This window comes from Carnobacterium sp. GW821-FHT04C06 (genome assembly GCF_059420345.1).
Window position 1 is genome coordinate 288,358 of sequence record NZ_JBWKTN010000001.1, and the last position, 230,686, is coordinate 519,043.

Consider the following 230,686-nt stretch of genomic DNA (forward strand, 5'->3'; position numbering starts at 1 on the left):
TTGGAATGGTGCCTGGGGTTGTTGCTTCTGTTATTTTTGCAATGCCTCCAACAGTTCGTATGACAAACCTAGGTATTCGTAGTGTCCCAACTGAATTAGATGAAGCTGCAGATTCATTTGGATCAACTGGTTGGCAAAAACTTTTTAAAGTCGAGTTGCCAATCGCAAAATCAACCATTATGGCTGGGATTAACCAAAGTATCATGCTTGCTCTTTCAATGGTTGTTATTGCTTCAATGATTGGAACAATGGGACTTGGAACAAAAGTTTACTTTGCTGTTGGTCGTAATGACGCTGGTAACGGATTTACTGCTGGTTTAGCAATCGTTATTTTAGCTATCATTTTAGACCGTTTGACTCAAGCATTTACAAAAGATAAACGAACTCGCTAAGGAGGAATCAATGATGAAAAAATTAATGACGCTGTTATTAGCTGCCTCCTTTTTGATTCTATTAAGTAGTTGTGCTACTGGTCTTGAACCTTATGATGCAAAAAAACCACTTGGTGAACAAATCAATTACACGATTACAGGAATCGATGCAGGTGGCGGTATTATGTCTGCAACGGATAAAGCGATTGAAGATTACAAATTAACAAATTGGCAATTGCAACCAAGCTCTTCTGCTGCCATGACAAGTACACTTGAAAAAGCAATCAAAGATAAGCGACCAATTGTTGTAACAGGTTGGACGCCTCACTGGATGTTTACTAAATATGATTTAAAATTCTTAAAAGATCCTAAAGAATCTTTCGGTACTGCTGAAAGCATCCATACGATCGTGCGCCAAGGTTTAAAAAAAGATGAACCTTCTGCTTACACGGTGCTAGATCGCTTCCACTGGACGCCAGAAGAGATGTCTGACGTGATGTTAGATGTCAACAATGGGATGGATCCTGAAAAAGCTGCTGAAAAATGGATTAAAGCAAATCCTGATGCAGTCGCTGAATGGACAAAAGGTGTTTCAAAAGTTGACAACCATAAGTTAAAATTAACCTATGTTGCTTGGGATTCTGAAATTGCTTCTACAAATGTGGTCGCTCTAGTCTTAAACCAATTAGGCTATGACACAACGATTCAGGCAATGGAAATTCAACCAATGTGGGCATCTGTTGCAACGGATGCTGCAGATGGTATGGTCGCTGCATGGTTGCCACGTACTTCTGGAGCCTTTTACAAAGATTATAAAGATAAAGTCGATGACTTAGGACCCAATCTTGAAGGGGCGCAACTTGGTTTAGTTGTTCCAACTTATATGGAAAATATCAATTCGATTGAAGATTTAAAAAAATAATAAAAAGCTTGCTGAATTTCAATTAGTTTGAAATTCAGCAAGCTTTTTTGCGTATAATTTAGTCAACTTTCATTTATTTCCTCATTAGTTAACATCTCTTCAAACCATTCTAAATTCACTATATGATGAGACCTAGAATTTTCTAGCATCTTTCTAAAATAGGTTGGCAACTCCTGCTCGGTTTTAAGTGACTGTTCTAATAAATTAATTCTGTTCTTTGTTTCAGTTAGTTGCTCTTTTACAATTTCTTCAAACTTTTCGCTAGGATATTCCTCAACAAATAGCATCGCACCAAAAAATGATAGTTTAACATAATCAGTTTTTGTTCCGTACTTATGCATCAACTTCTCAAACTCTTTCTCGCCTAATTCAGTCATCACATAGTGGTGAGCCTCATGGGTATTTTTCACGGCTATCGGTTCTATCTTATTAATAAGTCCCTTTTCTTCCATTTGTTGCAAATGATAATAAAAAGAGCCTTTAGTATAATTCACGATATATTTATAGTAGCGTAAGTCCATAAGGGCTAAGAGTTCGTAGCCATACGAGCCTGGATTTTGCTTTAATAGACCTAAGATAATTAATGGAATCAAAAAACAGACCCTCCTTTTATTTTCGAAAAAGATTTCCCAACTTCGCTTCAAATTCAGGATAACTAATAGTTCCTAATGCCATCTCCATACTTGCCAAATAAATTTTTTCCCCTTGGGTGTACACTCTTTTGCTTAAATTCCCCAGTCTTTTTTCTTCACCTTCTAGCGGTTCCATTACATGTCGGCTGTTATCAAAGGCCTCGAAGTAACGTAAACCAAAGCGACGTTGTGAAAGAGCGTTGATATGAATTCCATCAGGATTTGCTGTCAGTTCTGCTGCAGTCACAAAGTAACAATATTCCTGTTCAAAAGCAACTTTTTGCAAGGCTTGATCAACAGCATGATGTTTTGTACAACTAATTCCAAAACCACTTTTCCCTAAAAAATCAGGCATACCGCCTATCATTAATGGTAGATTAGCAGCATTAAGCTCTGTTCTAAATGCTTTGATAACATGTAATAACTTTTCATAGTAATCTAGAAAACGCTCTGGAGTGCTATCGCTTTCTCCTTGGTGCCAAAGGATTCCTGTTAGTTGACTATTTTCCATCGCAAATTTTGCTTGGCTAATGGCATGACGAAATAGAATTCCATCTGGATGCCATTCATCTATTATACTGCCGCCTTCAGCGCAAGGAATTAAACCTATTTGATCTTCTTTATTCTTCTCACACCAAGCTTCAGCGAATGAAGCTGCTAGTCCAACTCCAGCAACAGGACGATCATAGTTAATTGGCTCAGTCATCATTTGCCAACGTCCATTACGAAGCATTTGGATTCTTTCATTATAAATAGGTTGTACCTCTTTGATAAATCCTCGTCCAGCCATATTGGATTGTCCCAACATTAAAAATGAGTGTATCATTAGTTAATTCCTTCTTTCAATCATTATATATAGATAGTCTAATTAGACCGTTCCATCTATTATAGTCTAATTAGACTATATAGGTCAAGTTACAAAGAGCAAGGGCTTTAGAGTAGATAAGAGTCTATCCATTCCAAAGCCCTTCATTTTTAAATTGTTTCTGTTTGAGTTTGAGTTCATTTTTTACGCTGAAGCCTCAATTACCCAATCTACACTTCCACTACTATTTTCACATGTTTGAAGGGTAACTCGCTCTCCCCCACCAGTTCCAATCATTCGATCCCAATAATTGACACCATCGGCTATCCCAACTGCGTTTTGTGTGACTTGATAGATACGTTGAATATGGTAGACTGTCGGATGATTTGCAGCATCGGTGACCACAATTGTACTTCCAATTCCTAAATTCCAAATTCCTGAAAAAGCTCCCGGATTATGACCGATAATGTGGGTATTTAATCCATCTGTTCCTGACTGCACGGCAGCACCACCCCAAGTTGATGCATTTCCAGGATTTTCATCGATATAATTTTGCCCACCACTTTGTCCGGCATTCTCATAATGAATCGATTCCCCCATTAAATTCACTGTTTTTGGTTGATACTGTACTTCTTGAGGAACCGGTGATGGTGCTGCTTCGATGTTCTCCTTTTGGTTGACTAGATTTGCTTGATTTGAAGGACGGCTAATAGCTTGATTTTCTTTTGTTTGAGTAATCGTTGCTTGAGGTTCTTTAATTTGAGGAGCTTTATCTTTTACTGTTACTGTTTTAGTAAGAATTGTTTGATTGCCTGATTGATCTTTCACTTCATAATTCACAGGATATTTGCCTGCTTTATTCCAATCAACTTTTCCTGTCTCAGTGACCTTACTAGTTAAATCGCCATCGTAATTATCTTTTGCACTCACTAATGTCATTACGTCTATTGATTCACCTATATTCGTTATTTTATCTTCTGCACTCAAGACTGGAGGGATTTTATCAACTACTTTTATTTCTGTTATTTTATTAATTTTATTTCCGCTTTCGTCATTTGCTGAAATCGTTACATGATTGACACCTATTTTATCTATTTGATAATCAGATATTGTCGATACATTCGTAATATCTCCATCCAAGTTATCTGTAATAGTAATTTTTTTGCCTAGTTGAAAAGGCTGATGAACTTCTACTTCATAAGAATCTTTAGCACTAATTACTGGTGGTGTTTCATCTTTTACAAGAATAGTAACTACCTCTTCATCAATCGTTTTTCCGGATTCTTTCAAAGCAACAGTTACTTTGTAATCACCTATTTTATTCGTATTAACGGTTCCTTTTACAACACTTAATTTTAGATTTTTCTGTGAATGTTCAATTTTTATTTTGTTTAAGTTTAATTTTTGATGGTAAGTGGCTTGGATAGCATTTGAAAGTATTTCAGGATTGGTTAATTCTTTATTTACAATTAAACCTAGACCTCCAACTGAAATTGAACAACTTGTAAGTAAGAGTAAAGCAGTTTGATAAGGCATATCCAACACCTTCCATTCCCATTATTTTTTTATTTAAACAGACCATATTCCCTTTGTTATATAATACCTCTTTTCGTTATTTAATAATAATTTAATGCTCAAAAAAGACAAAAAAAAAACACTAATTCAATTAAATTAGTGTTTTTTTGTCTTATTTTCTTTTTTTATTACGGTAACTTGATTCCATAATAATTGGTAAAATAACTGGTCTACGACGAGTTTTTTCAAATAGATGTTTACTTAGAGCTTCTCTAATCTCTTGTTTCAGACGGCTCCACTCAAATTCTTTACGACTTAAGTTTTCTTCAACAACTGTTCGTACAATTTCATTGCTTTCTTTAATTAAGTCTTCATTAGCTCTTACATATACAAAACCTTTTGTTGTTACATCTGGGCCTGAAATAATCTTGCCTTGTTTACGGCTAATCGTTACAACTGCAACAAAAATACCATCTTCGGATAACAATTTACGATCGCGTAATACGATATTGCCAATGTCGCCAATTCCAATTCCGTCAATCATTGTATTGCCCGCTTCAACTTGTCCAGCCATTCTCATACGTCCATCTTTATATTCCATAACATCGCCTTTACCTGGAATAAAAATGTTTTTATGAGGAATCCCAACTTCATTTGCTAATTCAGCATGAGCTGATAATAAACGGAACTGTCCTTTAACTGGAATGAAATAAGTTGGCTTCATCAAGTTAATCATCAATTGTAAATCTTTTTGTGATCCATGACCTGAAGCTTTTAAATTATCTGAAATTTGTTTTACAGTACCACCCGCGCGGTAAATCATGTCTTCTGTTTTAGCAACAGTCGTTTCCATCGCAGTTGACGTAGTCGTTGTGATATAAATTAAATCGCCTTCTTTAATGTTCACTTGACGATGTCTGCCAAGTGCCATTTTTTGTAAGGATTGAATTGGTTCGCCTAAGTTCCCTGTTTCAAGTACGACAATTTCATTATCTGGATAATTATCGATGTCTTTGACAGGAACGATTAACTCATCACTTGGTAATTCAATTTTATTTAATTTCATTGCTGTTTTAACAATTTCTTCCAAGTCTTTACCGGTAATAAAGACTTTACGTTTTGATTTTTCAGCAGCATTTAAAACTTGCTGAACTCTTAGGATATTACTTGCAACACAGGCTGCAATAATACGACCTTCTGTATTTCTAAAGGTATCTAAAACTTCTCCTGCAATTTTCAAGTCACTTGCGTTTTCGACGGTACTTTCAGCACCTTCGGAATCACTTAGCAAGGCTAAAACATTGTTCTCGCCAATTGAACTGATTTTTGCAAAGTTGGTTTGATACATTGGAATTGCGCTTTGATCAAATTTAAAGTCTCCTGTATAAACGATACTGCCTTCATCTGTTTTAACAGCAATACCGACAGAGTCTGGAATCGTATGAGTTGTTTTAAAGAAACTCACAACTGAATTCCCAAATTCAATCTCTGTATTTTCGTCAATAATATGATAGTCGTCAAAGCCTTTTGAAATATGATCTTTTTCAACAAAGAGTTTTGCTAAGGCAATCGTTAATTCTGTTCCAAAAACAGGGACACTGAATTTTTGTAAGAAATAAGGAAGTGCTCCGATTGCATCGGCATGTCCATGTGTTAAAAAGACACCTACAATACGGTCACTATTTTCTTCCAAATAACTAAAATCAGGAATCACAACGTCAATTCCTAGCAATTCATTTTCAGGGTAGATGAGCCCACAGTCTAAGATGTATATTTCTTCTTCCACTTCAACGATGTATAAATTTTTACCGTTTTCACGAACACCGCCAAGTGCGATTATTTTAATGTCGCTCATTTTTTCACCTCTATTACTTTCTTTTAATTGTTCTTTTTAAATTTCTAATGCATTAAATATAGCTTGCTCTTCTTCCACAGTACAAGGAATTAACGGCAATCTCAGGGAACCTACAGAAATACCCAAATGATTTAAACTTGCTTTAACAGGTGCTGGGGACGAAACGGTAAATAGGCTATTCATTTTAGGAACAAGGTTACGATGAATTCTTGCTGCATCTGCTACTAAACCTTCTTCTAATAAACGATACATCTCTGCCATTTCATTTCCTAAGACATGACTTGCAACCGAAATAATGCCTGTTGCTCCGATACATTTAGCAGGAAACGTTAGATTGTCTTCTCCAGAATAAACTAAGAAATCAACTGGCGCCCCTTCAATAATTTCACTCATAGCATCAAGTCCGGCACATTCCTTTATCCCAATAATTGAATCAAATTGAGCTAATCGAATCGTTGTTTTTGCATCCATTGAAATTCCAGTTCGACCCGGAACGTTGTACATCATAATTGGCAAGTCACTTGCATTCGCAACGGCTTTGAAATGTTCATATAACCCTGCTTGACTTGGTTTGTTATAAAATGGAACCACTACTAAAGCAGCAGCAATGCCTTTTATTTTTGACACTTCTTTGGTAAATGCAACGGTTTCTGCTGTATTATTCGAGCCCGTTCCAGCAATGATTGGCACGCGTCCTGCCACAAATTCAACTGTTTTTTGATAAAGTGTCAATTTTTCATCATGAGTTAACGTAGGAGATTCTCCTGTAGTGCCACCAACGACTAAACCTTGGGTACCATTAGCTAAAAGATAGTCTATCAAAGCTTTTGTCTTTTCATAGTCAATGTCTCCTCTATCGTCAAATGGAGTTACCATTGCTGTCATTATGTTCGCCGTTTTGATTTCCAAAATCAATCATCCTTTCTTTCCGTTAACGAGTTCCCTTTTCTTACATCCTTAATTTAAATTTTAACTAAATCAAGTTTGTGTAAACTTTCAGCGATTTGAATTGAATTCCAAGCAGCACCTTTTAGTAAGTTATCTGATACAACCCACATATGGAAGCCTTTGTCTTCATCTAAATCTTTACGAATTCTGCCTACAAATGTCTCTTTTTTACCAACAGCTGTTAATGGCGTTGGATAAGTTTGCGTGTCTGGATCATCTTGTAAAACCACACCAGGAGCAATCATTAATTCTTGTTGAATCCCAAAGACTGTCGCTAATTCATCCTCTACTTCAAAATAAATCGATTCAGAATGTCCTGAAACAACAGGAATACGAACACAAGTGGCAGCAACTTTAATCGTTTCGTCTGCCATAATTTTTTTCGTTTCATTCATCATTTTCCACTCTTCATAGGTATAACCCGCATCACTAAACACATCAATTTGAGGCAATGCATTAAACGCGATTGGAAAATGTTTTTGATCGCCACTACAAGGTAAAATATTAGCTTCATAGCCTTCTTTATTTAACATGTGTTGCGCTTGGTCTTCCATTTCTTTGATAGCTGAAATTCCTGCTCCACTGACAGCTTGATAAGTAGAGACAATAATTCTTTTTAAACCGTATTTTTTGCGAATAGGTTCTAACGCTACCATCATTTGAATCGTTGAACAATTTGGATTTGCTATAATTCCTTGATGGGTTCTTAACGCTTCTTCATTCACTTCTGGCACAACTAGAGGCACATTTAAATCCATTCGATAAGCACTTGTATTATCAATCACTACTGCTCCACGCTTCACTGCTTCTGGGGCAAATTGTTTTGAGATGCCTCCACCTGCACTAAATAAAGCAATATCAATGCCTTCAAAAGAGTCCGGTGTTGTTTCTTCGATTACTAATTCCATTCCTTTAAAGTTCTTTACTTTTCCAGCAGATCTTTTTGATGCTAGTAATGTTACACTTTCAATTGGAAAAGTTGCTTCTTCTAACATTTCCATCATTTTTGAACCAACGGCTCCAGTTGCACCTACAATCGCAATATGATATCCACTCATACAGACAACTCCCTATTTTTTTGTTTATAGTTTATACATGACTTTTAAAACGTTCTTACTTTTGTCGTTTCTCATTCAAGGAATTAAAACTTGAATCAGACAAATGTAACCACCTCATATTTTACCATAAATGCGCCTTAAATCATACCTAACTTACCTTTTTGTGTTAAAATACAAACAGCTTAATTTAATTTTAAGAATTAATTTTAAAAAGGATGGGAATTTATCATGAAGCGTACAACAAAAATTGGACTAGTTAGCATACTTGTCTTGATTACTCTAACGTTAGGAGGTCTTTTAACACTAAATCTACTAACATACTCCCCTAGCCCACAAGCAGAATCTGCTCTAAAAAGTGATGCTACTGTGAATGTGAAAACAACTTCTAATGCGACTGTTTTTACACCCACTAAACACAAACAAAAAATCAGTGTTTTATTTTATCAAGGTGCTTTAGTAAAAGAAGACAGTTATAGTATTTGGGCTAAAAAACTTGCTGTTGAAGGAGGTTATACTGTTTATCTCATTCACCAACCGTTTCATTTAGCCGTTTTAAAAAGTGAAATTGCTACTGACATTATTCAAGAAAATAGTATTAAAGAGTACGTTATTGGCGGTCATTCACTAGGAGGCGTTATGGCGAGCCGTTTTGCAGAAAGCCACCCTTCAACCAACCTAAAAGGTGTTTTCTTTTTAGCCAGTTATCCTGATGAAAAAGGGTCGCTAGCAAAAACAACTTTACCCGTTCTTTCAATTACCGCAGATCATGACGGTGTCTTGAATTGGGATCGTTATAAAGAGGCAAAAAAAGACTTACCTCCCACAACGACATATCAGACAATCACAGGAGGAAATCACGCTGGCTTTGGCAGCTATGGACCACAAAAAGGAGATACTTCAGCTTTGATCTCCAACAATGAACAGCAAACGATGATCTCAGATTTACTACTTGACTGGCTAGATACAATTACTAAGTAATCCGAAAAACAGGTGACTCAGTCACCTGTTTTTTTTAGAATCAACTCATGGATAGCATAAGCAACTCCATCTTCATCATTTGATTTCGTAATAAAGGTCGCTAGTGCTTTCATTTCTTCTGTGCCATTTTCCATTACGACTGCATGTCCGGCATACTCTAGCATACTCCGATCATTTTCCGCATCTCCAATCGCCATCACTTCATCTACTTGCAATTGCAACGATTCCGCAAGGCTTTGTAGTGCCTTTCCCTTACTGGCTTGTTTATTTAAAAATTCAAAGTTATAAGGTACGCTTCTAACCATATAAAAGTCATCCTTAAACGAAGCTGGAAGTTCTTGAATCAATGTATCAATTTCTGTTGGATTTCCTAAAAACATTCCTTTTGTCACTAAGGTATCTGGCGTTAATTTATCCACATCAAGATACGTTAAATGCGTATGTAGCAATTTAGCATCATCTACTACAAGCTGAGATGGAGTAAGAACTGTGTGGTACATTTCCAACTCATCAAAAAAAGTTAATTGGGCTTTTTGATTGTTCGAAAATTGATAAATGCGCTTCACTTGATCAACTGTTAGAGTTAAGTGATTCAACACTTTTTTTGATTGGGTTTCTTGTACTAAAGCACCGTTTTGTGTAATGGCTATTGTTGTTGAATCGAGTAAATCTAATTTTTCTAAATACGGAGCAATCCCCACAAGCGGTCTGCCTGTACATAATACAATTGTAACTCCACTGTTTTTTGCTAATTGGATTGCCTCACAAACATTTTGAGTTAAGCGATGGTCACTCGTTAAAAGTGTTCCATCAATATCAATAGCTACTAATTTGATCATTTTAAATATCCACCTTTTGATTGTTTACTCTTAGCATACCATAAAATCAACTTATTTAATTCTTGAAATGATTGCATTTATGTAGTTAGAATGCTATTTTAAAAGTAATCAATTTTCAGTTATTAAGAAAGGATGTTTAAATGTCCACGACAAAAGAAAAAGTACTTAGTTTTATTCAAAAAGCGTATCCAAATCCAATTTCTGGTCAATTAATTAGTTCAGAATTAGCGATTTCTAGAACAGCTGTCTGGAAAGCAATTCAGCGATTAAAGGAAGAAGGGTATGAAATTGACTCGATTGGTAGAAGCGGGTATCAATTTAAAGAGCCTCCGATTAGTAAAGCATTACTTCAAGAGCAATTAACAACTTCCCTCATTGGAAAAGAACTTTTAGTTTTCCCTACCATTTCTTCTACAAATACTAAAGCTAAAGAATTGGCAGATCAAAATTTAATTGGGGATGGCGCTGTTTTGATTTCAGAAGAACAAACGGCTGCCAGAGGACGCATTGGTCGGACATGGAATTCACTTAAAGGAAAGACTATCTCTCTTTCCATCGTTTTAAAACCAGATCTTCAACCAGCAAAAGCTAGCTTACTCACTCAGTTAATGGCAGCAGCTTTTATCAATTCATTGCCTGAAAGCTACTCAGTAAAAGTGAAATGGCCAAATGATATTGTGGTGAACGGCAAAAAGCTCTGTGGCATTTTAACAGAAATGAGCTCTGAATTAACAAAAATTCATTATGTGGTTGTTGGCATTGGAATCAATACCAATTTATTAGTCGAAGATTTTCCAGAAGATATTTCAAGCAAAGCTACATCTTTAGCTATTTTACAAAATCAAAAAGTAGAACCGAATCATTTGATTTCTCAATTTTTAAAAGAATTTGAAACCTTATATTTAAATTTTATTGAATCAGAAGATCCAACGCCTTTTTTAGATAGTTGTCGTAAGGCTTCTGCTGTTATCGGGCAAGATATTTATCTTTTAAAAGGAAACGAGCGGCAATTAGCCCATGCTGTTGAAATTGATGATGAGGGACAGCTGTTGGTTCAATTAGCTGGGGAAACTGACTTAACTCCTGTTTTTGCTGGGGAAATTTCAATTAGAGGCTTAGATAGGTATATTTAAAAATAGTAAAAAGCACTGAATTAAAAATTCAGTGCTTTTTTATTAACTATTTTGTTTCTTTATCTGTTGTTTCTTCTTCGTCTTTTTTAAGCAAGGCTTTACGAGAAAGGTTGATACGTCCTTGGTTATCGATTTCAGTAACTTTAACCATTACTTCATCATTTAATGCAAGAATGTCTTCTACTTTTCCAACTCGCTCATTTGCAAGTTCAGAAATATGAACTAAGCCATCTTTTCCTTTAATAATTTCTACAAAAGCACCGAATTTTTCAATACGTTTTACTTTACCATTGAAAATTTCGCCAATTTTAATTTCTCTTGTTAAATCTTCAATAATTGTTTTCGCTTTTTGAATCATAGCGGCATCCGTTGAAGCGATGCTGACATTTCCTTCTTGATCAATATCGATTTTAACGCCAGTTTCTTCAATGATTGCATTGATTTGATCGCCACCACGACCAATAACCACTTTAATTTTTTCTGGTTTAATTTTAATCATTTCAATCTTAGGAGCATATTCGCTAAGCTCTAAGCGTGGTGCAGAAATTGTAGAAGTTAATTCATCTAAAATTTCTAAACGTGCTTTTTTAGCTTGTGTTAAAGCTTCTTCTAAAATTTGTTGAGTAATTCCGTCAATCTTAATATCCATTTGAAGAGCTGTAATTCCAGCAGTCGTTCCAGCAACTTTAAAGTCCATGTCGCCTAAATGATCTTCCAATCCTTGAATATCCGTTAACACTGTATAGTTTTCGCCATCTTTAACAAGTCCCATTGCAATCCCTGCAACTGGTGCCTTAATTGGAACACCTGCATCCATTAATGCTAACGTCCCAGCACAGATACTTGCTTGAGAAGAAGAACCATTTGATTCTAATACTTCAGCAACCAAACGAATAGTGTAAGGGAAGTCCTCTTCACTTGGAATTACTTGAGACAAAGCACGTTCGCCTAAAGCACCATGACCGATTTCACGACGACCAGGACCACGACTTGGCCCTGTACTCCCTACTGAATATTGAGGGAAGTTATAATGATGGATGAAACGTTTGCTCTCTTCAATTCCTAAGCCATCAATAATTTGATGTTCTCCAAGAGGTGCTAATGTTGCAATGGATAAAGCTTGTGTTTGTCCACGAGTAAACAATCCAGAACCATGAGTACGCGGCAACATGCCTACTTCAGAAGCTAAGTGACGAATCTCATCAATTTTACGGCCATCTGGACGAACTTTATCAACTGTGATTAAACGACGTACTTCATTTTTTTCTAAATCTTCCACAATTTGTTTCACTTCTTTAAAAATACGGGCCGCTTCTTCATCTGCAGCATATTTTTCTTCAAAGTGAGCAATCGCTTCTTCTTTTACAGCTTCAATATTTTCTTCACGAGCTAATTTTTCTTCTGTTTGAATAGCGTCAATCATTTTTTGTTTAAAGGCTGCATTTACTTCTGCATCTAGCGCTGCATCAATTTGTAACAATGCTATTTCCATTTTTTCTTTGCCCACTGCTTGAGCAATTTCTTCTTGGAAAGCAACTAATTCTTTAATGGCGTTATGACCAAAAAGTAAAGCGCCTAACATGTCTTCTTCTGAAACTTCTTTAGCGCCACTTTCAACCATGTTGATAGCGTCTTTTGTTCCTGCAACGGTTAAATGAATATCTGATAATTCATTTTGTTCAACTGTTGGGTTAATCACATACTCCCCATTAATACGACCAACATCAACACCTGCAATTGGGCCATTAAATGGGATATCTGATATACAAAGTGCTAATGAAGAACCAAACATTGCAGCGAATTCTGGTGAGCAGTCTTGTTCTACTGACATTACTGTATTCGTAATTTGAACTTCATTACGGAAGCCTTCTGCAAACATTGGACGAATTGGGCGGTCAATCAAACGAGCAGTCAAAGTTGCTCTTTCACTTGGACGTGCTTCACGTTTAATAAATCCTCCTGGAATTTTACCAACTGCATACATTTTTTCATCATAATTCACTGTTAATGGGAAAAAGTCAACATCTTTTGCTTTTTTACTAGCTACTGCGGCCGTTAATACGGCAGTATCTCCATAACGGATTAAAGCAGCTCCATTTGCTTGTTTTGCTAATTGGCCCACTTCTACCTTTAACGTGCGGCCTGCCCACTCTTTTGTAAAAATTTGTTTTTCTGTCATATTTTACAGTTCTCCTTTGTTGTTCAAAGTCGAAAATCTTATTATCAAATAGATACACACAAGCTACTAAACAAATGTGAACACCTAATTTAGTTTAGATACTCGCATTTGCATAGTAGGATACCTTTTTTTTAGACAATCGATTTCTTCTTTGACAAGTTGATTTGATTCCAAACAAAATGAAGCGAGATTCGTATGAACCTCGCTCCAAAAGATACACGAAAATTAACGACGTAAGCCTAGGCTTTGAATTAATTCACGGTAACGAGCTACATCTTTGTTACGTAGGTATGCAAGCAAGTTACGACGGTGACCAATTTTTTTCATTAATCCACGGTATGAATGATGATCTTTTTTGTGAACACGTGCATGCTCATTTAAGTGATTGATTTCTGCAGTTAATACAGCAATTTGTACTTCTGGAGAACCAGTATCTCCTTCGTGAGTTGCATATTGTTTCATGATTACGTTTTTGTCTTCTTTAGAAATTGCCATTTCTAAACACCTCTTCCTATTAGATTTGCCACTTACTGAGTAATCCGTTGGTGACTCGAGAAACCAAGTAAGGGTCATGTGTTATACACAATCTAAACTTTACACGATTTCACTAGAAATTGCAAGAGATTTCAAGTTACTTTTTGCTTCTTTTTAAAGGATTGAAATCCAATATCTTTGCACTATATTTCCGTCATTTTCAACAAATTCATTCTCCATCTGACCACCATTATGCTGAATCGTTTTTCTTGAGCCTTCATTTTCTTTATCACAAGTGATTAAAATTTTTTTAAGGCCTAGTTTCTGACATTCTTCTAGGCTCAGATTCAATAAACGAGTCGCATGCCCTTTTCTTCTCATGCTAGGTTTAATGCCATACCCAATATGTCCACCTGTTCGAAGCAACTCCTCAGTTAGACAATGGCGAATATTTACAACTCCAATAACTTCATTTTCAGGACTGCAATACCAAAAAGTTGACGCAGGCACCCAGTTTTCCGGAATATTTTCACCCCGTACTTCTTCTTCAAAAAGGCTGATCATTTCTTTGAAATGAGTCGGATCTCTTTCAATAACCCAAGGAACCCTTTTTTCTTTTGATTGTTTCCAATCGTTTAAAAAAAAACAATAACTCGATTCTAATTCTTCGATTGGTTTCGTTAAGTAATAGTTTTCTTTCATACCAGACAACTCCCTTAGTTTAGTACTAAATTATCCTAACGTTACAATAGAGAAAAATAAAAATCAAGTTTGAAATTTACAAGTTGTAGCTTAAAAAAACTAGTCTAGTAATAAAAAAGAGCAGAACTAGAAGTAAAATTCTAATTCCGCTCTGCTATTATTTTGCTTTTAATTCAAGAACAATATCTCTTAGATTTGCAGCTTTTTCAAAATCCAATTCTTTTGCTGCAGCTCGCATTTCCATCTCCATTTTAGTAATCAACTCTTTACGTTCAGCTTGAGTCAATTTATCTACCATTGAAGCGGCAATATCGTAATCTTCTGGATCATCAACCGCTTTCGTAATTGAAATCAAATCGCGAATCTCTTTAATAATCGTTTGAGGCTCAATACCATGCTCTTTATTGTAGGCTATTTGAGTAGCGCGACGTCTTTCCGTTTCACCAATCGCGCCTTTCATTGATTCCGTCATATTGTCTGCATACATAATAACTTTTCCGTTTGAATTCCGTGCTGCTCGGCCAATTGTTTGCACAAGTGAACGTTCGCTTCGTAAAAACCCTTCTTTATCAGCATCTAATATCGCTACTAATGAAACTTCAGGGACATCGATTCCTTCACGTAATAAGTTGATTCCAATCAATACATCAAATTCACCTAAGCGCAAATCACGAATAATTTCAGTTCGTTCAAGTGTTTTAATATCACTATGCAGATATTTTACTTTGATTCCTACTTCTTTTAAATAATTTGTTAAATCTTCTGACATTTTTTTAGTTAATGTCGTGATAAATACACGTTCGTTCCGTTCACTACGCTCATTGATTTCACCAATCAAATCATCAATTTGTCCAATAATTGGACGCACTTCAATCACTGGATCAAGGAGTCCAGTTGGGCGAATAATTTGCTGAACGACCTCTGGTGTGTGCTCAAGTTCGTAAGGCCCTGGTGTCGCTGAAATATACATAATTTGATTGACATGTTCTTCAAACTCTTCTAATCTCAATGGGCGGTTATCTAATGCACTTGGCAAGCGAAAACCATAATCAATCAAGCGCTGTTTTCTCGCTTGGTCACCATTAAACATTCCTCTAATTTGCGACATCGTGATATGAGATTCATCAATAACAATTAAAAAGTCATCTGGGAAGAAATCGATTAAAGTATAGGGTGGTTCTCCTTTTTCACGGCCGTCCATATGTCGAGAGTAGTTTTCAATTCCTGAACAATAGCCCATTTCCAACATCATTTCAATGTCATATTTTGTTCGTTGTTCTAAGCGCTGAGCCTCTACTAGCAAATCTTGACTTCTTAATTCGGCTAAGCGTTCTTCTAACTCTGCTTGTATTTTTGCAACAGCCTCTCGTGTTTGATCTTCATTTTTAATAAAATGAGTTGCTGGAAAAACAGGAACGTGTTCAATATCCGCTTTTACTTCTCCCGTTAACACATCTACTTCGCGAATCCGTTCAATTTCATCGCCAAAAAATTCAACCCGAATGGCTTCGCTGTCTCTTGAAGCCAAAAATATTTCGACAACATCGCCGCGCACTCTGAATCTCCCACGCTGAAAGTCTATATCATTTCGTTCAAACTGCATTTCTACTAAACGGCGTAACAATTCATTACGGTCCATTTCAGCACCTTGTCTTAGTGAAAGAACATGCTCTTTGTAATCAACAGGGTTTACTAGTCCGTAAATACAAGAAACCGAAGCCACCACAATAACGTCTCGTCGTTCTAATAAAGCGCTCGTTGCTGAGTGACGTAATTTATCGATTTCATCGTTTACACTTGATTCTTTTTCAATGTAAGTGTCGCTTGAAGGTACATACGCTTCTGGTTGATAATAATCATAATAACTGACAAAATATTCAACTGCATTATTTGGGAAAAATTCTTTAAATTCTCCATATAATTGACCCGCTAATGTTTTATTATGCGCAATTACCAACGTAGGCTTGTTTACTTCTTGAATCACATTGGATACAGTAAATGTTTTTCCTGTTCCTGTTGCCCCTAGTAAAGTCTGCTCTTTTTTTCCAGCGTTTATTCCTTCTGTCAACAATCGAATCGCTTCTGGCTGGTCCCCACTAGGTTTGTATTTTGAAACTAATTCAAATGTATCTTTTGGCATTAAAATGAACCTCCTTTTATCAATAAATGGTTCTATTTTGGTTTAATGTTTATGATTTGTTGAAGCATTGATTGCTTTAATAACAGCATTTCTAAAACCATATTCTTCTAAAGTCACGACTCCTTGAATCGTTGTTCCACCTGGCGAACAAACATCGTCTTTAATTGCTCCAGGATGTTTTCCAGATAGCAACGCCATTTTTGCGGTTCCAATTAATGATTGTTCCGCTAGCAAATAGGCTTCCTCTCTAGAAAGACCATTCAACACACCCGCATCAGCTAAAGCTTCAATAAAAATGGCAATAAAGGCTGGCGAACAACCAGACAATGTACTAGCACTATTAATTTTAGTTTCTGCTAACACGACCGTTTCTCCAACTGACTGAAATAAACCATTTACTAATTCACATTCCGTCTCTGTTAGATTTTCTCCAAATGTAATAGCTGTCATCCCTGCTTTGATAGACACTGGTGTATTAGGAATTGCTCGTACAATTTTCTTATCACTACCCAAAATATCTTGGTATTCTTTTAATTCCATTGAGGCCGCTAAGCTAATAATCAAGGTTTCTTTAGAAATGGCATCTTTGATTTCAGTTAAAACTGATGGCATTATTTTAGGGGTCACCGCTAAAATAACCATATCGGAATGAGCAACCTCTACATTAGTCTGTCCCAACACAAAATGCAGTTCTTCTTGTAACGCTTTTGCAGTTCCGCTTTTTCCTCCACTCACAATGATTTCTTCAGGTAAAATATAGTTCGTTGCTAATAATCCTTTTAATAGTGCTCCGCCCATTTGACCAGCACCAATCAGTCCAATTTTTTTCATAAACGTACCTTCTTTCATTATCGGTTATCTATTCCTATATTTTAACACAGAACGTTTGTTCCGTAAATAAAGACTGCCTATTCTTTTAAAATGAAAAAAACACCACTCATAAATGAATGGTGTTCTCAAAAAATAAAGCGCCCATCTTATAAAGAATGAGCGTTCCAAGTCTAATTATTTAGCTAATTTAGCAGTTAAACGAGATTTGTCACGGTTAGCTTTATTTTTATGAATCAATCCTTTTGTAGCAGCCATGTCTACAGATTTGATTGCTTCGTTGTATAATGTTGTTACGTTTTCAGAACCAGCTTCTACAGCTTGTTCGAATTTTTTAATAGCAGTACGCATAGCGCTTTTTTGAGCACTATTTTGTACAGCAGATTTTTCGCTTGTACGTACACGCTTGATTGCAGATTCGATATTTGGCATTTGATTCACCCCACTTTCAATTATTTATAACTAAAACAGATTCTATTTCAGTTATCTCCAACATGAACTATTATACATAATGCAGAGCGTCATTGCAATATAAAGTGTAAAGTTTTTTTACTTGATAGCTATAAAATTTTATCCTCTTTAAGTTCTTAAAAAAAATAAAGACTATCTGACTTATTTTAATGCTGAAAATTGTAAGACAAACAACTCAAATTGCATTTCTTTATCGCCTTTTCCTGTTTTTAAACGATACTCCGTTTCAATCAGTCCATGAAATGCATCCTTTAATACTTTTTCTTCAAATTTCCTGGCCTGTTGAATCGCCAATTTTACTCTATAAGGGTGCACTTTTAAAGCACTTGCAATATCCCCTTGCTGATAGCCTTTTTTTTCTAAAATTTTAACTTGAACTAATAAACGAAATTGGGTCATTAAAATTGCGTTAATTTTGATGGGATCTTCTTTTTGCAATAACAAATCTTGATACAAACTTAATGCATCCGAAACTCTCTTTTTTAACACATACTCAACTAATGCGAAAATATTTTGTTCCAATGATTTTGGCACTAAATCATTTACTGCTTGTTTCGTAATAGTTTGGCTGTCTCCTGCATATAAAAATAATTTAGGTAGTTCGCCCATTGCCAATGAGAGTTTAGCATCTGTCAGTTGAATAAATAATTCAAAGGCTTCTGGGCTAATTTGAAAACCTTCATTGTCAATCGTCTCTTTTAAAAAAGAACGGGTTTCTTTTTCGGAAAGTGCTTTAACATCAATTGTTGTTGCAACTTTTTTTACAAGTTTTGTTATTTTTTTTCGTTCATCTAACTTTTCATATGGAGCAAAAAAAGCAAGAACTGTAAATTCAGGTGGATTTTTCAAATAGTTTTCCAACCAGACCAAATCGTGTTCTAATTTTTGCTTAGTTTTTTCAGCTGTTAAAAAAGTGGGTCTGTCAATAATCACCAATCGTTTATCGCCAAAAAATGGCACTGATTCAGCATCATCTAATGCTACGCCGACTAAAACTTCTTCCATATCATAATTTCCAAAATTCAAATCCATCTCATCTGGTTTTAATACCGCATCAATAAGTGTTTGTTTAGCAGAATCTGTTAAATAAGATTCTGTTCCTAAAAACAGATACACTGAAGCTAATTTGCCTTGTTTTAGTTTTGCAATTTCACTTGCATAGTTCACACTTATTCACCACTTTCTTATCCTACACTTATGTTACAAATCCTCTTTGCCAATTGCAAGTTAAATTTTATTTATTTTAACATCGTTTCGAATAGATGCGTGCCAACTGTTTCACCTTTAGAGTCGAACTGATAATAAATGGCACCACTTTTATCTGTACGATAAATGTTGACTCCATATTTAGTTAGTCGCTGTAAGACTTCTGGTCTAGGATGCTTGAATCGATTTCTTTCTCCGCAAGAAATTAAACCATACTTGGGTTCTAACTGTTTCAAAAAGGGTTCGTGACTCGACGTATTACTCCCATGATGTCCCACTTTCAACACATCCACTTTTAATGTAGGATACATAGCAATTAATTGTTCTTCACCTTCTTTTTCCAAATCACCTGTAAATAACCAATGGAATTCTCCAATTTTTCCATATGCCACTATCGAATCATTATTTTCACCTTTTCCTTTTTCAAATGGATACAATACTTTTAAATAAGTATTATTTGTTTGAAATAAAACATCTCCTTTTAAAACTTCTGTCACTTTAATTTCTTTTTGTACAAATTGATTGACTATTTCTTTAAAAGACTTTTTAGCCGTTCCTCCTTTTGGAAAAACCAGTTCTTGTATTTTAATTTCTTTAGATAAATCAAGTAATGCTCCCATATGGTCTGTATCGCTGTGTGTAATAACTACTTTATCTAAGTTTGAAATACCTTCTGCTTTTAAAGTTGGAATCAGAATTTTTTCAGCTATTCTGTGATTTGGATCTATTTTTTGTTTCCATTTTTCTTGTTTAAAATGGAAGGCTCCACCTGTATCAATCAAATAGTTTCCTTTATTAAATGGTTGCTTAATTAATAAAGCATCTCCTTGCCCGACATCAATCATTACCACTTTTCCAGATGGCTGAAGAATGGGTTGAAAGCTTAGCAAAGTAAAACTACATAATAAAATAAAACTTGTAGTTCCCTTCCATTTTTGACTCTCCCAAGCTAAGAATGTGACTAATAAACTGATAAAAAGGACGAAAAGTAAATAAAAAGAAGGAACCCCGGTTACAATTGAATAAAAAGAACGAAAACTAATTGCATCAATAAGCCATTCAAATAACATTAAAATAAATTGGACAACTTTAATAAAATTCATATAGAGTAAAGTATTCCCTATCGTGAGTAATCCCATCAACAAAATAACTAAAAGAGGAATTAATCCATGGACAACAAGTGGAACAACTATTATATTTGCCACAATACTTATCCAAGAAAATTCGTGAAAATAACAAACTAAAATAGGAATAGAAACAAGCATTGCGACCAAAGAGATCCAGACTGACTCAATTATTGAATCCTGTTTCTTTTTAAACAAATTTTGGCTCAATAGAATCATTACAAAACTAAGCAAGTAACTTAATTGAAAGCCTAATGTCACTATTAGACTAGGATTAAGCCAAATTGCAATAATTAACACCACACTCCAAGAATCTAATGAAGACCATTTTAACATCAATTTTTCAGCAATCAATGAAATTAATAACATAAAAATAGCTCTAAAAACACTTACCGTCCAACCCGCAAAATAGCCATAAATTGGAAAGATAAAAATCAAAAAATAGCCTGTCGTCTCTACGGTAAAACCAATTCGCAACAAAAAATACTTCACACGATTCAACAGAAATTGCAAATGAACACCTGAAATGCTTAACAGATGAACTATACCTAGCGCCTTCAAATTTTTCACTAAATCATCGGACAAATCATTCCTTTCAGAAAATAGAAGTGCTTTTAAATAACTGGCTACCTTTATAGGAAGTTTCTGATCTATTATGTGAAATAACTTCTTTCGATAACTAAATGAGCCTAAGCTCTTTCGTTGTAACTGAGTCTCTTTTTGAGTGCTTATTTGTAAAATCCAATGACAGTTTTCTTGAGATAGATACTGACGATAGTTAAATTGTCCATAATTCCGATTGTTTTCAGGAAGAATCAGTTCACCAATAATCACTAGCTTTAATGGGTAATCAATACGCTGCCAATAAAGTTGTTCTGCTTCATTTTTCAAACGATAAAAAGCGATTACTTTTTCCGTTTGCTTAGTTTGATTACAAGTTGCTTTCCCGTAGAATTGGACTTGGTCTCCATTGATACGAATCGAATCGGGCAACACGGTTACTTGAAAATGCTGTTCTTTTCCTGAAAAATTTGTCTGATTTACTCCTTCATATAAATAAAAAAAAGCGATTGTTAACATACCTATCACGCAAGATGTTAAAAAAAGCCTATTTTTTTTTAAGCAGTACAGACGGATTAAGAAAAAAGAACAGATTACTAAACTGAGCCAATTAAACTTTGTCACTAAGACAACTTCAATTAACAACGAGAAAATAGCGATAAAACACAGATATCCTCTCATCAAGAACTAACTTAATGAGGCTGTTCTGTTGAAGAATCTAAATTCGTTTCACCAAAATGGAGTTGAGAAAAATAGGATTTGTCTAATGTCACTTTTTGACATTGAACCTGAGCTTGTTCGATTAATTTTAATGCGTAAGGATCATTATGATAATCTTCTAAATAGTGGATTTTTTTAATTCCTGCTTGTAAAATCATTTTAGTGCACGGTAGACAAGGAAAATGAGTCACATAGATCTCTGCATTTTCAGTTGCAACTCCAAACTTTGCACACTGTAAAATAGCATTCATCTCTGCATGAATGGTTCTGACACAATGTCCATCAATAATATAACACCCTTCATCGACACAATGAGCGTCTCCAGTCACCGAACCATTGTACCCGCCTGCAATAATTCGTTTATCACGTACAATCGTTGCACCTACCGTCAATCTGGTACACGTGCTTCTTAAAGATAATAATAAACTTTGTGCCATAAAATATTGATCCCATGGAATTCTTTCCACCATTTTCTTTCCCCCTAACGCTAATTTCTTTAAGTATACAAAAGCCTATATAAACTTTCAACGCTTTTATTCATCCACTGTCAGTTGCTCTTTTAATGCCTCGTAGGTTTTCTCTCCAATTCCTGAAACTTTTGTTAGTTCTTCAATTTGTTGAAACGAGCCATTTTCCTCGCGATAACGAATAATATCTTCTGCTTTTTTCAATCCGACTCCAGCGAGCGTTTGCAATTCTGCAACACTTGCCGTGTTTAAATTAACTTTTAACCCTTTGCTAGCTACTTCCTCGTTCACTTTCTCACCTGATTTTAAACTCTGTTCCATCGTTAGCTCTTCACCATTTTTAGGAACATAAATCATCAGTTGATCCGTTAAGCGTAAGGCTAAATTCATCTGTGATTGGTCTGCTTCTCCAGTAAAACCTCCTGCTAAATTAATAGCATCAATCAAGCGCATATCACTCGTTACTCCATAGACCCCAGGATTTTTAACGGCTCCTTTTATATCGACTACTAATTTTTCTGGTGAAGGTTCTTTCTTTTTTGATGATTCTTCTTTTTCAAGTTGTTGCTCTTCTTTACTCCTTGATTCCTCAAGCGGTTCTACCACTATATTTTCAGAACTTTGTTGAGTAAATAATAAAATAATCAATGTAGAAATCATAACTACTAGCACTAAACTGAGCGCAATAACTGATAAAAATAGCCGATTTTTTTGAATCCATTTCTTCATGTCATTCATCTCATTTCTCCCTTCTTAATTTCCCCCTTATCATTATTATTTGCCAAAAAGTTCTTTTTTCTTTTTTTCAAGGGTTATCTTTATTCATTTTTTTTAAAATAAAGTATAGTGATAGTATAAAATTTAAGTTGTGTGACTATAAAAAAATAGGAGGAATTAAGATGCGTTTAACAAGAATCACAAAAATGTATTTAGCATTTGGGGTTACGTTGCTACTCAATGCTTTAGCGACCATTATTCCAATCAATGGATTAACAACTGGTGAGATTTCAAATCAGTTTACAGTTTACTTCACACCAGCAGGGTATGTATTTAGCATTTGGGGTATTATTTATTTAGCCTTGTTTTTATGGCTCCTGAGTTTTTCGCTAAAACGACAAGTTCTCACAACAAATCTTTACTGGGGATTTTTAATTAGTTCTCTTGCCAATAGTTTATGGATTTTATTCTGGCAGTATCGTTTTCCCGGCGTGTCAATTTTAGTTATCATATTGTTGCTAGTTTCACTATTATGGTTGTACCGTAGTCAACTTGAAACGGGAAGCTCGTGGATTTATCTCCTTCCAATTTCAATTTATCTTGGTTGGGTGAGCGTTGCTACTTTAGCTAATATGAGTTATTGGTTAGTAGCCATTGTTGGCATTCATCCATTTTTCCAAGGGATTGTGACGTTAATTTTTTTATCTTTAACTGTTGTTATTGGTTTTGGTGCACTTCATTATTTACGAAATTGGGCAATCGTTGGTGTTTATTTATGGGCCTTGTACGGGATTTTTATTCATAACCTAGCGATCAATTGGTTTATTGCTATTGTTGCATTGGCTTTAACGATTCTCTTAGCGGTTGTAACTATCGGCTATATGATTGAAGCACTAAAAAAACGACCTAAAGAGTCTTCAAAAAAAGAAAAACGAGTACTTTAACATAAAAAACCTCGAAAAAATGATAGACTCATTTTTTCGAGGTTTTCTATTTTTCTAAATACGTAATGGCATCTTGGAATGTTTTAATTGGTACGATTTTCATTTTTGTATTAATTTTTTCAGCTGCTAGTTTAGCTTCTTCGTAGTTTGTTTTAATTGTCGGGTATTTCTTTTTAATTGCTGGATCAATCTCATCGTCTGGAGCAAAGAAGATTGTCGCCCCCTCTTTACTAGCTGCTACAACTTTTTTATCAATTCCTCCAATACGTCCCACTGTTCCATCGGGAGCAATGGTTCCAGTTCCTGCAATTTCTCTGCCTCTCCGCAAGTCTTGTTGTTTCAATTGACTATAAATTTCCAAAGTAAACATCATTCCTGCTGAAGGACCGCCAATTTTATCCGTGTTCACATCGACTGGAATATCTGTTTTAATGGTCGTGTCATCGACTAAACTAATTCCAAGTCCAGCCTTTTTATCAGCTTCCATTTCAATTAACGGAGCTTTTACCGTTTTTTCAATACCTTGACGCTTAAATTTAACTTGAATCGTTTCGCCAATTTTCTGTTTTTTTACATAATCAATGAATTCTTTGGAACTTTTAAATCTTTGATTATTTAATGAAATAATGGTATCTCCCGGTTGCAATAGATTTTTAAATTTAGAATTTTTAGTAATGGACATCACATAGACACCGTTGTATTCCGTTTGGTAGTTTTCACCAGCCGTTTTAAAAGCTAACTCTATCGCGGAATTAACGGAGCTTGTCATATAATACTGTTGCAAATTGTTAAATTCTTGGTTCGATTCGACCTCTCCATATAGTTCCGCCTTCGTCACGCCTTCATGAAAAGGCAAGAAGCGCATAAAGTATAAAAATGGCGTAGCCCGTCTAATAGCAACGGTTGTCAACATAAAACGACCTTTTTCTTTATCCTCTTGATGATCAACCGTCACCATTTTCGATAAACTGACCGCATCTCCTGGCGATTCAATATAATAAGGAATCGGCACTGCTACACCAAGAACAAGAACTACTAAAATTAATGGTAAAATCCAATTAAGTCGCTTCTTTTGTTTCATGTCATTTCCTCCATCAAGTCTTTTAGGGCATATATTTCAATTTAATAGCTTGATTAATAGCCGTTGGGACAAGCTTTGAAACGTCCCCACCAAATTTTGCAACTTCTTTGATTAAACTTGAACTCAAAAAACGGTAGCGCTCATCTGCCAGTAAAAAAACTGTTTCAATTTGACTATTTTGTAATTTATTCATTGAGGCAATGCTAAATTCATACTCAAAATCTGTCACATTGCGCATTCCCCTCACCATTGCGCTAACGCCTAGTTTCGTAGCCAAATCAATTGTTAAACCACCTACATGAGCAATCACTTCAACGTTAGGAATATGCTTTGTCGCTTCTGTAATCAACGAAATTTTTTCATCTGAATCAAAGAGAGACACTTTTGACGTGTTGGTCAGTACAGCTATAATCACTGTATCAAAAATTTTAGCAGCACGCTCAATCGTGTCGACATGTCCATTGGTCAATGGATCAAAACTCCCAGGAAATAAGGCCTTATTCGTCATTCTTTTCACCTGCTTCAATTTCATAAATCATAATCTTTGTAATTCCGTATCTTTCTTGTCGAATTAACGTAGCAGTTTGAATGTTATCTGGCAAATCGACTTTTTTTTCTACTTCACAGACAATTAATCCCTTATCTACAATCAAATTACCTGTAATTAATTTTTCGATTTGATTCACAATTTCTTGTTTTAGATAGGGTGGATCTAAAAAAACCAAATCAAACGTTTGTTGTTTAGAACGGAGTAAATCAATGGCCCGATTGGCATCGTTACGATAAACTGTGAATTTCTTACTTTCTTTCGTCATCTCAATATTTTCTTTAATTGTTTTTAATGCTAAAGGATCTTTGTCAATCAAAACTGCCGTATCCATGCCTCTTGAAACAGCTTCAATAGATAGTCCTCCGCTCCCTGCAAATAAATCTAAACAACTTCCACCGTCAAAGTAAGGACCAATAATATTAAATAGTGATTCTTTGATTTTATCGGTTGTCGGTCTGGTATTAGTACCAGGGACTGCTTTTAAACGTCTCCCGCCATATTCTCCTGAAATTACACGCATTGATTGTGACTTCCCTTCTTATTTAAACATTCATTTATCAACTTTTTTCTTTACTTGTTCAGTTTAGTTGACTGGAGTTGTTTTTGTCAATATTGTTTTCAGCTAAACTAAAAAGAGGACACCGAAATGTCCCCTACTTTTAGTTTAATTATAATATGACTTCCAATGGGTCTTTTAACAACAACTCATTTTTTCCTTCAATCATGTTGATTTCTTCAATTTCTTCTACTTCTTTACGTGTTTTTCGGTGACCAATTCGTTCACTGAAATTCATATTAATCAACGGGCGGTAAGACACTTCCACTTTGCGAACAAAGTGCAACCCATTTAACTTTTTCTCAGCAACTTCCACATCGTCACGATCAATGTAAATCACAACATACTTCATTTTTTTTGACACGTAGTGAATTAGACCGAAGCGTTTCAAGGTTTTGAGATGGCGGAGGCTATACACCCAAACAATCATTCCTTGTCGTTCATTTAGAGTCAATTCCATTCTTAATCCTCCTATCCGCAACCGCAACTTCCACCACTACCACAACCACTTTTGCCAGTTGTAAAAAATGGATTTCCGGCAGGAACTTTTATTGTATCAGAAACAGCTTTAGCAAGCGTCAGACTAATTTCATCTAATATTGTTTGTAAATCTGTTTCTAGTAAACGATAGCGATAAACGGATTCGTCTGTATCCATCTCTCGTTTTAATCGTCTTACTTCACGATTTAATTCTTTATAATCTGGAGCATACTTTCCATATGCTTCAATCGCTTCAAAAGCTGATTTTGCTTTATTAAATGCCTGTATTTTTTGTTGAGCTACCGTATCTTCTTTCAGAGTAACCTTTGCTAAACAATAATCGATTCCAATTTTACTTTCCATAATGTTTTTCACTAAAGTCAATGCCTCTGTTTCAACTTCTAAATATTCTTGAGTTACAATCATTAGACTCCTTCTTTCTACATTATTACTTATAGTATAATCGGAAATACAATTCGTTACAAGTCGCTAGTTAATAAAAGCAAAGCTTCGTGCTTTTGATAATTAATTCCTATTGATTTAAATTGTTTGTTCATTATCAATTCTCTTTGACTTTCTAAGCTAAACAATGAGCCTACAATCCAGGTAGCATCTGTTGTTTGATTGGAATAGAGTGAGTCAAGTTCTTTAAAGTTATCTTGTTTTGTTGATAAAAAAGCCTCAATTTTTTTATTAGATAACTCATTATTTATTTTTGATTCCTCCAACGGTTTTCTGTACTCTGCAAAAATCTGACTAGACAACGCATTTAAACTAGGATTCATTTCTAAACTAGGTACTTTATTACGCCGTCTCAATACATTGATTATTTCAAAAGTTTCTTGCTGGTTCCCTTGGTTTACCGCATTCCAATCTAAATTATCTTGACTAACTGAAGGGATTGGCGTTTTTGAAACGACTTCATAAAGATTCATATACATTAATGTTGAAACATCTAAATAACGAATACCCATGACTTTATTTGCAAATTGATCTAAAATTAAAATAGCAAAAGTACCATTGTCAAAAGCAATCAACGGATGGTTGTTCATATCATTTTCAGATAATTCCAATTCATAGGTGTCCTCGTTGTACTCAACTTCAAAATTAGGATAGAGAGTTGCCGTACTATAAATAGAGTCTATTGCCATTCCTATTTTAAAAGGCGCGACATCCAAATTATTCCCTAAAGCAAAAATAGTCACAATTTTTCCGTCTTTAACTCCTACTTGTAGGTAATCTTTATCTTTTTGATTGTAAATCCACCACTGAAAATCATAAGCCGTCTCGTCTTTTCGAACGGGTTCGCCAAATTGTTGCGTAAATAAGTCGACTGATATTCCAATATAATTTGCTAAACCATCAACAGGAACCGTTTTTTGGACCATTCCTGTTTTTGGTTTTTTTATAACTTGTTCATTTATTTTCGCTTGATCTTTATTTGATTCTGTTTGTGTAGCCGAGTTAAAAACAGGTAAAGCATAGACAATTACCATCGCAACAATAACTATTGGAATTGCTCTTAAAAGTGTCTTCATGTGTTTTTAACCCTCATTTCTTTAATCCGTTTCTTTTATTATCCACTTATCTGGCTTTTATTTCAATCAGTAAATCACCTGTTTCAATCAAATCACCATTTTGAACATATACTTGATCAATTACGCCTTCAAAATTTGCTTGAATCGTTGTCTCCATTTTCATCGCTTCAGTAATTAAAATAGGTTCTCCACTCTTAACTCGATCCCCTTTTTTAACTAATACATCTAAAACAGAACCAGGCATTGTTGCTCCCACGTGTTCCTTGTTAGTTGGCTCAGCTTTTTTACGAAGAATTGCCGTACCGGTTACACTCATATCTTTAACAACGACTTCTCGGCCTTGACCATTTAACTCAAAGTAGATAATACGCATTCCCTCAGAATCTGGTTCACCAATTTGAATCAGTTTTACAATCAGTGTTTTTCCTTTTTCAATTCGAACTTCAACAGATTCTCCTGTCCGCATTCCGTGGAAGAATGTTGGCGTATCTAATAACGTCACATCTCCAAACTGATCGTGCATTTTGCAATAATCTAAGAAAACTTGAGGGTACATAATATAACTTAAAACATCTTCTTGGGTAGGTTCACTGCTCATTTTTTCAGCTAATTCTTTTTTCACAGCTTCAAAATCAACTGGCGCTGCCAAAGTTCCTGGACGTACATTAATTGGTGTCCGATCTTTAACAATAATTTTTTGCAACTCTTTTGGAAAGCCTCCTGTTGGTTGACCTAAGTCTCCCATAAAGAAGCCAATTACAGAATCAGGGAAATCAATTGTTGAACCTTTTTCATAGACATCTGCTTCATTTAGTTCATTTTGAACCATAAACAAAGCCATATCTCCAACAACTTTTGAAGAAGGTGTTACTTTAACAATATCCCCAAACATTAAGTTAACGGTAGCATACATTGCTTTAACTTCTTCCCAACGCTCTCCTAAACCTACTGCTTTAGCTTGCTGTTGAAGGTTTGAATACTGACCACCTGGCATTTCATGCTGATAAACTTCTGTTTGCGGTGCGCTGATCCCATTTTCAAAATCACTATAGTAGGTTCGCACGTCTTCCCAATAATGATTTAGTTGTTGCACATTTTCAATAGCAATATCTGGTGTTCGATCGCCATTCACTAAAGCATAATACAAACTACTCATACTAGGTTGGCTAGTCGCACCACTCACAGCACTCATCGCAACGTCAACAATATCTACGCCTGCTTTAACTGCTGAAGCGTAGGTGAAAATACCGTTACCACTTGTATCATGAGTATGCAAATGAATCGGTAAATCAATGGCTGCTTTCAGCTGACTGATTAATCGGTAGGCAGCTTGCGGCATCAATAACCCTGCCATATCTTTCAACGCAATAATATGCGCTCCTTGTCGTTCTAATTCTTGTGCCATATCAATGTAATATTGCACGGTATATTTATCTCTCGTTGGGTCATTGATATCTCCCGTATAACAAATAGCCGCTTCTGCGATTTTACCCGTGTCACGTACAACTTGAATGCTTTTTTCCATTTGTGGAATCCAGTTTAAGCTATCAAAAATACGGAATACATCCACGCCATTTTGAGCAGCTTGTTGGATAAAGGCTTCAATAACATTATCTGGATAATTTTGATAACCGACTGCATTTGAACCTCTAAATAACATTTGGAATAACGTATCTGGCATTCTACGACGTAATTTTCTTAATCGCTCCCAAGGATCTTCTGTTAAGAAACGGTATGCAACGTCAAATGTAGCCCCACCCCACATTTCTTCTGAAAATAATTGTGGAATACCAGCTTGGGTTTCTTCCGCAATCGTTACAAAATCCTGTGTTCTCACTCTAGTTGCCAATAGACTTTGATGGGCATCTCTAAAGGTTGTATCTGTTAATAACACTTGATTTTGTTCTCTAACCCAATCAACAACAGCATCTGCCCCATCTTTATCTAGAATATTTTTAGCACTGATATAGGGTTCATTTGGTAAAATCAATTTTTGTGGTTTACGAGCTGCTGCTAAGAATTTCTTCTCATTTTTTTCAATTCCGGGAAAACCATTTACGGTAATATTGCTAATGTATTTCATCGTTTTATTTCCACGGTCACGAATTTTCGAAAATTTAAATAGTTCAGGAGTTGTATCAATAAAAGTTGTTTTCGCATTCCCAGATAAGAATATCGGATGAGAAATAACATTTTGCATAAATGGAATATTTGTTTTAACACCACGAATTCTAAATTCTTTTAGTGAACGCTCCATTTTTTGAACCGCTAATTCAAACGTCATCGCTTGCACACATACTTTTACTAATAACGAGTCAAAGAATGGCGAAACTACGCTACCTTGGAATCCATTCCCCGCATCTAAACGAATACCAAAACCACCTGGTGAACGATACGTATCAATTTTGCCAGTATCTGGTAAGAAATGGTTCATCGGATCTTCCGTCGTAACACGACATTGAATTGCTGCACCCATGATTTTAATGTCTGCTTGTTGAGGCAAATACATTTCTTTAAAAAGATCTTTGCCCATCGCTATTTGCAATTGGGATTGAACGATATCAATACCAGTAATCATCTCTGTAATCGTGTGTTCTACTTGAACACGAGGATTTACTTCAATAAAATAAAAGTTTTCACCTTCTAATAAAAATTCAACAGTTCCCGCATTGACATAATGAACATGTTCCATTAATTGAACTGCCGCTTGGCACATCGCTTCTCTCAAGGTATCTGGTATAGACACACAAGGAGCTACTTCTACTACCTTTTGATGACGTCTTTGAACCGAACAATCACGTTCATACAAATGAATGACGTTTCCATGTTGATCTCCAAGAATTTGAACTTCAATATGTTTTGGATTGGAAATGTAACGTTCTACATAAACTTCGTCACTTCCAAAAGCTGCTTTAGCTTCACTTTTAGCACGATCATAACTATCTTTTACTTCTCTTTGAGAATGAGCTACACGCATTCCTCGACCACCGCCACCTAAAGCAGCTTTAATCATAATTGGATAGCCATGTTCATTAGCAAATTCTTCTACTTCTGCAAGGCTTGAAACAGGACCGTCTGTTCCTGGAATCGATTGAATATTTGCAGCAATAGCTGCTTCTTTTGCTTTTATTTTATCACCAAAAATATCTAAATGATGTAAATCAGGTCCGATAAAAGTAATTCCTTCTTCTTTACAACGTTTTGCAAAAGAAAGGTTTTCCGATAAAAAGCCATATCCTGGATGAATCGCATCTGCTCCTGCATATTTTGCAATTCGGATCATATCTTCAATATCTAAGTATGCTTCAATAGGTTTTTTCCCTTTCCCTACTAAATATGCCTCATCTGCTTTAAAACGGTGAACAGAACTTGCATCTTCTTGTGCATAAACTGCTACTGTATCTAAATGTAACTCTGTACATGCTCTAAAAATTCGAATCGCGATTTCTCCACGGTTAGCCACTAATACTTTTTTCATGACCTCACTCCTTGTCCATTCATTATTAGTTTCCTTAAAAAAAAGACTTCAAAAACAGAAGTCTTTTCTAATCATATTTTCATTATACACAATCATGGAACAACTTAACATCAAAATTGTTCAAATTGGTGATATTTCTATCTCGCTAATTTTTCTAAACGTAGTTTTTCACGCTTCATTTTTTCAGTTGCACTTACATTCAATACTAAACCAATTGAAATCGTCAAAACAAGGGTACTAGAACCACCGTAACTAATAAAAGGGAATGTTACCCCCGTAATTGGTAAAAGTCCTACAACGCCTCCTAAATTAATAAATCCTTGCACTAATAACATCGTTGCGATTCCGATACAAAGTAACGAACCAAAGGCATCTTTTGCACGAATGCCAATTAAATAAATTCTTAAAATCAAAAAGACAAATAAGGTTACAACAACAAAAATCCCAAAGAGACCAAATTCTTCCCCTAAAATAGACATAATAAAATCCGTATATGGTTCAGGTAAATAACCGGTTTTTTGAACGCTTTGGCCAATTCCAACACCAAAAAGACCACCGCGACTTAACGCATAGTAAGAATTCACAAGTTGATTCCCTACTGTTTCAGAAACGGCAAAAGGATCCCAAAAAGCCACAAAACGCTGATACTGGTACTTATCTAAAAATGGAGTATTCTCACCAAGTTTTTGTACCATTTCCAAAACTCCAAAAATGACACCAATCCCCAGCAAACCAGAACCGACCCCTAAATAAACCGATACACCACTTGCAAAAATCATCACCACTCCAATAACTAAAATAATTCCTGCGCCTCCAATATCTGGCTGCATCGCAATCAATAACAAGAAAAACAAGAAAATCGTTAGCGGTGGGGTGACTGTATTTCTAAAATCATGTACAATACTTCGTTGTTTTTTAGAAAAAATAAATGCAAAATACCAAATAATAACAATTTTACAAAATTCAGCTGGTTGTAAATTAAATCCAAAAATACTTAACCAACCTGCTGCTCCATTTAAAGCCTCCCCGAAGAAAAACAAGTACAGTAAGGAAATCGCAATTACTAATAGAGCAAACATGACTAAACGTTTGTTTTTTAACATCTCATATTTAAAGGACATCACCACAAAAGAAACGACCAATCCCATTAAGACAAATATGCTTTGTAACTTAAAAAAATGATCGGGTGTGCTATTAATTGGTGGAATAGTTGCTACAAAACTACTGGCGCTATATACCATTAAAATGCCAAGCACGGATAGGATTAAATACGGTATAAAAATATAATAATCAAGATATTTTAATTTTTTCATATAGTTGGCTAAATCTCTAGTAGCCCATAACCTCCCTTATGAACTAAATTTGCTCTTTTTTTTCGTCATACATTTCAGTGTAAACGTCATTCAATGTTTTTTCTAAATCACTTAATATTCGATGACCTTCATCTTCTGAAACAATGCCAATTTTACTAGCATAGGCGATTTCTCTAGAAAATCCATACATTTGTGTGTCTACTACTTCTTCAAATGCAGGGCATTGCGCTAGGCATAAATGTTGTTTTTGACTACTTATTAATGTATATATTCGTTCTGCATCTTCCATCAATGCAGCTAAAGCCTTATCTTTTTGTACAACTTCTGACATGCCTTCATTCCTCCCATAAACTTACTCATTGTTTATTATAGCATAAATTAAACAAACACAAAGACTAAAGATGATTAAATTTACCTTTTAAACAAAAAAAAAGTTAGCTAAGTAAATTCACTTAGCTAACTTTTTTATTTTTTATTCTGTAGCAGTTAAACGGCTTTTCTTAGCAGCTTTTTCACGTTCGTTTTTGTTTAATACTTGTTTACGCAAACGAATGCTTTCTGGTGTGATTTCACAATACTCATCATCACCTAAGAATTCTAATGATTCTTCTAATGATAATTTACGAGGACGTTTGATCACATTTGTTTGGTCTTTATTAGCAGAACGAACGTTAGTCATTTGTTTTGCTTTTGTAATATTAACCGTAATATCATTTTCACGTGAGTTTTCACCGACGATCATACCTTCATAAATTTCAGTACCTGGTTCGATAAAGATGGTTCCACGATCTTCAACACCCATTGTTCCATAAGTCGTTGTTTTACCTGTTTCAGTTGAAACAAGTGCACCGTTACGACGTCCACCAATTTTACCACTTAATACAGGTAGGTATTGGTCAAATGTGTGGTTCATGATTCCGTATCCGCGAGTCATTGATAAGAATTCTGTTGAATATCCAATCAATCCACGAGCAGGAGCTAGGAATGTTAAACGAACTTGTCCGTTTCCGTTGTTTTGCATATCTTGCATTTCGCCTTTACGTTGGCTTAATGATTCGATAATTGAACCCATATACTCTTCAGGTGTGTCGATTTGAACTAATTCAAATGGTTCACATAATTTACCTTGGAATTCTTTAACGATTACAGATGGACGTGATACTTGCAATTCATAGCCTTCACGACGCATGTTTTCAATTAAGATTGATAAATGTAATTCGCCACGTCCAGAAACAACCCAAGCGTCAGGAGACGGAGTACTTTCAACACGTAAAGAAACATCTGTGTGTAATTGTGACATTAAACGTTCTTCGATTTTACGAGAAGTAACCCATTTACCTTCGCGTCCTGCGAATGGTGAGTTATTTACAAGGAAAGTCATTTGTAAGGTTGGTTCATCAATGTGTAACACTGGTAGTGGTTCTTGATGGTCAACAGGTGTTACTGTTTCTCCAACGAAGATATCTTCCATACCTGAAACAGCAATTAAATCTCCTGCTTGTGCTTCTTGGATTTCTAAACGTTGCAAACCAAAGAAACCAAACAATTTAGTGACGCGGAAGTTCTTAACAGAACCATCTAATTTAGTTAAGGCAACATTATCGCCAACTTTAATGGTTCCACGGAATACGCGTCCAATACCGATACGTCCAACATAGTCATTATAATCTAATAATGATACTTGGAATTGTAAAGGTTCATCGCTATTGTCAATTGGAGCAGGAATTGTTTTAACGATTGTATCGAAAACGTTATCCATTGTTGCTTCTTGATCATTTTTATCATCAGACATACTAGAAGTTCCGTTCATAGCTGAAGCATAAATTACTGGGAATTCTAATTGATCATCATCTGCACCTAATTCGATAAATAATTCTAAAACTTCATCAACAACCTCAGCAGGACGAGCTGCATCACGGTCAATTTTGTTTACAACTACGATTGGAATTAGTTTTTGTTCCAAAGCTTTTTTCAATACAAAACGTGTTTGAGGCATTGTTCCTTCGTATGCATCTACAACAAGGACTACTCCATCAACCATTTTCATGATACGTTCTACTTCACCACCGAAATCGGCATGTCCTGGTGTATCCATGATATTGATGCGTGTACCTTTATAGTCAACAGCAGTGTTTTTAGCTAAGATAGTGATTCCACGTTCTTTTTCAATATCGTTAGAATCCATCGCTCTTTCTGCTAGTTCATTATGAGAATCTAATGTACTTGATTGTTTTAATAATTCATCAACTAATGTTGTTTTACCATGGTCAACGTGGGCAATAATTGCGACGTTTCTGATATCATTTCTTCTTTTCATAAATATATTCCTCCGAGACTCTTTGAGAGTTATTTCAATGCTACTGATTCGCTATCCACTCTACGTGTAAAACAGTTCACTTATCAAGTTGAAATTCAACTTAAGGAACTTTTTTCATAAGTTTTTTGCAAAATCCGATTTGAAAACGCACTGAAAACTTATGAAGACAACTATCAACTTATCTAGTCTAACACTATTTTGCCTCTTTGAAAAGAAAAAAATCTTGGTTTTTGTAGTTTTTTTTAAGAAAACGGTTCAATTTGTTAATTAGGTCCAATAATTGCCGTTACCTGTTTTCTATAATTGCCTTTTTTTCAATAGAAAATAGCGAGTTATAACTTATTTACAATTTTTCACTTTTATTTTTTTAGTTATTTTATTTTTTAAATCACTCCATCAGAACTTTTTTCAAAACAACTCAGAATTTTTTTATGGTTTTAATAAATAATCCGTTAATATTTCTTGATATGCTTTTGGTGTAGCAACAATAATGCCGTTTTTACTTAACAAATCAACCTCTTTTCCATCTAACTTTTTGTAGACTAACCCTACTTCTTCTGCAATCACTTTACCTGCAGCAATATCCCATGGGCATAAAGAATATGAAAGATAGGCAGCTAAACGCCCGCTAACTACATGAGCTGTCTCAACACCTGCTGATCCAACCATCCTCACACCCGAACTAGCTAAGCCCATTTCAGCAGCGTGATAGCGATTTGTTGCAAACATGCCACTGTTAATAGCCACTAATCCTTCTTTTAGCGAGGTATCCTCAACCATTGGAAGTTTTTCATCATTACAATAGGCTCCCTGTCCTTTTACGGCCCAATACATTTCGTCTTCCATAACGTCATAAATATACCCCATTTGACCAATTCCATTATGATAAACACCTATCATAATTGCAAAATTTCTTTTTTGTTTGATAAAATTTAAAGTTCCATCAATCGGATCAATGATCCAAACGGTTCCTTCTAAATCTTGGAAACTATTTCCAAAACCTTCTTCCCCCATAATCCGTTCAGTGGGGAACCTTTCTTGAATTTTGCTGATTAAAAAAACTTCCACTGCTTTATCCATATTCGTAACTAAATCATTTCGATGAGATTTCACCTCAACAGTCAGTTCTTCTTGCAGTGATTTCAAAGTCATCGTAGCTGCTTCTAAAATCCAACCTTTAATTAATTCATGTCTCTTTTGAAAAACCATAAAAAATCCGCTCCTTAATCAACCCTTTAATTCTATTGTACCAAACTGAATGTAAATTAAGGAATAAAATCAACCAAAAAAAGAATGTCATCACTTATAAAAGCAACGAAATCCTTCTTGGCAACTTACTTACATATGAATATTTTTTTTAGTACTTGTTTTTGCTTCTTGAACAACTTTATACAACGAATAAGAAGATAATTGCTGAAATTCTCGACCCCATTTTTTTTCTTCACCAATGGCTGGAATCACTTGTTTAAATGCTTGATATTTTTTTAAAAAGAGTTCGCGATCAATCCCGGTTTCATATGCTAATTCCACTGCTCGCCAAAGATCAATTACACGAACCATATCTTCCCTTGACCATTCTAAATCGATAGGATAGCTGTAACTTTTTTCCATGTTGTTCACCTGTAACTTTCTATTATTTCCCTTGTTCAATAATATCTAATTGTTCTCTGATTTGTTTTGCGACACCTAAAATTTCTTGGCGTTCATCATCTGAAAATCCAAGTTCATAAGACGCACTAATGCCATTTTCACCTAGTAAAATCGGGAGAGATAACGGAATAGCCTTGTACTCATCAATATCCACTAAATGGACTAATGGAACAATTGCTTCTTCATTATTACTGATTAATTGAACTAATTTCGCTAATGTTGCAGCGTTTGTATAGCCTGTTCGGCAAACCGCATTATCGTCATAGCGTTTTAGAATCATCTCTTCCATTTTAAACATAGCTTCTTGATTAAAAGCATTATCAGAGTCGACAGTCAAGCCTAGCACCGGCGTCCCACCAACATAAGAACGACTCCAAATCGCTATTTTTTGATTTTTTTGACTCCCACCAACAATATAACCTTTCACATCATGAACCGAAATTTTAAAAAATTTACTTAACATATTTTGAAAATAAATTGTATCAAAATAGGTTCCTAATCCAAAAATACGTTCTTTTGGCAACCCTGAAAACTTCCAAATCAAATAAGTAAAAATATCCGTTGGTTCAGTTGCGATAATCACCATACCATCAAAACTATTCGCCATTGCTTGGTTAATTATTTTTCGAACTAATTTGATATTACGCCTAAGATACTCTTTGTCCGTTTCGTCTTCATTGCGTTCCTCGCATGCTGTAATAATTAATAAATCGGTATCTTGAAAGTCTTTTTCATTGCCAATCTTTAAAGTAGTATGTGGAAAAATAGCTTCTGTATAAGTTAAATCTTTAAAAATAGCCATATCTAACTCTGGCACATCTAATAAAACCAACTCCTTAATTTTCATCCGCAACATACTTAAAAAAGTAAAATCATAAGCAGTTCGATTATTCCCTGCTACCATTACTTTACTTAGATGACCTCTACCCATCCAACACCCTCCTGTATTTCAACCACTATTGCAAAGTTTTCTTTCTTCTTAAAAACTTTACTCTCCATCTCTTATTATACTAAAATTACTGACAGATACTTCTTTTTGTAACAAAGTCATCAATTTGTCATTATAATGTAAATATTCTGTTTTTAACAACTTAATAAAAAAAGAACTTCTACAAAACTAATGACGAATCATTAATTTGTAGAAGTTCTTTCAATAAAATCAAATTGATTTTCAGTATAAGCACGTCTTCTTTTACAAGTAGACGACTAATCGACTATGCGTTTAGTTTTTTATATGAACTTACTATTAAATGTGAATTGGCATACCTAATGCTAATTCAGCAGCATCCATAACTGTTTCAGCTAATGAAGGATGAGCATGAATTGTAAGAGCGATGTCTTCAGCATTCATACCTGACTCAATTGCTAAACCTAATTCAGCAATAATGTCACTTGCGCCAACACCGGCAACTTGTGCACCAACAAGAACGTTATCTTCTTTAGTCGTTACTAAACGTACAAAACCTTCAGTAGCATCAAGAGATAAAGCACGTCCATTTGCTTGTAGAGGGAATTTAGATGCTTTAACATCCATTCCTTCTGCTTTTGCTTCTGCTTGAGTAAGACCAACAGATGCTAATTCAGGATCCGTGAAACATACTGCAGGCATTGCTTTATAATCAACTGCTACTTTTTTACCAGAAATAGCTTCTGCAGCAATTTTAGCTTCATAGCTTGCTTTGTGTGCTAATGCAAGACCAGGAACGATATCGCCAATTGCATAAATATTTGGTTTATTTGTACGGCCTTGTGCGTCAACTGTGATTAATCCACGTTCGCCAACTTCAACACCCGCTTGTTCTAAACCTAATTCATCTGTATTTGGACGACGACCAACTGTTACCATCACATAATCGGCATCAATTGATTTTTCAGCACCATTTACTTCATATTTAACTGTTACGCCATCTGCAGTTTCAATTGCTTCTTTAGCCATTGCACCTGTTTCAATTGTAACGTTTTTCTTTTTGAAGTTATCTGTTACAAATTTAACCATGTCTTTTTCAAAGTTAGGCAAAATTGAAGGAGAACCTTCTAAAATTGTTACTTCAGCGCCTAAGTTTGCGTAAGCTCCAGCTAATTCGCTTCCGATATATCCGCCACCGATAACAACTAATTTTTTAGGCACTTCTTGAAGTGCTAAACCACCAGTTGAATCAATGATACGTTTGCCAAATTTAAATCCTTTGATTTCAATCGGACGGCTACCAGTTGCCACAATTGCGTTGTTGAATGTATAGCTTTGTGCACTTGTTTCAGTCATTACGCGTAGGTCATGCTCATCAACGAAGAAAGCTTCACCACGTAAAATTTCAACTTTGTGTTTTTTCAATAACATTTCAACACCACTAGTTAGTGATTTGACAACTTTATTGTTTTTCCATTCTTGAGTTTTAGCAAAATCTAAAACCACATTTTCAGCTGTTACACCAAATACTTCTGAGTGCATAGCGTCTTGGTAGTGATGTCCAGCACTGATTAGTGCTTTTGAAGGAATACATCCAACGTTTAAACAAACTCCACCGATATTTTCTTTTTCAACGATTGCTACTTTTTGGCCTAGTTGAGCTGCACGAATAGCGGCAACATATCCTCCAGGGCCTGAACCAATAACAACTGTGTCTAATTCGATTGCGAAATCTCCTACTACCATTTTATGATCATCCTTCCATTAATAATAATTCTGGATCTGCTAGTAATGCTTTCATATCGTTCATTGCTTTTTGAGCAGTCGCTCCATCAATGATACGGTGATCAAAGCTTAATGATAATTGCATAACTGGTGCTACAACAATTTCATCATCAGCATTTACAACTGCTTTTTTAGCGATTTTACCAACACCTAAAATAGCAACTTCTGGGTAGTTGATAACTGGAGTGAACCAGCCGCCACCGATTGAACCAATGTTGCTAATTGTACAGGATCCGCCACGCATATCTGCTGCTGCTAATTTACCTTCAGCTGCTGCTTTTGCATGGGTTGTAATTTCACCTGCAATTGAGAAAATACTTTTCGCATCTGCATTTTTAATGTTTGGAACAAATAGACCGTGGTCTGTATCTGTTGCGATTCCAACGTTTACATAGTGTTTGTAAACAATTTCTTGAGTCGCATCATCAATTGAAGCATTTAATGCTGGATATTTGCGTAAAACAGACACCAATGCTTTTACAACATATGGTAAGAATGTTAATTTAACGCCTTTATCTGCTGCGATATCTTTGAAACGTTTTCTGTGAGCCATTAATTTAGTAGCATCTACTTCATCGAATAGCGTAACGTGTGGTGCTGTTGCTTTACTGTTAACCATTGCTTTAGCAATTGCTTTACGAGTAGGAGACATTTTTTCTCTTGTTTCCATTTCGCCCATTGTTGAAGTAAATGGTTGTGCTGGTGCAGCTGGTTTAGAAGCTGGAGCTGATGCAGTTGTTGTTGAAGCTGATGCTTCTTCTTTAGTTGCAGGTGCTGCTGTTGCGCCACCAGTTGTAAAGTTCAAGATATCTTCTTTTGTGATACGTCCGCCTTTACCAGTTGCTGATACTAAACTGATATCAATTCCTTTTTCACGTGCTAATTGACGTACTGAAGGCATTGCTAAAATGCGTTTTGATGGATCACTTGTTGCAACGACTGAACCTGCGCCAGTAGCAGCAGGTGTTGCTGTAGTTTCACTTGTTGGAGTTACTGCTGGACTTGCTGGAGTTTGTTCAGTTGCAGGTGCACTGTGATCAACGAAGTCTGGTGCATCAATTTCAACTAAAACATCACCAACATTGGCAACTGTTCCTTCTGAAACAAGAATGTTTTTAACAGTACCTGTTACTGGAGATGGAATTTCTTCAACTGATTTGTCATTTTGTACTTCTAATAACGTATCGTCTTCATTGATTGTATCGCCTGGAGCTACAAACCATTTAACGATTTCGCCTTCTGCAATTCCTTCACCAATATCTGGTAATTTGAATTGGAATAAAGCTGAAGCACCACTTGCTGCAGGTGCAGCTGCTGGAGCTGATTCTTTAGCAGGAGCAGGAGCTGCTGCTTCATCTTCTTCATGTCCTGGAGCGTCGATTTCAACTAAAACATCGCCAACTACGGCAACTGTTCCTTCTTCAACTAAGATACTTTTAACAGTACCTGTTACTGGAGATGGAATTTCTTCAACTGATTTGTCATTTTGTACTTCTAGTAAAGTATCATCTTCATTGATTGTGTCGCCTGGTTTTACGAACCATTTAACGATTTCACCTTCATGGATTCCTTCACCGATATCTGGTAATTTAAATTTAAAAGCCATTTTCGATAACTTCCCTTCTATATTAACTAGTTTGTCTTTTACAAAATAGTTTGTTCAAGTGCTTTAGAAATGAAACAAATGCAACCAATCCATAACTCTCAGAGATGTGATTGCATTCGTTTTAATCTTGGAAATAAATTAGAAGTTGTATACTTCTTTAATTTTTTCTTCAATATCTGTTGCATTTGGTAACCAGATGTTTTCTGCTTGACCGAATGGGAAAATTGTATCAGGAGCAGCAACACGTCCAATTGGAGCTTCCAATGAAAGGATTGCGCGTTCTGAAATTTCAGACATAACCATTGCACCAACACCTGCTTGACGTTGTGCTTCTTGAACAACTACTACGCGACCAGTTTTTTCAACTGAAGCAATAATTGTTTCAATATCTAATGGTGAAACTGTTCTAAGATCCACGATTTCAACTGAAATGCCTTCTTTTTCAAGTTTTTCAGCTGCTTTTAACGCTTCACGAACCATTGCGCCATAAGTGATAACTGATACATCTGTACCTTCTTTAGTGATAGCTGCTTTGCCTAGTGGAACAGTGTATTCGCCATCAGGAACTTCATCACGGAAAGAACGGTATAATTTCATGTGCTCTAAGAAAACGACTGGATCGTTATCGCGAATAGAAGAAATCAATAAGCCTTTAGCGTCATATGGGTTACTTGGAATAACAATCTTGATACCAGGAGATTGAGCAATCAATCCTTCTAAGTTATCTGAGTGTAATTCTGGAGTATGAACTCCACCACCAAATGGTGCGCGGATTGTGATTGGCATGTTACGAGTGCTACTCATACGGTAACGTGTACGAGCTGCTTGTCCTACGATTGAATCCATTACTTCAAATACGAATCCGAAGAATTGAATTTCTGGAACTGGACGGAAGCCTTCTAATGCTAAACCTACTGCAAGTCCACCAATACCTGATTCTGCAAGTGGTGTATCGAATACGCGGTCTTCACCGAATTGTGCTTGTAAGCCTTCAGTAGCACGGAATACCCCACCATTGTTCCCAACGTCTTCACCGAAAATCAAAACGTTTTCGTCTTTGCCAAGTTCAACTGCAAGCGCATCAGTGATGGCTTGGATCATTGTTTTTTGTGCCATGATTATTTACTCTCCTTTGCTTCAAAGATTGCAATTTGTTCTTTAAGTGTTTGGTTTGGTTCTTCAAACATGTTTTTCAAGAAATCAGAAACTTTTTGTTTTGGTTCTTGATCTGCTTCTTTAATTGCGTCTTTAATTTCTTCTTTTGCTGCTTCAATTACTTCGTTTTCTTTTTCTTCAGTCCATAAGCCTTTTTCAGTTAAGAAAATACGCATACGTACTAATGGATCACGTTTTTCCCAGATATCGTCTGTTTCTTTTGTACGGTAACGAGTTGGGTCATCTCCTGAAAGTGTATGTGGACCATAACGGTAAGTTAAAGTTTCAATTAAAGTTGGACCGTCGCCTGCAATTGCACGCTCTCTTGCTTCTTTTGTTACAGCGTAAACTGCTAAAGCATCCATCCCATCAACTTGTACTCCTGGAATTCCAGCAGCTACTGCTTTTTGAGCCAATGTTACAGCTTTAGTTTGAACTGAACGTGGAGTTGAGATTGCATAGCCGTTGTTTTGAACGATAAAGATTGCAGGTGCATTGTATGCTCCAGCGAAGTTCATTCCTTCGTAGAAATCTCCTTGTGATGAACCACCATCACCTGTATAAGTTAAAACGACATTTTTCTTGCCGCGTTTTTTAAGACCTAAAGCAACACCAGCAGCTTGAACGATTTGTGCACCAATAATGATTTGTGGTGGCAATGCTTGTAAGCTAGCGTCATATTTGTTACCAGCAGCATGTCCTCTTGACCATAAGAAAGCTTCTTTTAAAGGTAAGCCGTGTTGAATCAATTGAGGGACATCACGATATCCAGGTAATAATACGTCTTCTTTTTCAATTGCATAATGACTTGCTAATTGACTTGCTTCTTGTCCAGCAGTTGGAGCAACGAATCCTAAACGTCCTTGACGGTTTAAGGCAGTTGAACGTTGGTCTAACACACGTGACCATACCATTTTAGACATTAAATCAACTAACTCTTCATCAGATAAATCTGGCATTAAATCAGGATTAACAATCTTCCCATCCTCATCTAAAATTTGTACTGTTGGAAATTCTGCATTCACGCCGTGTAGTAATGCATCAAAATCGACAGGTTTATTCTTTTTTGTAGCCATCTTTAACCATTCCTCTCTTCATCACAATCTATTTTTGTTTGTAAGATGCTGTTTTATACAGTTACTAAAACTGTATTAGTGTAATCTCTTTACTCATTTAATTTAACACGCTTTCATAGGATATGCAAGGGATACGGGTCATTTTTGATGTCTGTAAATCGTAAAAAGTCTAGGGTTAGCATAGAAAATCAACCTAACGCACCATCATAGTGAAAACATTCACTTTATACTTTTTTAAGAAGAATAATGAATAATTGTAGATTTAAAAATTACTCAAATTCAACAAATTGCGTTGAATCAAGTTCAATCTGTTACATTCTGATTGTAAAACTGTATTATTATTTCGATTATTTTATGAAACAGCTCTCGCATGATATTGTTTTCACAATCAAAAAAATATTGATTAGATTTTTCTCATAATACGTTTCTGACAAAAATATCAACGAATCCTTCTTTTTAGAAAACAACATTGTTTTTATATTTCTTTTAGTACCATAAATTTTCCCTATGATTTTCTAATTGAACTATTCATCTTTCTTCCTATAATATGGTGTAACTAAAAGAAGACTTTATCTTAGCTAAGATAAAGTCTTCTTTTTAAAGCCACTCTTTATTAATTTTAATATAGATTGTTTTAACTAATTGAACTGCAACTCCATATGCAAGTACAATTAGAACCATCCATTTCCAATAAGCCATTGGTAGTGGAACAAAATCAAAAAATCCACCTAGAGCTGTATCAGGAATTAGAATTGCAATCGCAATCACACAAATTGTCGAAATCGTTACAGGTATGCTAGCCATACTTTGAATAAACGGAATTTTTTTTGTTCTAATAATATGAACAACCACTGTTTGAGTAATCAATCCAATAACGAACCAACCAGAGTGGAATAACGCTTGATTGCCTACTGTATTTGCATGGAAGACAAAGTACATTAATAAGAAGGTCAGAATATCAAAAATGGAACTAATTGGTCCAATCGATAATGTAAATTTCATTAAGTTGCCTGTATTCCATTTAGCTGGCTTCATTAAGTCTTCTTCGTCCATTCGATCCCACGGAATCGTTAATTGAGCAACATCGTAAATCAAGTTTTGAACAAGAAGTTGGATAGAAAGCATTGGTAAAAACGGTAAGAAGGCACTTGCCACTAATACACTAAAAACATTCCCAAAGTTAGAACTAACTGTCATTTTAATGTATTTCATCATATTGCCAAAGACCGTCCGACCTTCTAATACACCATCTTCTAAAACTGTTAAGCTTTTTTCTAGTAAAATAATTGAACTTGCTTCTTTTGTAATGTCTGCTGCCGTATCAACAGAAATGCCAACATCTGCTTTTCGCAAAGCTGGTGCATCATTGATTCCATCTCCCATAAACCCAACAGTATGACCTTTTTTCTGAAGAAGAGCAATAATACGTGCTTTTTGCATCGGATTTAGCTTAGCAAAAAGATTGACTTTTTCTGAAGCTTCCATTAATGCTTCGTCACTCATCGTTTCGATTTCATTGCCTAATAAAACTTGTCCTACTTCAATCCCTACATCTTTACAGACTTTTTGTGAAACAATTTCATTATCTCCAGTTAAAACTTTTACCGTTACGCCATGTTCATGTAGAGATTTAATAGCTGTGATGGAAGATTTTTTTGCTGGGTCAAGAAATCCCATAAAACCAGCTAAAATCATTTCATTTTCATCTGCAATACTATAGATTGCTGTATCATGAACATCTTTTTTATAGGCAACACCTAGCACGCGCATACCGTCTTGATTCATATCAACACTAACTGTCAACATTTTTTCTCGCAACGAATCAGTTAGAGGAACAACTTCATCATTAATTTCCACATGAGAACAGATTTTCATCATTTCTTCTACGGCACCTTTTGTAATCATTAACTGATGGCCCTCATTATTGACCGCTACTGTTAAACGACGTCTAGAAAAATCAAATGGAATCTCATCAATTTTTTCAACATGCCCTATTTTTTGTGCCAATTTATTTTCTTCATAATAATTAATAACAGCATGATCCATTAAATTCTTCCAACCTGTTTGATAATTAGAATTTAAAAATGCTAAATCTAGAACTTTTTTACAGTTATCACCAATTGGACTAACGTGTTTAACAAGTACAACATGATCTTCTGTAATTGTTCCAGTTTTATCTGTACAAAGAATATCCATTGCCCCTAGATTTTGAATGGCATTGAGTTCTTTTACAATTACTTTTTTCTTAGACATTTTGATAGCACCTTTTGCTAAATTGCTTGTAATAATCATTGGCAACATTTCAGGCGTCAAACCAACTGCTACAGCAATCGCAAAGAAGAACGCTTGGCCCCAATCGCCTTTAGTCAAACCATTCAGTAGAAAAACAATTGGTACCATGACAACCATAAAACGAATCAACACTTTACTAACATTTTTTACTCCGCGATCAAAACTAGTTTCGCCTCTTTTTTCAGAAACATTAGACGCGATATCGCCAAAGAAAGTATCATTTCCTGTTTTTAAAATAATTGCTCGACCTTGTCCACTTAAAACATCGGTTCCCATAAATGCTAAATTCGCTAAATCTAAAGCAGTATCTTCTTCTGTTGGTTCTTCTACTTTAACTAATTTTTCAACTGGCATTGACTCACCAGTCAATGATGCTTGGTTCACAAATAAATCTTTTGTCCAAATGAAACGAGCATCTGCAGGAATCATATCCCCCGTTGATAAATTCACAATATCACCAGGAACAACTTCATCGATAGGGATTTCAGTCGTTACTCCGTCTCTTGTGATTCCACAAGTTGTTTCAATTAATTCTTTTAAAGCTAAACTTGCTTTTTGTGAGCGATATTCTTGAATAAAACGAATACCAACACTCAATAAAATCATCACACCCATTACAAGGCTTGCTTCAAAATCATTGGTTAGCGCTGATACAACCATTAAAAGAGCCAATACGTACACAAAAGGATCTTTAAATGCTTCTACTAATAGAACAAACCACGGGGTTGGTCTTTGTGTTGCTACTTCATTTGGACCGTATTCTGCTAAACGTTTGCTTGCCATTTGTTCACTTAATCCACTTGGGCTTGTTTGGTAGTTTATCATTACTTTTTTTTCAGATAGTCGAGCTAATTTTTTTAAATCGTTATCTTTTGATTTTTTTTCCATTTGAATTTGTTTTTTTCGATTCATCATCATTTTCTTTGCCTCCATTTCTTGTCAAAAGAAAAGAAGAACAGTTCCTAATCAATTCAACTTCGTTAAATGGTCAGTATCACTAGGAGGTTTATTCACCTTTTCCTTCGACTTCTGACTTCCAGGGTCACTATTTTCACTTGCTTTAGTCGTACTTTTCATGATACTCACCTCGCTTTGAATGTTTAGGAATCCAGAGAACAAGAGATCTACTTGAACTGATTTCCATTGAAAATTAAAACCGTTTTTGCTAGATGCATACAAAAAAGCACATACTCAAATAACAGAGTATGTGCTTGGAAAGTTTCATCTAAACCATCACATCACAAGATAAGCGCACCAAAATAAACCACTTATACTTTCTCCATCATCGAGCTTTAGCACTATATGGCGTAGATTATTCATCAGCTACGTTAAAAATGACCTTAATTCGATCAAACTTGTTGACCCATTGGCATCTCTCGATGTTTTTGGGCAGCAGCATATTTCCATATAGGAGCCTCACCTAACAGAAGCGTGTATTTAATTTTCTTTACGTGCTTAGTATAGTGTTCAAAAATTGATTCGTCAAGACCTTTATCCATATTTAAAAATTATTTCACTTTTTAATTAGCCATTTGATACTCGTAAAATAATGAATAAAACTCATCGTGACAACTTTTTTAAAGCTTTAGTTAGTTAATAACTATTTATTTTCTAAACTACGCCCTGAGAAATCATTGCATTTGATACTTTCAAGAAACCAGCGATATTAGCACCACTTACAAAGTCACCAGGAACGCCATATTCAGCGGCTGTATCACGACAATCTAAGTAAATTTTAGTCATAATTTCTTTTAATCTCATATCAACTTCTTCAAATGTCCAACTTAAACGTAAACTATTTTGACTCATTTCCAAAGCCGAAACGGCTACGCCACCTGCATTGGCTGCTTTAGCAGGTCCATATAAAATACCTGCATTTTGATAAATCTCTATTGCCTCTAAATCACTTGGCATATTTGCACCTTCCGCCACTGCATATACACCATTATCAATCATTTTAGTAGCAATTGTACCGTTGATTTCATTTTGAGTTGCAGAGGGCAATGCGATTTGATACTCTTCATCAATTTCCCAAACAGTTCCTTCGTTATATCGAGCCGTTGGATGTTTAACAATATACTCTGAAATTCTCTTGCGCTCAACTTCTTTTAATTGTTTAACTGTTTCAATTTTAATACCCTCTAAGTCAACAATATAACCATTTGAATCAGAACACGCAATAACGGTTCCACCTAATTGATGTACTTTTTCAATTGCGTAGATCGCCACATTTCCACTTCCAGAAACGACTACTTTTTGATTTTTAAAGCTTTTACCTGTATCTTTTAACATCTCTTCTGTAAAATAGACCAGCCCATAACCTGTCGCTTCTGTTCTTGCCAAACTCCCACCCATTGGAATTGGTTTTCCTGTTAAAACACCTGCATGGGAACCATTTAAACGTTTGTATTGACCAAATAAATAACCGATTTCTCTTCCTCCAACACCAATATCACCTGCTGGGACATCCGTATCTGGACCAATATATTTTTGAAGTTCGGTCATAAAACTTTGACAAAATCGCATGACTTCGTTATCTGTTTTTCCTTTTGGATCAAAATCACTGCCACCTTTTCCGCCGCCAATCGGCAAACCCGTTAAACTATTTTTAAAAATTTGTTCAAACCCTAGAAATTTGACAATACTTTGATTAACACTTGGATGCAACCTTAAGCCACCTTTATAAGGTCCAATTGCTGAACTAAATTGCACTCTAAAACCTCGGTTTACTTGAGTTTTCCCTTTTGCATCGGTCCAAGGAACTCTAAATTGAATAATACGTTCAGGTTCAACGATTCTCGACAAAATATTTTCTTCCATTAATCGTGGATGTCTTTCTAAAACAGGTTCAATTGAGTTGAAAAACTCTTTGACAGCTTGTAAAAATTCAGTTTGATATGGATCTCTTTCCATTACTTCTTGATAAACTGCTTTGATATATCGTTTTGCTTCTCCCATCAAATCACTCCTAAATAGAATTTGTCACGTTAAATTTTAATTATTATCTCACAAAAAACTCATTTTTAAAAGGAATATATTGTTTAAAAAAATGATTTCGCTTACATATAAATACTGCCTTATGCTCTTTAAATTTCATTAAAATTGTTCTTGAAGTTCGTGCAATTTAATGCCAATACTGTTAAAATGTATAAGACGAAAGAAAATAATTGATGCAATTTAATTAAACAAGATTAGTAGGAGTGACGATTTATGATAACAATGGATACTATTATTAGGGAGGGTAACCCTACTTTACGAGAAATCGCTGAAGAAGTAAGGTTCCCTCTTTCCAATGAGGAAAAAATTTTATGCAAAGAAATGATTGAATTTTTAAAAAATAGCCAAGATCCTGAATTAGCTGAAAAATACAATTTACGTGGTGGCGTTGGTTTAGCAGCACCACAATTAGATATCAAAAAAAGGATTATCGCTGTTCATATTCCTAGTGATGAACAAGATGCAGAACCAATTCTTAGCAGTATTATGATTAATCCTAAAATTATTAGCCATTCTGTTCAAAGTTCTTGCTTAGCAGAAGGTGAAGGCTGTCTTTCAGTTGATCGCGAAGTACCTGGATATGTCGTGCGTCACAGTCGAATTACGCTGACTTACTTCGATCCTGAAGGAACTTCTCACAAAATTCGTTTAAAAAACTATCCAGCAATTGTTGTGCAACATGAGATTGACCACATCAATGGCATTATGTTCTACGACCATATTAATTCACAAGAACCATTCAAAGTTGAAAATGACGTAACGGTAATTTCTTAATAAGTAAGACAAAGCGTTTTTATCGCTTTGTCTTTTTTTTATTTAAATAATTTTCTTTCGGTTAAGTTCTTCTATATAGTTTTATCTTTGCTCGAGTTTCGATTTTATTCTACTATAAAAAGAACTTTTAGAATAAAAACACCTGATTAAAAAGTTGTATAAGTTGACTTCACCATTAAAAGAGAATATGATTAAACAAATACTAACAATTTTAATCTAATTTTAATAAAAATAAATGGAGGTGAATTCTAATGACTAACACTACCGTTATTCCAATAGTTTCCGCGTCAGATGAAAAATACGCTCCTTACCTTGGTGTAATGATACAGTCATTACTCAACCATCTTCCTGATAAGTACTCTGTTATTTTTTATATCATTGACGATTATATTTCGGAACAAAGTAAAGAACACTTAAGTTCACTTGGTCAAATTCAGTATCTTTCAGTTAACAAAGCTCTTTATCAAAACTTTTTGGAAAGCGATCATATAACTCAAACTGCCTATTATCGAATCTCTATTCCTGATTTATTAGTTGATTTAGACTATGAAAAAGTGCTTTACTTGGATGCCGACATGCTGATTTTAGATGATATTTCAAAACTATTTCAGACTGATTTAGGAGACGCTATCGTCGGAGCTGTGATTGATCCGGGACAAGCTAAAGCTTCTGCTCGTCTAGGCATCACAACAAACGATTATTATTTTAATTCCGGTACACTCTTAATTCAGCTCCAACAATGGCGCAAAAATCATATCACAAAAAAGACGATTGACTATTTGACTAACTTCCCCGATAAAATCATCTATCATGACCAAGATGCTCTAAATGCCACTCTTTATGAAAATTGGTTTCCCCTTCATCCAAAATGGAACATGCAAACTTCTCTTATTTTCAGAAAACACAATGCCCCCGATGCGCATTACGCAAAAACTTATGAAGAAGCCATCACACTCCCTTCAATCATTCACTTCACTGGACACGACAAACCTTGGAACACCCTTCAAGGTCACCCATACACTCAAGCATATTTAGCACAACTTCAAGCAGGACCTTTCAAAAAAAATATGTACCAAACTAAAGAGACGGAGGAAATACTATGACAACATTAACGAATCATGATAAACCTATCTCAATTGTTTCTTCAACAAATGAAAATTTTGCTCCTCACTTAGCAACATTACTTTGTTCCTTATTAGATAAAAATAATGCTCCTTTTCATTTTTATATCATTGACGATGGACTTAGTTTGCGTTCGAAACTTCTTTTAAATCGAACCATTAGTTCATACAATAAAGCGGTTATTTCTTATATTTCAGTAGACGCCAGCCTTTTTGAAAATATGGTGGAGAGCAACCGAATCCCTCAAACAGCATACTATCGTATTGCGATACCCAATTTAATTACAGATCCAGACGTAGAACGTATTATCTACCTTGACTGTGATATGTTGGTAATGGATTCTATCGAAGAATTATGGGGAATGGATTTAGAAGAACATTTATTAGGGGCTGTTGAAGATGCTGGGTTTCATCATCGACTTGAAACTATGGGAATTCCATTTCAATCTAGTCGCTATTTCAACTCTGGTTTAATGGTCCTAGATTTAGAAAAATGGCGTCAAGAACAAATTTCAGAAAAAGTGTTACAATTTGCCCATGATTTTCCTAAAAAATTAAAATTTCACGATCAAGATGCTTTAAATGCCATTTTGCATGATCGTTGGACGCCACTTCATCCAAAATGGAATGCTCAAACCTATATGATGTTAAAGGAAAAAGTTCACCCGACATTACTAGGCCACTTACAGTATCGCGAAGCCAGAAAAAGTCCAAGCATTATTCATTTTTGCGGGCATGAAAAACCTTGGATGGGTATTTCTTGTCATCCATTCGCTTCTTATTACCATCACTATCGCAGTAAAACAGCTTTTGACTATGAACCCATAACGATCCAAGACTATGTGGAGGGCTAATAAACGTGGATATCAATCTAGTTCTTATCGCAACTAAAAAAGAATAAAAACGACGATTTCTACCGTGAAAGGGAAATCGTCGTTTTTTATTGTCACATTAAATTAAGTCTAACTTTCTCAACGCTTTTGCAATCCCATCTTCATTGCAATTATCGGTTACGTAAGTTGCTTGTGATTTTACTGGTTCTACAGCATTTCCCATCGCAACCCCTGTTCCGACCATCGTTAACAATTCCAAATCATTTAAACCATCACCAAAAGCAATCGTATCTTCTACTGAGAAGCCTTGCATTTCAGCAATTTTTAAAGCTGTATTCGCCTTAGAACCATCATAAGGCAAAATATCTACTCCCACATCGTGCCAACGCACAAAACGAAACTTAGGAAATTGCCCTTGTTCATAATGCTTTTTTTCTAATTCTGAATAAAAAATCAAACTTTGGTACAACTTATTTGACTGATAGAATTCACGGTCATAGTCTGGAACGCCAAAATCTATGCTATTCATCGCTTCTTCAATCGCTTTTTTACTGACTTCATCACGACTTCTTAAAAGGTCAGCTGATTGATAGACAATTTGATGTCCTTGCAAATCGGCTACTTGTAACAGTTCTTCATATGCCCCTGGATCTAACGAATTTTCAAAGACTAATTCATGATGATAATAACCAGCTGCTCCGTTACATACAATATAACTATTAAAATCCAACTCTTCAATTACTTTTTGTGCTAAGAATAAATTTCTACCTGTCGCAATTGCAAGCTCATGCCCATTCTTTTTAAGCGTTTTCAAAGCACCCCTCGTACTAGCTAAAACTTCTTTATTCTCATTCAACAACGTACCATCAATATCGAAAAAAATCATTTTTTTGTTCATTTGCTTCTCTCCTACTTTCAACTCTTCTTTACTCCTTTTAGTTTACCGATAATTGAAGCAAAGTGCAAAACAAAAAAAGAAATTCAACGAAATTGAATTTCTTTTTTTGTTTCTTAACGAGGCTGGCTCCATTTTTTAGGACTCCAAATCTCACCTTCTAAAGCAACTTGTAAGCTCTCATTATCTGAATTTAATTCATTTATATATTCAATTGTAGCATCTACAATAAACTGATCTTGGTCACCTTTTACTAATTTTTGTAACTCTTCCTTGACCCATTCTCTCGTTTCCATTTTCTATCCCTCGCTTTCCTTGCCAATTCAGTTTACTACATGAATAAAAAAAAGAATACTAAAGTGGTTTAAAACAAAAAAGACAACCTGTTAAGGTTGTCTTTTTACTATTCTGCTTCTTCACTGAATTGGCTATTGTATAATTTTTCATAAAAACCACCCTCAGCTAAGAGGCTTTCATGAGTTCCTTGTTCGATAATCTCTCCTTGATTCATTACAAGGATTAAATCAGCATCACGAATGGTTGATAAACGGTGGGCAATTACAAAACTTGTTCTGCCTTCCATTACGCGCTTCATCGCTTTTTGTATCAACGCTTCTAAACGAGTATCTACAGAACTCGTCGCTTCATCTAAAATGAGAATTTTAGGATCAGAAATGATAGCTCGTGCAATTGTTAGCAATTGCTTTTGTCCTAGTGAAATATTGGATGCTTCTTGGTTTAACACCATATCATATCCATCCGGTAACGTACGAATAAAATGATCCACATTGGCTGTTTTAGCTGCATCCACCACTTCATACTCAGTCGCATCAAGCTTACCAAACCGAATATTATCTGAAATACTCGCATTATACAACCAAGCATCTTGCAACACCATACCAAATTGAGATCGAACATCCGCTCGTGACATCTCTTTTGTGTCGATGCCATCAATTTTTATAGCGCCATGATCTACATCGTAAAAACGCATTAGTAAATTAATCAAGGTTGTTTTCCCTGCCCCAGTTGGACCAACAATTGCAACTGTTTGACCGCTTTTTACTTCCACATTTAAATCTGTAATCAATGGATTTTTTTTATCATAACCAAATCCAACATGTTCAAAAGTCACATCACCCCGAACTTTTTCAGGTAAAGGGTATTGAACTAAATCTGGTTTTTCTTCTGGCTCATCTAAAATTTCAAAAACTCGACCGGTTGCGGCGGCTGCACTTTGTAAGACACCAGACAACTGTGTGATTTGTGAAATGGGTTGATTGATTTGCCAAATATATTGAGTGAATGCTTGTAAATTCCCTAAAGTTAGCATTCCTTGAATAACAGAATAACCACCAAAAACGGCAATTCCAACATAAGCCAAATTTGAAGCTAAACCGACTAATGGCATCATTAAACCTGAAACAAAGGCTGCTTTAAAACCAAATCCCGCTAATTTATGGTTAATTTCTTTAAAATTGGATAACGTATCCGCTTCTTTACCATATAATTTAATGACCGAAAAACCGCTATAACTTTCTTGAACAAAGCCGTTTAGTTCACCTAACGCTTTTTGTTGGCCTTTAAAATAAGGTTGTGATTTTTTGACAACTGCTTTTGAAATAAAAATCGAAGTCGGAATAATCAACAAGATAATAATCGCTAATGGAATAGAAATATATAACATCATTCCTACTGCAAATACGATTCCCATCACTGAATTCACAATTTGAATCAAGCTTTGCTGCATTGCATTACTAATCGCATCCACATCATTCGTCACTCGACTTAAAATATTCCCTTGTTGATTTTTATCAAAATAAGAAACTGGCAAGCGATTGATTTTATTGTCAATATCACTTCTTAAATCACGCATCGTATGTTGAACAACATTCGTCATAATGAAACTCGCTGACAACATTGTAATTTGATAAATCGCTGCGGCCCCCAACATGTATAAAATCACTTTTTGAACATAGGGGAAGTTAACCGCTGCTGCTGGTACATGATTTGCGATATCTTTGATATTGTTTCCTACTTCCGTAATAATCAGCCCCATAATAAAAGGCTGTAAAGCATTGGCCATCATACAAATGATCGTAAGAAGGATAGCTGAAATAAAACCAATTTTATAGGGTTTTACATAAGCACTTAAGCGTTTAATTGATTGAATGGATTCTCTCATGCTAACTCCTCCTTCGATAATTGTGAAGCGGCGATATCATAATAAACGTCACATGTTTTTAATAACTCTTTGTGGGTACCCATGCCGATAACTTCCCCTTCATTTAAGACGAGAATTTTATCTGCGTGCATAATCGTTCCCACACGTTGTGCTACAATTAGTACAGTTGCTTCTTTTGTTTCAGATTTTAAACGCGCTCGCAATTTTGCATCTGTTTGATAATCTAACGCAGAAAAACTATCATCAAAAATATAAACATCTGGTTTTTTAACAATTGCTCGTGCAATAGACAAACGTTGCTTTTGACCACCTGACATATTGCTTCCACCTTCGGCTAAAAGTTCATCGTATTGAGCTGGTTTTAATGAGATAAACTCTTTTGCTTGAGCAATATCAGACGCTTCTTCTAATTCTCCAGTTGTCGCATTCCATTTTCCATAGCGCATATTTTCAGCAATCGTTCCTGTAAATAGCAAGGCTTTTTGTGGAATATAGCCAATTTTCTTGCGTAAAGCACTTAACTTGTAATCTCGTACATCCACGCCATCTAATAAAATACGACCTTTCGTTACGTCATAGAAACGGGGAATCAATTGAATTAAGGTTGACTTCCCACTTCCTGTGCTTCCGATAAAGGCGATTGTTTCACCTGGTTTTGAAGAAAAACTAACATCCCGAATAATCGGTGTTTCTGTATTTCCAGGATAAGCAAACGTCACATTTTCAAAAGTTAAATACCCATGTGTTTTTGTTTCTGTAATGCCATTTTCATTTTCTGTAATAACTGGCTCCGTTGCCAATACTTCTTCGATACGGTGAGCAGAAACTGCTGCTCTTGGATACATCATAAAGACATTTGCAAATAGCATAAATGAGAATAACGCGTGGAAAATGTATTCAATAAATGCTATTAAATTTCCAACTTGTAAATCACCTGTATTGATTTGTCCTACACCTAACCAAATAACAACGGCAAAAATAATGTTAAAGACAACCGAAAATCCAGGTTGCGCATAGGCCATTAATTTAAAGAGCTTTTTTGAAACAGTTGCATATGCATCGTTAACTACTTTAAAACGTTTTTCTTGAAATTTTTCATTTACAAAGGCTCGAATCACTCGTAGACCTGTTAAATTTTCACGTAAATTCAAGTTAATGGCATCCAAATTGGATTGCTGACTTTCAGAAAGTGGTTCTGATTTCTTTCCTATTAATAGAACCCCAATCAATAAAAATGGAATGGCTGCAAAAACAACCCATGACAACGAAGGGCTAGTTCGTACAATCATGATAAAGCTCGAAATGAACATTAATGGTGTCATCATTCCCATTCTTAAAATCATTTGCATAAATTGCATCACTTGAAATGCATCATTTGTTGTTCTAGTTACCAACGAAGACACACCAAATTGGTCATATTCACGATGCGAAAACGATTGCGTTTTTTCAAAAATATCGTCACGGATATCTCGCACAATACTTGTTGTGATCTTACTTCCACAATAAGCTAGAAACATCAGTGCGACTAAACCAATCAAACAAATTGCAATCATAATCATGCCATAATACTTAACCTCACCGAAATCATTCACGGCGATTCCATTATCAATCATTTTTGCCAATAACGTCGGCAGTCCTAACTCGATTAAAATAAAGCCAAACACACTTAAAAAATTTAAAAATACCAATCCCTTATATTTCATCGTGTAACGCCACATTAATTTCAATTTATCATCTCCTTTTCCCCGTAACCACTGTGTTTTAATATTATAAAACACAAAAAAATTGAATAATTTCACTATACCATAATTTTTGCTATTATGTCAGATTTTTTTGCTTTAATCAATAGCTATTTAAACAAACTATTCATAAAAACTTGTTGATCAATTAAAAATAAACGCTTTTTTATTATCGAATCTCTCTTAGTTGTCTCAATTTCAGCGATTCTTCCCATTTGATACCTTTAGAATGATTTACTTTCTATACTTCGTTCAAAAATTATGGTAAAATACACTTACAATGTTGTGATTAAAACACAGCCACCTGTTCGGGAAAAAATAACAACTTAGTGGAGTCTGTTATTAAAAATATCGTTAACACTAATTTCATCTTAATTTTTAACAATGGTATCTTTCTGTTTTTTTAATTAGCTAGACTTATAACTAAAGGCCTATCTGATTACCGAATAAACCAACTTACAGGGCAAATCAAGCCCTTTATTTTGTATGGTTAGCACTATCACAACAATTGAATTTAAGTTTTAGCCTATTTAGATAAATTCACTGCATTTTGCAGTTATATAAGGAGAGAAAATTATGATTTTTAAAGTCACTTATCAAGTAACAAAAACCAGAAATCCAAAACGTGAGGACACTCAAGCCCTATACGTAGAAGCAGAATCAGCGGTAGCAGCCCGCAAACTAGTTGAAGAAAACACCCCTTACAATATTGAGTTTGTTCAACCAGTAGAAGGAAAACACTTAGCTTACGAACAAAAAAATCCTGACTTCAAATTAACGGAGTTTTAAGAAATGAAACCAACTATAAAAAACAATGAAGCTGCTGTCTTTGGTATCGGGGGGCTAGGGGAAATTGGAAAAAATACGTACGGTGTTCAATTTCAAGATGAAATTATCATTGTAGATGCTGGTATTAAATTTCCTGAAGACGACTTATTAGGAATTGATTATGTGATTCCTGATTATAGTTACATTGTTCAAAATATTAATAAAGTAAAAGCGCTAGTGATTACTCATGGACATGAGGATCATATCGGTGGGATTCCCTTCCTATTGAAACAAGTAAACATTCCAGTTTATGCGGGTCCTCTTGCATTAGCCTTGATTCGTAATAAATTAGACGAGCATGGTCTTTTACGGGATGCGGAACTACATCAAATCGGTGAAGATTCTGTATTAAAATTCCGTAAAACAAGTGTAAGTTTCTTTAGAACCACACACAGTATTCCAGATGCACTAGGAATCGTTGTTAAAACACCACCCGGCAACATTGTCTTAACGGGTGACTTTAAGTTCGATTTCACACCTGTTGGTGAACCTGCTAACTTACACCGTATGGCAAAAATTGGAGAAGATGGCGTATTAGCACTCTTATCTGATAGTACAAATGCGGAAGTTCCAAACTTTACTCAATCCGAACAAGTCGTTGGTGAATCCATCACTAGTATTTTCCAAAAAGTAGAAGGTCGAATTATTTTTGCGACTTTTGCATCAAATATTTCACGTCTCCAACAAGTTGCAAATGCAGCGGTAAAAACGGGTCGTAAAATTGCTGTTTTTGGTCGAAGTATGGAAGCTGCTATGGTCACTGGGCGTCAATTAGGTTATATCACTGCACCTGAAGATACATTTATCGATGCTCACGAATTAAATCGTTTGCCTGCAAATGAGGTAACGATTTTATGTACCGGCTCTCAAGGTGAACCAATGGCAGCGCTAAGCCGTATTGCCAACGGAACTCACCGTCAAATCTCCATTCAACCTGGTGATACAGTTGTCTTTTCAAGTTCGCCTATCCCAGGCAATACAACTAGTGTAAACCGCGTAATCAACTTGCTTTCTGAAGCTGGTGCCGAAGTGATTCACGGAAAAGTCAACAACATTCACACTTCAGGTCATGGTGGACAACAAGAACAAAAATTAATGCTTCGTTTAATGAAACCTAAGTATTTTGTTCCTGTCCATGGTGAATTTAGAATGCAAAAAATCCATACGACCCTTGCAGAACAAGTTGGTATTCCAAAAGAAAATTCATTTATCCTTGCAAATGGTGATGTTTTAGCATTAACGGCTGATTCTGCTCGCTCTGCTGGTCATTTCAATGCAAGTGATGTTTATGTTGATGGAAAAGGAATTGGAGATATCGGCAACGTGGTCCTACGTGACCGTAGAATCCTCTCTGAGGAAGGTTTAGTTGTTGTCGTTGTGACCTTAGATTATAAAACAAAAGACGTTTTAGCTGGTCCAGATATCCTTTCTCGTGGCTTTATCTACATGCGTGAGTCTGGTGATTTAATCAATGAAGCGCAACGTGTTATCTTTAAAAACTTAAAAGAGGCGCTAAAAGAAGAAAATGTAACTGAACAATATATTAAAGAAACGATTATTGGCAGTTTACAACCTTTCTTATTTGAAAAAACAGAGCGTCATCCAATGATTTTACCAATCATTATGCCTGTTTAACCATTCTATAAAAAGGATTGTTCTAATTACTTAGAGCAATCCTTTTTTTTGTTTCATATATGAATAAAAAATCGAATGATTTTAAAAAAATTAAATTTATTAAAATAAATTTAATTTAACCATTTTCAACTTCCCTTCACGCCTTTTCTTACTCAATGTATCGCTTTAAAACAACTAATACAACTATTTCATTAATTAATTATTCACATGAATTATAACAATACATTTATTCTTTTACTAAATACATAAAAAAAAGCAAGTGTGTGTGTATGTTCGCCTTTACTTATTGAACGTATGTTCGTATAATAGGATTATCTTATTAAAACGAGAGGTGAACTGTTACGGAATTGGAATTGGACTATTCTAACGAACCACGTTCGGATATTTTATGTATCGACATCAAAAGTTTTTACGCCAGTGTTGAATGCGTTGAACGAGGATTAGACCCACTTAAAACCATGCTTGTTGTAATGTCTAACGAAGAAAGCAATGGTGGGTTAATTTTAGCTAGTTCACCTGCTGCAAAAAAAAAACTAGGGATTTCTAATGTGATGCGTAAATTTGATTTGCCTCACCACCCTCAATTAATCATCGTCCCTCCTCGTATGAGTTTATATATTGAGAAAAACAAACAAATTATCGCTATTTTTAGAAAATATGCAGCTGAAGAAGATATTTTAGTCTATTCAATCGATGAAGCTTTTCTGAAAATAACCCCTGTTAAAAAAATGTTTCATGCTACTCCTTATGAAATTGCACGAAAAATCCAGTACGATGTCTATCATCAGCTAGGTTTGTATACCACCATTGGAATTGGAGATAATCCGTTGTTAGCCAAACTAGCTTTAGATAATGAGGCCAAAAATGCGCCTGATTTTAAAGCCGAATGGCGCTATCAAAATGTAGCGGATAAAGTTTGGAAGATTCCCTCGTTAACAGATATGTGGGGAATTGGTTCGCAAACGGCTAAAAAATTAATTCAAATGAATGTCCACTCAGTTTATGACTTAGCACATTTTGATCCTGGAATACTCAAAGAAAAAATGGGGATTATCGGTGAACAGCTTTATGCACATTCATGGGGAATCGATCGTAGCGATATTTCAGTTAAATACAAATCCTTAGAAAAATCTTACAGCAATTCACAAATACTGCTTAAAGACTATAGCATTCAAAAAGAAATAGAATTAGTCATTAAAGAAATGGCTGATCAAGTAGCTACAAGATTACGAAAAAAAAATTGTCAAACACAGTGTATTTCTCTTTTTATACGCTATTCAAATCACGAAGTAACCAAAGGCTTTAATCGACAACTCAAAATTACCGCTACTAACAATACCAAGCAATTAATTGAACACTGTCTTACTTTGTTTAGAAACTATTATAAAGATGAAAGTGTCCGACAAATTGGCATCAGTTACTCAAAACTAGTTTACCGTACAGATATCCAATTAGATCTTTTCAAAGAAATAAATGAACAAGTCAACGAGTACCATTTAGATACAGTTGTTGATAAAGTTCGTACTAAGTATGGTTTTAATAGTCTGATTCATGCTAGTAGCCTTCTTGAAGGTGCTACTGCAATCAAGCGTAGTTCGTTAGTAGGCGGGCACGCATCAGGAAAGGAAGAACGTCATGCTAAATAAATTTAACGATCACTATCAAGACCGAGGAACAGTCAAATGGCAAGGAATGTATTTATCCGAACACAGTCAATCATTGGAGAACGATGCAACTGAACTAGCCGATACCATTTCTCAAAAACCTCAAATGACTTCTTTTGAAATAGCTTCTGTTTTAGATTCTGCCATTGTTAAGAATAAAAAAGTAGCGATTCAAATAGAAGAAATTAATGAAAATGGTGATTACGCTAAAGATACAATTGGAAAAATAAAAGGCTATGATGAATTAGGTATTTATATCGATCATATTAAAGTTGGCTATGATGAAATCAGAAACATTCAACTTTATGAAGAAATAAAATGGAGTAAAATAATAAATTAAAAATAGGTCATTGCGCTTCCAACTATCCGTTTATTGTTGTGCTTTTTCATTTTTTAACATAAATTTGGTATTTATATAAATTGACTATTAAAAAATTAAACGTTATAATTAAATTAATATTTTGTTTTATAATGCAAAAAAAGACTAGCCCTTAGTTTCCCAAAACCTAAGAGCTAGTCTTTTTTAATTTTTATAAATATTCATAAATAGGTTCATCTTTTAATTCATCATAATCTACTTTTAAATCATGACCACTAAAATACCACTCATCGCCGTCTTCAACGAAATACGTTACGCCTTCTTTTTCAGTACTTCCTAGCGGATTACGAGGTTCTACTAATTCAATCCCCAAAGAGAATCCTTGTTGGATGGGACTAGTTCCACCATATTTTCCAAAAAAACGGACAAAAGTTCCATTTGACACACCAACTTCATCTTCAAACCATTTTTTTGCAGTATCTGTAATTTCAATTTTCATTTTATTAATCGCACAAAAGCTTTCTTTTGTGACTCCTCCTTTCCATCAATCATACACCCTCTATTCTACCATAAATACTAAAAAAACCACATTTTGCTGTTTACACAGTTAAGGCATCATTGCTTCTAAACGGTCTAAATCAATGACTGATCCTACAACCATCAACGTATCGTTTTCTTCAATCGTTTCTGTTGCTTTTGGTGAAATAATCATTTCTTGTCCGCGTCGAATCCCAATGACTGTCAAACCAAATTTTGCTCTAAAATCTAGTTCATCCAGTGATTTGCGATAAAATTTTGGATTCGTTACCTTTAATTCTACTAACGAATATTCGTCTGACAGCTCCAAATAGTCCACCACATTTTTAGAAACTAAATGATGTCCTATACGAATTCCCATGTCTCTTTCAGGATGAACAACGTGATCTGCCCCAATGCGTTCTAATACTTTTCCGTGATAATCATTTTGTGCTTTAGCTGTTACAAAAGGAACACCCATTTCTTTAATCATTAAAGTAGCTAAAATACTGGCTTGAATGTCTTCCCCAATTGCAACAATAACATGATCAAAATTACGAATGCCTAATGATCGTAACACACTTTCATCTTGAGCATTTGCTACTACTGCATGAGTCGCGATATTCATAAATTCATTTACACGGTCTTCACTTGAGTCAATGACTAACACATCTTGACCAGCTTCTACTAACGTACGGCAAATACTACCGCCAAAACGACCTAATCCAATAATCGCAAAGTTCTTTTTCATTCTTTATATCACCTTTCATATATGCCTCATTTTAATTTTTACTCTCTTCTAGTATAACAAAAAAAAGCAAAACCAACAGCTTTCCATTCGGTTTTGCATTCCTTTTATTTGATAAGATGATGTTTAAACGCATAAATTGCTGCTTGTGTACGATCTTCTACATCTAATTTAGCTAATATATTGGATACATGTGTTTTGACAGTCTTCAATGTAATGAACAATTGGTCCGCAATTTCTTGATTTGAATTCCCTTGTGCAATCAATAATAAAATTTCATTTTCACGATTAGTCAGATCATCATGTAACACAGGTTCTTTCTTTTTAGTAAAACGTTCCATCATCTTACCTGTCACTTCTGGTTCTAAAATTGACTCACCAGCGTATGTAGAACGAATGGCATTTGCAATTTCTCCTGCAGTTGATGTTTTAAGCATATAACTAGATGCACCTGCCTCTAATGCTGGATAAACTTTTTCATCATCAATAAAACTTGTGACAATGATGATTTTTGCTTCAGGCCAATCTTTTAAAATTGCTTTTGTTGACTCAATCCCATCCATGACATCCATCACTAAATCCATCATGATTACGTCAGGTCTTAATTCTAATGCCTTTTCATACCCAATCAAGCCATTTTCAGCTTCACCAATCACTTCAATATCCGGTTGAATCGACAAATAAGCTGAAACCCCTAATCTTACCATTTCGTGATCATCAATCAACAATACTTTGATCATTCTCGTCACTCCCTTTTATAATTGGTATCTTGATTTCAATGCTCGTTCCTTGACCAGGGAAACTAATAAACTTACAAATTCCACCCATACCTGCTACACGTTCTTTAATATTTTGTAATCCATAATTTCCCGCTTTACTTTCTTTCGTATCAAAACCAACACCATCATCAATCACACGCAATAAAATGGATTGATCGACTTTCTTTAAATAAACTTCTAATTCATTTGCTTTTGAATGTCGCAGTGTATTAGACAGCAGTTCTTGTACAATTCTAAATAGGTGATCTTCAATCCCACTTGGCAAATAAACATCTTCTATTTCCCATGTCAAAATAATTTGTACTTTTGATTTTAATTCAACAAGTAATTGCTCAATTCCTTTTTTCAACGTTTTTCCTTCTAAACTAATAGGACGTAAATGAAGCAACAAAGCTCTCATTTCAGATTGCGAATCATTGATAATACTTTCAACCATTTTTAGTTGCTTTTGAAAAAGCTCACTAGAATCAACAGCAGCTTGCTCATTCAAAGCAGATAATAACATCATAGCAGCAAATAATTGTTGACTAACTGAGTCGTGAAGCTCTCTTGCTAAGCGATGACGCTCCTGTGTTAAGATTTCTTCTTTTGTTTCACCATCAACAAATTTAGGCTGATTGCCGTTCAATTGTACTTCTTTGGATAGTTCTACAAGTTTGTCTTTAACAACGCATATATGTTTATCGATATCTTCTTGATAAATGGACGCACTATAAAGATCGTTTTGTTCCTTAAAAACACTCGCTTCATAATTTCCATCAGCTAAAGCTTGTAATTCTTCCTCAATATGTTCCCATTGCGCACGTCCAACAAAGTACATAATTGTAGCAACTACCACTCCAATAATAAGCGAAAAGGCAACTAAATAAACTAAAAAAGGGATGGCTAAAATCTTAACCGAAATCAAGTCAATATACCATCGATTTTTAGATGTTGCAGAACTAAATGCAATTGCTATTAACAGCATAACAATAAATGAAAAAAACGAAACGGTGAAAAAGGTACGTTGATTCACTATTTTTTTCATACCTCAATCACCTCAATATCACCAATTAACACATTTGTAATGATCTTGATTTTTCGAATGCTTTCTTCATATTGATCGCTATACATTTTAACGGTCTCATTTTTTAGTGTATAGCTATCGCCTTCAAAGCTTATTTTACCACGAATTGCGCTATGTTCAATCATAACACCTACACCAACTGGAACTAAAATGCGGGTTTTTCCAAAACCTTTACGAATCACAACAAAACTTTCATCTTTCGGCAATAATGTATTCCCTAAATCAATGATTGTATCTCCTGCAAAAATAGAAAAATTAATATCATCCCATTCATAAATTGCATTTCCAATTCGTTCATTTCCAATCCATGGGCGTTTCATACGCTTGCCATTTTTTTCAGTGGTACTACTTGTTTCTACCACAACGAGTGATTTTCGTTTCCACGGAGCGTTTGAAAAATTTTTATTCTTCATATTCGTAAATAACTGACTGCCACTAATTGAAAAGAAGAAAATAGCAAAAATTAACATTAACCATATTGAACTTGTTGATAGTAAAACAAAAACCACCAATAAGCCACCTAAAACTAAAAAGAAACTATTATTGTATCCTTTTGTAAATTTATTTTTAAGACTCCAAATACTCATCACTAAACCCGCTACAAAAGCAATCATTAGTGGAATAGTTGAAAAAATTTGGAAAATAAGATAAACAAATAATAAGCTTTCAATAAGGATGAAAAATTGCCAATTGTTTTTCATAGTCACCCTCCTTTATATTTTATATTCTTTTCTAAGTATAGCATCTTTTACGAGGGAAACAGCGTGCTCAAGCATGAATTCTCTCTAAGACTAAAGACTGATATTGGACTATTTTGATTCTATAAAGAAGGAAAAGCCACTCAAAAGAGCAGCTTTCCAATTTTATTTATTCATTTGATTAAGATACGCTGATAATTTTCACTTGCATATCTCCACCTGGAGTTGAAATGATAACCTCATCATCAATACGTTTCCCAATAATTGCTTTAGCAATCGGTGAATCGTTAGAAATTTTACCAGAAAATGGATCTGCTTCTGCACTTCCAACAATTGTGTATTCCTCTTCTTCACCATCAGGTAATTCAATAAATTTCACTGTACGACCTAATGAAACCTCGTCTTTATCTGTGTTTTTATTGTCGATGATTTCTGATAAGCGAATCATATTTTCTAGTGTCGTAATACGACCTTCAACGAAAGCTTGCTCATCTTTTGCTGATTCGTACTCGGAGTTTTCTGATAAATCTCCAAAGCTACGAGCAATTTTAATTCTTTCAACGATTTCTTTTCTTTTAACAGTTTTTAATTCTTCTAATTCATTTTCTAATTTTTCTTTACCTTCTAAAGTCATAGGATAAACTTTTTCTACCATGTTCGTACTCTCCTTCTAAATAATCTGTTTATTACAAATTATTTCAGCGCCATTCATTTATTTTTTATGAAAGCGTACTATTTATTTTTCAATATTGACAAGATACCACGAAGCAAAGGAATTGTAAATAGTAATCTACATTATTTATGAATTTTCTCACTGATTATTCAATATCGAACTAATCTTTGTGGTCATCAAATCAATTGCTACTTGGTTTTGTCCACCTTCTGGAATAATTAAATCTGCATATTTTTTAGTCGGTTCGATAAATTGATGATACATTGGCTTCACGACACTTAAATACTGTTGAATAACAGAATCTAATGTGCGACCACGTTCTTCCATGTCTCGTTTGATACGGCGAATAATTCGGATATCATCATCGGTATCAACATAAACTTTAATATCCATTAAATCACGCAATCTAGCGTCTTCTAAAATTAAGATACCTTCAACAATAATCACTTCTTTTGGTTCTTGTAAGACTATTTGACTACTTCTTGTATGAGCTGCATAATCGTAAACTGGTTTTTCAATCGAACGATACTGAATCAAATCCTCAACATGTTGAATCATTAGTTCTGTATCAAATGCAAAAGGATGATCGTAATTTGTTTTTAATCGTTCTTCAAAACTTAAATCACTTTGATCTTTGTAATAAAAATCTTGCTCTAATAATAGAATGGAGTGCCCTGAAAATTTGTTGAAGATTGCTCGACTGACACTTGTTTTACCGCTACCTGAACCACCAGTAACCCCGATCACGATTGGCTTATTCTTACTCATTATGCTAAATTCCGCTCCTTATTTAAAAGCATTGAATCAATTGATTCAATGCTTTTTTTCTGTTTCTAATTTTAATCAAGATATTTTGCTTTTAATTTTAAATGTTCGTCATAAGTTTCTGCAAAATAAACTTTTCCAGTTTTGGTATCTGCTAAGAAATATAAATAACTTGTATCTGCTGGATTTAGCGTTGCTTTGATAGATTCTAATCCTGGATTATTAAATGGCCCAGGTCCGAAACCTTTATTTTGATAAAGGTTATATGGGGAATCAACTTCTAAATCTTTCTCAGTTACTAATTCTTTATGTGTATCTAAAGAATATAGGACACTGATATCCGTTTGTAATGGCATATCCTCAGCTACACGATTGTAAAAGACATTGGCAATTTTAGTGCGGTCATCATAAGAAACGCCTTCTTTTTCAACAAGAGAGGCTACAGTTAGAACTTCTTGAACCGTTTTCCCTTGTGCTTGTATCGTTCCGTAGAATGATTTCATCACTTCATCCGTTTTCTTAATCATATCTTCAACAATTTCTTCTAATGTCATTTTTTTATCATAATCGTATGTGGCTGGGAAAAGATAGCCTTCTAAACGATAACGTACATTCGTTGCACTCATTGCACTATCTAATAATTGTGGATACTTTTGTTGCATATTGGTTAAGAATGTTTCATCTTGAACTAATTTTAAAAACTCTTCTTTTTTATATTTTGTTGATTTTTCAACGGATTGTGCTATCTGCTCCATAGTTAAACCTTCTTGAACCAGAATCTTATTAGCTCCTTCGCCAGCTGTTGCACTTCCGCCTTTTTGAAGATCTTTAATAATTTGATTCAAAGTCATTGATGGTTTCAATTCATAGTAACCAGCTAAAAAATTGGCTGCATTATTTGTTTTTACATAATAGCTAAAAACAAAGGCACTTTTGATAATTCCTTTATCTTCCAAAATTTTTGCAATTTCTTTTGTAGTAGAACCAATTGGTACTTCAACTTGTATTTTTTCTTCACTTGATGGATTTAACGGTTGTAAAGAACTCGTTACATAGCGATAACCTACTAATCCTAAAATAACTAACAAAATAACCAATACACCGATAATGCTAAGAACAACCTTTTTTACCACAGTTGATTCTTTTTCTCTGTCTAACATTCTTGAGCGTGACTCAGCCATTAATTTTTCCTTTTTACTTGGCTGTTCCTCGTTATTATTTCCCAAGAAAAAACCCTCCTAACTCCCATTAAAGAAAACAATCATTTTCTTCAATTTCATAACTAACTTCAATTATTATACATGATATCTACAGTAATGAGAACAATAATCTAGCGTTTTTTTGATTATCTTGTTAATTTTAGACTTTTTTTAAGTTTACAACAAAGCCTTTTCTTATTTACGCCTACAAAAAAAGCTAACAAGTACAATTGTTAGCTTTTATTTGATTATTCTTCTTCGTCATCTGCCATGAAGGTATTTAAAACTTCTTCAATCATGTCCCACTCTTCATTTGTTTCGATTGGTTTCAAGTCGCCTTGATTTCCATCTTCTTGCTCTACATATGAGAAAGCTTGTAATTCGATTTCTTCACCTTCTGGAATTCCAGCTGGATAAACTAAAACATATGATTTTGCGTAATCATCTGAATCAAATGTGAATAAGATTTCGTATAATTCTTCATTTCCATTTTCATCAATAATTGTAATATGTTCGTGATCGTGATGATCTTCTTCGTGATTGTGATCGTGTGTCATTCTAAACACTCCTTTAAATATATATCTTTCATCTGTTATATTCTACCGTATTTGAGATAAAAAAGCTAGTTTCGGTTTCCATCTAAAAAATTTTGAAGGATCATCACTGCGGCTACTTTATCAATTACTTTTTTTCGTTTACTACGAGAAGTATTTGCTTGTTCAATCAACATTCGTTCAGCTTGAACCGTGGTTAATCGTTCATCTTGAAATTCAATGGGCAAATCAAGCTCTTTTTTCAGCAACTCGGCATAATGCATTGAAGCTTCGGCCCTTGGTCCAATTGAGTTATTCATGTTTTTAGGCAATCCAACTACGAACTTGGATACTTCATATTCTTTTGCCAATTCAACGACTCGATCGAGTCCGTATTTTTCTTCAGCTTCATTTATTCTAATAATCTCGATGCCTTGAGCTGTCCAACCAAATGGATCACTAATCGCGATTCCAACAGTTTTTGAACCGACATCTAATCCCATTATTCTCATTTAATTACAGGTCCACTCTCTTTCAAATAAGTTTTAACCAACTCTTCAACAATTTCATCACGTTCATGGCGTCTAATTAAGTTTCTAGCGTCATTGTGACGAGGAATATAAGCCGGATCTCCTGAAAGTAAGTAACCCACGATTTGATTGATTGGATTGTATCCTTTTTCTTCTAATGCTGCATAAACTAAAGTTAATGTTTCTTTGACATTTTTTTCCCGATTATCACCAAAGTCAAAACGCACTGTTTCATCAATTGAGCTCATTTTCTTACACCCCATTCTTTAATGCTTATTCTTATATTCTACAAGAAAGATGTGGAAACTACAATGCTTATTCCAGATTCCTTTCTTAATTTTTTCTTTTATTTACTTCTTATTTACTTTTTTTAAAAAAATTGATAGCGTTTACGAAGATTCTAAATAAAAACAGCTAATCTTAAGAAAGATTAGCTGTTTTTACGATAATTCTTATTCTGCTTTTTCTTCAACCCATTTTGTTACTTGTACTAAGGCATCTGATAAACCAGCTGGGTTTTTACCACCAGCTTGAGCCATATCTGGACGTCCACCGCCACCTCCGCCAACAAGAGGCGCAATTTCTTTAATCAAATCTCCTGCTTTTAGACCTTTTTTGATGCTTTCTTGGTTAACTGCTGCGAGTAAGCTTACTTTATCTTCTTGGGCAGTAGCTAATACTAGGATATCCGAAACATTATTTTGTTTCCATTGATCAGCTAGTTGGCGCAAGCCATTCATATCTTTCACATCAACTTTTGCTGCAATTACACTAAATCCTGCTACATCATTTATTTCTTTAAAGATATCTCCTGCTTGATCGTTAGCTAATTTTGCTTGCAACGAATCATTTTCTTTTTGAACTTCTTTTAATTCTGCTTGTAATTGAGTTACTTTTGAAACCACTTCTTTCGTTTGTGGTGCTTTTACTAGCGCTGCTACTTCGTTTAAGCGTGTTTGTTCTGTGAATAACGCAAGGTAAGCCTCTTCGCTTGTTACAGCTTCAATACGGCGGACGCCTGCTCCAATACCTGATTCTGAAAGGATTTTGAATACACCAATCTCACTTGTATTTTCAACATGAACCCCACCACAAAGCTCAATTGAATAGTTATCAATATTGACAACACGAACAACTTTGCCATATTTTTCACCAAACAAGGCCATTGCGCCCATTTGTTTTGCTTCTTCAATTCCTGTTTCAACAGTTTCAACTGAAAGTGATTCCCAAATTTTTTCATTGACGATTCGTTCCATTTTAGCCAATTCGTCTGCAGTGATTTGACCGAAATGAGTGAAATCAAAACGCAAATAATGTGGTGCAACTAATGAACCTGCTTGATTTGCATGATCGCCTAATACATCCTTCAACGCACGATGCAATAAATGCGTTGCTGTATGATTACGTGTTATTTTACGACGAGCTGTTTTATCGACAGCTAACTTATAGGTTTCTCCCACTGTTAATGTTGTTAAAACTTCGACAGAATGTAAAGGTTGGCCATTTGGCGCTTTTTTTACATCGATTACTTTCGCTACAACGTCACCATTGGCATTCTTAACGACACCAGTATCGGCAACTTGTCCACCCATTTCAGCGTAAAACGGTGTTTGATCAAAAATAAGTTGTGCTTCGTGGTCAACGTTAACGCTCTCTACAAGCTCATCTGAGGTTGCGATAATGCTTAAAACGCCTGTGGCATCTGTTTCATGGTAGCCTACAAAATGACTTGGTACTTTTACTTCTGAAAGCAAGCCTGTTTGAACAGCCATTGATTTCGCATCGCTTCTTGCTGCACGCGCACGGTCTTGTTGTTTTTTCATTTCGACTTTAAAGCCTTCATGGTCGACCTTCAAGCCTTCGTCTTCTGCGTATTCTTCAGTTAATTCAACTGGGAATCCATAAGTGTCATATAGTTTGAAAATATCAGCACCTGTGATAGTGTCTTCGCCTTTTTCTTTTAACTCTTTTACAATGTTATTTAAAATTGTCAAACCGTCATTGATTGTTTCATGGAAACGTTCTTCTTCAGTACGGATAACTTTAACGATGAAATCTTCTTTATCTAGAATTTCTGGATAGTAGCTGTTCATAATACGACCAACAACTGGAACTAATTTATACATAAAAGCTTCATGGATTCCTAATTTTTTACCATGCATTACAGCACGACGTAATAGACGGCGAAGAACATAACCACGCCCTTCATTCGATGGCAACGCACCATCTCCAATAGCAAAGCTGACTGCACGAACGTGATCGGCAATTACTTTAAATGAGATGTCTAATTGTGGATCAACTGCATACTTTTTATTTGCGCTCAAGCTTGCTACTTCTTCGATAATCGGCATAAATAAATCTGTTTCAAAATTTGTTGGAGCGTCTTGTAAGATAGACACAACACGTTCTAATCCCATTCCTGTATCAATATTTTTATTTGGTAACGGCTCATAGGTATTATCTGGTTTGTGGTTGAATTCAGAAAAGACTAAATTCCAAATTTCAAGGTAGCGTTCGTTTTCGCCACCAGGATAATTTTCTGGATCATCTGCTTCCAAATCATTAAATTCTTCGCCACGATCATAGAAGATTTCTGAATCTGGACCACTTGGTCCTGCTCCTATATCCCAGAAATTATCTTCAACGTCAACGATATGCTCATCTGTTAATCCAACTTTTTCCTTCCATAGGCGTCTTGCTTCCTTATCTTCTGGATAGACAGTTACATATAATTTTTCTGGGTCTAAAGCTAACCATTTTTCATCTGTTAAAAATTCCCATGCCCATACAATCGCATCTTCTTTGAAGTAATCTCCAATCGAGAAATTTCCTAGCATTTCAAATAGGGTGTGATGGCGAGCTGTTTTCCCAACGTTTTCGATATCATTCGTACGAATACTTTTTTGAGCGTTTGTAATTCTTGGATTTTCTGGCACAATGGTTCCATCAAAATATTTTTTTAATGTAGCAACGCCTGAATTAATCCATAGTAATGTTGGGTCTTCAAAGGGAACCAATGAAGCACTCGGCTCGATTTTATGTCCTTTTGATGCAAAAAAATCTAGAAATAGTTGACGTACTTCAGCACTTGTTAATCTTTTCATGATAGTCTTCCTCTCATCTGTTCATTTTTTTAATGGGTTGTTTCTTTTCAGAAACAAAAAAATCCAATAAACTCGTTGCATACAAGGACGAAAAATCGCGGTACCACCTTGTTTGCAATGAAATCCATTGGATGTATCATTACCTCTTAAGTCTTCGATAACGTGAAGAAAGCGATAGTATTGCTACTATAAGTTTAATTAAAAGGGAGCATTGATGTTAGTTTAGTGATTTTCTTTCAGCCTTGGAAAATCTTTCTTTAACTAAGAGCTACAAACAATATATCCTTTTACTGTGATTTTAGTATAGGAGAAGAATCTTATTTTGTCAATTGTTTCTCGCTAGAAAAACAACTTTGATTTAAATCTTTTCTTCAATAAACAACAGACTTCTCATCCAGTCGTTCTTTTTCACCATTTGTCTTCAAGTCTAGTTGAATAATAAGTAATTGCTTTTTGGTACAGTTGTATATCGCTATCTGAGGAAGTCATTGCCAAGAGCTGTAAAAGCAACTCCATGCCTTTTTGATATTCCCCTAGATTATAATAAACCATCGCTAAGAAGACACGATAGGCATTATTTTCAGGAAAGCAGTCAATTCCTTTTAAGAAGGTTTCTTTTGCTAAAATATACTCGCCAATTGCTCGATAGGTGCTGCCCAACCCTAAATAAGCTTCTTTTAAGTCGGTCTGATTCAGTCCAAACTTAATTGCTTTTTGATAATAATTAATGGCTTCTTTCTCAAGGCTTAAATTATCACAACACCATGCAGATTGATAGTAAATAGGTCCATTCAGTGGTTCATCAATTAAGAGCTTTTCTAAAATGTTTAATGCTTCTTTGGATTGATTATTTTCTCTCAAAATAATGGCTTCTAGTAGTTTTGATTTCATAAGCTTCTCCCCTTTGGTCGAAATCAATTTTTTTTTAGTATACGTTATTATGGAAGGGTTTCAAATTAATTTCATAAAAAAGAAGCCACTTTATAAAAAGTCACTTCTTAGCAGTTTTACTCTTATTCTAGTTCTTTTAATAAACTAAAGCCTCGTCCCATTACTTCACTAGCACTTGTTACGACTACAAAGGCATGAGGATCAATGACTAATACCGTTTCTTTTAAATGATTAAATTCTCGTTCCGGAATCACACACATCAGCATCTCTTTATCTGTATTTCCGTAACCACCTTTAATATTTACATTCGTTACACCACGATCAACTTCGTTTAAAATAGCTAAACGAATCATCTCTGATTTTTCTGAAATAATAAAAATATTTTTTGATCGATTCACACCAACTTGGACTAAATCAATTACGCGGCTGATGATAAACAATGAGATCAACGAGTACATTACGGTGTTTAAATCAAAAACAAGTAACGCACTTAAAACAACCATTCCATCGATAATTCCAACACATGCACCCATTGGTATCTTTAAGTATTTGTTCATAATTTGAGATAAAATAGCTGTTCCACCAGTTGAAGCATTGCCTCGAAAAACAAGACCTAGACCAATTCCTATCATTACGCCACCGAAAATAGCAGCTAATAACGGTGTTTCCGTCCAAGGTTGAATACCATGTAGTAAGCCTACAAAGGTTGGTAATAATAAACTTCCCAAAATTGTTTTGATCCCCGATTGATAGCCTAATGTAAAAAAGCAAAGGACTAATAAAGGAACATTGACAACATATAAGATGGCTGAAGGTGACCAACCAAAAACACTATTTAACGCAATACTCAGACCACTTACGCCACCTGAAACAATTTGATTAGGAATTAAAAAAACATTCATAGATAAGGCAATAAAAAAAGCTCCTACAATGACTAACAACACATCAACAAACTTCATTGTATAAGGACTTTCAACAATTTTCTTTTTCAAAACTTCCACTCCTTTTTAACCCGACAAAATTCATTCTAACATCCAGATGTAGTATCTACAATTTATTTTTTCATGGAAACGGTTATTTTCATAAAAAAACTCTCCAAGTCTTAACATCGACTTTGGAGAGTTCCTTGTTTTTAGTTTTCTTCTTCACCTTTTAATACGATTCCTTTATAAAGGAACACCGTAATGAAATAGTAAATACCATAAATTACAGCAAATATCGCAAATGGTACCCAGATTTTATAATACGGCTGTGGCAACAGAAATTTGAACATCTGCATACCAATTAATACATGAATAGCTCCAATAACAGCTGGGAAAATAAAAATCATAGCCATTTCTTTATAAATAGAAGCAACTAGTAAACTTTTGCGAACGCCAATTTTCCCTAACATCGTGTAACGCTTCGTATCGCTTGTTGCGCCAGTCAGAACTTTGAACATCAAACAGCTTGCCATCATTGCTAAAAAGGCGAACCCTAAGAATAGTCCCATAAAAACAGTTCCACTTGATAAACTATTTAATCCTGTATACGTTTCATATTTACTTGAGGTATATTCAGTTTTTGGATATCTTGTTTTCTCAATAAGGTAAATTGCTTTAAACTGTTTCAAATAACTTAAATAATCATTTGTATTTCCTACTACAACTTGATTTTCCTTTTGTGAAAGAGCATCAAAAGCTTCTTTTGAGACTAGTTTAATGGGAAGTTGTTCAGCATTTGTATCGTATCCATTGCTTATATTCCCTAAAGCATTTAACCAATTGCTATTTTCATCTGTTACTTCTTTCGGATTTAAAAGTTGGTTTTCTGGAATTGGTTCATTGATTTTTGAAAAAGTAGTTTTGAAACTACCATCTTCCATTTTTTGACTCTCACCAATCAGTGGAGGATTTTTTTTCATTTCATCACTGACAAAATAGGTTACTTGCCCATCTGTTTTGTAATGATACGTTGTTTTTTTATCAAATTGAATCTCATCCATAATTTTGGTTTCTTTTTGTGTTGGATTATACGTAACAATATCGTATGCACTTACTTGATCTAGCGTTAATTTTGTGCTATTTTGAAAAGCAAAACCAACAGTAATTGCACCAACTGCCAACGCAATTAACATCGCCACCATGGCTAAAACCTTCGTTAAATCATTTACTCGGAAACTTAATTGCGAGAAGGTAAAAATATTAATTTTTTTCTCACTTATTTTTTTGTTTGCCTTTAATTTTTCAACTAAAAATGGCAAAGCTGTTTTGAAAAATAAGAAGGTTCCAGCTGTAATTGTAATCAAAGCTACGATAATACCGATAAATTGAAATGTCACAATTTTAATCATCATAAAATAACCAATTGCTAATAATATTAATGAGATAATTGATTGAATCGTCATTTTTTTAGGATTCAATACGATATGATCGGCTTTAGTTTCACCATGAATTAGTGTCAAGGCAGATAGTTTTGATAGTTTAATTAAATTTACACAGGCTGAAACAATAAATAAAATTAAGTAAAAAATAATTGTGACTAGCATTGCAGGTACATATAAAGCATGGTAATTTGGTGAATTAAAATCAAGTTGATGCATTAAAAGTTGACCGACAACTTGTGATAAGCCAATTCCAATCACGATTCCAATTACAATTGAAGCTAATCCTAAGATCATCGTTTCAATGAACATCATCTTGCCAATTTTTTTCTTTTTAGCACCTAAAGTCATATACATTCCATATTCTTTTTGGCGTAAGGAAAGTAAAAATGTATTGGCGTATAAAATGTAAACAATGGTGATAATACCAAGCAAGACAGAACCTGCCTGAAAAACAAACGAAACCGCACTAATCATAGAATTTTGTTTTAAAAAGGTATCGTTCATCGCTAATGTTTCAAACATATAAAAAATTGAACTTGACATCACTAAACCAACTAGTAGTACAATATAGTCTTTTAGCTTACTTTTAATTCCTGATAAGGATAATTTTAATAACACAGTTTTTCAACTCCCACTCTACTCTTTTGTTCCAAAGCTTGCTAGAACATCCAAAATTTCTTGATAAAATGCTTCTCGTGTATCAGTACGATGAATCTCTTTAAAAATCTCGCCATCTTGAATAAATAAAATTCGTTTACAATAACTTGCACTGTATGCATCATGTGTTACTAGTAAAATCGAAACGTCAAAATCCTCATTTAGTCCTTTCATTGATTCAAGTAAGCTTTTCGCGTTTTTAGAATCAAGTGCGCCTGTTGGTTCATCTCCTAAAAGAATAGCTGGCTCATGAACAAGTGCTCTAGCTGCTGCTACTCGTTGTTTTTGTCCGCCTGAAACTTCAGCAGGATAATGATGCAAAATTCTTGTAATGTCTAACGTTTCTGCAATTTTTTCAACTTTTGGTTTGATTTGTTTTGATGGCACATCTTGTAACGACAATGGCAACGCAATATTTTCATACATTGTTAAGTTCTCTAATAAATTAAAGTCTTGGAATATAAACCCTAGTTCTTTTGCTCGAAAATCAGATAATTGATCCGAGGTTAAATGTGTAATATCTTTACCAGCTATTTTAATGGAACCAGAAGTCGTTGTGTCTAGTGTAGACAATACATTAAGTAACGTTGTTTTTCCTGAACCAGACGGTCCCATAATTCCAACGAAATCACCTTTCTTAACGTCAAAAGATACATCTTTTAATGCTTCATATTGATTTTCATTTTTTTTACCGTATACTTTTCGTACGTTTTTTACATCTACTACTGTCTCTTTCATGCTTCTTCCTCCTACTAACTCATCTATTGATTTCAGTTCTTTTTACTACTTCTTTAGTCTAGCACGCATTTTTCTCACTAGCCTGTTTTAAAACTTACAATTTCAACTAGCATCTTACAGTTTTGTCATGTAGTCAAAGGGATAACGTGTCGAATCTTAATTGTACGTTCATCCGTTACTATTTCATTTTTGCTTAGTTAGAGTAGTTAAAACTGGTTTTTCAAGTAACTAGTAGGAGCCTTTCGTTTCATTAGACTTCTAGTTACTTATCCATTAGAATTAGAGTGTAGGAACTAAAAAATTTGAAAGTAGGGATAAAGATGACAAACTATGAAAAAAAAGAAGAACATGCTATTGAAAAGATTGCAGACACACTTTTAAAGTTAGAGAAAACGTTATCGAAGCTAGACAGTACTGAAAACAAAGTTACCGTTTTTATTGAACAAGAAAAAGCGATCCACGAAATCAAAAAAATAGTAAAAGAAGCTAAAAAAATTGATAAATTTAATGATAAAGAACTTGAAAAAGAAGAAAAAAGAGATATTGATTCTATTGAAAAATCCCAAGTCGCATTGGCAGATATCGAAAAAAACTTTGACCATTTAGATCGTACACTTGAAAAGCTGGATGATTCTAATACACGAGTAAAAAGTTATGTTGAACAAGAAAAAGCCATTCATGAAGCTAAAAAAATACTAAAAAACATTGACAAATATAACGCTTTATAACATAAAAAGGATTGAATCAACTAGATTCAATCCTTTTTAGTTGAAATAATTTAACAACACACAAAATTAGCTTAATGTGTAAAACCATGAACACTTTTATCAGATGAATCATGAAATAAAATGCTTGCTTCAGCTAATTCTTGTAATGACATCTTAAAGTCTTCCATAAAGGCTTCTGCACTATTCAATCCAAAATCACCTCGACAAACATATCGTTGAATCACAATATGACTTAACTTTTCAGGCAATGGGTACGCTGGAACTTGCCAACCTTTCATTTGCAAACGATCTGCTAAGTCATAGAGTGTCCATTTTACTTGATCTTTTTTTAACGTATAGCAAACGATTGGCAAATTACTTCCATCATTGTAAATATCAAAAAGACCCGTTTTCTCGACTTCATTGGCTAAATAAAGGGCAACATCCTTTGTTCTTTGATGAATTTCTCGGTATCCTTCAAAACCAAAACGTAAAAAATTATAGTATTGACCAATAATTGGACTAGCGCTTCTTGAAAAATTAATAGCCATCGTTGGCATCGAGCCGCCTAAATAACTCACTTCAAAAATTAATTCTTTTGGTAAATATGCCTCATCTTTCCAAACAATCCAACCAATTCCTGGATACACTAACCCATACTTATGACCAGATGTGTTGATGGAAATCACATTTTTTAATCGAAAATCCCATTCTAGCATTGGATCAATAAAAGGAGTGAATAGTCCTCCAGATGCAGCATCAACATGAATAAAAACTTTAAATTCGGTTTTTTGGTTATACACTTCTAGTTTATCGTCTAAGGATTTAATATCATCAAACTTGCCAGTATAAGTGATTCCTAATATTCCAACTACTCCTATCGTATAGGTATCAATTTTGTCCATTACCTGCTCTACATCAATACTCATATGCTCTAAATCCATTGGAACTACCCTCATTTCAATGTCCCAATAAACACAAAATTTTTCCCAACAAACTTGATAACCAGATGAAATAATCAAGTTGGGCTTTTGCTTGTTTAGATCTAATCCTAATTTTTCAGCACGTTTGCGCCAGCTAAACTTCATCGCCATTCCACCTAACATACACGCTTCAGACGAACCGACCGTTGAGGTACCAATATACTTTTGATCTTTTGGTGCATTCCAGAGGTCTGCTATCATATTGACACACCGATTTTCTAATTCTGCAGTTCTTGGGTACTCAGATTTATCAATTGCATTTTTTTCTAATGTTTCAGACATTAATTTAGTCGCCTCGTCTTCCATATAGGTTTGACAAAAAGTGGCTAAATTCTGCCTAGCATTGCCTTCATCTAATAATTCATCTTTCACAAGACGGTACGCAATTCTTGGCTCAATAGGTGATTTGCCTAATACATATTTAGGAATTTCCCGATCTTCTTCCCGCGTTCCAAAAATAGGTGCTAGTAATTCTTTACTATTTTCCTTATCATTACGGCTGTATAACATTCTTTTACCTCCCCTAGTTTCTCTGTTAGCTACTTAAATCATAGCAAATAAGTACCGTATTTGATAACAATATCCCTTTAATTGAAGCCTAGCTCTTTTACTATCTGAATTTTTACGATATAATAAATCATTACTGTAAAAAGGGAGTTCAGTCTATTTTGGAAAAATCAACCTATTATGTTGTCATTAATCTTCAATCTGGAAGTGGCAACGGTGCTAACGTTTGGAAAATCATCGAAAAGGCTCTTATTGAAAAAAAGAAAAACTATCAGCTTTTTATTAGTGAATACGCAGGACACACCATTTCGCTTGTGAATCAGCTGGCTAAGGATATTCATACTACTCAACAAAAGGATGCTTTAATTTTAATTATTGGAGGAGATGGCACCCTTCATGAAGCTGTTCGTGGTCTTGGGGAAGAATACAAAAAAACGCCTTTAGGTTACATACCAGCTGGCTCTGGCAATGATTTCGCTCGTGGAGTTGGCATTTCAAGAAAACCATTAGTTGCATTAAACCAAATTTTAAAGGCTAAATCAGCCTCAGCCTTTGACATTATTGAATTTCAAGAAAAAGAGCAACCAGTTGGCTATTTTGTTAATAACGTAGGCGTTGGTTTTGATGCCTTAGTCGTAAAATTAACGAACAACTCTAGTGCAAAAGCGACTTTAAATAAATATAATTTAGGTTCTTTGGCTTATGTAGCTTCTCTCGTAAAAGCTTACTTTAACCAGCGGAGCTTTCCTATCCAATTGACTGTTGACGGCAAAACAACAGCGTTTAAAGATGCTTTTCTAGTTACGACTACGAATCATTCTTATTTTGGTGGCGGGGTCAATATTGCGCCTATGGCTGTTCCAACTGATGGATTAATTGACGTCATTGTAGTTTCTAAATTACCTCTTCTAAAAATAATTAGTTTGTTCGTCATGATGCTGCTTGGTGGACGTCATACTCGGTTTAAATCTGTGCACCATTTTAGTGGAAAAAAAATCCATTTAGAAACGCTCCATGCTGTCGATGGACAAGCCGATGGAGAAGAATTGGGAAAACAGCTTTTTGACCTTGATTTCAATCCTGCTACTCGTTATTTTTGGTTTGCTAACTAAATTTAAAAGCCTTGATTGCCCTGTTTCATAAAATAGGGCAATTAAGGCTTTTTTAATTAAAATCATAAGGTGAGCAGTTTTCCATGCCAATCATAGGATTTATTTGGTTGGATGTGACTAATTTTAAAGTTAGATGATAGGAAATAGGTTCATTTGATGGATCTGTCGTTGTTTCCTCAGCTTCAAATAAACTTAATTCTTCTGTTTTCGGTTGCTGTTCTTCTTTAATCGGTTCAGCAGGTTGTTTTTCTTCGACTTCTAAAGAATCAACTTTTTTTGGTGTTAATGGTTCAAAATGAACTTCTACCTCATCCGTTTCAACAATACGCTCTTTTAAAGTTGTTAAGCGATCATCTGATGATTTTTCCACACAAGTCTCAAATGCCTGTGGTTCGCCACATAAAATCAGCAAATCGCGACTTCTCGTAATCGCTGTATAAAGTAAATCGCGACGTAGCATTCGATGGTAATTACGTACCATGGGTAAAATCACCATTTTAAATTCGCTACCTTGTGATTTATGAATGGAACAACAATAGGCTAACGTTATTTTATTCCATTCATTTCGCTTATAAGTCACTTCATTTGTATCAAATTGAATAATCATTTCATCGACTTTATCTTCGGTTTCTTTGGCTAATTGAATACCTACAACTTCTCCCATATCGCCATTAAAAACATTGGACTCAGGATTGTTTACCAAATGTAAAATCTTATCGCCAATTCGATAGACTTTGTCATTGAATTTTACTTCTTTTCGTTTGCCTGTATCATTTGGATTAAAAATTTCTTGCATCATTTTATTTAGTGCGTCAATTCCCGCTGGACCTCGATACATGGGAGCCAACACTTGAATGTCTTGTGAAGTAAAGCCTTTTGCTTTCGCTTTTTCAACGACCTGCTTAATGACGTGCTCAATTTGTGGGGATTCACACCTGAAAAAGGAGCGGTCTTTTTTGTTGCTAGTAAAGTCGGCAGGTAATTTTCCATCTTTGATTTCATGAGCTAGTTGAATAATCGAAGAGCCGTCTTCCTGACGGTAAATTTCATTTAATTCCATACTGGGAATCATCTGTGATTTTAATAAGTCATGTAACACTTGACCCGGTCCAACTGAAGGCAATTGATCTTTATCGCCAACTAATATTACTTGCATGTTACTTGGAACTGCCTTTAGCAGGCTATTGGCAAGCCATGTGTCCACCATTGACATTTCATCAACGATTAGTAAGCCACCTTCTAGCTCACGCTCAGATAAAGCATCTGTGTTTTTCTCTCGACCATTTAAGCCTAGCAAACGATGAATCGTACTACTTGGTAGCCCTGTAGATTCGTTCATTCGTTTAGCTGCTCGTCCTGTTGGTGCTGCTAGTAAAATCGGGAAAATAGCATTGTGATAATCATTAATATCCAATGAAAGTCCATTTAATTCTGCAAACAATTCGACGATTCCGTTTAAAACAGTGGTCTTTCCTGTCCCTGGTCCACCTGTTAAAAGAAACAAAGGCGAGGTCAACGCTTCTTCAATTGCTTTAACTTGAGAATCTCCATAAGAGATGTTCAAGCGTTTTTCTAAGCGACGAATTTCTTTTGGAATATCGTGCCCTTTATAATGAATTTTCTTTTGACGCTCTAATAAACGCTTTACTGAATTGGCAACGCCCCATTCTGCATGATACAGCGTATTGATATACAATTTTTCATCATTTTCAATCAAACGATGTTCTTCTAATAAGCCGATCAATTCATTTGCAACAAAATCTGGTTCGATCATATAGGGACGACTGTCTTCTAAAATACGAATAGTTTCTGCTAGTAAAGGTTCTGCTAAAGTATACGTATCTCCTTGACTTAGGCAAATCTCGTTTAATGTGTATAAAATAGCTGCTCGCAAACGCGCTGGTGAATCGGCTGCAAAACCAAGCTGTTCTGCAATACTATCTGCTTTTTTAAACCCAATATTTTCAATATCTTCAACAAGTTGATACGGATTTTCTTGAATAATCGATAAGGTTTCTTCTTGGTAGGTTTGGTAGATACTAAATGCTAACTGACTCCCAAAACCAAACCCATTTAATCCAATGATAATTTGCTCCATACCGTCCCCTGCTTGTAAGGTTTCAGAAATCATCGCAATTTTTTTATCGTTTAAGCTAGGAATTCCTTTTAAGATTGCTGGATTTTGTAAAATTTCATCAATTGCATATTCTCCTAACGCATCAACAATACTTTCAGCTGTCTTTTTCCCAATACCTGGGAATTTATCGCTAGAAAGATAGGAAACGACTCCTGCAGCAGAGGTGGGCCGCTCTTGTTGGTAGCGTTCTGCGTTAAATTGAAGTCCAAATTTTGGATGGTCTGTCAATTTTCCATAAAAACGATAGACTTCCTCTTCTTGAATTTGACCAAAGCTCCCTGTTACCACAATTTCTTTTTCTTTAAATGTTGAATTTGTCTCTACGACTCGAACCAAGACTACTTTGTAAAAATTGGTTGGATTTTGATAGAAAATAGCCGCAACTTGCCCAACAACAAAAGGGTCATCTCCTGCAAACAGGTTTAAATTTTCTTGCATTTCCATTTTCTATAGCCATCCTTTCTGAATTAATTTACAACGCTACTCTTGACGATTTGCTTGTAAAAAAGCTTCTATTTCTTCTAGTTTAGTCAAATTTTGTTGATAGTATCCTGGGTTAAGTTCTTGAGATTTTTGGAAATCAGCTTCTATTGTTTCTTTTTCATTACCTAATACCATTCCCATCAACCCTTTTTTAAACCACGCTTCGTTGTTTTCTTGGTTTAATTTTGACGTGAGATCATAATAAGTATAGGCTTCTTTAAAAGCCTCAGTTTGTAAAAAGGCATTGCCTAAAAGCAACGCAAGTTCACTATCCGTTTCATCTAGTTGAAAAGCCGTCAATAGGTAAACCAGTGCTTTTTTAGGTTGTTCTAGTGCTAAATAGCTTTGACCTAACATAATGGCAGCATCTTTTTTGACTGTTTCGGACTGCGTAAATACTTGTGAAAAATAGTAGATACTTTGTGAATAATCTGCCGTTTGATAATATAAATTGCCAAATGCATAAAGTATATTGCTTTGATTGGCCTTTTTTTCATTTGCTAATGTTAACACGGCTTTCGCATCTTCATATTTTTGAGCAAGCATCAGCATGGTTGCTAAATTATAGTAGCTATCCATATTTTCTGGGTGAGTATCAATTTCTTTAAATAACAATTCAATTGCTTCTGTCGGTTGTCCTTGCTCCCATAGTTGAAAAGCTTTTTGATTGCGATCCATCTTAACACCTCGTTTAAGTTAGTAACTCTATTAATTTTACAATAAACACAGCATGGATGCTAGCTTTTCTGAGAGCTTTTTTATGAAGTTAAATGACTCTTATCATTCCATAAAATCAGCTTCATTTCTAATGGTGTTACTTCTATCACAGACAAACTAGTGTTGTCTAACCCTCCTGCTTCTCGAATATCAGATAAGGGTTTGCCTAATAACGTTTGAATCACTGCAACTAAGGTAACGCCGTGACTAATAAATAGTAGATTTTGTTCGGGATAGTTTTCCATGGCTTCATGAACAACTGCTAGACTTCTGTCAATTAAAGCTTGATAGGTTTCACCTTGAAATTCAATTGGATTGTATTCATGAGCATTATTGCGAAGATGATGCATTTGTTCAGGAAATGCATCAATTGCCTCTTCAATCGTTTGCCCTTCTAATGTTCCCAAACCAAACTCTTTTAAACCATCTACATACGTAACGCCAGGTACTTCAACAAATTCTGATAACATCATTTCACAGGTTTTTACAGCTCGTAGCTGGGTGCTGACAAATACTTGTCCAAATGCAACCTCTTTTAATTGCTCTCCAAGTAATTGAGCTTCAATTAAACTATCTTCTAGCAACGGAGAATCAGCCTGTCCACCTTGTAATTTTCGTGAAAGATTCCATTCCGTTTTACCATGACGGACAAAATAAAGTTTTGTCATTTTTTTCACCTAGTTTCATTTTAATGTTTCCCATATTATCCTTGAAGTTTGTCGAAATATCAAGGAAAGACTGATAATAAAAAAACAGCAACTGGAAATCAGTTACTGTTTTTTTATTTAATTAGACATATTGTAAGATTTTAGCGTCATTGTAAGCAACGTCAATAGTTCCGCCGCCTAAGCATTCCATACCGTCATAGAAAACAACAGCTTGCCCTGGCGTAATCGCTCTAACAGGCTCATCAAATTCAACACGAGCAGTTGTACCATCTTCGTTTAAATGAACCGTCACACCTGTATCTGTTTGGCGATAACGAAATTTAGCCGTACATTTAAAGGTTTTTGGCATTTCTTTATAGGTTGTAAAATGAATATCTGTTGCATCTAAGTGAGTAGCATATAAATGTTCATGATGGAAACCTTGTCCCACATAAAGCGTATTGGTTTTTAAATCTTTTCCAACAACAAACCACGGTTCACTTGATTCACCGCCACCACCAATGCCTAACCCTTGGCGTTGTCCAATAGTATAATACATTAAGCCATCGTGTTGTCCTTTGACTTCACCATCAATTGTCACCATGTTTCCTGGTTTTGCTGGTAAATAATTCATTAAAAATTGTTTAAAATCACGTTCGCCAATAAAACAAACACCTGTCGAATCTTTCTTTTTAGCAGTTGCTAAGCCAGCTTCTTCAGCAATTTTGCGAACTTCTGATTTTTCCATGCCACCTAAAGGAAACATTGTTTTAGCTAATTGTTCTTGTGACAATTGATTTAAGAAATAGGTTTGATCTTTATTTGTATCGATTCCACGTAACATATGCGTTACGCCGTCCTCGTCTCTTGTTACTTGCGCATAGTGCCCAGTTGCTACATAATCAGCGCCTAAACTCATCGCATAATCAAGGAAGGCTTTAAATTTAATTTCCTTGTTACACATTACGTCTGGATTTGGCGTTCTTCCTAGCTTGTATTCATCTAAGAAGTATTGGAAAACTCTGTCCCAATATTGTTTTTCGAAATTCACTGAATAATAAGGAATTCCAATTTGGTTTGCCACTTGAATTACATCGTTGTAATCCTCTGTTGCTGTACATACGCCAGCTTCATTTGTGTCATCCCAGTTCTTCATAAAAATCCCCACCACGTCATAACCTTGCTCTTTTAAAAGCAATGCTGTAACAGATGAGTCAACTCCGCCACTCATGCCAACTACGACACGTGTTTTGCTGTTGTCTGTCATGCTTTTCACCATCATTTCAAATAGATTCTGAAAATCTTTACGATTTGAAGGTCGTATTTTTCCCAGTCTTACTAATTATAACCATTTTAAGGGATAAATCAAGAGGATGGGATTGAGTTCAAGATTGCTTTTAGAAAATTACCTAGATATACCAATACACGTCCCTCTTACTTCTAAAAAAAGAACAGGTTCTTACCTTTTATAAACCTACAAGTAGTCAATTTCACGTTAAGGGAATTCGTACTTTAAACAAGCAACCCTTCGATGTGTTCTCTACCAGCTCAATTTTCCCTTGATGCAACTCTACTATCCATTTAGCAATAGGAAGTCCTAATCCTGTCCCACCAGTTCCTCGATTTCGGGATTTTTCTTCTCTAAAGAAGCGCTCAAAAACCCGTTCTTGATTTTCCTTAGCAATTCCTGACCCTGTATCGCTAATCATAAGTTCCCAGTAATTTCCTTCAACAAAGCTACCTAAGCCGATTGTTTCTTTTTCTTTTGTGTATTTTAACGCATTATCTAATAAAATCACTAAAACTTGTTGGATTCTTGTTTTGTCGATTTCGGCAATCACTGGCGAAGCTAATTTTGTCCAAAAATACTTTCCTTGACTAGCAGCAATTTCTTGGTATGGTGCTAAACATTCTGCTAAGAAATCATTTAAGAGGACAGGTTCTTTTGTTAATAGTGTTTGATTGGAATCTGCTCGTGACAGCCATAATAGATCACTCGTGAGTTTACTTAAATGGCGAATTTCGGAAAGAGAGAGAGCAATTGGTTCGATTTCGTCTACAATCCGCTCATTTGGTTTTGTAAGTAAGCCTTCTAATTTATTTTGGATAATTGTTAATGGTGTCCGCAATTCATGGGAGGCATTTTCTACAAATTCAGTTTGTTTTTGCCATGAAAGTAAGATAGGGCGCATTGATTTTCTGGCTAAAACATAACTGGCTAGAATTGAGAAAATCCAAAAAACAATGGAGCACACAATCAATATTTCACCAAAACTAGCAGCCAGTTGCTCTTCTGCTTTGACACTTATGATAAATTGAATGTACGCTGCATCCTGATTTATACTATTTTTTGCTTTAAAAACAATGTATCGATAGGAAGATTCTCCTACTGATACGCTTTTTACGGTTCCTAATTTTGTTGTATCTAAGGTTAATTGGTTAAATAGCGCATAATTTAGTTCACCAATCGCATCTTGATTTAAGATTTTTCCATTTTTATCCCATTCTACTGGTAGAACACCTGGACCCGATCCTTGTCGTTTTTGTTCCATATTTTTCGGTAAATCAGGTTGATTTTCTATGCCCTCTTTACTGACAGGAGGCACCTTATCTAATCGTTCTTTTTGTTTTAATAATTCACTATTAACAGATGAATAGAGCGAATTTTGAACTTGTTGGTAAATGATTAAACCAAAAATTAAAAAAATAATGGCAAAAGTCACGACATTATAAATAAAAAAACGAATTTGTTGTCTTTGCTGAATTGTGTTCTTCAATTTTGCTCTCCTTTCGTCAACATATAGCCAACGTTACGTAAGGTTTTTATCCTAATTTGATCGTGATAATTTTTCAATTTTTTACGTAAGTTACTCATATAGACTTCAACAACCGTAATGGATGTTTCTGAATCAAATCCCCAAATTCGGTCAAAAATTTGTTCTTTTGTAATAATCATTTCTGGATTCTGAATAAAATACTCAAGTAAATCATATTCCTTTCCATTAAGCGGAACATTTTCTTTACCCACTTTAGCTGTTTTTTGTTGAATATTTAAAACTAAATTTTGATGAGAAATTTGATTTTCTTGAAAACCACTATGAGTTCTTTTTAAGAGAGCTTTTAGGCGCATTAACAGTTCTTCCCTGTGAAAAGGTTTTACTAGATAGTCATCTGCTCCTACTTGAAAACCCTTTATTTTATCATCAATTCCATCTTTTGCAGTTAACATTAAAACCGGTGTTTCAATATGTCGTTTTCGTAATTGTTGCAACACTTGATAACCATTCATTTCTGGCATCATAAGGTCCAATACGATGACATCATAAATATTTTGTTCCCCATAATAAAGCCCCTCTGCGCCATCAAATGCTTGCGTACTTTGTAAAAATTCTTTTGTGACTTCAACGACATTATCTGATAATCGTTGGTCATCTTCTATTACTAATAACCTTAACACAGCTTAACCCCGTTTCGATTTTTTTCCTATTTATCATAGCTTGAATTCGTGAATTAAACCGTAGCAATTGATGACTTTTTTATGATTTTTAGACAAAAAAAGAGAATCGTTTGTTAACGACTCTCTTTTTCTTATTATTTATTCCGCTTTTTCTAATACGCCTCGCTCAACTAAACCAGCCATAATAAAGTTATACTTGTCAATACTCATTTTAAACGCATCGCCTTTAAAAAGATTGACTGCTCTAAGTCCATTGCTTGTAGTTGTTGAAATTTTTAATTGCGTTAAATCTCTAGAGATTACAATTTTCAACTTGATTCCTTGTTTGTTTTCTGGTGATGCATCTAATGGACGAATAAATTGAAAATTCCCTGAACTTGTTTCTTCAAATCCATTGTCTCGAACTGTGTATTTTTTTACGGTTGGACTCATTTGATAGCTATCTGGTGAGCCTGCTAAACTTGCAACTGTTTCAAATGCCATTTTATTTCACCTCATCGAATTATTCTAACTCTTTAAGCGCTTTAAAGCCTTCTTTAACGCCTCTTCTCCTAAATACTATACCATATATTCCAGTAGTTCTTCCAGTCTTATTAAAAATTAAGTTGGCTATTTATAAAATGACAAGGTTGTTCGTAACCTTACAGTTTCGTTCGTATTTATTTAATTTGTTATCCTCTATGATGAAATTAGCTAAACTAATTCGCTATAAAGGAGGACAACAATATGAAATGGGAAAATTTATTTCAATACCAAGGAGTCATTGGAACGTTATTTTTTATCGGTATGATGGTGCTTGCTTTGTGTGCCGCTCGTTAAAAAAAAGATACTAAGATTGCTCTTACTATCTTTATGAATGTTTTAATCGTTTTACTACAACACTTAATTGTTTTACTGCTTCGTCAATCATTTCAGTTGTTGTACCTAAACCAAAACTGACACGAACAGATTCTTTTACTCGTGGACTATTTTTGCCAAACATAGCACTTAGTACATGACTAGGCTCCATATTTCCAGCAGTACAAGCTGATCCTGCTGAAATGCCAATTCCTAATAAGTCTAAATTCATTAATAATTGTTCAGATGAAACGCCTTTAATCCATATATTTAGAATATGTTTTAAATAATGCGTTTCGTTGCCATTGATTTCAAAATCAATTTCAGCTTGCTTTAATCCTTCAATTAATTGATTTCTAAAACCATCATAGGTTTCACGACGCTTACTCCGTTCTTGTTCTGCAATTTCAACGGCTCTTTGAAAACCAACGATTGCAGGGATATTCTCTGTGCCTGCACGCCGTTTTGTTTCTTGCTCGCCACCTCGCATAAAGCTTGGCAAATGAATTTCTTCATTAATATAGAGAAAGCCAATTCCTTTTGGTCCATTTATTTTATGGGCAGAGACCGATAGTAAATCAATTGCATCTTGCTTTACATCAATATCTTCTAAGCCATATGCTTGAACTGCATCGGTATGAAAATAAGTTTCTGTTTCTGCTAGAAATGCTCCGATTTCTTGAATGTTTATAATGGTGCCTACTTCATTATTGCCATACATAACCGATACCAAACTAGTATCTGGACGAACAGCAGCAATTAAGTCCTCTAAGTGAACCAATCCTGTTTCATCAACTGGTAAATAAGTCACTTCAAACCCCATTGATTCTAAATACTCCATCGGCTCTAAAACAGCATGATGCTCCACAGCGGTTGTAATTAAATGCTTCCCGAAATGGGCTCTTGATAAAGCCGTCTCGATAATTGCAGTATTGTCACTTTCAGTCCCGCCACTTGTCATGACGATTTCAATAGGCTTAGCTCCAATACTTTTAGCAAAGACACTTCTTGCCTCATCTAATAATTTTCTTGCTTCTCGACCAAATCCATGAATACTCGAAGCATTTCCGTAATGTTCTTTCATTGCATGAAATGTGATTTCCAAGACTTCTGGATGGACTGGACTTGTTGCAGCGTGATCTAAATATATTTTTTCCATCGGGTTACTCCAATCTACTTTGGCTAAAGCTTCTATTTTCTTTTAAATTCTATCATGGATTTCTTAAATCAACAATTAAGACTGGTTATTTTCTACAAAAAGAAACAAATAGTGAACACTATTTGTTCCTTTTAATTCTTTTATAGATAGGCCTCTGTGTCCTTTTTCTTTCTCATTTCTAGCTCTGGGAAAAGTAAATCTAATACGTCTCTTGTCAATCTACGTCCTTTTCCTTGATAAGGATACGTATGCATGTGCATTGCGGGGTTAAAGTTCGCTTCAATCACAGCATATCCTGGATTTCCCGGTGTGCTTGGCTGACTTCGATCTGGAATGATTAAATCCACACCACTTATTGTCGCCCCAAGCGCTTTTGTCATTTCAACAGCTGCTTTTTTATAACTTTCATCCATTTCATCTGTTAAATCAAAGGAATCGCCACCGGTACTGATGTTGGAATTTTCTCTTAGATAAACAATTGTACCCGTTGCTGGTATCGAATCTATTGTAAATCCTTGTTCTTTCAACATCAACTGCTCAATTTCACCAAGTTGAATCAGCTCTAATGGTGAGCGATGATGCGTTCCTCTTAATGGATCTTGATTTTTAATTGCCACTAGCTCTTGAATCGTTCGTTCTCCGTCGCCAACCACGTTAGCAGGCATTCTCAACATAATTGCGCGGGTTTCGTTTCCTAAAACAAAGAAGCGATATTCAGTTCCGTCAATAAATTCTTCCACTAAAATGGCACGGTCTTCTTTGAAGGCAATGTCTACTGCTAATTCATAATCTTCTTTTGATGCTCCATCTTTAAAAATTGAAATTCCTAGTCCATAATTGGTTGATTTTGGCTTAATTACAATTCCCTTGTCTTGATGATTCCAATAATCGGATTTTGCTTCTTCAGGAGTTTCATATTCTGCTCCCGCGGGTACATGGAAACCTGCTGATTCAAGAACTTTCTTTGTGACTACTTTATTCTCCATAATTAAAGGGGCAATGTATTGGTCTTTAGAAGTCATATTGGCATTTTTAACATACTCTACATGATCTTCATGAGTCAGCTTTAAAAACTGTTCGCTTTCATCTAAAATCTCCACTTCAATTCCTTTTTGAATACTATCAAACATCAATAATTGAGTAGACAATTCCATTCCTTCAAAACCTCTCAAGTTGTAGCTTTTTTCTAAGGCTTCTGCTTTATATTGTTTTGCCAACGCTAACCCTACCAGTTGATAAGAGCCTTGTTTTTCAATATCCGTTACTAAGCGTCCAGCAATGGTTTCTTTAGGTTCAAGCAATTGTCTTTTAGCTTCTTCAACTAATGCTGCTTGTTCGGTTGATAGTGAAAGTGTCGCAATCATTTCTTGCATCTTCTCAACTAACGCTAGGCCTTCTGCTTGGTAGGCTGAAATTTCATAAGGATGAGCTAAGGCAGTTGCTTCATTGTATTTTTTACCTTTTTCAATATCTGAAACAGTCGCCGTCTCATCTAGCCAAATCAACGTCATTAAAAAGAGATGAATAAATTCCATATCCTTTTCTGTCATTCCAAATGCTGCATACGGATTTAAATCAAATATCCGAAATTCTAAATATTGAATCCCTTTTGAAGCCAATTCCTTAACTTTTTTTGTCCCGCGAATTCGAACTGGAGAATAGAATTCTTTTTCTTCACTTAGCACACCTGTTGCTACAAGCTGCTGAATATCGGAAATATACGTTTCTAATGATTCAAAAGACACTTTGACATCTTCTGAATTCACATAACCATAATGGCTGCTACGAATACTTCGAACATAGGTATTCAATGGCTGTTCTTTATCGGTATAAAAATCATCGGTTGCAACTGGGGAGGCACCTAATAAATACGTCAATAACCACCTGTAACGAAGAAAGTTTTTTGCTAATTTCATGTAGACATGCGACTTAAATTCAATTAAAGAAGTAATTGCGGTTTGTTGTTTAAATAAAGCTATCAATAATTTTTCATTGATTTCATAGTTATAATGAATGCCACAAACCATTTGCTTTTTCTTTCCATATTTTTCAGCTAAATGTTCACGATAAGCCACTGCTGTAGGATCGTCAAATTGAGCTACTTGAATATCACTTTCTGCTGGCAATCCGATGGGCATACTCATTGGCCAAATATATTCGTTTAGTGGTAATGAGCGTTCAACGACATCATGAATCGCCATTAGCCAACGATTCATTGTCTGAGTCGATTCAGTTGGTGCGGTTACCAATTCTAATTGTGACTCACTAAAATCGGTTTGAATATAAGGGTTATAGCTACGATTCCCAAAAATCGTTGGATGCGGAGTCAAGGCTAATTTACCAGACTCTGTTACTCGTAGTCCTTCTTTTTCAATCCCAAACTTCCCTTCATTGAAGGCTGGTCCAAGTGCTGCTTTTTTTAATAGTTCTGATAGTTGAGTCATTCGTTTAAACCTCTACTTATTATTTTTTTGATTGATAATTTCAGCTTTAATTTTTGGTTCTGGTGCAAAATCTTGTTCCCAATTATCAGGTTTCATTACTTTTCCGTTGTCAGGTCGATACCGTGGCCGGCCATCTGGAAATAGTTTTCCCATATTGGCTTTATGAACAATATTAAAAATAGGTGTTGGATTCACGCCCATTAATACAAATGAACCATAATTAAAATAAGTTGCATCCGTTAGGGCATCTACTTGTCCAATTAAGATATCTTCAACTGGTTTTTGCTCCGTTTTAATTTTTGTGAGTGTTTTTTCAATCTCACCTTTCCACTGATTTATTAATTGATCGAAGTCTGCTTCGTTTCCGCCTACACTCGCATATAAAAACTCAATCATTTCTTCTGTCGTAAATGAGGCTCTATGTAGTGCTTCTTCTGGCGTAAAAGCCGTTGGCTCTATATTTTTAGCAGGATGAAATACGTCATGAAATTCTTTTACTTTTTCATAGGAAGATTGTTCCGTCATATCCCTAGACTCCTTTTAATAAATTTATCACTTACTTATTATAACTTACTCGTTTCTAATTTCAAAAGTATTGAACTTGTATCTTTCTAATAATTACAGGATTTAATTAAATTGTTGAAAAGTTGTCACTTATTATCATCTAACTATAGAAATAATAAAAAACCCCTTAATCTAAAGTTAAGAGGTCTTAAAGAATTCCCTATTTATTTTCCATCAATCGTTGACGCAAATTCATATTTTCAGACTCAATCAATTTACGATCAATTTGTTCTTCTTCTAATTGAACTTCTAACGATTGAACTGTTTTGATTAATTCAGCATGTGTTTGAATATTTTCAGCTAATGAGCTGTTTTCAGCTGTTAGATCCGCTATTTGAGTTTCTAAATCTTGAATTTGTTTTTTGAATTGATCATTTTTTTCAATCAACCACTCATTTTTCTTCGCTACTTTTTTTGTTTTCTTTTCAAAACGACCATCTGTTAATGTGGTGTAGATCAAGTAACATCCTAAAATAGCTGTTAAAATTGGTAGAATAACTGTGGCTTGACGAAAGACACTCAATAAAATCACATTGACTGCCGCAATCAAACAGATGTATAAACCTGTTGAAAATGATTTTTCTTTGCGTTGTTCATCGATATCCTGATAAAAATCTGTTTGGTTTTGCAATTCATGAACTTTTAATTCTAATTGATCTAATTCTGCTTGAGTTTTTTGATAGAGTTTTTGTTCTTTATCAGCATAACGCTCTTCTACTTGCTCTTGATACAATGAGAACCACTCTTTCTCTTTATTCAGACGTAAAAAATCATCTGAGACTTTGGCTTGATGAGCTGCTTTATCAGATATAATCTCAGAAGTTGCAAGTTCTTTTAAATCTTGTACTTCGACTTTTGTTTCATCTAATAATTCCGTTGACTCTTTTTTAGCTTCATTTTTTGTTTTTTCCGCTTCGATTTTGGCGTCTTTTAATAGCGCTTGTTCTCTTTCAACAAGTTCCTCTTCTAATTGGCGGTGTTTTGCTTCATATATTTTATTTAATTCGTCTAATCGGTTTGCTAATTCACTGTCTTGACGAATTTTTTCTTGTTCCATTTCTTTTTGATAAACAATTAATTGATCCTTTAGTTCAGTAATTTCATTTTGAACAAAACCATACATTTCATTAGATTCATCAAAGGCCTTTTGTAAAATCGATTCTGCTTGTAATTTAGCATCTCTTAAAATAGCTTGCTCTTTAATGGCAATTTGCTTTTCTAGAGTACGTTTCTTTTCTTCATATTCAGTCACTAATTCATTTAATGCTTCTTGATATTCTCTTTCAAGAGCTGCTTCTTTTTCTTCAAAACGTTTCAGGTTTTCTGAATTCACTTTTGACACGGAGTCGGTAATCAATTCATTTAATGTCTCTTTTACATGATCCACCATTTGATTGGTGATTTCTTTCGTTTCTTCAAGTGGAACTGGATTAAAAGACAATTTGATGTTGGGTCTTTTCGATGAATCGGTCATTGATGAACTCCTTTCTGCATCATACATTTACTACTTATTTCTTTTAATGGTTCTATTTACAAGATGCTATTCACTTTTCATTAAAGTCACTACTTATTATCTCAAAAAACGGACCAAATTGCACCTTATTTTAATCAATTCTTTAGATATTCTCAAATAGAAATGAAGGTAAGATAAATAAAACTCCTTTTAAAGTTAAAAAAAAACAAAATTTCAAGTCAAATGAACTTAAAATCTTGTTTTAAATTAGCTTAAAACAGGGCTAATACAAGTTGTGTCATTAAAGGCGCAACGAAAACTGTTACTACTCCTGTCACTCCGATTGCTAATCCTGACATGGCCCCTTCAATTGGCCCTAATTCTAATGCTCTTGATGTTCCTATTGCGTGAGCAGCACTGCCTAAGGCAACTCCTTGGGCCACTGGATCAGTAACTTTTAAAGCTTTCAAAATTGAAGGTCCAATGATTGAACCAATGATCCCTGTAATAATTACAATAACGAGAGTAACCGTTGCGATCCCGTGCATTTTCTCAGAAATCCCTAAGGCTATTGCTGTTGTAACTGATTTTGGCATGATTGATACCATAATATCTTTTTTCAAGTGAAATAATACTGCAAGAATACCTGTAAAAAAAGTACTTGTGATCGTACCAAGTAAAATTCCTGTCATAATTGAACGAACATGTTTTTTTAATAAATGAAATGTATTATACAATGGGATACCTAAGGCCACAGTAGCTGGCGTGATTAAAATATTTAAAATTTCGCCACCCTTGTAATAATTTTCATAAGGAATCTTAGTAATTTTTAAAAATAAAATAATAAAAATAGTCGCTAACACGAGCGGATTCAATAATGGAAATGGAAACCTCTTAAAAATAGCCAAGGCTCCTAAATACATCGCAATTGACAGGATAAGGCCAAACATCGGATTACTTGTAAGTTCTTGATACACTTTTTGCGTCATCCTTTCTATCTTTAGGTAAGTCAACACTGTTATCTTCAAATTTACGTTTTACACCTTGAACGATTAAGCCTACAAAACCAATTGTAAAAGCTGTTGTGAGTAACGAAATAATCAATAATAACCACCATGTGTCTTTAATTACTGGAAAATAAACCATAATACCAACTCCTGCTGGTAAAAATAAAATACTTAAATTTCCAAGCAAAAAGCCTCCAACCGTCTCCACATCTTTTACTTTTAGCAGCTTAAATTGTAGTGCTAAAAATAAGAGCAACATCCCTATCACACTTCCTGGAATCGGTAAAGTGAAAACTTTTGACAACACTTCTCCTAAAAATGAAAAACTTAAAATGTACAATAACTGTTTGTAAATATCCATTTCTATCCCTCCATACACCAATTACTATATCATAGTTTTTGATAAACGTAAGGAAAAACATTGATTTAACCGCTTTCCTTTGAATATTTTTAGACTTTCACACCAAACTAAACATACGTTCTTATTTTGTGGAAGCTCTTGTTAGAAAGTGGTATAATTGAAATAAGATTATTTTAATAAGGAGGTTACTATGAATCAACCTTTAGCTTTTAGAATGCGGCCAACAAACATCGACCAAATTGTTGGACAACAGCATCTCGTTGGAGAAGGCAAAATTATTAGACGAATGGTGGAAGCTAAAATGCTTTCCTCTATGATTTTATACGGCCCTCCTGGCATTGGAAAAACAAGTATCGCCAGTGCGATTGCGGGTTCTACTCAATTTGCATTTCGCACGTTAAATGCAGCAACAGATTCAAAAAAAGACTTACAAATCGTCGTTGAAGAAGCAAAAATGAGCGGAACTGTTATTTTATTACTAGATGAAGTTCATCGTTTAGATAAGCCTAAACAAGATTTTTTATTGCCTCACCTTGAAAATGGGCGCGTAATTATGATTGGAGCAACAACTGAAAATCCTTATATTACTATTAACCCAGCGATTCGAAGTAGAACACAAATCTTTGAATTAAAACCTTTACAAATTGAAGAGATTGAATCCGCATTAGAACGAGCTATAAAAGATTCTGATAAAGGTTTAGGCAGTTTAACTATTGAAATCAGCCCAGAGGCGATGCTTCATTTTGCTAGAGCAACAAATGGCGACGTTCGTAGTTCTTTAAATGGTTTAGAATTAGCCGTTCGCTCAACTAAACCAAATCAAGATGGTGTTATTGTAATTACACTTGAAATTGCTGAAGAATGCTTGCAAAGAAAAGCTCTGACTCATGATAAAGATGGCGATGCTCATTATGATGTCATTTCCGCTTTACAAAAATCTGTTCGCGGCAGTGATGTAAATGCTGCTCTTCACTATATGGGGCGTTTAGTTGAAGCCGGTGACTTGCCTATCATCGCCCGAAGACTAATGGTGATTGCCTATGAAGACATTGGCTTAGCAAATCCTGCTGCTGCTGCCAGAACTGTAACTGCCGTGCAAGCAGCTGAAAAACTTGGCTTTCCGGAAGCCAGAATTCCTTTAGCAAATGCAGTTGTTGATTTATGCCTTTCCCCTAAATCAAATTCGACTTACGTAGCGATTGATGCAGCACTAAGCGATATTCGTGCTGGTAAAAGTGGGGACGTTCCAGATCATTTAAAAGATTCTCACTACAGTGGTGCAAAGGAATTAGGCCGTGGCGTCGATTACAAATACCCACACTCTTTTCCTGGCGCTTGGGTGAATCAACAATACTTGCCAGATAAGCTGAAAAATGCCGTTTATTTTGAACCAAATCACACTGGCAAATATGAAGATAGTTTAGCTAGACAATATGACACCATCAATAAAATGAAAAAGAAATCCTGATAGTTCTTAAAAATTTTTTCACTTGAATTATTGGCAGATTTTAAGCATTGAAACTTGAAAATAAAAAAAGCATATGCTACTATAAAGATAAGAATTCTGAGATGTACGAATTGTTCAATAAATGTGCTGACCGAACAAATAGTACGACCTCGGGATCCAAACTGATTCAAATGGATAACAAGCCTTTACCTTTGGTAGTTAGATATTTGACAGCGGAGCCCACCTGCATGTATGCGGGATCAACACTACCTGAACGCGAAAACGGCATCACCGGATTTCTTTTTTAAAATTTATATTTTGGAGTCATCTTCTAGCAATAGAAGGTGACTTTTTTTGCAAAAAAAACAAGCAATGGCAAGCATTACCTGTTTTTTCTTAAAAGAATGTTGTTAGTAAATATATGTTTAAGCCTGTAATCAACAAACCAATAAACCAGGCTAGGCTATTGACGACTTTCCCGTTTTTCAAATCCCCCATCAAACGCTCATTACTAGTAAATTGAATTAAAGGAAAAATTGCAAACGGTAACTGCATCGATAAAATTACTTGACTTAATAATAGTAATTCATCCGTTCCCCTTTGTCCTGCAATAATCGTTACAATAACAGCTGGAACAATTGCAAATAAACGCGTTCCCAAACGACTTAACCAAGCAGGTATCTTTAAGTTTAAGAAGCCTTCCATGATAATTTGCCCTGCCATGGTACCTGTTAAAGTTGAATTTTGTCCACTTGCTAATAAGGCAACTGCAAATATCGTACTCGCAATACTCGAACCTAATGTCCCATTCAAAAGTTGATACGTATCTTCAATCCCAACCACATTGTATTGCCCAGTTTTATAGAAGGTTGCCGCTGCAAGGATTAAAATAGCTGCATTGATTAATAAAGCAAACGTCAAATTAATCGTTGAGTCAAGAAAAGCAAATTTAGTCGCCTCTTTTTTTCCTGCTGGTGTCCGTTCATAGGCTCTACTTTGGACAATTGACGAATGTAAATATAAATTATGTGGCATGACCGTTGCCCCGAGAATTCCCAATGCTAAATACAGAACTTTAGGATTCGTTACTACTTCTGTATGGGGTAAAAAGCCTACCATAATTTCTCTAAATTCTGGTTTACTTAAAAATAATTCAATTGAAAAACAGATAAAAATTGTCGTCATTAGAGTAATGACAATCCGTTCAATCCATTTGAATCCTTTGTGCTGTAAAAATAAGAGCAATAAAATATCTAAGGATGTAATCAATACACCGTATAATAGCGGAATTCCAAAAAGTAACTTTAATGCGATTGCTGCTCCAATAACTTCAGCTAAATCTGTTGCAATAATAGCTAACTGTGCCAAAATCCATAACAAAATCGCTCTTTTTTTTCCATATTCATCTCGACATAGCTCGGCTAAATCTTTTTCTGTCGCAATTCCCAATTTAGCACTTAACGACTGTAACAACACCGCCATCAAGTTTGATAATAGAATAACAGATAATAGCAAATACCCAAAAGAAGAGCCTCCAGCAATCGATGTTGCCCAATTCCCTGGATCTACATAGCCAACTGCAATCAACGCCCCTGGCCCCATAAAAGCAAGCAGCTTTCTAAAGGAAGACGCATTTTTGGGGATTGCAATTCGTTTCCCAAATTTATCTTTGTCTTGCTTATTTTCATTTAACCCCAATTAATCTCCTCCATTCATAGCTTTTTAGGTTAACCTAATTTTACTATCAAATATTACTTAAATCAAGAACAACTAACATTCATTCAAATTCGATTGATTTTATGCTATGCTATAGATGAAAATAGATTGTTAGAAAGGAATCATGATTAATGACAATTTTAATGGTTATTTTTGCATTGATTTTATTTGCAATTGCTTTCTTCCTATTAAGTGGAAAAGCAAGCGTCTTAATTATTAATGAGCAAAAAGAACAACATCAGTTTAATCAAAAATTTTTTAAATCTTATGGCTACTTAATGTTGATTTTTGGGTTATTCGCCTGTTTTTTAGTTTTTTATCATCAACAATGGCTTTGGTTAACCTTTCTTGCCATAACAAGCTTTTTAATGGTGTTCTTCGTAATAGGGCTTAATCGCAGAATTAATTAAAAAAAGAAGTAAACTGTCTACATAAATGGATAGTTTACTTCTTTTTTAGTTGACTAATATCTAGTAATTCTAATTGTAAATTTCCAACGGGGCCTGCTAAACGTTCAATAATTGCAGCCATCTTCACGCCACCAATGCCTTTAACTTCTGCAAATTGTTCAATAAGTTCACGGTTGATATCCTTTAAATAGAAAATTTGTTGTTCTTCACAATAGGCTTTAAAAAGAATAAACTTTGGTTCTAAAAAAGCTTCACTAATTAAAATATCCCCTTTTTGCATGGATAAAAAATCCTTTCTTTTAACTAAAATAGACTTTACAAAGGTTTTAAGTTTCAAGTTTCAAGTTTTTGTTGTAAAATAAAGATAGAAGAACGCATTTGATTCTTATTATATCATGAATTGAAGAGGAGTGGATGAACATGTTACAACAATACAAACGTATTTTAGTTGCTGTCGATGGATCTGAGGAAGCTGAATTAGCTTTTAAAAAGGCTGTTTATGTAGCAAATCGTAACGAGGCTGCATTGGTTTTGGTTCATGTTATTGATACAAGAGCTTTCCAAAGCGTTTCTAGCTTTGATGGCGCAATGGCAGAACAAGCTACCGAACAAGCTAAAAACACCATGGAAGAGTATCAACGTTATGCAAAAAATCATGATGTTGAAGATGTTCGTTATACGATTGAGTATGGTTCACCAAAAGCAATTATTGCCAAACAAATTCCAGAAGAACAAGACATTGATTTGATTATGGTCGGTGCTACTGGTCTTAATGCGGTAGAACGAATTTTTATCGGTTCTGTTTCAGAATACGTTATTCGTCAAGCAACGTGCGACGTCTTAGTTGTTCGTACTGATTTAGAAAATAAATTACCTGATAAAAAAGAGAAATAGTAAAACAGAAGGTAATTGTCAAGTACCAATAAAACACTATTTGTCAAAAATTAAATTGTAAAAGGTAAACAAAGGCTTACGATCAATCAGTAATAAACCTGTAACTTTAGTAGTTGCAGGTTTTTTTTCGTCTTACTACCTCTCTCAATTATTAATTTTTATAGAGAAAAATAAAAAAGGACTCAAATTACAACAAGTTCTTTTCGATATCTATAAGGAACAGTAATATAAAAATTAATAATCTTATCCTCCCAAAAACAAAAAAATCTTAAAAATTGCAGTTTCTTTCTTTTGGTTTCTTTACCGTCTTTAAGTTGAAACCCTATTTTAATCCATGACCATTCTACATATTTTTAAATTTTTATATTTACAGACATTAGCCCAAGTGTTTAAACTCGTAGAAAAAGGAACTTTTTCGTCTAGGCAAACAAATAATAAACCAGTAATTTAAGATTTACTGGTTTATCTGACTATTATATTTTTCTAAAGTACATTTTCCAAAATAGATAATTCATATTGACTGAGACTAAATTTATATAAGTTATTTTTTATATAAGTAAGAGGATTATCCTGTGGAACATATTTAATTTTTTTTAAAGCAGAAGAAGGAACACCATAATCCAATAATATACTGACACTATCATCGATACCTTCGTTTTCAAGCATTGCAATAAATAAGGAATAGTCTGCTTTTTCATTAAGTGAAACATAATTTACTATGCTCTCTAAAATACTAAGTTTTCTTGGAATTTTGTACTTTGCTTCATTTTTTATGAAAGATAAAATTTGAGATATAGATAAATTAATTAAAATTTCTTCTGTGTTCTTTACACTTTGTCTATTCCAATCTATCTGCTGATTAATAGCACCTAGCAAATTATTATGTATAATTTGCCAACATTTACCAGCGATAAATGTGTGTGAATTTCCAGTATTCCCATCAAGAACATGGCTTACTATCTTTAAAGTCGTCTGTAATTTCTCACGAGTAGGAGTGGATGACCATACTATCGTTTTTAAATCATCTGTATGGGTCTTAAGATACTCATATAATCTTGTTTGACTATAGATATCATAATAATTACTTTTAAATATTTCAAATAGTTCATTTGGAATTCCTTCTGTTAATTTATAGAAATCAGCCTGTCGCTCGGCTTTAACATCACTTGACTCTAAATTCACTAGTATTTCACTCTGTAATTCTTTATCTTGTTCAATGATAGGTATATCAAGATTTTCATCTTCCTTTTCAGGAGGGTTATCAAAATAATAAATATTTCCTGTATAATATTTCATCATCCGTCCAGCACGTCCTTTAATATTGTTAAAATCAAAATATGTGATTTTAGGATTCCCTTTGTACATATCATAAATTACAATATTTTTTGCAATAGTATTCACCCCCTCAATTAACGATGTAGTGGCGAAAATTATATCTATTTCTCCATTATTAAAATATTCAAGTTGCGAATTGACGACATGACGAGGATATTGACCATTATGTATGCCAATACCATGGGCTAAGAATTGTTTTAATTGCCATTTTGAAGAAATATTTTCATCTATCCATTCAAAAATTGAGAAAGTTTTTATATTGACTGCTCTCATCGTTTTAATATAAGCGTTGGCTAAATTTTCAGCTTGCTGTGGAGATTTAACATAAACAATAGTTGGCTCTGATTTACTTTTCAAGATATCTAAAAGTTCAAATAACATTCGTTGCTTATCATTATTATTTTTTCTATTCCATGAACCATTTTTATTATTCGAATCTATTTTAGTAACATCTTGTTTTACTAAGCTATAATCTGTCTTAAAAAACTCTAAATTGTATTTATCCAAAAATTCTGAACTCACACTATCTATATTTGGGGTTAGTAGCAATAGTTGAGGTTGTTTTAACATCACTTTATAAAATGCAATATTCAGATGACTAACTCGTTCATCTTTCTTCTTATTTGAAATTTTATAAAATTCGTCAACTATAAATAAATCAACGGAATTAATATTTGGAAGGATTTCTAAGACTCGTTCGCTTGTGAGTATAAACAAATTAGACTCTTTTATTTCTTGTTTTGTATTAACAACAATGTTATAGAAGTCTTCAAATTTTTTTAATTTTCTTCTTGTTTCATCAATTAATGCAAGAGTTGGCTGAATTATGATAATATTATTGTACATTTTCCTTGCAACGAATTCATCAATTAATAAGCTTTTTCCGAAACTTGTTGGAGCAGAAACAAGAAGATTCTGTTTATTTGATAACTTTTCTTCAAGTATTTTTTGTTCATAGTGAAAAGTTATATTTTTACCAGAGACATTTTCTAAAAAATTTGATTTATGATATTCATTTCGAATTAATGCTGCAGTTCCTAGAATCTCTTTGTCATTTAAATAGGGATAAAAACCAAAACTTTCAAGAAGATCGGAAAAAATAGGTTTTGTTTTTTCATGAATATATTCCCAATAGTCCATTACTGAAACCAATGTATCAATATCTTGTTTTTGAGAAATATGGTTAGCAATGTCAAAACTTTTATCTAAATCTTGCAACGCATCCTTCATTTCATATTTGCTCCTTCTTCAGTTTTTCATGAAGTTTCTTCACTAAAGACTGTTTATTTTGAACTGGAAATAAGAATAAATGTATTTTCAAACTATTCTTATAAGGAAAATTATTCGTATTTTGGTCAAAGTTTTCTCGAGTTTTTTGAACAGATTTTTTTAACTTCTCTAAGAAGGTTTGCGAAATATTATCACTAGCAGGTTCGTAAGAGAAAGAATCTAAAATCGGATCATTGAATAAGGCAAAAAAACAAGCATTCATGCTAACTAACTTAGATAAAAATTTTGAATTTGGATCAATTAAACTTTCTAACTCACTATTATCTACTCCCAAGTCTTTGAATCTATCACTAATTATTGTGAATTCTTGACCAAAAAAATTCTGATTAAAGTGACTAGTTAAATCCCCCTCAAGTTCTCTCAAAGCATGATATTTACTTGTGTAAAGTTTACTCTCTCCAATCCATAGCTCGTTCGTAATTTTGTCATAGTGAACAGCATCAAATCCATGAACTACTGCATTGTAGGTATCTTTAAAATAAATTTTTGATATTAGTTGCGGTTTATTGAGTTTCTTTTTCAAAAGGTAATAGAGTATTAACTCACCAAATTCACCTCTGTTTAAATATTTACCGTCATCTGGTTGTTTCGGATTCTCCAGATAATCTGTATTAGCTTCTTGAATCTCTTTAATATTATATAATAATTTCATAGAATTTTTAACAACATTTTCCTCAGCATCAAATTTTTCCCTAGCTTTTTTATCTCCAAAAGCAAAATATGGAATTTGAGTAAAAATCTCTTCACACCATTCGTCCTCACTTTGACAAACATTACCATTTTCATCAAAATCAAAAATAATATGAAAACAGTGTGTGTTTATATTTTCATAGAGATGATGTTCTGTCTTCTTTCCCAATGGCTTCGTCTCATTTCTTTTAATAATTTTATAACAATACGCTTTCTTAATTATAACACAATTATCTTTTTTTACGAATAATATTCTATATAAAATTATAATCTTATCAAATTCTAAAATTCATTAGTATTAATAACATGGAATAGGAAGTGTTTCGAACTAAAAACTATAAATACAAAATTACAATTCTTACTTTGTATTGTACTTGGCTATGAACTAGATAACATTAGAATGAGAACTAAAGCAGAGTTAAAAAAAACTAATTACTGAACTTGATAATATTATCATAGGATTGAATAAAAATAACATTGCTACTTTTTTTCAAGAACGTTTATGAAATTTTTAAAAGATTATGAAGCAAAACAACAAGAATTAAAAAATTTTGTAGTAAATGCCTTAATCGAGAGTATAGAAATTCTTGAATCAGATCGACATTTTCAAAGCTCATAAGCGATAGGCATTTACCATAATTTTGTTGGAGTGCTAGATGTTACAGTACTGCGATCATAAAAAAGCCAGACAAGATATAGTCTTGTCTGGTATAAATTTACACATTTAGTTTTTTACATGTTACGCCCTAATTCTTTTTTCAATTCATTGAAAACTAAAACATCCCTCCAATTGTTGAAGGGATGTTTTAGTTTGTCTTTTTATTTCGATAAACGTTCTACATCACGAGCGATCATTACTTCTTCATCTGTTGGAATCAAGAGTACTTTAACTTTTGAGTCAGCAGTTGAAATAACACGTTCATCACTACGAACATTGTTTAATTCTGCATCCATTTCACAACCAAAAACAGTAATACCGTCAATGATTTCTTTACGCATATGGATATCGTTTTCGCCGATTCCTGCTGTAAAGATGATTGCGTCAACACCATTCATTGTTGCAATGTATGAACCAATGTATTTTTTAATGCGATCTGCAAAGATACGTAATGCAATGTTTGCATTGTCATCTGTTAATTGGGCTACTTCAAGATCACGCATATCGCTTGAAATTTCAGATAAGCCTAGTAAACCAGATTCTTTATTTAAAATGTTGATGAATTCGTTGATATCTGTAATGTTTAATTTACCCATTAAGTAGGCAATTAATGAAGGATCAATATCGCCAGAACGAGTTCCCATTGTTACACCTGCAAGTGGTGTGAAGCCCATTGATGTGTCAACTGATTTCCCACCGTCAATAGCAGTAATTGAAGCGCCGTTTCCTAGGTGACAAGAGATTAATTTTAACTCTTCAAGAGGACGACCTAACATTTCTGCTGCACGTTCTGAAACAAATTTATGTGAAGTTCCGTGAGCACCATATTTACGGGCTGCAAAATCTTCATAATATTTCATTGGAATGCTGTATAAATAGCTCTTCTTAGGCATTGTTGTATGGAAAGAAGTATCAAATACTGCAACACTTGTAATTTCTGGTAATAATTTTTTGAATGCACGGATTCCTGTAGCATTTGCTGGGTTGTGTAACGGAGCTAATTCTGATAAGTCTTCAATTTGTCCTAATACTTCATCTGTAATTAAAGCTGAATCTTTAAAGATTTCTCCACCAGCAACGACACGATGTCCTACGCCAGTAATTTCGTTAAAGCTTGCGATAATGTTCAATTCTAATAATTGTTTTAGTAACATCTCTACTGCAAATTCATGATCATTAATGTCTAATACTTCTTCAAATTTTTGACCTTCGCCATATTTGATTGTAAAGATTGATTCTGGTAACCCAATTCTTTCTACGATTCCTTTAGCGATAACTGTTTCTGATGGCATTTCGAATAATTGCCATTTTAAACTTGAACTACCGGCGTTGATTGCAATTGTTTTTGACATATAAATGACTCTCCTTTTGGGTTATATTAAATATTCTCTTTTTTCCAAGTATCGACTTCGTTCATAAAATGAACCATCGCTTTGGGATTCTTAAAGTCTGGAATTTCTGCTAGTAACACTTGCTTAGCTTGTTTAGCAGTTCCACCTTTTTTCTGAACCAAAAGAATTGATTTACGTGAATTTTCAGACTTGAATAACTCTTTAGGAAGATTCAACATTCCTTGTAAGTAACTGACGTCTTGAATTAGTTTTGTTAATGCAGGGGCTTCTTCTGTTTCAAACAGTTGTGTAGGAACTAAAAAGACACCTACGCCACCTTCTTTTAAATACTGTAAGCTTTGTTCAATCATTAAATGATGAGCGTATGAGTGACCAGTTTTAGCCGCTGTTTTAAACGCGCTTGCACGTTCATCTACCGGATAATAACCAACTGGCAAATCGCTTACTACTACATCAACTGGATCTACTAATAGATCTTGAATCGCATCTTGATGTGTCAATTTGATAGTTTGACCTTGTAGCCCTGTTAAAACAGCTGCCAACGAAAGCAATAAATCATCGATATCAATACCTTCTGCATCTAGTTCTACATGTTTAAGTTTCAAACTATTACTGATTGTGGAAAGTAAGTTTCCAGTACCAACAGCAGGATCAAGAAGTCGAATTGATTTTGTTGTATCTCCTATCATTTTTTCGATTAAGTAACTCATGATAAATCCAATCGCATCAGGAGTCATTTGATGATTTGCTTGCAGATTGTCTGTTTTTGCTCCTTTTAATAAAGCTAACTGAAAGGCTTTACGAATTTCTTCTGGCTCCATAGAATCAATAGGCAATGTTTGATACAAGTTTGTTAATTTCTCAATTACTGTTTGAGTGAGCAAACCATCAACTTGTCTTGCAACACGTCCATCAAAAATATTTTCACCAGTTTCTAAAAGGGCTTCTAAGTACGAAACATCCAGCTCTGATTGTATTAATTTAACCGATGTGTCCAATTTATTGAACAAAGTTTCAATCTCGATTTGGGGCACTTTTCCAACCTCATTTCATTACTATATCGCTATTTCATCTTACTTGGGTTAGTTATTTCCACTAATAACATAACTGTTTTGTGAAGTAGTATTCCCTGTACCATTTTAACGAATAACGGGCAAGGTTTCAAGCGCAATCCTCATCTTTCGTTAAAATTTTCAAAATAAAAATTTTTTTACAAACTAATTGGTTATTTTCTTTTTTTAATTTCAGTTTGTCATAGCAAAAAAGCTCAACAAACTAGCAATGAACAGGCATAAAAATAAAATACCATAATACTTCAAAGAAGATTTCCACAACTGGCTATTTCTTGAATTTTGGTATCCAAAATCATGCACTGGTTTTCTAAGTATAAGATACACTATTAACCCTGGAATTAATTGAAAAAGAACCACCAGTACAACAATTAATGTGCCGTTCATATTTCGTGCATTAGCATCATAATAAACCCACATCAATAGTTTGATGTACGCAATGATCCCTATAATAAAAATACCAAAAACTAAACCTATTCCTACAATCCCTGTTATTAAATCACTCATCGATTTCCTCCCTTAATTGAATTGATTGATAAAAAAAAGCTCTTCTAACAAGTAGAAGAGCTTTTTGAATTCGTGCTTATTGAGCAACTGCAGGATACACAGAAACTTGTTTTTTGTCGCGACCTTTACGCTCGAAACGAACGACACCATCACATTTAGCGAATAATGTATCGTCTCCACCAATACCAACGTTAACACCTGGATAAATTTTAGTACCGCGTTGACGGTATAAAATTGAACCACCTGAAACTGTTTGACCATCTGCACGTTTAGCGCCTAAACGTTTAGAGTTAGAGTCACGTCCGTTAGTAGTAGAACCGCCCCCTTTTTTGTGGGCGAAGAATTGTAAATTCATTTTCAACATATGAGTTGCACCTCCTGGTAAATTAATTGGTTGTTAATTCATTTTGACATACTCAGGATATTCTTCTGTAATTCCTTGAATCGATAGACGCAAGCTCTCAAGAAGAATCTGAGCAATATGAAACTGTTCGCCGGTAATGTCTTGTAGAATTTCAACATATAAATGTCCACCATTCACTGCGTCATCCATATCCACTAAGGGGTGGAAACCAGCTAAAGCTTCAATACTATTTGTTGCTCCAAAAGTCAATGCCGAAACAGCTGCACAGACAATGTCGCTGCCTTCGGGTCCTGACTCTGCATGTCCAGTTACTTCAAAAGAAACTAGATTTCCATCGCTATCGCGATTGAATAATGCTTGAATCATATCGAACACCACTTTTCTTAAGCGTTAATTGCATTAATAACAACTTTTGTATACGGTTGACGGTGACCTTGTTTACGGTGAGTATGTTTTTTAGGTTTGTATTTATACGTAGTAACTTTCTTTTGTTTACCATGTTTTTCTACAGTACCTTCAACAGTAGCTCCGGCGATTGTTGGAGCTCCAACTTTTGTTTCTTCGCCACCTACCAAGATTACTTCATCAAAGCTTACAGTTTCACCAGCTTCAACGTTTAATTTTTCAACGTAAATTGCTTGGCCTACCTCAACTTTAACTTGTTTTCCACCAGTTTTGATAATTGCGTACATTTATTCGCACCTCCTTATTAGACTTAGACTCGCCGTTGTGAGCGTCACAAGTGTGAACTTAAGACTCATTCCCGCGCGGTTGTAGTTGTGGTGCTACACATTTACAACAGTAATATCATACCAAATTTGATTCAATAGGTCAATCTTTTTTCGCGAATCTAGTGATTATCAAGGAATTCGTCTGAGCAAACAACTCTTGTTCCAATATCTTTTGCAAATTCATTGTCATGGGTCACAATTAATATTCCCGTACCATCGGCTGCTATTTCTTGAATCATTTTTCCAATTTCAATCGTTGATTCTCGATCAAGTGCTGAAGTTGGTTCATCAAAGCAAAGAATTGTTGGATTTAACATTAAAGCTCTAGCAATTGCTACTCGTTGCTGTTGTCCTCCTGATAATTCACTAGGCATCGCTGCTATTTTTTCATTTAAACCTACTTGATTTAACAATTCTTTCGCTTTTTTTATTAAATTTTGTTTCGTGTCAATTTTTTGAGCTAATGGGGCTTCGATACAATTTTCAAGAACAGTTAAATTGGGAAACAATTGATAATTTTGAAAAACCATGCCAATTTGATTATGATACTTGCAGATTGTTTTTTTACTTGCATACTCGATGATTCCATTTTGTTTCATTTCGCATAGCACAGTATCGCCAATTCGAATATTACCAGCATCTGCATTTTCCAAGTGATTAATCAAACGCATCAATGTTGTTTTGCCTGTTCCAGATTTCCCAATCAAGGTTACAATTTCACCTTTATTAAGGGTGAAATTGTAATCTTGAATAACAGGTTGTCCATTAAATTTTTTTGTCAGTTTTTCTACAGTTAGCAGCATCACGCTCAACCTCCTTTAAAAATGGATTTTCTTTTCGATATTAGTTAAAAATACTGTCACCAAGCCCGTAATCAATAAATAGATTATTCCTACTGCTACAAATGGAATAAGGGACGCATAGGTATTCGAAGCAATTTGACCTGCTCTTAGCAATTCTCCTAATCCTAAGATATACACTAAAGAGGTATCTTTCACTAAAGAAATCACTTCATTGCCGACTGAAGGCAAAACCATTCGACTGACTTGAGGAATAATAATTCGACGATAGCCTCTTATTTTTCCAATTCCTAAAACTTTTAGAGCTTCATACTGACCTTTTGGAACTGCCATAATTCCTCCACGAAAAATTTCTGCATAATAAGCCGTATAATTTAACACAAAAGCAATGATCGCAGCTGGAAACCTGTCCAATGTGATGCCAATTTGTGGAAGTCCGAAAAACACAACCATTAGTTGCAGCAATAAAGGGGTTCCTCGCATGATATATATATATAATTGAACGATTACAGAAATTCCTTTTGGTGCATAAACTCTTATAAGAGCTACTAAGAAACCTAATGGAATCGTAATTACTAAAATAATTCCAAATAGCAGTAAAGTTGTTTTCAAACCCTCTAATAATGAGGGTAATAAATCTATTATCATTGTCATCTCAATCCATCCTTTACTCGGCAAACCATTTTTTATAAATTTTATCGTAGGTTCCATCTGATTTTAATTCTTTTAGAGCTTCATTTAGTTTCATTTTTAATTTTTTATCATTTTTCCGTAAGCCAACACCATACTCTTCTTTTCCAAAAGTATCTTCCAATGTACGGTAGGTATCTGCTCCCTTTAATTTGGTGTAATAACGAGCCAATACTTCGTCAACTACAATGGCATCGCTACGTTTGCTTTCTAGGTCATTAAAAACATCGTTATTCGATGGAAATTCAATCAATTCTTTATTTTTAAAAGTTGCCAGCTCTTTTTTGGAGACTGCATCAACTGCACTTGAAGCTTGTTGAGCAGCTACCACTTTACCTGCTAGCTCTTTTTTTGTCTGAATTTCACTCTTTTTTAATACGATAATGGATTGACTATTTTCTAGATAAGCATCTGAAAAGGCAACTTTTGATTTCCGTTCTGGTGTAATTGTGTAGCCATTCCAGATTAAATCAATATTTCCGGCGTTTAACTCTGTTTCCTTCATCGCCCAATCAATTGCTTGAAAATCAATTTTTAAATTCAGTTTTTTTCCTACTTCTTTTGCTAAATCAACATCAAATCCGACGATTTCCCCTTTATTGTCTCGATAGCTCATTGGTGCAAAGGTATCGTCTAGCCCAACAACTAGCTTGCCACTTTTTTCAATTTCCTTTGTTGCATCAGTTTGATTTTTTTCATTTTTGCTATTGTCGCAACCAAAGAGTAATAGACATATTCCAATCATGCTTAATACTAAACTCATTTTAATCTTCATTATATTCGCTCCCCTTTATTTAGAATAGTTGTTTTCAATTGGCTGCAGTCCGCTTGGAAAACAAAAAAAGTCCTTTGATTTTCAAATTGAAAATCAAAGGACGACTATACAAGTATCGTGGTTCCACCTTTTTTTGCAACTTCCTCACGGAAAATTGCCTTATCACGTTCAAAACGACTAAACGTTAGTACTGTAACGGGTACACCCGAGTCAATTTACAGCTCCCAAATAGGTGAGGTTCAATTGCTAGCTCAGAGATGTGTGTTCAGAAACTAGTACTTAATTGCTTTCACCAAATGCAATCTCTCTACAAAGTCCTAATTCTTACTTTTTCTCTTCAAAGCTTTTATTATTTTTTATCACTATACCATAGAATTTTTTATTTGCCAAATAATTTTTGAAAAAAGTTTTTCTTTTCTTTTTTTAATGACATAAGTGGCACCGTTTCACCTAAGACACGTCTCGCAATATTACGGTAACCTAACGAAGCTGGATTTTTTGGGTCTAATACAATTGGATCTCCTTTATTTGAAGAACGGATTACACTATCATCATCAAAAACGATTCCTAATAGTTCAATTGACAGATGTTTAGTAATTTCGTCGATATCCAATACCTCACCGTCTTGCATCATCCGTTTACGAATACGATTAATGATTAGACGAGGTGGTTCCATTTCTGTTTGTTCAAGTAAACCAATAATTCGATCAGCATCTCGAACTGCAGAAATTTCTGGTGTTGTAACAACAATTGCCATATCGGCAGCTGCAATTGAATTTTGAAAACCTTGCTCAATTCCTGCTGGGCAATCAATTAAAATATAGTCATAATCTGGACGTAAACTGTCAACAATTTCTTTCATTTCTTCCCCGTTGACTGAACTTTTATCTGCATTTTGTGCAGCTGGTAATAAGTATAAATTATCGTTAAAACGTTTATCTTTAATAATGGCTTGATGCAATTTTGCTCGACCTTCAACGACATCGACAATATCATATATGATTCGATTTTCTAAGCCTAGAATCACATCTAAATTACGTAGTCCGATATCCATATCGATTAAACAAACTTTCTTTCCTTGTAAGGCTAAAGCCGTTCCAACATTGGCAGTTGAAGTTGTCTTACCTACGCCACCTTTTCCTGATGTGATGACAATCGCTGTTCCCATTACATTAATCCCCCTGTCACTTTGTCCATTTTAGGCCGCAGCACTTTTAGTTTTTCCACTGTTGCAAATTCAAGAATATGCAAATCATTGATGTACGCAAATTCTTTTCTATTTGACTCTATTTTTTCATGTGTTTTGTTTTCTATAATCTGAATATTGTCTGCTATTCGAATCTGTGCATCGGTTTGAAAATCAGCTACAACAACTGCACTATCATCGCCACTAAATCCAGCATGTGCAATACCTAGCAACTCACCGATAATAAAAATACTTCCATCCGCACGAATACTTCCACCAGGGTGAACCTTTCCAATCAATAAAATATCTCCCTTAGCTGTTAACGTTTGACCACTGCGGATTGTTTGGATTTCCATTTGCAAGCTGTTTGCTTCATGCCACTCATTCGCCGTATCATAAGTTAAAACGTCAGACTTTATTTGCTTGATTTGAAATTGACTATTTGTTGAAATTTTAGTTGTTAATTCATTAACTTCAGCTTCAGATAAAAGGCGCTTTCCAGTTTTAATTTCAAGAGAAATAACCTTTTTATCTGCTTCTTTTGATTTATTTTCAGCTAATAAGTTCGCTAGCAATTGGTCTAATTCATCATGAATCGTTCCAATTGCAGCTGTATCATCTAAAGTTAAGACAAAACCATCTTTTGTTCCTTTTAACGTTACACTTTGTTTCACTTTAACAACTCCCAACGCTTTTCATTGATTGCTTATTCTTCGTTATCAACCAAAAACCAAACCTACATTTTTTCTAACTTCATCATAAGTTTTTGCAGTGGGTAGTACAAGAAAATAAAGATCACCACATTTAAAAGTAAGGTTGGACCTAGTCGCTCTACCATAAAAGTATTAAAATCCATTGTCGTTTCTTTTAGAATCGTATAAAAAAAGTATAAGGTGGTTTCAACCAAACTTAAGTCAATAATGAACATCATTCCAACAACAATTGGATTTGGGTGCAGTACCTTTGTTAATTTTTCAGTAATGTATACGATAATTGGAAATAGTGCAACATAGATTCCTAACACTCCAACGTAATAACTGTCAAATAATAGTCCAAAAAGAATCGCGATAACCAACATTCTATTTCTCGGTAAATAAAAGGACATCATTACTAGTAAAATCACTGTCAAGCGAGGAACTAAGATATAGTCGCTGCCATACAACGTTTCTGAAAATAAAGCCGCTAAAACACCATCTAGTAAGAAAAAAACGAAAAGAATTAATGGTGGTAAAAATGAACTTTTTAAATTTGAATTCATTTACTCACCACTTTCAGCTTCGCGTTGAATAATTGTTACATAACGAACATCATTTGTATCAGCAGCAGGCGTAATATACGCTACTTTTGATAGTCCATGAGCATCTAATTTCACTTCATCAACGGTACCGATTAATAATGTTGACGGTGTAATTCCACCTAAACCAGATGTTACAACTTTGTCGCCCTTTTTCGGTTCAGCATCTGTTGTGATTTGGTCCATTTTTAAGCGTTTTGTTTCTTTGTCGTATCCATTGATAATGCCATGAATTTGTCCTGACTCGCTTTGTACTAAAGCCGCAACTCGGTTCTTCTTAGAATCGACTGTCGTAATTAATTGGACTTTTGAACTTGTTGGACTCACTTCTACTATACGTCCAACTAATCCATTACCAGCCATGACAGACATCCCTTTTTCAATTCCATTTTTACTGCCTTTATCCACGATAATCTGATCAATCCAAGAGTCAGGATTTCGACCAATGACACTGCCTGTAATTTGATTGTAATTAGACAACGTTGACGTTAACTCTAACTGCTCTTGCATTTTTTTATTGTCTTGTTTTAAATCTGCTAATTCAACTTGCGTTTCATAAAGTTTATCAATTTTTGATTTTAACAATTGGTTCTCTTCATAAGTATTTTTTAATTCTTCCACAGAATCAATAAAACTTACAACTCCATTGGCTGGTTTTGAAAAAATACGACCAGTAATGGCAGTAATGTCATTGGTGAATTGTTGGACGATTGGTAATTTCGCTCTTTCCTTAATTGAATAGGCAATTAATCCCATACAAACAATTACACTGACTAATAAAATAATTAATTTTTTATTTGAAAAAAATTGATGCAACTCGTCACCCCACTTTGCCTTGAAGGCCTTCTCTATTTTACCATATTTCGTTTGAAATACTAATATTATTTTACATAAACTTATTTTCTTGAAAAAACTTGTTGGTTTTAACTTATTAAATAGAAAAGAAGCGGGAAGTTTGTAGACTCCCCGCAGTTTCTAAACGTATTTTGGTGTCTGTTTATCGATTTGCTTTTTTCTTAAATAAATCAATATGTTTCAATGATTCACCCGTTCCAATAGCAACGCAATCTAATGGCTCGCTTGCTACAAAAACAGGAACTTGTGTTTCATCTGCAATCACTTCTGATAAGTTTCTTAATAAAGCTCCACCACCAGTTAGCACAATTCCGTGATCAATTACATCAGAAGAAATTTCAGGTGATGTTTCTTCAAGTGTTTCTTTAACTGCCACTACAATTGCTTCTACCACTTCTTGAAGTGATTGAGAAACATCCACGGCAGAAATTTCGATTGTTTTTGGTAAACCAGTTAATAGGTCACGTCCTCGAACGCTCATTTCGCCATATTCTCCCGCTTTATCAACAGAGGCACAACCGATTTCCATTTTAACAGCTTCAGCTGTTCTTTCACCAATTAGTAAATTGTATTTTTTGCGTACATAATGAATAATTGCATCATCTAAACGGTCTCCGGCCATTCTAATTGAACGACTGCTTACAATCCCGCCTAATGAAATAGTTGCAACGTCTGTTGTTCCACCACCAATATCTACAACCATACTACCTGTTGGGTCCATAACTGGCAGTCCTGCACCGATTGCTGCTGCAAATGGTTCTTCAATAATGAAGGCATCTTTTGCTCCAGCCATTCTAGTTGCGTCGATAACAGCACGTTTTTCAACTTCCGTTACGCCACTTGGTACACAAACCATTACATATGGTTTTGAACTCGTTTTTCCAATTGTTTTTTGGATATAATATTTCATCATCGCTGCAGTTGTTTCATAATCTGCAATTACGCCGTCTTTCATTGGGCGAATGGCTACGATTGAACCTGGCGTACGACCTATCATATTTCTAGCTTCTTCACCAACAGCAACAATTTCTCCTGTTGATGTGTTTTTTGCTACAACTGAAGGCTCTCTCAAGACAATCCCTTTACCATCTGCATAAACCATGGTATTTGCGGTTCCTAAATCAATTCCAATATCCTTACTACCTAATCCAAACACATTACTTCATCCTCTCAACTATATATCCATGATTCATCCATCAAAAATCTTATTATTTTTAGATTCACTTAACAGTATATCAAAAAAAATCCAATTATGCTGTAACAGTACTCATCATACTGCAAAAACATTGATAAAACATTAATATTGTATGTATTTTAATAGAATTTTAAATATTTATACGCTTTGTAAAACTTTTGATACTTAATTTGCCTTTTTGACATAAAAAAAGAACCAAGTATAAATACTCAGTTCTTCAAAATTTTTAAGTTAAGCTTACGCTTTTTCAACGTTTGCTGCTTGAGGTCCGCGAGCGCCTTCTTCAACTTCGAAAGAAACTGCTTGTCCTTCTTCTAAAGTTTTGAATCCGTCTCCGCCGATAGCTGAGAAATGTACGAATACATCGTCACCGTTTTCGCGTTCGATAAAACCAAAACCTTTTTCTGCGTTAAACCATTTTACTGTACCTTGTTCCATAATGAAATTCCTCCTCGTGCGTTTTGCACATAATATTTGATATTCTTGCTTAACGGTACGAATTGGAATGTTTTGAAACAATCTTTTCTTTACCTAACAAAAACACTAAATTAATTATAACACGTTCATTTTTTTTACACAAGGAAAAAGCATAATTTATTTTAAATTTAAATCGCTCCCATTTCTTTTAGACTGATATAAGAATCTGAGCCAATAATAATATGATCTAATAATTCGATTCCCATCAACTCCCCACATGTTGCCATTCTTTTGGTAAATGCAAAATCTGCATCTGATGGCGTCGGATTACCTGATGGATGATTATGTGCCACAATAATCCGTGCAGCAGCATAGCGGACTGCACCTCTAAAGATTTCTCTTGGATGAGCTACCGATTGACTTAAGCCCCCAACAAAAGTCGTTTCCTTTTTGATAATTTCGTTTTTAGTGTTGAGAAAAAGTGTAATCACGTGTTCTTGCTGTAAGTCTTTCATTTCTTTGATTAATCGTTTGCCTATTGTATGACTTGAGGTTACTTGACCTTTTTTTTCTTGAGTGGCTAAGGCAATTCGACTTCCTAATTCAATTGCTGCTCTGATTTCAATTGCTTTTGTGCGACCAATTCCATTTACACACATTAATTCTTCCAAGGAAGCTGTTTTTAAATAATACAAGTCTTCAAATGACGCTAAAAGACTCATCGACAAATCCACTGCACTACTATCCTTTGGACCTGTTCTAAGTAGAATCGCCAATAATTCATGTGTAGATAATGCTTTTTCACCATCATTTTCTAACCGCTCACGGGGTCGGCTTAACTTTGGCATTTCTTTGATTAAATTGTGAGTCAACCTCATTAAAAAACCTCCCTTCTCGAATAACTATTCGCAAAAAAGAGAGGTTTCATTTATTTTAATTAACGTTTATTTTGTTGATCAATATAAGCTTTTACAATCGTTAAATTTTCATAAATTTCAAGTGTTTTTTCAACTGCTTCTTCGCCTGGCGGAATCAGATCGGGAACCATAATGACATCAATTCCTGCATCAAATGCGGCTCTGATTCCATTGATTGAATCTTCCAAAATCAGTGTGTTTTCTTTTGCAACGCCTAAGCCTGACCAGGCTTTTTCAAAAATTTCTGGATCTGGTTTTGCTCGTTTCACTTCATCGCCAGATACAATGTAATCAAAACGACCTGTCAGCTCTTCTCGTTCAATAAAGAGATGAATCATTTCTTTTAAGTTACTAGAAGCGACTACCTTTTTGATATTTTTCTCTTCTAAATAATTTAATAACTCCATGAATCCTTCTTTAATAATTAAGCCGTCACGTCTGACAATTTCTTCCACGCGCTTGCGGCCTTCTTTAATTAAATGCGCCACTTTTTCCTCATCTTTAAAATCACGGTAAAGATTTTCATGCAACTCTTCATCGGATGTTCCGACATATTTCAAATAATAGTCATACGTAAAATCTAAACCAATTTCATCGGAAATTTCTTGATTTGCTCGGTAGTAAAGAGTCTCTGTATCAAAAATTAAGCCGTCCATATCAAAGATTACTGCTTCTATTTTTTTCAAAATTTCCAACTCCTCTAATTGTTTTCTTCTGATTTAAAATAATGACGGACTTCAGAAATAAAATAAAGTGAACCTGTAATCAACAACACATCGCTACTGTCCATTTCGTTAATGGATTTAACTAATCCCGTCTGCCAATTTTCTACTATTTCAACTGGACCCACAACTTGATCAGCCAACTCTTCACCTGTAGCCGCTCTAGGATAGTCGAACGTTGTCACCATTAAATGCATGTTCTGAATCGTTTGTAAATGTGCCATCATGGTATCTACTGACTTGTCTTTTAGTGCAGCAAATAAAACATAAACATCTTGATCAGGAAAATCACGTTTAAGAGTTTCCACTAAACGAATCACTGCAGGTTCGTTATGGGCGCCATCCATCACAATCAATGGCTGCTCATTTATTTTTTCCATTCTACCTGGCCAAAAAGCTCGTTTAAGTCCTCTTAGCATTTGCTCATGGCCTACAGCTAATCCTGTTTCATGACTGTAAATCCGTAGCGCTTCAAGGGCAACTGCTGCATTTTCTACTTGATGCTCACCTAACATTGAGATTTGAGCTTGTCGTAGGCAAATATAGTCATCTTCAAAGGTGAATTGCTCTCCCCATGTCGGTAATGTTTGCCATTTGGAAACCAAAAACTCTTTGCCAAATTGACTTTGCGGACTATCTTGTTCAATCGCTATTTTTTCAATAACTGTTAAGGCTTCTGATGGGATTTTTCCAGTAACAACAGGAACACCAGCTTTAATAATTCCCGCTTTTTGGTAGGCAATTTCAGCAAGGGAATTACCTAAAATGTGCATATGATCATAACCAATGGTCGTAATCACCGATACTATTGGCGTCACAACATTCGTTGAATCCACTAATCCGCCTAAACCGACTTCAACAATTACAACATCAGCGTGCCCTTCGCCAAAATACTGAAACATCATACTGTTAACGACTTCAAATTCAGTTGGACCTCCAAGTGGGGTTTCATCTAATTCCATCACATACGGATAAATTAAATTCGCTAAACGTAAAATTTCTTCATTTGAAATCGGTTCTCCATTCACACTAATTCGTTCGTTAAAGCTTTCAATATAGGGTGAAGTAAATGTTCCTACAGTCTGACCCGCTGCTTCTAACATACTTCTAAGGTAAGTAACAGTCGAACCTTTTCCATTTGTTCCTGCGACATGAATCGATTTAAATTTTCTTTCTGGATGATCTAATTTTTTCATCATCCATTCCATTCTTTTCAAGCCTGGTTTGATTCCTAAGGCTAAACGACTGTGAATCCAAGTCAACGCTTCTTCATATGAGTTAAACAAATCGATCCCACCATTTCTTTTCAGTTAGTTCTTTACTATGAATACTATTATACCGTTCTACTCGTCTGGTGACTATTGATTTTATTTTTTAATAAAAAACTTGAACAGCTTTTCCTTATTAAAAAAGGAGGCTGTTCAAGTTGATTATTATGCTTGTGCTTTTAAGACATTAATTCGTTCAGCTACTGCTTCACGTTTTTCAAGGTAATCTTTTTCTTTTGCTCGTTCGCTTTCAACAACTGCTTCAGGAGCACTTGAAACAAAACGTTCGTTAGAAAGTTTTCCTTGAACACGTTTCACTTCGCCATCCCATTTCGCCATTTCTTTTTCAAGACGTGTGATTTCTTCTGCAATATTGATTAGACCTGCTAGTGGCAAGTAAATTTCAGCGCCTGTAATTACTGCACTCATCGCTGTTTCAGGTGCTGTTACGTCACTTGAAATCGTCAAAGTTTCAGGGTTACAAAAACGTTCAATATAATGTTGATTTTCAATTAAGAAGGCTTCAATCGTAGGATCATTTGTTTTAATCAACAATTCTACCTTTTTAGACATCGGTGTATTCACTTCTGAACGAATGTTACGAACAGAACGAATCAACTCCATTAAAACTTCCATTCCTTTTGCAGCTGTTTCATCGTTAAATTCAGGGCGCACGACTGGGTACTCTGCTACCACTAATGATTCACCGTGATGCGGCACGCTTTCCCAGATTTTTTCAGTTACGAAAGGCATAATTGGGTGCAACAAACGTAAGGTTTGATCTAATACATGAGCTAAAATACTTCTGGTTGTTAATTTAGCTGGTTCATCTTCCCCATTTAACACACCTTTACTCATTTCAATATACCAATCACAGAAATCATCCCAAATAAAGTTATATAGGTGACGACCTGCTTCACCAAACTCAAATTTTTCAGATAAATTCGTTACGTGTTCAATCGTTTCGTTTAAACGAGTTAAAATCCAGCGATCTGCAATCGTTTTTGGTCCAGTCAAATCGATTTCATCAACTGTTAAACCGTCCATGTTCATAATAGCAAAGCGACTAGCGTTCCACACTTTATTAATGAAGTTCCAGCTAGCATCCATCTTATCGTAGCTAAAACGAACATCTTGACCAGGCGATGAACCATTTGATAAGAACCAACGTAAGGCATCTGCACCGTATTTATCAATGACTTCCATAGGGTCAATTCCGTTCCCTAATGATTTACTCATTTTGCGACCTTGTTCGTCACGAATTAATCCGTGAATCAAAACATTTTCAAAAGGACGCTCTTCTGTAAATTCTAAACTTTGGAACATCATTCGACTTACCCAGAAGAAGATAATATCATATCCTGTTACTAAAGTATTCGTTGGGAAATAACGTTTAAAATCTGGCGCTTCTGTATCTGGCCAGCCCATCGTTGAAAATGGCCATAAAGCTGAACTGAACCACGTATCTAATACATCTGGATCTTGAATCCAATTTTCCGCATCTGCTGGTTCTTCCATGCCCACATACAATTCGCCTGTTTCTTTGTGGTACCATGCTGGAATACGGTGTCCCCACCATAACTGACGAGAAATAACCCAATCATGAACATTTTCCATCCAACGCATATACGTATTTTCAAAACGTTCAGGAACAAAGTTTACAGCTTGATCCGTAGCTTGATTGTCCATTGCTTCTTTTGCTAATGGTGCCATTTTAACAAACCATTGGGTTGATAAACGTGGCTCTACGACAACTCCTGTGCGTTCAGAATGGCCCACACTATGAACCATTTTTTCGATTTTAATTAAACGACCGATTTCTTCTAATTCTTTAATGATTTCTTTACGTGCTTTAAAACGATCCATGCCTTCATATTTACCTGCAAGTTCATTCATTGTTCCATCTTCATTCATTACATTGATACGTGGTAAATCATGACGATTTCCAACTTCAAAGTCATTTGGATCATGAGCTGGAGTTATTTTAACAACACCAGTTCCAAAGTCCATTTCAACATACTCATCTGCAATAATCGGAATTTCTTTATTGACGATTGGCAACACTAACATTTTTCCAATTAAGTGTTTGTAGCGATCGTCTTCTGGATGAACCGCAACGGCTGTATCACCTAACATCGTTTCAGGTCGAGTAGTGGCAATCTCTAAGACGCCGCTACCGTCAGCTAAAGGATAGCTCATATGATAAAAAGCTCCTTCTACGTCTTTATGGATTACTTCGATATCCGATAAGGCTGTTTTCGCTTTTGGATCCCAGTTGATGATGTATTCTCCGCGGTAAATTAAATCTTTTTCAAACATAGTCACAAAAACTTTACGAACAGCTTCTGATAACCCATCGTCAAGGGTAAAACGTTCACGGCTATAATCAACAGAAATCCCAACTTTTGCCCATTGTTCACGAATAAAAGTTGCGTACTCTTCTTTCCATTCCCAAACGGTATCGATAAATTTTTCACGTCCTAAATCGTAACGTGAAACACCTTCTGCAGCTAGCTTTTCTTCTACTTTTGCTTGTGTTGCAATCCCCGCATGATCCATTCCTGGCAACCAAAGAGTGTCGTATCCTTGCATGCGTTTTTGACGAATAATGATGTCTTGTAAAGTTGTGTCCCAAGCGTGTCCTAAATGTAATTTACCCGTTACGTTTGGTGGTGGAATCACGATTGAATAAGGTTTTTTTGTCATATCTCCACTTGGTTTAAATAAATCCTTTGCTATCCACTCATCATAGCGCCCCGCTTCAACTTCTTGGGGATTGTATTTTGTTGGCATTTTTAATTCTTCTGTCATTTGTACAACCTCTTTTCTTAATTTGATTTAACTCAGCCTATTAAGGTTTGAAATCAAGGCAAACTAAAAAGCATCCACCCTAATAACAAACTACTTATTAGGACGAATGCTTGAATTCGCGGTACCACCTATTTTGTGTATCTAATTGCGATACACCTCTCAACTTTCAGTCGTTAACGGATAACTACCCGAGATAAGTTACTCCTACTTCACCTATCCAGCTCCCAAGCTACCTTTTCTGTCCATCGATTAAGAACTCTCAGCAAATGTTCTATTCTCTAAAATCTAAGGGGCAGATACTCCTCTTGTTCAAAGCTTTTTTCTTTTCTTAATTCTAGCATTGAAGCTTACGAAACTCAATCTTTTTTTACAAATTTGGCTTATTTGGCAGTAGCTGCTTCTTTGGCTGCTTCAATTGCTTTTTCATAATTTGGTTCATGGCTCATTTCTGAAACGATTTCTTCATAAACTAAGACCCCTTCGCGATTAACCACAAAGACGGAACGTGCTAGTAAATCTAATTCTGGCATATATAATCCGTAGCTTTTAGCAAACGTTAAGTCAATATCGTGAAGCATTTCCATTTCAACGCCATTCCCAGCACACCAATCTGCTTGCTCTTCTTTTGTATTGTTTGAAATGGTCATCAACTGTACGCCTTCAAGTTTTCCAGCAATTTGGTTAAATTGTTTGGTTTGAATTGCACAAACAGATGTATCAATATTTGGAATGACACTGATTAACACCACTTCTCCTTGGTAATCAGATAATGAAATGACTTGATCGTTTAAGTTTTTTAATTTAAATTCAGGTGCTTTTTCTCCAACTTTTGGTTGTGTTCCTTCGACTTTTATCACGGTGCCTCGTTTAGTAATTTCCATCATTATAATCTCCTTTTAGTAAAAAACATTGTTTGACTTCTTCTAGTATACGAAAAAAGACAAAAGCGACGCAACCATTCTGCTTCAAATACTTAAATCTCTACTTTTTCACGAAGGTGTTCGTTGAAATAAATCAAGGTTAATAATTCTGTTGTTAAATCGATGTATCGGATGTCTACTTCAGGAGGAGCTGACACTCGACCTGGCGCGAAGTTTAAGATAGCCGTCACACCGGCTGCAACTAAGGAATCAATTGCTTCTTGCGAATATTGACTTGGAACCGTCGAAATAGCTGTGTTAATTCCTTCTTCTTGAATAATTTCTGCCATTTCGTCAATGGAATAAATAGGAATACCTGAAAGGACTTCGCCACATTGTGCCTCATCTTTTTCAAATCCGCAGGCGATTTTCAGATTTTCATCTCGTCGGAAATTATTTGCTAATAATGCTTTCCCTAAATTCCCAACGCCAACTATTGCTACTTTCGTTAATTTATTCACATTTAAAATTTGATCAAAAACTTCAATTACATGATCTACATCATAGCCGTACCCACTGCGTCCAAGCTCTCCAAAATGGGAAAAATCTCGTCGAATGGTTGTAGAGGGAACTTGAGTTAAGGCACTAAATTCTTTTGATTTAATTCGTTTGACACCAGAATCTTCTAATGTTTTTAAATAACGATAATAAAGTGGCAATCGTTTTGCTGTTGCTTTTGGCAACTGTACTGTTTCTAATTTTTTTACCAACAAATTCACCTTCCTGTTTTCACTCTTATCCCCATATTACCATTGTCATACCTGACATTCAATTAAATTGTGATTTTTTTCACAGTCGTAACAAAAAAGCTAATTAGCGTATTTTTTTACACTAACTAGCTAGATTCTTATTTTATTGAAAAAACGATTTGATTGGCAATTACTGTTTTCAGTACTTTTATTGTTCTTAATTCTTTTGTAGAAACTGTGAAGGGATTGTCTTTTAAAATCGTAAAATCACTAACAAATCCGGGTTTTATCATACCTCTGGTCGTTTCGTGATAGCAAGCTTTTGCACTTCCAACCGTGTATAATCGAATGGCTTCAAATCGTGACAATGCTTCTTCAGGAAAATAGTGTTTTCCATCTAAATCAGAGCTAACTGTTCTCGTTACGGCTGCGTGAATACCATAAAAAGGATTTGGGATTTCAACAGGGGCATCACTTCCTCCTGCTGTTGCAAAGCCTGCTTTTTGGATGCTTTTCCAAGCAAAAGCAAGAGGTGGATGTGTCTCCCCTAAAACTTCAAGAGCCCAAGGTAAGTCGCTGCTCATAAATTGCGGTTGTAAATCAAACAACAACGGCATGCCACTTGCTTTTTTCAATAAATCAGGTCGAAGCCACGGCGTGTGAATCATGCGGTCTAGTTGACCTACTTTTGGAGGATATTTTTTTAACGTAGTGATGACATTTTCAAAAGCTTGATCGCCTAAAATATGGATTGCTACGGGCAGTTCTGCTTTTCTTGCATCCTTCACCATGGTCTCGAAAACTTCGTCGGTTTGGACTTGTAAACCAAATTGAGTCGGTTCATTTGGATATGAATGGGACATCAACGCCGTTTTAGAACCGACTGTTCCATCATAAAATATTTTCATTGCGCCTAATTCCACCCACGAATGATTGCTTAAAAAGGTTTCATTCGATTGATTGAAGTTCGCTAATTCAGCATTATGAATCAGTAAATGAGCTCTAAATGGCAGTTGATTTTCTTTATTTCCAACAACATCAGTAAAGGTTTTTAAAGTACCTGTAAAGCCATTAAAGTAATGCAAATCTTCTGAATGTCCACCTGTTATTCCTTTTGACCATAAATCTTCAATTGCAATTTTTAAATAATTTTCCATTTCTGCTGGCGTTGCTAGTGGAAATGCATCGATGGCTAAATTGGTCGCTTCGTCTTTTAAAATACCCGTTAGTTTGCCATCTGGTGTTAGATCAATTTCACCGCCACCTTCAAATACTTGATGATTTTTTAACTGAATTTTTTTGATAAAAGGTGAATTAATGACTACATTATGATAGTCGATGCGTCTCACTAAAATAGGATGTAGCGTTGAAATTTGATCTAAATCTTGATAAGTAAGTCCACGTCCATCGTCTTCCCACATGTTCTCATTGTAGCCTTCTACAAATAGCCATTCATCCGGCTTTAACGTCGCTACTTTGTCAGCTATCATTTTTAAAGCTGCTGTTCTTGAGTTTTGTTGGTTTAAATTTAAGCGGGCTAAGCTTTGTCCGTACCATAATAAATGCAAGTGACTGTCCACCAAACCAGGTAGCACAGTTGCTCCTTTTAAATCGATTTCTTCTTTAATTAGATCACCATACTGTGTTTTTAATTGGTCTGCTGAACCCGTTGCAATAATTTCAGTTTCATTTGCTAGCACACTTTCGACGGTTGCTCCCTCGTTTTCCATTGTATAAAAAAGACCATTTGTCCATAATTTCATTTAAAACCCACCATTCTTTTACGATTACTCATTTATTATAGTACCATTACAATAAAAAACAAGTTCTAATTCCTTCATTTTAACTGACTTTATTGCTTCTTTTTGGTACTTTTCTCTGTAAATATAACAAAAAATGGTTCAGCAACAAAGGCTAAACCATTTTTACTCAATTATAAGAAATCAGAAAATTCATCTTCTTGCATTTTTTCCAAATTGTCTCCAATTTTGATTTCGCTAATAACAAGCCCTGCCATTGCGCGTTCAATTAGTCCTTCAACATCCAATCTTGCTTCAAAACCTTGTGCTTTGTCTAATTTAGGTTTTGTTTTGGGTGCCGGTGGAGCAAAAATAGTACAACAATCTTCAAATGGTTGGATCGACAAATCAAATGTATCGATTTTTTGGGCAATCTCGATAATTTCATTTTTATCCATTGAAACCACCGGACGGATAATTGGCGTATTGGTCACTTCATTGATAGCTACCATGCTTTGTAAAGTTTGAGATGCTACTTGACCAAGAGACTCTCCATTAATAATCGCTAGACCTTTTTGTTGTGCCCGAATTTGATCGGTTAAACGCATCATCATTCTTCGGGTCACTGTCATTAAATAGCCTTCTGGTACTACTCGTTTAATTTCTTCTTGGATTTCAGTAAAAGGAACTTCAATAAACTGAATACTGCCAACATATGCTGTTAATTTTGCCGTTAAATCTTTGGCTTTTTGTAAGGCACGTGGACTTGTATAAGGCGGGCTATGGAAATGAACAGCTTCAATCTCAACACCACGTTTCATTGCTAAATAGCCTGCTACAGGAGAATCTATTCCACCTGATAGCATTAACATCCCGCGACCACCAGAACCAACTGGTAAACCACCTGCTCCTATAATCGTTTCACATGATAAAAATAAGCCTTCTAAGCGAACTTCCACACGTAATTCAATATCTGGTTTTTTCACTTGAACTTTGATACCTTCGATGTTTCTTAAAACTTCGCCACCTAATAACTGGTTAATGTCGTTGGTATCTAATTCAAATTTATGGTCTGCGCGCCTTGTTGTAATCTTGAAGGTTTGACCTTCTTGATACACATTCCGAATCATCTCAATTGCAGCTGCTTTCAACGCTTCAATATCGCGTTCTACTTTAACCACTGGAGAATAGGTTTGAATTCCAAAAATCGGCTGCAAACGATCCATTACTACCCGACTATCTGCACCATTTAAAAGTAAATACATTCGATCACGTTCGCCATAAATTTTCACTTCTGGATAATCGTGAAGTGCGTGACTAACATTTTTCACCAAGCGACTAATAAAAGTGCGCTTATTTTTTCCTTTAGTTGACAATTCGCCGTAACGAATCATAATTTCACTGTATTGCATCTTTTGTCATCCCTTTTCTTTGAGCTTTCTATTAGTGAATATCACGAAACTGACGGTATAATCCATCAAATTCTTTGATAAATTGCTGGGCTTCTTCTATTGTATTTGTATCATTTAAGCTAACTCTGACTGCACTTGTAGCGATATTTTCAGGCACATGCATTGCAGACAAGGTACTTCCGCTTGTTTGACTTCTACTTGAACACGCACTGGTAGTGGAAATGTAGATGCCTTTTTTCTCAAAAGCATGAACCATCACTTCGCCGCGAATTCCTCTTAGCGCAAAGCACAGAATATGAGGTGCGCCTTCTTTCGTTGAAAACAGGGTGACTTTAGCATAGCTAGCTAGCTTGTCCATCAAGTACTCTTTGATTTCAAGTTGACGTGATTGTTTTTCTTTCGAATCGGTTACTACCAATCGTAGCGCTTTTGACATTGCTGTAATCCCCGCAACATTTTCTGTTCCGCTACGTTTACCTGATTCTTGACCACCACCATTTAAAAGAGGAGCTAATTTTTTCCCTTTTTTCAAATACATAAAACCTGTCCCTCTTGGCGCGTGAAATTTATGTCCTGAAAAAGTAGCGATATCGATTCTTGAGTGTGTCGATAGATCAAGCGGAATTTTTCCAATTGCCTGTACTGCGTCGACATGAAAATGTACTTTTGGATAAGCTTTTAAGACTTCTCCAATTTCTTCTAACGGCTGAATGCTCCCTATTTCATTATTAACAGCCATGATTGAAACCAAAGTGGTATCTGAGCGAAGTTCTTTTTTTAACGCCTTAACGGAAACGACGCCTTCTTTGTTAACTGGCAAATAGGTAATATCAAATCCAAGCATTTTTAATTGCTCCATCGATTCTTTTACCGCCGGGTGTTCAATCGCCGTCGTAATTAAATGCTTCCCAAATTTTCGTTTTTCGATAGCCGTTCCTTTAACAGCCCAGTTATCACCTTCTGTGCCACCACTTGTAAAGTAAATTTCTTCCATTGAAGTGTTTAAGAGTTCAGCAATTTGTTTTCTTGCTTGCTGAAGTAAACCCGTAGAAGCATCCCCTAACCCATGCAAACTAGATGGATTTCCCATTATCTCTTCGCTAACTTTTAAATAGGTTTTTAAAACACTATCGTCTATTTTAGTCGTTGCACTATTATCAAAGTAAATCATTTTCTCACGCCTTCTTTTAAAGAGAAACAATTCAACTTGTTCCTTATTTTCTTGTTAAAAACCTTTATAATTATAGCAGACTTTAGCAGAATCACAAACGTTCATTAAAAAAATTTAGAATCTCCTCATCATATGTTACGAAATTAAGAATAAAAAAAGTCGACAATCAAATTGATTGCCAACTTTTTTTAAATTAATGCTTTGCTTCTTTATCTTCAAAGTACGAAGATTCAACTTTTTTATAGGCACCAGGTTCAGCAGATTCAAGAGTTGTTGAAATGGTTTCAAGAGCTTCTTTATATTGAAACTCGTGATTAAACAACTTCAATGTATCATCGATTGCTTGTGCGATTCCTTCATTTGAATGACGATAACGATTCGCATATTGCATCATGTACTCGGTTAATAAAGCACTATCCACAATCTCATCTGTTTTTTCTTTGATTAAAGCAACATCATCTTGACATAGGAAGCATAAACGTGTAATTTCTTTCATGTCAATTTTTAATTTGTTTAGTTCTTTAGCCAATTGCTCAATTCGATTCGTTGTAGCAAAGAATAATTCTAGGTAATCATGTGGTAGTCCTGGTAAATGCTGTTTTTCAACATAACGTTTAAGACCACGCATCTCAAATTCAAATTCATCTAATTTTGCTTGTGCATCCATTTCTTCCTTACGTAAATGAAGCAGGTTGCTATTTAATTCTTGCTGTTTTTTCTCAATCTCTTCTAAGCGATCGCCCATTTTTTCATAATCTTCCGCAATAACTGAATAGATGGCTTCATCTTGTGCAATTGCTTGTGCAGATAACTCAAATGATGTTTTTAAATCTTCTAGTTCAGATTCTATTTTACCTGCAGTTCCTGCTTCCTCTTGATTTAAAGTGTAGCTTTGAGAAACGCGATCAATCTCAATTAATAATTTACGATTATTGACAATCACATGGTCTAAATATTCTGAAACTAATTGTTTTTGGCTCAATACAAAAGATTTTGAATCAATTTCATTTTCCATTACGTCATACAAGTGATCAATTTTTGTATCTAATTGCGCTAAATGCTCTTTTGCTTCATCAACTTCCACTTTTTCAACTAATTCCATGCCCACTTCAATGGCACGTTCTATTTCTGCAATTTCTTTTGGAATGTCAATATCTAAAAAGCGATAATTTTCAGCTATTAATTGTTGGTAACCTTCTTTAATTTCTTTCACTTGATCAGTATCTTCAACCGTAAGCTCTTTGTAAATCGTTGGAACCAATTCTGCTACCCGATGTAGTTCGTTGGTGTCTTGCGAAACACGATCTAAAACTTCTTTTGCTTCAATATGATCTCCAGAAGAAGTTAGTTCTGTAAACTTAGAAAAATCTAATTCCAAAAAGGTTAGACGACGCTCTAAGTTTTCTAATGCGGGCCCAAAAGAAAAACTTTGAGTCAATAATTTTTTTCGGATATCTTGATATTTTTCTTGTACTTTTTTGATTTCCAAACGATTCTTTTCTTCGCTTTCAATCAATTTTTTTAATGCTAATTGAATTTTTTTGATACTTTCTTCTGTTTCATTAATTATGTGTAATGCAGCATCTTCCGCTTTTTGTGCTTTAATTAGCTTTAAGCGATCCGTTGCTTGTTCAGCATCAAATAAGTAATTTTCAATATCTGGAAAGCTAACTGTCGCAATATTTTCCCACGCTGCCTTCCAGTCTTTAAATGTTTTTTCAGTTTGACCAGTTAATTGTAATTTTTTTATTTTGTTGATTTCATCAATCACAGGTTTATCCATCAATGCGATTTTTCTTGTTTCAAGTTCGTCTATTTTACTGAAATGTCGTTTCTTTAAAATAAACCCTACCCCGTAAATGAGTAATGCTAATAAAATAATGCCGATTAATACAAATATAAAATTCATTCTAAAACCTCCACTTGAATTGATTGTAGCAAAATAATGGTATGTAACAAAATATAATGTTTGTCATTTTTAATTTCTTTTTTTATGAGAAAAACTTTAGATTTTTATTAGCTGAATTTCTTGCTTTTTTTTTATAAAACACCTATTGTAGATTATACCACAGTGATAAAAAACTAACACTAGAAATCAATTAATTTCAGTTATTTTTTATCCTAATTTAGTGGACAAACAAACGTTTGGGGAGATAATATGTTCTTATTGCTTAAAATTGTTGGTATTCTTGGCTTGACATTTTGTACTATATTGCTTTTTGCTGCGATTAAAATGCACAAATTAAATTCAAAAAAATTCCACCGAAAAGCTGGATTAATCTTGCTAGTTAGCCTTTTCTTCGTTTTATTTAGTCAAATGAAGATCAACCAAATCAATCAAAAACAAAAAGCAGCCTATACGATTGCTAGTAAATCCACTTTAGATGGATCACAGACCTTTTTACGAGTATTAGTTTTCAGCCATAATAAAGAAGATATTGAACAAATTTTTAAAAAGTTACAAAAGAGTGAAAAAAATGAACGAACGGATTCACTATTCGTTCGCTTTAACGTCGACAATGGTGGCGAAATTGGTGAATTTATTGCCAACGCTAAAATTGCTTGGACCCTTAAAGGTGAAGAACAAGTTGATTTAAAAAAAGATCAAGAAAAAATCGAATTTAATAATCTGAGTAACTAAAGGAGTGACTCTTATGTCAAAAAAAGGTATTTATCAGTTAACCAACGCACAGCTAGAGGCTATTATTGGCGATGAGACTAATTTAATTGCTAATCTAAGCAACGCTTCCGCTTTGCTTTTTGAAAATCTACCAGATATCAATTGGGCTGGCTTTTATTTATATGAAGCACAAACGGATGAATTAGTATTAGGTCCATTTCAAGGGAAAGTCGCTTGTATTCGTATTAAAAATGGAAAAGGGGTTTGCGGAACAGCTTTTGCTAAAAATGAATCTGTTGTTGTTGATAATGTTCATGATTTCCCTGGTCACATTGCGTGTGATGCTAAAAGTCAGTCTGAAATTGTGATTCCTTTGATGAAAAATGGAAAAACGATTGGCGTATTAGATGTTGATGCTCCGATTACGAATCGCTTTGATGAAATTGATCGTGGCTATTTAGAAGATTTTGTACTGATTTTACTTGCAAATAGTTCCATTTAAATTCTAGAGCAATGTTGGTTTCCAATCATTGCTTTTTTTGTTGCATAAATAGGCTATTTAAGCAACTATTGATTGACGTTAGATTGGCAATAAGGTATACTAGACCTTGTGTAAAATAATGCAGCGTGAAAGTGGTATTCACGTCAACAGTTTATTGCCTACAAGGTTCAATTGTGTAACCTGCGGCTGCAAAGGTGAAGATTGAAATAATAAACTGCACGAAATACTGAACTCTCTACTTATTATTTTACTCCAAAAAAACATTTATTGGAGGAATTTTATTATGTCACGTTATACAGGCCCAAGTTGGAAAGTATCTCGCCGTCTAGGCATTTCACTTTCAGGAACAGGTAAAGAAATCGAACGTCGTCCTTACGCTCCAGGTCCTCATGGTCCTAACAGCCGTAAAAAATTATCAGAGTACGGTTTACAATTACAAGAAAAACAAAAATTACGTAACATGTACGGCATGAACGAACGTCAATTTAAAAACTTGTTTGTAAAAGCTGGTAAATTAAAAGAAGGTAAACATGGTGTTAACTTCATGATCTTACTAGAACAACGTTTAGATAATGTTGTTTACCGTTTAGGTCTTGCTACTACTCGTCGTCAAGCACGTCAATTAGTAAACCACGGTCATATTTTAGTTGACGGCAAACGCGTTGATATTCCATCATACAGCGTTTCAGTTGGTCAAGTAATTTCAGTTCGTGAAAAATCTAAAAACCTAGAAATCATCAAATCTGCAGTTGAAGCATTATTTGGTCGTCCAGACTTCATTAGCTTTGATGCTGAAAAATTAGAAGGTTCTCTTTCTCGTTTACCTGAACGTGAAGAATTGTATGCTGAAATCGATGAGTCTTACATCGTTGAGTTCTACAACCGTTAATCTTTAATCTCGTTTAGATTTCTAAAAAACACGGATTGCTCTTTAAAAGAGCAATCCGTGTTTTTTTGTTTACTCTATACTTTATAATTTTGACATAATAAAAAAACATTCTTTCGTATCACGTACAGAAAAAATGTTTTATCTTTGCAATCAAAAGAACCCCCTTCATTAAACATCTAATTTATGTAGATGATCAATGATGCGAATAATTGATTGTTGATTTTTGGGGATAGTATATACTTTCGTTTGATTGTTTACTTTAGCAACTAAACATTCGTCTCCCACTACAATATTATTGATATCATTATTTTCTATATAATTTATCGCAAAAACTTTATTACTATTTTTACGATAATCTAATTCTGTCACACACGTCACACCCTTTCAACAGTTATTATTATAGCAAAAAAAGTCGTAACTGTATAACAATAACTCTTTTTCGTAGTGTTTTAACTTAAAAAAAGAAAAAGAAAGAAATAATTATATAATTATTCCTTTCTTCCTCTTTTAATATTCTATTGGAATTGATTGGAAAGATTGCTTATATAACGGGAGCAAACTTTTAAAAGTATCTAAGATGTACAGTTGAGTTTCAACTGGATTTTTTAAAATAGGATCATTTGCCATTAGTTGTCGGCCAATTAAAAACTCTCCTTTTTTGACATCTCTGAAACGAGTTAGACCTTTTTCAATATCAAGTTCTTTAATCGGCGTTACTTTTGTTGTATGGTGATCCAGAGAGATAACAAAGTCTTCTGGGATTGTTTCAAAGAGTTCAATATTTTCTAGTAGACCTTGTGCCATTTCTTTTTCAAATTTTGGATTGTCGATATACGCTAACCAAATAAAAACATGGTCTCCGTATAGTCCTAATTGAAAATGTGGTGCCATCTTATAGCCTCTCTTATTACAACTAACTGCCATCCAAGTATCATTAGGTGGATTTTTAGTTCGTCTTAAATGTTGGGCGACATGCACAAAAAGCTCGTCTTCATCCATTTCATTGATTAATCCTTCTTTAAGCAATTCTCCAAATTCACGAAATTTTGGTTGAATCTGTTCTCTAATAGCTTGCATCCGATCTTCTAATGTTGGAATTTCAAATATTGAAAAATCTTCCTTTGTAAAGGTTACATTACTCATCACTACTTCTTCTCCTAACTTTTAATCTCTCTTTTTAGTTTAACATAATTCTTTACCAACTTGGATAACATCAAAAAAACTAACAGAATGTTTTAACAGCATTCTGCTAGTTTACAGAGTTACTCTACCACTTTTTTAGCTTCATCTAACATTAGTTTAGTTGATGTTAATCCGCCACCAGATAAATACCACACATCTGGTTTTAACGTGATGATTTTTTTATTTTTAAACGCTTTTGTTTGTTGAACCAATTCATTCTCTGAAACGTTGTCTTTGCTGGTATCCCCACCGATTGCTTTGGTGCGATCAATAACAAACAACACATCTGGATCTTTTTCTAACACATATTCATACGTGACCGATTGACCATGAGTAGAAGCTTCGATTGCAGGGTCAGCTAAACCAAAACCAAATACATCATTTAATATAGCAAATCTTGATCCTTCGCCATATGCAGATAAGCTTCCTTCATTCACTAATACCGTTAATGTTTTTAAATCTTCACTTTTTGCTTTCGTTGAAACTTTTGAAATTTCATTTGATAACTCATCTAATTTCTTTTTCGCCTCATCAGCTTTATCAAAAATGGTTCCAATTGTTGTGATATTTGTTTTAATTGAGTTCCAAATATCTTTAGAATCGGTTGCTAGATAAAGAGTAGGCGCAATTTTTTTCAATTCATCCATTGAATCCTCTTGACGACCAGAAATAATAATTAAGTCGGGTTTTAAAGCATTGATTTTTTCAAAATCAGGTTCTTTTATACCACCAGCAGACTCAAATTTATCAGCTTTAAATTCTTTTAAATACGCTGGCAAATTGTCTTTTGCCACACCAACTACTTGATCACTCTCTCCTAGCGCTTGGATTGTATCTAACATTCCCATATCGAAGACAACTACTCGTTTTGGTTTCAAGGGAACTTTTACCTCGCCATTTTGATCTTTAACTGTTATGGTTGTTGCTTTCTCACTATGCTTTGACGATTCTCCTTTTGTATCAGCCTTATTTCCACATGCCGCTACTACAAAAATTGAAGCTAGTAATATCAAACTCATTGCTATTCTTTTCATTTTCTCCACGTCCTTTTCCTTGATTCCATCATTCATTAAAATATAAACAAAAACGTTTGCCTTCGATTTCAACTATTCGTATATCCATCTCGTATAGTGGATCTAATATTTCTTTAGTCATCATTTCATCTGTTGATCCACTTGCAAATAACTCCCCATTCTTCATGGCAACAATTTCATCAGCATAACTTGCAGCAAAATTAATATCATGAATCACTAAAATAATCGTCTTTCCTAATTCATCCACTAGTCGTCGCAAGGTCTTCATCATTTGTACGGCGTAATTCATATCTAAATTATTCAAAGGTTCATCTAATAGAATATAATCCGTATCCTGTGCCAATACCATTGCAATATAGGCTCGCTGTAATTGACCACCAGATAATGTTCCCACATCATCCTCAGCCATCTCAACTAACCCTAAATAAACTAACGCTTCTTGAATTTTCTCTTCATCTTCTTTTTTCAAACGCCCTTTTGAGTATGGAAAGCGACCAAAAGAAACCAATTCTCTTACAGTTAACTTCAAGCTAAATGAATTCGACTGCTTTAAAATAGATAATTTTTTAGCCAAAGCATCTTGCTTCCACGTTTTTACATCTCCACCATCAATATAAATAAATCCCGTGTCTTTAGGTGTCAATCGACTCATCATTGCTAAAAGCGTACTCTTTCCCGCTCCATTAGGTCCAATAAAAGCAGTGATAGCTCCCTCTTTAATAGGTAAACTAATCTCACTGATAACTTTTTTAGTTCCATATGATTTTGATACTTTTTTTAGTTCCATTTATCCTTGCTTCCTTTCTTTCAATAGTAAGAAAATGAAATAGCAACCACCGATAAATTCAATAACGACACTAACCGTAGTCGTTAAATGGAAAACTCGTTCCACTAAAAGTTGTCCGATTAGTAAAACAACGATTCCTAGCAAGCTGCCCCCGATAAACAACCAAAAATGCTGATAAGTTTTAAAAATCCGATACGTTAAATTGGCAACAATAAATCCTAAAAAGGTAATTGGGCCAACTAACGCAGTGGAAACAGCCGTTAAAATTGAAATCAACACTAAAATTTGCAACAATTCTTTTTCAACAACCACTCCTAGATTGATCGCTTGCTCTCTCCCTAAATGCAAAACGTCTAAAACGGCATTTTTTCGGATTAAAAAGAATAAAGCAATACTACCAACTAAAACCGTGAGGGCCAAAATCGAAACATCAATATTATTAAAACTAGCAAATAACTTCCCTTGAATTTTATCAAATTCATTAGGGTCCATTAAAACTTGCATAAACGTACTAATACTTTTAAAAAAAGTCCCTGCAATCATTCCTAACATCAATAATAAGTACAAATTGGTATGATGGTTTTTAAAGATAAACAGATATAAAAAGCCACTTGCAATGACCATCAAAGCCACACTCACTAAAAAATTGACTTTTCGATCTGCTAATAATAAATGACTGTTTCCATATACGAATAAAACCATCGTTTGAAATAAAATATAAAGCGAGTCTAACCCTAAAATACTTGGTGTTAAAATTTGATTGCCAGTAATCGTTTGAAAACTAATCGTTGCAACTGTAGTTGTAATTCCCACAATACAAAAGGCTAACAGCTTTTTACTTCTTAAAGGCAAAATATAATCCCAATTCCCACCGCTATCGACTGTTAAATAAAAAATAATTAAACCTATTAAAACAACCACTAAGCCTATCAGCACCATTAAATTAATTTTTTTTTGCTTCATGACTGCTCTCTCCCCTCATCAATAGATACATGAAGAGCGCACTTCCAATAATTCCCACCACTAAACTGACGGAAACCTCGTAAGGTGCAATCACAACGCGACTAATCATGTCGCAAACCAACAAAAATGCTGAACCAAATAATGCCGTTTCCAACAACGTGTTTTTCAAATGATCCCCTCGCATTAGTGCCACTAAATTAGGAATGATGATTCCCAAAAAGGGAACACTTCCAACTGTCAAAATGACAACAGCCGTAGCCAGTGAAACAATTAAAACGCCACCAAATTGTACCACTTGATAAGAAACGCCAATGCTTGTTGCCATGTCTTTTCCTAAACCTGCAATCGTAAAATAATCTGCATAAAGATAGGCTACAATCATTAACGGAACCGCCAAGTAAATCAATTCATAGTTTCCACGACTTACTAGCGAAAAATTCCCCTGTAACCAAGAAGAAACATTTTGGACTAAATCATATTGATAGGCTAAAAAAGTTGCAATCGATCCCATAATACTACCAAACATCATGCCGATTAACGGAATCATCATCGTACTTTTAACTCTAACTCGGTTTACAATTCCAATAAAGATAAACGTACCTGCTATTGCAAACAGGAAAGCGATACCAGTCCTTTGCAAAATAGAGGCATCATTAAAGACAAGCATTGCCACTAAAATACCAATTCTAGCACTATCCATCGTTCCAGAAGTCGTAGGTGAAACAAATTTATTTTGTGTTAAATGTTGCATAATTAAACCTGAAATACTCATTGTTGCTCCCGCTAAAATCAAGCTAATCATGCGAGGAAAGCGTGTACTTAACAGCACCAACTGTTGCCGATCATTTAATTGAAGTAAATCAGTCAATTGAATGGACTCAACTCCAATAAAAAGCGAGGCAATTGCCAATACAATGACACTAACCATCCATAGCCCATTTCTCATTGAGAATACCTCTTTCTATCGTCACTCTCTAAGTAAGAAAAACCTAGCTGAGATGCGTTTCTACTAATTGAGAATGATTTTCATTCCCATAATTGAGTTTAGCGGACTTTTACTTAAAAATCAATCTTTTTTAGCAATTTTGTGTATTTTTTAACAAAACGAAATTTCACGTAATAAACAGTCTATGGTATACTATACTTACACTAATCATTATAAGGAGGACTTGATTATGAGCGAAAAAGATGTGCAAGACTATTTAACAAGTGGCTTGTACGGAGCACCTCAAACCAAGCCTGAAGAACGAAATAAGTTTTTAGGTAATTTAAGAGAGCGTGTTTATGTATCAATGACACCAGAAGAACTTGTGTCTAAAAATTATTTAACAGCTCTTCAAACAGAAATGGAACAACACCCTGATGCTCAACTCCTCTTAAATGGATCCATTGATTCAAGCGAGTTTAGTCCTTATATAAAACTGTGTAATCAACAAACTACTCAGTTCACTATTGTAACCAATCAGTTTGCAAGTAAAAGCCCTTTCGCTTTATTGTTAGTGGCAAAAGAAGCTGTCGATAGTGCCGTGATTGATATTGCAGAAAAGTATCCGGTCACTGAAACTCCTGTTAAAGAACCAGAAAAAAAATCGCTATTAAAACGACTTTTTTCTTAATTACTATCATAAAAAACTAGACTCTTGAAGAGTCTAGTTTTTTGATTTTTATTGAACAAAAGTTAAACGATAAGAAACCGTACGTCCAAAAGGCAATACTTGTAATTGCTTCACTTTAGAAGACAATAAGTAGGCTTGTGCGCCTTGGTAAATCAATGCGATTGGAGCGTCTTGTTCAATCAATTGTTTTTCTAACTGCATCATTTTTGTCCAACGCTCTTGAGGTTTAGTAGCAAGCTCCCCTTTTATTTCATTAATTCCTTCGTCGTAGACATTATTATGGTAGTTAGAAAAATTAATCCCCCCATTTGACTGGTAGATTTCTAAAAAATTTATGGGATCTTGATAATCAGGTGTCCAAGTTCCAAAGAACACATCAAAATCACCAGAACGATTTAAATCTAAGCGATTTTTCAAGGGAACATTTTTCAACTTAATTTTAAGGCCTGGTAAATTGGTTTCGTACTGAGCTTGTAAAAATTCTACGGTCTTTTTTGCAGAACCAGTGTCGGAAGATAAAATTTCCAAAGTTAAATCGGTATCTCCTAATTCTGCTTGAGCTAGTTTCCACTCATTTTGCGCTTTTTTTACATCATAACTCATTAATGAGCCATTTTCTTTTCTGAAATCTTCATTGCTAGCAGGATTTTTTGCAAAATCTGAAGGAATAAACCCATCCATTGGCTTTGAACCATCAATCAAAATCGATTCTGTATAAGCTTTTTTATCAAAGGCTAACGCAAGTGCACGCCGAACGTGTACGTTACCAGTTACTTTCCTAGTTGTATTGAAGCCTAGATAACCGATTAATGCTTTTGGCTGCTCGTGATAAGAATTAGCGCCTTGATATTTTTGAATAAATTCATCTGTTAAACCTGTATAGTCTACTTGATCTCCATCAAATAAATTAGCTCCCGTTGACGTTTCTTTTGCTACCTCTACATTTATTTTTTTTAGTTGAACGTTTTTTTGATCCCAATACGTTTGATTTTTTTGATACGTCCAATTTAAATTTGTTCCTGACCAGTCAGTTAATTCAAATGGACCATTTCCAACTATATTGCTACTGTTTGTACCGTATTTTTCTCCTAGTTTTTTAGCAAGAATTTCATTTTGTGGAAAAAAAGGAGTTCCAGTTAACATTTTTGCTAAATATGGAATTGGGGTTTCTAGTGTCAGCTCTATAGTTTTAGTGTCTAAGGCTTTCACACCCAAGTCAGAAAGCTCTTTTTCTCCCACTCGAATTAGGGCTCCATTTTTGAAAATGTCCATTTGGTTGGCACTTGGAGAAGCCGTTGCTGGGTCTACTACTTTTTGAAACGCATATACAAAATCACTTGCTTTAACGTCTTCGCCATTTGACCATTTTGCTTCTTTCAATTTAAATGTATAAACAGTCTTAGCATCGTTGACACTAGGCTCGCTTTCTGCCATTCCTAATTCGGCGTTATTATCTTGATCAATTCGATACAGACCTTCAAAAATTTGACCAATCGCATCGGAACTAATCACGTCACTATACAGTGCGCTATCTAAAGTTGCTAACTCATTACTCGTTGTTACGGTTAATTCTTGTATATCCTTTTTTTCAGGTTGCTTTATTGATGTTTCTTGAGATTTTTTTTGTTCGCTAGCACAACCTACAATCACTAACAAAAGCGCTATTAAAACCCCTATAATCCAAAATTTCTTTTTCATTTTTATATCACCCTATTTTTAGATTAGAATTAAATTCTTTTTAGCCTAGCATATCTTGTAAAACCCATTGGCTACGCTCGCTTGTTAAAATGTAATCTTTTTCCATGTGTCCATCTTTTAAAACCAACACGCGTTGGGCCACTTGATTGATTAATTCAAAATCATGACTAATCATTAAAAAAATAGTACCAAGTGCAGCTTGTTTTTCAATAACTTTGACAATACGGTGTAAATTTCCACCATCTAAACCAGCTGTTGGCTCATCTAAAATCACTAAAGGTACTTCTTGCATCAATGCCACACCTATTGTCAAACGTTGCTTTTGCCCCCCGGAAAGCGACGCTGGATGCCGTGTGTGCACACTCCATAAATCTAACGCTTTTAAAACCTCTTCTGCTTTATTCTTTAATTCTGGTGTTCGCTTCTTACCAATCATCAATTCTTCTAAAACACTCGCAGAAAACAATTGATAGTCGGCTTCTTGCATCACATACCAAGCTAACTGACTGCGTTTCTTCGTTGCTATTTTTTGTTGATTTAACCTAATCGTACCCGCTTTTTCTTTCATTAATCCACTTAACGTTTTTGCTAATGTTGTTTTTCCAACACCATTTCCGCCAATTAACGCCACTACTTCTCCTGATTTTAATTGAAAATCAAGTTTTGTACCAATGTTTTTTTTACTTTTTGGAAATCCAATACTTAATTGTTCAACCTCAATCTTGTTCACACTAGCAGACGATTGAAGACTAATCGGCGAACAACCACTGTCATCCCAATGTAAAACAGGACTTCTCAATCCATACTTTTTCAATTGCACTTGTGTTAAATTTTGCCATTCGTCTCTTGTAAAGATATGCTCCAATAAACCGTTTTTTAAATAAAAAGCACGGTCAATCAAATCCGATAAATAGTACAAACGATGTTCCGCAATGATAATTGTATGTCCTGCTTTTTTCCAATCCATTAAAATTGATTGAAGTTCTAGCGTCGCCTGACTATCTAAATTTGCAGAGGGTTCATCTAAAACATAAATTTTTTGATTCGCAACACGAATCGACGCCACTGCAACTTTTTGTTTTTCACCGCTTGATAATTGAATCACTTCTTTTTTCAACAGATGTTGAATCCCTAATTCTTCACTAGCAAATGTAACTCTTTTTTTAATTTCTTCACTGGGAAAGCTATAATTTTCACAAAAAAAGGCAATCTCATCTTTGACGATTGGAGCAAAAAACTGACTTCTTGGATCTTGAAAAACACTTCCCAAAATTTCTGCTAACTCCCAAGACGACTGCTCACTAATTTCTGTTCCTTGAACCTGAACCGTTCCACTTCGTTCGCCACCAAAAAAATAAGGAATGATGCCATTTATAACACGAGTTAACGTCGTTTTTCCGCCTCCACTTGGACCGGTCAGTAAAATAAACTCTCCTTTTAGGATTGAACAAGAAATATTTTTCAATAAATAATGATCAGAGTCATATGAAAAAGAAACATTGTTTAATTCAATAATTGGTTCTTTGTTTTTTGTCTGATTAGGATACATAGAAAACGACACCTACCCATATGAATAATAGCGTAATTACAAAATAATCCGCCTTTTTAAATTTGATTTCTCGTAATGATGTGCGCAGTCCTGGATTTTCAATCCCTCTTGTGACAGCTGCCATAGAGATATCATCTGCAATCGTTAAACTTCGAATAACTAATGGCACTAATAAATATTCAAAAGTCAAAATTGGATGACGCCATAAATTCCAAACAGTCGGCGCAATCCCACGTAGCCTCATCACATCCATAATCATTAAAAATTCTTGTCTGATTGTTGGAATAAAACGTAAGCCTACCGCTAGTGGAATAACTACAACCCGCGGAACTTTACATTTTTGTAAGGCCGCAATCAATTCGCCAGGTGGTGTTTGAGACAATACCATTCCCGCCATAAATAACGGAATTAAACGAACTTGAAAATAAGCAAAAAATGCAATGGTTGCCATTATCACGGATTCTTCGTACCCAAATGTAAAACGCTGTAAAAAATCAGTTACAAGAAAAGCAAGAATAAATTTTGGTGCTGCTTTAAATTTCCCTAACGAAAGTAAGTATCCTGATAAAAAAGTCATCAATAAATATAACCCAATGTCCGATACCCAAAAAACAAAAAAACCAGCCACAAGAACAACCAATGCTTTTGTTCTTGCGTCTAGTTTCAATGGTTGCATCATTTAGTCCTCTCCCTTGACCTTAATTTTATAGTTTAACTAAACCTGCGCGAACAAAATGTTTATGCAATAATTTCCAGCCCATTAAACAGCCAACTAGACCACCAACGAAGGCTAATCCACCAATCAAGGCAATCATCCATGGGTTATAATAATAATTTAACATTAATGCCAAGCGTTCTGTACTTGGGCTGTGTGGTGCTTTTTCCATCATGTATTTTGCACCTAACATTACAAATAATAACGGTCCATGTAAGGCATTAAACGTTGAAAAGACGGCCCATGAGAGCGACGTTTTCCCTAAACTTTTATATGCTGTTGCTGGAGGCGTCATAATTAATTCTGCTAAAATCGCAGCTGGAATGAAAATTAATAATACGTGAGGAACACCCATGATGACATACATCAATGAACGTAAAAGTGCATTTAGAAATGCTACTCCACGTTTTCCAACACGAAAAGATAATAGCAAATAAATGGGAGCTGAAAAGAACGCGCTAAGTCCTCCTGAAATTAAAATCGATAAACCTCCTGTTGCAATACGGCTTACCATTGAGACGATTAAACCAAACATGATAATTAATACGGTAAAAATGCCAATTGTTACTAAATCACGAATGGTTAATTTTGAAGATTGTTTCATCTATAAAGTCCTTTCTGTTCACTACACCTAATGTATGAACGTTCATTATTTTCAAAAAAGAGTCAAAGCCATTCTAATTTAATTTTTCACAAACGAGGTTTTTCAAACTGAAAAATAAGTTCATCTCCACCAAGCAATTCTTCTCCTGTCTTATGAAATCCTAGTTTTTGTAGAATGTGATGTGAAACTTGATGATGTTGATAGGCTTTTGCCACAAGCTGAAAAGAATAGGATGCTTCTAAAAAATCAATAAAAGCTATTGTTGCCTCAGTCGCATAACCATTTCCTTTAAATTCGTCAACAATTCCGTATCCAATTTCTGCGATACCAGAAACTAACGGGTTGCCTTGTGCACTAACTTCACCGATAATCATCTGTTTTTCTTTCACTACTACTAAATACGTCCAGTGTTCTAAGGAAGCATCTTGACGTACTTCTTCTAAGACAAAAGGCAAATAAAAAAAGAATTCGACACCAGGCCAACCTTTTGCAACTTGAAAGCCTGATACTTGAGTTAATTTTTCATCCCCTAAAAGAGTTGCTTCAATTAATTCTTGACGATAAGGAATTAATTCTAAACGTGGGGTCACAATTGTTTTCATTCGAATAAACTCCTATTTTTCTTAATAAAATTAAAATAAACTGTTAACTATCGATATTATCTCATAAATGAGAATTAAAATCATTACAAAAAGTAAAAATAGTTAAAAATCAGATTTTATTTGTTCAATTAGTAACTTGTTTAGCTATTTTGAAAGGATCTCTATTCTATGATACACTAAAAAAAATACAATTAAAAAATGAGGCGAATAAAATGCGGATTATCGAAACAAGAGATGCTGAATTAATGGGACGACTAGGAAAGGTCATGCAAGAAAAACATATTGAACTGTATCCAACTTTTTTTAAACCTTATCATCAAGAAGCTATTACGAACGCTTTTATAAAGCACTTTGAAAATCCTAAGGAACGTGTCTTTTTATGGCAAGACGACACCAATCAAGAGGCTATTGCAGCTTACCTTTGGTTGGAAGAACAAGCCGTTGAAGAGACCATTTATACCTTTGGTTACCAACGCCTTTATTTACATCATGTATTAGTTATGCCAGGCTATCAAGGTCAAGGACTAGGCAAAGAATTATTGAATTTTGCAGATGACTATGCAAAAAAACAACAAATTAAAGCGGTTGAACTTCACTATTGGCCTAATAATGGCATTGCCAAACATACTTATAAAAAGCATGGTTATGAAGTTTACAAAGAGTCTGCTCAAAAACGACTTTAAAAAAAAAAGCTTAAAGCATATTCTCTGCTTTAAGCTTTTTTGACCGTTAATGTCTTTCTATCGTACTTTACTTAGTACCCCATCTTGCATTTCATAGACGTGATCACAGCTTTCCGTCAATCTAGTGTCGTGAGTTACCATAATCGTCGCTTTTTGTTTGTCTTTTGTTTCTTTTGCTAAAATTTCAACTACTTCAAAAGCTCTTTTAGAGTCTAGACTAGCGGTTGGTTCATCGGCTAAAATCACACTTGGATTATGATACAAGGCCTTGGCAATAGCAACTCTTTGTCGCTCGCCTCCTGATAAATCACTTGGGTATTTATTTTTTAATTCCAATACACCTAAGTCCTTGAGTAATCGATCTTGTTCTTGAACTTTAATGGCTTCTTTTGCTACTTTATCAACTAAGTTTAATTGATCTGCAACCGTTAGAAAAGGAATTAAGTTAGACGCTTGTAAAATAAACCCAATTTCATTGAAACGAATTTTAGAACGCTGTTTTTCTTTAATACCATTAAATGGATTTCCGTTAATTAAAACTTCTCCTGTTGTTGGGGATTGAAGCCCTCCTGCAATTGTTAATAAGGTACTTTTTCCTGAACCACTTGGGCCAATAATGGCAACAAATTCTCCTGCTTCAACAGAAAAATCCGTCGCTTTTAGTGCTTCTACTTTTGTATGACCCTTCCCAAAAGTTTTAGTGGCTTGTTTTAATTTTAATAACGTCATTTTTTATCCTCCTATCGCTGTTAATGGATCAATTTTTGTAATTGTGCCTACTGAGAACACTGCACCTAAAATCGCAACAGCTATTAAAACCAATGCAAAGCCGCTTAAGAAGAGGACATTTGTCAAATAAGGTACTGCTGGAGGCAAGACTGCTGCTGTAATCAAGGTTAGAACTAAGCCGATTACAACACCAACACTGGCTAAAATAAAGGTTTGAGCAATAATTGATTTCGAAATATAGCTAGTTGGAATTCCTTCTGCTTTCATCACTCCAAACATGCTTCGTTTTTGCAAGGTTAAAACATAAATGAAAATGCCGATAACAAAGGCTGCTATGACAAATAAAAACCCAATCATAATACCAAACGTCAAGGTTTGTGCTGCATACCCAGGAATTGCTTGAATAAATTTTTTAATAGGTAAATACGATAGCTTATCTGAATCTAATGTCAATTTTGATGAGGGTGTATTCTTCATCACAAGCCCACTAATTTTCCCCGTGTCGGTTAAATCCGATTGTTGGAATTTAGCTAACTGCCAATCTGATAAATTCAAATAAATTACAGGTGCGGTATTAAACTTACTGTTATCTGTAAACCCAACTACTTTTACTTTTGTGTTGCTAATTGAAAGTTCTAGTTCATCCCCTAATTTAATTCCCTTTTCAATTAAACTATTATCGACTACTGCTTCATTATTTTTTTCAAACATTCTCCCACTCACAATAGAGGGCTTTAAAAATTCAGTTGAATCTATTCCAAAAATAGTGCTATTGATTTTTTCAGAACTTCCAGCTTTTTTGATAACCGTTGCGGATTGACCTAACCTAGCAGTTGATTTGGTTTCCAATTTTGTGATCTCTTTTATTTCGATTGTTGACGCTGATAAATTGTCATTTGCTTCACTATTTAAAATAATTCCTGAAGCATCCCACTTATCAATTGCTAATCGGTTGTCTTGAGCCAATCCATAGGCAAGTCCTGTTAAAAAGAAAACCAAATAGGAGACCAATACCATCACTCCAATAATTAAGACAAATCTTGTTTTTGAATACTTGATTTCACGCCATGCTAAAAACATATGGTTCACTCCCTTATTTCGTTTATCGTTCGATAAATAGAATCATACCATTAATCGATTGATAAGTGAATTTTTTTGCTTAAAAAAAACCACATTTAGTTTTTTAGTCTAAATGCGGTCAATCCTTATTTTAGTTAAAAACACCATACAACATCAACTGTATCAACTCATCAACTTGTTCTTCAATCGGCTTTTTATGTTTAAATGGTTGCTGACCAAATAACGGGCTAATACTCATCATGACAAAACTAGCTGCTGTATTAGGATTAATCGTACTTTTTAGTAAGCCCCTTTGTGCCATTTCAACAAAATAGTGACTCAACGGTTTCGTATAAGCTTCTTGACTTAGTTGAAAAAGAATTAATTGATTTTCTGGTTTCATTTCATTTAAAATATCGTGAATCATCAACATAATATTAGTTGGATGTTGATCAATCAACGTTAAAATCATTTTTTTTAATGTCCATTCAGGTTCTATATCTCCAGCTATTATCGAGTTTAATTCAACTGTTACTTTTTGAGTGACTTCTCGAATCACTTCAATATATAACGTTTCTTTATCTTTAAAATGGTGGTACAGTGCTGGTTGAGTGATTTGACTGAATTCCGCAATTTCTCTTGTTGACGTTGACCGATACCCTTTTAGCATAAATAATTGCTGTGCATGAGCTAGAATCGTTTTTCTAGTTTTCTGCATCTCTTCTTTTCTAGTTAACTTTTCCATCTCTACACCTTCCATTCATCAACTTCATTGTAGCATAATTTTAAAGAAGAAAGGATCTTTCAATTCATCTAATAAAAAAACTAAAGTAGAAAACTACTTTAGTTTTTTCTATGAAGGCAATACTTTGCTTAAATAGTATTTACATTCCCCTTCTATTGGGTGATTTTCTACTGTACCGAAAATCTGATACCCGTTTTTTTGATAAAACTTAGGCGCTTGCCAGCTCATGGTTTCTAAAATAACCATCCTCGCACCGAATTGCTTGGCGTACTCTTCAATGTGTTGCAATAACTTTTGACCAACACCTTGTTTTTGCATGGTTTGATCGATTCCAAGCAAACTGACATGAAGATGATTCCAAACAATTTCTCCTACAACGGCCCCTAATACCGCTCCATTATCGTCATAAGCTGTAAAGGCAATTTCTTTTTTTTCGTAAGCCGGAATCGCTTTTCCAACTGCTACAATATGTTTTTCTAGTAAATCCGAAACTAATTTATCTGTTGAAGCGTAATTGCTCTCTTTTATTTCCATTTTGTACTCCTTTAAAACCCTTAGATTTTTCGTTTATAATGTGAGTAACACTGGCCTTCTTGGTCGGTGGTTTCTTTAATGAAAATAAAATCCTGTGCTTCATAAAATAATGTAGCCAGTTCATTTTTATGAATAAAAGAGACCCATTGTTCTTTAGCTCCTTGCGCTTGGTGAACTTTAGTAATTTCAGCTAATATTTTGGTTCCAATGCCATTTCTCTTTCGAGTTGGATTCAAATATAAGGCTAGAACTTCAGCTTGTCCCTCTTCATTATAGCCACCAGCACCGGCACCAATAATTTCGCCATCCTCATCTGCCACGATCCAACCATTCCAAGAATCATCAAGATTCATAATCTCATCTTGAATGCGGGTACTATTGTAGTACGTTACAATTTTTTCTTCCATATCTGAAGCGGGCAATAAATCTTGATACGTGACACGATTTCCCTCTATACACACTTGAATAATTCCATCTACATCTTTTAAAGTTGCTGGTCGAATAATAATCATAACGTTTCCTCCTATCGTTAATAGTCAATAGAGATTAAATCGTTAAACATTTTCTTACTTCCAGTTTACCTTGCTTAAAGAATAATTGCACCTAATGTGTTTTTAAAATGTCTCAATGCCCAACGATGACCCTCAGAATCAAAACTAGCCACCGCTTTTTCATGAACGACAATTTGATAGCCTAAATTATAAGCATCTACAGCTGTATGCAGCACACAAATATCTGTACAAACACCCGTTAAATGAAGCTCCTTAATGTTACGCTCTCTTAAACGGATATCTAGATCCGTGCCACTAAATGCTGAATAGTGTCGTTTATCTATCCAATGAACCGTTGATTTATCTTGATTTCCTTCATAGACATCTGCTAATTTCCCATAAAGTTTTCGACCGTTAGAGCCCATTAAATTATGCGGTGGAAACAGTTTATTTTCAGGATGATACGTATCTTTTTCATCGTGTCCGTCAATTAAAAATACAACATATTCATCTGCTGAAATAAAATCTCTCGTAACATCAACTAAATGATTTTCAATTTTCTGTCCTGCTTCTCCTGTAGTAAGGGTACCGTCTGTTGAAACAAAATCATTCGTATAATCAATAGATAAAAGAGCTCTCATCTTAATTCCTCCTTATGCTAAATCATGAATAAGTTCCATCACCATCAAAGCAGATTTTTTCCCAGCTTCAATAATAAACTCATCAAAAGTAACCCCTGCTTCTTCATCAGCCGTATCTGACATGGCACGCACAATCACAAATGGAACGTCAAATTGATGACAGACTTGTGCAATTGCTGCGCCTTCCATTTCAGCGGCTAACACGTCTGGAAAGTTCTTCATAATTTTTGTGGTTGCTTCTTTTCCAGCAATAAAGGAGTCACTCGTTACAATTAGGCCTTTAACTGGCGTTAAGCTAGCTTTTTTAGCTGCTTCAATTACTTTCTCAACGATTACTGCATCTGCAACATAACGAGCAGGCATTTGTGGAACCTGACCAATTACATAACCAAAAACGGTCGCATCCACATCATGATAGGCCATTTCTGAAGAAACGACGACATCGCCAATTTTCAACCCTTGTCCAATGCCGCCAGCAGATCCTGTATTGATGACCAAATCAATATCATGTTTTGCTAACAGTAACGTAGTTGTAATAGCTGCATTTACTTTTCCAATTCCCGAACGTACCAAAACAACTTCAATACCGTCAAGAGTCCCTTCAATGAAATCAGCTTTCGCTTCAGTCCATTCCTTTGTAACAGTCATTTTGCTCTTTAATAGGATAACTTCTTCTTCCATTGCACCAATAATTCCAATTTTCATCTATAAAACCCCTTTTTTTTTAAACAAGAAATACAATTGCTAAAACAATCGCTAATAAAACCGCCACAATCAAAATAGCTTTCGTTAAAAAACGCCCAGTTTCACGACTTTTTTCATTTTCAATCACTCGACTTTTTGTTACTTGTCCCTCTTTTTCTAATTGCTTTTGATACTCTCTTTCAACCTTAAGACGCTCTTTGTCACGTTTTTTGCGATTTTTTTCTTCTTGCTCCTTTAATTTTTTTAATTCCGTTCGAGTCATTTCTGGTTTAGACATGTAGCGATTCACTCACTTTCATTCTTACATTTAATAATGCCTATTAATTAGCCTAACTAATTATAAACTTATTTACTTGTTTTTCCTTTAACTTTTAAAACCCGCTAGCCTCTTATTATGACCTATCATACCGTGCTCATCGATAATTTTCAATTAGAATTCATTCTTTTCTTATTATTTTGCTTCTCTCTATTCTAAAAGACTTAGATGGAAATACTTCTTTAGTCGCATAGGATAAGTAGCTAGATTTGTGCTAAAATAGAACTACATCACCCGATGAAAAAAACGGAAATTTTAATAAATACAACTAATGGAGTTGAGACATATGAAAAAATTACTCAAAAATATTTCAGATATTTTATCTTACACGATTGGCAGTGTTTCTTGCTTACTAATCTTTATCCTGCTACTTTTTTTCTTTAAAGTAGGCCTATTTCTTTCCATTCTATGGACAGTCTTAATCGGAGGTGTATTTTTGTTTTTCAAACGTAAAAATAAAAACGGAACGAGCTTGCAAAAGGCAACGGATGAAAAATTACAACGCTTAACTTCTGAAAAAGAAGACTTTTATTTGCAACAAGGGCTATCTAAAGAAGAAATGATCTTCTTTAGAGAAACAATGAATACAGCTAAAAATCAAATCGTTCTATTGGAAAAAAATTTCATTCAAGTTTCTAAATTAAAAACAATTGAAACTCGCAATGACACGATTCAATTAACAAAATCACTTTTTAAAGAAATCGTGGAAGAACCAAGACGTTTACATGAAGTGGATCAATTTTTATATGTTCACTTACCTTCCCTAGTTGAGTTAACAAGTAAATATATTGAAATCAACCAACATAAAGTTAAAAATAAAGCAACATTTGATGTCCTTGATAAAAGTGCGACCACGATTGACCAAATGTGTCAGTTAATTGCAACAGACTATGAACATTTTATGTCTAATGATTTAGAAGACATGGACATCGAGCTGGAACTTGCAAAACAAACTCTTGCAAGAGATAATGAAGCAACAAATTTAACTGAAAACGAAGATTCAAATGAATCGTTAAAGGAGCGACTATAATATGACTGAATTAGATGATACCATTCAACCACAAGAACCCACAATCAAAGAAGTAAACAATGAATTAGATGAGTTATTAGCAAATCCCTTTTCAGATGCAACGGCTGCACCAAGCGTTCAAGTTGACCCTTTACAAGCAGTTGGTGCGGATGCACCTGCCCCACGAATGATTGATCGTTTGCCAAAAGAACGTCAAGTCCAAGCAAAAGCATTAGCTGAACAAATTGATGTTGCCAATGCCCAAGCTATTATGAGCTATGGTGCCGCTGCGCAACAAAAATTAGGTGAATTTTCTCATACAATGTTAAATCATGTCCAAAATCAAGACACTGGTGAGATTGGAGAGTCTTTAAATGACTTAATGTACCGTTTAAACGAAGCAAATCCAGATGAGTTACGAGCAGAAGATAACAATGTTTTCAAAAAAATATTTGGTAAAGTTCGTAAATCAATTTATGAGATGACTTCTAAATATCAAAAAATCGGTGCGCAAATTGATAAGATTGCCATCAAACTAGATCGAGAAAAAAATGGCTTATTAAATGACAACATGATGCTAGAGCAGCTCTATCAAAAAAATAAAGATTACTTTGATGCACTAAATATTTATATTGCTGCAGGCGAAGTTAAAATGGAAGAATTACAAGTTACCTTAATTCCAGAAGCAATTAAACAAGCTGAACAGTCAAATGATCAAATGGATGTTCAAGTTGTCAATGACTTAAACCAATTTTTAGATCGCCTTGAAAAACGTACCCATGACTTAAGATTAGCTCGCCAAATGACAATTCAGCAAGCACCGCAAATTCGTTTGATTCAAAATACAAACCAAGCTTTGTCAGAAAAAATTCAATCTTCGATTAATACAGCAATTCCTCTTTGGAAAAATCAGATTGCAATTGCGCTAACCCTTCTTCGTCAAAAAGATGCTGTCACTGCTCAACGACAAGTTTCTGAAACAACGAATGACTTATTGAAGAAAAATTCTGCTATGTTAAAAATCTCAGCAATTGAAACTGCTAAAGAGAATGAGCGTGGCGTGATTGATATCGAAACCTTACAACAAACACAAGATGATTTAGTTGAAACCCTACAAGAAACATTGAAAATTCAACAAGAAGGTCGTGTAAAACGGAAAGAAGCTGAAAAAGAATTATCTGTAATGGAAACCGATTTACGAGATAAATTACTCGCTTTAACTTCCGACGATAATCAAGCTAATCAATATTTGAAATAACTTTTAAAGGAGCAGAGAAACCAATAGATGTTTTCTCTGCTCCTTTTTATTTTATCCCCTCTTTTATTTTCGTTATTTAATCTTTAGCTTAATTTCTTATAATTTCCAGATGTATGAGCATATCTTTTGAATTGTGAACGAATTATGTCTATACTATTAATGTGAACTTAAATGATTAATAGAATTAAGTGATTGGAGGAATGTACAATGTTAGGATTTATTTGGTCAATTATCGTAGGTGGTATTTTAGGAGCTATCGGTGGTATGATTCTTGGTAAAGACGTACCAGGTGGTGTGATTGGGAACATTATCGTAGGATTCTTAGGATCTTGGGTAGGATCATCATTATTTGGTAGTTGGGGACCTTCAATTGGTGGTTTTGCAATTTTACCAGCTTTGATTGGTGCAGTTATTTTAATTTTCATCTACTCTTTAATTGTTGGCAATCGTAATAAATAAAAAAAATAAACCCTCTAAGAGGGTTTATTTTTTTTATTTAAGGAAACTACTTGCTATGTAATGCATTACACGCTTTATACTTATACATATGAAAACGATAACAATTACTAACTAATGGGAGGAACGAATATGCAATTAATTATTGAAGAATCTTATGAAAAAATGAGTGAAACTGCTACTAAACTAATAGTTGGAAAAATGTTAAATGATCGTCGTGTCAATCTTTCAATTACAGCTGGAAATAGCCCTAAGAAAATTTATGAAGCATTAGCACCGTTAGTTAAAAACAAATCCTATTTATCCAACGTTCATTATTATAGCTTTGATGAAGTTCCATTAAAAAATGAAGTAGTTGGTATGACGGAAGGTTTATTGAGGGAGCAATTTTTGACACCTGCTGGAATTCCAGAATCACATGTTCACTTTGTCTCTCCTGCCAATTATCAAAGCTATGACGAGGAAATAGAAGCTGTTGGTGGGTTGGATGCCATGCTAATTGGAATTGGTGCTGACGGTCATTTTTGTGGCAATATGCCTGGTTCTACAAAATTTGAAAACTTCACCTACCAAGTAACTGTAGCACCAAAATATCCATGGTACAAAAGCTTGGTTAATGATTTAGGAGAAAGAACTCCTGACTCATTTGTCACAATGGGACCGGCAAGTATTATGCGCGTGAAGCATCTTATTTTAATTGCAAATGGAAAACATAAAGCTGCTATTATTAAGAAAGCATTAGAGGGTCCTGTTGATCCTAATATTCCTTCTTCTATTTTAAAGCTTCATCCAAATTTAACAGTTATTTTAGATCAAGAGGCTGCAAGTCAATTAAGTTAATGACAACTAAAAAGAACGCTCATTCTGTGTGAATGAGCGTTCTTTTTATCTTACTCCTTAATATAAGTTGAAACAAAATCATGAATTTCTTTTTCATAGCCTTTTTTATCTTTTACATAAGCTTCAGCGTGTCCGGCGCCTTTGACTATATAAAGCTCTTTTGGTGCTGTAGTTGCTTCATAATTCTCATAAACCATTTCTGTTGGGACAAATAAATCTTTATCGCCATGAATAAAGAGCATCGGAGTTTTATTCTTCTTCAATTGTTCCACTGCACTTGCTTCACCAAATGAATAACCTGCTTTTAATTTGGTAACCACACTTGTCACTGGTATCAATGGGAAACTTGGCAAGTTATACATATCCTTTAATTGATAAACTAATTCATCTGTTACTGAACTATAACCACAATCTTCGACAATCACTTTTACATTTGCTGGCAATTCTTCCCCACTTGTCATCATAACGGTCGCGCCACCCATACTTACTCCAAATAGAGCCAGCTCAGTCGCGCTACCTGTTTCAGTAATCATTAAGTCAATCCATTTCAAATAATCTTTCCGCTCATGCCAACCAAATCCGATATAAGAGCCTTCACTTGTTCCGTGACCTCTGGCATCTGGTGCGAGTACATTGTAACCCCAATCATGGAAAAGCTTAGCATAGGGACTCATTTGTTCATAATTCCCACCATAACCGTGTGCTAAAATAACTGTTTTTTTAGATGGCTCTGCTGCTGGAATATAAAGTGCATTTAATTTCAAGCCATCGTCTGACGTAATCGAGCGTTTTTCTCTTGGTGCTGATTGATACCATTCTTTTTGTGTTTTCCAAGGGTCATCCTTTTTACTAGGTTCTGCTGCTAAAAAATCTTTGTCATTGATTGCAATCGCAACATTGTAAAAATACATTCCTGCTCCAAAAAGCGCAATCCCAATGATTACAACTAGACTTCCAAGTATAATGATCATCTTTTTCATTCTCTACCTCTTTTCTTATCTCATTCATTTTATTAAACTTTTATAAGAGAAGCAAGTAATTTTTTACAAAAAAAAGCCCAACTTTTTAGCTGGGCCTCTCTTTCTTATCCTTCTGATTCTTGAATTTCTTCGTGCAAGTTAGTTTCATCAAATTCTGATTTTAAAAATGTTTCATCATGAATTTGAAAGTGTTGCTCTAGTGTTTCAAGGGTTTGAATTTCTAAAACACCTTTTTCAAGTACAAAATCTAAAATATGCCCACCGAATTGCTGGTCTTTATCAATGAAATGCAAATGAAAACCTGCTACTGTAGCTCCCTGAAATAAATCAGGCGCAAAGAAACCAACAATTGTTCCTTCAACATCTGTTTGCGTATACTCAGGTTGCATACGAGAAGCATTAATAAAACGTTGGTAAGGTTTTTCTTGTTTCGGGATAATACGCACGTGCATTTTTTTAAAATGTCCTTTGATTTTAATCGCAGAAAACGTATTTAAACTACTCATTTTTTCTCTTAAGAAAGTTTTCACTTCTTCGCTTGTCATTTCATTTTCAAGCAGTTCATATTTTTCTCCTTCAAAGTAGGTTACAGCAGCATATGGAACTAATTCTTTTCCAGACAGTTTCACTATTGTTCCATCCGATTTGGCTTGAAAAGCTTCACCATCCAAGACGATTAATTCACCATCTAAAACGTCTAACGTCCCAATCCCCATATTTCCATGACTTAATAACTCATTAATAGAAAATGTCCCATCATATAAGCCTGCCATTAATGTTCCTAATGTTCCATGTTGAAATAAAATTTTGTTTGAGTTCACGACAATGTACTTCCTTTCAATCTCTAGGACTTTTTTAATAAAATTGGTCTGGTAAAATTGTTTTTCCAAGCTCTTTATTATCTTGATAATCGATTGGAATATCTACAATAACGGGACCTTCTGTAGCAAAGGCTGCTTTAAGAACTTCTTTTAATTTGGTTGGTTCATCTACACGCATACCTACCGCACCAAAAGCTTCGGCATATTTCACAAAATCAACAGGTCCAAAGTCAACACCAGAAGCACGACCATATTTCATTTCTTCTTGAAATTCTACCATGTTGTAACGTCCATCATTCCAAATTAAGTGTACGATATTTAGATTTCGACGAACTGCCGTTTCAAGCTCTTGAGCTGAAAATAAGAATCCACCATCACCTGAAATAGATACAATTTGAGTATTCGGACGAACCAACGCCGCTGAAATAGCCCAAGGTAGCGCAACACCCAGTGTTTGCATCCCATTACTAAATAATAAATGACGTGGTTGGTAACTTCTAAAATGACGTGCCATCCAAATATAATGACTTCCAATATCCACTGTTACAGTCATTTCATCCGTCACTATTTTTTGTAGTTCTGAAATCACTGCTAGCGGGTGAGTATAAGAAGATTTTCCATTTTCTGGTGGGACATCTCGTTCGGCTAATTTTTCTTGTAAGGTTGTTAAATAATTTTTTGAATCACTTGCTAATTGATAACCTTTTAAATAGGGTAATAAAAAATCTAATGTTTGTGCAATATCCCCAATCAATTCTTTTTCAGGCTGGAAATACTGATCAATTTCAGCAGGTGTGTCATCAATGACAATAATTTTAGCATCCGACTCAGCATTCCAATTTCGTGCTTCATATTCTATTGGATCATAGCCAATCGTAATCACTAAATCACTGCGTTTTAATAACATATCTCCTGGTTGATTTCTAAACAATCCCACTCGTCCAAAAAAGTTCTTTTCAAGATCGTGAGAAATAATTCCTGCTCCTTGAAAAGTTTCTACTACTGGAATTTCAGATACTGCAATAATGTTCCGAATGGCTTGAGTAACTTCAGAACTTGACGCACGCATGCCTAATAATAAAACTGGTAGTTTAGCTTCTTTAATTCGTTGAGAAAGCAACGTGATTTCTACTGGACTGGCAGGTCCTAATTTAGGAGCTTGTAAAGGCATAATGGCAGCGTTTTTTATTGGTGAGTCAATGACGTCTTGAGGGATACTCACAAAACTTGCGCCTTGTTTTGAACTTCTAGCTGCACGATACGCATTTGACATCACCTCAGAAATATTTTCTGGTTCTTGGATTTCAGCACTGTATTTTGTAATTGGCTCAAACAAAGCAGCATTATCCATACTTTGATGTGTCAGTTTTAGCAAATCCGCTCGTTTCACTTGTCCTCCAATTGCAAGAACTGGATCTCCTTCAGCAGTTGCAGTGACTAATCCAGTTGCCAAATTACTTGCTCCTGGTCCACTGGTTGCAATTACAACGCCAGGTTTGCCTGTTAATCGTCCAATTCCAGCGGCCATAAATGCAGCATTTTGTTCATGACGAGCGACAATTAATTCAGGTCCTCTATCTAATAAACTGTCAAAAACACGGTCAATTTTTGCTCCCGGAATTCCAAAAACATACTCGACTTCGTGATTAATTAAACTATCGACAACAGCGTCTCCACCATATTTTATTTTTTCTGACATATTCAATTCCTCCACCTATCTCATTTAACTTTAACTATTCATATTATATAATGATATCATAAGTAATAGATTTTACAACTAATTGAAACAGAAAACTTCCAACTATAAAATAACAAATTATAGAAACACTCGCGAGGAAAAAGCCTTACTCTAATCGCCTTAATATATAAAACGTTTACAACTAATTACTAAGGCCTATTCTGCTCTCTTTACTTTTTTAATCCGATCTTATATTAATACAATTTTGTATTTTTTATATCTTTTTCAAGTTTAATTTGATGCAAGTAAAAAAAAGAAGTGACTCCATAGAAAGGAGTCACTTCTTTTGATTGAATTCAAAAATTATAGTTTTACAACGTTAGCTGCTTGTGCGCCACGATTTCCTTCAACGATTTCGAATTCTACTGGTTGGCCTTCTTCAAGTGTTTTAAAACCGTCACCTGTAATTGCGCTAAAATGTACGAATACATCTTCTCCGCCTTCTACTTCGATAAAGCCAAAACCTTTTTCACTGTTAAACCATTTTACTGTACCTTTTTCCATCTGTCCGTGACCTCCATTTATCTCTTTTTGCAATAGATTTCTTTGATAAAAAGTCCAAGTTTAGTTGTTTCTATTTTAATTAAAAGAGAAATAAACCATTCAAGTCCTCTTGAATTCAAACTCTTCTCGCCATTATAAAAGTAAACCCATCACGAATCCATTATAGCTCAATATTTTTTCTTATGCAAGGGTTTTACACGTTGGTTTAATAACCTTTTTAATATATTTTTAGTTCTTTTTTAAAACGTTTTGAGCCTCTTTGATAAATTCTTGATACGCGTCATTTTCATTTAAAATCATTAATTGGCTATTACTAAAATCACCCTTTTGTGCATCTGATAACGATAGTGTGATTTTTTGTAAATAGGTAGCATTTCCAATTAATTCCATCCAATAATTGTCTTCATTGTCTTGATGAACAATCGTTTGAACCATTCCACCTGGATTGAAAACTTGAATTTTTTGATCAAATGACCCCTCTTTTAATAAAACATACATTAGACTGCTGGCAGACATCGCTGTCCCACAAGCATTTGTAAAACCAACGCCACGCTCATAAGTTTTCACAAAAATTTGATCTTTTCCTAATACTTCAACAAAACTAACATTAACGCCATCAATAAAATAAGGGTTTTCTCCATTAACGAATCGTGCTATTTCTTCAAGTAAAGGACTCTCCATTGTTTCATGGTCAACAAAACTAATTAAATGTGGATTTGGAACCGCCACTGCTGAAAATAACAGCTTTGAATCTAGCTCTTTAAATGGCTGATTGATTAACGTTTCTCCTTTGCCAATTAAAGGCAGTGTAGAAGTTTGAAAAGATACAGGTGAAATTTCTACTTGATAGGTTGCAACATCATTCCCAATTTCAGTAGTTTTTTGAACTAATAAATTGGCATGCATCGTTTCTACATGAAAGTAATCTAATTGCTCTTTTTCTGCAAGGTAACGCGCCACCGTTCTTAACCCATTGCCACACATACTCGCTTCACTACCGTCACTATTGATTACACGCATTTTAGCAACTGCTTCCGGCTGTGAGCTCTTGGTGATTAATAGAATTCCATCTGCTCCATTCAATAAACCTGTTTCACGATTCGTTAACGTTGTTGTTACTTTCATTATTTCTGCTTCTGTTAAAGGTCTTTCTAAAATTGTTTCATCAAGAATGAAAAAACTATTTTCTGAACCGTGAACTTTTATCAGGTCAAGTTCCATCAAAACCACTCCTCTATGTCCATTTTAATAACATTATCTTATCATAAAAACGATTAGTTGACTATTTACTTCATTGAGTAAAAAAACCGAATCTTAATTTCTAAGATTCGGTTCAATTGAATTTACTCCGCTTCTTCTGGTAAAAGAGCTGCTGGATAATGTTCCTCGACAATTGTAGCACAACGATCACACAAGTTTGGAGCGTCTGAATGACTGCCAACGTCATGTTTCACTCCACGACATCGCTCACAAGTTTCTCCTTCAGCTTTTTCAATCAAAATGGCTGCAGAATCAAATTGTAATGCATTTTCAGGTGCTGTTTCTTTCATGCCTTTTACTTCTAAATCAGACACAATAAACAGTTGAGCAAGATTGCTATCTAAAGCAGCAATCAACGCTTTCGTTTGTTCATTTGGATAAAGCACTAATTTTGCTTCAAAGGATTTTCCAATTTTCTTTTCATTTCGCGCTTCTTCTAGTGCTTTTTGAACATCATTTCTTAAGTCCATAAAGGCTTCCCACATATCCACTAATTCTTCTTCATTTGGATAATGAGTCACTTCTGGCATTTCTGCTAATTGAACATAGTCTTCTTCCTCGTTTAAGAAATCCCAAACCTCTTCGGCTGTATGAGGTAAAATTGGCGTCAATAATTTTGTTAATGTTACCAATACTTCATAGAAAACAGTTTGCATTGCACGACGCTCATAGGCATCTGCTGCTTCAATGTAAACAACATCTTTAGCAAAGTCTAGATAAAATTGTGATAGGTCAACCGTACAGAAGTTGTTGATTAATTGATAAATTGTAGAGAATTCATATTTTTCATAGCTTTCTTCTACTTTTCCAACTAATTGATTTAGTCGAATCATTAAATATTTATCTACTGAACGCAAATTGTTATAGTCGACTGCATCTGCTTTTTGATCAAAATCAGATGTATTTGCCAATAGGAAACGTAACGTATTACGGATTTTACGATAAACTTCTGAAACTTGTTTTAAGATTTCATCACTTACTCGAACATCTGCTTGCGTATCAACACTAGCTACCCATAAACGAATAATATCTGCGCCCATTTGTTTCACAACTTTTTCAGGTAAAATCGTATTTCCGATTGATTTACTCATCTTGCGACCTTCACCATCTAATACCATCCCTTGAGAAAGAACCGTTTTGTATGGTGCAATTCCGTTAATTGCGACACTTGTTGTAATACTTGAGTTAAACCAACCACGGTACTGATCTGACCCTTCTAGATACATATCAGCTGGATACGTTAAATAAGGTCTCGCTGCTAAAACGGCTTGGTGAGAAGAACCTGAATCAAACCAAACATCCATAATGTCATTTTCTTTTGTAAATTCACCATTTGGACTTGATGGATGAGTAAAGCCTGCAGGTAACAAGTCTTTTGCTTCTCTTTCAAACCAAACATTTGAACCATGTTCGCCAAATAATGTCGCAACGTGGTCAATTGTTTCTGGAGTAATAATAGCTTCTCCATTTTCACCATAGAAAATTGGCAATGGAACACCCCATGCACGTTGTCTTGAAATAACCCAATCGCCACGATCACGAACCATATTATAAAGACGAGTCATCCCCCATTTTTGAACCCATTCAACGCCTTCAACAGCTGTTAAAATATCCGCGCGGAAGTCATCAATTGAAGCAAACCATTGCGGTGTTGCTCGGAAAATAACCGGTTTTTTTGTTCTCCAGTCATGTGGGTAACTATGAGTAAAGAAATCAAGTTTTAGTAATGCACCTTTTTCGTCAAGAGCTTCTGTAATCAATTTATTTCCTTTGTCATAAAAGACACCTTCAAAACCAGGAGCTTCATCAGTGAAGACACCACGATCGTCAATTGGTGATAAAACACCTAATTTATATTTTTGGCCAATAATAAAGTCATCGTCACCATGTCCTGGAGCTGTATGAACTAAACCAGTACCAGCGTCTAACGTCACATGATCGCCGACCATTACTAATGAAGTGCGTTCGTATAGTGGATGTTGTGCCGTCATATATTCCATTTCAGACCCTTTTAATTCACTTAAAACTTCAACAGACTCCCAGCCAATTGCATTTTGAACCGTTTCTAATAGATCCTTAGCCACTACAAACTTTTTGCCGTCAGCTAAAACAACTACATAATCATATAAGGCATTTACTGAGATTCCTAAGTTAGAAGGAATTGTCCAAGGCGTTGTTGTCCAAATAACTAAGGACGTATCAGTATCTAAGACTCCTTTTCCGTCTACTACTTTAAATGCGACGTAGATTGAAGGAGATTTAACGTCTTTGTATTCAATTTCCGCTTCTGCTAGTGCTGATTCGCTTGAAGGTGACCAGTAAATTGGTTTTAATCCTTTGTAAATATAGCCTTTTTCAGCCATTTTTCCAAAGACACGAATTTGTGCTTCTTCGTATTCTGGTTGTAACGTTACATAAGGATGATCCCATTCTCCAGCAACACCTAAACGTTTGAAATCTTCACGTTGTTTGTTGACTTGCTCCCATGCATATTCTTCACATTTTTTACGGAATTCAGCGACTGTCATTTCTTTGCGCTTAACTCCTTTATTTGTTAAAGCTTGCTCGATTGGCAAACCATGAGTATCCCAACCAGGAACGTATGGTGAACGGAAACCTGACATTGATTTATGACGGATAATGATGTCTTTGCTGATTTTGTTTAAGGCATGCCCCATATGGATATTGCCATTTGCATAAGGAGGGCCATCATGTAAAACAAAGCTTGGTTTGCCTTCATTTAATTTTTGACGTTGAGCGTAAATGTCAACAGTCTCCCAATTTTTTTGCCATTCCACTTCTCTTGTTGGTAAATTTCCACGCATTGGAAAATCTGTTTTTCCAAGCTGTAATGTTTCTTTCATTTTCATGTTATATAAACTCCTTATCTATTTTAAAATTTAGTTTAATTTATTAAAAAAAGACTCCACCCCTATAGTAGGGACGAAGTCTTCGTGTTACCACCCAAGTTTAAGAAAAATTTCTTTTTCTCCTCAAGTAATTGTTAACGCCAATCAAACGAATTAGCTTACTTAGTTTCAGCTAATTGACTCCTAGAGGATCTAATCATAACAGGGACTTGCTAGTCTTTCACCATTCACTAGCTCGCTAAAAGTATTGTTATCATTTTTCTGTTCTATTCAAAGTCATTTATTTTTCTTCTGGCAATTCAATAGCTTCCAGTGTACCTTCTACTCGGTAGTTTAAATCTTCTGGCGATTCTTCTGCTACACTTGTATCAACATCATCAAATTTTTTAATATCTGCGACATCAATTGGTTCTTGGATTGCTACTTCTTCCGTGTCTTCAGTTGCTTTTGGTAAATCTGCTAAAACTTCTTTTAAGGTTGGAATTTCCAAGGTTTCTCCTGGTGTTGTTTGTAACAACTCATCCCATTCCTTGTTGCGTACCATTTCTAATTGTGATTCGATCATTAATTGTAGACGTTGTTTAAACACACGACTTTGTTTTTTCAAGCCATCTGTTTCAATGCTAATTTTGCGTGCTTTTGTAACAGCTTCATCTAGTAAACGATCTGCATTTTTTTCAGCATCCATCATGATAATTTTAGATTCTTTATTTGCATTTTCTTTTACGCGATCTGCTGCCTCTTGAGCTACAATAATCGATTTATTTAAAGCATCTTGCAAGTTATTGAAATGTTCTACTTTTTCTTCGCTGAATTTTAATTGTTTCTCTAATTCACGTTTCTCTTTTAGCACCATTTCATAATCTTTAATGATTTGATCTAAATAATCATTGACCTCATCTTGGTCATATCCACGCATCTTGACAGGGAACTCTTTGTTATGTATATCTAACGGAGTTAACACCATGGAAGACACCTCCAATTTCATTTTATATTGTTGTTTACTATTATAAGCTACAAATGGAATTTCTACAAGAAATGTCTTTTGTTATTTAAAAAGAACACCGAATTGAATTCGCCATTTGTCTTTTTTAGTCTTACCTTCAATTTCTTTGATCTGAATTCGACCAAATCCTCGAACGGATAAAATGTCTAACAAGCCTATTTCAAAATCAGGTCGCAAAATTTCTGCCCAATTCAATTTCACTTTACCAGCTTCAATCAACTGTTTTGCTCGTTGTCTTGAAATATTGAAAATACTCGAAATAATCGTGTCTATTCGCATGGATGAAACCGTCCCGCTAATATAACTCCAATCATCAATTGGGGTTATAATGTCTACATAGGTCCGTTCTTCAACTCGAATCGACACATTGCCAATTTTTTCAATTTGATTTCGAACATAACTTTCCATTGATTCATCTATAAAAAATTGCCAACGCTCACCATCACAGATAATATCTCCAAAAAACTCACGCTTTACACCAGTGGAAATTAAAGTTCCTAAAATTTTGCTATGAGTTAAATTGGCAAACTTTATAGGATAATGAATCTCGCATAAAGAGACCTTAAAATCATCTTGCTTGGGAATAAAATATTCTGGGCAAATAAACGCTCGTTTTCGCTCAGCTGATTCGTATCCGCCAAATAAATACAATTTTAGTTCGCTTCTTTTGCCAATCAACGTTTCAATAATATAGACTTGTCTAGGATCTAAAAACTTGGTCAAATAGGGTGTATATTGATCTTCACATTCTTGAATCCAACCCGTTACAGCATCAATAAAAGAGCGCTCTTCTTTTCTAAAATGCTGATACACATTTTCAATCATCTTTCAGCGCCCCCTTATTCTTATGATGCTATGGTTTGAATTAAAAACATTAAAACATAATAAAGTCCACGATTTACTAAACTTAAAACAATCAATGCCACAATTGGTGAAAAGCTAATCCCTCCAATTGGTGGGATAATTCTTCTAAAGACATCTAAATAGGGCTCACAAAGTCTGGCTAATATTTCTCCTAGCTTAGAATTATAAGCGCCAGGTAACCAAGACAGCAGGGCATAGACAACAATTAAAATAGAATAAATATTAATCGCTTCGGATAACACTCTGTACACAAATATTAAAATATCTATCATATTGTTTTCAAACACCTCTTTCTAGTAGAATTCCTTATCACGCATCATTTCTGTTAACATACCATCAATTTCAACATTTGGTGGTGTACACAAGAAAATTTCATCGCCGATACGTTGAATATCTCCACTAATTGCATAAATGGTTCCTGTTAAGAAGTCCACAATTCGTTTAGCTTGATCTTCTTCAATCCGATTGAAATTTAAAATCACTGATTCATTTGCCATTAACAAATCTGCAACTTCTTGAACTTCTGAATAAACGCGCGGTTCAAAAACAACAATTTTAGATTGAGATGGAATCGCTTGTTGATTCAAGGGAACAACTTTATTGCTTGTCTTAACAGCGTTGACATTGCGTGTGTTAAATGATGATTTACTTTTTGGTTCAGTGTAAGCTTTCTCTTGAGCTTGAATAGGCGCTGCTGCTTTTTCAGTTTTTTGATCGTATTCTTCATACTCATAATCTTCTTCTTCATCATTTAAACCAAAAAATTGGCTAAAATTACCCATGAGTCCCATATTCTCGTCCTCCCTTATTTTAGTCTTTAAACAAAGCTGTTCCAACTCGTACAAATGTCGCGCCTTCCTCGGCAGCAATCTGATAGTCATTACTCATTCCCATACTCAATTCTGTACAGGGAGCGTATGAAATGCCTTTAACTTGAATCGTATTTTTTAGTTGATAAAGAGTTGAAAAGGCTTTGCGAATAGTTGCTTCATCTGCATCGATTGGAGCCATTGTCATTAGACCGATGATTTTTATTTTAGAATAGTCTTGTAAAGAATCAATAAAAGCTTCAATCTCTGAAGGATTTATGCCATGTTTCGACTCCTCACCTGTAACATTCACTTCAAGAAAGCAATTGATTGTGTGTTCTGCACGCTTTTCGATTTCCTTAGCTAAAGAAATGCGATCTAACGCATGAAAATAATCAATTTCATTAATAACTTGCTTCACTTTTCTCGTTTGTAAATTACCAATATAATGCCATTTGATGTCATTATCTGGTAAATAAGTTTTTTTTGCTTGTAAACCTTCTGGTCTATTTTCAGCTAAATGACGAATTCCTAAATCATAAATTTCTTTTGTTGCTTCATTAGAAACAGCTTTTGTCACTGCAATCAACGTTACATCTGAGCGTTTACGCCCAACTGTATTAATTGCTTGGCATAGCGTTGACTCCACTGCTTCTAAATTTTTAGAAATTGTCATTTATTTACGACGTCTTCTAAAGAATGGTGGTGTGTCTAAACTATCATCGTCATTTCCATGCCCTTTTTCTGGCGATGAATCGCGTTTAAATACATCAAAATCAGCTTTTTCTGTTGGTGCTTCTTCGCGTCCACTTGTTTCACGAACATTAGGTTCACGACGAATATCCCAATCGCCAAACGGATCTTTTTCAGCTTGGTTGCTTACAGGTGCTGATTGGCTTTGTTCTTCGTTGCGTTTGCTATAAGGTGTTGCTTCATTTGTATTTGAAAAACTACGCGTTCTTGAACTATCGCGTCGAGCTTCTTGCCCACGTTGATTGTCAATCCCAGTCGCAATTACGGTTACGATTACTTCATCGCCAAGTTTTTCGTTGATTGATGTTCCAAAAATAATATTTACTTCAGTTGTTGAAGCTGCTGAAACGATATCAGAAGCGTCTTGTGCTTCAAATAAGGTTAAATCTGGTCCACCTGTAATGTTTAACAATACTTGCTCAGCACCATCAATAGATACTTCTAATAATGGTGAAGAAATCGCTTTTTTAGTTGCTTCAGCTGTTCTGTTTTCACCACTTGCCATACCAATTCCCATCAACGCAGAACCTTGATTTTCCATAACTGTTTTTACATCAGCGAAATCTAAGTTTACATATCCTGGAGCTGTGATTAAATCTGAAATACCTTGTACCCCTTGGCGTAATACGTTATCTGCTTCGTGGAAAGCTTCTAACATTGGTGTCTTTTTGTCAACGATTTCTAGTAAACGGTTGTTTGAAATAATAACCAATGTATCTACATGGTCTTTCATTTCAGAAACACCTTCTGCAGCAAAACGGCCACGTTTTGGACCTTCAAAAGTAAAGGGCCTTGTAATAACACCAACAGTCAATGCACTTTGTTCTTTTGCAATTCTAGCAACAATTGGTGCAGCTCCTGTTCCTGTTCCGCCACCCATACCTGCAGTAACAAATATCATATCTGCTCCACTTAAAGCTTCTGCAATTTGTTCTTCACTTTCTTCTGCAGCTTTACGTCCAATTTCTGGATTTGAACCTGCTCCAAGACCTCTTGTTAATTTTGGTCCTAATTGAATTTTGATTTCAGCATTTGAACTTTGTAGTGCTTGAATATCCGTATTAGCAACGATAAATTCAACACCTTTAACACCTTCATCAATCATACGATTTACTGCATTGTTTCCTGCTCCACCGACACCAATAACTTTAATGACAGCACCGTTGTTTATCATTGAATCAAATTCTAATTCCATCCTATTTCCTCCTACTAACATCGATTATTTTCTGTTTTATCATTCGTCTATGTTGATTAATCAAAGAAGTTAGAAAAGAAATTTTTTGCCTTGTTGCTTAACTTATCTTCTTCTTTTTTTGGCTGTTTTTCTTCTCGTGGTGTTGGGGCATTATTTTCAAAAACGTGTTCTTCAACGTGGTGTTGGTTCACTCGTTCATCCATATGATGCACTTTCCGACCTTTTGATACTGCGTGAATCTCATCTAAATTAGCCACATATTCAATCAAACCAATTCCGGTAGAAAAGGCTGGGAAACGCATGCCCATTTGATCTGGAACATATAGTTTCACATTGATTTCAAAAATATCTTTCGCCAATTCAATCACTCCTGGTAACGAAGCCGCTCCACCAGTTAGAACGATTCCTCCTGGTAATTCTCTTGCACCAACAATATCTAATTCAGCTTTTATTTTTTCGAAAATTTGAACTAAACGAGCTTCAATAATTTCTGATAAATATTGTTCATCAATTTTGACTGGCTCATTTTTGCCAATCGTTTCAACTGGAAAAACTTCATCAGGAGAAGTTTCTTCTGGCAATGCAAATCCATAATCACGTTTAATTTTTTCAGCATTTTCAAGGGTGGTATTCAAAATAATTGAAATATCTTTTGAAACGTATTCGCCACCTTCTGGATCAACAAATGTATATTTTAATTGATTGTCATGAATAACAGAAGCAGAGGTTTGTCCACCCCCCATATCAATGATAATCGTTCCAAAATCACGTTCGCCTTTTGATAAAGCGATACTTCCAACTGCAAGAGGTTGAACGACGATTTCCTCAATTTGTAATCCTGCCTTTTCTACACAACGTTTTGTGTTATGTAAAATCGTTTTAGGTCCTGTTAGCATCGTAGCGTGCATTTCTAAACGAACACCAATCATTCCTCTGGGGTCACGAATCCCATCAAAGCCATCAACAATAAATTCTTCTGGAATCACCGAAATAATTTCTCTTTCTGGCGGAACTGATCTTACCATTGCTGCAGCCATTACATTTTCAACATCCAACTCACTAATTTCACGATTATCTCCTGAAACGGCAATCATTCCATGGCAACTTTCAATTTCAACACTATTTGATGGAATTCCAACGATGACATTGTTAATATCCATATTTGCTTTTTGTTCAGCTTGTTTAACTGCTTTTTTTATTGATTCAACTGTTTGATCGATGTCGACAATAATCCCTCGACTTAGACCTTCTGATTTTTCATTTCCAACTCCAATAATGTTCATTTGACCATTGACATACTCAGCAACTACTACTTTTATTGAAGTGGTTCCAATATCTAGACTCACATAAATCCCAGTATTTCCCATTAATTGAAACCTCCTTAATTGACCTAAGATTTTAGTTTTTCTCAATAAATGATACACATTTTTAATTTTACCATATTTATCAGTATTTTACGAAGATTTTAGTAGAATTATTCTGTACATTATTAATTTTGTTATTTTTTTTTACTTTTTTATTAAAATGGTTCGAAATAAACGCCCACTTCCATATTTATAATTCCTTTTTGGTCCCCTAAACTTTTTACAAAGCTAGGATAATACGCCATTTTTTCAGCAAAAGATGGGATACTTGCTTGCACTAAATTTCCATCATTCATATTTATTTTAATTAAATAGTCATCTGTTTTATTGGATTGATGCTCAATATCTGACATACTATTTTTAATGTCGCTGCTTAACTGGCTGTATTGTAAAATCATTTCATCTAAAGCAGGTCCTTCTTTAAAATTCTTAAAGATTGGAGGATTGCCTATTGAAACTTTTCTACTTTCTTTTACAATTTTTCCATTTTCTAAAATATTGTAGTATTGATCGTCTTTAGCTAAGTAAGCTACCGTTTTATATTCTTTGATTGCTACCTCATAGCTGTTAACTCCATCGAATTTTAAATGGACTGATTTAACTTGATTTAATTTCCCTTTAATTTCTTGCTCCATCTTAGCTCGATTAAAATAAGCTTCCCATAAAGAGTCTCCTTTTTTCAATTGACTGGCGTCAATAACCGACTGGTCAAAAACTTCATTTGTACCAGAAACAGTTACTTTTGAAATGCGGCTTAAAGGTGAAATAAAATAAAGAATCACTAAAATTGTAAAAGAAAATAAAAAAACCATTGGAATCAATCGACGCAACATCTTTCTTCGTCTTTGTTCCTTTAAACGGGGTAGCTTGTGTTCCATTGAGAGCACTTTTTTTTCAGCTTTGTTTTTCTTTTTTTCTTCACTACTAACTGTTTTTTCACTATTTTGTTCAGCTGCTTTTTTTTGCTGTTCTTGCTCCCAAGGAGTTAAAGAAGGCGCAGGCTCTTTAGCAGTATTTTTTTTATACGAACTTCTTTTATTCCAATTTGCCATGCGTCTTCGCTCCCTTCTCGTTTTTAGTTGTTTATTAACTTATTGATTAAACGAATCAATCGATCACTGGCGTCAACTACACCTAATTTTTTTGCTTCTTTTGCCATTTCTTCACGTAAAGGTTCATTCAACATTAATTCGTCTGCTGCTTGAATAAATTGCGCTCCATTTAATTCATTGTCTGGAATCAAACGTGCTGCATTGTGATGAGATAGACTTTCAGCATTTTTTGTTTGATGGTCATTCGTGACGTATGGGCTGGGAATTAATATACTTGGCAAACCTAATGCCGTTAGTTCAGCCAGCGTTGTCGCTCCACTTCTTCCCATTACCACCGAAACATTTGCAAAAACTTCAGGCATATTGTAAATATATGGAACAACAGCCACATTTTTGTTTTGGAGATTTAATTTTTCAACTTCTTGATTGATTTTTTCATAATGAACTTCCCCAGTCGCAAAAAGAACTTGATAGTCTTTTGTTGCTAATTCTGGTAAAGCTTCAAGAAATGCTTCATTAATTTTTCTAGCTCCACGACTCCCACCAAAAATCAATAGTGTTGGAGTTTGAGTTGCTAGACCATATTCAGTTAAAACAGGTGATTTTTCAATATTCGCTACTTCTTGGGCTCTTGGATTCCCAGTTAAAACTACTTTATCTTGGAATTTAGGGAATTCAGCTCTTGCTTCTTCAAAACAAATTGCAATTTTAGATACAAAGCGAGCTAAAAATTTATTGGTTACGCCGGCAACACTGTTTTGCTCATGGATAATGGTAGGTACATTCAATTTAGCAGCTGCGTAAACAACAGGACCGCAAACATATCCACCCGTTCCAATCACAATATCCGGTTTAAATTCTTTTACAATTTTTTTTGAATCTGCTACACTTTTAAAAAATAATTGAATCGTTTTAAAATTAGAAAGTGATAGAGAACGTTTAAAACCTTGAATTTCCACTGTTTTAAATGGAATTCCCGCTTTTTCAACAATCTTCTTTTCTAACCCTTTTTCTGTTCCAACATAGAGAACTTCAACAGTGGGATTCATTACTTGAAGACGTCGAATCAGGGCTAGAGCTGGATAAATATGTCCACCAGTGCCACCACCAGATAAAATAATTTTCATAATAATAACGTAAGGCTTTTTAATAAAGCATTACTCCTCCTGTTCTTCAACTTCTTCAATCAATTGATCAATTGCATTGATAAACGCATCGCCACGAACTTCAAAACTACGGTATTGATCCCAACTAGCGCACGCTGGAGATAATAAAATAATTTCTTCCGGTTCACTTAATTCATACGCAACTGGGACTGCTGCTTCAACGTTTTGAACATGTTGAATGGTTTTAACTCCTGCTTCAACACCTGCTGCTTCAATTTTACTAGCTGTCTCACCAAAAACAATGAGCGCTTTGACGTTTTTTAAAGCTGGAACCAATTCTTCAAAACCATTTCCTCGATCCAAGCCGCCGGCTAATAAGATGACCGGTTTACTGAATCCTTTTAATGCATTTTCAGTTGCTAAAATATTCGTTGCTTTAGAGTCATTATAGAATTTACGTTGTTTAAACTCCGTCACAAATTGCGTCCGATGTTTAACACCTGAAAAATTCATTAATAACTCTACAATGTTTTCATTGCTTTGTCCTACTAATTTTGCAACCGCAATTGCAGCCAACGCATTTTCAACATTATGCTCACCTGGTACGACAATATCATTTTTATTCATAATAGCTTCATCTTGATAATAAATCATGTCACCTTTTACATAAGCGCCATTTTTTAAACTCTCTTTTCTTGAGAATGGAATAATTTTTGCTTTACTTGTTTTAGACAATTCACGCAACTCTTCTTGATCCCAATTTAAAATTAAATAGTCATCTGCTGTTTGATTTTCAGTAATACGCCATTTGGCTGCTACGTATTCGTCTCGTGAGCCATGATAATCAATATGGGCTTCAAAAATATTGGTGATGACAGCAATTTGTGGTCGTAATGTTTTAATTCCCATTAATTGGAAACTTGATAACTCAATCACGATTTCATCATCTTTAGTTGCTGTTTGAGCAACTAAACTAGCTGGTGTCCCTATATTTCCTGCAACATAAGCATGACCATTTTTACGGTTATGATTTAAAATTTCAGCAATCATCGTGGTAGTTGTTGTTTTCCCATTAGTTCCAGTAATGCCGATAATTTTACTTTCAGCAACTTCATAAGCTAATTCAACTTCTGTAATAACAGGTATTCCTTTTTCAATTGCACGATGTACAATTGGGTTGTTGTACATGATACCAGGATTTTTTACAACTAATTCAAAATCCTCATCTAACAATTCAACTGGATGTCCGCCTGTTACAACCCGAATTCCTGATTCTAAAAGTTCTTGCGCTTCTGGGTTTTCTTCAAAGCTCTTATAATCGTTAACGGTAACTAATGCGCCTAATTCATGCAACAATTTAGCCGCGTTCACGCCACTCATTGCTAAACCGACAACCAATACTTTTTTATGTTCGTAAGCTGTTACTTTTTTCATTCTAAAAAGCCTCCTGTTAAAGAATAATCACTAGTGCTAAAGCGGCTGCAACTAAACCAACAGCCCAAAATGTTAAAACAACACGCCATTCACTCCAACCACTCATTTCAAAATGATGATGGATTGGACTCATTTTAAAGACACGTTTACCAGTTAATTTGAAGGATGTTACCTGAATCATAACGCTTGCCGTTTCAATAACAAAGATTAATCCAATCAATAGCAATGACCATTCTTGATGTAACAGAATAGAAACAGCTGCTAATCCGCCACCTAATGCTAACGAACCAACATCTCCCATAAATATTTTTGCTGGTTTTTTATTAAAGAAAAAGAACCCAACAAGTCCACCAATTACAGCTAAACAAAAAATCAAAATATCTGTTTGACCTTGTTTAAATGCTAAAACGGCATACGCACCATAAGCAATACTTGCCGTGCCTGCCACCAAACCATCTAAACCATCTGTTAAATTAACTGCATTTGAGAAACCAACTAACCAAACAATAACAAAAACAGCATACAACCACCCAATATTCACTTCACCAAAAAACGGAAGATACAATAATGTATCTAAGCCTTCTATTCGGTATACAGCAAAAAATACAATACCGCCAATAATTTGACCGATTAATTTTTGTTTAGATGTCAAACCAAGATTTCTTTTTTTAAAGACTTTGATAAAATCATCTAAAAAACCTAAAATACCGTAAAGAACTAGGATAAACATTAGCAACCCTAAAGATATCGTTAAGGATTTTTGCCAAATGCCAACCCAAACACTCGTAATAACAATGGCGATTAGGAAGACTAAACCACCCATTGTCGGTGTTCCAGTTTTCACTTCATGCCATTTTGGACCGTCTTCTCTTGTTGTTTGTCCTAATTGTTTCATTCTAAAATAACCAATAAATATTGGCATAGCCATAATTGTTAGTGCAAAACCACTGACAACTGGCATTAACATTTCTGTCCAATGCATGTTCAACCGCTCCTAATTTTCAGTGACGACCATCACTTTTTTAAAGATTCTCTGCTACATTTCATGAAATTTCAAAATCGCTTTTTCTGCTTCTTCAACATCATCAAAATGATGTTTCGTTGTACCAATAATTTGATAATCTTCATGCCCTTTACCTGCAATCAGCACCACATCATTCGGTTTTGCTTGTTGAATAGCTGATTCTATTGCTTCACGACGATCTACCATCAGCTGATATTCCTCATCTACAAGTTCACTTACTACATCTTTTAAAATTAAAGTTGGATCTTCTGTTCGAGGATTGTCAGAAGTAAAAATAACATGATCTGCAAAATCCATTGCCACTCGTGCCATTTTAGGACGCTTCGTCTTATCACGATCGCCTCCACAACCAACTACACAATAAACTTCTCCTACTTTAAATTCATTAACTGTTTTTAGCACATTTAATAATCCATCTGGAGTGTGTGCATAATCGACAATTACAGCAAAATCTTGGCTGCCTTTCACAAGTTCAAAACGACCACGAACGCCACGAACGGATTCAAGTGATTGAATAATACTTGAAAGCTCTAATCCCGCTGCAAAAGCAGCTGCCATTGCTCCTAAGACATTTAAAACATTAAATTTCCCTACTAATTGTAGGGATACTGGATAACTTGAACCTTGAAAATTCAAGTCAAAGCTTGTACCACGATTAGTAATTTGAATATTTGTCGCTTTAAAATCTGCCTCTGATTCGATTCCATAGCTAATAACAGGTGCTGCAGTCATAGAAACATAGCTTCTTCCAACTGGATCATCTGTATTTAAAATAGCGAACTTAGGACGATCTTTTTGGTACGTATTGCCTAGTTGTGAAAACAATAGGCTTTTGGCATGGGCATACTCTGCCATTGTATGATGAAATTCTAAATGATCTTGGCTTAAATTAGTAAAAACCGCAATATCAAAATTCGTTCCCCAAACGCGTCCTTGTACTAGCGAATGAGAGGAAACTTCCATCGCACATGTTGTCACGTTTTTTTTACGCATCTCACGAAACGTCTTTTGTAAGGTTAGACTATCTGGTGTAGTATTTTTTGTTTCAAAAATCTCATCACCAATTCTGCGATACATCGTTCCGATAACGCCGGTTACTTCGTGATGATCTCTAAAAATTTGATCAATCAAGTGAGTAATTGTTGTTTTGCCATTTGTTCCTGTTACACCAATCAATCTCAATTCATCACTAGGATGCTCGTAAAAAGCATCTGCCAAAATCGCCATTGCTCTCGTTGTATTAGGCACATAGACAACCGGAACTGAAACGTCGATTGGTTCACTTGCAACGATTAGAGAGGCTCCGTTTGCTACAGCTTCTTGAGCGAAATCATGCCCATTAAATAACGCACCTTTGATACAAATAAATAGCGATCCGACAGTTATTTCACGATTATCTTGAGTTAAATGCGGAATATCTAGTTCTTTTGGAATTTCTTTTTCAACTGTTTTTAAAGTTAAATTGGCTACTAAATCAATAGCGTTCATTATTTCTCACCTTTTCTTCTTATCTAGGCGGAGCTAAGGTAACGTTAATTTCAGGCACACCTTCCATGTTAGCATTTTCTGGTAAACTCTGAGTTGTTACAAAGCCATCTCCATCGATTTTAAATTTTTGACCGGTTATTTCTGATACTTTAAGAACGTCATTTTTTGACCATCCTGTCATATTTGGCATCGTCATCGCTCCGTTTGTCAATAGCACTACTTTTTGACCTGCCAAAATAGTTGATTCTGGTAGAGGTAATTGCTGTACTATTGTATCACCATTTCCGATAATCGTCACATTTAATTTTTTATCTTCTAATGTTTTTAATGCTTCTTCTTTTGTGATGCCTGTTACTTTACTCATCTCAACCTTGTTAGAATCACTATCATCCGGTTGATTGCTTAAATCTTGGTATTGTAATGCTCTTTTCATAATTGGGTTAAAAACATCTGCTACCATCCGTCCGCCTGTAACTGTGCCATCATATTTTTGTGGTTGTTTCATTGTAACGTACAGCACTAGTTCCGGATCATCAGCCGGTGCCATTCCTACTACTGAGAAAATGTAGTTGTTGTCTCCTGTATAATATTTTTTTGTATCAGGATTTACAATTTCGGCTGTTCCGGTTTTAGCAGCAATTTTATACCCGTCAATTTGGTATGCTTGACCTGTTCCGTTTTCACTGTATACCACATTTTGCAAGTAGTCCAATTCTTTTTGTGCTGTTTCAGGAGTAATTGGTTCCCCTACTACAGTTGGCTTTGTAATGGTTTGCTTGCCTGTTTTTGGATCAACTGTTTTATCTACAAAATAAGGTTTCATCATTTTTCCGTTGTTCGCAATCGCGGAATAGGCTTGCATCATTTGAAATGCTGTAACGGTAACCCCTTGACCGAATGCTGTATTTGCTTTTTCTAATGGCCACTCATAAGGATTGCTTCCGGTACTTTCATTAGGTAAACCAGAATTGGTTGACTTTCCAATTCCAAAGGCATCCATGTAATTTTTCCAGGTTCCTTCTCCCATTTGTTCCATTAAATTAACAAAAGCAACATTACTTGAACGCTCTAATCCTTCTAAATAACTAATTTGGCCCCAGCCAACTTTGTTATGATCTCGAATTTCTCCACCTTCAACTTTTTTAACTCCAGACATAAAGGTCGCATTCGGATTGAATTTCCCTTCATTAAGTGCTGCCGCTAATGTTAAAACTTTCATGGTAGATCCAGGTTCAAATGTATCTTCTACTAATAAATTTTGCCAAAATGATAGGTCTTCCAATGTTTCTGCATTGAATGAAGGTCGCTGAGAAGCAGCCATAATAGCCCCAGTTTTGGGATTCATTAGTATTGCCGTCATATTTTTAGGTGCATATTTCTCATTTACTTCTGTCAGCGTACTTTCCATAAAGACTTGCATCCGATTATCTAGAGTTAAATAAACATCTTTGCCATCTTTTGGTTTTACTTCTTTTGGTTTTGAATTTGGCAATGAATACCCAAAAGAATCTTTCTTGTACTCAATTTTTCCATCTGTACCTTTTAAGATGTTGTTGTATGCTTGCTCAGTTCCCATAATACCGTCTAAAATATCATTTTTTATTTCGCCTGTTTCAGTATTTTTATCAACTTGTGCCAACCCAACTAGATGAGAAGCAAAGGTTCCGTTTGGATAAAAGCGAGTTGTGGTTTCATCAAAAACCAAACCAGTTAATTTATTTTTATCAATGTTGCTTTTAATTTCATAACTTAAATTTTTCCCGGCATTTCCAAATTCAACTTGATCTACGTTTGGAGTATTTAAACGCTCTAAAATTTCTTCTTTACTCATATTGATATTTTGGGATAACACTTCAGCTGTTTTTTCTTTGTCTACAACATGATTCGGATGTTCCTTATCTTTTGACCATTTATCGGTTAAAACAGCCACTAACGAATAAGAAGTAGCATCTAATGCAACCGGTTTTCCACCTATATCATAGATAGTCCCACGTTTTGCCTTCAGTACACTACTTCTCGTATAAAGTTCATTTACTTTCTTCGACAGATTCTCACCGTTAATTTGTCCTTTAACCATAATGTAAGAAAATCGACTAATGAACACTACAAATAGCAACGCTGTAGTAAAAAATAGAATGACCGCAATTTTTTTTCGGTTTTTTTGTGGGTTTTTACTATTTTTCATTTCGAAACATTCCTTACATTATTTTCATTCATTTTCAATCCTGCCGCTCCTGCAATACTATAGACACGATCATATCTTGATAGCTCTTGAATCTCTTGATGTAAATTCTCATTTACTTTTGAAATATCCGCAATTTTCGTTGTCGTATCTTGCAATGAGCGATTGGTAGTAGCAATTGAGATTTGCATCGTGATACACGCTGAAATCAACGCAAAAGCAATGATTGCAACGGCTCCCAGCAAGGCTTTTTCAAACTTTGTTATACCAGCTGTCCTGGGAGCAGGCATATGTATGCTTGTTTGATCAGGAATACTTGGGGATCTCTTTGGAATATCAACTTCTAGTTCTCTTGCTAAACTGCTATTTTGCGCCATATCGCTTTCTTCCCTTCTATTCGCTCATTTTATTTTTTTATCTGTTTTTCTGCAACACGTAATTTTGCGCTTCTTGATCGATTGTTTTGTTCCAATTCTGCTTCACTTGGTAAAATTGGTTTACGTGTGATAATTTTTAATTCTGGTAAAAATTCTGTTGGCAACACCGGCAATCCTTTGGGTAAATCTGGCATTGCAGCGTGTTCTTTATAAATCGATTTCACAATTCTGTCTTCTAATGAATGGAATGAAATTACGCTGATTCTGCCACCAACTTTTAGTAACTCAATAGCACTTTCAAGAGAATCTTCCACTGCTGATAATTCATCATTCACTGCAATTCGAATCGCTTGAAATACTCGCTTAGCAGGATGTCCACCTTTTCTTCTAGCAGGTGCAGGAATAACTTCTTTAATAATTTCAACTAATTCCCCTGTCGTTTCAATGGGCTTTTCTTCACGTACCGCTTCAATTTTTCGTGCGATTTGTTTAGAAAATTTTTCTTCACCATATCGGTAAAAAATACGAACTAGTTCATGATAAGACCATGTATTAACTACTTCTTTAGCTGTTAATAGGGCATCTGTATCCATTCGCATATCAAGAGGTGCATCTTGATGATAACTAAATCCACGCTCTGCTTCATCCAGTTGTGGAGAGGAAACACCTAAATCGTAAAGCACACCGTCAATTTCAAAAACTCCTAAATTATTCAAGGCTTCTTTAATCTCTCTGAAATTTGACTTTACAAAAGTAACCATTCCTTTTTCTACAAACGTAGCTAATCTAATTTTTGCGTTTTCAATAGCACGTTCATCTTGGTCAAAAGCGTATAAATGTCCTTCTTTTCCAAGTTGTGATAATAAGTATTCGCTGTGTCCAGCACCGCCTAACGTACAGTCTACGTATATGCCATTTGGTTTTAGATTTAAGCCGTCTACTGTTTCATGTAACAATACGGTTTCGTGATTAAATGTTGTCATTTGTTTTCCCGCCCTTTTTAAAATCCAAAGTCGATCATGCTTTCTGCAATCTCATCAAAACTTTCTTCTGCTTCTTCTGAGAATTTTTCCCATCTATCTTGACTCCATATTTCTATTCGGTCAGAAACACCAATAACATGGCATACTTTTTCTAGTTCTGCATGTTCTCTTAACGTTTGAGGAATATTGATTCGTCCTTGCTTGTCTAATTCGCACTCTGTTGCTGCGGAATAAAAAAACCGAGTAAAAGCACGAGCATCTTTTTTTGCAAGTGGAAGTTGTTTTAATTTTTCTTCAAGTGTAGTCCATTCTTTTTCTGGATAACCAAACAAACAGCCATCCATCCCTCTTGTAATAATGAACTTTTCGCCTAAATCTTCACGAAATTTGGCTGGCATAATCAATCGACCTTTTGCATCGATATTATGTTTAAATTCACCCATTAGCATGTCTACACTCACCCCACTTTCAAGATACATTTTCAGTCTACCACATTGCCCCACTTTCCACCACTAATAACTTAAAATTTAAGAAAAAATAATTAATATATCATACTTTTGACATAATAATCCTAAAAAATAAAGAGTTCTGCCATATTTTAGAAAGTGGGGGCCTTTCCCAAAATTTCTTCAGTTTAGGAAATATTTATCAAACAAAAAAAGCATTTCTCCAAAAATCAGGAAAAATACTTTTAATAATACTACTAATTAGATAAAGGTGGTCACTAAATTAATAATCACAAGAACATAATATGCGAAAAATGAACTTATAAAAGTGAATCGCCAAAAAATTTTAAAAAATTGACTATATAAAATTTCACCCTTTTTTACAGCTAGCATAATTAAAATAGCAATACCTACAGCTAAAATAAAAATGGCAAAATAGGGAAACCAACTCACACTAAATGACAAACGACTTAAAATATGGATTCCTACAAATAAAAATGGAACTAATAAATCAGGCGCTTTTAGATTCCACTTTAAAACCAGTAAACCTTTATGTATTAATTTTCCTAATCCCCAGAGTAAAAAAATTGGTAAAAGATAAAGAATCACTTCTTCGATGGCAATCGGCAACTTCATATCTTTCCCTCCCTTTGGTTATTTTTTGAATTTCATTCTCTATTGTACTACGAACTTTAGAAAATGCAAAAATAAAAAACAAAATCCCTTTTGAGCCATGGTCTCAAAAGGGATTTAACAAATTATCTCACGGAATAAGATGAAATGTTTGTATTAAGCTTCTTTGCTTACTACTTCTTTACCGTCATATTGCCCACAAGCTGGACATACATGGTGGCTCTTTTTCAATTCGCCACAGTTAGGACATGGGTTCATGCCTGGAACTTCCAATTTGTAATGAGTACGACGTCTATTTTTTTTAGCTTTTGATGTTCTTCTAGCTGGTACTGCCATGATCTACACCTCCTTATAAGGATTGCTTTTTGCTATTTGCCTAGGGTTATAGTTAAAAAGCGATTTATTCCAATCTTACTCTTGGTTGTCACGAGATTCGTCCGGAAACAAATCTGCTAAACCAGCAAGACGAGGATCCACGTTTTGTGTTTTTTGTTCTTCAATCCGCACTTCATACATTTCTTGTGAAATTACTTCCCAATCATTTCCAGAAGGCAGTTCATCACTTTCTTCTTCTTCAGGCGTAAACACCTGCATTGGCAAGTTCAAAAGAATAATATCTTCTACAGTTTCTGTCAAATCAATTTGGTCTTTATCTAGATAAATGACCGTCTCGTTTTTTTCATCTTCTGCAAAATCGGTTACGTCTTTTGGAACATAAAGTTCGTTAGCTTCAATCAACATTGGAACCGAAACTGGTTTTAACGAGCGAGATGAGGGTAATGTAATTACCAACGAAATTTCCAAACGGGCGATAATTTCATCTTGAACAATTAGTGTACCTTTAACGGTAACAGGACTAATGTCTAAGATTTCACTTTCTCTTACCATTATGGATTCTTTCAAATCAATCTCTTCAGAAAAAATTAGCGGTTCATTGCGATATTTTTGCAATTCTAATAATGACCATTTCATTTCCATCACTCCTAAAGCAACAAAGGTAATTATACTAGTTGTAACCACCTTTGTCAATGTGTTTTACCTTACAGCTTAATTCTTTTGTAGCTTGGTTTTCAATTTGTTTTCATAATGAATGTGATTTATCATTTTTTTATTCGATTTACTTAAATCTGCCGATAAATTCATTAGGTTAACTTTTTTTATCATTTTTTTCTAATAGGATAACGACGATAATCCTGATTTATTTTTTGATCTATTTTCCCCATTTGATACACCAATCCAGCTCGGATATCAAGCTCAACAAGATGTTGATTTTTTTGATTGATATTTGTAAGCAAAGGTATTTCTAGCTGTTTTTTCTTAATTTTCAAGTATTCTTGGCCCTTTTTAGTAAATCCTAAAACGCGAATGGCTTCAACTTGTTTAACTTTCTCAGCCATCTCTACTTTTGTTAAATTTAATAAAATATAACAAAAGAGGCGCTGTATTTTCACCCAAGTCAAACGTTTGCTTTTAATCAATTGAATAAATTCATTAAAAGCAAAGGCTTCTTTCACTTTTTCTTTTAATCGAAATTCAAGACCTTCATTTACTTGATAAATACCACGTAAATCGCTTAATGACATTGTCGTTAAGCGATATTTTAGCAATTCCCAATAATTTTCCCAGTCAACATATTCTGTTGTAGAAATAAATTGAAAAACATCTTCTGGTACCACTTTTTGAATTTCTTTAAATGAATCAGACGGATTGAACAATTCTTTTCGAATCGCCGTAGCGCTTGCGATTGTTTTTTCTTCAATAGACTCATCATGAAATTGTGCAAGGTGTCGTTTCACTGTTTTAATTTCCATTGAGGATTGAGCTTTAATGATTTCTTTTACGTAACTAAACCCTAACATATTGTTTGGTTGCATTAAATCAATTGAATGGGTTGGGAAAACACTTTTTATTGCTTGATTCATTTGAACGGGATAACTTGAGCCATTGTTTTTAAAATTTTGAAATGCCTCATCAATAACTACTCGCTTTTCTTCTACTTGATTAGCTAACCTTTTAAAATCAGTTCCCGTTCCTTCTTCAGAGCCAAAGCACAGACTATCACATTTTAATGCTTGGAGCAACGCCACGCCGCCCTTAGCAAAGTAATCCGCTGACTGAACACTAAATTGGACGGGCAACTCAACCACAAGATCTGCTCCGTGATTTAAAGCCATTTCTGCTCTTGTCCACTTATCAAATAAAGCAGGTTCCCCACGCTGTAAAAAATTCCCACTCATTACTGCAATCAAAACATCGCAATTGGTTGTTTTTTTTGCTTGCTCTAAATGATAGAGATGCCCGTTATGAAAAGGATTGTATTCAACAATGACACCACAACTCTTCATTCGTTTGCTCCTCCTTTTCTGTTTAGCCCTTAACTGCTTCCGCCTTTTTTAATGCGTCTAGGAAATAAGCTCCATACTTTTCAAGTTTATTTTCACCAACACCTTTAACAGTTAACAGTTCAGTATCTGTCTGCGGCAATTTCTGACACATTTCTCGTAGACTTTCATCTGAAAAAATAATGTACGGAGGAACTTTATGTTCGCTTGCTAAGAGACTTCGAATTCCTCGTAACTCATCGAATAACGCATCATCCACAGCTACTTTTTCAGCCACTTGTGCTTGTTTCCGACTTACTTTTAACTCTCCTTTTAGTACTGATACACCCGTATTTGTAATTTTTAAAATAGGAAATTGACCATCTGTTGGGGCTAAATATTTTTCTGCTGTTAAGTAATCAATCAGTTGCGTGACTTCTTTTTGAGGCATCCCTTTCATTAATCCATAGGTAGACAATTCTTCAAAATCCCACTGTTTCATTTTTTGATCTTTTGAACCAGTCAAGACTTTCATGATCATCGCTTTGCCAAAGGTCTCACCCATCCGTTTTACACAAGACAATACTTTTTGAGCTTCAAGCGTAATGTCTACCTCATCACGATCATCTAAACAGTTGCTACAACGTTCACAGTCTTCACAATCTTCTCCAAAGTAACGAACAATAAAACGTTGTAAACACATTTGAGTTGAACCGTATTGAGCCATTTCACGCAGTTTTTTGTATTCATATTTTTTAAGGGACTCTTCCATTTCAGACTGGTCAATAAAAAATTGCTGAATCTGCATGTCTTGAGGTGAAAACAGGAGGATGGCATCACTGTCTAATCCATCTCGCCCAGCTCTTCCAGCCTCTTGATAGTATGCTTCAATATTTTTTGGTATTTGATAATGAATGACAAAGCGCACGTTGCTTTTATCAATTCCCATTCCAAAGGCATTTGTTGCTACCATTACCGTTACTTTATCATAAAGAAACTTCTCTTGCGCGTCATTTCGTTCGCTTTCTTTCATCCCACCATGATATTTCCCAGCTTGAATCCCTTTGGTTAACAATAATTCATAAATACGTTCAACTTCTTTTCTTGTGCTTGCATAAACAATTCCTGATTGTGTACGATTAACTTTTAAATATTCTAATAAGAAGCGATTGCGATCTTGTCCTTTTACAACTTGAAAGGCTAAGTTTTCTCTTGAAAAACCTGTTTTAACTCGATTATCCGGTGCAATTCCTAGTAAGCGCAGTATGTCATCTGAAACAACAGGCGTTGCCGTCGCTGTTAAGGCTAAAATCGTGGGCCTTGGATGGATGCTCTGCAATGTCTCACATAACGAAAGGTAACTCGGTCTAAAATCATGTCCCCATTGAGAAATACAATGGGCTTCATCGATTGCAATAAACGGTACCTCTACAGACTGCATTAAGTAAAAAATTTCTTCTGTTTGGAATCGTTCTGGCGCAACGTATAACAACTTATATTCACCATTACTTGCATTTTTTAATCGTTGATGCATTTCTCCATTTGAAAGTGTACTGTTAATATAAGTCGCAGGTATCCCTAATTCGAGAAGGGCGTCCACTTGATCTTTCATTAGAGAGATTAATGGAGATACTACAATTGTCAATCCATTAAATAAGAGTGCTGGAATTTGATAGCAAATTGATTTGCCGCCACCAGTTGGCATAATCGCTAAGGTATCTTGTCTAGCTAAGACTTTATCAATCACATCTTGTTGTCCTACTCTAAATTCTGGATACCCATAAATTTCTTGTAGAAGTTGAACGGCCTCTTCATTCATCCCTCAGAGCCCTCCTTTCCTTGTATTATCTGCTGTTTAAGTAAAAATTCATTTTTCTTTTAAAAAAACAGAAAAATCGGGAATGATTTTTCCGTTCGTTCGTCTGATTTATTTTTTAGAACAGGTAAAGAACCAACGGGTTGTTTGATCTGTTACTTCTTGAGTTCCAAATTCTCCACTGACTTTGACTTGACTAAAACCAGCTTGTTTCAACAGTTGTAAGTATTGTTCTAATGGATAGGTCCGTTCCTTATGACACTCATCGAAACGTTCATAGCTATCTAGTTCTTCATCGTAAACAAAGAAAGTTAAATCGTGTTCAATACTATGTGGCACTTCGCCTTCATAACTTTGCCATAGAAAACTAATTTCTTGTGAGGCGTCATTATACATATATCCAGGAAAAACTTCATCCATTTGATAAACAGAATGTACATCAAATAAAAATTGCCCTTCTGCTGGTAACAAGTTCGCCACTTCATTAAAAACTTTTCCAACTGCAGCTTCATCTGGCATGTAGCAAATAGAATCTGAAAAACAAGTAACAACGTCGTATGTGCCGATTTCAGATAAATCCAGCATGTCGCCTTCAATTAAAGGCAATTTCACACCAGCATTTATAGCCCGTTCATTCGCTAAGGTCAACATGTTTTCAGATAAATCTAGACCTGTTACATCAAAACCTGCTTGTTTTAAGGTGACGGCTAAGGCACCTGTTCCACAAGCTAATTCTAATATTTTTTGGTCTTTTGTTGCCACTTGCTGTTTGACAAATGAAAGCCATTTTTCATATAACGAGTCATCCATAATGGCATCATAAACTTGTGCAAATGTTTGATAACTCATCTTAGTCAACCATTTTTGAGATATCAACTAATGGAGCGTCACTCCATAATTTTTCTAAATTATAAAATGAACGTTCTGAGTAATGGAATACGTGAACAACAACGTCTCCTAAATCAATCAACATCCATTTAGCTGAGTCTCTTCCTTCGATACGCTTTACTTCTACTTTAGCCATTTCTTCTTGATCGACAATTTCGTTTACAATTGCTTCTACTTGTTTTTCACTGTTTCCGTGCATCACTACAAAATAATCTGCTAGAATTGAAATGTTGCGCACGTCCATCGCCATGATGTCCTCTGCACGCTTGTCGTCTGCTGCTTTTACGGCGATTTCTAAAATTTCTTCACTTGATATTGTCAATTGATTTCCTCCTATGATTTGGCAACCCATGTATTGTAAGTTGCAATGGTTTGTGGGTAAATTTTGGTATTTTTTTCAATTAAATAGTGTAAAGTATGTTTTGTTTCAAAAGCAACAGCCTCATCTAAATTACGAATCGCAATTTCTCTAGCTTCTGCTACTCCTGGAAAGTCGCGATTAGGTTCGATAAAATCTGCTACATAAATAATTTTATCCAACAACGTCATCTCACTTGCTCCTACCGTATGCTTACGAATGGCATCTAAAATCAAGTCATCCTGAACACCTAGTTCTTTTTGAACTAAAAATGCGCCCACTGGACCATGCCAAATCTCGCTTCCGTAATTGAGCAAATCCAAGTCAAAGCCTTCTTTACGGATTAACTCTTGCATTTCATCGCGATCGCGCTCTTTTGCATAGTCATGAGTCAGCGCAGCTATACTAGCTGCCTCAATGTCTGCTTCGTATCGACCGGCTAACGCAATCGCCATTTCTTCTACGCCTAAAACATGTTTGAAACGGCGTTCACCCATTTGCATTTGAACGCGCTCAAGTAGTTCGACACGACTCATTTTTAAATAGTTAGTAGTGTATTCCATCTTATTTGTCATCTTGATACAGCCCCTTTTCTTTAATATAAGTAAGAGTTTTTTCAGGAATCAAATAATGAACTGGGCAACCTAATTCAAGTTTTTTTCGAAGATCTGTTGAGCTGACATCAATCGCTGGTACGTCTACCCAAATGATAGGATAAGGACTATCGGTTCCATAATTTGGTCGTTTCACACCAACAAACTGGACCAATTGAATCAATTCGTCAATACGATACCATTTTGGTAAGTATTCAACCATATCGCCACCAATAATAAAATAATAGTCGATTTCAGGATGTTCTTTGGTTAATTCAAGCATCGTATCAAAGGTATAGCTTTTTCCACCACGAAGGATTTCTCGCTCCTCTAGTTCAAATAGCGGATTGCCTTCAATTGCTGATGCCACCATTTTTAAGCGATGAGTTGCATCTACTGCTTCTTTTCGATCAATGTGTGGTGGCTCCGCATCCGGCATAAAGTAAATTGTATCTAATCCTAATTGGTGCCCTACTTGATCGGCAATTACTAAATGACCAATATGAGGTGGATTAAACGTTCCACCAATAATCCCTACTCGTTTACGCTGCTCAACGAATGGTTCTGCTTTTGTCATCACGATTGTTTGATTTTTCAATGAAATCACCTAACCTTTTGATTAATTAGCTTTCACTCTAGGAAGTCGACTTGAAATGCGTTGGTATTTTTCTTTTGTTGATGGTTGGAATAGGACAATCACGCGTCCAATAATTTGAATCGCATCACAACCGACTGTTTTTTCAATAGCTGCTGCTACTTCAGTAACTTCTTCATCTGTATTTTGAAGCAAGCTAACTTTTAAAAGCTCTCTTTTTTCTAAAGCTTCGCCAATTTGTTTCATCATTTCATCACTTAATCCGCCTTTTCCAACTTGAAAAATAGGGGTTAAGTGGTGCGCTTCGCTTCGTAAGAAACGTTTTTGTTTTCCTGTTAAATTCATGCTTTCAACTCCATTAAGTCGCTTTTGTACGACTTTTCTATTTTAATTTGTTAAATCAATGATTTACGAATCACAACACTAACGCCTTTTGGCGCCCAACCAGCTACAACTGCACCTGGTTCGTTAACCGTTACCCAGCCTAGACCAGCAAAGACAATATCGCTTTTTTCTTTGACAGAAAATTCAAAACGAACCAACTCAGGGAAGCTTTCCACTTCTTCTTGACGAGGGGGTTGCAACATTCCTCCCACATGATTTGCATACAATTCATCGGCTTTTTCAAGCTTTGTACGATGAATTTTCAAATCATTTGATAAGAAACAAGTGAAGGATCTACGCCCACCTTTCAAGTAATCAAAACGCGCTACTCCACCAAAAAACAAGGTTTGCTCTTCGTTCAATTGGTAAACCATTGGCTTAATTTCTTTTTTAGGAGCGATCAATTTTAGATCTTTATCTCCTAAAACGTGTGCCATTTGGTGACGATGAATAATTCCTGGTGTATCAATTAAATTTTTCCCATCTTCTAATGGAATCTCGATACGGTCAAGGGTTGTTCCTGGAAATTGTGAAGTCGTAATTAAATCTTGTACGCCAGCTGTGTTTTTGATAATTTGATTAATCAAGGTTGATTTCCCAACATTGGTTACCCCAACTACAAATACATCACGGCCTTTACGATGTTTTTCAATGGTTTCTAGTAGGCTATCCATTTCTTTTGCTTTCATTGCACTTGTTAAAATGACATCTTCAGGGCGTAGTCCTTCTTCAAAGGCACGTTCTTTTAACCATTGGGTCATTTTGCCACGTTTTAATGATTTTGGTAACAAATCAACTTTATTTCCTACTAGTAAAACCGGATTGTTTCCAACAAAACGATGTAGTCCAGGAATCAAGCTACCATTAAAATCAAAAATATCAATCACATTCACAATTAACGCATCTTTTGTGCCGATTTCGTTTAATAATTTTAAGAAGTCGTCATCGGTAAGTTTAACGTCTTGAATTTCATTGTAATGTCTTAGTCTAAAACAACGTTGACAATAGACTTCTCCGCTCTCCAACCCTTTTTCTAATGCCGAAACCGGAGTGTAGCCTAGCGCGTCTTTATCGGTTGTTTGAATAATTGCTCCACAACCAATACAGCGGATTTCTTCATTTAAATCTAATTCGTTATTCTCCATCAATTGTATTCCTCCAATTCATTTCTGGATGTTTTTTCAATAAGTAGTTCATAATCTGTCTTTCCATCAAACGGTTGAACTTTGTATTCCACGCATCAGTCGTTACAATTGGCTTAACTAACACATTTTGAATCTTAGCAGCGTTTGCACCACGGATGTCCGTCATGATTTGGTCACCTACCATCAGAATTTGTTCTTTTGGTAAATTCAATTTTGTTTCTGCTTCTTTAAAGCCTTTTGTCAATGGTTTCATTGATCTTGCAACATAATCAAGACCTAATTGTTCCACCACTCGTTCGATTCGAGCCGCTTTATTATTTGAAACAACAATCACAGGAATATTAGCTGCTTTCATTTCGTCAATCCACCCTAAAAGTTCAGCTGTTCCATCTGGGTTGTTCCATGCAATCAACGTGTTATCTAAATCAGTTAGTACAGCTTTGAAATTGCGTTTTTTTAATTGTTCTGGTGTAATTTGATAAATGGCTTCCACCATCCATGTTGGTTTGAATTTAGTAAACATAATTTCTCCTTAGCAATAAAATAGGAGCACTAAAAAATCAGTACCCCACCACTTTTCTTATCTCGTTAATTATACGCTATTTTCTAAGAAATTTCACCTATTTAATTTATTCATTTTATTGTGTTGTTGTTTCTCTCGCCATTTTCTACTTTAATTAGAATTCTCGTCTTCAATGATACCGCTTCATTCATCGAAAAAACAAACCCATCACAAGGACGGGTTTGTTTTTAGGTTATTCAGCTTTGTCAATTCGACCAAAGGTTGTAATTGGCCAAATTCGATAATCAGCAACTCCTTGAATATCGTCTGCATCAATATAGCCAATCATACGACCATCTTTTGAATTTTGACGGTTATCTCCTAATACTAAATACTTACCTGCTGGAACTTTTGATACCCCACTAATTTGCTCTAATGTAAAATCAGTTGTTAAGTTTTCGCCAGTCGGAAGATTTGCTTTAAATTCTTTTAAATAAGGTTCATCATAATTTTTCCCATTAATGGTTAGGATATCATTTTTATAGCTAACCTCGTCGCCAGGCAATCCAATCACTCGTTTTACGTAGTTCTCACTTGGGTTATCTGGTGCTGGAAAGGTAACAATATCAAATCGCTTCACTTTTTCCATTTTTAGTAATAAGATGCGGTCGTTATTTTCTAAAGTAGGATTCATCGATTCGCCTTTAACAATGACCGGTGTAAAAATAAAGGTTCTTAATAGCATTACAATTCCCAATGCCACAACTAAAGTCATCAAGGTACTTAAAATTTCTTTTTTTACTGAAACGTTCTTTTTAGTTTTCTTTGTTTTATTTGTATTCATAAAAAAATAGGCTCCTTCAATTACAATTGATTTTGTTCTATTATATCAAATTTTAATAAAAATAGTTGCTTTTTTTATTTTATATTTTCTATATCCATAGAAAATAGAGGAATAAAAACAAGTATTAGTATAAATCTTAATAAATTCTACATGATTTTAATTGTATCATCTTGTATGTTGTAACTAAAAATAAAAAAACCTTATAAACAAGGTTTTTTATTTGAGGCTTATTTTTTTTTAATTTTGCCATTCCAATTTTGATACCCATCTTTTAATCGATAGATTTTTGTGTACCCTGCTTTACGTAACTTAACTGCCGCACGGCCACTCATTGATTTTTTTTGATCGTATAAATAAACGGGAATATCTTTTCTAATTTCTACCATTCTCGTTTTAAAACCTGAATACGGAATATTACGAGCACCTAAAATATGACCTGCATCAAATTCTGGTTTTTCACGAACATCAATCACTTGGACTTTACGCATATTTTCTCTGAATTCTTCTTCAGTTAAAATAACAGCAGCCCGCTTACGATTAAAATGTTGATACACTTCATAACCAATCATTCCTAATAAAATGATCGCTAAAATAATGTTAACAATTAAATTTCCATTCACGTTGTTTTTCCCCTTTCATCAATAACCTTCATTGAACAATTCTACACAAGAACGTTGCAATTTACCACCTATTTTTTGAGAAAAACCAAAGATTCTATTTAATCGTTCCTTTATCTTTTAATAAAGAGTAAATTTTTTGGTTATCAAGATTGATAATATTTTCAAATCGCCATCCATAGAGCAAAGATTTTCCATCTGGCGAGATTAAAATCGGAGCATTATCTGGTAACTCAACAACAGACTCAACTTTACGCTTGTCAAAGTTTAATTTAGCTAAATGAAATTTTCCAGCTTTTAATTCTAAATGAACAGTTTCTTTAGGTAGAACCCCATAGATAGCTGATTTCCGCTCTAACTGAGTCAAATAAGGAAACACTAATCGATCGTTCATCGTCATTTTTGGAACTTCTAAAAAGCCTTTGTCTACCATAAATGGATACTGATAACTTAATAATAAATCATTGTCATTAAAGTCAGACGGAGTGAACATCACTAATGAGTCTTGATTTAAGTAAAATCCTGAAACTTGACTCCTTAAATGCGTACTTTCACCTGTTCGGATATCCCCTAGGTAAAGCTCTCCTTTTTTTAGCAAGAAATCATTTTGATTATTAACATATACATAAAGATTTTCTGAATACCAAACAGGATTTAACGTGTCACTAGGGACTTCTTTAGTTGTATTTTTTGCAATATCCCAATCGCTTACCACAATCTTGTTCTCATTTTGATAATAAGATAAAAAGATTTGATCTAACGAAACAGGATTCCAACTAACATTTAAATATCCCATGGTATCAACCCTTTTAGTCTGCAATTTTTCACCCGATAAATTAATAATTTGAATTTCACTGTCCTTATCGTGAGCTATTTGAATAAATACTTTTGTTTGATCTGGTGATAAAAGAGCAATTAAAATCAATGCATTGGGCTGATAAATAAGATGTAGTTCCCCTGTTCTGACATTAAATCGATATAAAACATCTTTAAATTGATAACCACAGTGAATCAAAACCTCATCCTTATTTAACCAACCAATCACTTTTTTAAAACTGTCTGTTTCAATTGGAATTTTTTTTAAAGTCACTGCTTCTTCACGCTGAGTCTTTTTTGTGTCATCTGTTTTTTTAGTAGTATGACAACCAACTAAAAAAAGGCTAATCAAAAGAAACAAAAATAAAACCTTATAGCCATATCGCTGTTTTTGCCTCATATAGATCACCCAATGTCTCCTACTTTTACATAGATATTTTTTGAAAAATGTAGTTCAAGTATATCATATGGTATGTACTTTCGCATCTATTAGCCATTAGACATTGCCGTTTGTTAACATAAAAAAATCATTGAGAAATCTCCTCAATGATTTTTTAACTTTATTTTTTTAGAAATTGTTTTGCTAATGAACTTGCACCAATAACACCTGCATCATTACCCAATTGTGCTAATTTTAGATTCGTGCTATGACGAACTTGTGGGAAAGTAAATTCTTCAAAGTAATGACGGACTTGCTCTAACAGAAAATCTCCAGCTGCTGAAACACCACCACCAATTACAATATCAGAAGGATTCAGCATATTGCCAATATTTCCACAGGCTAACCCTAAATAGTAAGAAACTTTATCAATAATTTTAATCGCTAAAACATCGCCATCTTTCGCTAAATCAAAAACTGTTTTAGCTGTAACTTCTTGTCCGTCGTCAATTAAATACTTCAAACGAGAATCACCAGCAAACTCATCCGCGTAATCTCTTGCTACCCTTACAACACCCGTCGCACTTGCAACTGTTTCTAAACAACCTTTTTTACCACAAGTACAATCATAACCACCAGGATCTACTGTAATATGCCCAATTTCACCTGCTGCTCCAACAACACCGTGTAGCAACCGACCTTCAGCAATAATTCCGCCACCTACACCCGTTCCTAACGTAATGAAGGTCACGTCATCCCCATTCTCTCCAGCGCCTTTCCAACGCTCTCCTAAGGCAGCAACATTCGCATCATTATCAATAGCAAATGGTATATCTGTTCCCGCTTCAATTTCTTGTTTGACTTGTTGCAATGTCTTCCAATTTAAATTATATGCCCCAATTACAGTTCCTAATTCACGATCAACAGTACCAGGAGAACCCATACCGATTCCGATAAAATCGCTGTGGGACATTTCATATTTTGCAATATGTTTATTTATCGATTCCACAATACTTGGGACAATTTTTGAACCTTCATTTGTAGTATCTGTTTCAATGCTCCATTTTTGTTGAACATCCCCATCTACAGTTAAGATAGCAAATTTGATTGTCGTCCCACCTAAATCAATTCCAATTAGTTTTTTAGACATTGTTTTATTCCTCCAAGTTGTTAGTTATCCATACTAATATTTTTTTGTTTTTCTTCTTCCAAACGATGCTCTTTTCGTAAAACTAAAGCTGCTGGTATATAGACATCATCTTCAATCAAACCAGAATCTTTTAAACTTTTTAGTTCGATTGACATCATCTCAATATCCCATAACCGCTCTCCTACGTAAACATATATTCCAAATCTTTTTAATAATAACTGTACATCATATAAGATTCGCATAACTTTACTTCACGTCCTTCACATTATAACCCGATTTGTGTTTTTTTGAAACCGATTGCGATAAAGAAAGCGATGGCAATCAGATAGGTTATTCCTGATAAAATTCGTTTAACAGTCAAGTCGCTTGACGCTTTTGGTACAGAAATCGCTGTAGCAATTAAAAAGCCACCAATCAAGCCACCAATATGACCAGAATTATCCACTGAGGTAGACATAAAACCCGTTACTAAGTTTAAACCGATAAAAATAGCAAAAGTTTTTGCCATTTCTTGCATTTGACTATTGTGTCTAAAAGTTTCAGCTAACATCAAAGCTGTCCCAAATAAACCGAATAAAGCCGTACTTGCACCTGCAGAAACTGCATCGTTAAAAGCAAAACTTGCTACATTTCCCGCAATTCCGCTTAATAGGTAAATCAAAGCAAATCGAAAATGGCCAAAAACGCCTTCCAGTTGTATCCCTAAGTAATACAGCGTTACAGAGTTTACGATAATATGCAGTGCTCCAATATGAACAAACATCGGTGTAACTAAGCGCCACCATTGTCCCATCGCAATAGACATATTTTCTTTTGCTCCATATTTAATAAGAGTAGCAATACTTTCACTGCCTCCATCAATTGTCATTAATAGAAAAACAACAAGTTGAATGGCTAAAAAACTATACGTTACAATCGGTTTTTTTAATAGTTCATTTAATGTTCTCTTTTTTTGATTCGTCAAAGCGCCACCCCATTTTTCTTATGATTCTGTTCTTTATTATAGCGAATCTAATTTGTTTTTTCCATCGTTTATTCAGTGAACACTTTTTTGACTGGAATATCGTAACTATCTGGAGTCCAATCATTTCTTATTTGAAGTTTTAGTGCAAGTGAAACGGTGTCACCCTGGTAATCTGCTAGATAGCGATCATAAAAACCAGCTCCAAAACCAATACGATAACCCTCCATTGAAAAAGCCACACCAGGAACAATCAATAAATCAATCTGCCTTTTGTCCACACTAGGTGAAGTTGACATTGGTTCAAGAATTCCAAAAGGGGTAGTTTCTAAACTAGTAGCTGCGTCATATAAACAAAAATCCATTTTGCCTTGCGGTCCCGTTCGTGGAATAACCATTTTTTTCCCAAGTGCGTGACATTTCTCAATAATCGGTTGCGTGTCTATTTCAATTTTCTGCGATAATGTTAATCCAACCGTTTTTGCTTTTAAAAAGTAATCCGATTGAAATAATTGGCTTAGTAAATGTTCTTCATTTTGTTTTTTTACCTCTGAGTTTAATTCGTTTAGTTCAGCTAAAATTATTTTTCGCAATTTTTTTTTATCCATAAAAAGGTGCCTCCTCTTTATCTCATTTAATGACTTTTAAATACAAAAAAAACAACAGGATTCCTGTTGTTATTTTGTTTCACGATGTAATGTCGCACGACGTTCGCGCGGACAATATTTTTTGAATTCAACACGGTCTGGATTGTTACGTTTGTTTTTCTTAGTGTGGTAGTTACGTTCTTTACACTCTGTACATTCCAATGTGATGTTTACACGCATGACTTTCCCTCCAAGCATTAAACCATAATTTAGAAGATACTCAATTGGGTACCTTCGGACTTGAATATCATATCATTTTTTTTAACAACTTGCTAGCTTTTTTTACACTTTGTTAAGGATTTTTACTTTACGCCTCTTTTTTTAAGGATTTTTAATTCTTTTAGGAATAAGTCAATTATCAAATTTTATATTAAATTTCTTTTACAAAACACTATTAATCTGCTAAATATGGTACACTATGCAATGAGGTTTAATGAAAGAGGTGATTAAAAAATGGATGTATGGATGATCGTTATTATCCTGTTGATTATCTCCGTTGCTCTTATTGTATGGTCTTTCTACAAAAAAGACAATGGTGAAAAAGTAAAAGAAGAATTTGAAGAACTTTCTTTACAACTAATGCAAGATATCTATCATTTAAAAAATCGCGTTGCGATTCTTGAAAATGAATTAAACATTACAACAGAAGAAACATTAACATCAATGAAAATTCACGATGTATTAAAAAATCATGTCGTTACCTTGTATACTCAAGGTGTTTCACTTGAAAACATCGCATCACAAACTCAATTACCTGTTGCAACAGTACAAGTTGTTGTCGATGAATACGTTGAGCACAAATAAGTAAGGGAGAGTCACGAATGAATAGACCTGCATTACGCTATTTAGCACTAGGATTTTTGCTTTCAGCTCTAGTTCTTTCAGGTTATCGTCTCTTTTTTTATGAACCCGCAGCGTCTACCAGTAAGACGGAGCAAACTGCTAAAAGCAAAGACGAGAACCTAAGTAAGAGCGAGAAATCCTATAAGAAAAAATACGAAGAACTTTTAACTAAAATTGAACTTGAAAAAGTTACAGATAAAACGGATTCAAGCTCAACAACCGATAGTTCTGCTGCTGACAGCTCTGCTAAAAAAGAAGAGCCTGCAAAAGATACTGAGAAAAAAGATGAAGTTAAAAAATATACATTAGTTATCGGTCAAGGCGACCCAACTAGCACTGCAGTTGATCAACTAGCTGCAAATGGCATCATTAAAGACGCAAATGAATTCACCACATTCTTAACGTCAAATGATTATGAAATGTATATTCGAGATGGATCTTACGAAGTAAACAGTGGTATGTCTTTAGAAGAAATTGCTAAAATCATCACCCACCGTAACTAGGATAAGATCAAAAAAACTGCTTGATTCTACTATTAATTAGAATCAAGCAGTTTTTTTGTTGTTATCTAAACATCGTTTTAGCCGCTTTTGCCACTACTTTTGGATCACGGTTATGAGGTGTAACTGGACAAATTTCTTTATTGATATCAAACAATGTATACACAGCTGTTTTAGCCGCTCGAACAGAATATTCTTCTGTAAAGACCATATCTTTTGGTATTTCTACGAATTGACTGATCATTGCGAAATTGGTGCTTCCTGTTGGAACTACTTTTGGACGGTCACTCATTTTTCTTGGTTGAAATTGAGCATCAATATATGGCATGTAACATGGAATGACGTTTACAATATCCTCTTTGATTTTTTCCCAATCATCTTGCCATTTGAACTGGCAAATTAATTCATAAAGAATCTCTTCTCCAGTACATTCACGCATTGTTTTTTTGACATAATCTCCCACTCGATCTGGGTACAATCCGTATCCCCAGAAAATCGTTGTGGTTAAATCTTGATTCTTAAAGTGCGGTTGTGCTGCAACCACAATGCTCATTAGCCAGTTTGAATCTTTAAACGTCATTAACGCTCCACTTCCTGGAATATTTCCTGAAAATTCCTCAAAGCGTTTCAGTAACGCATTTCCTTTACAAGTCACTGTAAAACTTTCCCAATTGGTTTCTTCTTCATGATCGAAAAAGGGAGCTGGGTTGCCTAAATTTGATTTTTTTTGAGCAATTTTATACCAAAGCTCACCAGATATCGGGCGTTTTTCAGCTTTTGGAGCTGGGGTGTGATAGTCTCCTTCTGTCGTGCTATCCGTCATGCATGCATTTGTCATCATCACCTTATCTTCTGATTTTAACTCAATCACTTCTCCATCTGTCAAGTGAATAGCAGTTGCTGTGATGTCACTGCCTTCTACAAAATCGATATCCGTTACCGTTTTATCAAGAATAAAATCTACTTTATGCTTTTCTAAGAAACTTTTTAACGGTAAAATTAGACTTTCGTATTGATTGTATGACGTTCTAGTAACACCTTCTAATGTGTCGATGCGACTAAATTCTAGCATCATACGATTCATATAACGACGCAATTCAAATAAGCTGCTCCATTTTTGAAATGCGAAGGTTGTTTGCCACATATACCAGAAATTGGTTTCAAAGAAATGAGGTGCAAACCAATCTTGAATGGATAAATCATCTAATTCTTCTTCAGGTGTTGCTAATAGTTTAGACATTGCTGCTCGATCCTTGTTATCAAATCCCATTTTATGTGCATTTACAATTTCAGCATTTTTATCAATGAGTCTTGCTTGTGCATGGGTTGGATGTAAATGGTCAAAATTTAATATTTCTTCTGTCACACTCATATGTGGCATTTCAAGGGATGGAATACTTCTAAATAAGTCCCAAAAATTTTCATAGGTTTCTTCATTTAACATTCGCCCACCACGACAGATAAAGCCTTTTTCATTATTTCCTGCACCATCGTTGCTTCCACCTAAAATCTTCATTCCTTCAATAATATGGATGTTTTTTCCTTCGAAGTTCGCATCTCGAATCAGAAAAGCCGCACTTGCTAAACTTCCAATTCCTCCACCTATCAAATAGACTTGTTGATCGCCATAATAACGTGCTTCAATTTCTTCATCAATCGCTTTACTTTTTTCTGATTTTAACTGATTTAACTTTTTAACTCCGTACATACTTCCAATAGCGGTTGCTCCTGCTGCTAACAATCCCAGTTGTTTCTTATTCATAAAACATTCCTCCTATTGACTTTCATACTGTTAGTATAGCTCAATAGAAAACGCTTCACCTTAAACAAAAAAAACAATCTGTCGTATTTATGGACAATAGATACAAATTGTCTAAATGTTAATTTTCAATTTCACAATAAAGTTGGTAGGCTAATTTTTCAGTATCTTTTGCTAACCGAGCAAAGCTTGCCGCAAGTTCTTCTGCATCTTCTTTAAAGCCTGCTACAATCCATGCAATTAACATCCCACCACATCCGTATGAAAAAAATGTTGCATAGAAAAGTCGATCGGCTTTGCTCACACGTTCTTCATTATCCAAACGACTAAATAATTCTAAAAAAAGCTCACAGGTAAGTTGAGAAAATTGATTCGCTAGCAATGCTGATTCATCTTGCACAGTATTACGATAGAAAGCCGCATTGCTTTGGATTTCCTGCAGCATTTTCAATACTTGATCATGCCAATTTTCTAAAGTCACATTTTCCTTTAAATAATGAATAGCAGTATGTTGATACGTCCAACCTAATAAATCAAATTTATCAGAAAAATGATAATAAAAAGTTTGACGATTTAATTTACAACGTTGTGTAATATCCGAAATAGTAATTTTTTCAAAACGTTTATAATGACATAACTCTATTAAGGATTTGGATAAAACTTCTTTTGTCATAACTGATTCCGTCATATTTGAACGCTCCCTTTAATGATTTAATTGTGTGTATCATAGCATGTTTAAAACTGTTTAGGAAATAATGTAAATAAACAGCCAGTTGATTTAAAATCAACTGGCTGTTTGACTACTTACTACTTATCTTTCCCTTCAAAATAGGCATCAAATACTTCTCTAGCGGTATTTATATTCACTTTTGAAGTTGTATTGTAAGGTAGATAGGGTACAACAACAGCAATCGCAATTTCTGGGTCATTCGAAGGAGCGTAGCCAACTAAGGTTAAGTTGAAAACTGATTCGCCTTTTGAAGCCTCAAGTGGCCCATCGTAGAATGCTTCTGCTGTCCCTGTTTTTGCAGATATGCTGTAAGGTGCACTGGCTAAAAGTTTCCCTGTTCCGTTTGAATTCCCACCATGTACTACGTTATACATTCCGGTTTGCACGCGTTTCATTTCTTCTGTACCCACGTTCACCGTATTTAATACTCGAGGTTGAATCTCTGTTTGAATAGCACCAATATTACCATTCTCATCTGTTCCTCGAATTTCTTTTACAACATGTGGTGCAATCCGGCTTCCGCCGTTAGCAATAGTGGAAATGTATTGATTTAATTGAAGTGGTGTATAGGTATCAAATTGACCAAAAGCAAAATCGAGCGCTAACCCTGGATTGCTCGTTGGACCTGGGTAACCCAATGCTTCACCTGGCAAATCAATTCCTGTTGGAACACCTAAACCAAATTGTGCATAATACCCTCTTAGTTTAGTAAATACTTTATCTTTATCGATATCTAACGTGCCTTCAGGAGTATAGCTGTTTTGACCACCCATTCGCATTGCTAATTGCATCATGTAGGAGTTTGAAGACACTTCTAGGGCTGTTTCATCGTTCATTGAAATCGCTCCACTTCGGTTGAACCAAGAACTTTTAGCTGGTGTGTTTTTAAATTTTAAAGGACGATCGACCATTACATTATTGTCTAAAGAAATCACCTTATCCATGTATCCAGCCAATACAGTGGCACCTTTAACAGATGAACCCATTGTATACTGAGTATTCATAGCTCCTAAAGCGTCATCTTCAATCTCTTTTGTTTCGTAGTTGTATTTTTGACCCGTCATTCCTAATAGTTCACCTGTTTTAGGATTGGTTGCAACAACATACATTCGATCAACAAGGCCACTTCTAATTGAAGCTAATTGTTTTTTCGTAATGTCTTCTAATTTCTTTTGAAAATCAATATCGATCGTTAACACTAAATTGTCGCCTTTGGCTCCTTCATATTTAGATGCCGTATCAATAATATCGCCACTATTATTGGTTTTGGTTTCAGATTTTGATTTGGAACCACTTAATACTTCTTCGTATTGTTTTTCTAAATAACTGTTTCCAACACGATCATTCCGCGCGTAACCTTTTGCTAGCATTGCACTTGCTTGATCGCTTGGCAGTCCAGTTTTTTCAGTTGTAACACTTCCAAGGACACTGCGTAACATGTCTCCTTGAGGATAGATACGATCCCAGTCAGTTGAAGTATCAACACCTGGTAGACTCATTAAGTTTTCACTAATTTCAGCAATTTCTTGATCAGTCACGTCTTTACTTTTGATGTAGGTTGTTGTTAGAGCATAGGCTCCATTCATCTTTTTAAAAATAGCAGCTACTTGACGTTCAGCTTCATCAAATTGAATTTCTTCAGGTGTGATTTTAGATAGTTGAACATCATACAACTCCCCACCTTTTAATTGGGTTTCTTTTTTGGATAAACGATCATTTAATTTTTTCTCATTTGTTGCCGCAAAATAATCTTTTAAATCGCGTTCTTTTAAATCAGAGGTATCCATCGTAATATACTTCGCTAAATTTTTAGCAATTTTAGCCATATCTGCTCCGCTTACTTGGGCCCCTCTTGTATAGGTAATTGCCTGTAACGGTTTGTTGCCTACAAGCTGACGATTTTGACTGTCATAAATCATTCCTCGAGGTACTGTTCCAGTGGCTGTTGTTGTCTCAGTTCGTTTTACTTGCGTTTCAAACTCTTCTCCACGTACTATTTGTAAATAGCCTAGTCTTAATATTAATGAAGCAAATAATAAAAACACGACAAAAAATAACAAATTTAGTCGGAAAGGAATATGAGATTTATTTTTTTTCTTTTTATCGATCTTTTTCTTTTGATTAATAATCACTTGTACACCTTCCTGTTGTTAGATTACACTTCTATTATTGTACCAAACTTGAACAAGTTTAACCAATTAATAAGTAAATTTTTAATTAATTTCCTACTATATATATGCTATTCTATTACAAGAACCCCTTTTTAGTAATAGAAACAATCGATTCTTTATAAAAAATTAGAAATTGTTACTGGAGTGATTTGTGAATGACTGTCTTTTTTAAAAAAATTTTACACAATAACTGGCCCCTTATTTTAGCAGGCGGCGTTCCGTGCTTTATTTTATTTTTAATTTATTTAGCTCAAGGTGTGTTCCCATTTGGGGACAGTTCTTTATTAACAGTCGATTTAGGTCAACAATATGTTGATTTTTATACCTATTATCGCAATACATTGTTAGGAGATCCAACAAGTTTCTTTTATTCTTTTTCAAAAGCGATTGGAGGCGATATGATTGGTCTCTGGGCTTATTACTTAACAAGTCCTTTTAATTTAATCTTGTTGCTGTTTCCAGCTCGCTTGATTACACTAGGAATTACCGTTCTCACATTAACTAAAATCAGTTTAGCTGGACTTAGTTTTGGGATTTTGTTAAAGAAAGCTTTTAATGGAAAGGGACTTTATCTTGCAACTTTTTCAACTTCTTATGCCTTGATGGGCTATACGATTGTCAACCAATTAAACATTATGTGGTTAGATGGATTAATTTTCTTGCCGCTTGTTATTTTAGGAATTGAAAAATTGGTTTTTGAAAAGCGCGGACTTTTTTATACGGTATTTTTAGCTCTCATGTTAATTGCTAATTATTATATTGCTTATATGATTTGCTTGTTCAGTATTTTGTATTTTATCTTCCGTTTAACGGCTATCCAATTTCCATCAAAAACGACGGTGAAAGAGAAAGTGATTTTTTTAAGTAAACAATTGGCTCGATTTAGTTGGCATTCTTTATTAGGAGGCGGATTAGCTAGTATCCTACTTGTACCAACATTTCATGCTTTGTTAGATAGCAAGGCCAGTTATAGTGACTTTTCTTTTGAATGGAAATTTGCTTTTCCAATTCAAGAAATGATTTCAAAATTATACATTGGTGCCTTTAATTTTGACCAAATGCCTGATGGGTATCCCAATTTATTTATTGGCAGTTTAGCATTAATTTGCTTTGTTTCCTTTCTGTTTAGTCGTGCCTTTCCGATTCGAGAGCGTTTGATGGCTTTCTTAATTGTTCTCTTTTTAGTCGTTTCAATGGACTTAAAAGCTTTTAATATTGTTTGGCATGGTTTTCAATATCCAATTTGGTATCCGTATCGTTTTTCTTTTGTATTATGTTTTTTTATGATTTTAAATGGTTATCGCGCCTTTATCAAATTAGAACGTCTTTCAATTCCCGGTATGTTACTAGTTGTAGTTAGCACAACCGTTGCTGCTTTTTATATGCTTAAGCATCCTTTTGATTTTGTTTATCATGAGCAGATTATTTTAACGTCTTTATTTATTGCCATCGTGACATTCTTATTGATTGTAAAACCTAAGTATACTCTTTGGCTACCGTTTCTTTTATTTTTAGTAAGTGCCGTCGAAATGGGCATCAATGCGCAATTAGATTTATCTAGATTGAGTTATGTTTCCAATAGTGAATTTTTAGAGTATCGAAGGGAGTTTGCTCCTGTTATCGATCATATCAAAGAAAAAGATGACGGATTCTACCGAGTTGAAAAAACGTTTTTACGTTCTAAAAATGATAGCTTTCAATTTGATTATCCAAGTGTCACTCATTTTAGTTCAACTTTCGAAAAGGAAGTGCCAACGTTATTTGGTAATTTAGGATTTCCAGTTGGAAATGGTTTTATTGCCTATTCTAATGCTACCTTAGCAACAGATGCTCTATTTGGAATCAAATACTATGTAGCGGAAAATAATGCGTTATATGAAAAAAGTCAGGATGATTTAGTTGATCCAGCCACAGGCCAAACCCCACTTGCTAAAAATAAAGTAACTGAGTTAACACAAAAAAATAATCCGACAAACTTAACACAATTGCAATTGACTATCATGGCCACGAAACCCGATTTAAGAAGCTACAGCAAATTAACGAATACAGACAGAATGACCACCTTTAAAAATCAAAATGCCTTATCAATCGCCTATGGTGTCGATAAAGATATTTTAAAAGTGAAAGAATTGACCAATCAGCCGATTCAGTTACAAGAAAATATTTTAAGGGCTCTCAGTCCAAATGAAAAAAAACGTTATTTCACACCCATTGCGTTTAATAGTACTGTTTATCAAAATATTACGCCTAACAATCAGTATCCAAATCCTACTTTTTTCAAACAAATTGCCAATAATAAAGCAACGGTTGATTTCCAGTTCACCCCTCAAACCAATGATGCTTATTATCTAACTTTAGGACCCAGCGTTAAAGAAGAAGATGCTACTTTTTATCTAAACGGGAAGAAATTATCACAATATAAAACCTATCGCGATACATTAATTTTAAATGTTGCCAATCAACAAAAAGGTCAAACCGTCACGATTACAGTTGAGCTGAAAAAAGAAAGTCTCTGGTTGGAACAATTTCAGTTGTATCATTTTGACACAACAGCCTTCGAAAAGATTGTAACGAATTTAAAAGAAAATGAATTAAACATTGAAAAGTTCGGCAATACTTATTTTAAAGGGACAGCCACCATTACGGATGAAAATAAGATTTTAATGACGACTATCCCTTACAGCAAAGGTTGGCGTGTTTCAATTGATGGAAAAACTGTTTCGACCACTAAAGTTCTAAACAGTTTGCTTGCGGTTCCTATCACAAAAGGAACTCACAAAATAGACATTTCTTATCAAACACCTTATTTTAAAATAGGTTTGCTTATTTCCTTCATCTCACTTATTCTACTTGTGTTAACAAATTGGCTCTTTCACAGAGGGAAGCGCCATAAACATTTTTGACTTTAAAGGAGTTTCTTTTATGAAAATACAAAAAATAGAACCACCCCGCTTTCCAGTTGATCTTAGAGAAGAAACTTTTGAGTTGATTGAAGATGAGGCTTTTTATGAAAATTGCCTCTTTAAAAATTGTACTTTGACAGGTAAGGATCTTGAGAAAGTCTGTTTTCAATCTGTTCAGTTTGTGAATGTGACCTTTAGTGACTGCCATTTTCATCAACTTGAATTGCTGGATGTGGAATTTATCAAGTGCAATTTAAGCAATACTGAAATGATTGGGGGCATTTTACATCGGTGTGCTTTTCTTGATTCTAAAATTGTCGGCGTTAATTTTGCTGAGTCTTCTATTTTAGATACCACTTTTAAAGACTGTCAGGCAAATTACAGTTCTTTTAGTTATGCCTCTTTAAAACGGGTCTCGTTTACTGATATGCATTTGATTGAAAGTGATTTTTTCAATATTAAATGGTTGCACTTAACGTTTAATGCTTGTGATTTAACAGGCGTTAATTTGATGCAGACGAATTTAAAAGGATTAAACTTAAGCACCTCTTCCTTTGAAAAAATCAATCTTTCAATTGAATTGCTTCGTGGCTGTAAGATTAATCCAGAGCAATCGATTGTTATCGCTGGCGCTTTAGGATGTATAGTAGAATAATAAAAAAAGACTCTTTGCTTTTAAAAAGCAAAGAGTCTTTTTTGTTATTATTTAGCTGCTGCGTAACGTTTTGCAACTTCATCCCAATTTACAATGTTCCAGAATGCTTTAATATATTCAGGACGAACATTTTTGTAGTTTAGGTAGTAAGCATGTTCCCATACATCTAAGCCTAAAATTGGTGTTTTGCCTTCTGATAATGGTGAGTCTTGATTTGGAGTTGAGATGATTGATAATTTTCCGCCATCTAATACTAACCAAGCCCAGCCAGAACCAAAACGAGTTGTTGCTGCTGCTGCGAATTCTTCTTTGAATTTATCAAAGCTACCAAAAGTAGCATCAATTGCTTCTTTAACTTCGCCAGTTGGAACACCACCAGCGTTTGGAGCTAAAATTTCCCAGAAGAAAGTATGGTTTACATGTCCACCACCATTGTTTCTTACAGCTGTACGGATATCTTCAGGAATTGCATCTAAATTGCTCATTAGTTCTTCTATTGTTTTGCTACCTAATTCAGGATGTTTTTCAATCGCTGCATTTAGGTTGGTTACGTAGGTATTGTGGTGTTTGTCGTGATGTAAGTGCATTGTTTCTTCATCGATATAAGGCGTTAATGCATCATATGCATATGGTAATTCTGGTAATTGATAAGTCATATTGTAGGTCCCCCAATAAATTTATTTTTGTATGTAATCCTTTTGACGACTACATTTCTACTCTACCACCTCTCGATTCAAATTTCAAAGTATCTGCTTACAAAATTTTTCTTTTTTTTATTTATGAACACTTTATGAACGTTTACTGGCTATTGAGTTTCTTTAGTGAAACGTTTAAAATAGAGAGGATGATTTGTTTTAGTTTAGTTGATACTTTTCATACAAAATAAAAAAAGGAGTGATTCCAATTCAAGTTATAACATTATTTATTGCTTCTTTAACCAAACCAGAGAAATTAAGTGAGGCGGTGTCATTAAAAAAAAGCAAAGTCTTTTTGTATTTACTATTCCTTGCTTTAATCACAGCTATTCCATCCATTATTCAAGGAGTTAACGTCTTGAATGATTTTCAAAAAGTCTCGACTAAAATTCCTGAGTTTAAAATTGAAGAGGGTGTTTTAAAAACAAAGGATGCTGAAAAAAGCTTTATTTATCAAACCAATTCGTTAATTTTTACTTTTGATCCAAATGGTGAACAAAGTGAAAAAGATGTGGACCAGCACGCGATTGGATCAGTTTCTAGTTTGGCTTTGTTAAAAGATCGGTTCTATTTTAAGAGTGCGGTTAATTCTTATAATTTTAAATACAGTGAATTAGCAGGCTTAAAAAACAGTGATTATGGCGATTTAATGGGTATCTTTTCAATGCTACACGGTTTTATTATTGGGTTTACAATCTTTATGCTCCTTGTAGCTGCGATTATAGAAACGTTGATTAATACTTTATTGTATACGATTTTTGCGAATCTGCTTTGTTTATTAGCTAGAAGAACGATGACTTTTGCTGCCAATTGGTCGATTGCATTGTTTGCATCGACTCTCCCAACACTCTTTTTTGCTTTCTTAAATAGCTTTGGATTGTTTCCACCATTTCAAACGCAAATTGGATTGATTGTAACTTTATTCTTTTATTATTATGCAATTAAGTCGATTCCAAAAAACAGTTAAAAAAACTCCTTATCTTAATTGATAAGGAGTTTTTTGTCGCACTATTATTTTTTCTTATTTGCTTTTTTGATTGCTCTAGCTTGACTACGACGTTCAACACGACGTTTTTTCTCGTTACTTTCTTTAATGACACGGCCAATTTTCTTTTTATAGCCTGGTTTTACTTTTTTCTTCGATTTTTTCACAATTCCTTTTAAGGAAGGATCTAAGACATCTTTTGATGTTTTTTCACGAGTTGTACGACGGTTACGATCGTAAGTATCAATAATTTCGCCATTTTTAATCGTTTTAGGTGAAAACTCAACACCAATTTTTTCAATATCCGCTACAAGAGCTTCATCACTTGGTGCGTATAAAGTAATCGCAGTCCCATTCATACCATTACGTCCTGTTCTGCCAACGCGGTGAATAAAGAAATCTAAATCACGAGGAATTTCAGCATTAATGACATGTGAAACGCCTTCGATATCAATACCACGAGCAGCTAAATCCGTTGCTACTACAAATTGGTAATCAAGGTTTTGAACTTGTTTCATTACACGTTTTCTTTCACGAGGTTGAATGTCCCCATGGATTTTAGCAACTTTTAAGCCTCTTGATTTTAGACCATCTGCTAATTCGTCTACTTTTTGTTTCGTATTTGCAAAAACAATGGCTAGATAAGGTGTTCCTGTTGTTAATAGTTGATAAACAACATCTACACGGTCTCTGCCTTTAGTTGAAATCAACCAGTTGTCAATTGTTGGTGAAATAATTGATTTCGGTTGAATATGTTCGTAATGAGGATTTTCCATGTATTTTTTTAAGAAAGGTTTTAAGTTTTGTGGGATTGTTGCTGAAAAAACAAGCATTTGTAGGTTGTTTGGCAAGCGTCCTGCAATTTGATCGACATCTTCTAAAAATCCCATATCTAGCGTCATATCCGCTTCATCAATAACTAAAACTGGCGCTGTATGAATCAATAAAGCATTTTCGTTTACCATATCCAAAATACGTCCTGGTGTTCCAATGACAATATGTGGTTGTGTACCATTTAATTTAGTCATTTGACGTTTCTTGTCTGTTCCACCTACGAAACTTTGAACAATAATTTTTTCCGGTGCGTGTTTTGCAAGTTGCAACGCTGCTTGATAAATTTGTTCAGCTAACTCACGACTTGGTGTGGTAATAACTACTTGAACTTCTGCTTTTAAAGGATCAATTTTATTGAATAATGGAAGTAAAAAAGTATGGGTTTTTCCTGTTCCAGTTTGAGATTGTCCGATAACACTTTCGCCTTTCATGATGGCAGGGATCAATTTTTCTTGAACTTCAGTCGCTTCCTTGAAGCCAATCTCGTTGATTGCGTCTATTAAAAATGGTTGTAAGCCAAATTTTTCAAAAGTATGTTCCATTTTTTCGCCTCTTTTCTCTTGGTGCTGTTTTGCATCCTTAATATTATAACATAAAAAAAGCCGTTACGCTGACAAAATATTTCATTAACAGGTGTTTTCTATTGATTTTAGTCTTCTTCGTGTTCTGACATTTCCAAGGAAACTTCAATTTTTTTTCAGAAAGGATTGCGTCCCTCAAGATAAAACAGTACAATAAAAACAATAATCAAGTTATAATGAGGATTAGCTTATATAATTAAGCGGCATTTGAAAGTGAGGTACTCTGTATGAATCAAGAAAAAACAGCCCTTTTCACCATTTTCGGCGGAACAGGTGACTTAGCAAAACGAAAACTTTATCCATCGCTTTACCGTTTATATAAAAAAGGTTTTTTAAAAGAGCATTTTGCAGTTATTGGAACGGCTAGACGTGAATGGACAAATGAATACTACCGTGAGATTGTAATGGAGACAATTAAAGATTTAGCCGATTCAACAGAAGAGGCGACAAAATTTGCGAGTCATTTTTACTATCAAGCTCATAATGTGACCGATACGGAACACTATTCCGAACTAAAAGAATTATCAACAAAGCTGGACGAAAAATATCAGCTTGAAAATAATCGTATTTATTACCTAGCAATGTCGCCAAACTTCTTTGGGACAATTACAGAACATTTAAAAGCTGAAGAATTAATTACTGATGATGGATTCAATCGTTTGATTATAGAAAAACCATTTGGACATGACTATGAAAGTGCTGCTATCTTAAATGACCAAATTCGCGCTTCTTTCCATGAAAATCAAATTTATCGCATCGATCATTATCTAGGAAAAGAAATGATTCAAAATATTTCAGCCGTTCGTTTTGCGAATGCTATTTTTGAGTCAATGTGGAACAACCGCTATATCGATAATATTCAAATTACCTTAAGCGAATCAATTGGTGTTGAAGAACGTGGCGGCTACTATGAAACAAGTGGAGCTCTTCGTGATATGGTTCAAAATCATATTTTACAAGTTGTCTCTCTTTTAGCAATGGAGCCACCAATTGAATTAAAAGACGAAGAAATTCGTGAAGAAAAAATCAAAGCACTGCGTTCTGTTCGCATCTTCAAACCAGAAGAAGTTCGTCATTATTTTGTTCGTGGTCAATATGGTGCAAGCACTGTTCATGACGAAAAATCACTTGGTTACCGTGAAGAACAAAATGTAGATCCCGCTTCACAAACAGAAACTTTTGTAGCAGGTAAAGTCATGATTGATAACTTTAGATGGGCCGGCGTTCCCTTCTACATCCGTACAGGTAAAAAATTGCGTGAAAAAGGAACTCAAATCAATATTCAATTTAAAGGGATGCCGTTAAATTTGTTCAGTGAAGACCACACAACTCCGCAAGAACCAAATGTGCTGACGATTTACATTCAACCAACGGAAGGTTTTTCACTTCAATTAAATTCAAAAAAAATCGGTCAAGGTTTAGAAACGGAATTATTGAATTTAAAACATAAAAATTCGGCTGAAACTTCAGCAAATAGTCCAGAAGCTTATGAAAAATTAATTCTTGATTGTTTAAATGGCGACTCTACCAACTTCACTCATTGGGATGAAGTGGCTCAATCGTGGAAATTTGTTGACGTTATTCGTCAAGCATGGGACAAAGAAACTCCAGAATTCCCAAATTATCCAAGTGGTTCAATGGGACCTGTTTGTAGCGATCAATTGCTTGAAAAAGACGGCTTCAAATGGTTTTGGAATCCAACTGGTGAGTAATCACGTAATCGACAAAAAAAGTTCTTTCAAAATTGAAAGAACTTTTTTTGTCGATTTTTATTGATTCCACTCGATGGCTAATGCTTCAAATTCAGTAAGAATTTCTGCAATTTCTGCGCGATCTTTTGCATTTGCACCACTAGCTAATGGATGTCCGCCACCATGATGGCGTTTTGCTACTTCATTGATTGCTGGGCCTTTTGAGCGTAAGCGACAACGGAAGTAACCTTCTTCTTGTTCAACAAAAATCCCCCACATTAAAATGCCTTCGACACTTCCTGGCAACGAGACAATTGCTGCTGTTTCAGAATCAGCCACACCAAATTCTTTTAAAATCTCATTTGTTAAAAGAACATTCCCAACCCCATTTTCGTCAACTTTAATATTTTGTAAGACATAACCGGATAAATGGGCCACTGCTTTACTCATTGTATTTAGCTGATTATTTAATGCTGTGGCTGAAAATGAATAGTCCATTAATTCAGCAGCAATTTTTAAGGTATGGGAGGTTGTCGCTGGATATAGGAAACGCCCTGTGTCTCCGACTATTCCTGCATATAATAGGCGGGCCGCTTCATCTGTCATTGTTAACTCTGATTGACAAGCATGATAAAAATCAACAATAATTTCACTGCAGCTACTCGCCTCTGTGTTAACGTAGACAAGATCACCGTATGGTTCATCATTTGGGTGGTGATCTATTTTAATTAGCATATCGCCTTTTGAATAGTTTTCACCACTAATGCGTGGACTATTCGCTGTGTCTGTTACGATAACTAGTGCGTCTTTATAATCAGCAGCTTCTACTTGATCCATTTCAGATAAGAATGCTAGACCTTCTACCGATCCTCCTGCTTTTAAAAGACGTTTTTCAGGAAACGTTGCTTTTAATAGTTCATATAGTCCACCTTGTGAACCTAAGGCGTCTGGGTCTGGTCTTTGATGACGATGGATAATAATAGTTCGATGTTCTTTGATAGCTGTTAGTATTTCAGTAAAAATGGATTCATTCATTCAATTTACTCCTTTTAATTCGTTTAGTTAGGTACGCTCCATCAATTGACAAATCACAATGGCTTTGGCAACAAGGGTATTTTCAATAAATACTTCAATGTCTAGCTTAGACGAGCGCCTCCCAATTTCTAGGACTCGTGGACGAATCTCTAATTCACTTTCTAATTGAATCATTTTAAAATAATGTAAATTCATTTGCTCAATGACTGCATTGCGCTTTTGATACGCTAAAAGTGTTCGCTGAGAAGCGCTAGCAACAAGTTCACTTAATACACCAAAAGAGATGGTTCCAACACTGTTGGTCATTTGAGGCGTCACTTTAAACTTGAATGCTGGAATAGCTGAATGCCAATCGTCAGGATTTTCACTTGTTAACTCTAGCTGTTCTGCAATTTGATCGGCAATCGTATCTCCCACCTGTGGTTGGCGTTGCGCTAGTTGCATCGCTTTCATCACATCTTGTCTAGAAATAATCCCAATCAAGGTTAAATCATCTTTCACAACAGGCATAACCTCTAGCCCATCCCAAATCATTAAATGCCCCACACTTGCCACACTCATATGTGTTTTAACATAAGAGGGATCCTTTGTCATCACTCGTTCAATACTTAGATTATCTGGCTTTCCAACCACATCTTTAGCTGTTACAATCCCGATTAAGCGCATTTTTTTATTCACAATTGGGAAACGCGAATGTCGACTTTCATCATTTAATTTGCGGTAATCCGCTACTGTATCTTCACTATTTAAATAGATGGTTTTTTCTACATTCGTAAAAATATCGCCAACGAGCATAATGTCTTTTTTAATCAGCTGATCCGTCATTGCTCGGTTGATTAACGTTGCAACCGTAAAGGAGTCATAGGTGGTTCGAATAACAGGCAATTTGGCCTGATTCGCTAATTCCACAATCTCCTCAGTTGTATCAAATCCACCGGTAATTAAAACTGCTGCACCGTTTTCTAAAGCGAGGCGCTGAGCCCCAATTCGATTTCCGACAATCATTAGTGAACCTGGTGTAATGTAACGTAGCATGGCGTCTTCCTTCATCGCTCCGATGACAAATTTATTTAAGACTTTATCTAACCCGTCAATACCACCTAAAATATCCCCTTCGATAATCTTCACGATTTCACCATAGGTTAATTTTTCAAAATGTTCTTTCATTTTGCGCTCAATTCGGATAGTTCCCACTCGTTGAATGGTCGAAACTAATCCTATATTTTCTGCTTCTTTAATGGCACGATAAGCAGTTCCTTCACTTACTTGTAAATTTTTAGCAATCAAACGTACTGAGATTCGCTCTCCAACTGGTAACGTTTCAATATACGTTAAGATCTGGTCATGTTTTGTTGTCATCTGCTATCCTCCGACTTTTTCAACTTATAATTCGATTATTTCTCCCACTTGCAGTGCCACCCCTACGTTTTTAGGTAAAGCTTCAACAAAGGCAATTGGATCTTGTTCAATCAAAGGAAATGTATTGTAATGAATTGGCACAACTTTATTAGCTTTTAGCCATTTACTAGCGATTACGGCTTCTTCTGGTCCCATAGTGTAATTATCGCCAATTGGTAAGAAAGCTAAATCTATTTTGTTGAATTCTCCGATTAATTTCATATCTGAAAATAAAGCCGTATCTCCTGCGTGATAAACAGTGTGGCATCCGTCACTCAAAACAATTCCTGCTGCTAAGCCAAATGTAACAGGTTGGCCTTGCACTTCGTACATTGAACCATGTATTGCAGGAGTCATTTTGATTAAACCGAAATCAAATTGATGTTTCCCACCCATTTGCATGCCATGGGTTTGAAGCCCTTGACTCGCAAAAAAACCGGCTAATTCAGCATTTGCAACAATTAAAGCTCCTGTTCGTTTGGCAATCTCGGCAGTATCTCCGATATGGTCTGCATGAGCATGAGTGACAATAATCACATCAGCTTCAATCGTCCCTGCATCCAAATCACTTAAGGGATTTCCTGTAATATAGGGATCTATTAAAATTTGCTTATCTGTATCTGTTAAAATTTTAACACAAGACTGTCCATGCCATGATATCTTCATTTCAATCGCTCCTTCTATGTTATAATCAAACACAAAAACTGTATTAGTATTCTTCTATTGTACAACTTATTCATCTAATTTGCACCTAGCATCTAATAAAAAAGTTCAAAAACTCTGTTCATCAGAATTTTTGAACTTATTTTTCTTTTTCCCATAGTGGCAAAACAATATTTTCAAATGTTAACGGGTCAAGGTTGGTCACAGTAATTCCTAATAACCGAATTTCTTTCCCTATCAATCCCACATCTTCCCATAAATTTAACGCATGAAAATAAATTTCTTCACTGTCTTTTACATAACTAGGCAAACTAATACGTTTGGTCATTGTTTCATAATCAGATGTACGTACTTTTAACACAACCACCTTCCCGTGTTTTTGAACTTTTACTAAAGAAGTGTGTACTTTTCCAGCTAAAAAACGAAGTTCTGCTAAGATTTCCTCTTCTATCGTTAAAGGTTGGCCATACGTATGCTCCCGTCCTACTGACTTACGCACTCGAGTACTCTCAACTGGATTGTTATCAATTCCTCTTACTTTTCGATACAAGGAATACCCCATCTTACCGAAGCGTTGAATCAAATCCATCTCGCTTTTTTCAACTAAATCTTGTCCCGTAAAAACGCCCCAATCATGCATTTTTTCAGCGGTTTTCTTTCCTACGCCATAAAATTTTCCAATGGGTAATTCTTTTAAAAAGACCAATGCTTTTTCTGGCGGAATAACTGTGATGCCGGCAGGTTTTTTATAGTCAGATGCTAGTTTTGCAATAAATTTATTATAAGATACGCCAGCTGAACAAGTTAAATGCAATTCTTCCCAAATTTCTTTTTGAATCATTTTTGCAATAACCGTAGCGCTACTAATCCCTTTTTTATTTTCTGTTACGTCTAAATAAGCTTCATCTAAAGCTAATGGTTCAATGATATCTGTGTAGTGCTTAAATACTTCTCGAATTTGAGTGGAAATTTCTTGGTAAAGTTCATGTCTACCTGGAACAAAAATCGCTTGTGGGCAAAGTTCATAGGCTTTTTGAGCGCTCATAGCTGAATGAATACCGTATTTTCTCGCTTCGTAATTAGCCGTCGTAACGACGCCTCTTCCACCATTATCTTTTGGATGCCTAGCAATCACTAACGGTTTTCCTTTTAATTCAGGATTTTCACGTTCTTCTACAGAGGCATAGAAAGCATCCATATCCACATGAATAATTTTTCTTGATGTGTCACGTACTGGTTCTGCAAATTGTAAAACGACATGTTCCATCTTTCTACACCTCCATCTTTATTTCTTATTATACACGAACACAAGTTCTTTCGCTAGAACAAACAAAAAAAGTTTACTCTCTGTCGAGAAAGTAAACTTAAAATAATTTATTTAATAGGTTCCATTTTTAATCGATAGGCTAATTCTTTTTTTTGACGATTTCGTTGTCTAACAGCTTGAATCAATCCTTTTTTAGGTGAGAAGATAAAGACTAATAAGAAAGTTATCCCAATAATAACCGCAATCATCCCTGCAATTGAAACATCCAAAAACATCGCTAATTGGAATCCAACGATACTGTCTATCACACCCACAATGCCACTAATCCATAACATTTTCTTTAATTCATTTGTCAAAAGATACGCGGTAACAGGTGGCCCCACAATAAAAGCTACTACTAAAATTGATCCAACTGCCTCAAATGCTCCAACTGCAGTGACTGAAACCAGTGTCATCAACGCATAGTGTAAAATGACTGGCGAAAATCCTAATGCAGCGGCTAAAACCGCATCAAAAGTGGCTAATTTTAATTCTTTATAAAATAACAAAATAAAAATTAAGTTGATGATTAAAATAATCCCCATTGAGTAGATTCCTTGTGCTCCTATATCCACTCCAAAAATAACCATTCGCTCAAATGGCGCAAAAGCCAATTCGCCAAGTAGTACTGAATCCGTGTCTAAATGAACAGAACCTGCATAGCGGGAAATCAAAATAATCGCGATACTAAACAGTAATGGGAAGACCACACCAATTGAAGCATCTTTTGCTAATAGCCTTGTTTGATGGAGCAATTCTGTTAACCAAACCGTAAAGACACCCATCAAAGCGGCACCAACAATTAAAAATGGTGAGGCCAAATTTTCAGTTGCAAAAAAGGCCACCACGATTCCTAATAAAATGGTATGTGTAATCGCATCAGCCATCATTGTCATTCCTCTTAAAACTAAAAAGACACCCAGTAAGGAACAGGCAAGTGAAACAATAATCGCAATCAATTGAATTTCTAATTCTGGATGCATCCTAATCGCCTCCTTGATTTAAGCGGATAGTCAATGCTTTTTTTTGACGCCTACGCTGTTTTAATTTCCACAACATCCCACGATTTGGTGCTATCACTAAACTAATCAGCACAATCACGCTAATCACAACAACGATTGTTGGTCCTGTTGGAATTTGCTTACCTAAGGAACTAATAACCGTTCCTAAAACCCCTGAAACACCACCAAAAACTGCTGCTAAACTCACCATCACCGCTAACCGATTCGTCCATTGTCTAGCGGCAACAGCAGGTCCGATTAATAACGAACTCATCAAAATAACTCCAACTGTTTGCAGTCCAATAATAATCGTTACGACCGTCATCGCTGATAATAAAATACTAATGCCATGAACTGGAACACCAATGCTTTTAGCAAATACTTCATCAAAAGCAATTAATTTAAATTCTTTCCAAAATAGGAAGATTAATACTAAAATAATCATCCCAATTCCTAGCATCCATTTAACATCACCTACTAATAAGGTGGAGGACTGACCAAAAATAAAACTTTTTAATCCTGCTTGATTTGCATCTGGCGTTTTTTGAATATAGGTTAGAAAAACCATACCTAAACCAAAAAATACGGAAGTAATCAAAGCTAATGCACTATCAAATTTTATTTTTGAGTACTTAACAATGCTCATGATCAGCCATGTTGCAACTAAGCCTGAGATCAAAGCACCTATCAATAAAACTTCTGTCTGTTTAATATTCGTAATCATAAAGGCTAAGCATATCCCTGGTAGCGCAGCATGACTTACAGCATCCCCTAATAAGCTTTGTTTTCTAAGCACAGCAAAACTACCAATAACGCCACTCAGCAATCCCAATAAGGCTGATCCAAGTGCCACAACTTGAAAAGTGTAATCTGAAAAAAGAGTCCAAAATGTCATCTACTTCCCCACCTCTTCTGGCAATCTTTCAGCGGTTTGATAGGTTTTTGCGATATTTTCGGCTGTAAAGGTACTTTCTACAGAACCTGTTGCGACTAAAGCTTGATTGACCAGTACAACGTTATCAAAGTATTCTGGCACGGTTTGTAAATCATGATGAACCACAACAATCGTCTTGCCTTCATCTTTTAATTCTTTCAGTAGACCAATAATGATTTTTTCAGTTTGGGCATCTACTCCTTGAAACGGTTCATCCATCAAATAAATTTCCGCTTCTTGTACAAGCGCGCGTGCTAAGAAAACACGCTGACGTTGACCTCCAGATAACTGACTAATTTGGCGAGTTGAAAATTCAGTCATCCCTACTTTTTCTAGCATTTTTTTAGCTAAGTCAAAATCAGCTTTTTTAGGACGTTTAAACCACCCAAGATGTCCATAACGCCCCATTACAACGACATCTATTACCGTTGCTGGAAAATCCCAATCAACGCTTCCATTTTGTGGAACATAGGCAACCAAATTTTTACTTGATTGATAACTTTGCTGCATTTGGTTTTTAAATTGAAAGGTTACTTCACCTGCAACTGGTTTAATTAAATTGATAATGGCTTTAATTAAGGTTGTTTTTCCTGCTCCATTCGGACCGATAATCGCTGTTAATTGTCCTTTAGGTATATCCAAACTGACATTCCAAAGAACCGGTTTTTCATCATAAGCAACCGTTAATTGCTGAATCGAAATTGCTTGTTTAGTTTGCTCCATTTTTTTCACCTGCTTACTTTTTTATTTTAATGCATTCACAATTGTATCTGTATTTGCTTTTAATGTTTTAATATAAGTGGCCGTATCGTGTTTTTCGTCTCCTAAAGAATCTGAATACAACTCGCCACCGATTTTTACGTCAAAGCCTTTTGCTTTTGTTGCCGCTTGTAACGCTTCAATCGTTTTGGTAGGGACGGATGATTCGACAAAAACCGCTTTGATTTGGTGTTTCACAATAAAATCAGCCAATTTCCGCATATCTCCGGTACCTGCTTCTGCTTGCGTGCTGATTCCTTGTAATCCGACTACCTCAAAATCGTAGCGTTGACCAAAATAACGAAAGGCATCATGGGCGGTCACTAAGATTCGTTTTTCTTTTGGCAACTCTTGAACCTTATTCATCATGTATTGATCTAATTCAACCAATTCTGCGAGATAACGATCTAAATTTGTTTGATAGGTCGCTTGATTTTTTGGATCTGCTTTAATTAATCCTTTAGCAACTTCTTTGGCTCCTTGTTGCCACATGGAAACGTCGAACCAAATATGTGGGTCTGGTTGACTAGAATTGTCTTCTGACTTGAGTAATTTAGTTTTATCAAGACCGTTTTCAATTTTGATGACGTTTTTGCCTCGTTTATTTAACGCTTCAAAAACGTCTCCCATCTTACCTTCTAAATGCAAACCATTATGCACCACAACATCTGCTGTCTGCATTTTAGTAACATCTTTTGCACTTGCTTGATAGAGATGTGGGTCGATTCCTGGCCCCATTAGTCCGTTAACTTGAACTTTATCTCCGCCGATATTTTTAACTAAATCAGTTAGCATTGTTGTTGTCGCTACGACTTGTATCTTATTTGGATCTTTTTGCGAAGAATTATTTTGACAACCAACCATCACTACCAAACTGAGTCCTATTAAGATAAGAAGATAGTTTTTTTTCATTTAATCTCTCCTCCTACTTTATAATGGTTGAATAAATAAATTGCAGGCTGCTTTATAGCTAATCTGAATGGCCTGCCCATCTTTAGTTAATGTAATTGGCCCTTCATAAGCACCTATTTCAGTAATTCGACATTGGTCTCCAATGTTAATTCCTACTGTCACTAAATAATCTAACAATTCACGATCATCTAATACTCGTTGAATTTTCACATCTGTATCTACTGACATTTCTACTAAGGTTTGTAGTGGACTTTCGATAATCTTCCCTTGTTTATCAGGAATTACTCCGCCATGAGGACAGTTGGCTGGGAAATTTAGGTATTCTTCTAAATGATTCGCTAGATTAGAAGACGTTACATGCTCCAAAACTTCTGCTTCGTCATGGACTTCATTCCAAGAAAAGCCTAAATGTTCGACTAAAAAGACTTCCCACAAGCGATGCTTGCGTACTAAAATACTGGCTTCATGTAAACCAGCTTCTGTCAATTGTGCTCCTTGATAAGGAGTATGGTCAATGTAGCCTTCTTTTAGTAATTTCGACATCATCTCACTAACAGATGCTGCTGAAACACTTAAACCAGTTACAATTTGTTTATTATTTATTTTTTGATTGGCTCCGCCTAATTCAAATATAATTTTTAAATAGTCTTCTTTATTGGGTGTCATTTTATGCTTCACCTTTCTTTTAAGGAAATTTATTTTTAGGTTTCCCTAATTTTTACTATTATCATATCGAAAATCTATTAAAATATCAAGATTTATTCTTTTTTAACGCTAAATTTACTAACTTATTTCATTAAATTAGCTAATAAATAAAAACAGAATGAACTTTCTTTTTAGGAAAGTTCATTCTGCTTAATTTTTTCTTATTCACCAATATATGAATCAATAATAATTTGGCGTAATTCAACGATTAATGGTTCCTTTGGATTTGCTGTTGTACATTGATCTTCGAAAGCTAATTCTGCCATACGATCTACGGTTGTATCTAATGTCGCTTGAGTGACACCTTGACCTTTTAGACTCATATCAATGTTCAAATCTTTACCTAATTTGATGATTTCTTGAACAAGTGATTCAACTAATTCAGCTGTTGAGTTGCCTTTGAAGCCCATAAAGCGAGCAATATCAGCATAGTCTTCATCTGCACGGAAATATTCGTATTTAGGGAATAAAGCGTGTTTTGAAGGATCTTTAGCATTATAACGAATAACATGTGGCATTAGGATCGCATTTGTACGACCATGAGGAATATTATACTCTCCACCAATTTTGTGGGCAATTGAGTGGTTAATTCCTAGGAAGGCATTGGCAAAAGCCATACCAGCCATTGTTGACGCATTATGCATTTTTTCTCTTGCTTCTTCATTTGCTGTATTATAAGAATCACGTAGGTTTTCAAAAACTAATTTGATTGCTTGTAAGCTTAGTCCACGAGTATAGTCACTTGCCATGACAGATACATACGACTCGATTGCGTGAGTTAATACGTCCATACCTGTGTCAGCAGTTACTGATTTAGGAACACTCATCACGAATTGTGAATCAATAATCGCTACGTCTGGTGTTAACGCGTAGTCGGCTAATGGGTATTTCACATGTGTTTCACTATCTGTAATTACTGCAAATGGTGTTACTTCTGAACCTGTTCCTGAAGTTGTTGGGATACATACAAATTGTGTTTTTGTTAATGATGGAATTTTGTACGTACGTTTTCTGATATCTAAGAATTTTTGTTTTGCTCCAAAGAATTCAGTTTCTGGTTTTTCATAGAATAACCACATACCTTTAGCCGCATCCATTGCAGATCCACCGCCAAGTGCAATGATTGTATCTGGTTCAAAGGCGATCATTGCTTCTGTACCTGCTTTAACGGTGTTTGAAGATGGGTTTGGCTCTACTTGTGAGAAGACTTCGATTTTAACGTTATTTTGACGTTTGTATAGTTCTTTCATTACTAAGTCAGCATAGCCGAATTGAACCATTCCTGGATCACATACTAAGAAGACGCGTTCAACATTTTCCATTTTTTGTAAATATTGTACTGAATTTTTTTCGAAGTATACTCTTGAAGGAAGTCTAAACCATTGCATATTTTTTCTCCGTTTCGCGATTGTTTTAATGTTCAATAAGTTGATTGTTGAAACATTTTTTGAAATTGAGTTTTTACCATAAGATCCACAACCTAGTGTTAGTGATGGAATCATGTTGTTGTATAAATCACCAATCCCACCTTGCGCAGTTGGAGAGTTAACCAAGATACGACAAGCTTTCATTTGAATACCAAATTCACGTGCTAAGTTGTCATCTAATGTGTGAATTGCTGCTGAATGACCTAGACCACCAAGTTCTAACATTGTTTCACATAATTCAAAGGCGTGTTTAGTGCTTTCTGCTTTCATCATCGCCAATACTGGTGATAATTTTTCACGTGATAATGGATAGTCAGCGCCAGCACCATCTAATTCAGCAATTAAGATTTTAGTTCTTTCTGGCACTTTAATCCCTGCTAATTTAGCAATTTCATAAGCAGATTTCCCAACAATTGCTGCGTTTACAGCATATTTTCCTTCGTTCATTACAACGGCTTCTAATTTTGCTAATTCTTTAGCTTTTACTACATATACTTGATGTCTTTCAAATTCAGCTTTTACTTCGTCGTAAATTTCAGCATCTACGATTACGGCTTGCTCTGAGGCACAAATCATTCCATTATCAAATGATTTTGATGCAATTACGTCATTAACAGCACGTTTAATTTTTGCAGTTTTTTCAATATAACTTGGAACATTTCCTGGGCCTACGCCAAGTGCTGGTTTACCAGTTGAATAAGCTGATTTTACCATCCCTGATCCACCTGTTGCTAAAACGATCGCAATGTCTGGGTGGTTCATTAATGTGCTTGTTGCTTCAAGTGATGGGTATTCAACCCATTGGATACATCCTTCAGGCGCTCCTGCTTTGATAGCTGCTTCGTAAAGAATACGAGCTGCTTCAGCTGAACATTTTTGAGCTGATGGATGGAAAGCAAAAATAATTGGGTTACGCGTTTTAATTGAAATCATCGCTTTAAACATAGTTGTTGATGTTGGATTTGTCACAGGAGTAACGCCACAAACGATTCCAACTGGGGCTGCAACTTCCATTAGTTGAGTTTGTTCGTCGTCGCTAATAACGCCAACTGTTTTATTGTGTTTGATTGAATTCCAAATAGATTCAGTCGCAAACATGTTTTTAATACATTTATCTTCATAAATACCACGGCCCGTTTCTTCAACAGCCATTTTAGCCAATGGCATATGTTGTTCTAATCCAGCTAGTGCCATTTGATGGACAATGTAGTCAACTTTTTCTTGATCGAATGTTTCAAGGATTTTTAATGCTTCTAGTCCTTTGCTTGCTAATCCATCAATCATTGTTTGAACATTGTTTTCTTCTGCAACTTGTGTTTCTACTTTAGCTTTAACCATTTGTAGGTTCCTCCTATAGTGACTAACATTTTATTTTTAGTTTGTTAACTTCTTCACAAGAACATCATACAACGTTTTTTTAATTTTGTAAATAGTTTTTTGTGATTATTTTCACTAGTTGTATTTAGCTTTACACTACAAGGATAAAAGAGTATTCAAATAACAACGTTGTAAGGGTATTCACAAATAAAAAAGTTTTTATTTGTTTTTTTAAATATGAAACTTTTTCACAATTTAACAAAAAAAGAAGGAGACTGTTTTTTTGACAGTCTCCTTCTTTTACAATAAATCATCAATTTCCATTAAGTCTAAAGAGTCTACCTTATAAATTTGGGCCTCTAAAGATGCAAAATCTAAATAATCATTTGGAGACAATTTACAAATTTGCGAAATTTGTTGATAATAATGTTCAGGTGTTTTTCTTTTCCAGCTAAAACGAGTGAGATAGCGCCATAAATCTTCTTCATTGATTTGTAAGTAACCTAGTTTATGAAACTCTTTAATTTTTAAAGATAACCATGGGGTGTATCGTTCGTACTCAACAAATGAATCCATCGTCAACTATGCGCCTCCTTTTTAGAACTTCTTCTTTATTTTATATCAATTTGACGTTTTTTTCCTACTAAGGTAACTAATTGCAACATCGTAAAGAGAATCGAACTTTTTTTCCTAAAAGCAACATATTTAGGAATCCAAGTAGTCACGTATTTTTCTTTGTAGTGACGTAAACCTTGAAAGCCATACAATTTCGTCCCAAAGCGATAAAGCAACCCTGCAATTCGTTCACTAATAAAACTATAACGCGTCGCTCCAACATTTGAGAGAGGTGCCATGCCCATATTAAAGGCTTGGAACCCGAGTTCTTGATTGTATTCAAATAGTTTGATAAATAAATAATCCATTACACCATTAGGTGCTTCTTTTGTTTTATAACGCATTAAATCAATCGAAATCAATTCATCTGACCCTGTTGGCATCATTGAAGCAAACGCAATCAACTGTCCTTCAGGCGTCTTCACAACCGCAATTTCAGCTTGATTTAAATAGAACTCATCATAAAATCCAAGAGAAAAACCTTTTTCAGTTCGTTTTTCTAACCATTCGTCAGAAATCTGTTTTAATTCTTCAAACTGACTTGCAGAAAAAGGCGGTTGAAGCATTTCAAATAGATAGCCTTCCCGTTCAATTTTATTCACAAGAGCCCGTTCGGCTCGTCGTTTTTTCCCAGACAAGGTAAATTCGGGTAAAGAAACATGTCCTTCCTCTCCAACCTTCATAAAGTCATAGCCAAGTTCATGTAAAATCATCACCAATGAACCACTTACTTCATAAAATACTACTGAGTAACCAAATTGATCGGCTACATCCATAAAATCGACAATGGCTTTTTCAAATAAAGAGGAATCTCCAATAGGTTCTCCCATCACGACTAATTTATCGGCTTCTTGACGAAATTGGAAAACTACTTGGTCTTCGCCATAGTAATAAAAATATTTATCTCGTAAAAAGGCCAAATGACTCACTTCATTTCCACCAAACTGATTAATGACCGCTTTTAAACGTTCCTCATCCAGTGAAACCCCAATTTTCAATTTTGACCGCATCAAGTAACTAATGACAATGGCTAAGCTGATTAAACCAATCACAACGCCAATTAACCCCGCTAGCCAAACGTGACCTGTTGGAAATAGTGAAGAATGGAATAGAATCGGTCGACGGTGATGGAATCTTGGCGAATTGAAGTAGCCAACTAAAATATACAATAACAAACTACCAAATAAAACAGCGCCATCTAATAAAGCTTTTCCCCAAGAATAAACAAGTTTATTTCGATAAAATTCATGCCTAGATAGATACACACACACAATAACGATTCCTAAAAAAATCGTTAATCCCCAAGAAAAGTCTTTGGTTAGTGTATTTAAAATACCAAAACCTAAAATAATAATCGTAGGCCAATAAGCTTTTTTTACCTTCCCTTCAATGCCACGGGCTAAGCCTAACAATAAGAAACCAAAAATCACATTGCTCAATTGAGTAAGAAAGAAGAAAGTAAATGGATAAAGCCTAGCAAATAAGTGGCTGTTAAACGCTAAATTAGGCACTGTTGAAATTAAAATCATCATAATTCCCGATGAATAAACAAAAACAACTAAAAAGCCATGAGCAACCTTTTGAATAAATTGCTTAGGTAAACCATCTAGGTAGCGATTAATTTTTTGTGCGCCATCGTGAGTGAAAAATGAAATTCCAATAAAAAATGGAATAATGTAGTAAAAAATTCGATAAAACAAGAGCCACACAACAGCTAACTCTTTCGAGACCCCTAATTGTCCTAACCCGTAAATCATAAAGACATCAAAGGTTCCAACGCCTCCTGGCACCATTGACACAATCCCAATAATCGAGGCAATCACAAATAATGGGAAAACTTGCCCTAACTGAATGGGTTCTTGTAATAGATATCCAATCAAAATAAAACATCCCATTGCCCCGCTCCATTCTAACACAGAGCCGACAATCAATTTAAATTCACGTTTTAATGGCAAATCAGTAAATAATGTTTTACTTTTTATTTTCGTAAAAGTAAATAAAATAGGGAAATATAATCCTCCACCAACTAACCATGGCCAGTAGTGACGAAAACCTTCCCCATATCCTGGTAAAGAAAAACTGCCTAAAGCAACTAAAGATAAGATTGATAACCCTGACAATAAGAAAACGGCGATTTTTGAAATGGCAATAAGAATCTCTTTATGACTCGCACCTTCACCATAGAAAGTTGCTCTTAACGAAGCCCCTAAAAATCCACCAAATCCACCAATATTCGTAAATGTATTGGTAATCCATCCAGAGGTAAAAATATGCTTTTTACTAAACTTTCCAGGTAACAATTCAACGATTGTAAAATCATAAATCATCATCGGTAAAATAGCAATTAACCCTGCAATCAACATCAAACCAATCGCTACTGGACTTTGCGTAAATAAATTTTCCTTTAAATCACGGTAATTAATATCAGCAGCAATTTTTATGACCTGTAAGACCACAAACAATGAAACAAACCCCACAAAAATAATTTTGATCAGTGTTAGATGTTGCAAAACACCCTCCATTATTTTTTTGAATTTCTCTTTCATGTTCTTTCCTCCTCCACGATAGAAAGTAAAAATACTTGAAAAAGAAACAATTCATTCTTCTTCAAGTATTCATTTTGTAGCTAATTATTTTGTTTCATTTGGTGTTTCTTCAATAACTTCTACTTCTTCAACAACCGTTGGTTCTTCAACTAATACTTCTTCTTTTACTTCAACTGGTGTTGCAGCAGCTGTTTCTTTAATACGAGCAATTGCACCTCGTTCAAAAGTTAAGAAGACTCCATCGCAATCAATAACAACAGTACGATCTACTTCAACTACTTCATCAACGATTCCGTGTAAACCACCAATCGTTACGATAGCGTCACCTTTTTTCAAAGATTCCATCATTTTTTTCTTTTCATCTGCCGCTTTTTTCTGCGGTTTAATCATCATAAAGTACATTAATCCAAAAATTGCGATCAATGGTAAAAACGTTACAATACCTGACATTTGTTCCACTCCATTTCTCTTCGTTCCTAAAAAACTATTCTCACTACTCACTTTAACAAACTTTTCTGTTTTCAGCTAGTGATTACACATGTTTTTTAAAAGTTTTTTGCATTTGGCTTGTTAAACCCATATTCTTCAAAAAATGCTTCTCTAAATTCTAATAAATTGTCATCCATAATCGCTTGACGAACATTTTTCATTAGGTTTTGTAAGAAGTATAAATTGTGATAGCTTGTTAAACGTAAACCGAAAGTTTCGTCTGCTTTAATTAAATGACGAATATACGCTCTCGAGTAATTTTTACATGTATGGCAATCGCATTTTTCATCAATTGGTCTAAAATCACGCTCGTATTGAGCATTTTTAACAACTAAGCGACCTGCACTTGTCATACAAGTACCGTTACGGGCAATTCGAGTTGGCAATACACAATCAAACATATCAACGCCTCGGATCACGCCATCAATTAAGGAATCCGCTGAACCAACACCCATCAAATATCTTGGTTTGTCTTCTGGAATCAGTGGTGTTGTGTATTCCAACACTTCATTCATTAAATGTTTGGGTTCTCCAACAGACAATCCGCCAATAGAATACCCAGGGAAATCCATTGAAATCAAATCTCTTGCGCTTTGCTGTCTTAATTCTTTGTAGCCCGCTCCTTGAATGATACCAAATAAACCTTGTGTCGATGGATTTGCATGTGCTTTTAACCCACGCTCTGCCCAACGGCTTGTACGTTCAATTGATTTTTTAACGTATTCAAAGCTTTCTTCAAAAGGTGGACATTCATCGAAACTCATCATAATATCTGGACCTAATTTATTTTGAATGTCAATCGCTTTTTCTGGAGATAGGAACATTTTTGACCCATTTAAATGATTTCTAAAATGAACCCCTTCCTCTTCAATGCGACGCATATCACTTAATGAAAAGACTTGGAAACCACCAGAATCTGTTAAGATTCCTTTATCCCAATTCATAAATTTGTGTAATCCGCCGGCTTCTTGGACGATATCTTCACCTGGACGTAACCATAAATGGTAAGTATTGCTTAAAATAATTCCAGCACCCATTGCATCCAATTCTTCAGGCGCAATACTCTTTACAGTGGCTAAGGTTCCTACTGGCATAAACATCGGAGTAGGGAACGTTCCGTGTGGCGTGATAATTTCTCCAAGTCGAGCGCCGGTGTGTTTTTCTTTTTTGATTAAGCGGTATTTAATTGCTGGCTCTGTCATTTTTTCTCCTACTTTCAATAGTGTATCTATGATTTTTTTAATCTTTAAAAGGCTGCAGCATCATCTGAATGATACTATCTAATGTAACATGAGTTAACGTATCTTCCTTGTCATGACGGATATCACGAATCAATAACGCAAGAATCGAATTATTAAAGATAAAACATAAGGTTTCATATTCTGACTTTGTATAATTAGGATGATCGGATAAGCGTTGCAACTGTTGGCATAAAGAATGATTAATATATTCTTGCTTATAGGTAAAAATAGTTTGTGCTTTTTCGTTTCCGACTTCTTTAATTGAACCAATCACCACGTCACGATGCCTTGAATAGATGTCTTCAATAAAGTAGCCTGTTTTTTCAAGCAACTCTCTTGTTGAGCTAAAGGGTTGTGAGAAAAACGCATCAACTTCTTCTTTGATTTGATTGGCATGTTGCTTAAACGCTGTGTCCATTAACGCTTCTTTTGATTTAAAGTTTTTAAAAATCGTTGTTTCGTTAACATGAGCCTCTTGGGCAATTAGTTTTGTTGTTGTACTTTTATACCCAACATGAGAAATTAAATGCAACGCCGCATCAATAATTCTTTGTTGCGTTCCAGTCATCTTTTTCTCGTCGATTGGACTCACACCTCTCTAAAAATAAATTCAAAAAAACAAGCAGATGCTTGCACAACCAATAGTATAGCACAGGGATTTTTAGGTAGCAATCCTCTTAAAGAAATTCTTTTTTTAGATTAGAAGCACATCATTTGCAAACGCTTTCTAATCGTGTTATTGTATAGATAGAAAGAGAGATGCTTATACGAGTAAACAACAGAATTTCTCATTTGTTAAACGAAACAAGTTAAACGAAACATCGTGTTTTGATGTACCAGATTCAACTGTCCCATTTCATTTAGATTCATGATCACTATTTGTTTCATAAGTGTGTTTGATAGTCCCGAATAACGTAAGCATAAACCGAATTTTGTTTTGAAAGAAATTCCCCTAACACTTATGGCATTTCAGCTTCGCTTCAAAATTGTTTACTCGTATCCTCTCTGATTCAATAAAAAAGAGCTTCCAGTGATGAAAAACTGGCGGCTCTTTTTTTGATTGCTTACTTATTTTATTTGACAAACATCGCATCGCCAAAGCTAAAGAAGCGGTAGCGTTCTTCCACTGCATGATGGTAGGCTGCTAAAACATTTTCTCGTCCTGCAAAGGCACTCACCAACATAACCAATGTTGATTTTGGTAAATGAAAATTAGTTGAAAAAGCATCAACCACTTTAAATTGATAACCAGGTGAAATAAAAATACTTGTCCAGCCACTATCGGCTTTGATTTCACCATCAAATTTTGTGCCAATTGTTTCAAGTGTCCGAATAGAAGTCGTTCCAACTGCGACAATTCTTCCACCTTCTGCTTTTACTTGATTCAGTTTTGCTGCTGCTGCTTCTGTTAGACGGTAAAATTCGGAATGCATATCATGGTCCTCAATGGAATCCACACTAACAGGTCTAAAAGTACCTAAACCAACATGAAGTGTTAGAAAAACAAGTTCAACACCTTTTGCTTTGATTTTTGCTAACAGGTCCTCTGTAAAATGCAACCCTGCTGTTGGCGCTGCCGCTGATCCATTTTCCTTAGCGTAAACCGTTTGATAGCGTTCATTGTCTTCTAAACGTTCTTTAATATAAGGAGGCAATGGCATTTCGCCAAGAGATTCTAAGACTTCAAGAAAGATGCCCTCATATGAAAAATCAACAATTCTACCGCCATGTTCTAATTCTTCCACAACCGTTGCTTTTAAACGACCGTCACCAAAGCTAATTTCAGTTCCAACTTTTGCACGTTTTGCTGGTTTAACGAGTGTCTCCCACTGGTCATTGACTGTATTTTTTAATAGTAATACTTCTAAATGTCCGCCGGTTTCTGGCTTTGTTCCATAAAGTCTAGCTGGTAAAACACGTGTGTCATTCATCACTAACGCGTCGCCTGCATGTAATTCATCTAAAATATCTGTAAAGTGCTTATCTGATACCTCACCCGTCTTGCTATCCAAAACAAGTAAACGTGAACTTGAGCGGTCACTTAGCGGGGTTTGAGCAATTAGTTCTTCTGGTAAATCAAAATCAAAATCTTTCGTTGATAACATGTTCATTTCTCCTATTTATCTGGCTTTTAATTTTTTTCTATAGGATAAGAATACCCTAAATGCTCGTAGCCTAAAGGGGTCACAATCCGTCCTCTTGGTGTCCGTTGCAGAAAACCCATTTGCAATAAATACGGTTCGTACATATCTTCTACGGTTTCTGTTTCTTCTCCAATATTAGCTGCAATCGTTGACAAACCTACTGGCCCTCCACGATACAATTCAATCATCGTAGTCAGCATTTTTTGATCAACATAATCCAATCCTTCTTGATCGACTCGTAATAGGGCTAGCGCTTCATCTGCCATTCTTTGACTGACTTCACCTTCGCCTTCGACTTGAGCATAATCTCGCACGCGTTTTAATAAGCGATTCGCAATCCGCGGGGTTCCTCTTGAGCGTCTAGCAATTTCATGGGCTCCCGTATCGTTGATTTTCGTTTGAAAAACGTCTGCTGAGCGGATCACGATTTCTTTTAAATCTTTTACTGGATAATATTCCATATGGGAAACTATTCCAAATCGATCCCTTAAAGGCGCAGATAACAAACCTGCTCTTGTTGTCGCACCAATTAACGTAAAGGGCGGCAATGGAAAATGGACGGGGTGAGCGCTTGGACCTTGTCCAACAATAATATCAACAAAAAAGTCTTCCATTGCGGAATACAGCATTTCTTCTACCATTCGAGGCATGCGATGGATTTCATCGATAAACAGAACGTCTCCTGCCTCTAATTCATTTAATAACGCCACCAAATCGCCAGCCTTTTCAATTGCCGGACCACTGGTCGTTCGAATTCCTACTTGCATTTCATTTGCAATTACCATTGCCATTGTTGTTTTCCCTAAACCTGGTGGACCGTATAAGAGAACGTGGTCTAATGCTTCTTCACGGTTTTTAGCTGCTTCAATGTAAATCGTTAACTCTTTTTTTACTTTGTCTTGGCCGATGTATTGAGCTAACGTTTGAGGGCGTAAAGATTTTTCAATTGTTATCTCTACTCCGTCCTCACTCTCACCAGAAACAATCCGTTCTTCAAATGTCATCTAATTTTCACCACTTTTCCTAAAATTCCAGTTTATTTTTTCATTAACAAACGTAAGGCCGCTCTTAAATAAGCATCTGTTGAATGTTCATTTAAAGCGATTAGTTTTGGTTCAATTCGTTTGATTTCTCTTGAGCTGTAGCCCAATGCGGTTAACGCTTCTACGGTTTCTGCAATGTGACCGTTATTCGTTGTTAAAACTAATTTTTCTTGTAGCGCGCCTTTTCCTGCACTTGAAGAAACCGTTAAATCGTCTAGTTTTCCTTTTAAATCCAATACGATCTGAGAAGCTGTTTTCTTTCCAACACCAGGAAATTTTGTTAAGTACGCCACATCATCATTTTCAATTGCGGCAACTAACCCTTCATGGTCATCACTAGCTAAAATAGCTAAGCTACTTTTTGGTCCTATTCCAGAAACGCTGATTAATTTTAAATACAATTGCTTTTCGCTAAAATCTTTAAAGCCAAATAATGTTATCGCATCTTCTCGGACCGCTTGATAAACATAGACTTGAACTTCTTGGTTTAATTTACTTGAAAATCGAAAAGGGTTCGCAATCAATAATTGGTAACCGATCCCACCATTTTCAATCACGATATACGCTGGTCCTACAAACGTCAACGTGCCTTTGATGTATTCATACATGTGTTCGATCTCCATTCTATTCTATAGTACATTCGTTCCCCTAGCATTTTACCATATTTTCAAGATTAAATGGACTTTCTAATGGAAAAATCTTTATTTTAGTCATTTCCTTACTAAAAAAGGAAAAACACAAAGACAAAGGCAGCTCCCTTATCTTTGTGCTTTTTTAAGAAAATAGCGAACGATACTGACCGTAGCCTTCCGCTTCCAATTGATCAACTGGAATAAAACGTAGGGCTGCTGAATTAATGCAGTAACGCAACCCACCAAGTTCAGGCGGACCATCATTAAACACATGACCTAAATGAGAATTTGCTGCTTTGCTTCGAACTTCAGTACGTGTCATTCCGAATTTGTGGTCTACTTTTTCTACTACCTCATTTTTTTCAATCGGTTTCGAAAAGGCCGGCCAACCACAACCCGCATCGTACTTATCTTTTGATGTAAAAAGTGGCTCGCCACTGACAATATCGACATATAGGCCATTTTCATAAAAATCATCAAATTCCCCTGTAAAAGCATGCTCCGTTCCATTTTCTTGCGTAACTTCATATTGAATGGGGCTTAACGTCTCTTTTAACTCTTCTTTCGATGGTTTTTCCATTTTCTTCACCTCTTTAGTTTAGTTGTCTATAGTATAGCAAACAATGACTAAAAAGGAGCATTTCTTGCTTACTGTATTTCTTTTAACATTCTGGCTACTACAGAGACGGGAAATCCTGCGACGCTATAAAAATCGCCGTCAATTTTCTTGACAAGTAGCGCGCCTTTCCCTTGAATTCCATATGAGCCGGCTTTATCCATCGGTTCTTTAGTCGCAATATACGCATCAATTTCTGCTGGAGTTAACTCAAAGAGAGTCACTTTTGTTGTCACGACTTGCGTAGCCTTTTGTTGTCCTTTTGTCAGATGGACTGCTGTCAACACTTCATGTGTCGTTCCGCTTAGTTGCTCAAGCATTCTTTTAGCGTCGGCTTCATCCTTTGGTTTCCCCATGATTTCATCATTTAGTACCACAATCGTGTCGCTTCCAATCACTAACTCATCTGGATACTCCTTAGCTACTTCATTGGCTTTACGAATCGCTAATACTTCAACTACCTCAGGACCTTTCATCGACGGCGGAGTCGTTTCGTCCACATCAGAAACAACTACGTCAAAATCTGTTGTAATTTTACTGAGTAACTCTTTTCTTCTAGGAGAACCTGAAGCTAAAATTAAGGTCATTTTTCATCTACCTGCTTTCTTAATGTGGGTCTTGGATACGTTTAAACATTTTTTCCATATCTTTATTAGTAAATTGAATCAAGACTGGACGGCCATGAGGACAATTATAAGGATTTTCTGTTTTTGCTAAATCTACTAACAAGGCACGAGCTTCTTGATCGTTTAGATAATGATTGGCTTTAATTGAACCTTTGCAACTCATCATAATAGCCGTTGCTTCTCTAAACTTCGCCACGTTAACCGTTCCTTGTTCTAAAAGCAAATCAATCATTTCTCTAACGATTTCTTCTTCTTCCCCTTTATTAAACCAAACTGGATGACTTCTTAGTAAGAAACTATTTTGTCCAAAAGGTTCTAAGAAAATTCCAATCTCTTCAAGTGCTGGTTGGTTTTCTTTGATTTTAATGGCATCGCTATTTGGGTAATCTAGCATCATTGGAACTAGTAAGTCTTGCAGGTCACGACTAACTTCCCCAATTTTTTTACGGAAATACTCATACTTTATTCGCTCTTGCGCCGCATGTTGATCCAAAATATACAACCCATTTTCATTTTGTGCAAATAGATAGGTACCATGCATTTGACCAATATATTCTAGCGTTGGCAAGTGTGAAGCAGCCTTTTCAGTTTGTCTTGCTTCTCTTTTTAGCAAATTAGTTGCCGTGTTTAAATAAGGTTCTTCATGAAGCTCTTCTAATTCACTGATGGGGTGATCCATAGTTGGGATTGATTCTGTTACTGTTGGTTCAACTAGGAAACTTTCTGCTACTTGATTATCCTGTGTATCTTCAAAAGGCGCCGCTTCTTCTTCTACCAACTCTTCATGCTTAAATGGAATTGGTTGGAAAGGATCGGTTGGCTTTTCTTTCACGAGGGGCTCTTTCACTTGGTAAGCAGGCTGATTTTCAGGTTTAGTTGAAGACGCTACATTCAAGTCAATTTTTGTTTGTTCAGCTTTAAATTTTGTCGCGTCATATGGCTTTTTAAAACTAAAATTTTCCATCGCTTCTGGAATCAACTGTTCTTTACTAAGGGCTTGATGGATTGCATCTTCAATTAAGCCCATTAGTTCTTTTTCTTTACTGATCCGAACTTCTTGCTTTGTTGGATGCACATTCACATCAACTAATAGCGGGTCCATCGTAATATCTAGGGCAACAATTGGAAAACGACCTACCATTAATTTTGAACGATAGCCTGCAATAATTGCCTTATTAAGCAGGTAATTTTTGATGTAACGCCCATTGATCATAATGGACATATAATTACGACTTGCTCTTGTGACTTCTGGTAATGAAATAAATCCTTTAACATTGAAGTCTAAATCTTCATTTTCAATCAAACGCATTTTTTTTGCAATTGCAACGCCATAAATCCCTGCTAAGGTTTGTTTTAAATCCCCATTTCCCGAAGTGCGCAACATTTGATTGCCATCATGAACTAAACGAAATGCAATCATTGGGTGACTCATTGCCAAACGATTGACGATATCTCCGATTGTTGCTAGTTCGGTTTGTAAGGTTTTAACGTATTTTAACCGAGCCGGAGTATTGAAAAATAAATTGCTTACGGTAATACTTGTTCCTTTTCTTGATGGATTTGGACGCTCTTCCTCGATATCCCCACCTTTTAAAGAAATATAAGTACCCGCACCAGAGCCTGTCGCCGTTTCTAAGATGACTTCGGATACAGAGGCAATACTTGGTAAGGCTTCTCCACGAAAACCTAGCGTGCGAATTCTAAAGAGGTCGTCTCGAGTATGAATCTTACTTGTGGCATGGCGTTTAAAGGCATTTTTCACATCTTCTGCTTCAATGCCATCACCATTGTCAATAATTTGAATTTTTTTCAAACCAGCTTCTTCAATTAAAATGTCGATTTGGGTGCTGCCTGCATCTATTGAATTTTCAACAAGTTCTTTAACAACCGAAGCGGGGCGCTCAATTACTTCACCAGCCGCAATTTGATTGGCGAGTTTTTCTGAAAGTTCTTCAATTTTTGCCATTTCTCCTCACCCTTTCTACTTAAATTGAATCTATTTTAGCTTTCCTTGTAGTTCACTTAAGGTATTGATTGCTTCAAGAGGCGTCATAGACAATAAGTTTATAGTTTGTAACGCTTTGATAACTTCACTTTCATTCGGGTTCAATGAATCAAACAATGATAATTGACCTTGTTCTTCTTCAAGAATATCTAACCTTGGCTCTTGTTCAACGCTTGTTTTAATTGCCATTTGAGGTGCTTGCTCAACATCAATAACGACTGGTTCTTGTTTTTCTAATTTTTCTAAAATAGCTGCTGCTCGGATCAATAAATCTTCTGGCAAACCAGCTAGTTTCGCTACATGGATTCCGTAACTTTTATCAGCTGGCCCAGCCATCATTTTGTGTAAGAAAACAACTTCACCATCTTCTTCAACTGCTCCTACATGGATATTTTCTAAGCCCTGTAAGGATTCTTCTAACACGGTTAATTCATGATAATGCGTTGAAAAGAGCGTTTTTGCATGAACATGCTGATGAATGTACTCAATAATAGCTTCAGCAAGTGCCATTCCATCATAGGTTGCAGTCCCTCGACCAATTTCATCAAATAAAATTAAACTACGGTCGGTGGCATGCCGCAATGCTTGATTTGCTTCCATCATTTCCACCATAAAGGTACTTTGACCAGAAATTAAATCATCGGCTGCTCCAATACGAGTGAAAATTTGATCAAAAATCGGCAGCTCAGCTGTCTCAGCCGGTACAAAGCAACCCATTTGAGCCATAATAACGGTTAAGGCTAACTGACGCATATACGTACTTTTACCAGACATGTTTGGTCCAGTAATCAAAAGAATATCTGTTTGCTCATTCATCACGACACTGTTTGGCACGTAACGTTGTTGCCCTAATACTTTTTCAACAACTGGGTGACGCCCTTCTAGTAGATTGATTTCATGGGTTCCTTGTTTCATGGTTGGTTTAATATAATGATATTTTTCACTGATGGTCGAAAAGCTTTGTAAGACATCGATTGTGGCAACCGTTTTAGCTAGTTTTTGCAAGCGTTCAATGTATTGTTTTACGGTTTCACGAACAGCAGTAAACAACTCATATTCCAACGCTACTGATTTTTCTTCAGCTTCTAAAATCAAGGTTTCTTTTTCTTTTAAATCGGGCGTAATAAAGCGTTCTGCATTTGCTAAGGTTTGTTTCCGCTCGTAAGTTCCTTCAGGTAAGGATGCTAAATTAGATTTCGTTACTTCAATATAATAACCAAATACACGGTTGTAACCAATTTTCAACGTTTTAATGCCTGTTTTTTCACGTTCTTGGGCTTCTAATTGAGCAATCCATTTTTTCCCATTTCGCATGGCATCACGATATTGATCCAATTTTTCGTGGTACCCGTCTTTAATGACCCCTCCATCTTTAATAGCTAAGGGTGCTTCTTCGTCAATTGCGTGTTCAATTAGCTCCACTACCTCTGTTACAGGATCTAGCGCAATCAGCAGGTCATCCCATTCACCGTCGTTAATAATAGCAATAATATCAATGAGCTGAGGCACTTGTAGTAAAGAGGTTTTCAGTTGAATCAAATCACGACCGTTCACATTTCCAAAAGCCACTCGCCCCGCTAAACGTTCTAAATCGTAAACGCGAGTCAGCGCTTCGTTTAAATCAGTTCGTTCAAAAAAGTGATTCATTAAATTTTCAACAATCAATTGACGGCTTTTAATTTTAGCTTCTTGAATCAAGGGACGATCAATCCATTGTTTTAATAAGCGTCCTCCCATTGCTGTTTTGGTTTCGTCTAGTAACCACAATAGGGTGCCCTTTTTTTGACCATTGCGAATCGATGACGTTAACTCTAAATTATGTTTTGAATAGTGATCCATTTTTAAGAAGTGAGTGGGTATGTAGCTTTCTGCTTTTTGAATATGACTTAAGCTACGTTTTTGAGTGACACTTAAATAGGACAACAATAACTTCAAAACAGCTACTGTTTTTTCTTCCTCAATTTCACTCGTTAAGTAAGAAAATTCAGCATTTTCTACCATTGTTGTTTGAGTTGAAATCATCACGCCTAATTTATTTTTTAATTCTTCTTGTAACAACTCTTCATCTAAATTTTCAAAAACGACTTCTTTAGTTTGGATGCTTGATAATTCATTGATTAAATCCTCTTTTGACGTTAAGCAGGTAGCTTTTAATTCTCCCGTACTTAAATCAACATACGATAAATTAAACTCATGATCATTGGCAACAACTAACGCCGATAAATAATTATTCGATTTTGCATCCATATTTTTCGTTTCAATCGCAGTTCCAGGAGTCACTAATTGAACAACTTCTCGTTTCACCATTCCTTTAGCGGTTTTTGGATCTTCCACTTGCTCACAAATGGCAACTTTGTATCCTTTTTCAATCAAAACATCGATGTATCCTCTAGCAGCGTGATACGGAACACCACACATTGGGATGGGATCATCTGCATTACGGTTACGACTAGTTAACGTTACTTCTAATAATTGCGATGCATTAATGGCGTCCTCATAAAACAACTCGTAAAAATCACCTAGACGGTAAAATAAAAATGCATCTGGATATTGAGCTTTTATAGCTAAATACTGTTCCATCATTGGAGTGTGCTTGGTTTTTTGTGGCATCTTTTATCCGCTCCTTTCTCAATTCATTTATTAACTTAATTCGGTTAATTTTTCTTCGATTTCTTTGACAAGTTCATCTTGAATCGTACCGATTAATTGTTGCAATAAATCATCTGCTTCAACAAGTGAATCTTGGTAACTCGTAACTACAATATGCTCGTTGAATTCTCTTGTTAATTGCTCCGCCTCTCTAATCGCTATTTTTTCAGCTTCAGGCTTGCCGTAATGATTAAACGCTACTGCTTCTTTTTGTTTTATTTTAATCTGTTCAATCAATTCATTTAAATGAGCATGGTTTTGTGCTTTTGCTTCAATTTGTTGGTAGGTTTGAATGGTTTCGTTTTCTTGCAACAATTGAGTTAATTTTTCTAATGTCTCTTTAGTGGCTTCATCTAATAAAGATTCAGGCTCTTTTCTAAACATTAAAAGTCGCCTCCAAATGGACGGTCTTCATTAATCACAATATTTTGAATATTTTTAGCTTTCCCTGTTTGATCGTCTAATTCAATCAAGCAAGCAGATAAAATTTTACGGCCTTCTTTTGGTACTTCAAAACGCGTTGGCATCTGTGTTAAAAAGCGATTAAGAACCTGCTCTTTCGTCATTCCTAAAACACCATCATAAGGACCTGTCATCCCTACATCAGTCAAATAGGCTGTTCCTTCAGGTAAAATTCTTGCGTCATTTGTTTGAACATGGGTATGAGTACCGACAACTGCAGAAACACGACCATCTAAGAACCAGCCCATCGCTTGTTTTTCACTTGTCGTTTCAGCATGAAAATCCACAAAAATCAATGGCGTACGTTTTCTTGCTTCTTCTACTAATTCTTCAATTTTTCTAAAAGGATCATCTAAATCCGCCATAAACACACGACCATGTAAATTAATAACAGCTAGTTCTAATTGATTAACTTTAATAAAGGCCATTCCTTTACCAGGCGTTGTATCTTCTGGATAATTCGCTGGACGAATCATTTTCTTAGCATCATCAATAAATTCAAAAATTTCGCGATTATCCCAAGTGTGATTCCCCATTGTTACGATATCTACGCCATCTTGTAAGAATCCTTTATATATTTTTTCAGTGATTCCGCGTCCTGCTGCTGCATTTTCACCATTTAAAATCGTCACTTGTGGACGGTACTCTCTTTTTAATTTAGGTAGGTACTCATGGACCATTTCGCGCCCCATCGATCCGACAACATCTCCGACAAATAATAATTTCATTTTATATAGCCTCTTCTCTTTTTATACATCACTTTATTTTACCAATATTTCAACTTAAATAAAAGGGGTGACGTCTTCTTACTAAAAAAAGATGGGAAAGAGTATATTTACTCTTTCCCATCTTTTAATCATTATTTTGCGTAATCAACCGCTCTTGTTTCACGAATGACCGTTACTTTAATGTGTCCCGGATAATCAAGTTCATCTTCAATTCGTTTTCGAATATCACGAGCTAAACTAATGGCACCAAGATCATCAATTTGTTCGGGTTGAACCATAATCCGAACTTCACGTCCTGCTTGAATAGCGAAACTTCTTTCAACGCCTTCAAAACTATTAGAAATGCCTTCAAGTTTTTCTAAACGACGAATATAGTTTTCAAGAGATTCACTTCTCGCTCCTGGTCTAGCTGCTGATAATGCATCCGCTGCT

222 protein-coding genes, 1 riboswitch and 4 other annotated features (2 of these 227 running past the window's edge) are annotated in these 230,686 nt (G+C 35.1%); of the genes, 32 read left to right on the forward strand and 190 right to left on the reverse strand.

All coding sequences use genetic code 11. From position 1 onward, the window contains the following. On the forward strand, nucleotides 1–392 hold the 3' end of the coding sequence (locus AC07SW_RS01405; protein WP_034569355.1) for an ABC transporter permease. It extends 457 nt beyond the left edge of the window; the window shows 392 of its 849 coding nt (coding positions 458–849); the start codon falls outside the window, past its left edge; it ends in the stop codon at nucleotides 390–392. A 13-nt stretch (nucleotides 393–405) separates the two neighbouring features. Continuing rightward, complete coding sequence (locus tag AC07SW_RS01410) at nucleotides 406–1,293, forward strand: glycine betaine ABC transporter substrate-binding protein (protein WP_119908139.1); 888 nt, start codon at nucleotides 406–408, stop codon at nucleotides 1,291–1,293. Nucleotides 1,294–1,355: 62 nt separating this feature from the next. On the opposite strand, the gene AC07SW_RS01415 is transcribed toward AC07SW_RS01410, so the two are convergent. From AC07SW_RS01415 to AC07SW_RS01440, 6 genes are all read right to left on the reverse strand, one after another. Then, nucleotides 1,356–1,886: a PadR family transcriptional regulator gene (locus tag AC07SW_RS01415; protein WP_034569351.1), complete on the reverse strand. Its 531-nt coding sequence runs from the start codon at nucleotides 1,884–1,886 to the stop codon at nucleotides 1,356–1,358. Nucleotides 1,887–1,902: 16 nt separating this feature from the next. After that, entirely contained in the window at nucleotides 1,903–2,751 is an 849-nt protein-coding gene (locus tag AC07SW_RS01420) for a sialate O-acetylesterase (RefSeq protein WP_135023825.1), read from the reverse strand. A 183-nt stretch (nucleotides 2,752–2,934) separates the two neighbouring features. Beyond that, nucleotides 2,935–4,266, reverse strand: a complete 1,332-nt coding sequence (locus AC07SW_RS01425) for an immunoglobulin-like domain-containing protein (RefSeq protein ID WP_051915624.1) — start codon at nucleotides 4,264–4,266, stop codon at nucleotides 2,935–2,937. Nucleotides 4,267–4,417: 151 nt separating this feature from the next. Next, a complete protein-coding gene (locus AC07SW_RS01430) occupies nucleotides 4,418–6,100 on the reverse strand; it encodes a ribonuclease J (protein WP_034569347.1) in 1,683 nt (560 codons plus the stop codon). Between the two features lie 36 nt (nucleotides 6,101–6,136). Beyond that, complete coding sequence (gene dapA, locus AC07SW_RS01435) at nucleotides 6,137–7,009, reverse strand: 4-hydroxy-tetrahydrodipicolinate synthase (protein WP_463684496.1); 873 nt, start codon at nucleotides 7,007–7,009, stop codon at nucleotides 6,137–6,139. Between the two features lie 53 nt (nucleotides 7,010–7,062). Continuing rightward, nucleotides 7,063–8,106, reverse strand: a complete 1,044-nt coding sequence (locus AC07SW_RS01440; RefSeq protein ID WP_034569341.1) for an aspartate-semialdehyde dehydrogenase — start codon at nucleotides 8,104–8,106, stop codon at nucleotides 7,063–7,065. A gap of 228 nt (nucleotides 8,107–8,334) precedes the next feature. Between AC07SW_RS01440 and AC07SW_RS01445 the strand changes: the two genes are divergently transcribed. Next, nucleotides 8,335–9,084, forward strand: coding sequence for an alpha/beta hydrolase (locus AC07SW_RS01445; protein ID WP_034569339.1), 750 nt, complete (start codon nucleotides 8,335–8,337; stop codon nucleotides 9,082–9,084). Between the two features lie 17 nt (nucleotides 9,085–9,101). On the opposite strand, the gene AC07SW_RS01450 is transcribed toward AC07SW_RS01445, so the two are convergent. After that, nucleotides 9,102–9,923: a Cof-type HAD-IIB family hydrolase gene (locus AC07SW_RS01450; protein ID WP_494632118.1), complete on the reverse strand. Its 822-nt coding sequence runs from the start codon at nucleotides 9,921–9,923 to the stop codon at nucleotides 9,102–9,104. 140 nt (nucleotides 9,924–10,063) lie between these two features. On the opposite strand from AC07SW_RS01450, the gene AC07SW_RS01455 reads away from it, so the two are divergent. Continuing rightward, nucleotides 10,064–11,056 carry a biotin--[acetyl-CoA-carboxylase] ligase gene (locus tag AC07SW_RS01455; protein WP_135023840.1) on the forward strand — a complete coding sequence of 331 codons (993 nt, stop codon included), beginning with the start codon at nucleotides 10,064–10,066 and terminating at the stop codon, nucleotides 11,054–11,056. A gap of 46 nt (nucleotides 11,057–11,102) precedes the next feature. Here AC07SW_RS01455 and pnp read toward each other — a convergent pair whose 3' ends face one another. The 10 genes from pnp to AC07SW_RS01505 all read right to left on the reverse strand — a co-directional run bounded on the left by pnp (nucleotide 11,103) and on the right by AC07SW_RS01505 (nucleotide 22,666). Then, nucleotides 11,103–13,235, reverse strand: a complete 2,133-nt coding sequence (gene pnp, locus AC07SW_RS01460) for a polyribonucleotide nucleotidyltransferase (protein ID WP_074402555.1) — start codon at nucleotides 13,233–13,235, stop codon at nucleotides 11,103–11,105. A 225-nt stretch (nucleotides 13,236–13,460) separates the two neighbouring features. After that, a complete protein-coding gene (gene rpsO / locus AC07SW_RS01465; RefSeq protein ID WP_010054155.1) occupies nucleotides 13,461–13,730 on the reverse strand; it encodes a 30S ribosomal protein S15 in 270 nt (89 codons plus the stop codon). Nucleotides 13,731–13,883: 153 nt separating this feature from the next. Continuing rightward, nucleotides 13,884–14,411: a GNAT family N-acetyltransferase gene (locus AC07SW_RS01470; protein ID WP_119908146.1), complete on the reverse strand. Its 528-nt coding sequence runs from the start codon at nucleotides 14,409–14,411 to the stop codon at nucleotides 13,884–13,886. 157 nt (nucleotides 14,412–14,568) lie between these two features. Then, on the reverse strand, nucleotides 14,569–16,551 hold the full coding sequence (gene uvrB / locus AC07SW_RS01475) for an excinuclease ABC subunit UvrB (protein ID WP_119908147.1): 1,983 nt from the start codon (nucleotides 16,549–16,551) through the stop codon (nucleotides 14,569–14,571). A gap of 42 nt (nucleotides 16,552–16,593) precedes the next feature. Further along, entirely contained in the window at nucleotides 16,594–17,382 is a 789-nt protein-coding gene (proC, locus tag AC07SW_RS01480) for a pyrroline-5-carboxylate reductase (RefSeq protein WP_135023845.1), read from the reverse strand. 174 nt (nucleotides 17,383–17,556) lie between these two features. Then, nucleotides 17,557–17,811, reverse strand: a complete 255-nt coding sequence (gene rpsT / locus AC07SW_RS01485) for a 30S ribosomal protein S20 (protein ID WP_034569326.1) — start codon at nucleotides 17,809–17,811, stop codon at nucleotides 17,557–17,559. Nucleotides 17,812–17,991: 180 nt separating this feature from the next. Next, entirely contained in the window at nucleotides 17,992–19,017 is a 1,026-nt protein-coding gene (gene holA / locus AC07SW_RS01490; RefSeq protein WP_034569324.1) for a DNA polymerase III subunit delta, read from the reverse strand. Nucleotides 19,018–19,088: 71 nt separating this feature from the next. Beyond that, nucleotides 19,089–21,422, reverse strand: a complete 2,334-nt coding sequence (locus AC07SW_RS01495) for a DNA internalization-related competence protein ComEC/Rec2 (protein ID WP_494632120.1) — start codon at nucleotides 21,420–21,422, stop codon at nucleotides 19,089–19,091. 11 nt (nucleotides 21,423–21,433) lie between these two features. Then, a complete protein-coding gene (locus AC07SW_RS01500; protein WP_034573472.1) occupies nucleotides 21,434–21,928 on the reverse strand; it encodes a ComE operon protein 2 in 495 nt (164 codons plus the stop codon). Between the two features lie 66 nt (nucleotides 21,929–21,994). Then, nucleotides 21,995–22,666, reverse strand: a complete 672-nt coding sequence (locus tag AC07SW_RS01505) for a helix-hairpin-helix domain-containing protein (RefSeq protein ID WP_238328691.1) — start codon at nucleotides 22,664–22,666, stop codon at nucleotides 21,995–21,997. A gap of 161 nt (nucleotides 22,667–22,827) precedes the next feature. Between AC07SW_RS01505 and AC07SW_RS01510 the strand changes: the two genes are divergently transcribed. Then, nucleotides 22,828–23,589 (forward strand): TspO-related membrane protein, encoded by a 762-nt coding sequence (locus AC07SW_RS01510; RefSeq protein WP_034569322.1) that lies wholly within the window; start codon nucleotides 22,828–22,830, stop codon nucleotides 23,587–23,589. 46 nt (nucleotides 23,590–23,635) lie between these two features. Here AC07SW_RS01510 and AC07SW_RS01515 read toward each other — a convergent pair whose 3' ends face one another. The 19 genes from AC07SW_RS01515 to gdhA all read right to left on the reverse strand — a co-directional run bounded on the left by AC07SW_RS01515 (nucleotide 23,636) and on the right by gdhA (nucleotide 48,331). Next, nucleotides 23,636–24,670, reverse strand: coding sequence for a SepM family pheromone-processing serine protease (locus tag AC07SW_RS01515; protein WP_494632121.1), 1,035 nt, complete (start codon nucleotides 24,668–24,670; stop codon nucleotides 23,636–23,638). A gap of 22 nt (nucleotides 24,671–24,692) precedes the next feature. After that, nucleotides 24,693–25,178 carry a pantetheine-phosphate adenylyltransferase gene (coaD, locus tag AC07SW_RS01520; RefSeq protein ID WP_034569317.1) on the reverse strand — a complete coding sequence of 162 codons (486 nt, stop codon included), beginning with the start codon at nucleotides 25,176–25,178 and terminating at the stop codon, nucleotides 24,693–24,695. Beyond that, entirely contained in the window at nucleotides 25,168–25,740 is a 573-nt protein-coding gene (rsmD, locus tag AC07SW_RS01525) for a 16S rRNA (guanine(966)-N(2))-methyltransferase RsmD (protein WP_135023854.1), read from the reverse strand. The genes coaD and rsmD overlap by 11 nt, the downstream gene beginning before the upstream one ends. A gap of 148 nt (nucleotides 25,741–25,888) precedes the next feature. After that, complete coding sequence (locus AC07SW_RS01530; RefSeq protein WP_135023857.1) at nucleotides 25,889–26,236, reverse strand: YlbG family protein; 348 nt, start codon at nucleotides 26,234–26,236, stop codon at nucleotides 25,889–25,891. An 11-nt stretch (nucleotides 26,237–26,247) separates the two neighbouring features. Then, nucleotides 26,248–26,682 carry a YlbF/YmcA family competence regulator gene (locus tag AC07SW_RS01535; protein WP_135023860.1) on the reverse strand — a complete coding sequence of 145 codons (435 nt, stop codon included), beginning with the start codon at nucleotides 26,680–26,682 and terminating at the stop codon, nucleotides 26,248–26,250. Between the two features lie 53 nt (nucleotides 26,683–26,735). Further along, a complete protein-coding gene (locus tag AC07SW_RS01540; RefSeq protein ID WP_034569307.1) occupies nucleotides 26,736–27,794 on the reverse strand; it encodes a CAP-associated domain-containing protein in 1,059 nt (352 codons plus the stop codon). 46 nt (nucleotides 27,795–27,840) lie between these two features. Beyond that, complete coding sequence (locus tag AC07SW_RS01545; protein WP_494632122.1) at nucleotides 27,841–31,272, reverse strand: pyruvate carboxylase; 3,432 nt, start codon at nucleotides 31,270–31,272, stop codon at nucleotides 27,841–27,843. A 137-nt stretch (nucleotides 31,273–31,409) separates the two neighbouring features. Next, nucleotides 31,410–32,585: an FtsW/RodA/SpoVE family cell cycle protein gene (locus AC07SW_RS01550; RefSeq protein ID WP_034569302.1), complete on the reverse strand. Its 1,176-nt coding sequence runs from the start codon at nucleotides 32,583–32,585 to the stop codon at nucleotides 31,410–31,412. A 43-nt stretch (nucleotides 32,586–32,628) separates the two neighbouring features. Then, nucleotides 32,629–32,916: an Fpa/YlaN family protein gene (locus tag AC07SW_RS01555; RefSeq protein ID WP_034569300.1), complete on the reverse strand. Its 288-nt coding sequence runs from the start codon at nucleotides 32,914–32,916 to the stop codon at nucleotides 32,629–32,631. A 141-nt stretch (nucleotides 32,917–33,057) separates the two neighbouring features. Continuing rightward, complete coding sequence (typA, locus tag AC07SW_RS01560; RefSeq protein ID WP_034569297.1) at nucleotides 33,058–34,902, reverse strand: translational GTPase TypA; 1,845 nt, start codon at nucleotides 34,900–34,902, stop codon at nucleotides 33,058–33,060. A 429-nt stretch (nucleotides 34,903–35,331) separates the two neighbouring features. After that, a complete protein-coding gene (locus AC07SW_RS01565) occupies nucleotides 35,332–36,111 on the reverse strand; it encodes an inositol monophosphatase family protein (protein ID WP_494632124.1) in 780 nt (259 codons plus the stop codon). Between the two features lie 129 nt (nucleotides 36,112–36,240). Then, nucleotides 36,241–36,513 (reverse strand): UPF0223 family protein, encoded by a 273-nt coding sequence (locus tag AC07SW_RS01570; protein WP_034569291.1) that lies wholly within the window; start codon nucleotides 36,511–36,513, stop codon nucleotides 36,241–36,243. A 22-nt stretch (nucleotides 36,514–36,535) separates the two neighbouring features. Then, entirely contained in the window at nucleotides 36,536–37,483 is a 948-nt protein-coding gene (locus tag AC07SW_RS01575) for a lactate/malate family dehydrogenase (protein WP_034569289.1), read from the reverse strand. A gap of 315 nt (nucleotides 37,484–37,798) precedes the next feature. Then, complete coding sequence (gene lpdA, locus AC07SW_RS01580) at nucleotides 37,799–39,205, reverse strand: dihydrolipoyl dehydrogenase (RefSeq protein WP_119908156.1); 1,407 nt, start codon at nucleotides 39,203–39,205, stop codon at nucleotides 37,799–37,801. A 7-nt stretch (nucleotides 39,206–39,212) separates the two neighbouring features. Continuing rightward, complete coding sequence (locus tag AC07SW_RS01585; protein ID WP_494632125.1) at nucleotides 39,213–40,850, reverse strand: dihydrolipoyllysine-residue acetyltransferase; 1,638 nt, start codon at nucleotides 40,848–40,850, stop codon at nucleotides 39,213–39,215. 138 nt (nucleotides 40,851–40,988) lie between these two features. Then, complete coding sequence (locus AC07SW_RS01590) at nucleotides 40,989–41,966, reverse strand: alpha-ketoacid dehydrogenase subunit beta (protein ID WP_034569284.1); 978 nt, start codon at nucleotides 41,964–41,966, stop codon at nucleotides 40,989–40,991. A 2-nt stretch (nucleotides 41,967–41,968) separates the two neighbouring features. Further along, complete coding sequence (gene pdhA, locus AC07SW_RS01595; RefSeq protein WP_034569280.1) at nucleotides 41,969–43,081, reverse strand: pyruvate dehydrogenase (acetyl-transferring) E1 component subunit alpha; 1,113 nt, start codon at nucleotides 43,079–43,081, stop codon at nucleotides 41,969–41,971. A 597-nt stretch (nucleotides 43,082–43,678) separates the two neighbouring features. After that, nucleotides 43,679–46,306 carry a magnesium-translocating P-type ATPase gene (mgtA, locus tag AC07SW_RS01600; RefSeq protein ID WP_494632127.1) on the reverse strand — a complete coding sequence of 876 codons (2,628 nt, stop codon included), beginning with the start codon at nucleotides 46,304–46,306 and terminating at the stop codon, nucleotides 43,679–43,681. A 336-nt stretch (nucleotides 46,307–46,642) separates the two neighbouring features. Beyond that, nucleotides 46,643–46,808: riboswitch (M-box (ykoK) riboswitch) on the reverse strand. Nucleotides 46,809–46,984: 176 nt separating this feature from the next. Then, complete coding sequence (gdhA, locus tag AC07SW_RS01605; protein ID WP_135023875.1) at nucleotides 46,985–48,331, reverse strand: NADP-specific glutamate dehydrogenase; 1,347 nt, start codon at nucleotides 48,329–48,331, stop codon at nucleotides 46,985–46,987. A 252-nt stretch (nucleotides 48,332–48,583) separates the two neighbouring features. Here gdhA and def point away from each other — a divergent pair, with 252 nt between their 5' ends. The 3 genes from def (at nucleotide 48,584) to AC07SW_RS01620 (ending at nucleotide 51,119) form a co-directional block, all read left to right on the forward strand. Next, nucleotides 48,584–49,144, forward strand: coding sequence for a peptide deformylase (gene def / locus AC07SW_RS01610; RefSeq protein ID WP_135023879.1), 561 nt, complete (start codon nucleotides 48,584–48,586; stop codon nucleotides 49,142–49,144). 251 nt (nucleotides 49,145–49,395) lie between these two features. Further along, entirely contained in the window at nucleotides 49,396–50,247 is an 852-nt protein-coding gene (locus tag AC07SW_RS01615; protein WP_034569273.1) for a glycosyltransferase family 8 protein, read from the forward strand. Then, on the forward strand, nucleotides 50,244–51,119 hold the full coding sequence (locus tag AC07SW_RS01620) for a glycosyltransferase family 8 protein (protein ID WP_135023882.1): 876 nt from the start codon (nucleotides 50,244–50,246) through the stop codon (nucleotides 51,117–51,119). Before AC07SW_RS01615 ends, AC07SW_RS01620 begins: the two co-directional genes overlap by 4 nt. 97 nt (nucleotides 51,120–51,216) lie before the next feature. On the opposite strand, the gene AC07SW_RS01625 is transcribed toward AC07SW_RS01620, so the two are convergent. The 4 genes from AC07SW_RS01625 to AC07SW_RS01640 all read right to left on the reverse strand — a co-directional run bounded on the left by AC07SW_RS01625 (nucleotide 51,217) and on the right by AC07SW_RS01640 (nucleotide 55,902). Next, nucleotides 51,217–51,996, reverse strand: coding sequence for a Cof-type HAD-IIB family hydrolase (locus AC07SW_RS01625; protein ID WP_494632130.1), 780 nt, complete (start codon nucleotides 51,994–51,996; stop codon nucleotides 51,217–51,219). A gap of 113 nt (nucleotides 51,997–52,109) precedes the next feature. Further along, a complete protein-coding gene (locus AC07SW_RS01630; RefSeq protein ID WP_135023889.1) occupies nucleotides 52,110–52,289 on the reverse strand; it encodes a hypothetical protein in 180 nt (59 codons plus the stop codon). Between the two features lie 107 nt (nucleotides 52,290–52,396). After that, complete coding sequence (locus tag AC07SW_RS01635; RefSeq protein WP_034569268.1) at nucleotides 52,397–54,175, reverse strand: ABC transporter ATP-binding protein; 1,779 nt, start codon at nucleotides 54,173–54,175, stop codon at nucleotides 52,397–52,399. Next, the gene (locus AC07SW_RS01640; protein ID WP_034569266.1) at nucleotides 54,172–55,902 is read right to left on the reverse strand and encodes an ABC transporter ATP-binding protein; all 1,731 of its coding nucleotides are present in this window, start codon (nucleotides 55,900–55,902) and stop codon (nucleotides 54,172–54,174) included. Before AC07SW_RS01640 ends, AC07SW_RS01635 begins: the two co-directional genes overlap by 4 nt. A 588-nt stretch (nucleotides 55,903–56,490) precedes the next feature. Here AC07SW_RS01640 and AC07SW_RS01645 point away from each other — a divergent pair. The 4 genes from AC07SW_RS01645 (at nucleotide 56,491) to AC07SW_RS01660 (ending at nucleotide 60,381) form a co-directional block, all read left to right on the forward strand. After that, nucleotides 56,491–56,703: a DNA-directed RNA polymerase subunit epsilon gene (locus AC07SW_RS01645; protein WP_034569263.1), complete on the forward strand. Its 213-nt coding sequence runs from the start codon at nucleotides 56,491–56,493 to the stop codon at nucleotides 56,701–56,703. A gap of 3 nt (nucleotides 56,704–56,706) precedes the next feature. After that, entirely contained in the window at nucleotides 56,707–58,377 is a 1,671-nt protein-coding gene (gene rnjA, locus AC07SW_RS01650) for a ribonuclease J1 (RefSeq protein ID WP_034569261.1), read from the forward strand. A 347-nt stretch (nucleotides 58,378–58,724) separates the two neighbouring features. Further along, the gene (locus AC07SW_RS01655; RefSeq protein ID WP_119908165.1) at nucleotides 58,725–60,023 is read left to right on the forward strand and encodes a Y-family DNA polymerase; all 1,299 of its coding nucleotides are present in this window, start codon (nucleotides 58,725–58,727) and stop codon (nucleotides 60,021–60,023) included. Then, nucleotides 60,013–60,381, forward strand: coding sequence for a hypothetical protein (locus AC07SW_RS01660; protein WP_034569255.1), 369 nt, complete (start codon nucleotides 60,013–60,015; stop codon nucleotides 60,379–60,381). Before AC07SW_RS01655 ends, AC07SW_RS01660 begins: the two co-directional genes overlap by 11 nt. A gap of 190 nt (nucleotides 60,382–60,571) precedes the next feature. Here the strand turns inward: AC07SW_RS01660 and AC07SW_RS01665 are convergent, their stop codons facing one another. From AC07SW_RS01665 to AC07SW_RS01740, 16 genes are all read right to left on the reverse strand, one after another. After that, nucleotides 60,572–60,859, reverse strand: a complete 288-nt coding sequence (locus tag AC07SW_RS01665; RefSeq protein WP_034569253.1) for a HesB/YadR/YfhF family protein — start codon at nucleotides 60,857–60,859, stop codon at nucleotides 60,572–60,574. 108 nt (nucleotides 60,860–60,967) lie between these two features. Beyond that, nucleotides 60,968–61,627, reverse strand: coding sequence for a potassium channel family protein (locus AC07SW_RS01670; protein WP_034569249.1), 660 nt, complete (start codon nucleotides 61,625–61,627; stop codon nucleotides 60,968–60,970). Nucleotides 61,628–61,731: 104 nt separating this feature from the next. Beyond that, a complete protein-coding gene (locus AC07SW_RS01675; RefSeq protein ID WP_034569248.1) occupies nucleotides 61,732–62,364 on the reverse strand; it encodes a response regulator transcription factor in 633 nt (210 codons plus the stop codon). Beyond that, nucleotides 62,342–63,430, reverse strand: coding sequence for a sensor histidine kinase (locus AC07SW_RS01680; RefSeq protein ID WP_494632133.1), 1,089 nt, complete (start codon nucleotides 63,428–63,430; stop codon nucleotides 62,342–62,344). Before AC07SW_RS01680 ends, AC07SW_RS01675 begins: the two co-directional genes overlap by 23 nt. After that, on the reverse strand, nucleotides 63,427–64,170 hold the full coding sequence (gene liaF / locus AC07SW_RS01685; protein WP_034569242.1) for a cell wall-active antibiotics response protein LiaF: 744 nt from the start codon (nucleotides 64,168–64,170) through the stop codon (nucleotides 63,427–63,429). The genes AC07SW_RS01680 and liaF overlap by 4 nt, the downstream gene beginning before the upstream one ends. 178 nt (nucleotides 64,171–64,348) lie before the next feature. Then, nucleotides 64,349–64,822, reverse strand: a complete 474-nt coding sequence (gene greA, locus AC07SW_RS01690) for a transcription elongation factor GreA (RefSeq protein WP_034569239.1) — start codon at nucleotides 64,820–64,822, stop codon at nucleotides 64,349–64,351. Between the two features lie 156 nt (nucleotides 64,823–64,978). Then, nucleotides 64,979–65,608 (reverse strand): uridine kinase, encoded by a 630-nt coding sequence (udk, locus tag AC07SW_RS01695; protein ID WP_034569237.1) that lies wholly within the window; start codon nucleotides 65,606–65,608, stop codon nucleotides 64,979–64,981. Between the two features lie 71 nt (nucleotides 65,609–65,679). After that, a complete protein-coding gene (mltG, locus tag AC07SW_RS01700) occupies nucleotides 65,680–66,786 on the reverse strand; it encodes an endolytic transglycosylase MltG (RefSeq protein WP_174222350.1) in 1,107 nt (368 codons plus the stop codon). A gap of 266 nt (nucleotides 66,787–67,052) precedes the next feature. Beyond that, entirely contained in the window at nucleotides 67,053–67,361 is a 309-nt protein-coding gene (locus AC07SW_RS01705; protein WP_034569232.1) for a DUF1292 domain-containing protein, read from the reverse strand. Nucleotides 67,362–67,426: 65 nt separating this feature from the next. Next, nucleotides 67,427–67,849 (reverse strand): Holliday junction resolvase RuvX, encoded by a 423-nt coding sequence (gene ruvX / locus AC07SW_RS01710; protein WP_034569230.1) that lies wholly within the window; start codon nucleotides 67,847–67,849, stop codon nucleotides 67,427–67,429. Beyond that, nucleotides 67,846–68,115, reverse strand: coding sequence for an IreB family regulatory phosphoprotein (locus AC07SW_RS01715; protein WP_034569227.1), 270 nt, complete (start codon nucleotides 68,113–68,115; stop codon nucleotides 67,846–67,848). Before AC07SW_RS01715 ends, ruvX begins: the two co-directional genes overlap by 4 nt. Nucleotides 68,116–68,319: 204 nt before the next feature. Then, nucleotides 68,320–70,971, reverse strand: a complete 2,652-nt coding sequence (alaS, locus tag AC07SW_RS01720; protein ID WP_463684464.1) for an alanine--tRNA ligase — start codon at nucleotides 70,969–70,971, stop codon at nucleotides 68,320–68,322. Between the two features lie 408 nt (nucleotides 70,972–71,379). After that, nucleotides 71,380–71,862, reverse strand: coding sequence for a tetratricopeptide repeat protein (locus AC07SW_RS01725; protein WP_034569223.1), 483 nt, complete (start codon nucleotides 71,860–71,862; stop codon nucleotides 71,380–71,382). 122 nt (nucleotides 71,863–71,984) lie between these two features. Then, nucleotides 71,985–72,821 carry a YitT family protein gene (locus AC07SW_RS01730; protein ID WP_174222351.1) on the reverse strand — a complete coding sequence of 279 codons (837 nt, stop codon included), beginning with the start codon at nucleotides 72,819–72,821 and terminating at the stop codon, nucleotides 71,985–71,987. 173 nt (nucleotides 72,822–72,994) lie between these two features. Continuing rightward, nucleotides 72,995–74,845, reverse strand: a complete 1,851-nt coding sequence (locus tag AC07SW_RS01735; protein WP_494632135.1) for an FtsX-like permease family protein — start codon at nucleotides 74,843–74,845, stop codon at nucleotides 72,995–72,997. 18 nt (nucleotides 74,846–74,863) lie between these two features. Then, nucleotides 74,864–75,622: an ABC transporter ATP-binding protein gene (locus tag AC07SW_RS01740; RefSeq protein WP_034569217.1), complete on the reverse strand. Its 759-nt coding sequence runs from the start codon at nucleotides 75,620–75,622 to the stop codon at nucleotides 74,864–74,866. A gap of 320 nt (nucleotides 75,623–75,942) precedes the next feature. Here AC07SW_RS01740 and AC07SW_RS01745 point away from each other — a divergent pair, with 320 nt between their 5' ends. Beyond that, nucleotides 75,943–76,350 (forward strand): hypothetical protein, encoded by a 408-nt coding sequence (locus AC07SW_RS01745; protein WP_494632137.1) that lies wholly within the window; start codon nucleotides 75,943–75,945, stop codon nucleotides 76,348–76,350. 71 nt (nucleotides 76,351–76,421) lie between these two features. Here AC07SW_RS01745 and gad read toward each other — a convergent pair whose 3' ends face one another. After that, nucleotides 76,422–77,822 carry a glutamate decarboxylase gene (gene gad / locus AC07SW_RS01750; RefSeq protein WP_034569211.1) on the reverse strand — a complete coding sequence of 467 codons (1,401 nt, stop codon included), beginning with the start codon at nucleotides 77,820–77,822 and terminating at the stop codon, nucleotides 76,422–76,424. Nucleotides 77,823–77,980: 158 nt separating this feature from the next. On the opposite strand from gad, the gene AC07SW_RS01755 reads away from it, so the two are divergent. Beyond that, nucleotides 77,981–78,931, forward strand: coding sequence for a diacylglycerol/lipid kinase family protein (locus AC07SW_RS01755; protein WP_311907573.1), 951 nt, complete (start codon nucleotides 77,981–77,983; stop codon nucleotides 78,929–78,931). A 52-nt stretch (nucleotides 78,932–78,983) separates the two neighbouring features. Here the strand turns inward: AC07SW_RS01755 and recD2 are convergent, their stop codons facing one another. The 13 genes from recD2 to AC07SW_RS01820 all read right to left on the reverse strand — a co-directional run bounded on the left by recD2 (nucleotide 78,984) and on the right by AC07SW_RS01820 (nucleotide 94,197). Beyond that, entirely contained in the window at nucleotides 78,984–81,512 is a 2,529-nt protein-coding gene (gene recD2, locus AC07SW_RS01760) for an SF1B family DNA helicase RecD2 (protein WP_494632138.1), read from the reverse strand. Between the two features lie 36 nt (nucleotides 81,513–81,548). Then, nucleotides 81,549–82,229, reverse strand: a complete 681-nt coding sequence (locus AC07SW_RS01765; RefSeq protein WP_135018638.1) for a tetratricopeptide repeat protein — start codon at nucleotides 82,227–82,229, stop codon at nucleotides 81,549–81,551. A gap of 80 nt (nucleotides 82,230–82,309) precedes the next feature. Beyond that, nucleotides 82,310–82,936, reverse strand: coding sequence for a histidine phosphatase family protein (locus tag AC07SW_RS01770; RefSeq protein WP_494632139.1), 627 nt, complete (start codon nucleotides 82,934–82,936; stop codon nucleotides 82,310–82,312). Between the two features lie 121 nt (nucleotides 82,937–83,057). Continuing rightward, entirely contained in the window at nucleotides 83,058–84,194 is a 1,137-nt protein-coding gene (mnmA, locus tag AC07SW_RS01775; RefSeq protein WP_109842369.1) for a tRNA 2-thiouridine(34) synthase MnmA, read from the reverse strand. A 211-nt stretch (nucleotides 84,195–84,405) separates the two neighbouring features. Then, nucleotides 84,406–85,692: a sensor histidine kinase gene (locus AC07SW_RS01780; RefSeq protein WP_311907580.1), complete on the reverse strand. Its 1,287-nt coding sequence runs from the start codon at nucleotides 85,690–85,692 to the stop codon at nucleotides 84,406–84,408. Further along, nucleotides 85,689–86,372, reverse strand: coding sequence for a response regulator transcription factor (locus AC07SW_RS01785; RefSeq protein ID WP_119908173.1), 684 nt, complete (start codon nucleotides 86,370–86,372; stop codon nucleotides 85,689–85,691). Before AC07SW_RS01785 ends, AC07SW_RS01780 begins: the two co-directional genes overlap by 4 nt. Nucleotides 86,373–86,510: 138 nt before the next feature. Further along, on the reverse strand, nucleotides 86,511–86,855 hold the full coding sequence (locus AC07SW_RS01790) for a DUF1831 domain-containing protein (protein ID WP_034569195.1): 345 nt from the start codon (nucleotides 86,853–86,855) through the stop codon (nucleotides 86,511–86,513). A gap of 367 nt (nucleotides 86,856–87,222) precedes the next feature. Further along, nucleotides 87,223–88,368, reverse strand: coding sequence for a cysteine desulfurase family protein (locus AC07SW_RS01795; RefSeq protein WP_494632141.1), 1,146 nt, complete (start codon nucleotides 88,366–88,368; stop codon nucleotides 87,223–87,225). A 140-nt stretch (nucleotides 88,369–88,508) separates the two neighbouring features. Further along, nucleotides 88,509–90,812 carry a bifunctional glutamate--cysteine ligase GshA/glutathione synthetase GshB gene (gene gshAB / locus AC07SW_RS01800; protein ID WP_494632142.1) on the reverse strand — a complete coding sequence of 768 codons (2,304 nt, stop codon included), beginning with the start codon at nucleotides 90,810–90,812 and terminating at the stop codon, nucleotides 88,509–88,511. A 12-nt stretch (nucleotides 90,813–90,824) separates the two neighbouring features. Next, on the reverse strand, nucleotides 90,825–91,337 hold the full coding sequence (locus tag AC07SW_RS01805; protein WP_034569191.1) for a pyrophosphohydrolase domain-containing protein: 513 nt from the start codon (nucleotides 91,335–91,337) through the stop codon (nucleotides 90,825–90,827). A gap of 199 nt (nucleotides 91,338–91,536) precedes the next feature. Then, nucleotides 91,537–92,850: a coiled-coil domain-containing protein gene (locus tag AC07SW_RS01810; RefSeq protein WP_135018645.1), complete on the reverse strand. Its 1,314-nt coding sequence runs from the start codon at nucleotides 92,848–92,850 to the stop codon at nucleotides 91,537–91,539. A gap of 251 nt (nucleotides 92,851–93,101) precedes the next feature. Continuing rightward, nucleotides 93,102–93,818 (reverse strand): LrgB family protein, encoded by a 717-nt coding sequence (locus AC07SW_RS01815; RefSeq protein ID WP_034569186.1) that lies wholly within the window; start codon nucleotides 93,816–93,818, stop codon nucleotides 93,102–93,104. Beyond that, nucleotides 93,784–94,197: a CidA/LrgA family protein gene (locus AC07SW_RS01820; RefSeq protein WP_034569183.1), complete on the reverse strand. Its 414-nt coding sequence runs from the start codon at nucleotides 94,195–94,197 to the stop codon at nucleotides 93,784–93,786. Before AC07SW_RS01820 ends, AC07SW_RS01815 begins: the two co-directional genes overlap by 35 nt. A 190-nt stretch (nucleotides 94,198–94,387) precedes the next feature. On the opposite strand from AC07SW_RS01820, the gene AC07SW_RS01825 reads away from it, so the two are divergent. After that, the gene (locus tag AC07SW_RS01825) at nucleotides 94,388–95,665 is read left to right on the forward strand and encodes a replication-associated recombination protein A (RefSeq protein ID WP_463684450.1); all 1,278 of its coding nucleotides are present in this window, start codon (nucleotides 94,388–94,390) and stop codon (nucleotides 95,663–95,665) included. Nucleotides 95,666–96,040: 375 nt separating this feature from the next. On the opposite strand, the gene AC07SW_RS01830 is transcribed toward AC07SW_RS01825, so the two are convergent. Then, nucleotides 96,041–97,342: an Nramp family divalent metal transporter gene (locus AC07SW_RS01830; RefSeq protein WP_051915618.1), complete on the reverse strand. Its 1,302-nt coding sequence runs from the start codon at nucleotides 97,340–97,342 to the stop codon at nucleotides 96,041–96,043. A 149-nt stretch (nucleotides 97,343–97,491) separates the two neighbouring features. Here AC07SW_RS01830 and AC07SW_RS01835 point away from each other — a divergent pair, with 149 nt between their 5' ends. Beyond that, nucleotides 97,492–97,770, forward strand: coding sequence for a hypothetical protein (locus AC07SW_RS01835; protein WP_034569177.1), 279 nt, complete (start codon nucleotides 97,492–97,494; stop codon nucleotides 97,768–97,770). Between the two features lie 34 nt (nucleotides 97,771–97,804). Here AC07SW_RS01835 and AC07SW_RS01840 read toward each other — a convergent pair whose 3' ends face one another. Further along, entirely contained in the window at nucleotides 97,805–98,050 is a 246-nt protein-coding gene (locus AC07SW_RS01840; RefSeq protein ID WP_135018650.1) for a hypothetical protein, read from the reverse strand. Nucleotides 98,051–98,190: 140 nt separating this feature from the next. Here AC07SW_RS01840 and AC07SW_RS01845 point away from each other — a divergent pair, with 140 nt between their 5' ends. Then, a complete protein-coding gene (locus AC07SW_RS01845) occupies nucleotides 98,191–98,664 on the forward strand; it encodes a universal stress protein (RefSeq protein WP_119908179.1) in 474 nt (157 codons plus the stop codon). A gap of 483 nt (nucleotides 98,665–99,147) precedes the next feature. On the opposite strand, the gene AC07SW_RS01850 is transcribed toward AC07SW_RS01845, so the two are convergent. The 27 genes from AC07SW_RS01850 to AC07SW_RS01980 all read right to left on the reverse strand — a co-directional run bounded on the left by AC07SW_RS01850 (nucleotide 99,148) and on the right by AC07SW_RS01980 (nucleotide 127,431). Next, nucleotides 99,148–101,229, reverse strand: coding sequence for a DEAD/DEAH box helicase (locus AC07SW_RS01850; protein WP_119908180.1), 2,082 nt, complete (start codon nucleotides 101,227–101,229; stop codon nucleotides 99,148–99,150). A gap of 1 nt (nucleotide 101,230) precedes the next feature. Next, a complete protein-coding gene (locus AC07SW_RS01855; protein WP_494632144.1) occupies nucleotides 101,231–102,148 on the reverse strand; it encodes a HamA C-terminal domain-containing protein in 918 nt (305 codons plus the stop codon). A gap of 650 nt (nucleotides 102,149–102,798) precedes the next feature. After that, nucleotides 102,799–103,989, reverse strand: a complete 1,191-nt coding sequence (locus AC07SW_RS01860; protein WP_034569171.1) for an acetate/propionate family kinase — start codon at nucleotides 103,987–103,989, stop codon at nucleotides 102,799–102,801. Nucleotides 103,990–104,015: 26 nt separating this feature from the next. Continuing rightward, complete coding sequence (locus tag AC07SW_RS01865; RefSeq protein ID WP_119908182.1) at nucleotides 104,016–105,023, reverse strand: class I SAM-dependent methyltransferase; 1,008 nt, start codon at nucleotides 105,021–105,023, stop codon at nucleotides 104,016–104,018. Nucleotides 105,024–105,233: 210 nt separating this feature from the next. Further along, nucleotides 105,234–105,566 carry a hypothetical protein gene (locus AC07SW_RS01870; protein WP_494632146.1) on the reverse strand — a complete coding sequence of 111 codons (333 nt, stop codon included), beginning with the start codon at nucleotides 105,564–105,566 and terminating at the stop codon, nucleotides 105,234–105,236. A 76-nt stretch (nucleotides 105,567–105,642) separates the two neighbouring features. Beyond that, nucleotides 105,643–105,930 carry a 50S ribosomal protein L27 gene (gene rpmA, locus AC07SW_RS01875; RefSeq protein ID WP_034569165.1) on the reverse strand — a complete coding sequence of 96 codons (288 nt, stop codon included), beginning with the start codon at nucleotides 105,928–105,930 and terminating at the stop codon, nucleotides 105,643–105,645. A 33-nt stretch (nucleotides 105,931–105,963) separates the two neighbouring features. Continuing rightward, entirely contained in the window at nucleotides 105,964–106,296 is a 333-nt protein-coding gene (locus AC07SW_RS01880; protein ID WP_119908184.1) for a ribosomal-processing cysteine protease Prp, read from the reverse strand. A gap of 17 nt (nucleotides 106,297–106,313) precedes the next feature. Then, nucleotides 106,314–106,622 (reverse strand): 50S ribosomal protein L21, encoded by a 309-nt coding sequence (gene rplU / locus AC07SW_RS01885; RefSeq protein WP_034558575.1) that lies wholly within the window; start codon nucleotides 106,620–106,622, stop codon nucleotides 106,314–106,316. Between the two features lie 15 nt (nucleotides 106,623–106,637). Continuing rightward, nucleotides 106,638–106,713 (reverse strand) — a sequence feature (ribosomal protein L21 leader region). Between the two features lie 67 nt (nucleotides 106,714–106,780). Further along, nucleotides 106,781–107,464: an amino acid ABC transporter ATP-binding protein gene (locus AC07SW_RS01890; RefSeq protein WP_119908185.1), complete on the reverse strand. Its 684-nt coding sequence runs from the start codon at nucleotides 107,462–107,464 to the stop codon at nucleotides 106,781–106,783. 15 nt (nucleotides 107,465–107,479) lie between these two features. Continuing rightward, nucleotides 107,480–108,115: an amino acid ABC transporter permease gene (locus AC07SW_RS01895; protein WP_193553846.1), complete on the reverse strand. Its 636-nt coding sequence runs from the start codon at nucleotides 108,113–108,115 to the stop codon at nucleotides 107,480–107,482. A 13-nt stretch (nucleotides 108,116–108,128) separates the two neighbouring features. Then, nucleotides 108,129–108,926, reverse strand: coding sequence for an amino acid ABC transporter substrate-binding protein (locus tag AC07SW_RS01900; protein ID WP_135023968.1), 798 nt, complete (start codon nucleotides 108,924–108,926; stop codon nucleotides 108,129–108,131). Nucleotides 108,927–109,019: 93 nt separating this feature from the next. Next, nucleotides 109,020–109,276: a binding site (T-box leader), on the reverse strand. A gap of 29 nt (nucleotides 109,277–109,305) precedes the next feature. Then, entirely contained in the window at nucleotides 109,306–110,094 is a 789-nt protein-coding gene (minD, locus tag AC07SW_RS01905) for a septum site-determining protein MinD (RefSeq protein ID WP_034569156.1), read from the reverse strand. Continuing rightward, entirely contained in the window at nucleotides 110,094–110,786 is a 693-nt protein-coding gene (locus AC07SW_RS01910) for a septum site-determining protein MinC (protein ID WP_034569153.1), read from the reverse strand. Before AC07SW_RS01910 ends, minD begins: the two co-directional genes overlap by 1 nt. A 62-nt stretch (nucleotides 110,787–110,848) precedes the next feature. Continuing rightward, nucleotides 110,849–111,370: a rod shape-determining protein MreD gene (gene mreD, locus AC07SW_RS01915; RefSeq protein WP_034569150.1), complete on the reverse strand. Its 522-nt coding sequence runs from the start codon at nucleotides 111,368–111,370 to the stop codon at nucleotides 110,849–110,851. Beyond that, nucleotides 111,371–112,222, reverse strand: a complete 852-nt coding sequence (gene mreC / locus AC07SW_RS01920) for a rod shape-determining protein MreC (protein WP_119908188.1) — start codon at nucleotides 112,220–112,222, stop codon at nucleotides 111,371–111,373. A gap of 181 nt (nucleotides 112,223–112,403) precedes the next feature. After that, nucleotides 112,404–113,417 carry a rod shape-determining protein gene (locus AC07SW_RS01925; RefSeq protein WP_034569146.1) on the reverse strand — a complete coding sequence of 338 codons (1,014 nt, stop codon included), beginning with the start codon at nucleotides 113,415–113,417 and terminating at the stop codon, nucleotides 112,404–112,406. A gap of 276 nt (nucleotides 113,418–113,693) precedes the next feature. Continuing rightward, on the reverse strand, nucleotides 113,694–113,894 hold the full coding sequence (locus tag AC07SW_RS01930) for a cold-shock protein (protein ID WP_034569143.1): 201 nt from the start codon (nucleotides 113,892–113,894) through the stop codon (nucleotides 113,694–113,696). A 167-nt stretch (nucleotides 113,895–114,061) separates the two neighbouring features. After that, complete coding sequence (gene radC / locus AC07SW_RS01935) at nucleotides 114,062–114,751, reverse strand: RadC family protein (protein ID WP_119908189.1); 690 nt, start codon at nucleotides 114,749–114,751, stop codon at nucleotides 114,062–114,064. 59 nt (nucleotides 114,752–114,810) lie between these two features. After that, nucleotides 114,811–115,476, reverse strand: coding sequence for an HAD family hydrolase (locus AC07SW_RS01940; protein WP_135018655.1), 666 nt, complete (start codon nucleotides 115,474–115,476; stop codon nucleotides 114,811–114,813). A 14-nt stretch (nucleotides 115,477–115,490) separates the two neighbouring features. Next, a complete protein-coding gene (locus tag AC07SW_RS01945; RefSeq protein ID WP_494632149.1) occupies nucleotides 115,491–116,798 on the reverse strand; it encodes a bifunctional folylpolyglutamate synthase/dihydrofolate synthase in 1,308 nt (435 codons plus the stop codon). A 147-nt stretch (nucleotides 116,799–116,945) separates the two neighbouring features. After that, nucleotides 116,946–119,591, reverse strand: a complete 2,646-nt coding sequence (locus AC07SW_RS01950; protein WP_494632150.1) for a valine--tRNA ligase — start codon at nucleotides 119,589–119,591, stop codon at nucleotides 116,946–116,948. A 95-nt stretch (nucleotides 119,592–119,686) separates the two neighbouring features. Beyond that, nucleotides 119,687–119,913, reverse strand: a binding site (T-box leader). Between the two features lie 58 nt (nucleotides 119,914–119,971). Next, nucleotides 119,972–120,472: a thiol peroxidase gene (gene tpx / locus AC07SW_RS01955; RefSeq protein WP_494632152.1), complete on the reverse strand. Its 501-nt coding sequence runs from the start codon at nucleotides 120,470–120,472 to the stop codon at nucleotides 119,972–119,974. A 92-nt stretch (nucleotides 120,473–120,564) separates the two neighbouring features. Then, a complete protein-coding gene (locus AC07SW_RS01960) occupies nucleotides 120,565–121,221 on the reverse strand; it encodes a redox-sensing transcriptional repressor Rex (RefSeq protein ID WP_034569130.1) in 657 nt (218 codons plus the stop codon). A 137-nt stretch (nucleotides 121,222–121,358) separates the two neighbouring features. Continuing rightward, entirely contained in the window at nucleotides 121,359–122,963 is a 1,605-nt protein-coding gene (locus AC07SW_RS01965) for an amidohydrolase (RefSeq protein WP_487528303.1), read from the reverse strand. Nucleotides 122,964–123,133: 170 nt separating this feature from the next. Next, entirely contained in the window at nucleotides 123,134–124,351 is a 1,218-nt protein-coding gene (thiI, locus tag AC07SW_RS01970; protein WP_034569122.1) for a tRNA uracil 4-sulfurtransferase ThiI, read from the reverse strand. Between the two features lie 31 nt (nucleotides 124,352–124,382). Beyond that, entirely contained in the window at nucleotides 124,383–125,522 is a 1,140-nt protein-coding gene (locus AC07SW_RS01975; protein WP_034569120.1) for a cysteine desulfurase family protein, read from the reverse strand. Nucleotides 125,523–125,715: 193 nt separating this feature from the next. After that, nucleotides 125,716–127,431: a septation ring formation regulator EzrA gene (locus AC07SW_RS01980; RefSeq protein ID WP_119908195.1), complete on the reverse strand. Its 1,716-nt coding sequence runs from the start codon at nucleotides 127,429–127,431 to the stop codon at nucleotides 125,716–125,718. Nucleotides 127,432–127,680: 249 nt separating this feature from the next. Here AC07SW_RS01980 and AC07SW_RS01985 point away from each other — a divergent pair, with 249 nt between their 5' ends. The 3 genes from AC07SW_RS01985 to rpsD all read left to right on the forward strand — a co-directional run bounded on the left by AC07SW_RS01985 (nucleotide 127,681) and on the right by rpsD (nucleotide 129,533). Next, a complete protein-coding gene (locus tag AC07SW_RS01985) occupies nucleotides 127,681–128,163 on the forward strand; it encodes a hypothetical protein (RefSeq protein WP_119908196.1) in 483 nt (160 codons plus the stop codon). Nucleotides 128,164–128,176: 13 nt separating this feature from the next. Further along, on the forward strand, nucleotides 128,177–128,644 hold the full coding sequence (locus tag AC07SW_RS01990; protein WP_034569112.1) for a GAF domain-containing protein: 468 nt from the start codon (nucleotides 128,177–128,179) through the stop codon (nucleotides 128,642–128,644). 283 nt (nucleotides 128,645–128,927) lie between these two features. Then, a complete protein-coding gene (gene rpsD, locus AC07SW_RS01995; protein ID WP_034569110.1) occupies nucleotides 128,928–129,533 on the forward strand; it encodes a 30S ribosomal protein S4 in 606 nt (201 codons plus the stop codon). Between the two features lie 168 nt (nucleotides 129,534–129,701). On the opposite strand, the gene AC07SW_RS02000 is transcribed toward rpsD, so the two are convergent. From AC07SW_RS02000 to AC07SW_RS02025, 6 genes are all read right to left on the reverse strand, one after another. Further along, nucleotides 129,702–129,902: a hypothetical protein gene (locus AC07SW_RS02000; protein ID WP_034569108.1), complete on the reverse strand. Its 201-nt coding sequence runs from the start codon at nucleotides 129,900–129,902 to the stop codon at nucleotides 129,702–129,704. Between the two features lie 138 nt (nucleotides 129,903–130,040). Beyond that, nucleotides 130,041–130,676, reverse strand: a complete 636-nt coding sequence (locus AC07SW_RS02005; RefSeq protein ID WP_135023985.1) for a YktB family protein — start codon at nucleotides 130,674–130,676, stop codon at nucleotides 130,041–130,043. A 119-nt stretch (nucleotides 130,677–130,795) separates the two neighbouring features. Then, a complete protein-coding gene (locus AC07SW_RS02010; RefSeq protein WP_311780344.1) occupies nucleotides 130,796–131,749 on the reverse strand; it encodes a siderophore ABC transporter substrate-binding protein in 954 nt (317 codons plus the stop codon). Nucleotides 131,750–131,777: 28 nt separating this feature from the next. After that, nucleotides 131,778–132,536, reverse strand: a complete 759-nt coding sequence (locus tag AC07SW_RS02015) for an iron ABC transporter ATP-binding protein (protein ID WP_494632154.1) — start codon at nucleotides 132,534–132,536, stop codon at nucleotides 131,778–131,780. Continuing rightward, nucleotides 132,537–133,499 carry an iron chelate uptake ABC transporter family permease subunit gene (locus AC07SW_RS02020; protein WP_494632155.1) on the reverse strand — a complete coding sequence of 321 codons (963 nt, stop codon included), beginning with the start codon at nucleotides 133,497–133,499 and terminating at the stop codon, nucleotides 132,537–132,539. Next, nucleotides 133,480–134,445: an ABC transporter permease gene (locus AC07SW_RS02025; protein WP_119908201.1), complete on the reverse strand. Its 966-nt coding sequence runs from the start codon at nucleotides 134,443–134,445 to the stop codon at nucleotides 133,480–133,482. Before AC07SW_RS02025 ends, AC07SW_RS02020 begins: the two co-directional genes overlap by 20 nt. Before the next feature lie 229 nt (nucleotides 134,446–134,674). Here AC07SW_RS02025 and AC07SW_RS02030 point away from each other — a divergent pair, with 229 nt between their 5' ends. Then, the gene (locus AC07SW_RS02030; protein WP_034569099.1) at nucleotides 134,675–135,115 is read left to right on the forward strand and encodes a YueI family protein; all 441 of its coding nucleotides are present in this window, start codon (nucleotides 134,675–134,677) and stop codon (nucleotides 135,113–135,115) included. 48 nt (nucleotides 135,116–135,163) lie between these two features. Here the strand turns inward: AC07SW_RS02030 and AC07SW_RS02035 are convergent, their stop codons facing one another. The 5 genes from AC07SW_RS02035 to AC07SW_RS02055 form a co-directional block, all read right to left on the reverse strand. Beyond that, nucleotides 135,164–136,813 carry a peptide ABC transporter substrate-binding protein gene (locus tag AC07SW_RS02035; RefSeq protein WP_494632156.1) on the reverse strand — a complete coding sequence of 550 codons (1,650 nt, stop codon included), beginning with the start codon at nucleotides 136,811–136,813 and terminating at the stop codon, nucleotides 135,164–135,166. Nucleotides 136,814–136,853: 40 nt separating this feature from the next. Further along, on the reverse strand, nucleotides 136,854–138,362 hold the full coding sequence (locus AC07SW_RS02040; protein WP_494632157.1) for an ABC transporter ATP-binding protein: 1,509 nt from the start codon (nucleotides 138,360–138,362) through the stop codon (nucleotides 136,854–136,856). Then, on the reverse strand, nucleotides 138,352–139,041 hold the full coding sequence (locus AC07SW_RS02045) for an energy-coupling factor transporter transmembrane component T (protein WP_034569092.1): 690 nt from the start codon (nucleotides 139,039–139,041) through the stop codon (nucleotides 138,352–138,354). The genes AC07SW_RS02040 and AC07SW_RS02045 overlap by 11 nt, the downstream gene beginning before the upstream one ends. Nucleotides 139,042–139,066: 25 nt before the next feature. Then, entirely contained in the window at nucleotides 139,067–139,681 is a 615-nt protein-coding gene (locus AC07SW_RS02050) for an MptD family putative ECF transporter S component (protein ID WP_034569089.1), read from the reverse strand. A gap of 86 nt (nucleotides 139,682–139,767) precedes the next feature. Beyond that, nucleotides 139,768–140,283, reverse strand: a complete 516-nt coding sequence (locus tag AC07SW_RS02055) for a GNAT family N-acetyltransferase (RefSeq protein WP_135023998.1) — start codon at nucleotides 140,281–140,283, stop codon at nucleotides 139,768–139,770. 212 nt (nucleotides 140,284–140,495) lie between these two features. Between AC07SW_RS02055 and AC07SW_RS02060 the strand changes: the two genes are divergently transcribed. Further along, nucleotides 140,496–140,966 (forward strand): GNAT family N-acetyltransferase, encoded by a 471-nt coding sequence (locus tag AC07SW_RS02060; RefSeq protein ID WP_311780350.1) that lies wholly within the window; start codon nucleotides 140,496–140,498, stop codon nucleotides 140,964–140,966. Between the two features lie 57 nt (nucleotides 140,967–141,023). Here the strand turns inward: AC07SW_RS02060 and AC07SW_RS02065 are convergent, their stop codons facing one another. From AC07SW_RS02065 to macP, 8 genes are all read right to left on the reverse strand, one after another. Next, the gene (locus tag AC07SW_RS02065) at nucleotides 141,024–141,695 is read right to left on the reverse strand and encodes an ABC transporter ATP-binding protein (protein ID WP_119908206.1); all 672 of its coding nucleotides are present in this window, start codon (nucleotides 141,693–141,695) and stop codon (nucleotides 141,024–141,026) included. A 3-nt stretch (nucleotides 141,696–141,698) separates the two neighbouring features. Further along, nucleotides 141,699–142,775, reverse strand: coding sequence for an ABC transporter permease (locus tag AC07SW_RS02070; RefSeq protein WP_119908207.1), 1,077 nt, complete (start codon nucleotides 142,773–142,775; stop codon nucleotides 141,699–141,701). 130 nt (nucleotides 142,776–142,905) lie between these two features. Then, the gene (locus tag AC07SW_RS02075; protein ID WP_135024004.1) at nucleotides 142,906–143,499 is read right to left on the reverse strand and encodes a TetR/AcrR family transcriptional regulator; all 594 of its coding nucleotides are present in this window, start codon (nucleotides 143,497–143,499) and stop codon (nucleotides 142,906–142,908) included. A gap of 108 nt (nucleotides 143,500–143,607) precedes the next feature. Further along, nucleotides 143,608–144,033 carry a GNAT family N-acetyltransferase gene (locus tag AC07SW_RS02080; protein ID WP_034569082.1) on the reverse strand — a complete coding sequence of 142 codons (426 nt, stop codon included), beginning with the start codon at nucleotides 144,031–144,033 and terminating at the stop codon, nucleotides 143,608–143,610. A gap of 20 nt (nucleotides 144,034–144,053) precedes the next feature. Beyond that, nucleotides 144,054–144,545 carry a GNAT family N-acetyltransferase gene (locus AC07SW_RS02085; protein WP_051915617.1) on the reverse strand — a complete coding sequence of 164 codons (492 nt, stop codon included), beginning with the start codon at nucleotides 144,543–144,545 and terminating at the stop codon, nucleotides 144,054–144,056. Nucleotides 144,546–144,619: 74 nt separating this feature from the next. Then, nucleotides 144,620–145,165 (reverse strand): cysteine hydrolase family protein, encoded by a 546-nt coding sequence (locus tag AC07SW_RS02090; RefSeq protein WP_119908209.1) that lies wholly within the window; start codon nucleotides 145,163–145,165, stop codon nucleotides 144,620–144,622. A 12-nt stretch (nucleotides 145,166–145,177) separates the two neighbouring features. After that, nucleotides 145,178–145,870 (reverse strand): 5'-methylthioadenosine/adenosylhomocysteine nucleosidase, encoded by a 693-nt coding sequence (locus tag AC07SW_RS02095; protein WP_119908210.1) that lies wholly within the window; start codon nucleotides 145,868–145,870, stop codon nucleotides 145,178–145,180. Nucleotides 145,871–145,889: 19 nt separating this feature from the next. Beyond that, nucleotides 145,890–146,147 (reverse strand): cell wall synthase accessory phosphoprotein MacP, encoded by a 258-nt coding sequence (gene macP, locus AC07SW_RS02100; protein ID WP_034569078.1) that lies wholly within the window; start codon nucleotides 146,145–146,147, stop codon nucleotides 145,890–145,892. Between the two features lie 325 nt (nucleotides 146,148–146,472). On the opposite strand from macP, the gene AC07SW_RS02105 reads away from it, so the two are divergent. From AC07SW_RS02105 to AC07SW_RS02120, 4 genes are all read left to right on the forward strand, one after another. Next, nucleotides 146,473–147,216 carry a 5-bromo-4-chloroindolyl phosphate hydrolysis family protein gene (locus AC07SW_RS02105; RefSeq protein WP_051915616.1) on the forward strand — a complete coding sequence of 248 codons (744 nt, stop codon included), beginning with the start codon at nucleotides 146,473–146,475 and terminating at the stop codon, nucleotides 147,214–147,216. A 1-nt stretch (nucleotide 147,217) separates the two neighbouring features. Beyond that, nucleotides 147,218–148,453, forward strand: a complete 1,236-nt coding sequence (locus tag AC07SW_RS02110; protein ID WP_494632159.1) for a toxic anion resistance protein — start codon at nucleotides 147,218–147,220, stop codon at nucleotides 148,451–148,453. Between the two features lie 207 nt (nucleotides 148,454–148,660). Further along, nucleotides 148,661–148,912 carry a GlsB/YeaQ/YmgE family stress response membrane protein gene (locus tag AC07SW_RS02115; protein WP_034569074.1) on the forward strand — a complete coding sequence of 84 codons (252 nt, stop codon included), beginning with the start codon at nucleotides 148,661–148,663 and terminating at the stop codon, nucleotides 148,910–148,912. 129 nt (nucleotides 148,913–149,041) lie between these two features. Beyond that, a complete protein-coding gene (locus tag AC07SW_RS02120; RefSeq protein WP_490425575.1) occupies nucleotides 149,042–149,749 on the forward strand; it encodes a glucosamine-6-phosphate deaminase in 708 nt (235 codons plus the stop codon). 50 nt (nucleotides 149,750–149,799) lie between these two features. Here the strand turns inward: AC07SW_RS02120 and AC07SW_RS02125 are convergent, their stop codons facing one another. From AC07SW_RS02125 to rpmG, 42 genes are all read right to left on the reverse strand, one after another. Next, the gene (locus tag AC07SW_RS02125; RefSeq protein ID WP_034569071.1) at nucleotides 149,800–150,729 is read right to left on the reverse strand and encodes an alpha/beta hydrolase; all 930 of its coding nucleotides are present in this window, start codon (nucleotides 150,727–150,729) and stop codon (nucleotides 149,800–149,802) included. A 104-nt stretch (nucleotides 150,730–150,833) separates the two neighbouring features. Then, a complete protein-coding gene (gene budA, locus AC07SW_RS02130; protein ID WP_135024025.1) occupies nucleotides 150,834–151,550 on the reverse strand; it encodes an acetolactate decarboxylase in 717 nt (238 codons plus the stop codon). A 34-nt stretch (nucleotides 151,551–151,584) separates the two neighbouring features. Next, nucleotides 151,585–153,249, reverse strand: coding sequence for an acetolactate synthase AlsS (gene alsS, locus AC07SW_RS02135; RefSeq protein WP_034569068.1), 1,665 nt, complete (start codon nucleotides 153,247–153,249; stop codon nucleotides 151,585–151,587). A 342-nt stretch (nucleotides 153,250–153,591) separates the two neighbouring features. Next, nucleotides 153,592–153,792: a cold-shock protein CspD gene (cspD, locus tag AC07SW_RS02140; RefSeq protein ID WP_034569066.1), complete on the reverse strand. Its 201-nt coding sequence runs from the start codon at nucleotides 153,790–153,792 to the stop codon at nucleotides 153,592–153,594. 228 nt (nucleotides 153,793–154,020) lie between these two features. Continuing rightward, the gene (gene dapF, locus AC07SW_RS02145) at nucleotides 154,021–155,013 is read right to left on the reverse strand and encodes a diaminopimelate epimerase (RefSeq protein WP_034569065.1); all 993 of its coding nucleotides are present in this window, start codon (nucleotides 155,011–155,013) and stop codon (nucleotides 154,021–154,023) included. Between the two features lie 122 nt (nucleotides 155,014–155,135). Further along, nucleotides 155,136–157,922, reverse strand: coding sequence for an isoleucine--tRNA ligase (gene ileS, locus AC07SW_RS02150; protein WP_119908215.1), 2,787 nt, complete (start codon nucleotides 157,920–157,922; stop codon nucleotides 155,136–155,138). A gap of 66 nt (nucleotides 157,923–157,988) precedes the next feature. Continuing rightward, nucleotides 157,989–158,205: a binding site (T-box leader), on the reverse strand. After that, nucleotides 158,203–158,889, reverse strand: coding sequence for a DivIVA domain-containing protein (locus tag AC07SW_RS02155; protein ID WP_081890693.1), 687 nt, complete (start codon nucleotides 158,887–158,889; stop codon nucleotides 158,203–158,205). Its footprint overlaps the feature before it by 3 nt. Before the next feature lie 81 nt (nucleotides 158,890–158,970). After that, nucleotides 158,971–159,753, reverse strand: a complete 783-nt coding sequence (locus AC07SW_RS02160) for a YlmH family RNA-binding protein (RefSeq protein WP_119908216.1) — start codon at nucleotides 159,751–159,753, stop codon at nucleotides 158,971–158,973. Nucleotides 159,754–159,773: 20 nt separating this feature from the next. Next, entirely contained in the window at nucleotides 159,774–160,064 is a 291-nt protein-coding gene (locus AC07SW_RS02165; RefSeq protein ID WP_034569061.1) for a YggT family protein, read from the reverse strand. 21 nt (nucleotides 160,065–160,085) lie between these two features. Then, nucleotides 160,086–160,583 carry a cell division protein SepF gene (locus AC07SW_RS02170; RefSeq protein ID WP_119908217.1) on the reverse strand — a complete coding sequence of 166 codons (498 nt, stop codon included), beginning with the start codon at nucleotides 160,581–160,583 and terminating at the stop codon, nucleotides 160,086–160,088. A gap of 19 nt (nucleotides 160,584–160,602) precedes the next feature. Continuing rightward, the gene (locus AC07SW_RS02175; RefSeq protein ID WP_119908218.1) at nucleotides 160,603–161,277 is read right to left on the reverse strand and encodes a YggS family pyridoxal phosphate-dependent enzyme; all 675 of its coding nucleotides are present in this window, start codon (nucleotides 161,275–161,277) and stop codon (nucleotides 160,603–160,605) included. Next, nucleotides 161,278–162,549, reverse strand: coding sequence for a cell division protein FtsZ (ftsZ, locus tag AC07SW_RS02180; protein WP_119908219.1), 1,272 nt, complete (start codon nucleotides 162,547–162,549; stop codon nucleotides 161,278–161,280). Nucleotides 162,550–162,605: 56 nt separating this feature from the next. Continuing rightward, nucleotides 162,606–163,916 carry a cell division protein FtsA gene (ftsA, locus tag AC07SW_RS02185; protein WP_494632161.1) on the reverse strand — a complete coding sequence of 437 codons (1,311 nt, stop codon included), beginning with the start codon at nucleotides 163,914–163,916 and terminating at the stop codon, nucleotides 162,606–162,608. A gap of 152 nt (nucleotides 163,917–164,068) precedes the next feature. Continuing rightward, the gene (locus tag AC07SW_RS02190; protein ID WP_119908220.1) at nucleotides 164,069–164,965 is read right to left on the reverse strand and encodes a cell division protein FtsQ/DivIB; all 897 of its coding nucleotides are present in this window, start codon (nucleotides 164,963–164,965) and stop codon (nucleotides 164,069–164,071) included. Between the two features lie 23 nt (nucleotides 164,966–164,988). After that, entirely contained in the window at nucleotides 164,989–166,092 is a 1,104-nt protein-coding gene (gene murG, locus AC07SW_RS02195; RefSeq protein WP_487528281.1) for an undecaprenyldiphospho-muramoylpentapeptide beta-N-acetylglucosaminyltransferase, read from the reverse strand. Between the two features lie 30 nt (nucleotides 166,093–166,122). After that, nucleotides 166,123–167,505 (reverse strand): UDP-N-acetylmuramoyl-L-alanine--D-glutamate ligase, encoded by a 1,383-nt coding sequence (gene murD, locus AC07SW_RS02200; RefSeq protein WP_135024038.1) that lies wholly within the window; start codon nucleotides 167,503–167,505, stop codon nucleotides 166,123–166,125. Nucleotides 167,506–167,521: 16 nt separating this feature from the next. Further along, nucleotides 167,522–168,487, reverse strand: coding sequence for a phospho-N-acetylmuramoyl-pentapeptide-transferase (mraY, locus tag AC07SW_RS02205; protein WP_119908223.1), 966 nt, complete (start codon nucleotides 168,485–168,487; stop codon nucleotides 167,522–167,524). Nucleotides 168,488–168,541: 54 nt separating this feature from the next. Beyond that, nucleotides 168,542–170,017, reverse strand: a complete 1,476-nt coding sequence (locus tag AC07SW_RS02210) for a UDP-N-acetylmuramoyl-L-alanyl-D-glutamate--2,6-diaminopimelate ligase (RefSeq protein ID WP_119908224.1) — start codon at nucleotides 170,015–170,017, stop codon at nucleotides 168,542–168,544. A gap of 19 nt (nucleotides 170,018–170,036) precedes the next feature. Beyond that, nucleotides 170,037–172,202 (reverse strand): penicillin-binding protein, encoded by a 2,166-nt coding sequence (locus AC07SW_RS02215; protein ID WP_034569043.1) that lies wholly within the window; start codon nucleotides 172,200–172,202, stop codon nucleotides 170,037–170,039. Beyond that, a complete protein-coding gene (gene ftsL / locus AC07SW_RS02220; protein ID WP_119908225.1) occupies nucleotides 172,199–172,576 on the reverse strand; it encodes a cell division protein FtsL in 378 nt (125 codons plus the stop codon). The genes AC07SW_RS02215 and ftsL overlap by 4 nt, the downstream gene beginning before the upstream one ends. A 29-nt stretch (nucleotides 172,577–172,605) precedes the next feature. Then, nucleotides 172,606–173,559 (reverse strand): 16S rRNA (cytosine(1402)-N(4))-methyltransferase RsmH, encoded by a 954-nt coding sequence (gene rsmH, locus AC07SW_RS02225; RefSeq protein ID WP_119908226.1) that lies wholly within the window; start codon nucleotides 173,557–173,559, stop codon nucleotides 172,606–172,608. A gap of 17 nt (nucleotides 173,560–173,576) precedes the next feature. Beyond that, nucleotides 173,577–174,008, reverse strand: coding sequence for a division/cell wall cluster transcriptional repressor MraZ (mraZ, locus tag AC07SW_RS02230; RefSeq protein ID WP_034573446.1), 432 nt, complete (start codon nucleotides 174,006–174,008; stop codon nucleotides 173,577–173,579). Between the two features lie 258 nt (nucleotides 174,009–174,266). Continuing rightward, entirely contained in the window at nucleotides 174,267–174,641 is a 375-nt protein-coding gene (locus AC07SW_RS02235; RefSeq protein ID WP_494632163.1) for a DUF3397 domain-containing protein, read from the reverse strand. 153 nt (nucleotides 174,642–174,794) lie between these two features. Beyond that, nucleotides 174,795–174,974, reverse strand: a complete 180-nt coding sequence (rpmF, locus tag AC07SW_RS02240) for a 50S ribosomal protein L32 (protein ID WP_034569032.1) — start codon at nucleotides 174,972–174,974, stop codon at nucleotides 174,795–174,797. 75 nt (nucleotides 174,975–175,049) lie between these two features. Further along, nucleotides 175,050–175,610, reverse strand: coding sequence for a YceD family protein (locus tag AC07SW_RS02245; RefSeq protein WP_034569031.1), 561 nt, complete (start codon nucleotides 175,608–175,610; stop codon nucleotides 175,050–175,052). A gap of 188 nt (nucleotides 175,611–175,798) precedes the next feature. Next, nucleotides 175,799–176,983, reverse strand: a complete 1,185-nt coding sequence (locus AC07SW_RS02250; RefSeq protein ID WP_494632165.1) for a nucleotidyltransferase — start codon at nucleotides 176,981–176,983, stop codon at nucleotides 175,799–175,801. Nucleotides 176,984–177,005: 22 nt separating this feature from the next. Beyond that, the gene (gene recQ, locus AC07SW_RS02255) at nucleotides 177,006–178,778 is read right to left on the reverse strand and encodes a DNA helicase RecQ (RefSeq protein ID WP_119908227.1); all 1,773 of its coding nucleotides are present in this window, start codon (nucleotides 178,776–178,778) and stop codon (nucleotides 177,006–177,008) included. Nucleotides 178,779–178,886: 108 nt separating this feature from the next. Further along, entirely contained in the window at nucleotides 178,887–179,624 is a 738-nt protein-coding gene (locus AC07SW_RS02260; protein ID WP_034569026.1) for a class I SAM-dependent DNA methyltransferase, read from the reverse strand. Nucleotide 179,625: 1 nt separating this feature from the next. Beyond that, nucleotides 179,626–179,985: a ribosome silencing factor gene (gene rsfS, locus AC07SW_RS02265; protein WP_034569023.1), complete on the reverse strand. Its 360-nt coding sequence runs from the start codon at nucleotides 179,983–179,985 to the stop codon at nucleotides 179,626–179,628. A gap of 11 nt (nucleotides 179,986–179,996) precedes the next feature. Beyond that, nucleotides 179,997–180,584, reverse strand: coding sequence for a bis(5'-nucleosyl)-tetraphosphatase (symmetrical) YqeK (gene yqeK / locus AC07SW_RS02270; RefSeq protein ID WP_034573443.1), 588 nt, complete (start codon nucleotides 180,582–180,584; stop codon nucleotides 179,997–179,999). Nucleotide 180,585: 1 nt separating this feature from the next. Continuing rightward, a complete protein-coding gene (locus AC07SW_RS02275) occupies nucleotides 180,586–181,221 on the reverse strand; it encodes a nicotinate-nucleotide adenylyltransferase (RefSeq protein WP_376711066.1) in 636 nt (211 codons plus the stop codon). Between the two features lie 12 nt (nucleotides 181,222–181,233). Next, a complete protein-coding gene (gene yhbY / locus AC07SW_RS02280) occupies nucleotides 181,234–181,554 on the reverse strand; it encodes a ribosome assembly RNA-binding protein YhbY (protein WP_034569019.1) in 321 nt (106 codons plus the stop codon). A gap of 50 nt (nucleotides 181,555–181,604) precedes the next feature. Next, nucleotides 181,605–182,738, reverse strand: coding sequence for a ribosome biogenesis GTPase YqeH (gene yqeH, locus AC07SW_RS02285; protein WP_034569016.1), 1,134 nt, complete (start codon nucleotides 182,736–182,738; stop codon nucleotides 181,605–181,607). Beyond that, nucleotides 182,728–183,261: a YqeG family HAD IIIA-type phosphatase gene (locus AC07SW_RS02290; protein ID WP_034569014.1), complete on the reverse strand. Its 534-nt coding sequence runs from the start codon at nucleotides 183,259–183,261 to the stop codon at nucleotides 182,728–182,730. The genes yqeH and AC07SW_RS02290 overlap by 11 nt, the downstream gene beginning before the upstream one ends. A gap of 232 nt (nucleotides 183,262–183,493) precedes the next feature. After that, entirely contained in the window at nucleotides 183,494–184,084 is a 591-nt protein-coding gene (lepB, locus tag AC07SW_RS02295) for a signal peptidase I (RefSeq protein WP_119908229.1), read from the reverse strand. 227 nt (nucleotides 184,085–184,311) lie between these two features. Next, the gene (locus AC07SW_RS02300) at nucleotides 184,312–184,653 is read right to left on the reverse strand and encodes a rhodanese-like domain-containing protein (RefSeq protein ID WP_152877412.1); all 342 of its coding nucleotides are present in this window, start codon (nucleotides 184,651–184,653) and stop codon (nucleotides 184,312–184,314) included. 145 nt (nucleotides 184,654–184,798) lie between these two features. Further along, nucleotides 184,799–185,917 (reverse strand): YqgU-like beta propeller domain-containing protein, encoded by a 1,119-nt coding sequence (locus tag AC07SW_RS02305; protein ID WP_240309001.1) that lies wholly within the window; start codon nucleotides 185,915–185,917, stop codon nucleotides 184,799–184,801. Nucleotides 185,918–186,077: 160 nt separating this feature from the next. Continuing rightward, the gene (locus AC07SW_RS02310) at nucleotides 186,078–187,046 is read right to left on the reverse strand and encodes an ROK family glucokinase (protein WP_034569008.1); all 969 of its coding nucleotides are present in this window, start codon (nucleotides 187,044–187,046) and stop codon (nucleotides 186,078–186,080) included. A 20-nt stretch (nucleotides 187,047–187,066) separates the two neighbouring features. Continuing rightward, on the reverse strand, nucleotides 187,067–187,288 hold the full coding sequence (locus AC07SW_RS02315; protein WP_034569006.1) for a YqgQ family protein: 222 nt from the start codon (nucleotides 187,286–187,288) through the stop codon (nucleotides 187,067–187,069). A 23-nt stretch (nucleotides 187,289–187,311) separates the two neighbouring features. Continuing rightward, nucleotides 187,312–188,010 (reverse strand): rhomboid family intramembrane serine protease, encoded by a 699-nt coding sequence (locus tag AC07SW_RS02320; protein WP_034569004.1) that lies wholly within the window; start codon nucleotides 188,008–188,010, stop codon nucleotides 187,312–187,314. Between the two features lie 68 nt (nucleotides 188,011–188,078). Continuing rightward, entirely contained in the window at nucleotides 188,079–188,615 is a 537-nt protein-coding gene (locus tag AC07SW_RS02325) for a 5-formyltetrahydrofolate cyclo-ligase (protein ID WP_494632167.1), read from the reverse strand. Nucleotides 188,616–188,684: 69 nt separating this feature from the next. Beyond that, entirely contained in the window at nucleotides 188,685–188,834 is a 150-nt protein-coding gene (gene rpmG / locus AC07SW_RS02330) for a 50S ribosomal protein L33 (RefSeq protein ID WP_034568998.1), read from the reverse strand. A gap of 273 nt (nucleotides 188,835–189,107) precedes the next feature. Here rpmG and AC07SW_RS02335 point away from each other — a divergent pair, with 273 nt between their 5' ends. Beyond that, nucleotides 189,108–189,458 (forward strand): hypothetical protein, encoded by a 351-nt coding sequence (locus tag AC07SW_RS02335; RefSeq protein WP_034568996.1) that lies wholly within the window; start codon nucleotides 189,108–189,110, stop codon nucleotides 189,456–189,458. A gap of 17 nt (nucleotides 189,459–189,475) precedes the next feature. Next, complete coding sequence (locus AC07SW_RS02340) at nucleotides 189,476–190,000, forward strand: MltG/YceG/YrrL family protein (protein ID WP_034568994.1); 525 nt, start codon at nucleotides 189,476–189,478, stop codon at nucleotides 189,998–190,000. 61 nt (nucleotides 190,001–190,061) lie between these two features. On the opposite strand, the gene AC07SW_RS02345 is transcribed toward AC07SW_RS02340, so the two are convergent. The 3 genes from AC07SW_RS02345 to AC07SW_RS02355 form a co-directional block, all read right to left on the reverse strand. Continuing rightward, a complete protein-coding gene (locus tag AC07SW_RS02345) occupies nucleotides 190,062–191,759 on the reverse strand; it encodes an oleate hydratase (RefSeq protein WP_135018689.1) in 1,698 nt (565 codons plus the stop codon). A gap of 118 nt (nucleotides 191,760–191,877) precedes the next feature. Continuing rightward, nucleotides 191,878–192,444, reverse strand: coding sequence for a TetR/AcrR family transcriptional regulator C-terminal domain-containing protein (locus tag AC07SW_RS02350; RefSeq protein ID WP_135018690.1), 567 nt, complete (start codon nucleotides 192,442–192,444; stop codon nucleotides 191,878–191,880). A 119-nt stretch (nucleotides 192,445–192,563) separates the two neighbouring features. Beyond that, a complete protein-coding gene (locus AC07SW_RS02355; protein WP_238328694.1) occupies nucleotides 192,564–194,618 on the reverse strand; it encodes a penicillin-binding transpeptidase domain-containing protein in 2,055 nt (684 codons plus the stop codon). A gap of 194 nt (nucleotides 194,619–194,812) precedes the next feature. Here AC07SW_RS02355 and AC07SW_RS02360 point away from each other — a divergent pair, with 194 nt between their 5' ends. Together AC07SW_RS02360 and AC07SW_RS02365 are read left to right on the forward strand one after the other, a co-directional pair. Then, nucleotides 194,813–197,560 (forward strand): YfhO family protein, encoded by a 2,748-nt coding sequence (locus tag AC07SW_RS02360; RefSeq protein WP_494632168.1) that lies wholly within the window; start codon nucleotides 194,813–194,815, stop codon nucleotides 197,558–197,560. Nucleotides 197,561–197,579: 19 nt separating this feature from the next. Next, on the forward strand, nucleotides 197,580–198,215 hold the full coding sequence (locus AC07SW_RS02365; RefSeq protein ID WP_135024062.1) for a pentapeptide repeat-containing protein: 636 nt from the start codon (nucleotides 197,580–197,582) through the stop codon (nucleotides 198,213–198,215). A 47-nt stretch (nucleotides 198,216–198,262) separates the two neighbouring features. Here the strand turns inward: AC07SW_RS02365 and AC07SW_RS02370 are convergent, their stop codons facing one another. Beyond that, nucleotides 198,263–198,871 (reverse strand): superoxide dismutase, encoded by a 609-nt coding sequence (locus AC07SW_RS02370; protein ID WP_034568981.1) that lies wholly within the window; start codon nucleotides 198,869–198,871, stop codon nucleotides 198,263–198,265. A gap of 238 nt (nucleotides 198,872–199,109) precedes the next feature. On the opposite strand from AC07SW_RS02370, the gene AC07SW_RS02375 reads away from it, so the two are divergent. Then, nucleotides 199,110–199,877 carry a DUF1189 domain-containing protein gene (locus tag AC07SW_RS02375; protein WP_167736734.1) on the forward strand — a complete coding sequence of 256 codons (768 nt, stop codon included), beginning with the start codon at nucleotides 199,110–199,112 and terminating at the stop codon, nucleotides 199,875–199,877. 44 nt (nucleotides 199,878–199,921) lie between these two features. On the opposite strand, the gene AC07SW_RS02380 is transcribed toward AC07SW_RS02375, so the two are convergent. Beyond that, nucleotides 199,922–201,271: a DEAD/DEAH box helicase gene (locus AC07SW_RS02380; RefSeq protein WP_034568979.1), complete on the reverse strand. Its 1,350-nt coding sequence runs from the start codon at nucleotides 201,269–201,271 to the stop codon at nucleotides 199,922–199,924. A 266-nt stretch (nucleotides 201,272–201,537) separates the two neighbouring features. On the opposite strand from AC07SW_RS02380, the gene zwf reads away from it, so the two are divergent. Continuing rightward, nucleotides 201,538–203,022 carry a glucose-6-phosphate dehydrogenase gene (gene zwf, locus AC07SW_RS02385; protein ID WP_135024070.1) on the forward strand — a complete coding sequence of 495 codons (1,485 nt, stop codon included), beginning with the start codon at nucleotides 201,538–201,540 and terminating at the stop codon, nucleotides 203,020–203,022. Between the two features lie 57 nt (nucleotides 203,023–203,079). Here the strand turns inward: zwf and AC07SW_RS02390 are convergent, their stop codons facing one another. The 25 genes from AC07SW_RS02390 to rny all read right to left on the reverse strand — a co-directional run. After that, entirely contained in the window at nucleotides 203,080–204,036 is a 957-nt protein-coding gene (locus AC07SW_RS02390) for a DHH family phosphoesterase (RefSeq protein WP_494632170.1), read from the reverse strand. Between the two features lie 27 nt (nucleotides 204,037–204,063). Continuing rightward, nucleotides 204,064–205,395: a DRTGG domain-containing protein gene (locus tag AC07SW_RS02395; RefSeq protein ID WP_034568974.1), complete on the reverse strand. Its 1,332-nt coding sequence runs from the start codon at nucleotides 205,393–205,395 to the stop codon at nucleotides 204,064–204,066. A 24-nt stretch (nucleotides 205,396–205,419) separates the two neighbouring features. Continuing rightward, nucleotides 205,420–206,100, reverse strand: coding sequence for a metal-dependent hydrolase (locus AC07SW_RS02400; RefSeq protein WP_135018695.1), 681 nt, complete (start codon nucleotides 206,098–206,100; stop codon nucleotides 205,420–205,422). Between the two features lie 136 nt (nucleotides 206,101–206,236). Beyond that, on the reverse strand, nucleotides 206,237–207,364 hold the full coding sequence (gene dinB / locus AC07SW_RS02405) for a DNA polymerase IV (protein ID WP_494632172.1): 1,128 nt from the start codon (nucleotides 207,362–207,364) through the stop codon (nucleotides 206,237–206,239). Between the two features lie 107 nt (nucleotides 207,365–207,471). Next, nucleotides 207,472–208,386: a metal ABC transporter permease gene (locus AC07SW_RS02410; RefSeq protein WP_119908242.1), complete on the reverse strand. Its 915-nt coding sequence runs from the start codon at nucleotides 208,384–208,386 to the stop codon at nucleotides 207,472–207,474. Nucleotide 208,387: 1 nt separating this feature from the next. Continuing rightward, complete coding sequence (locus AC07SW_RS02415) at nucleotides 208,388–209,299, reverse strand: metal ABC transporter permease (RefSeq protein ID WP_463684394.1); 912 nt, start codon at nucleotides 209,297–209,299, stop codon at nucleotides 208,388–208,390. Next, nucleotides 209,300–210,061 carry a metal ABC transporter ATP-binding protein gene (locus tag AC07SW_RS02420; RefSeq protein WP_034568962.1) on the reverse strand — a complete coding sequence of 254 codons (762 nt, stop codon included), beginning with the start codon at nucleotides 210,059–210,061 and terminating at the stop codon, nucleotides 209,300–209,302. Between the two features lie 21 nt (nucleotides 210,062–210,082). Next, on the reverse strand, nucleotides 210,083–211,009 hold the full coding sequence (locus tag AC07SW_RS02425; RefSeq protein WP_494632173.1) for a metal ABC transporter solute-binding protein, Zn/Mn family: 927 nt from the start codon (nucleotides 211,007–211,009) through the stop codon (nucleotides 210,083–210,085). 18 nt (nucleotides 211,010–211,027) lie between these two features. Beyond that, nucleotides 211,028–211,675 carry a metal-dependent transcriptional regulator gene (locus AC07SW_RS02430; protein WP_034568959.1) on the reverse strand — a complete coding sequence of 216 codons (648 nt, stop codon included), beginning with the start codon at nucleotides 211,673–211,675 and terminating at the stop codon, nucleotides 211,028–211,030. 200 nt (nucleotides 211,676–211,875) lie between these two features. After that, complete coding sequence (adhE, locus tag AC07SW_RS02435) at nucleotides 211,876–214,479, reverse strand: bifunctional acetaldehyde-CoA/alcohol dehydrogenase (protein WP_034568956.1); 2,604 nt, start codon at nucleotides 214,477–214,479, stop codon at nucleotides 211,876–211,878. 279 nt (nucleotides 214,480–214,758) lie between these two features. Next, nucleotides 214,759–215,034, reverse strand: coding sequence for a post-transcriptional regulator (locus AC07SW_RS02440; RefSeq protein ID WP_494632223.1), 276 nt, complete (start codon nucleotides 215,032–215,034; stop codon nucleotides 214,759–214,761). Nucleotides 215,035–215,069: 35 nt separating this feature from the next. Next, the gene (mprF, locus tag AC07SW_RS02445) at nucleotides 215,070–217,619 is read right to left on the reverse strand and encodes a bifunctional lysylphosphatidylglycerol flippase/synthetase MprF (protein WP_034568954.1); all 2,550 of its coding nucleotides are present in this window, start codon (nucleotides 217,617–217,619) and stop codon (nucleotides 215,070–215,072) included. Between the two features lie 84 nt (nucleotides 217,620–217,703). Then, on the reverse strand, nucleotides 217,704–218,069 hold the full coding sequence (gene yajC, locus AC07SW_RS02450; protein ID WP_034568953.1) for a preprotein translocase subunit YajC: 366 nt from the start codon (nucleotides 218,067–218,069) through the stop codon (nucleotides 217,704–217,706). Nucleotides 218,070–218,164: 95 nt separating this feature from the next. Further along, nucleotides 218,165–219,310, reverse strand: a complete 1,146-nt coding sequence (tgt, locus tag AC07SW_RS02455) for a tRNA guanosine(34) transglycosylase Tgt (RefSeq protein ID WP_034568950.1) — start codon at nucleotides 219,308–219,310, stop codon at nucleotides 218,165–218,167. Between the two features lie 37 nt (nucleotides 219,311–219,347). Continuing rightward, nucleotides 219,348–219,941: a TetR/AcrR family transcriptional regulator gene (locus AC07SW_RS02460; protein ID WP_233218314.1), complete on the reverse strand. Its 594-nt coding sequence runs from the start codon at nucleotides 219,939–219,941 to the stop codon at nucleotides 219,348–219,350. A 481-nt stretch (nucleotides 219,942–220,422) separates the two neighbouring features. Further along, nucleotides 220,423–221,454, reverse strand: a complete 1,032-nt coding sequence (gene queA / locus AC07SW_RS02465) for a tRNA preQ1(34) S-adenosylmethionine ribosyltransferase-isomerase QueA (protein WP_034568946.1) — start codon at nucleotides 221,452–221,454, stop codon at nucleotides 220,423–220,425. Nucleotides 221,455–221,480: 26 nt separating this feature from the next. Beyond that, nucleotides 221,481–222,497 (reverse strand): Holliday junction branch migration DNA helicase RuvB, encoded by a 1,017-nt coding sequence (gene ruvB, locus AC07SW_RS02470; RefSeq protein WP_119908246.1) that lies wholly within the window; start codon nucleotides 222,495–222,497, stop codon nucleotides 221,481–221,483. Between the two features lie 32 nt (nucleotides 222,498–222,529). Then, nucleotides 222,530–223,144 (reverse strand): Holliday junction branch migration protein RuvA, encoded by a 615-nt coding sequence (gene ruvA, locus AC07SW_RS02475; protein WP_034568941.1) that lies wholly within the window; start codon nucleotides 223,142–223,144, stop codon nucleotides 222,530–222,532. A 166-nt stretch (nucleotides 223,145–223,310) separates the two neighbouring features. After that, complete coding sequence (msrB, locus tag AC07SW_RS02480; protein WP_494632175.1) at nucleotides 223,311–223,748, reverse strand: peptide-methionine (R)-S-oxide reductase MsrB; 438 nt, start codon at nucleotides 223,746–223,748, stop codon at nucleotides 223,311–223,313. A gap of 68 nt (nucleotides 223,749–223,816) precedes the next feature. Beyond that, nucleotides 223,817–224,371 carry a Maf family protein gene (locus AC07SW_RS02485; RefSeq protein WP_135018702.1) on the reverse strand — a complete coding sequence of 185 codons (555 nt, stop codon included), beginning with the start codon at nucleotides 224,369–224,371 and terminating at the stop codon, nucleotides 223,817–223,819. A gap of 19 nt (nucleotides 224,372–224,390) precedes the next feature. Next, nucleotides 224,391–226,376 (reverse strand): DNA mismatch repair endonuclease MutL, encoded by a 1,986-nt coding sequence (gene mutL / locus AC07SW_RS02490; protein ID WP_311907847.1) that lies wholly within the window; start codon nucleotides 226,374–226,376, stop codon nucleotides 224,391–224,393. A gap of 30 nt (nucleotides 226,377–226,406) precedes the next feature. Then, nucleotides 226,407–229,025, reverse strand: a complete 2,619-nt coding sequence (gene mutS, locus AC07SW_RS02495) for a DNA mismatch repair protein MutS (RefSeq protein WP_494632176.1) — start codon at nucleotides 229,023–229,025, stop codon at nucleotides 226,407–226,409. Between the two features lie 30 nt (nucleotides 229,026–229,055). Next, the gene (locus tag AC07SW_RS02500) at nucleotides 229,056–229,448 is read right to left on the reverse strand and encodes a YlbF family regulator (protein ID WP_119908249.1); all 393 of its coding nucleotides are present in this window, start codon (nucleotides 229,446–229,448) and stop codon (nucleotides 229,056–229,058) included. After that, nucleotides 229,448–230,254, reverse strand: a complete 807-nt coding sequence (locus AC07SW_RS02505; RefSeq protein ID WP_119908250.1) for a TIGR00282 family metallophosphoesterase — start codon at nucleotides 230,252–230,254, stop codon at nucleotides 229,448–229,450. Before AC07SW_RS02505 ends, AC07SW_RS02500 begins: the two co-directional genes overlap by 1 nt. 131 nt (nucleotides 230,255–230,385) lie before the next feature. Then, nucleotides 230,386–230,686, reverse strand: the 3' end of a protein-coding gene (gene rny / locus AC07SW_RS02510; RefSeq protein WP_494632178.1) for a ribonuclease Y. 1,259 nt of this gene lie beyond the right edge of the window; only the last 301 of its 1,560 coding nucleotides appear in the window; its start codon lies off the right edge, out of view; the stop codon is at nucleotides 230,386–230,388.

Bases quoted from the DNA above. Each gene is read 5' to 3' on its own strand.
- AC07SW_RS01410 (WP_119908139.1), top strand. From the start codon at position 406: ATGAAAAAATTAATGACGCTGTTATTAGCTGCCTCCTTTTTGATTCTA.
- AC07SW_RS01420 (WP_135023825.1), bottom strand. From the start codon at position 2,751: ATGATACACTCATTTTTAATGTTGGGACAATCCAATATGGCTGGACGA.
- AC07SW_RS01425 (WP_051915624.1), bottom strand. From the start codon at position 4,266: ATGCCTTATCAAACTGCTTTACTCTTACTTACAAGTTGTTCAATTTCA.
- AC07SW_RS01430 (WP_034569347.1), bottom strand. From the start codon at position 6,100: ATGAGCGACATTAAAATAATCGCACTTGGCGGTGTTCGTGAAAACGGT.
- AC07SW_RS01440 (WP_034569341.1), bottom strand. From the start codon at position 8,106: ATGAGTGGATATCATATTGCGATTGTAGGTGCAACTGGAGCCGTTGGT.
- AC07SW_RS01445 (WP_034569339.1), top strand. From the start codon at position 8,335: ATGAAGCGTACAACAAAAATTGGACTAGTTAGCATACTTGTCTTGATT.
- AC07SW_RS01450 (WP_494632118.1), bottom strand. From the start codon at position 9,923: ATGATCAAATTAGTAGCTATTGATATTGATGGAACACTTTTAACGAGT.
- AC07SW_RS01455 (WP_135023840.1), top strand. From the start codon at position 10,064: ATGTCCACGACAAAAGAAAAAGTACTTAGTTTTATTCAAAAAGCGTAT.
- pnp (WP_074402555.1), bottom strand. From the start codon at position 13,235: ATGACAGAAAAACAAATTTTTACAAAAGAGTGGGCAGGCCGCACGTTA.
- rpsO (WP_010054155.1), bottom strand. From the start codon at position 13,730: ATGGCAATTTCTAAAGAAGACAAAAACGTAATCATGAAACAATATGCA.
- AC07SW_RS01470 (WP_119908146.1), bottom strand. From the start codon at position 14,411: ATGAAAGAAAACTATTACTTAACGAAACCAATCGAAGAATTAGAATCG.
- uvrB (WP_119908147.1), bottom strand. From the start codon at position 16,551: ATGCCAAAAGATACATTTGAATTAGTTTCAAAATACAAACCTAGTGGG.
- proC (WP_135023845.1), bottom strand. From the start codon at position 17,382: ATGAAAAAAATTGGACTGATTGGTGCTGGTCAAATGGGCGGAGCACTA.
- rpsT (WP_034569326.1), bottom strand. From the start codon at position 17,811: ATGCCAAATATCGAATCTGCAATCAAGCGTGTACGTACAAGCGAAAAA.
- AC07SW_RS01495 (WP_494632120.1), bottom strand. From the start codon at position 21,422: ATGAGAGGATATCTGTGTTTTATCGCTATTTTCTCGTTGTTAATTGAA.
- AC07SW_RS01505 (WP_238328691.1), bottom strand. From the start codon at position 22,666: ATGAATGACATGAAGAAATGGATTCAAAAAAATCGGCTATTTTTATCA.
- AC07SW_RS01510 (WP_034569322.1), top strand. From the start codon at position 22,828: ATGCGTTTAACAAGAATCACAAAAATGTATTTAGCATTTGGGGTTACG.
- AC07SW_RS01515 (WP_494632121.1), bottom strand. From the start codon at position 24,670: ATGAAACAAAAGAAGCGACTTAATTGGATTTTACCATTAATTTTAGTA.
- coaD (WP_034569317.1), bottom strand. From the start codon at position 25,178: ATGACGAATAAGGCCTTATTTCCTGGGAGTTTTGATCCATTGACCAAT.
- rsmD (WP_135023854.1), bottom strand. From the start codon at position 25,740: ATGCGTGTAATTTCAGGAGAATATGGCGGGAGACGTTTAAAAGCAGTC.
- AC07SW_RS01530 (WP_135023857.1), bottom strand. From the start codon at position 26,236: ATGGAATTGACTCTAAATGAACGACAAGGAATGATTGTTTGGGTGTAT.
- AC07SW_RS01535 (WP_135023860.1), bottom strand. From the start codon at position 26,682: ATGATTGTAACTCAAGAATATTTAGAAGTTGAAACAGAGGCATTGACT.
- AC07SW_RS01540 (WP_034569307.1), bottom strand. From the start codon at position 27,794: ATGAAGACACTTTTAAGAGCAATTCCAATAGTTATTGTTGCGATGGTA.
- AC07SW_RS01545 (WP_494632122.1), bottom strand. From the start codon at position 31,272: ATGAAAAAAGTATTAGTGGCTAACCGTGGAGAAATCGCGATTCGAATT.
- AC07SW_RS01550 (WP_034569302.1), bottom strand. From the start codon at position 32,585: ATGAAAAAATTAAAATATCTTGATTATTATATTTTTATACCGTATTTA.
- AC07SW_RS01555 (WP_034569300.1), bottom strand. From the start codon at position 32,916: ATGTCAGAAGTTGTACAAAAAGATAAGGCTTTAGCTGCATTGATGGAA.
- typA (WP_034569297.1), bottom strand. From the start codon at position 34,902: ATGAAAAGAAGAAATGATATCAGAAACGTCGCAATTATTGCCCACGTT.
- AC07SW_RS01565 (WP_494632124.1), bottom strand. From the start codon at position 36,111: ATGGTTTTTCAAAAGAGACATGAATTAATTAAAGGTTGGATTTTAGAA.
- AC07SW_RS01570 (WP_034569291.1), bottom strand. From the start codon at position 36,513: ATGGAAAAAAGTTACAGCTATCCTATCGATTTAGAATGGTCAAGGGAA.
- AC07SW_RS01575 (WP_034569289.1), bottom strand. From the start codon at position 37,483: ATGGGTAGAGGTCATCTAAGTAAAGTAATGGTAGCAGGGAATAATCGA.
- lpdA (WP_119908156.1), bottom strand. From the start codon at position 39,205: ATGGTAGTAGGAGATTTCGCAATCGAATTAGACACAGTTGTTATTGGT.
- AC07SW_RS01585 (WP_494632125.1), bottom strand. From the start codon at position 40,850: ATGGCTTTTAAATTTAAATTACCAGATATCGGTGAAGGAATCCATGAA.
- AC07SW_RS01590 (WP_034569284.1), bottom strand. From the start codon at position 41,966: ATGGCACAAAAAACAATGATCCAAGCCATCACTGATGCGCTTGCAGTT.
- pdhA (WP_034569280.1), bottom strand. From the start codon at position 43,081: ATGGCTACAAAAAAGAATAAACCTGTCGATTTTGATGCATTACTACAC.
- mgtA (WP_494632127.1), bottom strand. From the start codon at position 46,306: ATGGAGGCAAAGAAAATGATGATGAATCGAAAAAAACAAATTCAAATG.
- gdhA (WP_135023875.1), bottom strand. From the start codon at position 48,331: ATGGGAGAAGCAAAACGATATATCAAAGCAGTTTATCAAGAAGTAATG.
- def (WP_135023879.1), top strand. From the start codon at position 48,584: ATGATAACAATGGATACTATTATTAGGGAGGGTAACCCTACTTTACGA.
- AC07SW_RS01615 (WP_034569273.1), top strand. From the start codon at position 49,396: ATGACTAACACTACCGTTATTCCAATAGTTTCCGCGTCAGATGAAAAA.
- AC07SW_RS01620 (WP_135023882.1), top strand. From the start codon at position 50,244: ATGACAACATTAACGAATCATGATAAACCTATCTCAATTGTTTCTTCA.
- AC07SW_RS01625 (WP_494632130.1), bottom strand. From the start codon at position 51,996: ATGAACAAAAAAATGATTTTTTTCGATATTGATGGTACGTTGTTGAAT.
- AC07SW_RS01630 (WP_135023889.1), bottom strand. From the start codon at position 52,289: ATGGAAACGAGAGAATGGGTCAAGGAAGAGTTACAAAAATTAGTAAAA.
- AC07SW_RS01635 (WP_034569268.1), bottom strand. From the start codon at position 54,175: ATGAGAGAATCCATTCAATCAATTAAACGCTTAAGTGCTTATGTAAAA.
- AC07SW_RS01645 (WP_034569263.1), top strand. From the start codon at position 56,491: ATGATTTTTAAAGTCACTTATCAAGTAACAAAAACCAGAAATCCAAAA.
- rnjA (WP_034569261.1), top strand. From the start codon at position 56,707: ATGAAACCAACTATAAAAAACAATGAAGCTGCTGTCTTTGGTATCGGG.
- AC07SW_RS01660 (WP_034569255.1), top strand. From the start codon at position 60,013: ATGCTAAATAAATTTAACGATCACTATCAAGACCGAGGAACAGTCAAA.
- AC07SW_RS01665 (WP_034569253.1), bottom strand. From the start codon at position 60,859: ATGAAAATTGAAATTACAGATACTGCAAAAAAATGGTTTGAAGATGAA.
- AC07SW_RS01670 (WP_034569249.1), bottom strand. From the start codon at position 61,627: ATGAAAAAGAACTTTGCGATTATTGGATTAGGTCGTTTTGGCGGTAGT.
- AC07SW_RS01675 (WP_034569248.1), bottom strand. From the start codon at position 62,364: ATGATCAAAGTATTGTTGATTGATGATCACGAAATGGTAAGATTAGGG.
- AC07SW_RS01680 (WP_494632133.1), bottom strand. From the start codon at position 63,430: ATGAAAAAAATAGTGAATCAACGTACCTTTTTCACCGTTTCGTTTTTT.
- liaF (WP_034569242.1), bottom strand. From the start codon at position 64,170: ATGAAAAACAATTGGCAATTTTTCATCCTTATTGAAAGCTTATTATTT.
- greA (WP_034569239.1), bottom strand. From the start codon at position 64,822: ATGGTAGAAAAAGTTTATCCTATGACTTTAGAAGGTAAAGAAAAATTA.
- udk (WP_034569237.1), bottom strand. From the start codon at position 65,608: ATGAGTAAGAATAAGCCAATCGTGATCGGGGTTACTGGTGGTTCAGGT.
- mltG (WP_174222350.1), bottom strand. From the start codon at position 66,786: ATGGCTGAGTCACGCTCAAGAATGTTAGACAGAGAAAAAGAATCAACT.
- AC07SW_RS01705 (WP_034569232.1), bottom strand. From the start codon at position 67,361: ATGACACACGATCACAATCACGAAGAAGATCATCACGATCACGAACAT.
- ruvX (WP_034569230.1), bottom strand. From the start codon at position 67,849: ATGAGAATAATGGGATTAGATGTCGGTTCAAAAACTGTTGGAATCGCG.
- AC07SW_RS01715 (WP_034569227.1), bottom strand. From the start codon at position 68,115: ATGAGCTCAATTGATGAAACAGTGCGTTTTGACTTTGGTGATAATCGG.
- alaS (WP_463684464.1), bottom strand. From the start codon at position 70,971: ATGAAAAGATTAACAAGTGCTGAAGTACGTCAACTATTTCTAGATTTT.
- AC07SW_RS01725 (WP_034569223.1), bottom strand. From the start codon at position 71,862: ATGAAATCAAAACTACTAGAAGCCATTATTTTGAGAGAAAATAATCAA.
- AC07SW_RS01730 (WP_174222351.1), bottom strand. From the start codon at position 72,821: ATGAAGTTTGTTGATGTGTTGTTAGTCATTGTAGGAGCTTTTTTTATT.
- AC07SW_RS01740 (WP_034569217.1), bottom strand. From the start codon at position 75,622: ATGAAAGAGACAGTAGTAGATGTAAAAAACGTACGAAAAGTATACGGT.
- AC07SW_RS01745 (WP_494632137.1), top strand. From the start codon at position 75,943: ATGACAAACTATGAAAAAAAAGAAGAACATGCTATTGAAAAGATTGCA.
- gad (WP_034569211.1), bottom strand. From the start codon at position 77,822: ATGTTATACAGCCGTAATGATAAGGAAAATAGTAAAGAATTACTAGCA.
- recD2 (WP_494632138.1), bottom strand. From the start codon at position 81,512: ATGGAAATGCAAGAAAATTTAAACCTGTTTGCAGGAGATGACCCTTTT.
- AC07SW_RS01765 (WP_135018638.1), bottom strand. From the start codon at position 82,229: ATGGATCGCAATCAAAAAGCTTTTCAACTATGGGAGCAAGGACAACCG.
- AC07SW_RS01770 (WP_494632139.1), bottom strand. From the start codon at position 82,936: ATGACAAAACTTTATTTTGTCCGTCATGGTAAAACGGAATGGAATCTT.
- mnmA (WP_109842369.1), bottom strand. From the start codon at position 84,194: ATGGTGAAAAGCATGACAGACAACAGCAAAACACGTGTCGTAGTTGGC.
- AC07SW_RS01790 (WP_034569195.1), bottom strand. From the start codon at position 86,855: ATGGCATTTGAAACAGTTGCAAGTTTAGCAGGCTCACCAGATAGCTAT.
- AC07SW_RS01795 (WP_494632141.1), bottom strand. From the start codon at position 88,368: ATGGAAAAAATATATTTAGATCACGCTGCAACAAGTCCAGTCCATCCA.
- gshAB (WP_494632142.1), bottom strand. From the start codon at position 90,812: ATGACTCAACTATCAGAACTATTAAAAAAAGCAGCACTTGGACCAGCC.
- AC07SW_RS01805 (WP_034569191.1), bottom strand. From the start codon at position 91,337: ATGACGGAACAATCTTCCTATGAAAAAGTAAAAGAATTTCATGACGTA.
- AC07SW_RS01810 (WP_135018645.1), bottom strand. From the start codon at position 92,850: ATGACCGATTCATCGAAAAGACCCAACATCAAATTGTCTTTTAATCCA.
- AC07SW_RS01815 (WP_034569186.1), bottom strand. From the start codon at position 93,818: ATGACGCAAAAAGTGTATCAAGAACTTACAAGTAATCCGATGTTTGGC.
- AC07SW_RS01820 (WP_034569183.1), bottom strand. From the start codon at position 94,197: ATGGATATTTACAAACAGTTATTGTACATTTTAAGTTTTTCATTTTTA.
- AC07SW_RS01825 (WP_463684450.1), top strand. From the start codon at position 94,388: ATGAATCAACCTTTAGCTTTTAGAATGCGGCCAACAAACATCGACCAA.
- AC07SW_RS01835 (WP_034569177.1), top strand. From the start codon at position 97,492: ATGACAATTTTAATGGTTATTTTTGCATTGATTTTATTTGCAATTGCT.
- AC07SW_RS01840 (WP_135018650.1), bottom strand. From the start codon at position 98,050: ATGCAAAAAGGGGATATTTTAATTAGTGAAGCTTTTTTAGAACCAAAG.
- AC07SW_RS01845 (WP_119908179.1), top strand. From the start codon at position 98,191: ATGTTACAACAATACAAACGTATTTTAGTTGCTGTCGATGGATCTGAG.
- AC07SW_RS01850 (WP_119908180.1), bottom strand. From the start codon at position 101,229: ATGAAGGATGCGTTGCAAGATTTAGATAAAAGTTTTGACATTGCTAAC.
- AC07SW_RS01860 (WP_034569171.1), bottom strand. From the start codon at position 103,989: ATGTCAAAAACAATTGCAATCAACGCCGGTAGTTCAAGTTTAAAATGG.
- AC07SW_RS01870 (WP_494632146.1), bottom strand. From the start codon at position 105,566: ATGAGTGATTTAATAACAGGGATTGTAGGAATAGGTTTAGTTTTTGGT.
- rpmA (WP_034569165.1), bottom strand. From the start codon at position 105,930: ATGTTGAAAATGAATTTACAATTCTTCGCCCACAAAAAAGGGGGCGGT.
- AC07SW_RS01880 (WP_119908184.1), bottom strand. From the start codon at position 106,296: ATGATTCAAGCATTATTCAATCGCGATAGCGATGGAAATCTAGTTTCT.
- rplU (WP_034558575.1), bottom strand. From the start codon at position 106,622: ATGTACGCAATTATCAAAACTGGTGGAAAACAAGTTAAAGTTGAGGTA.
- AC07SW_RS01890 (WP_119908185.1), bottom strand. From the start codon at position 107,464: ATGCTGCTAACTGTAGAAAAACTGACAAAAAAATTTAATGGACAACCT.
- AC07SW_RS01895 (WP_193553846.1), bottom strand. From the start codon at position 108,115: ATGACAATGATAATAGATTTATTACCCTCATTATTAGAGGGTTTGAAA.
- AC07SW_RS01900 (WP_135023968.1), bottom strand. From the start codon at position 108,926: ATGAAGATTAAAATGAGTTTAGTATTAAGCATGATTGGAATATGTCTA.
- minD (WP_034569156.1), bottom strand. From the start codon at position 110,094: ATGGGAACAGCGATTGTCATCACATCAGGAAAAGGTGGCGTAGGTAAG.
- mreD (WP_034569150.1), bottom strand. From the start codon at position 111,370: ATGAATTCAAATTTAAAAAGTTCATTTTTACCACCATTAATTCTTTTC.
- AC07SW_RS01930 (WP_034569143.1), bottom strand. From the start codon at position 113,894: ATGGAACAAGGTACAGTAAAATGGTTTAACGCAGAAAAAGGTTTTGGT.
- radC (WP_119908189.1), bottom strand. From the start codon at position 114,751: ATGAGGTTGACTCACAATTTAATCAAAGAAATGCCAAAGTTAAGCCGA.
- AC07SW_RS01950 (WP_494632150.1), bottom strand. From the start codon at position 119,591: ATGACAGAAGAATTAAAAATGCCAACAAAATACAATCCCCAAGAAGTT.
- tpx (WP_494632152.1), bottom strand. From the start codon at position 120,472: ATGGAAATTACTAAACGAGGCACCGTGATAAAAGTCGAAGGAACACAA.
- AC07SW_RS01965 (WP_487528303.1), bottom strand. From the start codon at position 122,963: ATGAAATTATGGACAAATGGTCTTTTTTATACAATGGAAAACGAGGGA.
- thiI (WP_034569122.1), bottom strand. From the start codon at position 124,351: ATGCAATACAGTGAAATTATGATTCGTTACGGCGAATTGTCAACTAAA.
- AC07SW_RS01975 (WP_034569120.1), bottom strand. From the start codon at position 125,522: ATGATTTACTTTGATAATAGTGCAACGACTAAAATAGACGATAGTGTT.
- AC07SW_RS01980 (WP_119908195.1), bottom strand. From the start codon at position 127,431: ATGAATTTTATATTTGTATTAATCGGCATTATTTTATTAGCATTACTC.
- AC07SW_RS01985 (WP_119908196.1), top strand. From the start codon at position 127,681: ATGTTCTTATTGCTTAAAATTGTTGGTATTCTTGGCTTGACATTTTGT.
- AC07SW_RS01990 (WP_034569112.1), top strand. From the start codon at position 128,177: ATGTCAAAAAAAGGTATTTATCAGTTAACCAACGCACAGCTAGAGGCT.
- rpsD (WP_034569110.1), top strand. From the start codon at position 128,928: ATGTCACGTTATACAGGCCCAAGTTGGAAAGTATCTCGCCGTCTAGGC.
- AC07SW_RS02005 (WP_135023985.1), bottom strand. From the start codon at position 130,676: ATGAGTAATGTAACCTTTACAAAGGAAGATTTTTCAATATTTGAAATT.
- AC07SW_RS02010 (WP_311780344.1), bottom strand. From the start codon at position 131,749: ATGAAAAGAATAGCAATGAGTTTGATATTACTAGCTTCAATTTTTGTA.
- AC07SW_RS02015 (WP_494632154.1), bottom strand. From the start codon at position 132,536: ATGGAACTAAAAAAAGTATCAAAATCATATGGAACTAAAAAAGTTATC.
- AC07SW_RS02020 (WP_494632155.1), bottom strand. From the start codon at position 133,499: ATGAAGCAAAAAAAAATTAATTTAATGGTGCTGATAGGCTTAGTGGTT.
- AC07SW_RS02025 (WP_119908201.1), bottom strand. From the start codon at position 134,445: ATGAGAAATGGGCTATGGATGGTTAGTGTCATTGTATTGGCAATTGCC.
- AC07SW_RS02030 (WP_034569099.1), top strand. From the start codon at position 134,675: ATGAGCGAAAAAGATGTGCAAGACTATTTAACAAGTGGCTTGTACGGA.
- AC07SW_RS02035 (WP_494632156.1), bottom strand. From the start codon at position 136,813: ATGAAAAAGAAATTTTGGATTATAGGGGTTTTAATAGCGCTTTTGTTA.
- AC07SW_RS02040 (WP_494632157.1), bottom strand. From the start codon at position 138,362: ATGTATCCTAATCAGACAAAAAACAAAGAACCAATTATTGAATTAAAC.
- AC07SW_RS02045 (WP_034569092.1), bottom strand. From the start codon at position 139,041: ATGATGCAACCATTGAAACTAGACGCAAGAACAAAAGCATTGGTTGTT.
- AC07SW_RS02050 (WP_034569089.1), bottom strand. From the start codon at position 139,681: ATGAAACAATCTTCAAAATTAACCATTCGTGATTTAGTAACAATTGGC.
- AC07SW_RS02055 (WP_135023998.1), bottom strand. From the start codon at position 140,283: ATGAAAACAATTGTGACCCCACGTTTAGAATTAATTCCTTATCGTCAA.
- AC07SW_RS02060 (WP_311780350.1), top strand. From the start codon at position 140,496: ATGCGGATTATCGAAACAAGAGATGCTGAATTAATGGGACGACTAGGA.
- AC07SW_RS02065 (WP_119908206.1), bottom strand. From the start codon at position 141,695: ATGACGTTATTAAAATTAAAACAAGCCACTAAAACTTTTGGGAAGGGT.
- AC07SW_RS02070 (WP_119908207.1), bottom strand. From the start codon at position 142,775: ATGTTTTTAGCATGGCGTGAAATCAAGTATTCAAAAACAAGATTTGTC.
- AC07SW_RS02075 (WP_135024004.1), bottom strand. From the start codon at position 143,499: ATGGAAAAGTTAACTAGAAAAGAAGAGATGCAGAAAACTAGAAAAACG.
- AC07SW_RS02080 (WP_034569082.1), bottom strand. From the start codon at position 144,033: ATGGAAATAAAAGAGAGCAATTACGCTTCAACAGATAAATTAGTTTCG.
- AC07SW_RS02085 (WP_051915617.1), bottom strand. From the start codon at position 144,545: ATGATTATTATTCGACCAGCAACTTTAAAAGATGTAGATGGAATTATT.
- AC07SW_RS02090 (WP_119908209.1), bottom strand. From the start codon at position 145,165: ATGAGAGCTCTTTTATCTATTGATTATACGAATGATTTTGTTTCAACA.
- AC07SW_RS02095 (WP_119908210.1), bottom strand. From the start codon at position 145,870: ATGAAAATTGGAATTATTGGTGCAATGGAAGAAGAAGTTATCCTATTA.
- macP (WP_034569078.1), bottom strand. From the start codon at position 146,147: ATGTCTAAACCAGAAATGACTCGAACGGAATTAAAAAAATTAAAGGAG.
- AC07SW_RS02105 (WP_051915616.1), top strand. From the start codon at position 146,473: ATGAAAAAATTACTCAAAAATATTTCAGATATTTTATCTTACACGATT.
- AC07SW_RS02110 (WP_494632159.1), top strand. From the start codon at position 147,218: ATGACTGAATTAGATGATACCATTCAACCACAAGAACCCACAATCAAA.
- AC07SW_RS02115 (WP_034569074.1), top strand. From the start codon at position 148,661: ATGTTAGGATTTATTTGGTCAATTATCGTAGGTGGTATTTTAGGAGCT.
- AC07SW_RS02120 (WP_490425575.1), top strand. From the start codon at position 149,042: ATGCAATTAATTATTGAAGAATCTTATGAAAAAATGAGTGAAACTGCT.
- AC07SW_RS02125 (WP_034569071.1), bottom strand. From the start codon at position 150,729: ATGAAAAAGATGATCATTATACTTGGAAGTCTAGTTGTAATCATTGGG.
- alsS (WP_034569068.1), bottom strand. From the start codon at position 153,249: ATGTCAGAAAAAATAAAATATGGTGGAGACGCTGTTGTCGATAGTTTA.
- cspD (WP_034569066.1), bottom strand. From the start codon at position 153,792: ATGGAAAAAGGTACAGTAAAATGGTTTAACAGTGAAAAAGGTTTTGGC.
- dapF (WP_034569065.1), bottom strand. From the start codon at position 155,013: ATGGAACTTGACCTGATAAAAGTTCACGGTTCAGAAAATAGTTTTTTC.
- ileS (WP_119908215.1), bottom strand. From the start codon at position 157,922: ATGAAAATGAAAGAAACATTACAGCTTGGAAAAACAGATTTTCCAATG.
- AC07SW_RS02155 (WP_081890693.1), bottom strand. From the start codon at position 158,889: ATGGTGTTAACTCCGTTAGATATACATAACAAAGAGTTCCCTGTCAAG.
- AC07SW_RS02160 (WP_119908216.1), bottom strand. From the start codon at position 159,753: ATGATTGAAAATGTGTATCAGCATTTTAGAAAAGAAGAGCGCTCTTTT.
- AC07SW_RS02165 (WP_034569061.1), bottom strand. From the start codon at position 160,064: ATGATAGATATTTTAATATTTGTGTACAGAGTGTTATCCGAAGCGATT.
- AC07SW_RS02170 (WP_119908217.1), bottom strand. From the start codon at position 160,583: ATGGGACTCATGGGTAATTTTAGCCAATTTTTTGGTTTAAATGATGAA.
- AC07SW_RS02175 (WP_119908218.1), bottom strand. From the start codon at position 161,277: ATGACAATTTCTAAAAATTTAGAAGCAGTGGAGTCAACGCTATGCCAA.
- ftsZ (WP_119908219.1), bottom strand. From the start codon at position 162,549: ATGGAATTAGAATTTGATTCAATGATAAACAACGGTGCTGTCATTAAA.
- ftsA (WP_494632161.1), bottom strand. From the start codon at position 163,916: ATGGGAAATACTGGGATTTATGTGAGTCTAGATATTGGAACCACTTCA.
- AC07SW_RS02190 (WP_119908220.1), bottom strand. From the start codon at position 164,965: ATGGCAAATTGGAATAAAAGAAGTTCGTATAAAAAAAATACTGCTAAA.
- murG (WP_487528281.1), bottom strand. From the start codon at position 166,092: ATGAAAATTATTTTATCTGGTGGTGGCACTGGTGGACATATTTATCCA.
- murD (WP_135024038.1), bottom strand. From the start codon at position 167,505: ATGAAAAAAGTAACAGCTTACGAACATAAAAAAGTATTGGTTGTCGGT.
- mraY (WP_119908223.1), bottom strand. From the start codon at position 168,487: ATGCATTGGACAGAAATGTTAATGCCAGTTGTCAGTGGTTTTGCACTA.
- AC07SW_RS02210 (WP_119908224.1), bottom strand. From the start codon at position 170,017: ATGAACGCTATTGATTTAGTAGCCAATTTAACTTTAAAAACAGTTGAA.
- AC07SW_RS02215 (WP_034569043.1), bottom strand. From the start codon at position 172,202: ATGAAAAATAGTAAAAACCCACAAAAAAACCGAAAAAAAATTGCGGTC.
- ftsL (WP_119908225.1), bottom strand. From the start codon at position 172,576: ATGGCGCAAAATAGCAGTTTAGCAAGAGAACTAGAAGTTGATATTCCA.
- rsmH (WP_119908226.1), bottom strand. From the start codon at position 173,559: ATGACAACATTTAATCACGAAACCGTATTGTTACATGAAACAGTAGAC.
- mraZ (WP_034573446.1), bottom strand. From the start codon at position 174,008: ATGCTAATGGGTGAATTTAAACATAATATCGATGCAAAAGGTCGATTG.
- AC07SW_RS02235 (WP_494632163.1), bottom strand. From the start codon at position 174,641: ATGAAGTTGCCGATTGCCATCGAAGAAGTGATTCTTTATCTTTTACCA.
- rpmF (WP_034569032.1), bottom strand. From the start codon at position 174,974: ATGGCAGTACCAGCTAGAAGAACATCAAAAGCTAAAAAAAATAGACGT.
- AC07SW_RS02245 (WP_034569031.1), bottom strand. From the start codon at position 175,610: ATGAAATGGTCATTATTAGAATTGCAAAAATATCGCAATGAACCGCTA.
- AC07SW_RS02250 (WP_494632165.1), bottom strand. From the start codon at position 176,983: ATGAAGAGTTGTGGTGTCATTGTTGAATACAATCCTTTTCATAACGGG.
- recQ (WP_119908227.1), bottom strand. From the start codon at position 178,778: ATGAATGAAGAGGCCGTTCAACTTCTACAAGAAATTTATGGGTATCCA.
- AC07SW_RS02260 (WP_034569026.1), bottom strand. From the start codon at position 179,624: ATGAGTTATCAAACATTTGCACAAGTTTATGATGCCATTATGGATGAC.
- yqeK (WP_034573443.1), bottom strand. From the start codon at position 180,584: ATGGAATACACTACTAACTATTTAAAAATGAGTCGTGTCGAACTACTT.
- yhbY (WP_034569019.1), bottom strand. From the start codon at position 181,554: ATGAATTTAACAGGAAAACAAAAACGTTTCTTACGAAGCGAAGCGCAC.
- yqeH (WP_034569016.1), bottom strand. From the start codon at position 182,738: ATGGAGAATAACGAATTAGATTTAAATGAAGAAATCCGCTGTATTGGT.
- AC07SW_RS02290 (WP_034569014.1), bottom strand. From the start codon at position 183,261: ATGTTTACTAAATTCAAACCAACATGGATGGTGGAAGCCATTTATCAA.
- lepB (WP_119908229.1), bottom strand. From the start codon at position 184,084: ATGAATACAAATAAAACAAAGAAAACTAAAAAGAACGTTTCAGTAAAA.
- AC07SW_RS02300 (WP_152877412.1), bottom strand. From the start codon at position 184,653: ATGATTGGTTATGAAGTGTATCAACATTTTAATCGTAAGCGGGCTGCT.
- AC07SW_RS02305 (WP_240309001.1), bottom strand. From the start codon at position 185,917: ATGAGGCAAAAACAGCGATATGGCTATAAGGTTTTATTTTTGTTTCTT.
- AC07SW_RS02310 (WP_034569008.1), bottom strand. From the start codon at position 187,046: ATGTCTAAAAAACTAATTGGAATTGATTTAGGTGGGACGACAATCAAA.
- AC07SW_RS02315 (WP_034569006.1), bottom strand. From the start codon at position 187,288: ATGCGAATCTTATATGATGTACAGTTATTATTAAAAAGATTTGGAATA.
- AC07SW_RS02325 (WP_494632167.1), bottom strand. From the start codon at position 188,615: ATGGATAAAAAAAAATTGCGAAAAATAATTTTAGCTGAACTAAACGAA.
- rpmG (WP_034568998.1), bottom strand. From the start codon at position 188,834: ATGCGTGTAAACATCACATTGGAATGTACAGAGTGTAAAGAACGTAAC.
- AC07SW_RS02335 (WP_034568996.1), top strand. From the start codon at position 189,108: ATGGATGTATGGATGATCGTTATTATCCTGTTGATTATCTCCGTTGCT.
- AC07SW_RS02340 (WP_034568994.1), top strand. From the start codon at position 189,476: ATGAATAGACCTGCATTACGCTATTTAGCACTAGGATTTTTGCTTTCA.
- AC07SW_RS02345 (WP_135018689.1), bottom strand. From the start codon at position 191,759: ATGAATAAGAAACAACTGGGATTGTTAGCAGCAGGAGCAACCGCTATT.
- AC07SW_RS02350 (WP_135018690.1), bottom strand. From the start codon at position 192,444: ATGACGGAATCAGTTATGACAAAAGAAGTTTTATCCAAATCCTTAATA.
- AC07SW_RS02360 (WP_494632168.1), top strand. From the start codon at position 194,813: ATGACTGTCTTTTTTAAAAAAATTTTACACAATAACTGGCCCCTTATT.
- AC07SW_RS02365 (WP_135024062.1), top strand. From the start codon at position 197,580: ATGAAAATACAAAAAATAGAACCACCCCGCTTTCCAGTTGATCTTAGA.
- AC07SW_RS02370 (WP_034568981.1), bottom strand. From the start codon at position 198,871: ATGACTTATCAATTACCAGAATTACCATATGCATATGATGCATTAACG.
- AC07SW_RS02380 (WP_034568979.1), bottom strand. From the start codon at position 201,271: ATGGAACATACTTTTGAAAAATTTGGCTTACAACCATTTTTAATAGAC.
- zwf (WP_135024070.1), top strand. From the start codon at position 201,538: ATGAATCAAGAAAAAACAGCCCTTTTCACCATTTTCGGCGGAACAGGT.
- AC07SW_RS02390 (WP_494632170.1), bottom strand. From the start codon at position 204,036: ATGAATGAATCCATTTTTACTGAAATACTAACAGCTATCAAAGAACAT.
- AC07SW_RS02395 (WP_034568974.1), bottom strand. From the start codon at position 205,395: ATGACAACAAAACATGACCAGATCTTAACGTATATTGAAACGTTACCA.
- AC07SW_RS02400 (WP_135018695.1), bottom strand. From the start codon at position 206,100: ATGAAGATATCATGGCATGGACAGTCTTGTGTTAAAATTTTAACAGAT.
- dinB (WP_494632172.1), bottom strand. From the start codon at position 207,364: ATGGAACATGTCGTTTTACAATTTGCAGAACCAGTACGTGACACATCA.
- AC07SW_RS02410 (WP_119908242.1), bottom strand. From the start codon at position 208,386: ATGCATCCAGAATTAGAAATTCAATTGATTGCGATTATTGTTTCACTT.
- AC07SW_RS02415 (WP_463684394.1), bottom strand. From the start codon at position 209,299: ATGACATTTTGGACTCTTTTTTCAGATTACACTTTTCAAGTTGTGGCA.
- AC07SW_RS02420 (WP_034568962.1), bottom strand. From the start codon at position 210,061: ATGGAGCAAACTAAACAAGCAATTTCGATTCAGCAATTAACGGTTGCT.
- AC07SW_RS02425 (WP_494632173.1), bottom strand. From the start codon at position 211,009: ATGAAAAAAAACTATCTTCTTATCTTAATAGGACTCAGTTTGGTAGTG.
- AC07SW_RS02430 (WP_034568959.1), bottom strand. From the start codon at position 211,675: ATGACACCCAATAAAGAAGACTATTTAAAAATTATATTTGAATTAGGC.
- adhE (WP_034568956.1), bottom strand. From the start codon at position 214,479: ATGGTTAAAGCTAAAGTAGAAACACAAGTTGCAGAAGAAAACAATGTT.
- AC07SW_RS02440 (WP_494632223.1), bottom strand. From the start codon at position 215,034: ATGGATTCATTTGTTGAGTACGAACGATACACCCCATGGTTATCTTTA.
- mprF (WP_034568954.1), bottom strand. From the start codon at position 217,619: ATGAAAGAGAAATTCAAAAAAATAATGGAGGGTGTTTTGCAACATCTA.
- yajC (WP_034568953.1), bottom strand. From the start codon at position 218,069: ATGTCAGGTATTGTAACGTTTTTACCATTGATCGCAATTTTTGGATTA.
- tgt (WP_034568950.1), bottom strand. From the start codon at position 219,310: ATGACAGAGCCAGCAATTAAATACCGCTTAATCAAAAAAGAAAAACAC.
- queA (WP_034568946.1), bottom strand. From the start codon at position 221,454: ATGTTATCAACGAAAGATTTTGATTTTGATTTACCAGAAGAACTAATT.
- ruvB (WP_119908246.1), bottom strand. From the start codon at position 222,497: ATGACATTTGAAGAACGGATTGTTTCTGGTGAGAGTGAGGACGGAGTA.
- ruvA (WP_034568941.1), bottom strand. From the start codon at position 223,144: ATGTATGAATACATCAAAGGCACGTTGACGTTTGTAGGACCAGCGTAT.
- msrB (WP_494632175.1), bottom strand. From the start codon at position 223,748: ATGGAAAAACCATCGAAAGAAGAGTTAAAAGAGACGTTAAGCCCCATT.
- AC07SW_RS02485 (WP_135018702.1), bottom strand. From the start codon at position 224,371: ATGACCTTAATTTTAGCTTCAGGTTCTCCTAGAAGAAAAGAGTTACTC.
- mutL (WP_311907847.1), bottom strand. From the start codon at position 226,376: ATGGCAAAAATTGAAGAACTTTCAGAAAAACTCGCCAATCAAATTGCG.
- mutS (WP_494632176.1), bottom strand. From the start codon at position 229,025: ATGCCACAAAAAACCAAGCACACTCCAATGATGGAACAGTATTTAGCT.
- AC07SW_RS02500 (WP_119908249.1), bottom strand. From the start codon at position 229,448: ATGTTTAGAAAAGAGCCTGAATCTTTATTAGATGAAGCCACTAAAGAG.
- AC07SW_RS02505 (WP_119908250.1), bottom strand. From the start codon at position 230,254: ATGAAATTATTATTTGTCGGAGATGTTGTCGGATCGATGGGGCGCGAA.